Here is a 225,523-nt window from a genome sequence, read left to right on the forward strand (position 1 = left end):
GGGACGGCAGGATCGGCCGACCCATTTTCGGGGCAAGTCGAGCCTTCCAGAAGGGGGTAGATTCAAGCTGCGTCCCCTCCCCCCTTGTGGGGGAGGGAACAGGGAGAGGGGTGATAGGCGGCTGGATATCAAGTATTTGTAATAACTTATTTTTCAGGAGTTCATCATGACCGGTCATGTCCTCGTCCTCGGCGCTCTCGGTGGCGTCGGCCAGGCGGTTGCCGAGGAATTCCATCGCCGGGGCTGGCAGGTGTCCGGCCTGGTGCGCAAGGGGCGGGCCGGCGAGCTGCCGGACTGGGTTTGGCCGGTGGAGGCCGATCTCCAAGACGCCGAAGCGGTCGCCAAGGCGGCCAGCTCGCCTGTTGACGTGGTGTTCGACGGCCTCAACGCGCCCTATCACCGCTGGGCCGAGCTGGCGAGGCCGCTTTACGCCGCCGCGCTGGCCATCGCCGAGCGGCTCGGGGCGCTGCATCTGTTCCCCGGCAGCGTCTACGGCTTCGGCGAGGGCATGCCGGACCGGCTGACGCCGGATATTTCCTTTGCTCCGACCTCGGAGAAGGGCCGCATCCGCGTCGACATTGAGCGCAGCTTTGCCGAGGCGGCGCGCGACGGTCGGGTTCGCACCGTTATCCTGAGGGCCGGCGACTTCTTCGGCCCGACCATTTCCGGCCAGAGCTGGCTTTCCGCCTTCATCGCCACCAGGGCGAGGCAGGGCGTCATCCGGTCGCCGGGGCCGACGGATGTGCCGCATGCCTGGGCCTACCTGCCCGATCTCGCCCGCGCCTTCGTGGAGCTGGCCGGGCAGCGCGATCGCCTCGGCGCCTTCGAGGTGTTCCATTTCGAGGGGCATACCGCCTCGATCGCCGATATCGCCGCGGCGGCCGGCGTCGCCTACCGGCGGCCGATGCGGGTGCGGCGGGTGCCCGGCTTGGTCTTCACGCTGATCGGCCTCATCGATCCGGTGGTCCGCGCTTCGCGCGAAATGGCCTATCTCTGGCGGGTGCCGCACCGGCTCATCGACCGCCGCCTCGAAACGGTGACGGGGCCGCTCGTGGCGACCCCGCTGGAAAAAGCATTGGCGTCGATCCGGGTCTGACCTCACCGGCGACTTCCAGCCGGTGAGACCTTACGCCATCTCGACGACGATCTTGCCGAACGGCCCTCGATCGAGGTGGTCGAGGGCCGCCGAGAAATCCGCGAGCGGGTATTTCCGATCGATCGCCGGCTTGAGGCCGATGCGATCCACCGCCGCGACGAGATCTTCCAGCGCCCGGCGATGGCCGACGCCGATCCCCCGCAGCGTGACGTTCTTCAGCATCAGCGGGCCGGCGGGGGCCGCGACGTCGAAGCCTTCCAGCACGCCGATCTGGTAGATGCGGCCACCGATCGCCGCCGCCCGCACGGCCTTTTCGAGATGGGCGCCGCCGACCAGCTCGAGGATATGGTCGGCCCCATCGTCGGCGGTCAGGCGATAGACGGCTTCCACCCAGTCTTCCGACGACCGATCGATGCCGTGATCGGCGCCGAGCGCCTTCGCGCGTGCCAGCTTCTCCGCGCTGCCGGAGACGACGATCACGGCCGCGCCATGCGCCTTGGCGATCTGCAGGCCGAACAGGGCGACGCCGCCGGTCCCCTCGATCAGCACGGTCTCTCCGGCATGGACTTGACCCTTTTCAACCAGTGCGAACCAGGCGGTCAATCCGGCGCAGGGCAGGGTGCTGGCCTCGCCATCGTCGAGCGAGGATGGCGCGCGTACGAACCAGTCCTCGGGGAAGGCGACATATTCCGCGAGCACGCCGGCATAGGTGCCCCCGAGCGTCCGGTAAGGCGGTAGGCGGCCGCTGCCGAGCGGCGTGCCATCGATCCAGCCCGGCGCGAAAGTCGAGATGACGCGATCGCCGACGGCAAAGCGCGTCACCCCGTCGCCGACCGCCTGCACCGTTCCGGCGAGATCGGAGCCGGGCGTAAAGGGAAAGACGAGCGGCAGGCCCATGCCGCCTTCGATCACCAGCTTGTCGCGGTAGTTGAGCGACACCGCCGCCACCTTCACCAGCAGCTCGCCGGGCCTGGGCTCGGGGATAGGTGCATCCGTCAGTGCCAGCCTGTCGCGGCCGATCCCGTCCATCTGCCAACGCTTCATGCTTGCCGCCATCGTTCGCTCCTTGTCGTGAATCTACGGGGCGCAGCATATCGTTGAGCATCGGGAGCCAGTGATGACATATATTCCAGGCATCGGTTCCTGGTGGATGACAATCATGAGCGAAATGCTGAACGGCGTGGACGTCTTCGTGGCGGCGGTGGAAACGGGAAGCTTCGCCGCGGCGGCCGAGCGGCTGCATGTGACCCGCTCGGCGGTGGCCAAGACGATCGCGCGGATGGAAGCGCGGCTCGATGTCCGCCTGCTTCATCGCACGACGCGCAGTCTGGCGCTCACCGAGGACGGGCAGGGCTATTACGAGCACTGCCTGCGTGCCCTGGAAGAGCTGCGCGCCGGCGAGACGGCCCTGGATTCGGGCCGGCGCGAGGCGGCGGGGCGGCTGCGCGTGTCCGTGCCGACGCTGTTCGGGAGGCGCTGCGTGGCGCCGGTGCTGGCGCGGCTGGCGGCGCGGCATCCCCGGCTCGAACTCGATCTATCCTTCAGCGATCGCCAGGTGGACCTGATCGAAGACGGTTTCGATCTGGCGATCCGCAACGGCGAGATCGGCGACGGCACTGGCCTCATGACCCGGACGGTAAGCCTGCAACGCATGTCGGTTTGCGCCTCGCCGGCCTATCTCGACCGCAACGGGCGGCCGGAAAGCCTCGACGATCTCAGCGCCCATCAGGCGATCACCTACGGCCGCGCCGACCGCATCAGGACCTGGCAATTTCCGACCGGTGACGGCGGCCTGCGCGAGGCGACGCCGCCCAGCCGAATGCGGTTCGACGACCTCGAGGCGCTCGCCGATGCGGCGGAAGCCGGCTATGGGCTCGCCTGGCTGCCGTGCTGGCTGATCCGCGACAGGGTGAGGCTCGGCGCCCTCGTTCCCCTGCTCGACAATACGCCTCGCCTCGTGTTCAGGACGCACGCCCTCTGGCCGGAGACGCCGCACCTGCCGCTGCGCGTCCGGTTCGCCATCGATGCGCTGGCGACCGCGCTTCCGGGAAGCGCCGAGCTGTGAATACGGCAAGGCGCCTGGACCTAGAGCAGCTCGCCCTGCACGGCGAAGCAGGCGACGTCGGCGTTGCCGCCGGGTGCCTTCAGGAGCTTCGGCGTGTCGACGTCGCAGGGCTCGTAGGCGAAGGGACAGCGCGGATGGAAGGCGCAGCCCTTGGGCGGGCGCAACGGCGACGGCAGCTCGCCGGTGAGGCGGATGCGCTCGCGCCGCTTCTCGGGCTCGGTGGTCGGCGTCGCCGACAGGAGGGCGCGGGTATAGGGATGGCGCGGCGTGTTGAAGATCTCGTCGGCGGTGCCGAACTCGACGGGCCGGCCGAGATACATCACCATCACCTCGTCGGCGATGTGGCGCACCACGGAAAGATCGTGGCTGATGAACAGGTAGGCGAGGCCGAATTCCTGCTGCAGGTCCATCAGGAGGTTCAGCACCTGCGCCTGGATGGAGACGTCGAGCGCCGACACCGGCTCGTCGAGCACCAGGATCTTCGGGTTGAGCATCAGCGCCCGGGCGATGGCGATGCGCTGGCGCTGGCCGCCGGAGAACATGTGCGGATAGCGGTCGTAGTGCTCGGGCCGGAGACCGACCTTCTCCATCATCGCTCGCGCCTTGGCCTGCCGCTCGGCGGCCGACAGCTTGGTGTTGAGGCGCAGCGGCTCCTCCAGGATGGCGCCGACCTTCTGGCGCGGGTTGAGCGAGCCGTAGGGGTCCTGGAAGACGATCTGCACGGTGCGGCGCAGCTCGTGGCTCGGCGCCTGATCGAGATGCACCGGCTTGCCGTCGATGATCAGGTCGCCGGCGGTCGGCGGCTCGATCATGGTGACCAGGCGGGCGAGCGTCGACTTGCCGCAGCCGGATTCGCCGACGACGGCCAGCGTCTTGCCGGCGGTGAGCTTGAAGGAGGCTTCCGACAGCGCCCGCACGGTGGCCGGCTCGGCGAACATGCCGCGCTTCAGGCTGTAGTGGCGGGCGAGGTGCTGGGCCTCGAGGACGACGGTAGGCGAAACGGTAGCGTTCATGCCGAAAGCCTCCGGTCGAGAATGGCGGCCGGGCCGGGATGGCCGACCGGCTTGCCGTGGCTGAGCGGATAGTGGCAGAGCGCGTAGCCGGCGGCCTCTCCCTGGGTGACCGGCGCCTTGTCGACGCAGCGTTCGGTGACGAAGGAGCAGCGCGGGCTGAACAGGCAGCCGGCGGGACGGTCGTACTGGCCGGGCACCACGCCGGCGATCGACGGCAGGCGGCGCGTCGTCGCCCGTTCCGGCAGCGCCGACAGCAGCGCGGCGGTATAGGGATGGTGCGGATCGGCGAACAGCTCGCTGACCGGCTGCTCCTCCACCTTCTGCCCGGCGTATTGCACCGAGACGCGGTTGGCGGTTTCGGCGACGACGCCCATGTCGTGGGTGATCAGCACCAGCGCCATGCCGGTCTCGCGCTGCAGCTTGGCCAGCAGGTCGAGGATCTGCGCCTGGATGGTCACGTCGAGCGCGGTGGTCGGCTCGTCGGCGATCAGCAGCTTGGGATTGCAGGCGATCGCCATGGCGATCATCACGCGCTGGTTCATGCCGCCCGACATCTGGTGCGGGAAGGTGTCGAGGCGCTCGGCGGCCGAGGGGATGCCGACCAGCTCAAGGAGCTCGACGGTGCGGTCGCGGCGGGCGCGCTTGTTGAGGCCGAGGTGGACCTTCAGCACCTCGCCGATCTGCCAGCCGACCGTGTAGCACGGGTTGAGCGAGCTCATCGGCTCCTGGAAGATCATGGCGAGGTCGTTGCCGATGATGCGGCGGCGCTCGCGCGGCGAGATGGTGAGCAGGTCCCGGCCGTCGAACATCATGCGGTCGGCGGTAATGGTCGCCGTCCACGGCAGCAGGCCCATCAGCGCCAGCATGGACACCGACTTGCCCGAGCCGCTTTCGCCGACGATGGAGACGATCTCGCCCGGCTCGACGGCCATCGACACGCCGTCGACGGCGCGGAACTGGCCGCCCACCGTGCGGAAGTCGACCGAGAGGTTGCTGATTTCGAGAATGGGCATCACGACCTCTTCAGCTTCGGATCGAGGGCGTCGCGCAGGCCGTCGCCCATCAGGTTGATGGCCAGCACGGTGATCAGGATGGCCAGGCCCGGGAAGGTCACCACCCACCAGGCGCGGGTGATGAACTCGCGGGCCTCGGCCAGCATGGTGCCCCATTCCGGCGTCGGCGGCTGGGCGCCCATGCCGAGGAAGCCGAGGGCGGCGGCGTCGAGAATGGCGCCGGAAAACGACAGGGCGGCCTGGACGATCAGGGGCGCCATGCAGTTCGGCAGGATGGTGACGAACATCAGCCACAGCGGACCGGCGCCGGAGACGCGGGCGGCCGTCACGTAGTCGCGGTTGCGCTCGGTGAGCACGGCGGCGCGGGTCAGGCGCACATAGTGCGGCTGGGCGACGATGGCGATGGCGATCATCGCGTTGGTGAGGCCGGGGCCGAGGATGGCGACCAGCGTCAGCGCCAGCAAGAGCGACGGGAAGGCGAGGATGATGTCCATGACGCGCATGATCGTCGTGTCGACCCAGCCGCGGAAGAAGCCGGCGAACATGCCGATGACGACGCCGCCGATCAGCGACACCGAGACGACGACCACGCCGATGAACAGCGAGAAGCGGGACCCGAAGATCAGGCGCGACAGGATGTCGCGGCCGAGGGCGTCGGTGCCGAGCAGGAAGATGCCTTCGCTGCCGTGGGTGAGCGGCGGCATCAACAGCGCGTCGCGGAACTGCTGGTCGGGGTCGAACGGGGCGAAGATCGGCGCGGCGATCGCCACGACCACCAGCGCCGCGAACAGCACGAGGCCGGCGACGGCGCCGTGGTTTTCCGAGAAGTAGCGCCAGAATTCCTTGAGGCGCCCCGGACGGACGGAAGCGGAGACGGCGGTCATCGGGTTACCTCTGGTGCCGGATCTTGGGATTGACGAGGCCGTAGAGCATGTCGACGACGAGGTTGACGCCCATGACGATCAGGGCGATCAGCACGAGGCCGCCCTGCACGGCGGGATAGTCGCGGCGGAAGATGGAATCGACCATCCACTTGCCGACGCCCGGCCAGGAGAAGATGGTCTCGGTCAGGATGGCGCCGGCCATCAGCACGCCGATCTGCAGGCCGATGGTGGTGATCACCGGGATCAGGGCATTCCTGAGGGCGTGCACGGCGACGACGCGGAACGGGCTGAGGCCCTTGGCGCGGGCGGTGCGGATATAGTCCTCGCCGAGCACTTCCAGCATGGCCGAGCGCGTCTGGCGGGCGATGACGGCGAGCGGGATGGTGCCGAGCACGATGGTCGGCAGGATCAGGTGGCTCGCCGCCGACTGGAAGGCGCCCGCCTTGCCGGACAGCAGGCTGTCGATCAGCATGAAGCCGGTCACCTTGGGGAAGAAGAACATCAGCGAGATGCGGCCGGACACCGGCGTCCAGCCGAGCGTGCCGGAGAAGACGATGATCAGCAGCAGCGCCCACCAGAAGATCGGCATGGAATAGCCGACCAGCGCGGTGGCCATCGCCGTGTGGTCGAACCAGGAATTGCGCTTGACGGCGGCGATGACGCCGGCCGGCACGCCGAGCACGACGGCGAAGATCACCGCGCAGATCGACAGCTCCAGCGTGGCCGGGAACAGCGTGAAGAACTCGGTGAAGATCGGCTTCTTGGTGGAGATCGAGGTGCCGAAATCGCCGTGCATCAGGTCGCCGAAGTAGTAGATGAACTGCTTCCAGAGCGGCAGGTCGAAGCCGAAGCGGTGCATCAGCTCGGCGTAGCGCTCGGGCGATATGCCGCGCTCGCCGGCGAGCAGCAGCACCGGGTCGCCCGGCAGCAGGCGGATGAAGAAGAAGGCGACCAGGCTGACGCCGATGAAGGTCGGGATCAAAAGGCCGAGGCGTCGGAGAATGAAACCGAACATGATGCGGGGTCAGTCCAGGCTCGAGAGTTGCTTGACGAAGATGTGGGTCGGATGCGTTTCATGGCGGCCGTCGGGAGTCCAGATCGGGGCTTGCCGGACGCCGCTGTCGCGCCAGCCGGCGCGCGCATAGAAGCGGTGGGCGCGGTCGTTGCCGGCCGAACACTGGATCACCGCGTCGCGGACGCCGCGCCGGGCGAGTTGCGTCTCGGCGGCGTCGAGCATGGCGGTGGCAAGGCCGGTGCCGCGCGCCTCGGCGACGACGTAGAACTGGTCGATCTCGTTGCCCTCGACGATGGCAAAGCCGAGGATGCGGCCGTCCGCCTCGGCGACGAGGCAGCCGGCTTCGAGCGGCCCCAGGCGAAGATCGAAGCTCTCCATGGTCCGCTCGGCAACCACGTGCGCCGGCAGCACCGCCCCGTGGCCGTCATGCCAGGCGTCGTGCCACAGCCGGACGACCGCGGCGCGGTCGTCTGGGCGAAAGGGGCGGAAGGCGGTTGCGATGGACATGGGGCTTCCAGTAGCCGCCGGAAACCCGGCCTGCAAGCGACAAGGACGCGATTTGACCATTTTCGCGGCATCAAAATGCCGGGATTTCCGCCATCCTACATGGTTTCCCGCATGAGGGCGGACGCGCGCGGCGTCTTTCGGCTTTGTTTCCCGATGCAAAAACGGTTCCGGGGATCGCTCCCCGGAACCGCATCCGTCCTGATGGCTTGCCTTACTCGGCGAGGTCGACGCCGTCGAAGCGGTGCGAGCCGAGCGGATCGACCTTGAAGTCGATCACGGCCTTGGACATCGGCACGTAGGTGGTCGAGTGGGCGATGGTCGCCCAGGGCGCCTCGCGCTTGAAGACGACCTGCGCCTCCTCGTAGAGCTTGGTGCGCTCGGCGACGTCCGACACCTTGCTGGCCTTGACGACGAGGTCGTTGAACTCGTCGTTGCACCAGTTGGCGCGGTTGGAGCCGCCGACGCCGGCGCAGCCGGCCAGCACGGCGAGGAAGTTGTCCGGGTCGCCGTTGTCGCCGGTCCAACCCATCAGCACCGCGCCGTCGCGCTCCTTGTCCTGGCTGCGCTTCAGGTACTCGGCCCACTCGTAGGAGACGATCTCGACCTTGACGCCGACGTTGGCGAAGTCGGCCTGGATCAGCTCGGCCATGCGGCGGGCGTTCGGGTTGTAGGGACGCGACACCGGCATCGCCCACACCTTCATGGCGAGATCGTTGACGCCGGCCTCGGCGAGCAGCTTCTTGGCCGCTTCCGGATCATAGGGGTCGTCCTGGACCTGGTCGTTGTAGGACCACATGGTCGGCGGGATCGGGTTCTTGGCCACCTGGCCGGTGCCCTGGAAGACGGCGTCGATGATGGCGTTCTTGTTGATCGCCATGTTGAGCGCCTTGCGGACGCGCACGTCGTCGAAGGGCTTCTGCAGCACGTTGTAGGCGAGATAACCGATGTTGAGGCCGGCCTGGCTCGCCAACTGGATGCTGTCGTCGGACTGCAGGGCCTCGACGTCGGCCGGGTTCGGATAGGGCACCAGCTGGCATTCGCCGGCCTTCAGCTTCTGCACGCGGACCGAGGCGTCCGGCGTGATGGCGAAGACGAGGTCGTCGATCTTCTGCTTGCCGCCCCAGTAGTCGGCGAAGGCCTGGTAGCGGATGACCGCGTCCTTCTCGTAGGCGACGAACTGGAACGGGCCGGTGCCGACCGGCAACTGGTTGAGGTCGGACTGCTTGCCGTCGGCGGCGAGCTTGTCGGCGTATTCCTTGGAAAGGATCGACGCGAAGTCCATGGCGAGGTTGGCGAGCATCGGCGCGTTGGCGGCGGTCAGCGTCAGCTTGATGGTGTAGTCGTCAACCTTCTCGATCGACTTGACGAGGTTCGGCATGTCCATGCCGGTCCAGTATTCCCAGGTGCCGCCGGCATAGGAATACCACGGGTCGTTCTTGTCGTTCTGGCGCTGGAACGAGAAGATCACGTCGTCGGCGTCGAAGTCGCGGGTCGGCGTGAAATACTCGGTGGTGTGGAACTTGACGCCCTTCCTGAGATGGAAGGTGTAGACGGTGCCGTCTTCGGAAATGTCCCAGCTCTCGGCGAGGCCGGGAACGACGTTGGTGGTGCCGCGCTCGAACTCGGTCAGGCGGCTGTAGACGGGCTTCGAAGAAGCGTCGAAGGTGGTGCCGGAGGCGTAGGGCGCCGGGTCGAAGCCTTCCGGGCTGCCTTCCGAGCAGTAGACGAACGTCTTGGCGTGGGCGGCGCCGGCAAGGCCCGCCACGAGCATGGTGGCCGCCAGAAGGCGGGACATCGTTTTCATAAAGTATACTCCCCTGTTGCCGAGCGAGGTCGGCGAACCCCGTGCCTGGCCGGACGGTCTTCTTGTCACTTTTCCCCGTCGGCCGGCGAGCCCTTATCCGAACCGACAATTGACCGGTTGGCAAGCGTTTTTTCCCGTCCGGTCAGAAATGCGGCCTCTCGCCGTGCCGGCGGCGATCGCCGGCCGGTTTCGGCGGCGGCGGACGGCCATCCGGAATCCGAATCGTTCCGGGGTGGCTCGTCAAACCCTTCTGGCGGCGATAGGATCGACACGAACGCGATGAGGGGGCGAGCATGGCAGACGGCGTCGAGGCGGAACTGAAGGTGGCCGTGGACGCGGCCGGCGCCTCGCGCCTCGCGCGCCTTGCTTCCCTCGCCGGGCTGGACGTCACGCCGAAGGGCGACAAGCGGCTGGTCAGCACCTATTTCGACACGCCCGACCTCGCCCTGCGCGCCAAGGGCATCAGCCTGCGGCTGCGCCGGTCGGGGCGGAGCGGCGAACAGACGGTGAAGTTTTCCGGCAGCTTCTCGCTCGGCCTCGCCGAGCGGCCGGAATTCAACGTGCCCTACAACGGCCGGGTGCCGGATCTCTCCCGCCTGCCCGACGAGGCGGCGGTCGAACTGACCAGGCTGGTCGATGGCCGGCCCTTGGTGCCGCTGTTTTCCATGCGGGTGACGCGGCGGCGCTGGGACATCGCCACGCCCGGCGGCGACCGCGTCGAGATGGCGCTCGACCGCGGCACGGCGACGGCCGGCAGCCGGCGCGCCGACATCCGGGAAGTGGAATTCGAGCTCGTCTCCGGCGACCGGCGGGCGCTGTTCGAGGTGGCGCGGCCGGCGCTGGCCGGCGTCGCCTTCCACTTTTCGACCGAGGCCAAGTCCGATCTCGGCTACGCGCTGCTGGAAGGCGAGATCGGCGCGGCCGAGCCGACGACGGCGGTGGATGCCGACCTCGACGACGACATGTCGGTGGAGATGGCGCTGCAACAGGTGCTGAGATCCTGCGCCTTGCAGATTTCCGCCAATGTCGCGGCCCTGAGGGCGGCCGACGATCCCGAGGGCGCGCATCAGTTGCGCGTCGGGCTGCGGCGCCTCCGGACGGCGCTGAAGGTGTTCGCCTCCGTCATGGCGCCGGGCGCCGCCGAGCCGCTCGGCGCCGAGGCGCGGCGGCTGGCCGCCGAGGTGGCCCATACGCGGGACATGGACGTGCTGATCGACGAACTGGTGGCGCCGCTGGAAGGCGACGACATCGCCGCGCTGATCGTCCTGCTGGAGAAGCGGCGCAAGGCGGCGCGCGCCCGGCTCGCCACCGTCCTCGCCGAGCGGAGCACCGGCGATTTCCTGATCGACCTCCTCGCCTTCACCGAGGCGCGCGGCTGGCTGTCGACGGACGATATCGGCCAGAGCGTCGGGCTCGCCGCGCCGGTCACCCCGTTCGCCGAGGAGGTGATCGCCCGCCTCAGGCGCAAGGTGGAAAAGCTCGGCCGCGACCCGGAGGCGCTGTCGCCCGACGAACGGCACGAGCTCAGGAAGCGCTTCAAGCGGCTGCGCTACGCCTACGACTTCTTCGAGCCGCTGTTGCCGAAATCGGCGCGGCGCAAGCTGCTGCCGCGCGTCAAGGCGGCGCAGGACGTGCTCGGCGTGCTCAACGACATCCACATGGCCCATCTCATGCTCGACGACGTCCATGCCGCCGGACCGAAGGCCGGCGCCGTGGAGCGGGCCATCGGCTATTGCCTCGGCTGGCACAGCGCGCGGGCCGAGGCGATCTGGGAGCGGCGCTCCGACGACCTGACGCTCTGAGACCCTGTCTCCGAGCGGTCGGCGGCGAATTACGCGGTTTACACATTCGGGAAAATACCGGACTGTCGGCGCGGGCGAGGGGCGTCCTTCGAGGGAGCACCGAGATGAGCGAACGCATCGTCATCACGCAGGAGATGATCCGGCTCTACGACGAATACACCCACCTGACGCTCGACCGCCGCGGCTTCATGGAGAAGCTCGCCAAGCTCGCCGGATCGAGCGCCGCGGCGGCCGCCATCGTGCCGCTGATCGAGGCGGGGCAGGCGAAAGCGGCCGTCGTCGACGCCACCGACGACCGGCTCGACGCCTCGACGGTCGAATTCCCCGGCGACGGCGGCACGCTGAAGGGCTATCTCGTCCGGCCCAAGGCGGAAACCGGCCCGCTGCCGGCGGTGATGGTCATCCACGAGAACCGCGGGCTCAACGGCCATATCGAGGACGTCGCCCGCCGCCTGGCGCTGGAGGGCTTCCTGGTGCTGGCGCCGGATTTCCTGTCGCCGGCCGGCGGCACGCCCGCCGACGAGGACAAGGCGCGCGAGCTGATCGCCGCGCTCGACCGGGTGAAGGCCGTGGGCAACGCCGCGGCGGCCGCCGCCTTCCTGCGCGGCCGGGAGGGCGGCAACGGCAAGTCCGGCAGCGTCGGCTTCTGCTGGGGCGGCGGGCTGTCGCTGCAGACGGCGGTGGCCGATCCCGGCCTTGGCGCGGCGGTGGCCTATTACGGCGCCCAGCCGGCGGCCGAGCAGGTGCCCGCCATCGAGGCGTCGCTGCTGCTGCACTACGCCGGCCTCGACGACCGCATCAATGCCGGCATCCCGGTGTTCGAGGCGGCGCTGAAGGAGGCCGGCAAGCCCTACGAGCTTTACGTCTATCCGGGCGTCAACCACGCCTTCAACAACGACACGTCGGCGGCGCGCTACGACAAGGCGGCGGCCGATCTCGCCTGGACGCGCACCGTCGGCTTCCTGAAGTCGCATCTTGCCTGAGGCTTGCCGGGGCGCCGCGAAGTCCAAAAATATGATAAATCGGGCCTTGGTCCCGCGGCAAATCGCGATATAAGCGGCTGAGCAAGGAGCTGCCTCTTCCATGTCGCCGACCGCCGCGGGCGTTCTTTTCAAGCTCGCCTCGACCATCGCCTTCGCTTTCATGCTGACGCTGATCAAGCTGGTGTCCGGCCGCGTGCCCTCGGGCGAAGTGCTGTTTTTCCGCTCCTTTTTCGGCATCATCCCGGTGCTCGTCTATCTCGTCGCGCTCGGCGTGTTTCCCGCCTCGCTGAGGACGGCGAAGCCGCTCGGCCACGTGCGGCGATCGGTGGTCGGCACCGTCTCGATGTTCTGCTGGTTCACGGCGGTCGCCTACCTGCCGCTGCCGGACGCCACCGCCATCAGCTATTCGGGGCCGCTGTTCGGCGTCTGCTGCGCGGCGCTGGTGCTGCACGAGCGGGTCAGGGCCTTCCGCTGGGCGGCGGTCGGCATCGGCTTTCTCGGCGTGATGATCGTCCTGTCGGAGCAGGTCGGCGGCTTCGATACCGGGCTCCACGGCGGCCGGGCGATCGGCGCGGCCTGCGCGCTCGCCTCGGCGGTGCTCGGGGCGATCGCCGCCGTCACCGTGCGCGAGCTGACGGCGACCGAGACCACCGGCGCCATCGTGTTCTACTTCCTGGCCTGCGGCTCGGTGTTCTCCTTCGTGACGCTGCCCTTCGGCTGGGTGATCCCCAGCTTCGCCGACGCGATCATGCTGATCTTCGCCGGCCTGTTCGGCGGCATCGGGCAGGTGCTGATGACGCAGTCCTATCGCTTGGCCGAGGCCTCGGTGATCGCGCCGCTCGACTACATCAACATGGTCTGGATCGTCATCCTGTCCTACCTGGTGTTCGGCGACGTGCCGACGGCGATCGTGCTGGCCGGCTCGCTGGTGGTGATCGCCTCCGGCGTGTTCGTGGTCTGGCGGGAGCGGCGCCTCGGCATTCTCGAGGCCAAGGCGAAGGCCAAGAGCGCCGATACGCCGACTTAGTTTTCCGCCTCAGGCGCCGGCGGGCCTCCGGCCCTTGGCTTCCGCTCCGCTTTGCGCCTTTCGGGGCTTCGTCCCGAAAGGCCCGCTCCGCGGGGCGCCGCTTGGCGCCGGAAGCCGCCAGGGCGGCTTCGGGTGCCCTCCGATGCTCGGCACGGCGATCCATATATGCGGTTCGCCCCATTCTGCCCGAGGTCCTGCGCCTGCGCGTAGGAAGACAGAATTATATATAGGAAACATATACATAACCCATATATAAGGTGTCATCCTACGCGAAGGCGTAGGACCTCGGGCAGGAAAAGGCACGCGGCATATATAAGGCATTCCTGGTTGCCGAAGGCGGGCTTGAGTTTTCTCGGCCACCGTGGAAGCGATTGCCCCGAAACCGCGCGGCGAGCGTTGACACTCCTTCGGCCGCGGGCCAAAAAGGTCACGCCGGGCCAATGGAAAAGCGTCGGCGCGAGAGATATCCGATGAGCGAAATTGCGAGCGGCAAGCGCGAGATGGTCGATGTGGCGATCGTCGGCGCCGGTCCCATGGGGCTCGTCACCGCGCTGATGTGCGCCCGCGCCGGCCTCAAGGTGGCGATCTACGAGCGGCAGGGCGATTTCTCCGCCTCGCCGGCCTGGAACGGCACCGGCGTTCTCGCTCCCGACTGCGAGGCCGACGTCGCCGACGCCACCATCGTCGACCTCGGGCGCCGCTCGCTCGACCTCTGGCCGACCCTGATCCCCGGCTTCACCCTCAACGGCGCGCTGGTGCTCGGCAACCGGCGGCAGCCGACGGCGCTCGACGACTATTCCAGCTTCGTCCTCAACTACGAATGGGCCGACGAGGAACGGATCGCCGCCCTCGAGCCGTCGCTCGCCGGCATCTACAATCGCGGCATGTATTTCCCGCAGGCGGCGCACGCCGATCCGCGCGTCCTGTTCACCGGCCTCAAGGAGGTGCTGGAGGCGGCGGGCATCCGGATCCGCTTCGACTGGATCGGCACGATCGACGGCCTGCAGGCCGAGCGCATCGTCGACACGCGCGGCCTCGGCGCGCGCGACCGTTTCCCCGAACTCAGGGCCGTCACGGCGGAGATGGCCCAGGTGCGCAGCCACAAGATCGAGCTCAACCGGCCGATCCGCCTGCTGCACAACCGGCATGCCCTCTACGTGACGCCGCGCGGCCAGGGAATCTACGTCATCGGCGCAACCACCGTCGACGACGACCGCAGCGGCGTGTCGGTGCGCTCGGCCGGCGAACTGATGACCCACGCGGTGTCGCTGCTGCCGGCCTTCGCCGACGCCGAGGTGGTGGAGCTGCGCTCGGGCCTGATGCCGGTGCTGATGAACGGCGTGCCGAAGGTGGTGGTCGGCGACCGGATCATCGCCGTCAACGGCCTCTACCGCTACGGCTGGATGGTGGCGCCGGCCATTGCCGAGGATCTCCTGCGCGTGATCTATACGCAGGCGACCAAGGTCATCCATGCCAGCCGGCCGATGCGCCACTGATCTGAGTTTCCCTTTGTTTCGGACGGAATGCCGATGCTCGACCGCTTCTATCTCATCATCGACCGCGCCGCCTGGCTGCCGCGCCTGCTGCCGCTTGGGCTGAAGCTGGCGCAGATCCGCACCAAGGCGCCGGATATCGAGACGCGGCGGCGCGAAATCCGCGACTCGCTCGCCCTCTGCAAGGCGGCCGGCGCCACGTGCGTGGTCAACGATCACTGGCGGGAGGCGATCGAATTCGGCGCCGAGTGGCTGCATCTCGGCCAGGAGGATCTCGACACCGCCGACCTCGCGGCCATCCGCAAGGCCGGCATTCGCCTCGGCGTTTCCACCGCCAACCGGGCGGAGCTCGACCGGGCGCTCGCCGTCGATCCGCACCACGTGGCGCTCGGGCCGATCTGGTCGACCGTCTCCAAGGACGACGCGGCGCCGGCCAGCGGCCCGGAGTTGCTGACCGAGTGGAAGCGCATCGCCAAGCGGCCGCTGGTGGCGATCGGCGGCATCTCGCTCGACCGGGCGCCGATCTGCTGGGGCGCCGGCGCCGACAGCGTGGCGGTGATCTCCGACGTGCTGTCGGCCGCCGATCCCGAGGCACGGCTCACCCAATGGCTCGACGCGGCGAAATCCTGGGAGGCGCGGCCATGACGGCGATCGCGGTCACCATCGCCGGTTCGGATTCGGGCGGCGGCGCCGGCATCCAGGCCGACCTCAAGACCTTCTCGGCGCTCGGCGTCTACGGCGCGTCGGTGATCACCGCGCTGACGGCGCAGAATACGCGCGGCGTGACGGCGATCCACGAGGCGCCGGCCGACTTCGTGCGCGCCGAGATCGACGCCGTGTTCTCCGATCTTGCCGTCAATGCGGTGAAGATCGGCATGCTGGCCAGCCCGGAGCTGATCCGCACCGTCGCCGCCGGCCTCAGGGATTACGGCCAGAGCCGCGTCGTACTCGATCCGGTGATGGTGGCGACCTCCGGCGACAGCCTTCTCAAGGGCGAGGCGGTGGCGACGCTGCGCGACGAGCTGTTCCCGCTGGCCAGCCTGATCACGCCCAACCTGCCGGAAGCCGGCAAGCTGCTGGGCCGGACCGTCGGCGAGACGCCGGACGACATGCTGGCGGCGGCGCGCGAGCTCAAGTCGCTCGGCCCGCAGGCGGTGCTGGTCAAGGGCGGACACGGCAGCGGCGCCGAAAGCGCCGATCTCTATCTCGACGGCGAGGGGGAGCGCTGGCTGACGGCACCGCGCCACGCGACGCGCAACACCCACGGCACCGGCTGCACGCTGTCGTCGGCCATCGCCGCCGGTCTCGCCAAGGGGCTCGACCTGGCCGCCGCCGTTTCCGAGGGCAAGGCCTATGTGACGGCGGCCATCGTCGCCGCCGACCGGCTGGAGATCGGCCACGGCCACGGCCCGGTGCATCACTTCCACGCCTGGTGGTGAGTTAGCCTTGGCCGAGCCGGCGGCTCACCGTCGCGTCGATCCAGCGTGCGACGGCGCGCACCGCCGGCGCCTTGCCACGCTCCGGATGGGCGAGGCGGTAAACGTCGCGGACGGCGGCGCCGCGCGTGCCGGCGACTTCGGAGAAGCGGTGATCGGCGTCGCCCATCAGGACCGGCAGCATGACCGCCGCGCCGGTCGATACGGCGGCCTCGGCCAGCACGTCGAGCCGGTTGGAGCGGGCGAGAACGCGGGCATCCGGCCGTAGCGCCTGGAGGGCGATCGCCTCCGGCAATTCGGCGTAATCCTGGCCATAGGCGACCACCCTGCCCGAATGCGCGCCGTCCTTCGGGCGGTAGAGGGCGAAGGGGAGGCGGCCCAACCGGCGGATGGTGGCGGTGTCCTGCGGTCCCCGACCGAGCCGCACGGCGAGATCGGCTTGCCGCTCCTCGAAGCTGACGCTGCGATCCTCGATCGCCAGTTCCACCTCGATATCGGTATGAGCAGTGGCAAGCTCGCCAAGCGCCGGCGCCAAAACAAGGCGATGAACGAGCCCGAGGCTGGAAACGCGGACGCTGCCGGCCGCCTTCTGCCGCGAGCGGCGCAGCCGGCCGCCGGCTTCCTCGGCAACCGCCGCCATGGCGGACAGTTGCGGCAGGATCGCCCTGAGAAGCGGCGTCGGCCGCAGGCGGCGATCGATGCGGTCGAACAACGCCGCCCCGAGCCGCGCCTCGATGCGGCCGAGGCGACGGGCGGCGGTGGTCTGGTCGACGCCCAGCCGGCGGGCCGCCTCGCTCAGCGTGCCGCCGGCGACGATCTCGCTCACCAGTTCCAGCTCGTCCCAACGCATGTCTGCGTTCATGCAGATGATACCCCGCATATCGCCGGTTCCCTGCGTCGATGCAGAGCGTATCCTTGCCTGGAGGTCAAGCAGGAAAGGACATCCGCATGCCGCGCACGCTCAACGAAATTTTCGGCCGATCGCTGGCGCCGGCCCGCCTCGGCGTGGCGCCGCTGGTGCTGATCGACGGCCAGAACGATTATCTCGCCGGACCGCTGGCGCTTGCCGGCGTCGAGGCGGCGGTGGAGGCGGCCGGCCGCCTGCTCGATGCGGCGCGGGCGCGCGGCTCGAAGGTGGTCCACGTCGTCCAGCGCGGCGCCGCCGGTGGGCTGTTCGATCTCGACGGTCGCGGCGGCGCGATCGTCGACCGGCTGGCGCCGCGGGCCGGCGAGAGCGTGGTGATCAAGACGCGGCCGAACGGCTTTTCCGACACGTCGCTGCTCGCTGAGCTCGAAGACCTCGGCGGCGAGCTGATCGTCGCCGGTTTCATGACGCACAATTGCGTTTCCTCGACCGCCCGCGCCGCCCTCGACCTCGGCTTGATGCCGACCGTCGTCGCCGACGCCACCGCCACGCGCGACCTGCCGATATCCGGCGGAATCGTGACGGCCGCCGATCTCCAGAGGGCGGAACTCGCTGCTCTCGCCGACCGGCACGCCTTGGTGGTCGCCGTGGCCGATCTTCTCCGAGGCTGACGCGATTGTCGGCAGACATGGTTACTTGGGGGATTTCAACAGCTTGTCCCGGGGTATGCGCATATTTCGCAATCGAACCAAGCCGAAGGCACTAGCCTTGCTCCATTAGTCTCCCTAATATTCCGCGCCAATCGGCGGAACATACGCGGGCAGTCGCCTAGCATGGGAGTAACGTGAACATGGTCGCGGAGCTGGATCCTATCTTCAAGCGCCTGGAAGCCAAGAAGGCCGAGCTGGCCGATCGCCCGTTGCGCAAGCTGTTCGCCGAGGACGCCGGTCGCTTCGACCGCTTCAGCGTGCACCTCGACGACCTTCTGCTCGACTTCTCGAAGAACCGTCTCGACGCCGACGCCTTCGCCCTGTTGATCGAGCTCGCCAAGGCGGCGGGCGTCGCCGAGCGGCGCGACGCCATGTTCGCCGGCGCCGTCATCAACACCACCGAGAAGCGCTCCGTGCTGCACACGGCGCTGCGCAACCGGTCCAACACGCCGGTGATCGTCGACGGCAAGGACGTCATGCCCGACGTCAACGAGGTGCTCGGCCGCGTCCGCGACTTCGCCGAGGGCGTCCGCTCCGGCAAGATCGCCTCGTCGACCGGCGCTAAGTTCACCGACGTCGTCAACATCGGCATCGGCGGCTCCGACCTCGGGCCGGCCATGGCGACGATCGCGCTGACGCCCTATCGCGGCAACGGCCCGCGCCTCCATTACGTCTCCAACGTCGACGGCGCCCATATCTCCGACACGCTGGCCGAACTCGATCCCAAGACGACGCTGTTCGTCGTGGCGTCGAAGACCTTCACCACCTCCGAGACCATGACCAACGCCGGTACCGCCCGCGCCTGGATCAAGGAGCATCTCGGTGAGGCGGCGGTCGGCGCCCACTTCTGCGCCGTGTCGACGGCGCTCGACAAGGTGGCCGCCTTCGGCATGGACGTCTCCCGCGCCTTCGGCTTCTGGGACTGGGTGGGCGGCCGCTATTCCGTGTGGTCGGCCATCGGCTTGCCGGTGGCGATCGCCGTCGGCTTCGACAACTTCGTCGCCTTCCTCTCCGGCGCCCACGAGGTGGACAACCACTTCCGCAGCGCGCCGCTCGACAAGAACATCCCGGTGATCCTCGGCCTACTCGGCGTCTGGTATCGCAACGTCTGGGGCTTCTCGACGCATGCCGTGCTGCCCTACGACCAGCGGCTTTCCCGCTTTGCCGCCTATCTCCAGCAGCTCGACATGGAAAGTAACGGCAAGGGCGTGCGCACCGACGGCACGCCGGTGCCGCGCGCGTCCGGCCCGATCGTCTGGGGCGAGCCGGGCACCAACGGCCAGCATGCCTTCTACCAGTTGATCCACCAGGGCACCGACATCATCCCGGCCGACTTCCTGGCCGCCGCCGTGCCGCATGAGCAGGTCGGCGACCATCACGCCAAGCTCCTCTCCAACGTGCTGGCCCAGACCGAGGCGCTGATGCTCGGCAAGACCGTCGAGGAAGCCGCCGCCGAGTTGAAGAAGGCCGGCAAGTCGGACGCCGACATTGCCGCCCTGGCGCCGCACAAGGCCTTCCCCGGCAATAGGCCGACCAACACCATCCTCTACCGGACGCTCGATCCGAGGACGCTCGGCCGGCTGATCGCCATCTACGAGCACAAGGTGTTCGTGCAGGGCACCATCTGGGGCGTCAACTCCTACGACCAGTGGGGCGTCGAGCTCGGCAAGGAGCTGGCCAACCGCCTGTTGCCGGTGCTGAAGGGCGAGGCCGAGCCGGCGGCGAACCAGGACGCCTCGACCAAGGGCCTCGTCGCCGCCATCAAGGGGCTGCAGAAGGCCTGATTTTCCGAGATGGCCGGCGGCGGCCCGCCGCCGGCGTTTCCCGTGTCGGTTTTTCCACCGCAATGGCGGACACGGTTTGATAGGGATTGCGAAAAGTCGGCCGATGCCAACGCCGGCCGATTGTGTATATTCAAACAAGGGGAAACCGGCCGGCACGGCATCGTCCGATGCATCGGCCGACCGCCGTCCAGCCGATGAGAGCCGGCGGCGCCAAGGGATCGCCGATCTGGAGGAACGGATGTACGAGTTTCAGGAGTTCGAAAACGGCGCCGCGCTCGCCGACGCGTTGACCGTCGAGGTCGCCGGCGCGCTCGCCCATGCCATCCGTCTGCACGGCAAGGCGGCGCTGGCGCTGTCGGGGGGCAAGACGCCGGTGCGTTTCCTCGAGGCGATGTCGCGCTATCGCATGCCTTGGAACGACGTGATCGTGACGCTGGTCGACGAGCGCTGGGTGCCGGAGACGCACGAGCGCTCCAACGCCGGCCTCGCCCGTCGCCACCTGCTCAAGGGGCCGCTCAGCAACATCGAGTTCGTGCCGCTCTACCGGCCGGTGCCGACGCCCGAGGAGGCGGTGGCCGAGGTGGGCAGGACGATCGCCGACCTGCCGCTGCCGTTCGCCGCCGTCGTGCTCGGCATGGGCGAGGACGGCCACACTGCCTCCTTCTATCCGGGCGGCGACAACCTGGCGGCCGCCAACTCGCCGGACTGCAAGGCGCAGGTGATGGCGATTCGCGCCGAGGCGGCGGGCGAGCCGCGCATCACGCTGACCCTGCCGCTGCTGCTCGCCGCCGACGAGATCCTGCTGCATATCGAGGGCGCCGACAAGCGCGCCGCCTTCGACAGGGCGGTGGCCGGCGACGACGTGATGGAAATGCCGGTGCGCAGCCTCCTGAAGTCGGAAAAGCTGGTGAAGGTTCTCTGGTGCCCGTAAGCGCCTGACCCGAACCGATTCTTCTGGCATGCGGCCCGGTCTTGACCGGGCCGTTTTGCTTTTGATGCCAACGATTTTCGAAAGGATCGCCGGTATTCGGCTCGCCGAGCGGCCATGTCGGCGGCTTCGCTTGGCCATATGGGGGCTGAGTGGTCCCCCTGATCACCGTTTGGAGGCAAATAGGCGTCTTTGTCATAAAACTGAGAAGCTGCCGGGACAAAAGGAGGTATCGGGATCGGCGAGTTGCCATTGATTCCCGCCTCGGAGAAGATGCAGCGTGCATCTTTGTTTGCCATGACGGACGCCAATACTACTCGAAGCCTCAGAGCGCTGTTCCTGTCCGACATTCATCTCGGTACGCGCGACTGCCAGGCCGATCTTCTGCTCGATTTCATGCGCGTTCACGAGGCGGAGACGATCTATCTGGTCGGCGATATCGTCGACGGCTGGCGGATGCGCCGCTCCTGGTTCTGGACGCAGAGCCACAACGACGTGGTGCAGAAGCTGCTGCGCAAGGCCCGCAAGGGCGCCCGCGTCGTCTATATCCCCGGCAACCACGACGAATTCCTGCGCGACTATCTCGGCACGCATTTCGGCGGCGTCGAGGTGATGGACCGCTGCGTGCACGAGGCGGCCGACGGCCGCCGCTACCTGGTCATCCACGGCGACCAGTTCGACGTGGTGGTGCGGCACGCCCGCTGGCTCGCCTATTTCGGCGACTGGGCCTACGAGGTGGCGCTGTGGACCAATACCTGGATCAACAAGATCAGGCGCTTCGTCGGGCTGCCCTACTGGTCGCTGTCGGCCTGGGCCAAGCTCCGGGTGAAGAATGCCGTCAACTTCATCGGCGCCTTCGAGGATGCGCTCGCCTACGAGGCGCGGCGTGTCGGCGCCGACGGCGTCATCTGCGGCCATATTCACCATGCCATCATGCGCGACATGAACGGCATCGCCTACGTCAATACCGGCGACTGGGTGGAGAGCTGCACGGCGGTCGCCGAGAACCATGACGGCAGCCTGGAGATCATCCGCTGGACGCGCCTCGAGCACGAGCGCCGGACGCCGCTGATGCTGCCGCGCGCCGAGGCCGCCGAATGACGCGCATCACCGTCGTCACCGACGCCTGGCATCCGCAGGTCAACGGCGTCGTCCGCTCGATCGAGCGTACCAACGCCGAGCTCGTCGCCATGGGCGCCGAGGTCACCATGGTGACGCCCGACCTGTTCCGGACGCTGCCGCTGCCGAGCTATCCGGAGATCCGCGTCGCCATCTCCACCTATCGCCGCGTGGCGCGCGAGATCGAGCGCGGCCAGCCGTCCTACGTCCACATCGCCACCGAGGGGCCGCTCGGCCTCAAGGCGCGCAAGTGGTGCCGGCGCAACGGCATGCCGTATACGACGAGCTATCACACCCGCTTTCCCGAATATGTGGCGGCGCGGCTGCCGGTGCCTCAGTCCTGGCTCTATGCGCTGGTCCGCCGCTTCCACAACGGCGGCGCCGGCTGCATGGTCGCCACCGACACGCTGGCGGCGGAGCTGTCGGCGCGCGGCTTCCGCAACCTGATGCGCTGGGGCCGCGGCATCGACGCCGACCTGTTCCGGCCGCGGCCGGACGAGGCAGGCGCGTTCGACCATCTGCCGCGGCCGATCTTCATCAACGTAGGCCGCGTCGCCGTCGAGAAGAACCTCGAGGCCTTCCTGGCGCTCGACCTGCCGGGCTCCAAGGTGGTGGTAGGCGACGGACCGCAGCGGGCCAGCCTAGAACGGCGCTATCCGAACGTCCATTTCGCTGGCGTCAAGATCGGCGAGGACCTCGCCCGCGCCTATGCCTCGGCCGACGTCTTCGTGTTCCCCTCGCGCACCGACACCTTCGGCAACGTGCTGCTGGAAGCCCTGGCCTCGGGCCTGCCGGTCGCCGCCTATCCGGTGATGGGGCCGCTCGACATCCTCGGCGACAGCGACGCCGGCATCCTCGACGAGGATCTCAGGGCGGCCTGCCTCGGTGCCCTTGCCATCGACCGGGCGGCGGCGCGCGAGCTGGCGCTGTCCTTCAGCTGGCGGCGGGCGGCGATGCAGTTCCTCGACAATGTCCGCCTTGCCAACGGCGAAACGCTCGACGCGCCGCCACCGCTGGTGGTCCCGGCCGTGGTGTGAATTTCCGACACGCCTTTCGCCCGAAATGCTCCGGCTGCGACGGCAGTCTGGGTGAGGGAGCCCGATATCGGCCGCTCGCCCCGTTCTGCCCGAGGTCCCCCGCCTTCGCGGAGGATGACAATCTATATATATGATTTAATTATATAAATCTCGCCGAGACCTGCGGAGACGGCCCCTCTCGGACCGAAGAAGGGTGCCACGTCCCGTCCGGGGCCAATTTCCGGGCCAGCTTGAGAAATAGCACGCGCGGGAATTTACCTGGGTACCAATGTGCCGAGCTATCCCTTTGTTCCCCATATATAAAGCTGTCACCCTCATATAAAATTGTCATCCTCGCGCAGGCGAGGACCTCAGGCAGAACAAAGCTCAACGCAGATATGGCGCTCCGGCAACGCAAGGCGCCTGATACGCCCTTCATCACCTTCTCGTCCTGAGGTCCTCGCCTTCGCGAGGATGACAATCTATGCGAAGCGACGCGCTCGGCGGCGAACGGCGTGACAGGAACGTTCGCGTACCTGCGAAGGCGGAGGACCTCAGGCAGAACGGGGCGCGGGGCGGATATCAGACGCCCTTCCGGCTGCGCCAGGGAGATGGTCCCGGGCAACTGCTCTCGTCGGCAAAAAAGGCCTCAGGAGAACAGCGCCTGCCGTTCGGCCTTGGTCATCCGGGCGAAGGGGTCGTCGATGTCGGCTTCCTTGCCCTGCTTGACGGTGTCCGACACTTCCTTCAGCGCCTCGATGGCCGTGTCGACGGCTTCGGAGGCGATGGCCAGCGCTTCGTCGGTCGGCTCCTCGCCGGCTTCCGGCGTGTCGTCGGGCTCGATGGCATCGAAGTCGATGCTGTCGGCCAGGGCCGCGGCATCCCCCGCCGTGTCGTCGCCGGTCTGGATGGCGTCGAAGTCGAGGCTGTCGGCCAGCGTCGCGGCGTCTTCCGCCGTGTCGTCGTCGGTCGGAATGGCGTCGAAGTCGATCTGGCCGTCGGCGCCGACCATCGACGGGGCGGCGGCCTGTTCGAGGCCGGCCATGGCGTCGATGCGGTCGAAATCCATCTCGTCGATGGCGTGATTGGTCACCGCGTCGAGGGCGGCCCGGTCGGCGTCGGCATCCTCGACCAGCAGGCCGTCGACGAGGTGCTGCTCGATGCCCTCGCCGGCCAACGCCGGGCCGTTGAGCAGGTGGGCATCGGGACGATGGTCGTGGGCGTTGAGGGCGACGCGCCGGTCGACCGAGGTGTTGTGCACCTCCTCCTCGTCCATGCCCCAGATCTCGATCATCGCGTTGATGCGGTTCTCGAGATAGCGCAGCACCTGCACCACCTTCTGCGTCCGCTGGCCGGTCAGGTCCTGGAACGAGCAGGCCATGTAGATGTTGGTGGTCAGATTCTCGACGTCGTCGCAGAGCGCGTTGTCGACGCCGGCCTCGCGCATGGTCCAGGCGAGTTCCTGGATCTTCTCGGCCGAACCGAGGATCTCCGAGGTCGCCGCCTCGGTCTGCTCGACGATGGCGTCGAGCTCGTTGGAGGCGCGGTCGAAGCGGCTCAGCGGCGAGCGGCCATCGCTCTTGATCTGGGCGATCTCCAGCTTGGTGCGCTCGATGGCGTCCTTCATCTCGCCGATGTCGAGGCGGATGCGGTCGGCGTCGGGGCGGCGCTCGCGCTTCAAGATAGTCTCGAGCCGGCCGATGGCGCCGATCACCAGGTCGGTGTCGGCCGAACGATGACGCCGGGCATACTCGGAGAGGAACCAGCGTCCCTTCTCCGTCTCCATGACGGCGGCTTCGATGGCCTCGTAGTCGGATTCGCGCAACGGCGAGAGGGCTTGCGAATTTTCCATATTTTCGCCGCAGACCCCTTTGTAGACTAAACGGATACAGCTACAGGTAAAGTGTCGGCCGGAAACAGGCAAGCGATTCAGATCGGCGAGCCGCCATCATCGGCACGAATCCTTCACAACGAGTTTATTCCGAGTTGCTCTGTTGACAAGAATGATCGGGCGGTTTGCCCCCGCCTATTTGATGGGCGCCTTCTATGCCATCGCCTTCTTCGTCAACGGCGTGCTGACTCCGTTCTTTCCGGTTCTCCTGCAGGTCAAGGGCCTGAGCGGCGAACAGATCGCCTTCGTGCTGGCGACGCCGCAGGTGATGCGCATGTTCACCATGCCGGTGGTCAGCGGCCTGTCGGACCGGGCGCGCGACCGGCGCCAGGTGATGGCCGGCCTGATCGGCCTGACGCTCGGCTTCTCCATGCTGTTCGGCTTCGCCCAGGGCGATCTCGCGGTGATGGCCGTCGGCTCCATCCTCCTGGTGCTGTCCTACTGCGTCGGACCGCTCGCCGACGCCTTCGCCATGATCATGGAGCGCCACGGCCTCGGCGAATACGGCAAGATGCGGCTGTGGGGCTCGGCGTCGTTCATTCTCGGCAATATCGTCGGCGGCTATGCCATGGAGCATTCCGGGTCGACGGCGGTCTATTTCCTGGTGCTGTTCGGCTTCGCCATCGCCCTTCTGTCCACCGTCGCCATTCCGCCGGCGCCGCCGGCCGCCGCGCCGTCTTCCGCGGCGGCGCTCACCGTGCTGCGCAAGCCGGCCTTCCTGGCCGTGCTGCTCGGCCACGCGGTCAATCAGGCGGGACACGCCGCGCTCTACAGCTTCGGCACCATCCTGTGGCGGGCCAACGGCTTTTCGGACTTCACCATCGGCATCTTCTGGGCCGTCGGCGTCATCGCCGAGATCATCCTGTTCGCGCTGGCCGGGCGGATGTTCCGCGTCGTGTCGCCGCTGAAGCTGATGGCCGGCGGCGCGGTGATCGGCTGCCTGCGCTGGCTGCTGTTCGCGATGGACCTGCCGCTGTTGCCGACGCTGGCGCTGCAGGTGATGCACGCCGGCTCCTTCGCGCTCGCCCATATCGGGCTGATGCGCTTCCTGCGCGAGGTGGTGCCGACCGAGCGCGCCGCCTCGGCGCAGGGCACCTTCGTCATCTTCAACGGCCTTGCCATGGCGCTCGGCACGGCGCTGGCCGGCCGGCTGGTGCCGACGCTCGGCTCGGATACCTATGTGGTGATGTCGGTCTTCCCGATCCTCGGGCTGATCATCCTGACGGCGGCCGGCGGCGGCGCCCGGCGTCTGCCGGCCCACGACGCGACGTTCCGCGTCACCGGGGGCGAGGACCTGATGCCGGCGCCGAGCCCGGACGCGCCGGCCCGCTGAGCCATCAGCCCCAGAGGTCGGGGTAGGGCGGATGGACGATCGAGCCGGAGAACATCAGGCCGGGCAGGCGGTCGCGGGCCAGGAGAAGCGGGCCGTCGATGTCGGCATACTGGGCGCGCTGGGCGGCGACGAAGGCCGGCGCCATGGCGAGCGAGCTCGAAACCATGCAGCCGACCATGACGATCAGCCCTTCCTCCTCGGCGGCGGCGATCATCTCCAGCGCCTCGGTGAGGCCGCCTGTCTTGTCGAGCTTGACGTTGACGGCGTCGTAGCGGCCGACCAGCCGCTTGATGTCGGCCGTGGTGTGGGCGCTCTCGTCGGCGCACACCGGCACCGGCCGCTTGGCCTCGTCGAGATAGTCGTCGGCGTCGGCCGGCAGCGGCTGCTCGATCATGGCGACGCCGAGCTCGATGCAGGCCTCCATCATCTCGGGGAACATCTCCGGCGTCCAGCCCTCGTTGGCGTCGACGATGATGCGGCTCCGCGGCGCGGCCCGGCGGATGGCGACCAGGCGGTCGCGGCCGCCGTCGCCGCCGAGCTTCACCTTCAGCGTCGGCCGGTCGCTGGCCGACTTCGCCGCGGCGGCCATGGCGTCGACGCTGTCGAGCGAAATGGTGAAGGCGGTGTTCACCGGCTCGAGCGGCGGCAGGCCCAGAAGGTGGGCGACGCCGCGATGGGTCGCCTTGGCTTCGAGGTCGATCAGCGCGCAGTCGAGCGCGTTGCGGGCGGCGCCTGGCGCCAGAATGTCGCGCAGGGCGAAGCGGTCGCCGCCCTTTTCGATGAAGGCGCGGGCGCTCTCGATCTGGGCGAGGACGCTTTCGACCGATTCCCCGTAGTGGGCGTAGGGAACGCCTTCGCCCCGCCCCGACACGGCGCCTTCGCTTATGGTGGCCACCACCACGACCGCCTCCGTCTTGGAGCCGCGCGAGATGGTGAAGGTGCCGGCGATGGGAAAGCTGTCGACGGTTATGCTGAGCTTACGCAAGGCGACCTCACATTGATTTCCGCGCGGGGCAGAGCGGCTTCGGCCGAAGCCGCCGGCGATCGGCCGGAAAACGCCACATCGTGGGGACCGAACAACTGTCTGTTTCGGTCCATTTTGTCCATCAGGTGCTCCACGGACGCCGGCTTGGCGCGGCCCGGGTAGCAACCAGAGTAAAGACATCAGGGCGAAATGGGAATCGTTAAAGGGGCATCGCTATGTCGAAACCCCTATCTTTGGTCTAAGGCGCCCGCCGATCCGGCGGAACCGGGCCGGCCCACAGGCGGTTCCAGGCGGACGGTTCGCGGCGCTCGCCTGGCGGCCCGGCGGGGCGCTCCGTGTCGCCGACGCCATCGCGCACCATCTTCGTCTTCCGGGAACGGCATGGATCGCGGTTCGAGGCTGGCGCCGGCGGGCGAGGCTGATGTATCCTGCGCGGGGTCGCGGCGTTTCCGCGCGTGGCGAGATGTTCGAGGAGTGTTGGCGTGGGGTCGGCTGAGGGGGCGCGGGACGATGTGACGGTGCTCGGCATTGCCGGCGACTGGACGGTGGAAACCGTCGGCGCGGTGCTGCCCGCCGTCGCCGGAAAAGTGGCGCCCGGCCGGCATCTGGTGTTCGACGGCAGCGAGCTCGGACGGCTCGACACCGCCGGTGCCTGGGCGCTGATCGGCCTGATGCGGCAGCAGGACAAGGCCGGCGGCTCGACTGAGCTGAAGGACTTCCCCAAGCCGGCGGCGTCGCTGATCGCCGAAATCGATCCGCTCGGCCGCGACGAGCTGCCCGAGCCGCCGCGCGTCAATCCTGTGACCTGGACGCTGGAGGAGATCGGGCGCGGGGCGGCGGCCATCATCGACGATGGCTATTCGGTGCTCGCCACGCTGGGCGAGTCGGCGACGACGTTCCTCGACATGCTGCTGTGGCGCCGGCGCATGCGCTGGGCGGCCCTGTTCAACAACATCGGCCGGGCTGCCATCCAGGCGGTGCCGATCATCGCCCTGATGAGCCTTCTGGTCGGCATGATCATCGCCCAGCAGGGCAGCTTCTACCTGTCCAGCTACGGCGCCGACGTGCTGGTGGTGGATATGGTCGGCGTGCTGACCTGCCGCGAGCTGGGCGTGCTGCTCACGGCTATCATGATCGCCGGCCGCTCGGGCGCCGCCTACACCGCCGAGCTCGGCTCGATGAAGATGCGCGAGGAGATCGACGCGCTGAAGGTGCTCGGCCTGTCGCCGGTGGAGGTGCTGGTGCTGCCGCGCCTCCTGGCGCTGATTATCGCGCTGCCAATCCTGACGCTGGTCTCCGACCTGGCGGCGCTGGCGGGCGCCTGGATCGTCGGCCTCTACTATATCGGCATCCCCACGGACGTGTTCCTCGATCGCCTCAAGGCGGCGCTGACGGTCACCTATGTGCTGATCGGCCTCGCCAAGGCGCCGTTCATGGCGGCGATCATCGGCCTCATTGCCGCCATCGAGGGCATGAAGGTGAAGGGATCGGCCGAGTCGCTCGGCGAGCACACCACGGCGGCGGTGGTGAAGGCCATCTTCATGGTGGTGGTTACCGACGGCATCTTCGCCATGATCTTCGCGACGATCGGAATCTGACGAATGACGGACGAGACGGCGCGGCAGGACGGGCGGGAACGGGAGGCGGTGATCGCCGCGCGCGGCCTCGTGGTGGGCTTTTCCGGCGAGCCTATCCTCGAGGGGCTCGACATCGACGTCTGGCGCGGCGAGATTCTCGGCGTCGTCGGCGGTTCCGGTACCGGCAAGTCGGTGCTGCTCAGGACGCTCATCGGCCTCACCGCCCGCTCGGCCGGCACCATCGAGGTGTTCGGCAGGGATTTCGACCGCATCTCGGGCGAGGAGCGGCAGCATATCGGCCGCCGCTGGGGCGTGCTGTTCCAGCAGGGCGCGCTGTTCTCCTCGCTCACCGTGCTGCAGAACGTGGCGGTGCCGTTACGCGAGCACATGCGCCTCTCCGACGACCTCGCCGACCAGCTCGCCCGGCTGAAGATCGAAATGGCCGGCCTGCCGGCCGACGCCTGCGGCAAGTATCCGGCCGAGCTTTCCGGCGGCATGATCAAGCGCGCGGCGCTGGCGCGGGCGCTGGCGCTCGACCCCGACATCGTGTTCCTCGACGAGCCGACGGCGGGGCTCGACCCGATCGGCGCCGCCGAATTCGACCAGTTGATCCTGAGACTGCGTGACACGCTGGGCCTGACCGTGTTCATGGTGACACACGACCTCGACAGCCTCGTCACCATCACCGACCGTATCGCCGTGCTGGGCAACCGTCGCGTCCTCGTCGATGGTACATTCGCCGAGCTCAAGACTTTCGACCACCCGTGGGTGCGCGCCTACTTCAACGGCCCGCGCGCCGAGCACTTCACCTTCGGATAGGAAACGCCATGGAATCTCGGGCCAACTATGCGGTGATCGGCGCCTTCGTCCTGGTCATGCTGACGATCGGCCTGGTGTTCCTCGGCTGGCTCAGCAACATCGGCCAGAACCAGCAGCAGGCCGAGGTGCGCGTGGTGTTCTCCGGCGCGGTGACCGGCCTTTCGACCGGCTCGGCCGTGCTGTTCAACGGCATCAAGATCGGCGAGGTGCGCAATCTCCGGCTCGACGAGAAGGACCCGCGCACCGTCATCGCCATCATCCGCGTCAATCGCGACGTGCCGATCAAGACCGACACCCGCGCCACGCTGTCCTATCAGGGGCTCACCGGCGCCGCGACCTTGCAGCTCGAAGGCGGCTCGCGCAACGCGCCGGGGCTGTTCGACGCGGCGACCGACGGCATGCCGACCATGCCGGCGGATATCTCGCCCTTCCAGGACATTCTCGAAAGCGCCCGCAACGTGCTGGTCAGGGCCGACAGCGCCATGGCGGCGATCGACGACTTCATCACCGAAAACGGCCCGGCCTTCAACCGCACCGTCAATAACGTCGAGAAGTTCTCGGCTGCGCTCGCCGACAATTCCGACGGCATCTCCAAGGCCATGGCCTCGATCTCGTCGGCCGCCGAGTCCATCGGCGACATCTCGCGCGACCTCAAGGACGCGGCGGCGCAGGTGACGCGCATCCTCAACGCGGTGGATCCCCAACGGGTGACCGAGATCACCGAACGGCTGACCGAGTCCTCGGAGCGGCTCACCGCCGTGCTGGAGCGCGCCAAGGTCATTGCCGACGGCATCGATCCGGCGGCGGTGAACAGCGTCGTCCAGAACGTCGCCGACGCGGCGCGGACGCTCGACGAGACGGTGGGGCAGGCGAAGGCCATCCTGGGGGCGGTCGATCCCGAGGAGGTCGACCGGCTGGTGGCAAGCGTCACCGCCACCTCCGACGAGCTGCGCGCCACCGCCAACCGGGCCGACGCGGTGTTGGCGTCCGTCGATACCGAGAAGGTGCGGTCGGTGATCGCGGCGGTGGATACCGCCTCGCAGAACATCGCGGCGGCGTCGGGCTCGCTCGGCATGGTGGTCGAGGATGCCCGCCAGACGCTCGGCGCGGCGCGGGGCGTCGTCGAGGCGGTCGATCCGGCCAAGGTGCGCTCCACGGTCACCGACGTCAGCGACTTCGCGGCGATGCTGAAGGGCTACAAGCCGCAGCTCGACGCCATCATGGCCGATGTCAATCGCGCCTCGACCAGCCTTGCCGACCTGGGCCAGACCATCGACGAGCGCCGGCCGGACGTCGACCGCATCATCCGCGACACGCGCACGCTGGCCGAGCAGCTCAACGGCATCGCGGCGCGCGCCGACGGCGTCCTGCAGAAGGTCGACGGCTACGTGACCGGCGACGGCCAGGGCCTGGTCGCCGAGGCGACGGCGGCGGCCAAGTCGATCCGCGAGGTGGCCGACAAGCTCAACGGCGCGGTCGGGCCGATCACCGACAACGTCTCGAAATTCTCGAGCCGGGGGCTCGACAGCGTGGTGGCGCTGGCCGAGCAGGGGCGGCAGGCGCTGGCGAGGCTTGACCGGGTGCTGCAAGGCGTTGAAAAGAATCCCCAGCAGTTCATCTTCGGCGGGCAGGGGGTGCCCGAATACGCGCCGCGCCGCTAAAGCCGAGGCAATGGCCGGAAACGGCTTTTGCTCCGGCTCGTTGTGTTCACGTATCCGCGTTGTCCGAAAAGCCTGCAACTTTTCGGGCGGATGTAGGGTCTCTGGTTTCACGCATCCGCGTTGTCCGAAAGGTCTGCAACTTTTCGGGCGGATGCTTTAGGAGGCGATGTTGGTATCTGTTCATCCGGGCCGGCGGACGGCCTCTCTGGCGGCGTTCCTCCTCGCGCTCACCCTTGCGGGCTGTTCGACGCTCGGCCTCGGGTCGCCACCCAAGCCGGACGCCATCTTCGACCTCGCGGTTCCCACGGCCTTCGATGGCGCGACCAGGCGCTCCTCGGCGCAGATCCTGGTGCCGCTGCCGAACGCCAGCGACGCGCTGTCGACCGGGCGCATCGCCGTGCGCGCCGCCGGCGGGTCGATCTCCTACCTGCCGGGCGTCTCCTGGTCCGACCAGCTGCCGCCGCTGATCCAGACGATCATGGTGCGCGCCTTCGAGAACTCCGGCCGCGTCCGGGCGGTCGGCAAGCCGGGCGAGAGTCTCGCTATCGACGACCAGGTGATCGTCGACATCCGCGCCTTCGAGCTGGATGTCACCGGTTCGCCTACGGCGCACGTCACGCTCGGCGTCAAGCTGCTCGACGAACGTAACGGCAAGGTGCGGGCGAGCCGCGTGTTCGACGTCAGCCGGCCCGCGGCGTCCGACCGGCCGAAGGACGCCATCGCGGCGATCGACCAGGCCGCCTCGGCGGCGGTGGCCGAAGTGGTGAGCTGGACGGCGTCGGCGCTGTAGGCGGCGGGGTGCTGTGACCGGCGCCCGGCGGCTGTTTTGCCACTCAAGGCCTTCGGCCTCACTCCTCTCTCCAACTCTCCCCCACAAGGGGGGAGAGGGCTCGTCGAGCTGAAAGGTGCACCTTTCCAGGGCAATAGGTTCTGATCGGAACCAAGCCGTGCCCTCTCCCCCCTTGTGGGGGAGAGTTGGAGAGAGGGGTGAACACGACGACAGAAACAACCCTCGTCATTCCAACGAAAAAGGGCGCCGCGTGGCGCCCTTTTCTGTGATTGTCGGTATCGGTCAGGCTCAGCCGAGCTTGCCGCTGGCGTGCGCCAGGAGGGTGTAGACCTTGCCGGTGTCGGAGTTCAGGTAGTTCTCGGCGAGGCGGCCGTTCGGGTCCTTCTGGACGGCTTCCTCGTAGAGCGCGCTGAAGTGGTCGATGTAGCGGTCGACCGCCTCGCGGAAGTCGGCCTCGCGGCCATAGCGGCGGCGCACCTCGTCGAAGGTCTGCTGGCCCTGCAAGGTGTAGACGCGGCGCGTGAACACGTTGCCGTCACCGCGCCGGTAGCGGTCCCAGAGGTCGGCGTAGGCGTCGGGATCGATCGACCGGGCGATGTCGGAGGTCAGCGAGCCCAGGCCGTCGAGCGGGTTGCCGCCCTTGTTGCGGTCGGACGACGGCAGGCGCGGCGACGGGCCGTCCTCGTCGTTGACCCGGCGCAACAGGTCGGAGATCCAGCCGCTCGACCGTTCGCCACGCTCGTCGCCGGCGGGCTGCCGCGCCTCCGGACGCCGTTCGGCGACGGCCGGGCGGGGCGGCTGGTTGGCCGGCTGGCGCGAGAAGGCGCGCGGCTCGGCCGGCTGCGACGGCTTCTGGGCCGGCAGGCTGCGGCTCGAGGCCTGGGCCGAGGCCTGCGCCCGTACCGGCGTCTCCGCGACGCTCTCACCGGGCAACTGGCGCGAGACGATCTCGGAGAGCTCGTTCAGGGCGCGGATCTGCTCGCTGACCACGCGGCGCATGGCGGCGGTGTGCTGGCTGGTCTCTTCCGGCAGGTCGAGGACGCCGCGGCTCAGATCCTCGCGGATCTGTTCCAGCTCGCGACCGACGGCGCGGGTCGCCTTACGCATCTCCTCGGTGGCGCCGGCGAAGCGGTCGACCGCCGAGCCGATGGAGGCGTTGATCTCGGAGATCAGCTCGCCGCGCACCCGCTCGATGGTCACCTTGGTCTTTTGGCCTTCCTCCTCGGCGTTGACCGACAACTGCTCGAGCTGCTGGGTGACGCCGTTCATGGCCGTCTCGGCGTTGCGGGCGAGTTGATAGCCGACGTCGCGGGCGCGGCGCTCGGCGTTGGACAGCGTGTCCTGGATCTGGCCGGCGATCGATTGCAGGCTCTCGGACATCGTCTCGCTGCGCTCCTGCAGCGTCGAGACCACGCCGTCGAGCGCGGAGAGGCGATCGCCGACGACGCCCTGCAGGGTGCCGCCCACCGACGACAGCGCGCGGGCCGACGACTGCAGGTCGCCGGTCTGCTCGGACAGCGCGGTGGCGATGGTGCCGATGTCGGCGAGCACCGTCCGCGACACCTCGCGCAGCACTTCGGTCGTCTCGGCGACGGTGGTGCTGGAGGCGGTGGTGTCGGCGACGACGCGCTCGAGGGCGAGGCGAAGGTCACCGGTCTGCTGCTCGAGACCGCGCTCGATGCGGCTGAGGTTGCCGGAAGCCTGATCGACCAGGGCGCGGAGCCCGCGATTGGCGCCCTCGACCTGTTCCAGCACGGCGACGACGTCGGTCTTGACGCGCGTCGTGGTGTCGTCGAGCGACTGCAGCACGTCGCGGCCCTGCTCGTCGAAGGTGGCCATCAGCGACAGCGTCGCCTCCTTCAGGGCTTCCGCCGCCTCGTTGCCGCGCTGGGTGATGGCGCGGCTGACGCCTTCGCCGCCCTTGGCCAGCGCTTCCAGCACGTCGCTCGCCGCGTTGCGGACCATGCCGGCCACTTCCTCGCCACGGCTGCCGACGGCCTCGTCGAGGGCGCGGGTGCCGGACAGGAAGGCGTTGGCGAGCTCGCCGCCGCGGCCGTCGATCAGTTCGCCGAGCTCGGCCATGCGGCGGGTGACCAGGTCGACCACCTTCTCGGCACGGCTGTCCATGGCGTTGGCCGCGGCCTCGGTGCGGGTGTCGAGCACCGCCTCGAGATCGCGCGTCGCCTCGGTGAGGCGCTCGGTAGCGGCGGCGATGGCGGCCGCCAGGATCTCGCTCGACCGCTCGGTTTCGCCGGCGATGCGGCCGGTGACCGCCTCGGCCGAGCCGATGAGGTTGGAGCGGGCGCGGGCGGTCTCTTCCGACAGCCGGTCGGTGACCTCGTCGATGGCGCCGATCAGGCCGGCGCGCGCCTTCTCGCTTTCCGTCGCCATGCGGCCGGTGACGTCGTCGACCGAGCCGATGATGGTGTCGCGGACGCGCTCGCTCTCGCCGATGAGGCGGCCCTCGACGGCGGTGATCGCCTCGTAGACGTTCTCGCGCGCCTTCTGGCTCTCGGTGGATAGCACGTCGGACAGGGTGGTGATGAGGTCGTTGAGCGTGCCGTGCGTCTCGTCGCGCAGGCTGGCGAGCCGGCTCTCGGCGCCCGTCAGCGACTGGCTGACGGCGAACGAGGTGTTCTCGCCCTCGGTCGCGAGGCGCGAGGCGGCGCCGTCGATGGCGGCGACCACGCTGGCGCGGACCTGCTCGCTCTCGCCGGCCAGCCGTTCGGACATGCCTTCCAGCACGCCGGCCACCACGTCGCGCGCCCGGACGGAGCCGCTTTCCATCTCGTGGGCGATCTCGGCCATGGCATCGGTGACGATGGCCTTGGCGCGGTCGGCCTCGACGCGCAGCTTGTCGGTGGCCGCTTCCACCGAGCCGGTGAGGTCCTCGCGGACGCGGGCGCTTTCCTTCTGCAACACGGCGGCGGCGTTGATCAGGGCGCGGGCCAGTTCCTCGCGGGCCGTCTCGGTCTGGCTGCCGAGCATGTCGACGATGGAGGCGAGGCGCTGGGTCAGCGACACCTCCAGCGAGCTGGCGCGGCTGTCCAGCGTCTCGGCGACCTCGAACACCTTGGAGCCGAGCGACACGTTGATCTCGGCCACCTTGTCGGCCAGCGTCTCGGTGAACTCCTCGGTCTTGCGCTGCAGCGAGCGGCCGACGGCGTCGAGGCGCCCCTCGATGGCGTCGACCATCTCCGACTGGCCGGCCGAGAAGGCCTGCGCCAGGTCGCGGGTGCGGGCCATCAGCGTCTCGGTGATCTGGCGGGCCCGGCCGTCGAGCGCGTGGTCGATCAGCTCGATGCGGTTGTCGAGGGTGCCGGTCAGCGCGTCCGCCTTGTCGGCGAAGGTGCGGGTGGCATCCTCGAGGCGCTTGCCGACGCTGCCGTCGAAGGCGGCGAGCTGGCCTTCCAGCGCGGCGCCGAAGCTGCCGGCGCGGCCTTCCAGCGAGGCGAGGACCGCCTGGGTACGGCCGTCCAGCGTCTCCACCAGCGCGCCGGAGCGCTTGTCGAACTCGCTGCCCAGCCGCTCGACGCGCTCGTCGATCAGGCCGGTGATGTTGCCGGAACGGCCGCTGAGCGTCGCCTCGAGGGCGCTGGTGCCTTCGGCGAGGGCGTTCTGGATGGTGAGGGTGCGCTCGGCCAGCGCCGCCTCGATGCGGGCGATCTGCTCCTCCAGCGAGCCGTCGAGCATCGACGTGCGGCTGACCAGGCTTTCCACCAGCTCGGCGGCGCGGCCGTTGATGATCTCGTCGAGCACGCGGATGCGCTCGGCGAAGCTGACCGACATGCTGTCGGAACGGTCGTCCAAGAGGTTGGCGATCTGGCTGCCGGCGGCGAGGATGGTCTCGGCGACGCGCTCGCCGCGGGCGTTGACGGCGCGGGCGATCTCGGCGCCGATGGTCGACAGGCGCTCGGAGAACAGGCTGCCGCTGTCGGCGAGCAGCGTCTCCACCGACAGCGTGGCGCCGTCGATGATGCCGCGGATCGACGTGGTGCGGTCGTCCATCATGCGGGCGACTTCCTGGCCGGTGGCGGCAAGGCGGTCGGCGAGATCGACGCCGTTGACGCTGATCGCCGTGTGGACGGCCTCGCCGGTGGTGGCCAGCTTGTTGACGAGATCGGTGCCGCGCTCGGTGATCGTCGAGGTGATCAGCGTGCCGGTCTGGTCGAGGCGGTCGGTGATCTCGCTGCCGCGGATCGACAGGTCGAGCAGCACGCCCTCGGAGGTGGAGCGCAGCGTCTCGTTGATGGTCTCGATCTTCTCGGCCATCGCCTTCGACGCTTCGTCGGTGGTGCGGGCGACCTGCTCGCTGACGGCGAAGGCGCGCTGCGAGATGTCCTCGGCGAAGCTCTGGCCCGAGCGGGCCAGCGTCTCGTCGATCTCGCGGGTGCGCAGCGTGAGGTTTTCCTCGAGGGCGGCGACCGTGGTGTCGATCGAGAAGACGATGGCGTCGCTGCGGTCGCGCAGCAGCGTCTCGAGCGAACCGGTGCGGCTTTCGAGGGTGGAGGCGATCTCCTGCGACCGCTCGGTCAGCACCTTGTCGAGGCTGTCGGTGCGGGTGAGCAACTGCGTTTCCATCACCGACGTCGAGGTGGCGACGGTCGACACCAGCTCGTTGACGCGATGGCCGATGGTGCGGTCGAAGTTGGCCGACTGCTCGGCGAGCGTGGTGCCGAACAACTCGGCGCGCGTCGACAGCGTCTCGGCGAGCTCGGCGGTGCGGCCGGAGATCGTCCGGTCGATCAACTGGGTCTTGTCGGTCAATTCGGCGCTGAGTTCGCCGGTGCGCGCCTCGATGGTGCTGGCGAGCTGGGCCGAGCGCAGGGCCAGCGTGCTCTCCAGCGCTTCGCTCTTTTCGGCGAGAGCGGTGGAGAATTCGGCGGTGCGCGTCTCCAGCGTGGTGCCGATCTCCTCGGCCTTCTCGCCAAGCGCCTTGCCGAGCTCGAAGGTGCGGACCGAGAGCGTCGACGAAAGCTCGTCGGAGCGGGCGGCGATCGAGGAGACGATCTCCTCGGTGCGGGCCGACAGCGTGAAGGCGATGTCGGCGGTGCGATCGGTGAGCGTCGACGACAGCTCGTCGGAACGGGCGGCCAGCGTCGAGACCAGTTCCTCGGTGCGCGAGGCCAGCGTGAAGGCCAGCTCGCCGGTGCCGTCGCTGAGCGCCGCCGACAGGTCGGCGGTGCGGGTGGCGAGCGTCGACACCAGTTCGTCGGAGCGCTTGGCGAGCTCGCTGCCGAGCTGCTCGGTTTCCGCGCCGATGGCGCCGACCAGGCGGCCGCCCTCCTCGGTGATGGTGCGCGTCAGCACCTCGCTGCGGCTGGCGATCGCCTCGTTGATGGCGGTGCCGGTTTCGGCGAGGCCGCTGATCAGGCTTTCGCGCTCGGTGCCGAGCGTCGACAGGAAATCGGCGCCGCGCTTGGCCACCGTCTCGGTCACCGAGTTGCCGGCCGCCTCGAAGGCCAGCGCCAGTTCCTCGGCCTTGGAGCCGAAGGTGCGGGTAACGTTGCGGCCGGTCTCGTCGATGCGGTTGGTGAGCAGGTCGCCGGCGGTGCGCAGTTCCTCGGACAGGTTCTGGTGGGCGCCGGAGATGGCGGTGCGCGCCTTCTCGGCGTTGGCGACCACGCTCTCGCGCTGGCTGACCAGCTCCTCGATCAGGCCGCGGATGCGCAACTCGTTTTCGGCGTAGGAGCGCTCCAGCGAGGAAACCTCGTTGTGGACCAGCACTTCGAGCTCGCTGGCGCGGGCGAGCGCCCGCTCGATGCCGTCGCCCATGGCGGCGACTTCCCGGCGGATGGCCTGTCCGACGGTGACGACGTTCTCCTTGGCCGACAGCTCGGGCTCGGCGAGCTTGACCGCCACTTCGGTGAGCGAGCGGGCGGCGAGCCGCAGATCCTGGGCGCGCCAGATCATGGTGGCGATGGCGAAGAACAGCACCACCGGCGCGACGATGCCGCCGATCAGCGCGAAGCCGTCGGGGCGCGACGACAGGGCGGCCGGGTCGGCCAGCACGGAAAAGTCGCCGAAGGCGGCGCGGGCGACGTAGAAGCCGCCGGCGACCCAGACGACCGAGGCGAAGAGGGCGATCCAGAAGGGCAGGGCCGACGGCCGGCGCTGCATCTGGTAGAGCAGCGTCGCAACGGACCGGCGATCGTCGTTGGCCGGGGCGCGGCCCGGGCGGGCGGAGGCGCGGGGCGCGTCGGCGGGCTCGGCGAGCGGCTGCCGCGCAGCAGCATCCGGGCTTTCGGCGAAGGTATCCTGGTCGGGCGATCTCGGCTCGTCGGCCGAAACGCCGAAGTCGATCTTCAGGGCCTCCTCGACGGCGGAGAGTGCGGCCTCCGCCGGATCCGATGCCTTGGTGCTTTTTACCATGGTACCCTCTTGTCCGCATACTTGAAGCCGGACGGCTCCGGAAGTGTACTCCCGGTTGCCGTCCCGGTCGAACCATGCCCCGCCCGGCCTAGGCGATCGGCATGAACTCGGGCTTTCCCCGACCGCCACGCGCCCCTGAAGAGGCGGCAATGGCTACGCCGGCCGAGGATTGCCTATTGAAACGTAATGGCACAACAGGCCCTTCCGGACAAGGAAAGCTCCCCGGGCGCCCCGTATTGTTAACAAGCCGCTAATAGGCGTCGCACATTGTTATTCATCTTCCGGTTGTTATTTCCGGACCCGAAGGCGGATGTTTGAATGGCGGCCAACCCCCCGTTCTTCGGCGCGCATGGCGAGGCCGGAGGGGGCGAGATGCCGGGCGAACACAGTCAAGACGTTAGGACATCGAGTTGAATATTGGCTTAAAACATATGGTTACCGACCGGCCCGCCGGAGGATGCCGGCCCGGACGCCGCCGGGACGGGGCCCGGCGCCAACGATCCGAAGCCGGCTGGTCCTGCTTCACGACGATAACAGGCTTGGATTGCAACGGGCGAATTAACCATATCTTCAGAATTCCGGCCGCTCCTCGGGGCGGGCGGAGCCCTATCGAGCCCCGCCCGGCGCCGGTGCGACGGGCGCGGAAGGCCTTCGGAACGATGCGGAAGGGGCGACAGCGATGAGCGACGACGAGCAGGCCGGCGGTCCTCCCCTCGATCTCGGGCACCTCGCCGCGCAGACCTTCGGCAATGCCGACCTCGAGGCCGAGGTGCTGCGCCTGTTCCTCGGGCAGAGCCGCGATTGCCTCGACCGGTTGCAGGCGGCGCCCGATGCCGGCACCGCCCATCTCCTGCTCGGCTCGGCGCGCGGCATCGGCGCGACGGCGGTCGCCGGCGCGGCGGCGGCGCTCGAAGCCGCGCTGTTGCGCGGCGACGGCGGCGGGGCCGAGCTTTTCCGGCTGACCAAGGTCGTTGCCGCCGCCAACGCCTTTATCGAGGCTCGTCTCGGCGGCAGGGGTTGACGACGGCGGACGCTGATATATGTGCAGGTGACCCGAGGGGCGACGCCCCGCAGCCGCAGGTTTCCATGCCCAAGATCACCTATGTCACGCACGAAGGCAGCCGCTACGAGGTGGAGGCCGAGACCGGCACCACGGTGATGGAGAACGCCGTCAAGAACCTGGTTCCCGGCATCGAGGCCGAGTGCGGCGGCGCCTGCTCCTGCGCCACCTGCCACGTCTACGTCGACGAGGCCTGGGTGGCGGCCACCGGCGAGCCCGAGCCGATGGAAGAGGACATGCTGGATTTCGCCGCCGATCCCAAGCCGACCTCCCGTCTCTCCTGCCAGATCAAGGTGAACGGCGATCTCGACGGGCTGGTGGTCCACATCCCGTCCCGGCAGGCCTAGAGCCTGGCTCGAAACCCGCTGGGCGGGCATCTGGTTCTTTGTTGTCGCATCGTTTTGCGGGAAACCGGCTTCCATTTTTCCGTACAATGCTTGGCTTCAAGCTCTGTGCTTCCGGTACTAACGGACCCTTAAGTGCGCTCCGGTTTTCGTGCGTCTCGCCATCTCCCTGACAACAGCGAGTGTTGGGAGACTTATATCGGCGTTGCGCCCCATTCTGCCCGAGGTCCTACGCCTTCGCGTAGGATGACAGAATTATATATAAAAAACATATACATAGATTGTCATCCTACGCGAAGGCGTAGGACCTCAGGTCGAAAGAGGCGCGGGGTGGCTATAGGGCTCCAAAAGGGCAGCGAGGCGATGTCGGGGATTTGACCGGTGGCATCCGATTTGGAATTCTCTGCTTCCGGTGCTGACGAACCGCACTTTTCAAGACGCAAACCGCAAGGCACTTTTGCCGGAGCTGCCCGGGTTCGCTCCGCCTCGGTTCCCGTGCGTCTCGCCATCTGCCGACCGGCGAGTTTCGAGCCGGGCCGAGGGAAGCCGTACGCGCCGTTATCCTTAATTCCCAGTTTAGATTGCTTCCAGCCGATACTCGGAATTAAAGATGAGCTCTCTCACGGACTTTTGCCGTGAGGTGTCGCCGCAGCGTGGCCGGACCGGTTCCGGCATGCCGGCAGCGAACTGGAGCGATGCCATGCGCATGAAGGCACTCGACGGCTGGAGAGGGATCGGCGCGCTCGCCGTCTGCTTTATTCACCTGCAGCTCAACGGCTACCTGACCACGGCACCGTCGCTGGATTCCTGGACGCTGGCCGTCGACTTCTTCTTCGTGCTGTCCGGCTTCGTCATCGCCCGCGTCTATGCCGACGAACTGGCCGACGGCGAGCGGGTGGCCGTCTTCGTGGTGCGGCGTCTCGGCCGGCTGTGGCCGCTGCATCTTTCCATGCTGGCGCTGTTCGTCGTTGTCGAACTGGCGAAACTGGCGCTGCAGCGCGAGACGGGCTTTTCCCCGGAACATGCGGCTTTCGTAGGCGCCCGCAATCCTTCCGACATCCTGCCGATCGCCCTGTTCCTGCAAACGGCCCGCCTCGGCCCCGAGCTCACCTGGAACTTCCCGAGCTGGAGCATCTCGGCGGAAATCTGGACCTACGCCGTCTTCGCGCTGGTCGCCTTCAGGACGGCCGGCAACCCCGGCCGGCGCGCCGCCGTCGCCGGCGCCATTGCCCTGGTGGCCTGGCTTGTCCTCGTCGTGGACATCACCGGCCGCGGCATGATCAGCACCGACGTGTTCGGCATCGTCCGCTGTCTCCTCGGCTTCTTCTCGGGCGTCGTGGCGGAGCACCTGCACCGCCGGGGATCGTTCAGGGCCTTAGCCGGCGGCCGGGCGGAAATCCCCACGGCGCTGGCCGGCGTCGCGCTGGTCTGGGCGACCGCGTCGCTGCCGGAAGCCCGCTACTTCGCCCCGGTCGTGTTCCTGGCGCTGGTGTTCGCCCATGCCGACGATCGCGGTCCGCTGTCGCGCTTCATGGCGACCTCGCCGGTGCAGTGGCTGGGCCGGCTCTCCTACTCGATCTACCTGACCCACCTGTTCCTGGTCGCCTATGTGGTGCCGCGCCTGTCGCAGACCGTCGACCGGCTGCTGCCGGGCGAGACGATGCTGCGCGAAGGCGTCGTGGCGGCGCTCTACATCGCCCTGGTGATGGCCTTCTCGCTCGCCACCTGGCGGTTCATCGAGCTGCCGGGCCAGCGGTTCGCCGCGGCGATCGCCGGCCGCATCCGCCAGTCTCAGACGTTGAGCAGCAAATACTCGCGCTCCCAGCTCGAGATGACACGGTTGTAGAGCCTGAGTTCGAGCTGCTTGACGTCGATGTAGGCCCCGACGAAGCGCTCGCCGAGCACGGCCTTCAGGCGCTCGCAGTCGCCGAGCTCGATCAGCGCGTCGGAGAGGTGGATGGGCAGCGTCACGCCGAGCGTCTTGGCGTCGACCGTCACCACCTCGTCCGGCTGCACCTCGTCTTCGAGGCCGATCAGGCCGCAGGCCAGCGTCGTCGCCATGGCGATGTAGGGATTGCTGTCGGCGCCGATCACCCGGTTCTCGACGCGGCGCGATTCCGGCCCCGAGTCCGGCACGCGCAGGCCGCAGGTGCGGTTGTCGCGGCCCCAGTGGACGTTGATCGGCGCGTCGCTTTCGAGGCGGATGCGGCGGTAGCTGTTCACGTTGGGGCAGAACAGGCTCATCGACTTCGGCACGTAGCGCTGCAGGCCGCCGATGTAGTGATGCAACTGGTCGGTGTCGCTGCCGTCGGGATTGGCGAAGATGTTGCGGCCGTCGGCGACGCGCACCACCGACTGGTGGATGTGAGTGGCCGAGCCCGGCATCTCCTGGTGCGGCATGGCCATGAAGGTGGCGACCATGCCGAACTTGCGGGCGGCGAGGCGGGCGGTGCGCTTGAACAGGAAGGTCTGGTCGGCGAGCTCGATCGGGTCGCCGTGGCGGAAGTTCATCTCGAGCTGCGCCGGACCGGCCTCGTGCGCCATGGTGGCGATCTCGATGCGCGAGGCCTCGCAATAGTCGTACATCTGGTTGACGACGTGGTCGTAGTCGTTGGCGTGCTCGATGCCGTAGGCCTGGCTGCCGCTTTCCTTGCGGCCGGAAAGGCCGATCGGCACTTCCAGCGGCAGGTCGGGGTCGTCGTTCTGGCCGGTCAGGTAGAATTCCACCTCCGGCGCCACCACCGGGCGGATGCCATGGGCGGCGTAGAGCTCGATGACGTGGCGCAGTACGGAGCGCGGCGCGAAGTCGACCAGGCGGCCGTCGGCGAAATGGCAGTCGCAGATCACCTGGGCCGTCGGCTCGTCGTACCAGGGCACCAGGCGCAGCGTCGTCAGATCGGGCAGGCAGCGGATGTCGCGGTCGAGCGGATTGACGATCTTGCTCTCGACGGCGCTGTCGCCGGTCACCGCCTGGAAAAACACGAACTCCGGCAGCCGCACGCCGGCGTCGATGATGCGGATGAAATCTTCGCGCGGCACGATCTTGCCGCGCATGATGCCGTTCATGTCCGGGATGATGCATTCGACCTCGTTGATACGACGGTCGCGGAGCCAGTGGATCGCGTCGGCCTGGTTGGAAAAGCGCGGCGCGACATCTGAAGCGGTGGGCATGAAATAATCCTCGGCGATCCGGACCGACCGGATTCGCGAGCCCGATCGGGCGGCGGATCGTCGGGGCCGCGCCGGCAGCCCGGAATCAGGTTAGAATGATTGGACATTACGCCAAGTCCGGCGCGATGGGAGCCCCGGAGCCCGCCAATGCCACGTCTTTTTATTCTCCGCCACGCCAAGTCGCCGCCGGCAATTTCCGGCCAGAAGGATTTCGACCGGCCGCTTTCCGAGCGGGGCAGGGCGGCCGCGCCGGTGATCGGCCGCTACATGGCCGACGAGGGCTACCTGCCCGATCTCGTTCTCTGTTCGCCATCGGCGCGGACGCGCGAGACGTTCGACGGGGTCAAACCGTTCCTGCCGGAGCGCGTCGCCGTCGACTACGTGCGCGAACTCTACGAGGCGTCGCTCGGGGCGATGCTCAAGGTGATCGTCACCCACGCCGAGGCGGCCGAGCGGCTTCTGGTGGTCGGGCACAATCCGTCGGTCCACAGGCTGGCGACGACGCTGCCGGAGGACGGCGATCCCGCCGAATTGGCTCGGCTCGGGGCCAAATTCCCGACCGCCTCGCTGGCGGTGATCGAGTTTTCAAGGACCTGGTCCGAAATCGAGCCGGGCGACGGCCGGCTCATCGCCTTCGTGACGCCGGCCGACCTCGGCGGCCCCGCCGGCGACTAGAGCGACGGATGCCGCTTTCGGTCCGATGCCTCAAGCCATTGTGGCGGCGCGGGACGTGCCTACATAGAGGCCGCGGCGCCTTTCGCGCCGGACGAGGTTCGACGAGGTCGTGAGCTTCACCACGTTTTCCGACGAGGCGCGCATCGCCCTCGACAACATGGCCGATTTCGCCTGGAGCCTCGGTTCGCCATCGCTCCGGCTCGGCGTCACCGGATTGTCCCGCGCCGGCAAGACGGTGTTCATCACGGCGCTGATCCACAACCTGACGCATGGCGGCCGGCTGCCGATGTTCGAGCCCTGGCGGGCCGGCCGGCTTCTCGGCGCCGACATCCGGCCGCAGCTCCATCCCGACGTGCCGACCTTCGACTATCGCGGCCATGTGCGGAAGCTGACCGACGCCCGCGTCTGGCCGGACTCGACGCGGCAGATTTCCGAGCTGCGCCTGACCATCGCCTACGAGAGCGCCACCTTCCTCGGCCGGTCGCTGGGGCGCGGCAAGCTCGATCTCGACATCGTCGACTATCCCGGCGAATGGCTCCTGGACCTGCCGCTGCTCTCCAAGGATTACCGCGCCTTTTCCAGCGAGACGCTGGAACGGGGGCGCGAGCCGCGCCGCACGGCGATCGCCGCCGACTGGCTCGCCCATACCTCCGGCGTCGATCCGCTGGGGCCGGCCGACGACGAGGCGGCCGGACGCCTGCACGAGCTGTTCGCCGCCTATCTCGGCGCGGCGCGCGGCGGCAGCCTCGCGCTGTCCATGGTGCCGCCCGGCCGCTTCCTGATGCCGGGCGATCTCGCCGGCTCGCCGGCGCTGACCTTCGCGCCGCTCGACCTGCCGGAGAGCGGCGAGGCGCCGCGCGACAGCCTTTGGGCGCTGATGGAAAGCCGCTTCGAGGCCTACAAGGACGTGGTCGTCAGGCCGTTCTTCCGCACCCATTTCGCCCGCCTCGACCGGCAGGTGGTGCTGGTCGACGTGCTGGCGGCGCTGAACGGCGGCCGCGAGGCGCTCGTCGATCTCGAGATGGCGCTCGGCGAGATCCTCGGCTGCTTCCGGCCGGGGCGCTCCTCCTGGCTCGGGCAGGTGCTGACGCGCCGCATCGACCGCATCCTGTTCGCCGCCACCAAGGCCGATCACCTTCATCATGCCAGCCACGACCGGCTGGAGCTGATCCTCCGCCGCCTCACCGACCGGGCGATCGCCCGCGCCTCGTTCTCCGGCGCCGAGGTGGACGTAAAGGCGCTGGCGGCGGTGCGGGCGACGCGCGAGGCGACGGTGCGCCGCAACGGCGAGAGCCTGCCCTGCATTCTCGGCGTGCCGCAGGAGGGCGAGCTCCTCGACGACCATCTCTATGACGGCAAGGAAGAAATCGCCCTGTTCCCCGGCGACCTGCCGGACAATCCGCAGGCGCTGTTCCGCCCGCCCGAGGCGGGCGAACCTGGTTTCGACGCGCTGCGCTTCCTGCGCTTCCGCCCGCCGCCGCTCGAAGTGACGGCCGAGGGCGTCAGCCTGTCGCTGCCGCATATCCGCCTCGACCGCGCCCTCGATTTCCTGATCGGAGACCGTCTGGCATGACGCGCCGCCCCACCGCCTTCGATCTGACGGCCGACGAGGTCAGCCATGTCCGTCCCGGCGAGGCGCCGCCGGCCGATGCCGCCGTTATCGTCGAGGAGGCGGTGGAGGCCGACGACCTGCCGGCGCCGCTGCCGCCCGTCCGCCGGCGGTTTTCCTGGTCGCGGCTGTTGTTCGGCGCCGTCGCCGGCATCCTGTCGCTGGCCATCGGCCTCTGGCTCGACCAACTGGTCCGCGAGCTGTTTTCCCGCGACGACTGGCTCGGCTGGCTGGCGGTCGGCCTGATCGCCTTGGCGGTGATCGCCGTCGTCGCCATCGCCGCCCGCGAGATTGCCGGCCTGATCTGGCTGAGGCGCATCGACCGCATGCGCCGGCGGGCCGATCTCGCCGCCGTCCGCGACGACCGGCCGGAAGCCGAGGCGGTGGTGGACGAACTGATCAAGCTCTATGCCGACCGGCCCGATCTCGCGCCCGGCCGGCGGGCCACGCAAGCCCGCGTCGACGACATCATCGACGGCCGCGACCGGCTGGTGCTGGCCGAAGCCGACCTTCTCGCCCCGCTCGACGCGGCGGCCCGCCGGCTGGTGTCGGACGCCGCCGCCCGCGTGTCGGTGGTGACGGCGGTGTCGCCGCGCGCCGCCATCGACGTGATCTTCGTGGTGGTGGCGACGCTCGGCCTGATCCGCCGCCTCGCCGCGCTCTACGGCGGCCGGCCGGGGTTCGTCGGGCTGGCGCGGCTGACCCGCCTGGTGCTCACCCATCTCGCGGTCACCGGCTCGATCGCCGTCGGCGACGGCCTCGCCCAGCAGTTGATCGGCCACGGCCTCGCCGCCAAGCTGTCGGCGCGGCTCGGCGAAGGAGTGATCAACGGCCTGCTGACCGCCCGTGTCGGCGTCGCCGCCATCGACGTCTGCCGCCCGCTGCCGTTCCTCGAACGCCGGCGGCCGCAGATCTCGGAAATCATGGCCGGCATCCGCGCGCCGCGCGCGAAATGACGTCATGCGGCGGGTTCGGCCCGGCAGGTTTTGCCGGATACGCCGAACCTTGCCGCCGCGTTAACCTATCGTTCATCAAAGCCAGGCGCCGATTTCCCGGAAACAAACGGAAAAAGAGCAGAAATCCATTTGGCACGCCCGTTGCCCTTGTCTTGCGTAGCGGCCACTCGTCCGGCCGACCGCGTTGCAGATCGTAAGGGAAACGAGCATGGGTATCCTGACCGCAATGAACTCGGCCGTCGGTGGCCTCGGAGCGCAATCCTTCGCCCTCGAGAATATCTCGGGCAATATCGCCAACTCGTCGACAACCGGCTTCAAGCGCAAGGATACCAGCTTCGCCGACCTCGTGCGCTCCAACACCTCCAACGCGGCGCGCGTCACCTCGGGCGGCGTCACCGCCTCCTCGCGCTCGACCATCACGCTCGACGGCGACATTCAGGGATCGGCGGTCGATACCCATCTCGCCATCAACGGCACCGGCTTCTTCTCCGTTTCGGCCGACCCGCTCGACAACACCCTCGGCACCCGCTACACCCGCGCTGGCGATTTCGAGCAGTATTACGACGCCCGCAACGGCCAGACCTACCTGCGCAACGGCTCCGGCTACAGCCTGATCGGCATCAACATGACGCCGGCGATCGGCGAGGACCCGAAGGGGCCGATCACCATCGACAAGACGTCGCAGAGCGCCAAGGCGTCGACGCAGATCACCTACAAGCTCAATCTGCCGACCGAACCGGTGACCACCTACTCCGCCGCCAACTCGACGGTGGCTGGCGCCAACATCTACGATCCAAGCTACAGCGCGACCTCCATCCCCTACCAGATTGCCAGCACTGGCAAAGTTGTCGGCACCCAGGTGACCGACTTCATGAAGAACTCGATCGCCGGCGGCACGGTCACGGTCTACGACGCCCAGGGCACGCCGGCCGTCGTGCAGCTCCGCTGGTCGAAGTTCGAGGAGGCGAGCACCGGCCGCAGCGAGTGGGGCCTGTTCTACCGCAACGCGGAAACCTACGACGCGACGGACACGACCGACGCCGTCTGGACGCAGATTCCCTCGAACACCACGATCAACGACGGCACGCTCGGCCGCGTGGCGGCGACCGATACCAACGGCGTCGCGCCAGGCGGCACCGGCTGGATCGAGACCTACACCCATCCGGCAAGCACCGGCTTCTTCTTCGACAGCAACGGCAAGCAGCTCGACGCGACCTCGGCGATCGCCATCAACAACCTTACCGTCAACGGCAAGAATTTCGGCACCATGACGCTCGACATGGCGGCCACCGAGTTCGCCGACAAGAACGGTCTCGCCTCCGCCAACCAATTGACGCAGGACGGCTATTCGACCGGCGCCTTCGAGGGCGTGTCGATCGACAACAACAGCGGCATCATCAGCTACAACTACTCGAACGGCCAGACCGTCCAGAAGTGGAAGATCCCGATCGTCGCCTTCAACGGCGCCAGCTATCTCAAGGCGGAGGACGGCGGCGCCTACACCGAGACGATCCAGAGCGGCAGCCCGATCGACATCGACGGCGCGCTGTCGAGCTCGGCGCTCGAGGCGTCCAACGTCGACATCTCCGAGGAATTCACCAAGCTGATCGTCACGCAGCAGGCGTTCTCGGCCAATTCCAAGGTGATCACCACCGCCGACCAGATGATGTCGGACATCCTGCAGATCATCCGCTGACGCTTTCGGCGGCCGTCATGCCCCAGGCGTGACGGCCGCTCTCCGCGACGTTCTCTGACCGCGAGACGGACATGCCTGTTTCGAGTGCCCTTTCCACGGCCCTGTCCGGCATCAGGACGACCCAGCAGCAGTTGGGCGTGACGTCGGCCAACATCGCCAATGCCAAGAGCACCGGCTACAGCCGTCAGACGATCTCCTCGACGGCGCAGGTCGCCAACTCGCGGGTCTACGGCGTCGAGGCCAACCAGGTCACGCGCGAGATCAACCTTCTCGTGCAGAAGCAGTGGCGGACCTCGCAGGCCAATTCGGCCTATGCCGACACGCGGGTCACCGCGCTGTCGGCGCTCGACAGCTATTGGGGGGCGCCGAACAGCAGCAGTTCGCTGAACTCGATCTACGGCGATTTCAGCACGACGCTCCAGAAGCTGGCGACGACGCCGAACGACACGGCGACGCAGGGCAGTGCCGTGTCGGCGGCGCAGAACCTGGTGAGCCGCCTCAACCAGTTGTCGGGCGACGTGCAGTCGCTGCGCCAGGAGGCGGAATCCAACATCGCCAACGCCGTCAGCCGCGTCAACGCGCTGCTGTCGACCATCGCCGATCTCGACAAGCAGGTGGTGGCCGTCGGCGCCGGCGGCACCAACAGCACCTCCGCCCTGCAGGACAAGCGGGACGCCGCCATCGACGAATTGTCCGAATACATGGACATTCACGTCACCGACCAACCGGGCGGCGGCATCGCCATCTCGCTGACCGACGGCACCCAGCTCTACGACGACGTGGCGGTGACGCTGAGCTTCGACCAGCAGGGCGTGGTCGACGCCTCGCGCGTCTATTCGACCGAAGACAGCCAGCGGTCGCTCGGCACCATCCGCATCAGTTCTGGTCCCGGCTCCGGCGTCGACCTGTTCAAGAGCGGATCGATCCGCTCGGGCAAGATCGCCGCCTATAAGGAATTGCGCGACGAGACGCTGGTCAATGCCCAGGCCCAGCTCGACACCATCGCCGCTACACTGTCGAAGGCCACCTCGACGCGGCAGGCGTCGGGCACCGCGGTCGGCGACGCCACGACGGCCGGCTATACGCTGGACATTTCCGGGCTGACCGAGGGCAACACGCTCAAGGTCGAATATACCGACGCCTCCGGCGCCAAGGGGGCGATCACCTTCGTCGCCTACAAGGGCGGCACCGCCCCCGGCAACGGCTTCACCCCCGAGCCGGGCGATACGGTGGTCGGCATCGACCTCACCAGCGCCACCGACGTCGGCGCCCAGATCGCCAATGCCCTCAACGCGGCCACCGGCGGCAGCGATTTCTCCGGCTCGGTGTCGACCTCGGGCTCCACCTCCACGGTGAGCCTTTCGGCGACCACCGTTCCTGCCAGCCACGGCAGCATCACCAGCGTCGTCGGCGAGATATCGTCGGGCGAACAGGACGGCTACCAGGCCTATCCGCTGTTCGTCGACGGCTCCACCGGCAAGGCCTATACCGGCCTCACCAACGGCACCGACACCATCACCGGCCTCGCCGCCCGCATCTCGGTCAATCCCAAGGTGGTGGCCGACCCGTCGCTGACGGTGAAATACGGCAGCGACACCCTGTCGGGCGACGGTACGCGGCCGCAGGCGATCCTCGATGCGCTCGACAGCCGCGTCTATTCCTATTCCGCCTCGATCGGCATCGGCTCGGCGACGACGCCGTTCAAGGGCACCTTCGAGGGCCTGCTGTCGCAGGTCGTCAACACCCAGGGCGCCTTGGTCGAGGATGCGCAGAACGTCGCCGACGGCCAGTCGGTCGTCACCTCCAATCTCAAGGAGCGTTACGACAACAGCCGCTCCGTCGATCTCGACACCGAGCTGATGGCGCTCATCCAGCTCCAGACGTCCTATTCGGCCAACGCCCGGGTGCTGTCCGTGGCGCAGGAGCTGATGGACACCCTCATGAACACGTTCAAGTAAAAAGCGGCGCCGCCGGGCGTTGCCGAAGTCACGGGTAGGATGCCATGTCGATCAACAGCGTGCTCGTCAATCCGAACATGTCGCTCCTGTCGACCATGCGGCAGCAGCTCGAGGACATGCAGCGCCAGCTCTCCACCGGGCAGAAGGCGGCAACCTACGGCACGCTCGGCACCGGGCGCACGCAGTCGATCACCTTCCGCTCGAAGATTTCGGAGATCACCGGCTATCTTCAGAACACCGACGTTCTGAACATGCGCATTTCGCTGCTCGACAAGTCGATGGGCCGGCTCGAGGACATTCCGAGCGAAGCCGCCGCCGCCATCGATCCCAACACCTACAACATCGATTCCACCGGCACCACCACCGGCCAGAAGGGCGCCAAGATCGCCCTCAACGAGGTGATCGGCCTGCTCAACTCCGAGGCCGACGGCCGCTACCTGATGTCCGGCAAGACCACCGACACCAAGCCGGTGGTCAGCATGAACGACATGCTCTACGGCACGGGCAACAAATACGGGCTGCAGAAGGTCGTCCAGGAGCGCTACACGGCCGACCTCGGCACGGGCAAGCTCGGCCGGCTCGATCTCGGCACCGCCGACGGGGCGGTCACCGGCGACACGGTGACCATCACCCGCCAGGGCGCCACCACGACCCCGCCGTCGGTGTCGGCGGAATTCGGCTACAAGCTCTCCGGCGCCTCGACCTCGACGCTTGACGCCACGCATATCCAGTTGACCCCGACCACCGGCACGGACAGCGCCGGCAACAGTGTCACCACCTCCTACGGCGTCCAGTTCGGCGCCAACCTGCAAGCCGGCGACAGCGTCTCGTTCGAGCTCGAGAATCCCGACGGGACCAAATCGACGGTCAAGCTGACCGCGACGCTGACCAGCCCGCCCGGCGACGGCGAGTTCACCATCGCCCAGGACACCAGCACCACGCCGCCCACCGTCGATATCGCGGCGACCGCCGCCAACTTCCAGAACCGGCTCGAGGACAGCCTCAAGACCGAGACGAAGACCACCTTCCAGGCGGCGTCGATGATGCGGGCGTCGGACACGTTCTTCGATACGGCGGGCGGCGGCAAGCCGCAGCGGGTCGACGTGGCCGATCCCACCGACGACAGCCTGCTGGCCACCGCCACCGGCCTGCGCGACGGCACCGATACCGACACGGTGGAGTGGTATGTCGGCTATAACGCGGCGATCGATGCCAGCGACAGCGCGACCTCGCCGCGCAACGACGTGACGGCGCGTGTCGACAGCAACATCACCGTCGGCTACGGCGTCAGGGCCAACGAATCCGCCTACGCCCAGATGGTGCGCTCGCTCGCCGTCATGACCATCGCCGAGTTCGATCCCAAGGCCGGCACGACGGGCGACACCAACGCCACCACCGACGCGGAGCGGCAGAAGAACCTCCAGGTCGAGAAGGCCCGCTATTCGGCGCTGGCCTCGCGGGTCGACGGCGTCCTCGCCTTTGCCGACGGCAGCCAGAAGCCGACCGACATCCACACGGAAATCGCCGTGTCCGGCAACGTCGCTAAGAGCGCAGCCGATCGCCAGACCAATTCCAAGACGACGCTGCAGGTGATGCTCGACGGCGTCGAGGGCATCAACAAGGAAGAGCTGACGGCGCAGATCCTGACGCTCCAGACCCGCATGGAAGCGAGCTACACGACGTCGATGATCCTCAACAACCTCAGCCTGCTCAACTACATGAAGTAAGCAGGGATTGGCCATTTACGGCAGATGAAGGCGGGCCTCGAATCCCTCGTCCTGCCCGGGTATCGGCGAGAGCAGTTCGAGCCGTCCGCCCGCCTGCTGGGCGATCTGGTGCGCGATATGCAGGCCAAGGCCGAATCCGCCGCTGCGGCGGCTAGTGAACCGATCCGACAGCCGGGCCAGATCACCGGCGGCGACCGCCGAACCCATATTCCGGACGATCAGCACCCTGTCGGAGGTCAGCGAGACAGCGACGGCCGTGCCGGCCGGCCCGTGCTGCAAGGCGTTGTCGATCAGGTTTCCCACGACGATGGCCAGCGCGTCGGCATCCATCGGCGTCAAGACCGGACCATCGGGCAGCGCCAGGCGCAGGCGGGTCCCGTCGCCACGGGCATCGCGCAGAATATGCGGCAGCAATCCGCCTGCGTCGGTTCGTGACGCGCCACGGCCGATGCCGGCCTCGGCCCGCGCCAGTTGCAGCAGCCGCGTGACCCGGCGCGACATGCGCTGCAACGCCTGTTCCATCGCGGCGAGCCGCGTCCGCTGCCCGTCGTCATCCGTCTCGCGCTGCATCCGCTGCACCTGCGCCAGGGCCACCGCGACGGGCGTGCGCAGTTCATGCGCGGCGTTCGAGGCAAAGGCGCGCTCGCCTTCGAGCGCCTGCGACAGCCGCGCCATGAAACCGTTCAGCGTTGCGATTATCGCCGAGAATTCGGCCGGATGGGCCGCCGCGTCCATCGGCGCCAGCGATTGGCTGTCGCGCGTGGCCACCTCGGCCCGCACCCGATCGAGCGGTTGCAGGCCCTTGGCGGTGATCCAGCGCACCAGCACATAGCCAAGCGGCAGGATCGCCAGCATCGGCAACAGAAAGGCCAGGAAGCTTTCCCGGAAAGCCTCGCGCCGCTCGGCCAGCGGATCGGCGAACTGAACGGCGAGGCCCGTCCCGTCATAGTCCGTCGTGTAGACGACATGCGTCGCCGTCCGGGCATAGCGGCGCGGTTCGGCACGGTCCGGAAACACCGCGGCCCCGGCAGCCGGCGAGGAGGCAAGCACCCTGGCATCGCGGTCGATCAGGCGCCAGACCAGCGCCTCGTCGGGATCGGCATTTTGGCCTTCATCCGCGTCGGCCTCGGTCGCATGCGGATCGGCCCGCACGCCGCGACTGAGAATCGGCAGCAGGGTGTTGGCCGAGATCACCAGTTGCTGATCGTAAAGCTCGTCCTGTTCCCTGCGAAGAACGAGCGCCATGGCCAGCACCGCCACCACCCAGACAGCGCCGAGCCCGAGGCTGACCAGCAGCGCAAGGCGGCGGACGAGCGTGGGCCGGCGGGCGGCCATCAGGCGACGCCCATGCGATAGCCGAAACCGCGAACCGTCTCGACCGCACCGCGTCCGAGCTTGGCGCGCAACCGGCTGACATGCGCCTCGATCGCGTTGCTTTCGACCTCGGCTTCAAAGGCATAGAGCGCCTCTTCCAACTGGTCTCGGGTGACGGTGACGCCCGGGCGGCGGCTGATGCGCTCGATCACCGCCCACTCCTTCGGCGTCAGGTGGACGGCGGTGCCGTCCAAAAGCGCCGCCTGCCGTTCGGGTAGCAGCAGCAAACGGCCGAAACGACGCTCGGGTTCCGCCCGGCCGTTGGCGCGACGGCGGATGGCGGCGATCCTGGCCAGCATCTCATCGAGGTCGTAGGGCTTGACGAGATAGTCGTCCGCCCCGGCATCGAGCCCCTCGATCCGTTCGACGATCCGGTCCCGGGCGGTGCCGATCAGCACCGGCACCCGGTCGCCTCGCCGCCGCAGGGCGCGCAGGAAGGCGATGCCGTCGCCGTCGGGCAGGTGCAGGTCGAGCAGCACCAGATCGTAATCCACCCCGGCCATCGCATCGGCAGCCGTGGCCAGATCGCCCGCGGCATCGACGGCATGGCCTTGCGCGCGCAGATGATCGGCGATGGCCGAAGCCAGATCGCGTTCGTCCTCGACGACCAGCAGCCGCATCTTACCCTTCCCGTCCAGTCCGTCAGCCAATCGTAAGGTCCGTTCGACACACGGCAACATCAAAACCAGCGGACCGGAAGATGTACGCACAGGCTTGGATGTTGATAGGTTTCGCAGGGCAGGGGTTCTTCACCTCGCGCTTTCTCGTGCAATGGATCGCCAGCGAGCGGCAGGGACGAAGCGTCGTGCCCGGCGTTTTCTGGGTTCTTAGCATAGCCGGCGGCGCAATGCTTCTGGCCTATGCCCTGTGGCGGCGGGACCCCGTGTTCGTCGCGGGGCAGGCGCTCGGGCTGGCCGTCTATCTGCGCAACCTGAGGCTGATCTCCCGAAGCGGCAAGGCCGCTCCATGAGCCGCGCGCAAAGCCCGCTGGCCGGCGCCGCGCCGGTTCCTTCGGTGGATAGCGCCACGACGTGGATCGTCCTCTTTTCGTTCTTGGCGGTCTCGCTGGCCGGGGTGCTGCTTCGCCCGGCGCTGCCGGTGGACGAGACGCGCTACCTCGCCGTCGCGTGGGAGATGCACCTGAGCGGCGACTGGCTGGTGCCGACGAAGAACTTCGCCGTTTATTCCGACAAGCCGCCCTTGTTGTTCTGGGCCATCAACCTCGTCTGGAGCCTGACCGGCGTCAGCGACACCGCGGCCCGGATGGTCGGACCCGGGTTCGCCGCGATCGCGCTATGGCTGACGGGGCGACTTGCGCGGGCCCTCTGGCCGGAAGACGCGGGGATCGGCGTCCGGGCGACACTGGCACTCGTCGCGTTGCCGCTATTCGCGGTCATGGGCGGGCTGACCATGTTCGATGCCGCGCTGACCGTCTCGGTGCTGGCCGGTCTGCTTGGGCTGGTCGGCGCCGGACATGGCGACCGTCGGGGGCCGTGGGTGTTCGGAGCCGCCCTGGCGTTCGGCGTTCTGGTCAAGGGGCCGGTCGTCCTGCTGCATCTTCTGCCCGCGGCGGCGTCGCTGACGATCTGGCACCCGGCGCGGCCGGGATGGCGGCAAACCCTGGCGTCGCTGGGGCTGGGCCTGACGACGGGCCTGGTGCTGGTGCTTCTATGGCTGGTCCCCGCGGCAATTCACGGCGGGCCGGAGTACCGGCGCGCAATCCTGTGGACCCAGAGCGCCGGCCGCGTCGCCGACAGCTTCGCCCATGCGCGGCCATGGTGGTTCTTCGCCGTGCGGCTGCCGCTGATCGCCCTTCCCTGGGTTGCGGTGCCGCGCCTGTGGTCGGCGGCGCGCCATACGGCGTGGAGCGAGGGCGGGCTGCGCCTTTGCCTGATCTGGGGTGTTGGGGCACTGATCGCCTTCAGTCTGATCAGCGGCAAGCAACTGCACTATCTTTTTCCCGAATTGCCGGTCATCGCCCTGGTGGTGGCGCGGCTTGCCGGAAAGGCGCCGGTCTCGCTGCGCCCGGTGGCGCTTCCTTTTGCCCTGGTGGCGGTTGGCGCGTTTCTGGTCGGCTGCGGCCTGATACCAGCCGATCCGAAAATCGCCGGACTGCGCCCGCCATCGGCGCTGATCGCGATAGCGTCGACATTTGCGGTGGTGGTCTGGGCGGCAACAGGTGCGCCGGGCCTGGAGCGTCTTCGAGCGAAGCGGGCATCGGCTCGCGTGAATAAAATGCGCCGTTTCCTCAGTGCCATGAAGCACGGAAACGCTCTGGCAGGTGGCGCTATGCTGTCGCTGGTCCTGACGCTCTGCGCCGATCTCGTCTACAGCGCCACCGATCTGGGCGAGCGCTACGACAGTGCCCCGATCGCCAAGGCGATCATCGGGCACGAACCGCAGGGTATCGCATGGGTCGGTGACGCCTATAGCGCCGAGTTCAATTTTGCCGGTCGGCTGACGCGGCCGGTCGCCCTTCCCGGTACCGCCGAACTGCCGGCTTGGATCGCCGCCCATCCCGGCGGCGCCATTGTCGGGCCCGAATCGCGCGTTGCACCCGGATGGGCGCCCGAGCTCCGTATCCCGTTCCTCAACAAAGCCTATGCGATCTGGATCGTCCCGGACCGTCCAAAGGCCGAGACTGCGCCGTGACCGTGTCAACTGGAGCGGGGCAGAGCTGCTACATTAAGGCGATGTCCGTTATCCGACCCAAATTGCTCGGGGGTGCTGAAATCCCGTGTGAGCGCGACGGCCGGCAGATTGGACAGGATGGAATGGCCACTATATAAAGCACGTATACGTATTACGGAGGCGACCATGCATCGCAAGATGACGATCACTCTCGACGAGGAAGTCTACGAGGGGCTTTATCGCACGGTGGGCAAGCGGCGCATGAGCCAGTTTATCGAGGATCTGGTTCGGCCGCATGTGCTCGCAACCTCGCTCGACGAGGGCTATCGCGCCATGGCGGCCGATGTCGCACGTGAGGCCGAAGCGCAGGAATGGTGCAATGGCCTTGCCGGGGATATGGCGAATGAAGCGCGGTGAGGTGTGGTGGGTCGAGTTCGACCCATCGGTCGGCAGCGAAATCAGGAAAACGCGCCCGGCGATCATCGTCAGCAACGATGCGGCCAACCGGAATCTGTCGCGTGTGGTGGTCGTGCCATGCACCAGCTCGGTCGAACGAGTCTATCCCGGCGAGGCCGTAGTGACGGTCGGCCGGCAAAAGAGCAAGGCCATGGCGGATCAGATCATGGCGGCAGACAAGTCACGCCTGAAGGACCAACTCGCGACGCTGTCGAAGTCCGATCTCGAAGCCGTCGAGACTGCCATCAAGATTCATCTGGGGCTTCACCTGTAACACACGGCAAGTTGCCGCGTGGCCAGCCTCACTTCTCTCCACCATCGGCCGATACCGGCTTCAAGGCGGCGAAGATCTTCTTCTCGTGCTCGATCAGGGCGCGGGCTTCCTTCAGCGCCTTGTAGAGCTGGTCGGCGATGATGTGGTTGCTGATCCGCGTCACGAAGGGGATGGTGCTCGGCGCCGCCTGGATAATATCCTGGACGAGCGAGAAATAGCCGTCCTGGAACTTGGTGATCTCCCGCGACAGATACATCAGTTGCACGGCGAGGTAGATTCGCTTGGCCGGCGTATTGGCGGAATCGACCGTCAGGATGTCTTTTTCGCGCAGGATCGGCGCGTTGCCCTCGATGTAGAGGCGCGTGCGCTGGTCGTCGTTGGTGATCATCGACTCGCCGATGATGATGCGTTCGCCGGGCTTCAGTTCAACCTTGAGGGTCATCGGACTGTAATCCTGTCGGGGGGTCAGCTGCTTCCGCCGCTGAGCAGGCGGAGGATGCCGTTATCGGCCGTCTGGGTGATCGAGAAGGAGCTGATGGCCAGTTGCTGCTGCGTGCTGAGCGCCAGCATGATGGCCGCCTCCTCGTCCTTGTCGGAGGCGCGCATCGATTCCGCGGTCGAGCTGAGCACGTCGGCGAAGCTGCCGACGTAGTCGGCGCGGCTTTTCAGGAGCGTCAGGCCGATGCCGATGTTGGTCGTGTGCTTCTCGGCGGCATGGCGGGCGTTGGTGACGGTCTGCTGCGCCGCCTCGGCGTCGGTGCGCTTCACCCAGGACGAGGCGGTGGCCGTCGTCAGGTCGGCATAGGTCGAGGTGCTCGTCCTGTCGATCGCGAAGGCGTCGGACGTCGAATCGACGGTGAGCACGCCGGCGGCGTCGAGCGAGGCGCCGAGGCCGCTGGCCGGAATGTTGAAGGCGTTGACGAGATCGCCCACCGTGGTGGCGGCGCCTACCGTCAGCGAACCGACCACCGTGTTGCCCTGGCGGATGGAGATGACGTCGCCTTCCTTGTACTGGCCGGTCGCCGTGAGAAGGCTCGTCGCGGTGGCCGGAACGCCGCCGTCGGTCAGGGTGGTCGAGGCGGACGGGGGAGACCCCGCCGACGTCGCGACGTTGGTGGCGCGCGTGCTGTCGATGGTCAGCTTGTCGGCCGCTTCGATCGTCAGCACGCCGTCGCTGCCGAGCGTGGCCCTGAGGCCCTTGTCGGGCAGGGAGAAGGCCGTGACCAGGTCGCCGACCGTGGTGTCGGCCGAGACGGTCAGCGAGCCGATGATGGTGCCCGAGGAATCCTTGACGGCGATCTCGTCGCCAACCGCATATTCTCCGGATTCGACCAGCTTGCTGGTGGACTTCAGCGGCTTGGCCGGCGACCCGCCGTCGGTCAGCTTCGTCTCGAAGGTGCCGAGCTGGCCTTCGTCGAGCTTGGTGAGGCCGAGCGTGTTGAGGAGGTCGGTGAAGTCCACCGCGTTGATAGTGATGGATTCGTTCTGGTCGGCGGAGAGATACAGCGTCAGGTCATTGCCGGCGCCGAGCAGCAGGTTCTTGCCGCTGTAGGAGGAGTCCTTGGCGGTATCGACGATCTTGTCGAGAAGGTCGTTGTATTCCTTGACGAGGTCGGCCCGGTCGAAGGCGTTCTTGCTGGCGGAGGCGCGCGTCACCACGCCCTTCAGCGTATTGATGCTGTCGGTGATCGAGGTGAGGCCGTTGTTGGCGGCGTCGATGATGCCCAATCCCTGGTCGAGGCGCTCCAGATACTTGTCGAGCGCGGCGGCGTGCAGCGACAGGCTCTTTGCCGAGATGTAGGTGCTGGGGTCGTCGAGCGCCGTCTGGACCTTGACGCCGCTGGTCAGCCGCTGGCTGGCGGCGGCCGATTCATCGCTCACCCTGTTCAGCGTCGAGACGGTGCTGCGCAGCGATTTCGTCAGGGAAATATCGACCATCCGCATGCCTCTGGTGGATGCCTCTGGGGGCGGCTCGTTGCATTTTGAGAATCATAGCGTCCAATTCGTTAAGAATAGCTGTTCATGGACCGAAGAAAAGCGGCGAACGGTCGGAAAAATCGACCGGTTCTGCTGTTTTCCGCCGTTAACCATTGCGGCGGGCGCGGCCGGGCGGCGCGTACGTGGAATTCCGGAAGTGCCTACAAAGATGGCATTTGCACCAAGCCATTAACGGCTCCGCAACACCTCGGCGCTAGGGTCTGCCCACTTCCTCAGAATGGGGAAGATGAGTTCACCCAAGGAATGGGATGTAAAAATGTCCGATATCAATCTGACCGCCGCCGTCCGCCAGAACCTGCTCTCGCTGCAGGGCACCGCCTCGATGATGGCGAAGACGCAGAACAAGCTGTCTACCGGCAACAAGGTCAACTCCGCTCTCGACAATCCCTCGAACTTCTTCACCGCGTCCTCGCTGAATTCGCGCGCCAGCGACCTCGGCAACCTGATGGATTCGATGAAGAGCGGCATCAAGACGATCGAAGCCGCCGACAACGGCCTGACCTCGATCACCAAGACCCTCGAGTCTATGCAGTCGACGCTGCGCCAGGCCCGTCAGGACAAGTCCTTCGAGACCGCCTCCTACACCATGGCCGCCGACAGCTCTAGCCTGACCTCCACGTCCAAGATCAGCTTCTCCGGCGGCGCCTTCGGCACCGGCGCGGGCAGCGTCAATCTGCTGACTGGTTCGGCTCAGTCGAAGGTGGCCACCGGCGCCGCTGCCGATCAGCTGACGGCGATCAAGGGAGAGCTCACCGAGACCAAGGCGAGCCTGACCGGCACGACGACGGCCTTCACCGACTACACGACTTTGAACTCCAAGTCGCTTGACGTTACCTTCGGCGGCAAGACGCTCAAGGTCGACTTCTCGGGCCTGCCGACGACCGGCGGCACCGTGGACGACGTCGTCGACGCGCTGAACGATGCGTTCGCAGCCAGCACCGATTTCAATGGCAAGATCACGGCCAGCGCTGACGGCGGCAAGGTGAAGCTCGAAGCCGCTACCGCCACCGATGACACCATCACCGTTGCCGACAACGGAACGGCGGGCGCCGCCGCTTTCCTGTTCGGTACCCCCGCCCAGGTCACTTCGGGCACGGTCAAGGGCTCGGACGGCAAGGCTTCGGCCTTCAGCGTGAATGGTGTCGAGGTCAAGCTGTCGGGGGCTGATCTGGTCAATGCGGGCGCCACCAACGTCGCAGGCGCGACGATGGAAAACGTCGTCAAGGCCATCAACGTCCAGCTCGGCAATGCCGGCTCGAAGTTCAAGGCCGTGGTGGGTACCGGCACCGATGCCGACAAGCTCAAGATCCAGGCCGACAGCACCAGCGCCGGCGCCCTGAAGATCACCGGCGAAGGCGCGAAGACGCTGTTCGGGGCCACCTCGGCGACCGATGGCGTCTCCGGCACCGACGATACCACGGTCAACCTCGTCAAGACCGTCGATGACCTCGTCAACGAGATCAACAACAACTCGACGCTTTCGACGAAGATCAAGGCCTCGAACGACGGCGGCAAGCTGCGTATCCAGAACCTGTCGACGCAGGATCTGAACATCGACGGCATCAGCTCGTCCGGTCTCATCGACGACGTGTCGCAGGGCCAGGCGAAGATCGGCGGCAACACCGTCCGTTCGGATCTGGCCAACCAGTTCAACGAACTGCGCGACCAGCTCGACAAGCTGGCCGACGACGCCTCGTTCAACGGTATCAACCTGCTGCGCGGCGACAAGCTGACGATCACCTTCAACGAGACCGACACCTCGTCGATCGCCATTCTCGCCAAGGATGGCAAGTCCGTCGACTCGACCAACCTCGGCGTGCCGACGACCGTCGAAGCCAAGGATCTGGACTCCGACACCACCATCGACGGCATCCTGTCCAAGGTGAAGACGGCGCTGAACAGCGTCCGGTCGCAGTCTTCGGCCTTCGGCTCGAACCTGTCGGTCGTCGAGAACCGCCAGAACTTCACCACCTCGATGATGAACACCCTGCAGACGGGCGCCGGCAACCTGACGCTCGCCGACATGAACGAGGAAGCGGCCAACATGGTGGCGCTGCAGACCCGCCAGTCGCTGGCGACGTCCTCGCTGTCCATGGCCAACTCGGCCGACCAGAACGTGCTTCAGCTTCTCCGCTGAGGCCAGTCGGGCCGAATCAGACGAAATACGAGGGGGCGGACCAGAAGGTCCGCCCCCTTCGCATTGATGCATGCATGATTTCTTAACGAGTTCTTTTCGTCTTTCAACAATATGCAGTCTGCGCGTCGAGCTACGTGGGCTTTTCCCGGCCGATCCACAGGTTGCTTGGCGCCGGATGGCGCCGATCCAAGCAAAATCAAAGCGTTATGACCGCTTGTGTCCTTGGCGGCGCGTCGCGGCCTGTCTCCGGGACAGCCGGATGCACGCGGAAACAATGAGCGCTCGTCGTCTCGTCCTGACACATGCCGTTTTCCAGAATTAACAAGAGTTTATCCGGATTAATTCCGCTTCGTTGCAAAACGGCATTCGGAAACTTTTTGTTAACCATGTCGGGTGTTAATTCCGAGACGAAGGTACCGCCGCGTCCGCCATGCATCGCAGGTCGACCGTCAGGTCCGGTTCGTTTTCGGGATGAAAGAAACCCGTCAGCCCAAGGAAGTGGGATGCAGAAATGAGCGACATTAATCTGACCAAGGCCGTGCGCCAGAACCTTCTGTCTCTGCAGAACACCGCCAAGCTGATGGCGACGACGCAGAATCGCCTAGCGACCGGCAACAAGGTCAATACCGCTCTCGACAACCCGACCAACTTCTTCACGGCATCGTCGCTGAATGCGCGCGCCGGCGAGCTCGATGCGCTGCTCGACTCGATGAACAACGGCGTCAAGACGCTGGAGGCGGCCGACAACGGCCTGACGTCGATCACCAAGACGCTGGAATCGATGCAGTCGACGCTGCGCCAGGCGCGCCAGGACAAGTCGTTCGAAACGGCGTCCTACACGCTTAGCACCATCAGCGACGTCAATGCGAAGATCAGCTTCTCGGGCGGGGCGTTCGGAACCAGCGGTGCCGGCAGCGTCAAGCTGATGACCGACTCGGCGCAGTCGCTGACGACGGCGGACACCATGGAGAATCTGAAGGGTGTTCTGACCGAGGCGAAATCGACGGTTACCGGTGGCGTTACGCTCACAGGCACCGACCTGACCGCCGCGCAGGGCAAATCGGTCACCATCAAGTATGGTGACGACACGCTGACCTATACGACCGGTGCCACCCTGGCCGACAGCCAGGCCGTGGCGGACGAGATGAACGCCAAGATCGCCGCCGACGCCAAGCTCAAGGGAAAGCTGGCCGTGACGGTGACCGGCGACAAGCTCGTGGTGACCGCGACTTCGGCGGAAGACAAGGCTCTGACCTTGACCGGCGCCGAGGTGTTCGGTGCGACGGCGGCGCAGACGACGACCAATGCGCAAGGGTCGGACGGCAAGACGACCTTCAACATCAACGGCGTCGATGTCTCCATCGGGCAGGCCGACCTCAATAACACGGCCTGGTCCACCCCCGCCGAGACCACGGCGAATGTCGACGCGCTGGTGTCGGCGATCAACGTCCAGCTCGGCAATGCCGGTTCCAAGTTCAAGGTCAAGAACGACAGCGGCTCGCTGAAGTTCGAGGCCATCAGCACCAGTGCCGGCACGCTGAAGATCACCGGCCAGGGCGCGATCGACCTGTTCGGCGCGACGGCCGCCTCGGTCGGCGTGACGGGAGCCGAGGACACCTCCATCCATCTGGCCAAGACGACGGACGACCTCGTCAACGAGATCAACAGCAATTCGTCGCTGTCCAGCAAGATCAAGGCGTCCAACGACAACGGCAAGCTGCGCATCCAGAACCTGTCGACGCAGCAGCTCGACATCGACGGCGTCAGCTCGTCCGGCCTGATCGACGCGGTTTCGACAACCGCCGCCTCGATCGGCGGCAACACGGTTCGCGCCGATCTCGCCGGCCAGTTCAACGAACTGCGCGACCAGCTCGACAAGATCGCCGACGACGCCTCGTTCAACGGCATCAACATCCTGCGCGGCGACAAGCTGACCATCACCTTCAACGAGACCGGCACCTCGGCGATCGACATCATCGCCAAGGACGGCAAGTCGGTGGATTCCAACAGTCTCGGCGTGCCGACGACGGTGCTGGAGCAGGACCTCGATGCCGACACCAGCATCGACGCGATCCTCGACAAGGTGAAGACGGCGATCAACGCCGTCCGGTCGCAGGCTTCGACCTTCGGCTCGAACCTGTCGGTGGTGGAGAACCGCCAGAACTTCACCAAGAACATGATGAACACCTTGCAGGGCGGCGCCAGCAACCTGACGCTGGCCGACATGAACGAGGAAGCGGCCAACATGGTGGCGCTGCAGACCCGCCAGTCGCTGGCGACCTCCTCGCTGTCCATGGCCAACCAGGCCGACCAGAACGTGCTCCAGCTCCTCCGCTGACGACGACTGCCCGGTAACGGAAAGTGCAGGGGCGGGCCGTTTGGCCCGCCTTTTCTTTGTGGTTGTTCTCTTGGAGCGGCGGGCGACCGGATATATCCGGGCTGCCGCTCCGGTCTTTTGTTTGCGCATCGGATTTGGCCGAAAAGTGGATCCACTTTTCGGTCCGATGCTCTGGCTTTTGTTTCCGGCTCTGGTTGAGTTCCGTATTGTTAACTCAATCCGGTTGCTGATTTCTTTGAAGAAACCTGTTGTTAACCGTGCTGGGTGTTTAGTTGTATCGGTAATCGGTCCCCCTGACCGGAAGAACGACAACGGGCCCGAGGCTGCATCGGGCGACGGGTTGGAAAGCACCGGGGAGTGTTTGTTCGATGAATGGTTACGGAGCGTCGGCTTACCAGCGGGTCCAGACAACCTTGGGGCCGCGCCAACTGGAAGCTCACCTGTTGCTCAAGGCGGCGGCCCAGTTGCAGTCCTTCAAGGACAACTGGTCCTATGATGCCGAGGCCGTGGCCGAGGCTTTGACGCTCAACCGCAAGCTCTGGACGATCCTCGGCACCTCGGCCACCGAGGACAGCAATCCGCTGCCGGCGGAGCTCAAGGAAAACATCGGCAACCTCACCGTGTTCGTGCTGAAGCGGACGCTGGAGATCATGGACGATCCGTCGCCCGAGAAACTGTCGGCGCTGATCACCATCAACCGGTCGCTGGCCCAGGGGCTGCGCGGGCAGGGCGACGAGGAATAGGCAGGCCGTTCGGATCCCCGAAAAGCGAAAAGGCGCCCGACCGGCGCCTTTTGTCGTCTCAGGGCTACTCCGCGCACATGCAGCGGCCGGCGGGCTTCCTGAGCCCGCAAAGGCCATGGCCGTCAGACGAGGGTGCTCGCCGAACCGGTCGATCCGTGCATGGCTTCGGTCCAGGCGTTGATCATCGCCCGCATGCGCAGGCGGCTTTCGTCGGGTATCTGGTCGATGACGTCGCCGGTCGTCTCGTCGATCCGGCGATAGACGATCATGTCGGCGTCCTCGTCGACGGTGACCGTGGAGCGCAGGTTGAGGGAATAGACGTTCGACTGGTCCGAGCCGCCGCGCCTGTCGTTGCCGGCGTAGGCCGTCTCGTCGGATCGTGCGACCGCCGATCCGACGGGCAGGTCGGTGCTCGCCGCCTGGTCCGCCGCCGCCGGCGCTCTCGGCACCGGCGCGTTCATGCCGGATATCACCGGTCTCACGCTGCCGATATCCATGACCCATGTCCTTTTCCCGCGAATCCCTGGGGGTTCGCCCGAAAAGGACGCTAGCATCGACGATTGAAGGCAGCGTTTACGGAATAGTTAAAGTTTTAGCGATCCGGCGTTTTCCGCTGGTTCTCGGTTGGTCGATTGTATGGAGAGTCTGCCTGTCGCTCCTCCGGCCGCTTCAGATAAGGCCACGAGTCTTAAAAAAGAGCGAAGGAGGCCGACATCCGGCCTTGGAAATATTGACAATAAGTATTGCCGCTTAGCGCTCCCGCCGGAGCCCCGCCTGGCGGCTTGCGCGGCCGCTTCGGCCGTTCGCGTCAGCCGACCGGAGGGCCGTCGCGGTCAGAGGCTGCGGTTGATGGCGACGCCGCGGGCGCCCATGGCATGGGCGGCCTGGGCATGGCCGCTGCGGCCATAGACGGCGGGCGCCTCGCCCCGGCCGACCTCGTGCGCCACCGTGCGCAGGATGTCCTCGGCGACGTCGCGGGCGGTGTCGAGCACGGCGAGGTTGATCTGCACTTCCGAACGGAACAGCTCGTGGCGCTTGAGCAGCGCCGCCGTCTCGGCCGGCACGAAGGCCTTGAGCGTGTCGATCTCGTCGCGGGCGGCCAGCATCAGGCGGGTGTAGAGGGCAGCCTTGTCTTCCTTGTCCATGGCGAGCTCGCCGGCCTGCTGAAGCTTGCCGGCCTTGACCAGCGCCGTCTCCGCGCGCAGCAGCACCAGAAGGTCTTCCATGGCATGGCCGAGTTTTTCGACCAGCTTGCCGGCGATCTCCGGGCTCGTGACGAGCTTGGGACGGTTGTCCTGTAGCGCTACGCTCATCCCGCGTGCCCTTCCTGTATCTTGATGAGTTCGGCGGCGATGCCGTCGGCGAGGCCGATGCCGCCCTTGCCGACGAAATCCTTGGCATACTGGTCGATCAGCATGTCGCGCCAGGTCTCGTTGGAATTGTCCGACTTGCCGTTGAGCGGGTCGACGGAGACGTCCTTGAACATCGCCTTGAAGGCGTCGGCGACGTAGACGGACTCGAAATCGGCGGCGACGGCGTGCGCCTTCTTGGCGACGGCATCCTTGTTCATGCCGGCGTAGGCCTTGGAGGCGAAGGTGGACGTGACCGAGGAGAGGCTGTCGGTCTCCATTACATCACCTCCACGTCGGCTTGCAGCGCGCCGGCCGCCTTGATCGCCTGCAGGATGGAAATGAGGTCGCGCGGGCCGAGGCCGAGGGCGTTGAGCCCGTCGACCAGTTCCTGCAGCGTCACGCCGGAGCGGACGACCGCCAACTGGTGCTCCTTGCCGTCGGCCACCTGGATCTGCGTCTGCGGCGTCACCACGGTCTGGCCGTTGGCAAACGGCTGTGGCTGCGACACCTGCGGGTTCTCGGTGATCATCACCGTCAGGTTGCCCTGGGCGACGGCCACCGTCGACACGCGCACTTCCTGGCCCATGACGATGATGCCGGTCGCCTCGTCGACCACCACCTTGGCCGGCAGGTCGGGCTCGACGATCAACTGCTCGACGTCGGTCAGGAGGTCGACGATGTTGCCCCGGAACTTGGGGGGCATCGACAGGCGGACGGTCGACGGGTCGGTCGGCTCGGCCACCGGCGAGCCGTAGAGGTCGTTGATGGCGAGAGCGATGCGGCGCGAGGTGGTGAAGTCGGGGTTGCGCAGCGACAGGCGGACGGTGCCGAGGTCGGCCAGCTTGAATTGCAGCTCGCGTTCGATGACGGCGCCGTTGCTGATGCGACCCTGCGTCGGCACGCCGCGGGAAATCTTGGCCGCCTCGCCCTGGATGTCGAAGCCGCCGACGGCGATCGCGCCCTGGGCGATGGCGTAGACCTCGCCGTCGGCGCCCATCAGCGGCGTCACCAGAAGCTGGCCGCCCTGCAGGTTCTTGGCGTCGCCGAGCGCGCTGACCGACACGTCGATGGCGGTGCCCTGGGCGGCGAAGGCCGGCAGCTTGGCGGTGACCATGACGGCGGCGGTGTTGGCGGTGCGCATGGTGGAATCGCGCACGTTGACGCCGAGCCGCTCGAGCATCGCCTGCAAGCTCTGCTTGGTGAAAGGCGAGTTGTTGAGGCTGTCGCCGGTGCCTTGCAGGCCGACGACGAGACCGTAGCCGATGAGCTGGTTCTCGCGAACGCCCTCGACGTCGACGATATCCTTGATGCGCGAGGCGGCGACCGCCGCTTCGGCGCCCATCAGGATGAGCATGAGGGCGCCAAGCGCGCCGAGAATCCTAGTCCGCATTGTCATCATCCCCGTGTTTCCCGACACGGCTTCCCGAGGACGTTTTCGCAATCGGCATGCCAAACTGGCATAAATAGGAACCATTTTTAACTGTTTGAAATAAAGCACTTATTTTGATTTTGTCCGCATCCTCGATCCGAACTCGCGCTTTATGGGCGGCATTTCTTGCCGGGTGGGCGGGGAAGCGGTAACCTTGCCGTGTCGAAACTGCCGGGTCAGCTTCAGGGAACGAGCGATGCGCATTCAGGGTCCGAACCGCCTCGGGGGCGTCTCCTCGGGATCGCCGACCAAGCGAACCGATGGAACGGGCTTCGCGCTGCCGTCCGAAGGCGAGGGCGGCGCGCCGAAGACCGCCACCGCCACCGCGACCCACGCGCTCGCCGGGCTCGACGCGCTGATCGCCCTGCAGGCGGTCGACGCCGACGCGCCGCGCAAGAAGCGCAAGGCGGTCAAAAGGGGGCGCGACCTGCTGGACCGGCTCGACGAGATCCGAATCGGCCTCTTGTCGGGGCAGATGTCGGGCGAGGCGATCGCCCGCATCCTCGGCCTGCTCGACGAGGCGGAACCGACCGGCGATCCGCGGCTCGACGGCCTCATGGAGGACATCGCGCTGAGGGCGGAAGTGGAGCTCGCCAAGCTCGGCTACTTCCGCGGTTGAGCGCCCCCGCCGGCCGCCGGAGCGGCAAAAGATGGCTTAATCGATTGATATGTATTGGTAAATGCCGACCCTACAAGGTTTGGTGATTTTCTTGCATTTGCCGTTGTCGGGCGAGGGTGGGATAGCTATATTCCGCCCGCCTTCGTGGTGTGTGAGGACCGTCGATGTCGATTGAGCTTGCCGATGACTACCGGCCGTCCGACGACGAGCCGTTCATGAATGACCGCCAGCGCGAATACTTCCGGCGCAAACTGCTCCAGTGGAAAGAGGACATCCTGCGCGAAAGCAAGGAGACCCTCCAGAACCTTCAGAACGAAAACACCAACCTTCCCGACATCGCCGACCGGGCGTCGTCGGAAACCGACCGCTCGATCGAGCTCAGGGCGCGCGACCGCCAGCGCAAGCTGATCTCCAAGATCGAGGCGGCCATCAAGCGGATCGAGGACGGCTCCTACGGCTATTGCGAGGAGACCGGCGAGCCGATCTCGCTGAAGCGTCTCGACGCCCGGCCGATCGCCACTCTGTCGATCGAGGCGCAGGAGCGGCACGAGCGGCGCGAGAAGGTCTATCGCGACGAGTGACAGAGCCGCCTTTGCCTGAACGTGATGAGGGGCGCCCGCAAGGCGCCCCTTTTCGTTATCCCGATCGGATGATTCGCCTGGGCGCGACCTCCGCGATGACTTGGGAAGGGAGGTCGCGCCGCTCGGGAAAGCCGGCCCGGAACTTGGGGAAGGGGCCGGCGGGATCGCCTCGGGCCAGTTGGGGAGCGGCCCTTCGGCGATACGGCTCGCTTGGGATGCTTGGGGAGCGCGAGCCGATCCTTGTGCCGTCAGAACGGCAGCAGGATATCGAGCACCTGCTGACCGGTGCGCGGCTGCTGCACGTCGGAGATCTGGCCGCGGCCGCCGTAGGAGATGCGAGCCTCGGCGATCTTGGTGCTCTCGATGGTGTTGTCGGCGGCGATGTCCTCGGGCCGGACGACGCCGGCCACCACCAGCTCGCGGATCTCGTAGTTGACGCGCACCTCCTGGCGGCCCTCGATGACGAGGTTGCCGTTGGGCAGGAGCTGGGTCACCACGGCGGCGACATTGGTGGAGAGGCTTTCCGATCGGTCAATGGTGCCTTCGCCCTTGTAGGAGGAGGCGCCGGTGGTCGATGCGAGGTCGCTGGCCGCCATGCCGGCCGGCAGGGCGATGGTGTCGATGGCGGTACCGAGCGCACCGCCGACGCCGGTCGAGTCGCTCGACGTGCGCTTCCGCTCCGAGGAGTTGTCGAAGGCCGCCTTGTCGGAGATCGCCACCTTGACGGTGAGGATATCGCCGACGTTGCGGGCCCGCTGGTCCTTGAAGAAGGTGCGCGAGCCGGACTGCCACAGCGAATTGGGGCTGTAGGCGATCGGCTGCACGGTGGGCATCGGCATCTGCACCGGCTTGTAGCCGGCCTGGGCGGTGGGGTTTTCGATGGCCGACAGCTTGGGGGTCTGACCGACCTGCGACAGGCGATCGATGGTGCTGCCGCAGGCGGAAAGGCCGATGCCGAGGAGGGCGATGGCGAGGCCGGTGGGGAAACGCATCTTGTGATCCTCAGTTCATCGCCGTCTTGACGACGGACGGCCCGCTCGACGCGGTCACTTCAACGATGCCGGCTCCGGTGACGACGCCCTGGATGGTGCGCTTGGACTGCTCGTTGAGCACGGAGACGAGGTCGCCCCGGGCGCCGTCGCCGAGGGCGCGGCCGCGGGCGCTGAGCGTCAGGCCGGGGCGCGAATACTGCAGCGTGACGAGGTCGCCGCGCAGGATGACGCGGGGTGGTTCGATATCGGCGGGGGCGATGATCTCGCCGGCCCGGAGGGGGCGCTTGGCGGCCATGTCGACGAGGTCGCTCGTGTCGATGACGGCCGAGCCGGGCACGCGCCGCTTGTCGATGCGGACGATCGTGACGTCGGAGGCGTGGATGACGTCGCGGCGGTCGATCGGCCGGCTCAGCACCGGCACGGCCATGGTCTCGACGGCACGGCCGCCGACCGACAGCGTCCTGTCTTCCCCGCCGAGGTCGATGGCGACCATGGCGTTGAAGCGGCCGGATTCCGGCTGGAGGACGAAGTTGGAGAGGGTGGCCGGCGTGGCGGCGGTGGCCGCGGCGGCAACCGGCGCAAGGGGAGCGTCGACGGCGACGTCGATGTTGTCGACCGCCACGCCCAGGCGGGTGGCGGCGGCGTCGGCGATCAGCGCCTTGATGGCGGCGGCGTCGACCATGGTGGCGCGGCGGACGACGCTGACGCTGCCGAAGGCCGGCAGGCGGTCGACGGCGAGGCCGGCGGCGACGGCGGCCTTGACCGCCTCGGCGGCCGGCAGGGCGCCGGTGACGCCGAGGTCCGGCGCCCGGAACACGGCGCGGCCGGCCAGATCGCCGGCGCCGTCGAACAGGTCGCCGAGCGTGACGACGGCGCCGTCGATCTCGACGCGCTGCCTGAGCTCGGCGGCGGACGCCTGGTGGGTGGCGATGAAGCCGGCCGCCAGGCTGGCGAGGGCCGCGGCGAGGACGATCCGGAGGAGGGTGCGCATCATGGTCATGCTCACTTGCCCAGGCTGGACGTCGTCTGGGACATCTCGTCGGCGGCGGTGATGATGCGGGAGTTCATCTCGTAGGCCCGCTGCGCCGAGATCAGCGACGACAGCTCGTTCACCGCCTCGACGTTGGAGGATTCGAGGTAGCCCTGCAGCAGCGTGCCGTAGCCGGCGTCGCCGGGGTTGCCGGTCTGGGCGGTGCCGCTCGACGCCGTCTCGAGGAACAGGTTGTCGCCCATCGGCTCGAGGCCGTTCTTGTTGACGAAGCGGGCGAGCTCGATCTGGCCGAGCACCGTCGCGGTGGTGGCGTTGCCGATCTTGGCCTGCACCTGGCCGGTGTTGGAGATGGTGAGGTCGCTGGCGTTCTGCGGCACGGTGATGGCCGGCAGCACGGTATAGCCGTCGGCGGTCACCAGCGTGCCGGTGCTGTCGAGCTCGAAGGAGCCGTCGCGGGTATAGGCGGTGCGGCCGTCGGGCAGATCGATCTGGAAGAAGCCCTCGCCGCGGATGGTGAGATCCTTGTCGTTGCCGGTGGCCTCGGGGTCGCCCTGCGTCATGTTGCGCGGCGTGGCGACGACGCGGACGCCCGAGCCGAGCTGCACGCCGGCCGGCACCTGGGTGTTGGCGTCCGACGTGGTCGAGCCCTGGCGGCGCAGCGTCTGGTAGAGCAGGTCCTGGAAGTTGGCGCGCTGGCTCTTGTAGCCGGTGGTGCGCATGTTGGCGATGTTGTTGGAGATGACGGAGACGTTGGTCTCCTGGGCCTTCATGCCGGTGGCGGCGATGGTCAGGGCTTTCATGTGCGGTCGCTCCTCGGAGCAAGAGCTCCAAATTCTTGTTTTTCAGTCACGCGTTGACCGAGCCGAGGCGCTCGATCGCCCTGGAGCTGAGGTCGTTCTGCTGCTTGACCATGTTGGAGATGCGCTCGTAGGCGCGCTGGACGTCCAGCATGGCGGTGAGTTCCTGGACGCCCGAGACGTTGGATTTCTCGAGGGCGCCCTGGCGGACGCGGACGAAGGCGGGCGCCTGGGGCACCGCGCTGGCCGAATAGAGGTTCTCGCCGTCCTTGGAGAGCACCGTGGTGTCGGGGAACTCGGCGATGCGGAGCTTGCCCTTCAGGCCGGCGCTGGTGGAGATCGTGCCGTCGTGGGCGATGGAGATGTTGGTCTCCTCGGGCTCGAAGGTGATTTCGCCGCCGTCGCCGAGCACCGGCTTGCCGTCGGCGGTCACCAGGCGGCCGGTGCTGTCGATGGCGAAATCGCCGGCGCGGGTGTAGCGCTCGCCGGCCGGCGTCCCCACGGCGAAGAAGCCGTTCTCGCCCTCGATCGCCACGTCGAGGTCGTTGCCGGTCATCTCGATCGATCCGGCCGAGAAGTCGTGCACGGTGGCGAGCTCGCGGACGAAGCGGTTGTCGCGGTCGCGGCGGGGAAAAAGCGTCGCCGACGCCTTCGGCATGGTCGTTTCCTCGAAGTCGAGCGAAACGCGCTTGAAGCCGGCGGTGTCCATGTTGGCCACGTTGTTGGCGATGACGTCCAGCTTGCGCCTCAGCGCAACCTGACCCGACAGCGCCACCAGAGTTGCATTCTGCATGGCAAATCGTTCCCAAGTCCCAATCGGACGGCGTCACGCTCCCCAGCGTCGCTGCCCGAAACGGGTATCGCAGGGAACGTGCCAATTGGATAATCTTTATAAAACAATGGATTGACGGATATGACCCGCCGGCTGTGGCCGGCGTTTCTTGCCGGCCGGCAGTCGAGGGGCGGCAAGATTTGCCGGGGCGTTAACCAATTATCAACCAATCGTTAACTATCCTGGCCATCAATGAAAGGGCTGTGGGCGCCGGCAAAGAATCGTTGTCGCCGATGAGGGGCCGACCCATAGCTTTCCGGCGGAGGCGCTCGGCTTCCCCGATTCCGGAGCAGGCGCCAGAGGCATGGCCAAGACCCCGAAAACAGACGTCGAACAGGAAGGCGGCGAGGCCGGCGGCTCCTCCTCGAAGAAGAAGCTGATCATGATTGGCGGCGGCGCCGTGGCGGTGCTGCTGGTCGGCGGCGGCGCGGCCTTCTTCCTGACGGGCGGCACACCGGCGACGCCCGCGGTGAGCGACGTCGCGGCGGTCGAGGCGGCGTCCCAGCCGCACGCCTACTACTACGACCTGCCGATGATGATCCTCAACCTCTCCACGGCCGACGAGCGGCCGACCTTCGTCAAGATGGAGATCGCCCTCGAGGTCAGCGACGACAGGATGCTGGATGTGATCAAGCCCAACCTGCCGCGCGTGCTCGATGCCTTCCAGACCTACATGCGCGAGCTCCGGGCCTCCGACCTGCAGGGGTCGGCCGGCCTGTTCCGCCTCAAGGAAGAGCTGCAGCGGCGCGTCAACATCGCGGTCTATCCGGCCCGCGTCGACGACGTGCTCTTCAAGAACGTCATCGTGCAATAAGGATGTCTGGCATGGCGGGCGAGGACGACGATCTCTCTGCGGACTGGGGCGCGGCGCTGGCCGAGCAGCGGGCCGACAGCGGCGACGATATGGACGACCTCGCCGCCGAGTGGGGCGCCGCCCTCGAGGAGCAGGGCGTCGAGAACGCCGACGCGGTGGCCGCCCAGTGGGCGGCGATGATCGACGACAACGACGCCGAGCTCGACGCGTCGAGCCGCGGCGCCGACCGCGTGCTCAACCAGGAGGAAATCGACAATCTCCTCGGCTTCAACGTCGAGGACCATGTCTCCAGCGATCAGAGCGGCATCCGTTCGCTGGTCAACTCGGCGCTCGTCTCCTACGAGCGCCTGCCGATGCTGGAAATCGTCTTCGACCGCTTCGTGCGGGAGACGACGACGACGCTCAGGAACTTCACCTCCGACAACGTCGAAGTGTCGCTCGACGGCATCTCGTCGGTGCGCTTCGGCGACTATCTCAATTCCATCCCGCTGCCGGCTATCCTGGCCGTGGTCAAGGCCGAGCAGTGGGACAACTACGGCCTGATGACGGTCGATTCCTCGCTGATCTACTCGATCATCGACGTGCTGCTCGGCGGCGGCCGCGGCACCTCGGCGATCCGGGTCGAGGGGCGGCCCTACACCACCATCGAGATGAATCTCGTCCGCCGCATGATCGACCTGCTGCTGGCCGACTGCGAGAAGGCGTTCGCGCCGCTGACCCAGATCAACTTCACGCTGGAGCGCCTGGAGACCAACCCGCGCTTCGCGCCGATCTCGCGGCCGGCCAACGCCTGCATCCTCATCCAGTTCCGCGTCGACATGGAGGATCGCGGCGGCATCGTCGAGATGCTGCTGCCCTATGCCACCATCGAGCCCATCCGCAACCTTCTGCTGCAGATGATCATGGGCGAGAAGTTCGGCCGCGACAACATCTGGGAAGGCCACCTCGCCACCGAGATCTACAACGCCGACATCGAGGTCGACGCCGTGCTGGTGGAGGAAGAGCTGCCGCTCTCGATGGTGATGGACCTCGAGGTGGGCCAGACCCTGCTGTTCGGCGTGTCGCCCGAGGATCCGGTGGCCATCAAGTGCGGCGACGTCCACATCTCCTCCGGCAACATCGGCCGGCTCGGCGACAAGGTGTCGGTGAAGATCAACAGGAACCTGAAGCGGCCGCGCATGACGCTGGCGGCCTTCGAGCGCGCGGTTCAGAAGGAGATGCAGAACACATGACCTCCGGTCTCAATCTCGGCGTGGCGATCGAGATCGTCGTTGCCATCCTGCTTGCGCTCACCATCGTCTATTGCGCCATCCTCAACCGCCGCCTGACGCGTCTCAGGGCCGACGAGGAGGTGCTGCGCGCCACCATCTCCGAGCTGATCACCGCCACCGAGATCGCCGAGCGGGCGATCCTCGGCCTGAAGGCGACGGCTTCCGAGTGCGAGCGGGCGCTGGGCGGCCGCATGCTGGCCGCCGAGACGCTGCTCGGCGATCTCGACCAGCGGCTCACCGCCGGCAACGAGATCGTCAAGCGGATCGGCGCCATCGTCGGCGCGGCGCGCAGCGGCGTCGTCGCGCCGGTGGGCGATGTCGAGCCGGAGCCGATGGCGCGCGAGAGCACGGCACGCAATCTCAAGGCGGCGGCCGAAGCGGCGGCGGAACGTCTGTCGGCGCTCCGGCGCGGCAAGCGGGAGGCCGCTGCGTGAAAAGGATCCGCCTGCTCCCGCTGGTGCTGATTGCCGTTTCGGCGTTGCTCGCCGTGAAGGTGCTCGGCTTCGTGATGGGAGTGGAGCCGTTGGCGGTGGGGCCGCGGGCGGCGGCGGCCGCGGGCGGCGCGGCGGCGGATCACGGCGAGGCGGCGGCCCAGCCGGCCGCCGGGGCGGACACCTCGGCGGTCGACCGCCTGACGGCGCCCATCGACCTCGCCGACGAATACAAGAAGCTGAAAGCCGAGCAGGACAAGGCGGCGGCCGAGCATGGCGGCGGCCATGGCGAGGCGCCGGCCGATGGCGCGCACGAGGCGGCGCCGGCGGCGGACGCCTCCCATGGAGCCGCCCCGACCGACGCGAAACCGGCCGAAGACGCGGCTCCCGATGCCGCGCCGGTCGACGCCAAGCCTGCGGAGGGCGACAGCCACGAGGCGGCTCCCGCCGCCGATCCCCACGCCAAGCCGGCCGGGGGCGGGCATGGCGCCAAGCCGGAGAGCGACGTCTATACCGAGCGGCCGAAGGAGTATTCGGCGCCGATCGGTTCGTCGGAGCGGGCGATTCTCGAAGGCCTCGCCGTGCGGCGCGACGAGCTCGACAAGCGGGCGCAGGATCTCGACCTGCGGGCCAAGCTGCTCGAAGCGGCGGAAAAGCGTCTCAACGACCGTCTGAACCAGTTGCAGTCCATCGAGTCCCAGCTCGGCGTGACCGGTGGCAGCGGCGCCCCGGCCGCGCCCGCTCCGGCGCCGGCATCCGAATCTCCCTCCGCGCCAGCGGCGGCGTCCGCCGCTCCGCCTGCCGCCCCGGCCGCCGGGGCTGCGCCGGCGGTGAACGAGCAACTGGCGGCCCTGGTATCGCTCTACGAGGGGATGAAGCCGAAGGCCGCCGCCGCCGTGTTCGACAAGCTCGATACCGGCACGCTGCTGGAGCTGGCCGGCCACATGAATCCGCGCAAGCTGTCGCCGATCGTCGCCGCCATGGATCCCGACAAGGCCAGCCGCATCACCGGCCTGATGGTCGGCGCCCAGCAGGCGCAGAAGCGGGTGGTCGTCCAGGTGGAACAGGTGGCGCCCACGCTGGGGCCGACGCCGGAAGACGGCGGGGCCGCGCCGGCCGACATCTCGCAACTGCCGCAGATCATGCCGGCGCCGTCCGGGCAGTGAGCCGCGGCCGACGGCGGGGAATTTCCTTGAAAATCCGGCTGTTTTCCAAGCGGAAGTAACGGCAAATTAAGCGCATGCCCCCTAGGCTTGCGGGGCGCCGGCCTGTTTCGGCGTCGTCGGGGTGTGTTCATGCGTTTTGCCCGGTTGGTGCGTGAGGCGGCGTTGCGTGTTCGGTCGTCGGTCCGTCGTGTGGCCGTCGTCGCGACCCTGTGCCTTGCGACGATCGCCACGCCGGGCGTCGCCGAGGCCCAGCAGACCGCCGAGCCGGTCACCGTCGACTTCCGCTCCGGTCCCGATTTCGGCCGCATGGTCCTGACCTTTCCCAAGCTCAACCTTCTGCCGCCGCACAAGGTGACGTCGGACAGCGGCGTGCTGGTCATCCAGTTCGACCAGCCGGTAAGCCTCGATGCCGAGGCGGCAGTGACCCGGCTCGCCGACTACGTGCTGATCGTGCGCACCGATCCGGATGGTCTCGGCGTCCGCATGGCGCTGGCCCGCTCGGTCAAGGTCAACGTGATGGAGGCGGGGCCGCAACTGTTCGTCGACTTCCTGCCGGGTAGCTGGAAAGGCGAGCCGCCGCGCCTGCCCGACGAGGTGGTGACGGCGCTCGCCAAGAAGGCCGACGAAATGGCCAAGGCGGCCGAGGCGGCGCAGCGGCTGATCGCCGAGACCGAAAAGCCGATCCGGATCGATGTGTCGGCGGCGCGGGCGCCGACCTTCAGCCGCCTGAGCTTCAAGTGGAACGTGCCGTTCGACGTCGACTTCCGGCGCACCGACCTCGGCGTCGATCTGCGCTTCAACCGGATGGCGACGCCCGACCTGACGGCGATCCGCGCCGCGCCGCCACCCTTCGTCAACGACATCACGGCCGAGCAGGGCGAGCAGGGCCTCACCGTCCATGTGCTGGTCGACAACGTCGCCGACGTCCGCGCCTACAAGGACGGCGACAGCTACGTCGTCGACGTGCGCGGCCCCGACAATCCGGCCGCCATGACGCCGCTCGATCGCGCGCTGCAGGCGGCCGTCTCGCCGCTGCCGGCCGTTCCGGCCGGCGCGACGCAGGCGGTGAGCGCCGGTGGACACGATGCGCCGGCAACGGCCGCCGCCCAGCCGCCCGTCGATCACGCCGCGCCGGTTGCCGGTCAGGCGGCCCCGGCGGCGTCCAGCGCGGCCGCCATGCCGGCCGATGGCAATGCGGCGCCCCATGTCGATGCGCCGGCGGCCGCCGCCGATCCGGCCGCCCCGGTGGCCGGCGCCGCCGCTGCGCCGCCCCGGCCGGAGCAGGCGGCCGAGGCCGCGCCGGCACGGCCGGAGATCGTCCCGCCAAGCGGCAAGCCGCAGACCGACATCGCCGAACTGCCGGAAAACGCCGTGGCGCGGGCGCTGGTCGACGGCGTCATCCGCGTCGAGTCCGAGCGCGTCGGCCAGGCCGTCCACATCACCTTCCCCTACAAGACGGAAGTCGGCGCGGCGCTGTTCATGCGCGACAATACGCTCTGGATGGTGTTCGACGACGCGGCGCCGATCGACGCCGCCACATTGCAGGACGCCTTCGTCGGATTTGCCCGGAGAATCGAGCCGACGGCGCTCGACGGCGCCCAGCTCATCCGTATCGAGATGACCGACCGCTTCGTGTCGACCCTGAACCCGGATGGCCCCAAGTGGGTGGTGACGATCGGCGAGATGGTCACCGATCCGACGCGGCCCTTGTCGATAGGCCGCCAGGTCCATCCGGACGGGTCCAAGTCGCTCGACATTCCCTTCGGCCCGGTGTCCCGCATCCACAGGCTGACCGATCCGCAGAGCGAGGACGCGGTCATCGTGGTGACCGGCAAGGGCCAGGCGCGCGGCCTCGTCAAGTCGCACGCCTTCGCCGAGCTCGACGCGCTGGCCTCGATCCATGGCCTCGCCCTGCTGCCGAAGGTCGACGATCTCGCGGTGACCTCCGACGGCATCCTGGTGTCGGTCAGCCGGCCCGGCGGGCTCGCCGTGTCGACGCTGGCCGAGGAGAAGAAGGCGACGCTGTTCGACCTGCCGGCCGCGCTCGGGTCGTCGGTCGCCCGCAAGGAGGCGGTCATCGATTTCGGCGACGTGCGCGACGCCGACGTCGCCGGCTATCTGAACGCCCGCCAGAAGCTGATGACGGCGATCACCCAGGCGCGCGACATGCCGGAGAGAATCAATTTCTGGTACAAGACGGCGACGCTGGCCTTGGCCGAGGGGCTCGGCCCGGAGACCACCGGCATGCTCGACCTCGTCGGCAAGCTGGCGCCGGAAGAGACCGCTTCGGGCCGCATGGCCGCGCTGAGGGCGGGCGGCGAATACTTCACCTACCGGCCGGAGCAGACGCTGAAGCTTCTGGACCGCCGCGATTTCGACGACAGTCCCGACGCGTCGGTGTGGAAGGCGATGGCGCTCAGCGATCTCGGCCGGCACGAGGATGCCGTGGCCGAGTTCGCCAAGGGCGACGCGGTGATCGGCAGCTTTCCGCCGATCATCCAGCAGCGCTATGCGTTGAGCCACGTCGCCTCGGCGATCGACCTCAAGGACTACACCACGGCGCGCGACCTCCTGGCAAAGCTCGACCCGAGCAGCCTCAGCCCCAACGAGCGCGCCCGGCTCGATCTTCTCAACGCCCTGGCGCGCGACGCGGCCGGCCACGCCATGGACGCCGTGACGCTGCTCTCCAACATCGTGCGCGAAGACCAGGGACCGGTCGCCGCCGAGGCCACCTACCGTCTGGTGCAGTTGCAGCGGCGCGAGGGCCTGATCACCCTCGATCAGGGGATCGACCGGCTGGAGCAACTGGCCGTCGCCTGGCGCGGCGACGAGCTGGAGCTGAAGACGCTGCGCCTGCTCGGCCAGTATTCGATCGAGCGCGGCAACTACCGGCGCGCCTTCGAGGTGATGCGCGTCGCCGAGCAGGTCAACCCGAACTCCAGTACCTCGCGGCAGATGACCGACGAGATGCAGACGGCCTTCTCGCAGGTGTTCCTCGACAGGAAGAATTCCGATCTCAGCCCGGTGCAGGCGCTGTCGCTCTACTACGACTATCGCGAGCTGACGCCGAGCGGCCGCCGGGGCGACGCCATGGTGCGCAAGCTCGCCGATCGCCTCGTCGACGTCGACCTGCTGCCGCAGGCGGCGTCGTTGCTCGACTATCAGGTGAAGAACCGGCTGCGCGGCGCCTCCCGCGCCCAGGTGGCCGCCGACCTCGCCCTCGTCTATCTGCTCGACCACCGGCCGGACAAGGCGATGTTCACGCTGTCGACCACCCGGCAGGCGTCGCTGCCGGTGGCGATCGAGCGGCAGCGGCGCACCGTCGAGGCCAAGGCCATGGCCGAGTCGGGCAATCCCGACGGCGCGCTCGAGGTGCTGCAGCCGCTCGACGGCGTCGAGATCGGCCGCCTCAGGGCCGACATCCTGTGGTCGGCCGACCGTTACGCCGAGGCAGGGACCGCCTACGAGCGGATGCTCGGCGGCCGCTGGACCGACGCGATGCCGCTCAGCGACAGCGAGCAACTGGCCGTGCTCAAGGCCGGCATCGCCTATACATTGGCCGGCGACCGCATGAGCGTCGACCGGCTGCGCTCCAAATATACCGGTAAGATGGCGCCGACCGCCAACGGCTCGGCCTTCGACGCGGTGACCGGCCCGATCGTGGCGAGCGGCAGCGACTTCCAGAGCGTCGTCAAGTCGATCGCCGACGCCGACACCATGCGCAGTTTCCTCGCCGACTACCGCAAGCGCTACCTCGACGTCGAAACCGGCGACAAGCCGGAGATGGTCGCGCCCGCCGAGGGCGCCATCGCGCCGAGGCCCGCCGAGTCCAACGCGTCGGCCGATGCCGGCGGCACGACCAGCGCCGGCTGAGTCAAGGTCAACTGGCGTAGCTTCGCACCAGGCTGCCGGCGAGCAGCGCCCAGCCGTCGACCAGCACGAAGAAGATCAGCTTGAACGGCAGCGACACCACCTGCGGCGGCAGCATCATCATGCCCATGGCCATCAGGATCGACGACACCACCATGTCGATGATCAGGAAGGGCAGGTAGATCAGGAAGCCGATCTCGAAGGCACGGCGCAGCTCGGAGATCATGAAGGCCGGAATGACGATGCGCGTCTCGAGGTCGGCCTGGCTTTCCGGCTGCGGCAGGCCGGCGAGATCGACGAACAGCCGCAGGTCGGCCTCGCGGGTATGCGCCAGCATGAAGGCGCGCATCGGCTGCATGGTGCGGGTAAAGCCCTCGGTCAGCTCGATCTGGTTGTTGACCACCGGCTCGATGCCGTTGGTGTAGGCCTCCTGGAAGGTCGGCGCCATGATGAAGGCGGTGAGAAACAGCGCCAGCGAGATCATCACCGCGTTGGGCGGCGCCGATTGCAGGCCGATGGCCGACCGCAGCAGCGACAGCACGACGACGATGCGCGTGAACGACGTCATCATCACGACGATCGACGGGGCGAGGCTGAGAACGGTGAGCAGGCCGACGAGCTGGACGGCGCGTTCGGTCAGCGTCGAGCCCTGGCCGAGCGAAATGCTGACGTCCTGGGCAAGCGCCAGCCCGGCGGACAGGCCGAGCCAGACAAGGCCGAGCAGCAAGGGGCAGAGGAGGGCGAGGAGCAACCGCGCGACGCCGCCACGGCGGTCCTTCACCGGAGGCGCGGTGCCATTGTCGTCAGTCCTGCCGTCGTCCGTCGCCATCGCGCCCATCCGGGAGGACCGGCGCATACCGGTCGCGGCCGGACGCGAATCATCCGGCTTCTCGCGACACTGTCGCCCCGGCCGGCGGGCGGCTCAAGGCGACCGCCGTCGAAAGCGGCGAAGCGTTCAGCGTTTTCCCTTGGAATCGCCGGCCAGCTCGTCGAGCAGGCGGGCCATTTCGTTTTCCAGGGAGGAGAAATCGGCGCCGCTCTGCGCCTCGTCCTCCGGCGCGTCGGCCGGCTTGGCGGCCGGACGAGGCGCCGCCACCGGTTCCGGCGCGGCAACGGGCTCGGCCGGCGGTTCGGCTGCCCGGGGCTCGACGACGGGCGGCCGCACCGGCGGACGCGGCTGGGCCACCGGCGGTGCAGCCGGTTCGCGAGGCGCAACCGGCTCGCGGGGCACGATCGGCCGGGGCGGCTGGGCGGTACGCGGCCGGAGCCAGGCGGACGCGGCCGACGAGGCCGGCTTGGGCGGCTCGGGTTTGGGCGCCGGCTCCGGCGCGGCGGGAGTGGGCGGCTCGGCCGCCGGCGCGGCGGCCTCGATCTGCATGCCCTCGATTTCGCTCTTCAGCGCTTCGTCGAGCTGGCGGGCGAGATCGTCGAATCCGGGGCCGTCGTCAGCGGTGGGGGCGGGTGCGCCGACCGGCGCCACGCGCGGCGGCTCGGCGGCCTTGCGCTCGGCCGGCGGGGCTTCCGGCTCCGTCCTGTCCGTCGCGGGCTTGTCGGGCACGATCGGCGAAATGGGCGCTACCGTCGGCTCGACGCGATGCGCTTCCGGCGGGATGTAGGGCGACGCCGGCGTGGCGCGAGGGGCGTCGGGCGTGCGGGGCGGCACGCGGTTGAGGCGGGCCTGGATGGACGTCGCCTTGGGATGCTCGCCGGCGACGTGCGAGGGGAAAGCCGGGCGGAGGGGCTCGACGGCCGGCGCCGGCCGCGGCACCGGGCGGACGGTCGCGGCGGTGGTTTCGACGGCCGGCACGAAGGACGGCGTCGCGACGGCGGGCGTGTCGATTGCCGGCGTGTCGACGGCGGGGGGCTCGGCCTCCTCGGCGATGGCCGGCGAGGTGGGCGCCGGACGGGTTGCCCGTCCGAGGCTGCCGACCGGCACGCCGCGGATGATGGTCGGCTCGACCACGAGGTCGTTGCCGCCGCCCACCAGAATCAGGTGCTCGACGCCGTCGCGCCGGACGAGCAGGAGGCGCCGGCGCTGGTCCAGGGCGACCTGCTCGACGATCGTCAGCCGGTTCTGGCGGCCGCGGCCGATCGATAGCTGGCCGCCGGTCGCATAGGTCCGGAGAACCCAGCGGAGCAGCAGCAGCAGCCCGATCACCACGGCGAGGGCTAGGGCGTAGCGCACGACGGTTGCACCGGTGGCGCCAAACCAAGTTACCAGCAAATCCTGCATCTCACTTTTCCACTCAAGACCCGTTTCGTTGAAGGCGCCAGTTCGTCAAGTCGATAGCCGGTTTATCTCGAAATGGGAAATTATTCGAAAACGTCTACCATCGCTGTTCGTATTGTTTGGCTTGGTCCGGCAATTCTCCACCATCGGGCTGTTGCAGGGCGCAACCATAAGCCCATTCGACACTTTTCCCCAGCTATCAGCCAAATCAGGCGTTTTTCAAGTCTCTCCGCGTGCGGAACAAAAGATTGTTAACCATTCATTAACCACGCGGTCGGCAAATATTGCCCATGCTTTTCAGGTTGCGAATCCTTGTTAAGGATCGCGACCTTGCGGGCGCCGCTCCCCAGGCGGTGTGTCAGGTGGCCGGCTCGGCCGCCGTTTGCGGTGAGTTCTTCGATGTCGATGACCGATCTGCCGGTTTTGCAGGCTCTCAAGGGCAAGCTGCGGTTTCACGAGACGCGGCAGAAGGTGCTGGCCGAGAACGTCGCCAACGCCGAAACGCCCGGCTACACCGCGCGCGACATCAAGGCGCCGGATTTCTTTCGGGTGGCGGTGGAGGGCGAGGCCGATGCCGGCGTGTCGACCGTGCTGACCAGCCCGATGCACATCGCCGGTCCGGCGATCGGCAACGGCACGCCGTTCCGTCCCGAGAAGGTCGGCGGCTACGACGTGACGCCGGACGGCAACGCGGTGTCGCTCGAAGACCAGATGATGAAGGTCACCAGCAACCAGATGGACTTTCAGACGGTGACATCGCTCTACCAGCGCAGCCTCGGTCTTCTGAAGACCGCCGTCGGCAAGAAGTGAGGTGAGGCCATGGATTTTCTCAAGACGCTGATGATCTCCTCCGCCGGCCTCAAGGTGCAGACCGGCCGCATGCGGATCATCGCCGAGAACGTCGCCAACGCCGACTCGGTCGCCTCGACGCCGGGCGGCGATCCCTACCGCCGCCAGGTTCCCACGGTGACCTCCAAGTTCGACAAGGAACTGGGGGCCGAAATGGTGCGGCTCGGCAAGGTGGTGCCCGACCGTTCGGACTTCGAGGTGAAATACGAGCCGAACAGCCCGGCGGCCGACGCCAGCGGCAACGTCAAGTATCCCAACGTGTCGCCGCTCGTCGAGATGGTCGACATGCAGAGCGCCCAGCGCACCTACGAGGCCAACCTCAACGTGGTCTCGTCGACGCGCAGCATGCTCCAGAAGACCATCGACATCCTGCGCGGCTGAGCGCTTTTCCGAGAAGGACCACCATCATGGCGCTCACCACCACCGCGCTCAACGCCAGCAATGTGTACGGCGCCATGTCGAGGCTGGCGAATCGCGGCCAGTCGGGGCAGGCTGCCGACGCGGCGGCCGATCTGGCGGCCGGGGCGAAATCGCCGGACTTCGGCGCCATGCTGCGCGACCAGGTGCGCGAGGTGGTCGACCAGGGCAACGCCTCGGAGGCCAAGCAGGCGAGCTACATGGCCGGCAAGGGCGACATCATCGACGTCGTCACCGCCGTGTCGGAGGCCGAGGTGGCGCTCGATACCATGGTGTCGGTGCGCGACAAGGTGATCTCGGCCTATGAGGAAATCATGCGCATGGCGATCTGACGCCGGCGCCGGCTCGGAGCGGACGGAATGGGTGGCGCTGAGGTTCTCGACCTGGCCCGGACCGCCATCTGGGTGACCATCAAGATCGCGGCGCCGGTGATGCTGACCGGCCTCGCGGTCGGCTTCGTCGTGTCGCTGTTCCAGGCGCTGACGCAGATCCAGGAACAGACGCTGGCCTTCATTCCGAAGATCCTGTCCATCTTCATCGTGCTGCTGCTGACGCTGCCGTTCATGGCGGACTCGCTCAGCAGCTTCATGGTGACGATCAGCGAATGGATCGTCCGGGGATGATCATCCGCATCCTCCCCGACGTGACGGTGCTGTTCCTGCTGCTGTTCGCGCGCATCGGCGCCCTCTGCATGCTGATGCCCGGCATCGGCGAGCAGACCATCTCGACGCGCCTGCGCCTGACCTTCGCCCTGCTGCTCACCGTCGTCTTCTACCCGGTGCTGTCGAACCGGCTGCCGCCGGGGCTCGCCAACGACACGAACCGGCTGATCTTCGCGCTGGTCGCCGAGGTGATCATCGGCGTCGCCATCGGCCTCACCGCCCGCCTGCTGATGAGCGTCATCCAGGTGGCCGGCACCGCCATCGCCTCCGACATCGGCCTCGGCTTCGCCCAGAGCGTCGACCCTACCATGGGCCAGCAGGGCGCCATCGTCTCGTCCTTCCTGTCGGTGACCGGCGTGACCGTCATCTTCATGACCGACCTGCACCACGTGGCTCTCGCCGGCATCGCCGGCAGCTACACCATGTTCCCGCCCGGCGAGATGGTGCCGGTCGGCGACTTCAAGGACGCCGCCCTTCTGACCATCGCCGAATCCTTCAAGACGGCGTTGCAGATCGCCGCGCCGTTCATGGTGTTCGCCCTGGTCTACAATCTCGGCCTCGGCGTGCTGCAGAAGCTGATGCCGCAGTTCCAGGTGTATTTCCTGGCGATGCCGCTCACCATCATGATCGGCCTCGCCATCCTGGCGTCGCTGGTCGTCACCATCCTCGGCCTCTACCGGTCCTTCCTGGAGACCGGTCTGATGCGCCTCATTCCCAATTGAGGCAGCCATGGCCGGTTCGGACGACGACAGCGACAAGACGGAAGAACCAACCCACCGAAAACTCGAGCAGGCGCACGAGCAGGGCGACGTCATCAAGAGCATGGAGGTGAGCACCTTCTTCGGGCTCGTCGCCGTGACCGCCGTCATCGGGCTTGCCGGCTCGGGCATGACCGGCACGCTGCTGTCGCCGCTGCGCGGTCTCATCGAACATGCCGCCGAGATCGCCGTCGACGGCGGCGGCCTGCGCCGGCTCTATCTCACCCTGGTGGGTGGATTCCTGATCGCGCTGGCCTTTCCGCTGGTGCTGATGGCGCTCGGCGGCATCGCCGGCAACCTCGCCCAGCACCGCATGGTATTCTCGTGGAAGTCGCTGGAGCCGCGGCTCGACAAGGTGTCGCCGCTGTCGGGCCTGAAGCGGATGTTCTCGCCGGAGAGTCTCGCCAATTTCATCAAGGGCCTCCTGAAGGTCGCCATGCTCGGCACGGTGATGGTCTCCGTGCTGTGGCCGGAGCGCGACCGGCTCGACGCGCTGGTCACCATCGACATCGCGCGCACGCTGCCGGTGGCCAAGGCGCTGGCGCTCAGGATGCTCGGCTTCATGCTGGCGCTGATGTTCTTCATCGCCGCCGTCGACTATTTCTGGGCGCGCTTCCGCTACATGAAGCGCCAGCGCATGTCGCTGCAGGAGGTCAAGGACGAGCACAAGCAGACCGAGGGCGATCCGCATATCAAGGGCCGCATCCGGTCGCTGCGCATGCAGCGGGCGCGCCAGCGCATGATGCAGAAGGTGCCGGAGGCGACGGTGGTGGTCACCAACCCGACGCACTACGCGGTGGCGCTCAAGTACGACCAGACGACGCCGGCGCCGGTCTGCGTCGCCAAGGGCGTCGACGAGGTGGCGCTGCGCATCCGCGAGATGGCGAAGACGGCCGACGTGCCGATCGTCGAAAATCCGCCGCTCGCCCGTGCGCTCTACGCCAGCGTCGATCTCGACGAAGCCATCCCCGAGCAGCACTACAAGGCGGTGGCGCAGGTGGTGGGCTACGTGATGAATCTCAAGAAGAAGCCGAGCTGGCGGTCGTGAAGGAGGGCGATCGCCGCGCGGATGGGGCGCAAAAGCTGGTATCATCCGCTCCGATCGGCGAAAAGGCGCAAGTCGGCGTTTGCCTCGTCACGGGCGATTGCTAAAGATCATGGCTTGAACAGACGATTCCCGGCCGGCGCGGACCTTGCGCAACGCGGCGCCGGCGGGCGGGGGTAGGGCGAGAGCAGCATGAACGAAACCGAGCCGTCGGCACCTTCCGTCGAAACGCCGATCGTCGACCGCTCCGAGCGCGGCGGCAACGTCGGCCTGGTGATCGCCCTGGCGCTGGCGCTGGTGGCCGCCGCCGCCGTGTTCGCGGTGCTCGACCGGGCGGCGGCCGAGCCCTATGTGCTCGGCCTGCTCGGTCTCCTGGCGGTGATCGGCGTGTTCTCGCTGTTCGCCATCGCCATCGGCCTCGTCCGCCTGTCCTCGCGCAACGACGGCCAGGTGCAGCTCGCCAAGCGCTTCCTCGACACCATGACCGACGGCGTCTGCGTCACCGACGGCGACGGCCGCATCGTCTACGCCAACGCCACCTACGGCCGGCTGATCCGCGCCGAGGCGGCCGTCGACGTCCGCACCGTCGAGCGGGTGTTCTCGGGCGATCCGGATACCGCCGACGTGATCTTCCGCCTGGCCCAGGCGTCGCGCGAGGGGCGGCGGGCCACCGAGGAGGTGCGCGTCGCCCATCCGCTCGGCCGCATCGACGGCCCGGCCCGCTGGTATCGCATCCGCGTGCGGCCGCTCAACGGCCTGTCCCAGCCGCTCAACGTCTGGCAGGTGGCCGACATCACCCGCGACCGCGACGAGCAGGAGAACAGCTTCCAGGCGCTGCAGCGGGCGGTGAACTTCCTCGATCACGCGCCGGCTGGCTTCCTGTCGGCCAACGCGCTCGGCCGCGTTGTCTACATGAACGCCACGCTGACCGACTGGCTCGGCTACGACTTGGCCGAGTTCGAGGCCGGCGCCATGCAGTTGAAGGAGATCGTGGTCGGCGACGGCGTGGCGCTGCTCGACGGCATCCGCGGCGCCTCCGGCGAGGTGAAGACCGGCATCGTCGATCTCGACATGATGAAGCGCAACGGCCAGATCCTGCCGGTCCGCATCATCCACCGCGTGCCGGTGGGCAGCGACGGCTCGGTCGGCGACAGCCGCACGCTGGTGCTGAACCGCTCGCCCGGCGAGGACGTGTCGGAATCGCTGCGCGCCGCCGAGGTGCGCTTCACGCGCTTCTTCAACAACACGCCGGTCGCCATCGCCTCGATCGACAAGGAAGGCCGCATCGGCCGCAACAACGCGCCGTTCATGCGCCTGTTCGGGGCGTCGATCAAACCGGACGCCTCGGCGCCGCGCGGCCGCCTCACCGACGTGGTCGCCGAGCGCGACCGCAAGGCGATCTCCGAGGCGATCGAGTCGGCCGTCGGCGGGCAGGGCAATATCTCCGGCATCGACGTGTCGCTGCCCGGCGAGGGCGACCGCTCGGCCCGCTTCTACGTGTCGACCGTCGAGGAAGGGGCAGGCGACAGCGAGGTGGCGATCGTCTACGCGCTGGAGACCACCGAGCAGCGGGCGCTGGAGGAACAGTTCGCCCAGGGGCAGAAGATGCAGGCGGTCGGCCAACTGGCCGGCGGCGTGGCGCATGACTTCAACAACGTGCTGACCGCCATCATCGGCTTCTCCGACCTGCTGCTCAACAACCACCGGCCGACCGACCCATCCTTCCAGGACATCATGAACATCAAGCAGAACGCCAACCGCGCCGCCGGCCTCGTCCGGCAGCTCCTGGCCTTCTCGCGCCGCCAGACGTTGAGGCCGCAGGTGCTGGTGCTCTCCGACGTGCTGGCCGAGCTTTCCAACCTGCTGAGCCGGCTGCTCGGCGAGAAGGTGCAGCTCAAGGTCGTCAACGGCCGCGACGTCTGGCCGGTGATGGCCGACCTCAACCAATTCGAGCAGGTGGTCATCAACCTCGCCGTCAACGCCCGCGACGCCATGACCAGGGCCGGCAAGCTGGAGATCCGCACCTCCAACGTCACGGCGGCCGAATGCGCCGCCTCCTATCCGTTCAAGGGGATGCCGGCCGCCGATTACGTTCACCTCGAGGTGGAGGACAATGGCTCGGGCATGACGCCGGAGATCATGGAGAAGATCTTCGACCCGTTCTTCTCGACAAAGGAAGTGGGCAAGGGCACCGGTCTCGGCCTCTCCACCGTCTACGGCATCATCAAGCAGACCGGCGGCTACATCTATCCGGTGTCGGAAGTGGAGGTCGGCACCACCTTCCACATCTTCCTGCCGCGCCACGAGGCGCCGGCCGAGGCAGTGCCGAAGAAGAACGTCGAGGCGACGCCGATCGCCGACCTCACGGGCAACGCGTCGATCCTGCTGGTAGAGGACGAGGAGGCGGTGCGCGCCTTCGCCGCCCGGGCGCTGATCTCGCGCGGCTATACCGTTCACGAGGCTTCGACCGGCACCGAGGCGCTGGAGGTGATGGCCGAAGTGGGCGGCAACATCGACCTGGTGGTGTCCGACGTGGTGATGCCGGAGATGGACGGGCCGACGCTGCTGAGGGAACTGCGCAAGACGCAGCCCGACCTCAAGATCATCTTCGTGTCGGGCTATGCCGAGGACGCCTTCAAGAAGAACCTGCCGGAAAACGAGCAGTTCAACTTCCTGCCCAAGCCCTTCTCGCTGAAGCAGCTGGCGACGACGGTGAAGGAAACGCTGGCCGAGTAGGCGGGGCCGGCGAGCAAGGTTGATGGAAAAATTATATAATTAAAACATATATATAAGCGTCACCCTGCGTGCCCGGGAATTTGCCCCGGGCACCAGTGCGCCGACCTATCCCTTTGTTCCCCATATATAAAGCTGTCATCCTCGCGCAGGCGAGGACCTCAGGCAGGACAAAGCTCAACGCGGATATAGCGCTCCAGCAACGCAAGGCGCCCGATACGCCCCTCCTCGCCTTCTCGTCCCGAGGTCCTCGCCTTCGCGAGGATGACAATCCATGGGAAGCGACGCGCTGGGCGGTGACGGCGTGACGGGAACGTTCGCGTACCCGGGCAAATTCCCTGGCAAGCTTGAGAAATAGCGTACCAGGGAATTTGCCTGGGGTCCCAGTGTGCCGACCTATCCCTTTGTTCCCCCATATATATAATTCTGTCATCCTCGCGCAGGCGAGGACCTCAGGCAGAACAAAGCTCAACGCAGATATAGCGCTCCAGCAACGCTGGGGCGCCTGATACCCCCCCTCATCACCTTCTCGTCCTGAGGTCCTCGCCTTCGCGAGGATGACAATCCATGGGAAGCGATGCGCTCGGCGGTGATGGCGGGACAGGAACGTTCGCGTACGGGCAAATTCCCGGGCCAGCTTGAGAAACTCCGCCTGGAAAGCGGCGGCAATGTTCATCAAGTCATTGAAATGGCATGATCCCGCACATGCGAGACCGGAAATATTGCGTCAGCGTGCCCGGGAATTTGCCCCGGGTACGTCATCCTACGCGAAGGCATGGGGCTCGGGCCGGAAGGGACAAGAGGCGGATATCGGGCGCCTTTTCCCGGGCGGCAGGTATCGGGGCCGGCGAGCCGGCCCCGGACGTGTGTCTATCTCAGCCCTTCAGCGCCTTGGCGATGTCGGCGGCCAGGCGGGCGTTGTTCATGACCAGCGCGATGTTGGTCTTGAGCGACGAGCCGGCGGTGCGCTCGAACATGTCGGCGAGCAGATAGGGCGTCACCTCCTTGGCGGAGATGCCGGCGTCCCTGGCCGAGGCCAGCGAGGCGGCGATGAAGCCCTGCATGCGGACGGCCGGGATCTCGTCGGTCTCCGGCACCGGGTTGGCGACCAGCATGCCGCCGTCGATGCCGATGGTCTCACGTGCCTTCTGGAAGGCGGCGATCTCGGCCGCCGAATCGAGCCGCAGGGGGGCCTTCAGGCCCGAGCCGCGCGACCAGAAGGCCGGGAACTCGTCGGTGCCGTAGCCGACCACCGGCACGCCCTTGGTCTCCAGCACTTCCAGTGTCTTCGGCAGGTCGAGGATGGCCTTGGCGCCGGCGGCGACGACGATCACCGAGGTGCGGCCGAGCTCCTCCAGGTCGGCGGAGATGTCGAAGCTCTCCTCGGCGCCCTGGTGCACGCCGCCGATGCCGCCGGTGGCGAACACGTCGATGCCGGCGAGGCGGGCGCAGATCATGGTGGCGGCGACGGTGGTCGAGCCCGGCCGGCCGGTGGCCAGCGCGAAGGCGAGGTCGGCGCGCGACAGCTTCATGACGCCGGTCATGGTGCCGAGCCGGTCGAGCGTGCCGGCGTCGAGGCCGACGCGGATCTTGCCCTCCAGCACAGCGATGGTGGCCGGCACGGCGCCGCGGCCGCGGATCTCGGCCTCGACGGCGCGCGCCGTCTCGACGTTGTCCGGGTAGGGCATGCCATGGGTGACGATGGTCGATTCGAGCGCGACGACCGGCTTGCCGGCGGCGATCGCGGCTTCGACTTCGGGCGAATAGACGAGTGGCAGGGATGCCATCATGCCTCCGATTGTGGCCGCACGACAGGGCCACGGAGCGGGCACGCGACGTCGGCGGCGAGTGATGGATCTCCGAGCCATGCTCTATACGACGAGACGACCGGTTTGCGAAAGAGGGAAGACGCGCCTTGGCGCCGAAGATGGAAATCTCCCTTGTCTTTCAAGGAGGAGCCCGTTGCTCTGGGGCTGCCGCGGCTAGGCTTCCGCCGTCTCGCCAGCCGCCAGGGCCGCCGCGACCACACCGGCCGGCAGCTCGCCGAGGGCGCCGGCAGTGGCGAGTGCGGCGCGGGCGGCCAGCATGCCGACACCGACGGCCAAGATCAGCGGAGCGCCCGCCGACAGCGCCAGTAGTAGGCCGGCGGTCTGGGCGTCGCCGACGCCGGTGACGTCGATCACCTCGGTCGGCCGCGGCGTCAGCTCGGTGATGCGGCCCTCGTCGAGGATGGCCAAGGGTTTCGAGCCACCGGTGACGACCGCCCGCCGGGCGCCGGCCGTCGCCAGCTGCTCGGCCGCCTCGGCCGGCCGGCCGACCGGATGGCCGACCAGGAGTTCCGCCGAAGGCAGGTTGCAGATGAACAGCGCGCCGGAGGCGACGAGCGGCTTGAGGCGCGGCGCCTTGGCTCTCGATATGGCGTCCAGCACCAGCCGGTCGCCATGGGCGTCGGCGAGCCGGCGGAGCTCGCCGGGGGCGAGATTGGCGTCGGCAAACACCAGCCGGTCCTTGTCGCCGCCGAGCGCCGCCGCCGGCAGCACGAAGCCGTCGTAGAGGCCGAGGTCGGAAATGGCCGAGACGAGTTCGCCGGCCTCGTCGTGAATGGCGAGATAGGTGCCGGTCCGGCCGCCGCCGTCCACCAGCATCGCCGTGGTGTCGATGTCGGCCGCGACGAGCTCGGCCATGAGGTCGCGACCGGCGGCGTCGTCGCCGACCACCGACACGAAGCGACAGGGCGCCCCGGCCCGTCCGAGCAGCACCGCGACGTTGCGCGCCACGCCGCCGGAGCGGCGCGTCACCATCCCCGGACAGGAGGTCGCCGGCTCGTAGGCGACGCCCGCCCGGCCGAGCACGTCCTGATGGCAGCCGCCGACCACCAGCAATGGTCGGAAGGCCTTGTTTCGATTCCCGGCGCCCAGCGCTTTTCTCCCCATTTTCCGGCGTTTCGACCTGACCGGAACACGACGGGAACGAAACCAGACTTGCTTTTTTCTGTCAAGGACATAAATGCCGCTTGCCAACAGGAACAAATCATGTACATTGGCCGGGAATTTGAAATCCCTGACCGGCCGTGAAATAAGGAGCGAAGCCAGTGTCGCAGAATTCACTTCGCCTCGTGGAAGGAACCTCCATGGACAAGACCAAGGCGCTCGACGCCGCCCTGTCGCAGATCGAACGGGCCTTCGGCAAGGGGTCCATCATGCGCCTCGGCAAGGGGCAGGTGGTGGAGGTTGAGACGGTGCCGACCGGTTCGCTGGGGCTCGACATCGCGCTCGGCATCGGCGGTCTGCCGAAGGGCCGCATCGTCGAGATCTACGGTCCCGAATCGTCGGGCAAGACGACGCTGGCGCTGCATACGGTGGCCGAGGCGCAGAAGCGCGGCGGCGTCTGCGCCTTCATCGACGCCGAGCACGCGCTCGATCCGGTCTATGCCCGCAAGCTGGGCGTCAACCTCGACGACCTCCTGATTTCGCAGCCGGATGCCGGCGAGCAGGCGCTGGAGATCACCGACACGCTGGTGCGCTCCGGCGCCATCGACGTGCTGGTGATCGACTCGGTGGCGGCGCTGACGCCGCGCGCCGAGCTCGAGGGCGAGATGGGCGACCAGTTGCCGGGCCTGCAGGCCCGCCTGATGAGCCAGGCGCTCCGCAAGCTCACCGCGTCGGTCTCCAAGTCGAAGACCATGGTGGTCTTCATCAACCAGATCCGCATGAAGATCGGCGTGATGTTCGGCAGCCCGGAGACGACGACCGGCGGCAACGCCCTCAAGTTCTATTCCTCGGTGCGTCTCGATATCCGCCGCATCGGCGCGCTGAAGAACCGCGAGGAGATCGTCGGCAACCAGACCCGCGTCAAGGTGGTCAAGAACAAGCTGGCGCCGCCGTTCCGCGAGGTCGAGTTCGACATTCTCTACGGCGAGGGCGTGTCCAAGGTGGGCGAGCTGATCGACCTCGGCGTCAAGGCCGGCATCGTCGAGAAGTCCGGCGCCTGGTTCTCCTACAACAGCCAGCGCCTCGGGCAGGGCCGCGAGAACGCCAAGCAGTTCCTGCGCGAGAACGAGGCGCTCGCCAACGAGATCGAGGCGGCCATCCGCCAGAATGCCGGCGTCATCGCCGACTCCATCCTGAAGGGCGCACCCGAGGATGATGCCGACGGAACGGCGCCCGAGCTCGAGTGAAGTTCGGAAAGGCAGTGATGCAGTTTCGCAATCCGGCCGGCGTGCATGCGCCGGTCGCCGCCTATAGCCACCAGGTCGAAGTGCCGGCGAATGCCCGCTGGCTGGCGCTGTCCGGACAGATCGGGCTGCGGCCCGACGGCACGGCGCCGGCCGATCCGGCGGAGCAATTCGAGGTGGCGCTCGCCAATATCCGCCGCAACCTCGAAGCGGCCGGCATGCGGATCGCCGACCTCGTCAAGCTGACGATCTATCTGGCCGGCGACATCGACGCCGACCGCCGGCGGCAGGTGCTCGGCGCGTTTCTCGGCGATCACCGTCCCTGCATGACGCTGCTTTGCGTGTCGGCGCTGGCCGCGCCCGCCCTGAAGGTGGAGATCGACGCCTGGGCGGCGCGCGAGACGCCGGAGAGCCGATAGCGCCGGCGCGACGAAAGCGGCGATGCGGCGCGGAAATAGCGGCGTCGCAGTTCGGCGGCCGCCGCTGGACAGGCGGATGGCCGGCGGCTAAATAACGCTTTGCCTTGCCTGGAACCGATGTCGTCGGAGCCGGTCTGGCCTGCGCGTCCTTTCCGCCGGCGGCTGCCCCATAAGGCGCCATCCGGATTATCGAGACGAACCCCGCCGGCCGGTGCCCCTTCTGCGATCGCTCGACGCAGGGCTTTGGTTGCGGGAGCGTGCGAGCGGCTCGCGGAAAATGGGGTTCGGGCGGATCGGCTGTCGCGGGTGATGCGAGCGGTGCCGTCCCAGCGCAGGCAGGCGGATCGTCATGAGTGGTGTGAACGAGATCAGGAAGACCTTCGTCGACTATTTCGGCAGGAACGGTCACGAGGTGGTGTCGTCGAGCCCGCTGGTACCGCGCAACGATCCGACGCTGATGTTCACCAACGCCGGCATGGTGCAGTTCAAGAACGTCTTCACCGGCCTCGAGAAGCGCCCCTACAGCCGCGCCACCACCTCGCAGAAGTGCGTCCGCGCCGGCGGCAAGCACAACGACCTCGACAACGTCGGCTATACCGCCCGCCATCACACCTTCTTCGAGATGCTGGGCAATTTCTCCTTCGGCGACTACTTCAAGGACCGGGCGATCGAACTGGCCTGGGGCCTGGTCACCAAGGAATTCGGCCTGCCGAAGGAGCGGCTGCTGGTCACCGTCTACTCCGAGGACGAGGAGGCGGCGACCTATTGGAAGAAGATCGCCGGTCTTCCCGAAGACCGCATCATCCGCATCGCCACCTCGGACAATTTCTGGGCGATGGGCGATACCGGCCCCTGCGGCCCCTGCTCGGAGATCTTCTTCGACCACGGCGACCACATCTGGGGCGGCCCGCCGGGCTCGGCCGAGGAGGACGGCGACCGCTTCATCGAGATCTGGAACCTCGTGTTCATGCAATACGAGCAGTTGTCGAAGAGCGAGCGCGTGGCGCTGCCGCGGCCGTCGATCGACACCGGCATGGGTCTCGAGCGCATCGCCGCCGTGCTGCAGGGCGTCCACAACAACTACGACATCGACCTGTTCCAGGCGCTGATCCGCGCTTCGGTCGAGGCGACCGGCGTTGCCGCCGAGGGCGAGCGCCTCGCCTCGCACCGCGTCATCGCCGACCATCTGCGTGCCTCGAGCTTCCTGGTGGCCGACGGCGTGCTGCCGTCCAACGAGGGGCGCGGCTACGTGCTCCGCCGCATCATGCGCCGGGCCATGCGCCACGCCCACCTGCTCGGCGCCGAGGAGCCGCTGCTCTATCGCCTGGTGCCGGCGCTGGTGCGCGAGATGGGCCAGGCCTATCCGGAGCTGGTGCGCGCCGAGGCGCTGATCACCGAGACGCTGAAGCTCGAGGAGAGCCGGTTCCGCCGCACGCTGGCGCGCGGCCTCGGCCTGCTCGACGAAGCGACCGGTGGGCTCGCCCAGGGCGCCAGCCTCGATGGCGAGACGGCCTTCAAGCTTTACGACACCTACGGCTTCCCGCTCGACCTGACGCAGGACGCGCTGAAGGCGCGCGGCATTGGCGTCGACACTGACGGGTTCGCCGCCGCCATGGAGCGGCAGAAGGCCGAGGCGCGCGCCAACTGGGCCGGCTCGGGCGAGGCGGCCACCGAGACCGTCTGGTTCGGCCTTCGCGAGAAGGTCGGCGCCACCGAGTTCCTCGGCTACGACACCGAGAAGGCCGAGGGCGTCGTGGTGGCGCTGGTCAGGGACGGCAAGGAAGTCGCCGAGCTCAAGGCCGGCGAGACGGGCTCGCTGATCGTCAACCAGACGCCGTTCTACGGCGAATCGGGCGGTCAGGTCGGCGATGTCGGCGCGATCTCCGGCGCCGGGTTCCGGCTGGCGGTCACCGACGTCGCCAAGAAGGCCGACGGCCTGTTCGTGCATCAGGTGACCGTCGAGGACGGCGCCGTGAAGGTCGGCGAGCCGGTCGAGCTCTCGGTCGATCACGCCCGCCGCTCGCGCATCCGCGCCAACCATTCGGCGACGCACCTGTTGCACGAGGCGCTCAGGGAGGTGCTCGGCAAGCACGCGGCCCAGAAGGGCTCGCTGGTGACGCCCGACCGGCTGCGCTTCGACTTCTCGCACCCGAAACCGATGGACGAGAAGGAGATCGCCGAGGTCAGCCGCCTCGCCAACGCCATCGTGCTGCAGGACGGCCCGGTGACCACCCGCCTAATGGGCCAGGAGGAGGCGATCGCCGAGGGTGCCATGGCGCTGTTCGGCGAGAAATACGGCGACGAGGTGCGCGTGGTCACCATGGGCACGGCGCTCGAGGGCGAGAAGGCCGGCAAGACCTACTCGACCGAGCTCTGCGGCGGCACGCATGTGTCGCGCACCGGCGAGATCGGCCTCGTCCACATCCTGTCGGAAAGCGCGGTGGCGGCCGGCGTGCGCCGCATCGAGGCGCTGACCGGCGACGGCGCCCGCGCCTATTTCGAGGACCAGGAAAAGACGGTGCGCAACGTCGCCCGCGAGCTGAAGGTGCCGGTCGGCGACGTGGTCGATCGCGTGGCGGCGCTGGTCGAGGAGCGGCGCAAGCTGGAGCGCGAGCTCGCCGAGGTCAGGCGCAAGCTCGCCATGGGCGGCGGCGCGGCCGCCGACGAGGTGACGGAGATCGCCGGCGTCAAGTTCCTGGGACGGGTGGCCGAGGGCGTCAGCCCGAAGGACCTGAAGGGCCTCGTCGACGAGGGCAAGGCCAAGCTCGGTTCGGGCGTGGTGGCGCTGGTCGGCGTCTCCGAGGACGGCAAGGCCGGCGTGGTGGTCGGCGTGACGCCGGATCTCACGGCGCGCTTCTCGGCCGTCGATCTGGTGCGCGTGGCGTCCGAGACGCTGGGCGGCAAGGGCGGCGGCGGCCGGCCGGACATGGCGCAGGCCGGCGGCCCGGATGGCGCCAAGGCGGCGGAAGCGCTCGCCGCCGTCAGGGCGGCGCTGGGAGGCTGATCCTAGAGCATTTCCGGCGAGAACAGGTTCGCCGGAAATGCTCTATCTCTTTGAATAGGCGCAATTTCGGACGCAAAACCGGTTCCCACTTTTGCTGAAATTGCTCTAGCAGCTGGCACAAATATACGCCCGTCCGAGCGGTGGCTCGGGCGGGCGTTTGTCTTTGGCGGGAGGCTGCTCAGATCTGCTCGATCTTGCGGGCCGTGTCGTCGAGCAGCTCGGCCAGCGCGTCGATCTGCGCCGGCGTCAGCGCGGCGCTCTGCGTCTTCAGGCGAAGGGCGAGGCGCAGGTTCTCGACGGCGCGGATGAGGCGCGGATCGCGCTCGGGCCGGCGGTCGGAGCCGGCCTCGGCGAAGCGGGCAAGCACGGCGTCGATGGCGGCGCGGTTCTCCTCGACGGTGGCGCGGCCGGCGTCGGTGGCGGCGTAGAGCTTCTTGTTGCCCTCGGCGCTCATCACCTCGATCTGGCCGGTCTCCTCGAGCAGCGTCAGCGTCGGATAGATGACGCCGGCGCTCGGCGCATAGGCGCCGCCGGTGCGCTCCTCGATCTCCTTGATGATCTCGTAGCCGTGGCGGGGCTGCTCGGCGATCAGCGCCAGCACGACGAGGCGCAGCACGCCGTTGTCGAAGAAGCGGCCGCGGCCGAACGGACCGCCGCGATGGCCGGGGCCATGACGGTCGGGGCGCTCGCCGCGCTCGCCCCAGAGGGGGCGGCCGAAGGGCCCCCGGCCGCCGGTGGCGCGGCGGTCGTCGTCATGGTCGTGGAAGCCGTGGGGGAAGTGGAATTTATGGTGCATGTCTAGTTCCTGTTAGATCGTGATGTGATTAGATATATCGAAACTGAGTCGGATTGCAAGGGGCAATTTCGTCGATGGCGGACTCTTCGGGGAGAATTTTCGTCCTGCATCGGCATACGGCCGATCTGAAATTGAGTAAGCAATTGAAATATAATTATATTTTTCCGTTCTCAAAAATCCGTGTGCTTCGATGAAAAGGGGTGAGCGCAGAGGGTGCCTGTATCCGCAACAAGGATCGGCTATATCTAAACTTGGTTTTGGATGCCGGTCGGCGGGCTATCGGAGTCGCGTGTCCGGCCGGCGATAGGGGAGACGGCAAGTGACCTCTGGCGCGGATATGGTCATCGGCGAGATGGCCGGCGACGAACGCGAGACGGTGATCGCACTCTGGTCGCGCTGCGGCCTGACGCGGCCCTGGAACGATCCCGAGGCCGATGTGGCGCTGGCCGAGGCGACCGAGACAGCGACGGTCCTGGTGGCGCGGGCCGGCGGCAGCATCGTCGGCGCCGCCATGACCGGGCACGACGGCCATCGCGGCGCCCTCTACTATCTCGGCGTCGATCCTCGGTGCCGCCGCGACGGCATCGGCCGCGCGCTGGTTGAGGCGGCCGAGGCCTGGTGCCGGTCGCGCGGCGCGCCGAAGATCAATCTTCTGGTCCGCAGCGAGAATCAGGCCGTGCTCGCCTTCTACACGGCGCTTGGCTATCTGCCGACCGACAGCATTTCGCTCTATCGCACGCTCGACCCGGAGCGCGCGGCGCGCGAGCGGGCCGAGAAGGCCGCCTGGGCGGCGGCGCGCGGCTGACGCAGCCGGCTTGCATGCGGGCTGCCAACGGTACCAACTAAAGTCTAGTCGGGGCAGTTTTTCGCCAAGTCATTGAATGGAACGTGATAATTGTTTCACAGAGTGGAAAGTCGGCGTGGCGATTCATCGAGGGTGATGTTTTCACGTGTTACTACGACTAAGTAGAAATAAACCGTATAGCAAAATTTAAGCATGATACGCTTTGGTTGGAATTGAATTCGCAGCTTGAACGGTTCGCTCCGATCCCGCGGCGGGGGAGGCGATCCGGAATGTCGGAGGCCAATGCATGCTTGCGCTCGAACTGGTGCTTGTGCTGGTCGTGGCCGGCCTCGTCGTCGGAACGCAGTTCCGGGTATTCGCCATGGCGCCGCTGGCGCTTGCGGCCTGCGCATGCGCCTTCCTGGAGGCCGTGACCATCGGCGCCTCCGGCCCGCGCGTGGCGTTGCATATCGCCGAGGCGGCGATCTTCTTCCAGGCCGCCTACGCCCTTGGGGCCATGCTGGTCCATTGGCGGCGGCCTTTCCTGCCGATGCGGCCGCGCGTCTGAAGGATGCTCTCGCGGGCCTCCTTGTCTGATATTTTATGCTGACATATTTTGGCAGTAGACCGTCATAAGCTGCTCATCGCCAGGATGCGAGGAGATGCCGATGGTCACGCCCACCTATTATCTGCTGCACGTCGCCGATCCCGAGAAAAGCAGCGGCTTTTATGCCGGGCTGTTCGGCCGGCCGCCGGTCGAGACCTCTGCGACCTTCGTGTTGTTCGTCCTCGACGGCGGCATCAAGGTGGGGCTGTGGTCGAAAGCCACCGTCGAGCCGGCGACCGGCGGAGCGCCGGGTGCGCTGGAGATCGGCGTAGCCCTGAAGGCGCCCGCCGAGGTCGATGCCTTTCACGAAAGCTGGCTAGCGCGCGGCCTGCCGGTGCTCCAGCCGCCCACCGACATGGATTTCGGCCGCAGCATGATGGTGAACGATCCGGACGGCCATCGCATCCGCCTCTTCGCCGTCACCATGTGACGGACGATTCGAAAGGCCCGCCGGCTGCGGTCCGGCGGGCGCATGGCTTTTCCGGCCGCGCTTCAGCCGTTGTCCTCTGTGGGGGCCGTCGGACCGTTCTTCTTGATCGATTCGATGGCGTTGATCGCCGAGGCCTTGGACTTGTAGCCCTCGGTCCAGAAGATGGTCTCGCCATTGTACTTGAAGTAAGCGACGTATTCGTCGGCCTTGTTCTTCTTGATCTCGAACTTGTGCGCCACGTCTACCCCTCCGGTTGGCGGCGAGCCCGCAGAAGAACGGGCCGGCCTCGAAATCCAGGACGGGCTGCCCGGCATATCCAGCGCTGCCGTGGCATGAGAGCAATGCCCGCCCGTCATGAGAGTATTGGCAGACGGGCGGGCTGTCATCGGTCTTCAAGTAGGAAAGCCGCCGTCATCCTCATCAATCTTTCCGGACCGCCGCCAGTCAAACCAAGAGCGACGGACCGTTTCCGATCCGCCGCCCGATGTATTCGACCGGGATGACCGGCTTACCACTTGGCCATTTCGGCTTCGAGGTTCTCGGCGACCTTCTCGAGGAAGCCGGTGGTGGAGAGCCACTTCTGGTCCGGCCCGATCAGCAGGGCGAGATCCTTGGTCATGAAGCCGCTTTCCACCGTGTCGACGCAGACCTTTTCCAGCGTGGTGGCGAACCTGGCCAGGTCGGCGTTGTCGTCGAGCTTGGCGCGGTGGGCGAGGCCGCGCGTCCAGGCGAAGATCGAGGCGATGGAGTTGGTCGAGGTCTCCTTGCCCTTCTGGTGCTCGCGATAGTGGCGGGTGACGGTGCCGTGGGCCGCCTCGGCCTCGACGGTCCTGCCATCCGGCGTCAGCAGCACCGAAGTCATCAGGCCGAGCGAGCCGAAGCCCTGCGCCACCGTGTCGGACTGCACGTCGCCGTCGTAGTTCTTGCAGGCCCAGATGTAGCCGCCCGACCACTTCAGCGACGAGGCGACCATGTCGTCGATCAGGCGGTGCTCGTAGGTGATGCCGAGCCTGTCGAACTCGGCCTTGAACTCGGCGTCGAACACCTCCTGGAAGATATCCTTGAAGCGGCCGTCATAGGCCTTGAGGATGGTGTTCTTGGTGGAGAGATAGACCGGCCACTTGCGCAGGATGCCGTAGTTGAACGAGGCGCGGGCGAAGTCGCGGATCGATTCGTCGAGGTTGTACATGGCGAGCGCCACGCCGGCGCCGGGGGCCTTGAACACTTCCTTCTCGATCACCGCGCCGTCCTCGCCGACGAACTTGATCGACAGCGTGCCCTTGCCGGGGAACTTGAAGTCGGTGGCCTTGTACTGGTCGCCGAAGGCGTGACGGCCGACGACGATCGGCTGCGTCCAGCCCGGGACGAGGCGCGGCACGTTCTTGCAGATGATCGGCTCGCGGAAGATGACGCCGCCGAGGATGTTGCGGATGGTGCCGTTGGGCGACTTCCACATTTCCTTGAGGCTGAATTCCTTCACGCGCGCCTCGTCGGGCGTGATGGTGGCGCACTTGATGCCGACGCCGTGCTTCTTGATGGCGTTGGCGGCGTCGACCGTCACCTGGTCGGCCGTGGCGTCGCGGTTCTGAACGGAGAGGTCGTAATAGTCGATGTCGATGTCGAGATAGGGCAGGATCAGCTTGTCCTTGATCAACTGCCAGATGATGCGGGTCATCTCATCGCCGTCGAGATCGACGACCGGGTTCTGAACCTTGATCTTCGCCATAGTGGGGTGACCTTCCGAAGGTGTGGCCGGGCCGTGAGGCCGGTTCGCACGCCTGCCGATACGCAAACGCACGGATGATCCGCCTGTAGCATGGCGTTGCCGCCGAGGCCAGTCCGGCCGCATCGCTTTTGGGCGTACGCTGACGTAAACGGAAGGCGTTATACCAAGGGGCATTGAAAATGCCTCTTGCCGATTTCTCATGCCCTCGATGCACATGAGAAATCGGCAATGCTCTCAATGAGCGGATGCGTCGGTATCTTCGCGAATTGGTTATTGTTCGGAGGGCAGCGTCACCACCACCGGGCCGTTGCGGGTGGCGACGATGGTGTGCTCGAATTGCACGGTCGGCGCGCGCGGCTCGGAATAGAGCGTCCATTCGTCGTCGCCGTCCTCGGCCCATTCGGCGCCCAGCGACAGGAAGGGCTCGACGGTGAAGACGAGGCCGTCGGTGATGACGCGCCGCTCGTGCGAATCCGGCCAGGTGGCGATGTCGGACGGCTCCTCGTGCAGCGAGCGTCCGACGCCGTGGCTGCCGAGATTGCGCACCAGCGTGTAGCCGTTCTTGCGGGCGAAGGCGCCGACGGCGCGGCCAACGCCGGCCAGCGGCCGGCCGGGGGCGACGGCGCCGATGCCGGCCCACATGGCGCGCCGGCCGTCGCGGCACAGCCGGTCCAGCCTGGCCGGCACGGGCGAGACGGCGAAGGAGGCGCCGCTGTCGGCGAAGAAGCCATCCTTGGAGGCGGAAACGTCGAGGTTGACGAGGTCGCCGACCTTCAGCACCCGGTCGCCGGGGATGCCGTGGGCGATCTCCTCGCTGACCGAGATGCAGGCGACGCCGGGGAAGCCGTAGGTCGCTTTCGGCGCCGGTATGGCGCCGGCCTCGTCGAGCACCCGGCCGGCGATTTCGTCGAGCTCGGCGGTGGTGACGCCGGGGCGGACGGCGGTTGCCATGGCGGCAATGGCGTCGGCCACGGCGCGGCCGATCGCCTTGAGCCCGTCGAGCTCGTCCTCGTTGGTGACGGTCATGTTGTCTCCCAGCCGTTATTTGTGTTTGCCGATCCAGGTCGCGAAGGCGGCGAGGAAGCCGGCGAGGAAGGACTTGGTGTCCGCGTTGGCGAGCTTTCCGTCCTGATCCAGGAGGTCACCGACCTTGGAAACATAGGCTTCGGGCTGCTGCATGACCGGCATGTCGAGGAAGACCAGCGGCTGGCGCAGGTGGTGGTTGGCGCCGAAAGCGCCGAGCAGGCCGGGCGAAACGCTGACGATGGCGGCGGGCTTGCCCTTCCAGACGCTCTTGCCATAGGGGCGGGAGCCGACGTCGAGGGCATTCTTCAGAAGGCCGGGAATGGACCGGTTGTATTCGGGCGTCACGAACAGCACGGCGTCGGCGCCGACGACCTCGCCGCGGAACTTGGTCCAGGCGGCCGGCGGCGTGTCGTCGTCGAGGTCGGGGTTATAGAGCGGCAGCTCGCCGATCTCGACGCTGCGGAGCGTCAGCTTGTCGGCGGCAAGCGTTGCGAGGTTGTCGGCCACTGCCCGCGAGAAGGATCCCTTGCGCAGGCTGCCAACCAGAACCGCGACATCATAGGCCATGCTTTTCTCCTCTGCCCGGCGGACGCGGCGGTCGCCGCGTTCCGTCTCGACGCCGTCGGCCAAGGCTGGCGCGGCGGAGCGTCCGTCTCGTTATAGGGGATTTGCCGGAAGACTGTCCATGTGAAGCATTGTTATCGCGGATTGGCTTTGATCTCAAATTTTCCTGCCATAATGATATTGGTCGGGAAATAATGTTGACGATACGCTATATATCGGGAAATCATGCGCAATGGATGAAATCGATCGTCAAATCGTGATGTGCCTCGGCGACGACGCCCGCCGCTCGCTGGCCGATATCGGCGGCGAGGTCGGCCTGTCGACGTCGGCGGTGAACGAACGCATCCGCCGCCTCACCGCCAGCGGCGTGATCCGCCGCTTCACCGTCGATGCCGACGCCGAGGCGCTGGGCCTCGGCATCGCCGCCTTCGTCTTCGTCGGGTTGGCGGCGGATGCCGACGAGGCTGCGTTCCGGGCGGTCGCCGCCGATCATCCCGCCATCGTCGAATGCCAGCACGTCACCGGCGGCTGGAACTATCTGATCAAGATCCGCGTCGGGTCGCTCGCCGGCATCGAGGCCTTCCTCGACGATTTCAAGCGGCGGCGGCTGATCGCCCGCAGCGAGACGATGATCGCCCTGTCGACCGTCGTCGAGCCGCCTTTCCGGCCGCGGAGAGAGCGATCGTGAGCCTCCTGCTGCTGGCGGCCAAAGGCTTCGCCCTCGGTTTCGCCGTCGCCGCGCCGCTCGGGCCGATCGGCGCGCTCTGCATCAACCGGACGCTGCAGCGCGGCTTCCGGGTCGGTCTTGCCGGCGGGCTCGGCACGGCGCTGGCCGACGCCCTCTATGGCGGCCTGGCGGCGCTCGGCTTTGCCGCCTTCTCGGCCTTTCTCGGGGCGATCGACGGGCCGCTGCGGCTTTTTGGCGGCCTCGCCATGATCTGGCTCGGCTGGCAAGGCATGCGGCCGAAGCCGCCACGGCCGGCCGCCGACATCGGCGCCCGCGACCTTGTCGGCAGCATCGGCGCCACCTTCCTGCTCACCATCGCCAACCCGACGACCATCCTGTCCTTCGCCGTGTTCTTCGCCGGCCTGGGCCTCGCCTCGACCGCCGATGCCGCTTCGGCGGCCGTGGTGATCGCCGGCGTATTCGCCGGCTCGCTCGCCTGGTGGGTCATCCTGACGGGCGGCGTGGCGCTGGTCCGCCACAAGGTCGGCGACCGCTTCGCAGTGTGGGTCGGGCGACTGTCCGGCGGCCTGATCCTCACCTTCGGGCTTCTGGCGGTCGGCTCGTTTGTCGCCGGGCTTGGCCGCTAGATCGTCGTGCGTCCTAACGGACGCAAAGCGACGATCTAGCCTTTTGTTCTCGCATCGGATTTACCGAAAACCGGATTCCACTTTTCGGTCCGATGCTCTAATCCCTCGATTGCTCGCGCATCTGCCGGAGGCAGGCATCGATGAAGACGCGCAGCTTGGGCTGCATCCGGCTCGACTTGGGATAGTAGAGGTAAAGTGCGTCGCGGGCCGGCGCGAAGTCGTCGAGGCAGGTCTCGAGGCGGCCGTCGGCGAGTTCGCGGCGGGCGTTCTGCGACGACGAGTAGGTGAGGCCGAGGCCGGCCACCGCCAATGCCCGCAACAGGGCGGAATCGTCGGATGTCACCTGTCCCGGCGGATCGCTGGTGACGGCGACGCCTTCCCGCTCGAATTCCCAGCGGTAGAGATCGCCGGTGTCGGGCAGGCGGAAGCGCAGGCAGCTGTGATGGGCGAGATCGTCCGGCGTCGCGGGCCTGCCGTGGGCGGCGAAATAGGCCGGCGCGCCGATCACCACCCAGGAGAAGGGCGGGGTGACGCGGACCGTCAGCATGTCCTGGTCGATGAATTCGCCGATGCGGATGCCGGCGTCGAAGCCGTCGCCGACCAGGTCGTGGCGCTTGGTGTCGGTCACCACGTCGACGGCGATGTCCGGGTAGGCGGCGACGAAGGCCGGCAGCACCGGCGCCAGGACCTCGCGGGCGGCGATGTTATGGACGAGCAGCCTGAGCGTGCCCGACGGCCTGCCGCTGAGGTTGGCCAGCGTATCGAGCGATCCAGCGATGGCGTCGGCGGCCGGCCGCACCTCGGCAAGAAACCGCTCGCCGGCCTCGGTGAGGGCGACATGGCGGGTGGTGCGGTGGAGAAGCGGCAGGCCGATCCGCCGCTCCAGCGTCTGCACCGCCTGGCTGACGGCGCCGGGGGTGACGCCGAGCTCGCGGGCGGCGGCGCGAAAGCTGCCGCGCCGGACCACCGTGAGAAATTCGCTTATACCGTCGAAGAGGTCGGTCCTGGCCATGGTGCCTTCCGGATTTCGCCCGCCGCCGGCTCGCTCAAGCGTGATTTGGCGGTTGGCGGCGCCGGCCGCATAATACAGCATCAATAGGCGATGATTGTATAGATGAACTAATCAGGCTGTCGCTTCCGGCCCGGCTTTTCTGCCGACCGGCGGCGGCCTATGTCTGGGGACGGGCATCCGGAGTTGCTCTCCGCTTTCGTTCTGTTGCCCGAACCCGCGCGCTTCGCGCCGGTCGCGTTCACGTTCCTCAATGCAATTCTTCAAGGTGATGACATGCGCTACAACACGCTCGGTGGCACCGGCCTTCTCGTATCGGAAATCTGCCTGGGCACCATGACCTTCGGCGGTCAGGGCTTCTGGACCGCCATCGGCTCGCTCGACCAGTCGGTCGCCGACAGCATCGTCGCCGGCGCCCTCGACAAGGGCGTCAACTTCATCGACACCGCCGACGTCTATTCGGAGGGGCTGTCGGAACAGATCACCGGCGCGGCGATCCGCAATTCCGGCCGCGCCCGTTCCGACGTGGTGCTGGCCACCAAGGTGTTCGGTTCGGTCGGCAAGGGCGTCAACGATCGCGGCGCCTCGCGCGGCCACATCATGGATGGCGTCAAAGCCAGCCTGAAGCGGCTCGGCACCGACTATATCGACCTCTACCAGATCCACGGCACCGACCCGGTGACGCCCATCGAGGAGACGGTGCGGGCGCTCGACGACCTCGTCCGCGAAGGTCTCATCCGCTATGTCGGCGTCTCCAACTGGCCGGCCTGGCGCATCATGAAGGCGCTCGGCATCGCCGACCGGCTGGGTCTCGGCCGCATCGCCAGCCTGCAGGCCTATTATACCATCGCCGGCCGCGACCTCGAGCGGGAGATCGCGCCGCTGCTGCTTTCCGAAAAGGTGGGGCTGATGGTGTGGAGCCCGCTGGCCGGCGGCCTGCTGTCCGGCAAGTACAGCCGCGACGGTTCGGGTCCGGAAGGCGCCCGCCGCGCCAGCTTCGACTTCCCGCCGGTCGACAAGGACCGCGCCTTCGACGCCGTCGACGTGATGGCCGAGATCGCCAGGGAGAAGGGCGTGTCGGTGGCGCGCATCGCGCTCGCCTATGTGCTGCACAAGCCGTTCGTGTCGTCGGTGATCATCGGCGCCAAGTCGGTCGAGCAGCTCGACGACAATATCGCCGCCAGCGAGGTGGTCCTGTCGGCCGACGAGCTTGCCCGCCTCGACGCCGTCTCGGCCCTGCCGGCCGAATACCCCGGCTGGATGCTGGAGCGGCAGGGCAGCGAGCGGGCCACCTCGGTCGCCGGGCCGCGCTGAGTGACGATCGGGTGGCGCACCGGCGTGCGCCACCCGGCTTCGGGAACGGTCGGGGATTTCTCCCTTTTCTTGACCGGCGCGATATGCCAAACCCGCGGCGAAAGCGGGACAGGCAACATCATGTCGGACGACAAAGCGGCCGGGCGCGGACCGGCCATCATCCTCTGCGAGCCGCAGATGGGCGAGAATATCGGCGCGGCGGCGCGCGCCATGGCCAATTTCGGCCTCTCCGATCTCCGGATCGTCGCCCCGCGCGACGGCTGGCCCAACGACAAGGCGGAAGCCAACGCCGCCAAGGCGACGCACATCATCCACGCCGCCCGCGTCTACGACAGGCTGGAGGAAGCGATCGCCGATCTCTCCTTCGTCTACGCCACGACGGCGCGCGACCGCGACGTCACCAAGGCGGTGCGCGGGCCGGTTCACGCGGCCAGGCATATAAGGGCTCTTGAAGCCCAGGGCGCGGCGGTCGGCCTGCTGTTCGGCCGCGAGCGCTGGGGCCTCAACAACGACGAGGTGGCGCTCGCCGACGAGATCCTGACGCTGCCGGTGGTGCCCAAATACGCCTCGCTCAACATCGCCCAGGCGGTGCTGGTGGTCGCCTACGAGTGGCGCAAGGCCGGCTTCGACGATCCCGACGGCGCATTGCCGTTTGCCGCCTCCGACCGCTCGCCGCCGGCCGGCAAGGCGGAGCTGCTCGGGCTGTTCGATCACCTGGAATCGGTGCTCGACGAGCGGCATTTCTTCCACCCGCCCGAGAAGCGGCCGACGATGATCCACAATCTCCGCGCCATCTTCCAGCGCCAGCAACTGACGCAGCAGGAGATCCGGACGCTGAGGGGCATCATCACCTGCCTCGACGGCAAGAACCACCGGCCGAAGAAGCGGATCACCGACGACGGCGAGGCCTAGAGCGGCGTCCCGGCTCTAGGCTTTTGTTTGCACATCGGATTTTCCGAAAACCGGATTTCACTTTTCGGTCCGATGCTTTAGCCGCAAGCTTTCGTTAACCCTGCGGTTCGAGGATGGACGGCGCCGGGCCCGATGTCGCCGCATTCGGCTGGCAAGGCTAGACCAACGAGACAGGCTCCAAGGACTTCCATGCGCATCCTGGTGTTCGACAGCGGCGTCGGCGGCCTTTCGGTCGCCCGCGAAATCGGCAAGGCGCTGCCGGGCGCCGGCATGGACTATGTCGCCGATCTCGCCGTCTTTCCCTATGGCGCGCTGGAGCCGGAGGCGCTGATTGGCCGCGTCGTGTCGCTGATGGACGAGGCGCTCGCCGTGCTCGACCCGGCGGCGCTGGTGATCGCCTGCAATACCGCCTCGACGCTGGTGCTGCCGCCGCTGCGCGCCCGCTTCAAGCTGCCGATCGTCGGCACGGTGCCGGCGGTGAAGCCGGCCGCCGAGCACAGCCGGTCGCGGTTGGCCTCGGTGCTGGCGACGCCGGGCACGGTGAAGCGCGACTACACGCACGACCTGATCGGGACGTTCGGCGGCGACTGCCGCTTCACGCTGGTCGGCTCAAAGGGGCTGGCCGGACTGGTCGAACGGCAGTTTTCCGGCGAGCCGGTCACCGACGCCGAGCTTGTCGCCGAAATCGCTCCCTGCTTCGTGGAAGAAGGGGGGAGGCGCACCGACACGGTGGTGCTCGCCTGCACCCATTATCCGCTGGTGCTCGACCGGCTGAAGGCGCTCGCTCCCTGGCCCGTCGAGTGGATCGATCCGGCGCCGGCCATCGCCCGCCGGGTGGCGACCGTGACGGCCGGCGCCGGCCCGTCGCGCGACGAAGCCGCCCCGCCCCGCTTCTTCTCGACCGGCCGCCGGCCGGCCCCCGCCATGCTCGAAGCCTTCGGATTCGTTGAAGGTGGCAACCTCTTCGCCGGCGAAGGGCCGAAAGTGGCCATTGGCTAAGCGAAAAGGCGGAAATGCCGCGCTTTCAGTTTGACAGCGGCGGCTCCCTCGACTATTCACCCCTCAACCCGCCGGTTCCTTGGCAACGAGGAGCCGGCGCGGCCGTTCACGTGTCCCGTGGGGGACCTGCCGCGCGCAGCGTTTCCCTGTCGGTTTCGGGCGGTCTTTGGATCGCCTCGGAGCAGAGGAGGGCGCGCGTCCTGAAAGAAACACCGACTACAAGCGGGATACGCGATGTCTAAGCGCCATAGTGCAAAGTACAAGATCGACCGCCGCATGGGCGAGAACCTCTGGGGTCGCCCCAAGAGCCCGGTCAACAAGCGTGAATACGGCCCCGGCCAGCACGGTCAGCGCCGCAAGGGCAAGACCTCCGACTACGGTCTGCAGCTCCGTGCCAAGCAGAAGCTGAAGGGCTATTACGGCGACCTCAGCGAGAAGCAGTTCTACAAGATTTACGAAGAGGCCGTCCGCCTGCGCGGCGACACCTCGGAAGCGCTGATCGGCCTGCTCGAGACCCGTCTCGACGCCGTCGTCTATCGCGCCAAGTTCGTGCCGACCCCCTTCGCCGCCCGCCAGTTCGTCAACCACGGCCACGTCACCGTCAACGGCCGCAAGGTCAACGTCGGCTCGTACCGCTGCAAGGTCGGCGACGTGATCGAGGTTCGCCAGAAGTCCAAGGAACTGGCCCTGGTTCTCGAGTCGGTCGAGCTCGCCGAGCGCGACACGCCCGACTACATCGAGGTCGACACCTCCAAGAAGGTTGCCAAGCTGGTGCGCGTGCCGGCGCTGGCCGACGTGCCCTACGCCGTCAAGATGGAGCCGAACCTGGTCGTCGAGTATTACTCGCGCTGATAGGGTTCCGAAGCTTCGGACATATGGAAAGGCCGCCCATCGGGCGGCCTTTTCGCTTTTCAGTCGCCGAGGGCGGCGTAAACGGCTTGAAAGACGTCCTTCGGGAAGGCGCCCGTGCAGCCTTCGAGGGCCGTGTTGGTGAAGATGACAATCGTGAGGCCGGTCGCCGGATCGACGTACCATTGATGGCCGTAGATGCCGCCCCAGGCCCAGGTGCCGGGCCTACACGGCACGTTCTGCACGGATGGGTCGCGATAGATCGACCAGCCGTGCGAATATCCCTGGCCGGACGGCGCGGGATCGAGATCCACCGTATGCGCCTCGGTCAGAAGCGGCATCGAGGCCGCCGACAGCAGCGGCGCGCCGCCCTTGCGCATCGCCTCGAGGAAGACGAGAAAATCCTCGGCCGTGCCGATCATGCCGGCGCCGCCCGACGGGAAGGCCGTCCTGTCGAAGGCGCGGCCGGGCCAGAACAGCACGAAGCCGTCGCCGTCCTTGACGAGCTGGGTATCGCCCATGCGGATCGGCGGCGTGCCGTCGGCGTAGGGAACGGCCAGGCGGTCGGGATCGGTCGGCCAGAAGGCGGTGTCGGGCATGCCGAGCGGGTCGGTGACCCGGGCCTTGACGATCTCCGGCAGCGTCCGGCCGTCGGCCACTTCCATGATGCCGCCGAGCACGTCGATGCCGACCGAATAGCGCCAGCCGGTGCCGGGCGCAAAAGCGAGGGGCAGGGCGGCGATGCGCCTGATGTTCTCGGCGAGGTCGAAGTCGGACGGACCGGTGCCGCCGCAAGCCGGCTTGCCGTTGCCGTTGTCCACCTCGTAGGTGAGGCCCGAGGTGTGCGTCATAAGCTGCGAGATGGTGATCGGCGGCGCGCTGCCGTCGGCAAGGCGCGGTTGGAAGTCGGGCAGATAGCGGGTGACCGGATCGTCGAGCCGCAGCCGGCCGGCTTCGACCATGGCAAGGGCGGCCACCGAAACCATCGGCTTGGTCACCGAGGCCAGGCGGAAGAGGGTGCGCGGCGCCACCGGCCTCAGCGCTTCGCGGTCGAGGTAGCCGGCCTGCCGGCTGTAGACGAGCTCGCCGTCCAGCTCGATCAGGATGTTGGCGCCGACGATGGTCCGGCCCACGGCCCGGTCGACGACGGCGTCGACGGCCGAAAAATGAATGCCCCTGCCCACGTTGCCTTCTCCCTTTCCTTGCCTCGACAGACCGCTTCGGCGGCCGCGGGTGCCATCCTAATCCCTCGTTCCCCCGTTTGTGACAGGAAGAGCGAATGGAAAAACGGAAAAGGCCGCCCGAGGGGGCGGCCTTCCCGACAAACGTCAGCTTTCGCCGACCGGTTGAGCTCAAGCTGACGATCAGTTGCCCATCACGTCGCTGTTTTCGGCGAAGGGTATATTCCGCTGATGGGCGATCTCGGCGCTGGCGCCCGGCAGAATGGTCTTCGTCACGAAGTCGTTGCCGCTGGCCGCACCCGGATCGTATTCGACGACGGTGCTGGGAGCGGCGCCGTGGGTACCGACCACCGCGTTGCCGGCGACGGTGGCATAGCGCTGGGCATCCGCCTTGGCGGCGGCGGCGTTGGCCGGGTTCACCTGGGCGGGAGCCTCGACGAAGGTCGGCGAGGCATTGTCGGCGCCCGGATCGAAGGAGGAAGCGGCGTTGGCGAGGGCGGGGGCCAGAACGATGGCGAAAGCGGCAGCGGTGAGGAAGGTCTTCATGATGATAACTCCGGTCTTCAAGTCTTGTTCGGGTCGTAAATTCTGTCGGGTGGCAGCGGGGAGGTTTTGCTCGCTGCCGATGACCTCTATCTGCACCTCGATCGATCACGGCGAAACCGGCCTCCGCTGACGAGTGCGCGTCGGGAAGGTGAACGCCGGATCGCGAAATCGTGTGGCCGGAGTTGAACGGCTTGGGCGGCGCTCGGTAAAACCGCGGTCTGCCGCGAAAAACCGCCTCGCCGCTGCTCAATGACGATCGGCGCCGGCGTGAATGACGGCGGCTTCCGTTCACGAAACGCATGCGCCTCGAGGCGACGTTTTTCTGGCAAAATCGGGAAAATGCGGGTTAGCCGCCTTCGAAGAGAAGGCAGCGGTGCCCTTCGTCCTCCGCGCGGGGTGGTTCGGGAGAACGAAAAGGCCCCCGCCGGGACCGGCAGGGGCCTTGGAAAGGCGCAGGGAAGAGGCCGGAAGGCTTATTCGGCGGCCGCCTCGTTGACGGCGATGCCGGCGCCCTTGAGGTAGGACTGCAATTCCTGCTTCTGGAACATCTCGCGGACGATGTCGCAGCCGCCGACGAATTCGCCCTTCACGTAGAGCTGCGGCAGCGTCGGCCAGTTGGAATAGGCCTTGATGCCCTCGCGCAGCTCGGGATTTTCCAGCACGTTGACGCCCTTGAAGGGCACGCCGAGGTAGCTGAGGATCTGCACGACCTGCCCGGAGAAGCCGCACATCGGGAAATCCGGCGTGCCCTTCATGAACAGGACGATGTCGTTGGTCTTCACTTCGTTGTCGATGATCGACTTGATATCAGCCATGGGTCTACCTCGGTCGGTCGGATTCAAGGTCCGAATTGGAAGCATTCAAAGTTAAGGCGCGCTGGTCTGAAGCGCAAGGGCATGCAGCTCGCCGCCCATCTTTCCCTTGAGCGCATCGTAGACCAACTGATGCTGCTTGACCCGCGTCAGGCCGCGAAAAGCTTCCGATACGACGATGGCCGAATAGTGGTCGCCGTCGCCGGCGAGGTCGCGAATTTCGACGCTGGCGTCCGGCAGCGCTTCCTTGATCATCGCCTCGATGTCTCTTGCCTGCATGGCCATGTCGAACACCCCTCTTTTCGTTGCCGGCCGGCAATCTCCCGGCCTCATCCGATCAGATGGCATCATCCGGTCAAAAAGGAAATGCTCAAGGCTCATACCTTCGAGCATATTCGGTCGGCCCGGACAGGGTCCAGTCCAAGCCTGATACGCCCTAGGCCTTGCCGCTCATGAAGGCCGGGAACCAGCCGTCGTAGGCCGCCTTGAGGTCGGCGACCGATGCCTTGCCGGCGGCGCCGAAGTCGACGGCGTCGCCGCCCACCGTGCCGATCCGCTCGGCGCTGACGCCGGCCCTGGCGGCGTCGGCCAGGATGGCGGCGGCTTCGCCCGGCTTGACGGCGATCAGGTAGCGGGCCTGATCCTCGGCGAACACGGCGACTTGCGGCACGCGAGAGCCGAGCTCGACGCGGACGCCGCGCCGGCCGGCCATCGCCATTTCGGCGAGCGCCACGCCGAGGCCGCCGTCGGAGAGATCGTGGCAGGTGGCAACGCGGCCGGAGGCGATCAGGCCACGCACGAAGTCGCCGTTCTTTTTCTCGAGCGCCAGATCGACCGGCGGCGGCGTGCCTTCCTCGCGGCCGTGCAGGTCGCGCAGATAGACCGATTGGCCGAGATGGCTGCCGTGGCCGCCGACGAGGATGACCTCGTCGCCGTCGGCCTTGAAGGCGATGGTGGCCATCCTGGTCACGTCCGGCAAGAGGCCGACGCCGACGATGGTGGGCGAGGGCAGGATGCCTTCGCCGTTGGTCTCGTTGTAGAGCGACACGTTGCCCGAGACGATCGGGAAATCGAGCGCCCGGCAGGCCTCGGCGATGCCCTGCAAGGCCCGCACGAACTGGCCCATGGCCTCCGGCTTCTCGGGATTGCCGAAGTTGAGGTTGTCGGTCAGCGCGATCGGGTCGCCGCCGACGGCGGTGACGTTGCGCCAGCTTTCGGCGACCGCCTGCTTGCCGCCCTCGAAGGGATCGGCGTCGCAGTAGCGCGGCGTCACGTCGGCCGACATGGCGAGCGCCTTCTGCGTACCCTCGACGCGGACGACGCCGGCGTCGCCGCCGGGAATCTGCGCCGAGTTGCCCTGCACCAGGCAGTCGTACTGCTCGTAGACCCAGGCGCGCGACGCCTGGTCCGGGGCGCCGATCAGCCTGATCAGGGCGGCGCCGACGTCGTTCACCGCCGGGATGGCGTCGGCGGCCAGCGGCGCCGCCTTCCTGGGCTCGACCCAGGGACGGTCGTATTCCGGCGCCTCGTCGCCCAGCTCCTTGATCGGCAGGTCGGCCACTTCCTTGCCCTGCCAGATGATGCGGAAGCGCAGGTCGTCGGTGGTCTCGCCGCAGACGGCGAAATCGAGCTCCCACTTGCGGAAGACGGCCTCGGCCTCCTTCTCCTTGGACGGCTCCAGCACCATCAGCATGCGCTCCTGGCTTTCGGAGAGCATCATCTCGTAGGGCGTCATGTCCTCTTCGCGCTGCGGCACGCGGTCGAGATCGAGGCGGATGCCGAGGTTGCCCTTGGCGCCCATTTCCACCGCCGAGCAGGTGAGGCCGGCGGCGCCCATGTCCTGGATGGCGACGACGGCGCCGGTCTTCATCAGCTCGAGGCAGGCTTCCAAGAGGCGCTTCTCGGTGAAGGGGTCGCCGACCTGCACGGTCGGGCGCTTCTCCTCGATGGTGTCGTCGAACTCGGCCGAGGCCATGGTGGCGCCGCCGACGCCGTCGCGGCCGGTCTTGGCGCCGAGATAGACGACGGGCAGGCCGACGCCCTTGGCTTCCGACAGGAAGATGCCGTCGCGCCTGGCGATGCCGAGGGCGAAGGCGTTGACCAGGCAGTTGCCGTTGTAGCGGGCGTGGAAGCGCACCTCGCCGCCGACGGTCGGCACGCCGAAGGAATTGCCATAGCCGCCGACGCCGGCGACGACGCCGGCCACCAGATGGCGGGTCTTCGGGTGGTCCGGCTCGCCGAAGGACAGCGAGTTCATGGCGGCGATCGGCCGGGCGCCCATGGTGAACACGTCGCGCAGAATGCCACCGACGCCGGTCGTCGCGCCCTGGTAGGGCTCGATGTAGGACGGGTGGTTGTGGCTCTCCATCTTGAAGATGGCGACGTCGCCGTCGCCGATGTCGATGACGCCGGCGTTCTCGCCCGGGCCGATCACCACCTTGTCGCCCTTGGTCGGCAGCGTCTTCAGCCACTTCTTGGAGGATTTGTAGGAACAGTGCTCGTTCCACATCGCCGAGAAGATGCCGAGCTCGGTCAGCGTCGGCTTCTTCCCGATCAGGCGGAGGATGCGCTCGTATTCGTCTGGCTTCAGCCCGTGGCGGGCGATGAGGTCGGGCGTGATGTCGATGTCGTTCTGGAACACGGGCAATCCCCTTGGGCGATGGTCCCTCGTCGGACCGGCGGCGGGCCGGTCCGTCCGGCCTCACGCCCCGGCCCGCATGTCTGTCAGGCGGCGACGGCCTGGATAACGCTCTCGAACAGGCCGCGGCCGTCGAGGCCGCCGTGCAGCGCCTCGATCAGGTTTTCCGGGTGCGGCATCATGCCGAGCACGTTGCCGGCCTCGTTGAGGATGCCGGCGATGTCGTTGATCGAGCCGTTGGGATTGGTGCCTTCGGCATAGCGGAAGGCGACGCGGCCGTCGTCCTCGAGGCGGGCCAGCGTCTCGGGATCGGCGAAATAGTTGCCGTCATGGTGCGCCACCGGGCAGCGAATCACCTGCCCCTTGGCATAGGCGCGGGTGAAATCGGTGGCGTTGTTGATCACCCGCAGCTTCACTTCCTTGCAGACGAAACGGAGGTGGGCGTTGCGCATCAGCGCGCCGGGCAACAGGCCCGCCTCGGTCAGGATCTGGAAGCCGTTGCAGACGCCGAGGACGCGGACGCCGGCCTTCGCCTTCCTCGCCACGTCGAGCATGGCCGGCGAGCGGGCGGCGATGGCGCCGCAGCGCAGGTAGTCGCCGTAGGAGAAGCCGCCGGGCAGGACGATCAGGTCGACGTCGGGCAGCGTGGCGTCCTGGTGCCAGACCACGGTCGGCCTGTTACCGGTGACGTCGTGGAGCGCCTTGACCATGTCGTGGTCGCGGTTGGAGCCGGGAAAGAGGACGACGGCCGAGCGCATATCGTTTTCTCCTCGAAGGGTCAGGGCATCAGGAACAGGATGGCGAAGGCGGCGGCAACGACCGGAATACCGATGAAGATCGCCGCCTTGATCAGCATGAAGCGGATGATCCGGCGCGTATCGTCGGAACCGTCGGCCATGCCCGCCTCAGCCGAGAACGGCGATGTCGTAGTTCTCGATGACGGTGTTGGCGAGCAGCTTCTCGCACATGTCGGCCACCGTTGCGCGGGCCTTGTCCGGGTCGGTCTCGGCGAGGGCGAGGTCGACGATCTTGCCCTGGCGGGCGCCGTCGATGCCGGCGAACCCGAGGCCGCGCAGCGCGCCCTCGATCGCCTTGCCCTGCGGATCGAGAACGCCCGCCTTGAGGGTGATGGTGACGCGCACTTTCATGGCCGTATCCCGAAAATAAAGAACGCCGGGGGAATAACCCGGCGTTCTCGGATTCACAAGTCGGTTTTCGCGGCGTTCCGCCGGTTCTGCGCGCCGATTTTTGCGGCGCCGGGCGTCATTTCACCAAGGTCGGGCCGGAGGGGCGCGTCTGCTCGGATTCGTTGAGGATGCCGAGGCGGCGGGCGACTTCGGTGTAGCTTTCGACGAGGCCGCCCATATCCTTGCGGAAGCGGTCCTTGTCGAGGCGGTCGCCGGTGGCGATGTCCCACAGGCGGCAACTGTCGGGGCTGATCTCGTCGGCGACGACGATGCGCATCATGTCGCCTTCCCAGAGGCGGCCGCATTCCATCTTGAAGTCGACGAGGCGGATGCCGACGCCGAGGAACAGGCCGGCCAGGAAGTCGTTGACGCGGATGGCCAGCGCCATGATGTCGTCGATTTCCTGCGGCGAGGCCCAGCCGAAGGCGGTGATATGCTCCTCGGAGACCATCGGGTCCTTGAGCTCGTCGCTCTTGAAGTAGAACTCGATGATCGAGCGCGGCAGTTGCGTGCCTTCCTCGATGCCCAAACGCGTGGCGATCGAGCCGGCGGCGACGTTGCGCACCACCACCTCAAGCGGGATGATCTCCACCTCGCGGATCAACTGCTCGCGCATGTTGAGCCGGCGGATGAAATGGGTGGGGATGCCCATGTTGTTGAGATGGGTGAAGAGATATTCCGAAATCCGGTTGTTCAGAACACCCTTGCCGTCGATGATCTCGTGCTTCTTGGCATTGAACGCCGTGGCGTCGTCCTTGAAGTGTTGAATCAACGTACCCGGTTCGGGACCTTCGTACAGGATCTTGGCCTTACCTTCGTAGATACGCCGGCGGCGGTTCATGGGGATATACCGTGGTCTGTTGATGAAATCCATGAGGCCGGGGCTCCGGGTGCGATTCACAAATTAGCCCGCTTGTTGCCTCGGCGGGAGTTCAGGATGCGTCGACACTCCGACCGGCATGCAAGGCCCGCCAGCGTGGATGCATTCTAAGCACAGAAAGCGGGCGAACTGACGTCCGCCCGCTCCCTCGCCTGGCTGCACACTATCCGATCGGGTCGCGGATAACAATCCCGTCCGCCTGCAATTTCGCGTAGTGGTCATTCCTTAACTCTAAATGTTATTTACCGACTTCCGTCCAAGTTGATCACGAGGCCGTGAAAACATATATTTGAAGCAAGGAGAGTGTTTGAGCTTTCGCCTTTGAGAGAAAGGAGGTTCGGATGTCCACGACATGGAGCCGAAGCCTGCCTTTGTCCGGCGGAAGTAGTCACAACGGCACCATCGCAGTCTTCGACAATCGGGAAAAAGCCTTCGAGATCAAGTTCGCCCGCGACGAGGAGCTGAAGTTCCGCGCCACGGCGCGCCGCAACAAGCTCATCGGCCTGTGGGCGGCGGAAAAATTGGGTATGGGCGAACCCGAGGCGGCCGACTATGCTCGCACCGTCGTTCTCGCGGATCTCACCCGGGTCGGCGGCCGCGACGTCTTCGCCAAGCTGACGGACGATCTCGCCAATGCCGGCATTGCCGTGACGGGCGACGAGATACAGGCGGCGATGCGCGACTTCATGGCGCGCGCCGAACTCGAGGTCAGGGCCGAACCCTGACCCGTCCGAAAGGGAGACGATGGAACGTCCGTCCTTGCGCGCCGCTCTTGCCGGCGATCGTCCGCTCCGGGTTGGCTGGTCCTGCCTGCCCGATCCGCTCACCACCGAAACGATGGTCCGCGCCGGCTTCGAGGCGCTGTTGCTCGACCTGCAGCACGGCATGATCGACATGGGCGCCGCGCCCGCCATGCTCGCCGCCATCCGGGCCGCCGGCGGCTACGCGCTCGCCCGCGTTCCGGTCGGCGAATACCAGTCGGCCTCCCGCCTTGTCGACTGGGGCGCCGAAATGGTGGTGGCGCCGATGATCGAGACGGTGGACGACGCCCGCGCCTTCGCGTCCTTCATGAAATATCCGCCGGATGGCCTGCGCTCCTACGGGCCGGCCCGCGCCGTCCAGCTATCCGGTCTTTCGGCCGAGGCCTACCGCACCTCGGCCAACGGCTCGACGCTGGCCGTGGTGATGATCGAGACGCGCTCGGCGCTGGCCAATCTCGACGCCATCCTGGCGGTGCCCGGGATCGACGGCGTGTTCGTCGGCCCCTACGACCTGTCCATCGCGCTGTCGCCGGACGGCGAGCCGGGGCTCGACCGGCCCGACACCATCGCCGCCATGGAGCGGGTGGTGCGGCAGACGAAGGCGGCCGGCAAGGTGTGCGGCGCCTTTGGGGCGAACGCGGCGCTGGTGCGCCGCTATCTCGGCCTCGGTTTCACCTTCGCCACGCTGTCGACCGACATGGACCTGATCGCCGGTGCCGTGAAGGCGGCGATCGCCGAGGTGGAGAGCGCCTGATATTCGCGGCGCCTCTCAGGGCGCCGCCGGCGCGCTGGCCCGCTTCAGCAGCATGGCGAAGCGCGTCAGTCCCTCCGGCCAGGGGCCGTAGCCGGTGTCGCCGTTGATGTGGCCGGCAAAACCCGCGTCGACGAAGTCCGACCCCCAGGCGGCGGCGTATTCGTCGGCCCGCTCGAAGACGCAATAGGGATCGTCGCGGCTCGCCACCAGCATCGACGGGAAGGGCAGGGGATCGGTGGAGAGGCCGGCGAAGCTCCTGATCTCCGGCTCCTCGAGACGGTCGACGTCGGGCAGGCCGACCAGGAAGGCGGCCGCCACCTTGCGTCCGACATAGGGCGCGGCATGGATCACCGTGGCGACGCCGAGCGAATGGGCGACCAGCACCACCGGCCGGCTCGCCTTGCCGATGGCGATGCCGAGCGCCGACACCCAGGCGTCGCGGTCGGGCCGGGTCCAGTCGCGCTGGGCGACGCGGCGCGCCGTCGGCAGGCGCTTTTCCCAGCGGCTCTGCCAGTGGTCGGGACCGGAATTATTCCAGCCGGGGACGATGAGGATGTCGCATTCCGAGGTTTTCATGCCGGAAACTTGACCGGGATTCCCTTGAAAAGCAAGGCAGCCGCGTCCGCCGGAGCGGGGCACGGCAGCATGTTCGTCCTCCGCCGTCCCGAGGTCGCCGCGGCCTGCCGTTCATGTAGAGAGTCAAGCCGTTATGAGGAGTCGAATCAACGGCTTGCCGGCGGACGTTGCGACGGCCGGGCGGAAGCTGAGACATTGATTCAAGGTCCTGCTATTCAGAATCCGGACGCATAAAAAGGCCGGGCAGGTATGCCGCCCGGCCGTCTTCATGTTTCGATTCAGGTGGAAGCGCCGGCGCCGCGCTTATTCGCCGAACACGCGGGCGAAGATCGTCTCGACGTGCTTCAGGTGATAGTCGAGGTCGAACTTGTCGCGGATCTCCTCCTCGGAGAGGGCGGCCCGCACCTCGGGATCTTTCAGGAGCTCGCTGAGGAAGTCGACGGTCGAGCTGCCGCCGTGGTGGTAGCTCTCCCAGACCTTCATGGCGTTGCGCTGGACGAGCCGGTAGGCATCCTCGCGCGACACGCCGGCCTGGGTCAGGGCCAGGAGAATGCGCTGCGAATGAACGAGGCCGCCGAGCCGGTCCATGTTGGCGACCATGCGCTCGGGGTAGACCAAGAGCTTGTCGACGACGCCGGTCAGGCGGGCGAGGGCGAAGTCGAGAGTGATGGTGGCGTCCGGGCCGATGTAGCGCTCCACCGAGGAATGCGAGATGTCGCGCTCGTGCCAGAGGGCGACGTCCTCGAGGGCCGGCGTCACGGCGGCGCGCACCACGCGGGCGAGGCCGGTGAGGTTTTCGGTCAGCACCGGGTTGCGCTTGTGCGGCATGGCCGACGAGCCCTTCTGGCCGGGCGAGAAATACTCCTCGGCCTCCAGCACCTCGGTGCGCTGCAGGTGGCGGATCTCGATGGCCAGGCGTTCGACCGACGAGGCGACGACGCCGAGCGTCGCGAAGAACATGGCGTGGCGGTCGCGCGGGATGACCTGCGTCGACACCGGCTCCGGCCTAAGGCCGAGCGCCTCGGCGACGTGGATCTCGACGCGCGGGTCGATGTTGGCGAAGGTGCCGACGGCGCCGGAGATGGCGCAGGTGGCGATCTCCTCGCGGGCGGCGACGAGGCGGGCGCGGCAGCGGTCGAATTCGGCATAGGCCTCGGCCATCTTCAGGCCGAAGGTGACCGGCTCGGCGTGGATGCCGTGGCTGCGGCCGATGCAGACGGTGCGCTTGTGCTCCTTGGCCCGCCGCTTCAGCGCGGCGAGCAGGGCGTCGACGTCGGCGATCAACAGGTCGGCGGCCCGCTTCAGCTGGACGCTGAAGCAGGTGTCGAGCACGTCCGACGAGGTGAGGCCCTGGTGGACGAAGCGGCTGTCGGGGCCGACGAACTCGGCGAGATGGGTCAGGAAGGCGATGACGTCGTGCTTGGTGACGCGCTCGATCTCGTCGATGCGGTCGACGTCGAACCTGGCCGTGCCGCCCTTCTCCCAGATGGTCTTCGCCGCTTCCTTCGGCACCACGCCGAGGGCGGCGAGCGCGTCGGTGGCATGCGCCTCGATCTCGAACCAGATGCGGAACTTGGTTTCCTGGCTCCAGATGGCGGTCATCTCGGGGCGGGCATAGCGCGGGATCATGGCTCGGCCTTCTCTTGAGGGGATGGCGCGCGGTTTAGCAGGAAGGACGGGAGGGCTCAACCTGAGTCGGAACGGCGAAATCCGGCCGCCTGATCGGCGTTTCGCGCCTTGATTCCGAAAAGCCAGCCAAGCTACTGATCTTTCCGATGAATTCAGGCCTCGCCGTAGTGGCGATCGTGGTAGATCAGCACTTCCTTGGCGCCCTCGGGATCGCGCGGCTTGGTCGTGGTGGCGATCACCGTGCCGAAGTAGACGGTGTGCGAGCCGACGTCCTGGAAGGACAGGAGGCGGCAGTCGAGCGCCATGACGGCTCCGGCCAGCACCGGCGAGCCGGTGGAAAGCGTGGTCCAGTCGCCGTGCCGGAACCGATCTTCCAGGTGCAGGCCGGTCCGGCCGGCAAAAATGTTGGCCAGCGTCACTGCATCTTTGGGTAGCAGATTGATCGAGAACTGGGCATTTTCCTGCATCAGCCCGTTTTGCGGGCTCTTGCGGTTGAGGCAGACCACGACGGTGGGCGGATCGTCGGACACCGAGGCGACGGCGGTGGCCGTGAAGCCGGCTTTTCCCGCCGGGCCGGCGGTGGTGACGATGTTGACGCCCGAGGGAAGGCGGGCGATGGCGTCGCGGAACGCCTCGCTGGCGACCGACTGCGCGGCGGCGGTGGCGCTTTGCTGTGCCGCGAAACCGCGGTCGGCGGTGCTGTCGGTTGCCATCCTTGCCCTCGCAAAGCGAATCCGTTGATCTCCTTAGGCTTATCACGAACCGAACGGCGGGCGGACCCCCCATATTACTGCCACGGCAAAAACGGCAAACTTCTTGCATGGGCCAGGCGGGGTGCGGCTGGCACTTTGATCGAGCCTTTCCGGAGATTACGCGTAAATCACCGGGAAAATCGACATGAGTGGTGATATCCTCCGGATATCAGCGGAATTTGCCGGCGTTTTCTTTACGAGGAGGGATTCCGGATGGAATGACAAGGGGCTCGGTTGTGTTGATCAATCGATCCTGTTAATGGAATCCATAACGCCCACAAATGAAGCAGCCACGAAAATGCTGCCACGGGGCGACTGCAGGGGGTCTCAATTTCATGGAAGTTTTCGTCCAGCAGGTGATCAATGGGATCACCATTGGATCGCTGTATGGTCTGATCGCCATTGGTTACACCATGGTGTTCGGCATCATCGGCATGGTGAATTTCGCCCATGGCGATGTGTTCATGGTGTCTGCCTTCTTCGCGCTGATCTTTCTCCTGGTGCTGACCTCGTGGTTCGGCATCGCCTCGATGACCTTGGCGCTGATCCTGGTGATGGTGGTGTCGATGGTGCTGACCGGATTGCTCGTCTGGGCGATCGAACGGGTCGCCTACGCGCCGCTCAGAGGATCGTTCCGCCTGGCGCCGCTGATCTCGGCCATCGGCATGTCGATCGTGCTGTCCAACTTCATCCAGGTCGCCCAGGGCCCGCGCAACAAGCCGATCCCGCCGGTGACCCGCGAGGTCTACACGCTCTGGCAGGGGACGAACGGCTATCCGGTCAACATTTCCCTGAAGCAGATCATCATCTGGGTGGTGACGGCGCTGTTGCTCGCCGCCTTCTGGTACGTGGTGCAGAAGACGGCGCTCGGCCGGGCGCAGCGCGCCTGCGAGCAGGACCGCAAGATGGCGGCGCTGCTCGGCGTCAACGTCGACCGCACCATCTCGCTCACCTTCGTCATCGGCGCGGCGCTGGCCGCCGTCGCCGGCACGCTGTTCCTGATGTACTACGGCGTCGTGGTGTTCTCCGACGGCTTCACGCCGGGCGTCAAGGCGTTCACGGCGGCGGTTCTCGGCGGCATCGGCTCGCTGCCGGGCGCGGTTCTCGGTGGGCTCTTGATCGGCCTGATCGAGACGCTGTGGGGGCAATACGTGTCGGCCGACTATCAGAACGTCGCCGCCTTCTCCATCCTGGTCATCGTGCTGATCTTCATGCCGCAGGGCCTGCTCGGGCGTCCGGAAGTCGAGAAGGTCTGACCATGAATTCAGCTTTGAAGTCCAACAACGGGGCAGGCATCGATTTCGGCCGCGCCCTCAAGGATGGCGTGATCGTCGCCATCATCGCCTTCGCCCTGCTCGGGCCGCTGGTCGGTCTCAAGACCGACCAGAACATGTCGAACGAGCTGATCCTGCAGAACCGGCTCGGCCTTGCCGCCGTGCTGTCGGCCATCGTCGGCATCGGCCGCTTCCTGCTGTCGGCCTTCGTCTACCCCTGGGTGGCGGCCCGCGGCAACCGCACCAAGGCGGCGGCGACGCTGGCCGAGCTCGAGGCGCGGGCCAAGTTCGCCAAGGGCCTCTCCGTCACCGGCCTGATCTTCCTGTTCGTCTACCCGATCCTGATCATCTCGCTGTTCGGGGTGCAGGGGTCGATCAAGTGGGTCGACAACTACGGCGTCCAGATCCTGATCTACGTGATGCTGGGCTGGGGCCTCAACATCGTCATCGGCCTCGCCGGCCTGCTCGATCTCGGCTACGTCGCCTTCTACGCGGTGGGCGCCTATTCCTACTCGCTGCTCGCCATCAACTTCCACCTGAGTTTCTGGGTGCTGCTGCCGGTGGCCGGCCTGCTCGCCGCCTTCTGGGGCGTCATCCTCGGCTTCCCGGTGCTGAGGCTGCGCGGCGACTATCTCGCCATCGTCACGCTGGCCTTCGGCGAGATCATCCGTCTGGTGCTGATCAACTGGAAGGATTTCTCCGGCGGTTCGGCGGGCATCTCGTCGATCCCCAAGGTGACGATGTTCGGCATCTATTCGTTCGACGTCAGCGCGCCCAACAACTTCGCCAAGGCGTTCCACCTCGCCGCCTCCTCGGCCTATTACAAGGTGTTCCTCTATTATCTGATCCTGCTCCTGGCGCTCCTGACCGCCTTCATCACCATGCGGCTGCGCCGCCTGCCGATCGGCCGCGCCTGGGAGGCCTTGCGCGAGGACGAGGTGGCCTGCCGCTCGCTCGGCATCAACACCACCAACACCAAGCTGACGGCGTTTGCCATCGGCGCCATGTTCGGCGGCTTCGCCGGATCGTTCTTCGCCGCCCGCCAGGGCTTCGTCTCGCCCGAGTCCTTCATCTTCATGGAATCGGCGGTGATCGTCGCCATCGTGGTGCTGGGCGGCATGGGGTCGATGATCGGCGTCGCGCTGGCGGCTGTGGCGATGATCGGCGGCACCGAGCTGCTGCGCGAGCTCGACTTCCTGAAGAAGGTGTTCGGCAACGACTTCAATCCCGACCAGTACCGCATGCTGCTGTTCGGCCTCGCCATGGTGATCATCATGGTGTGGAAGCCGAGAGGCTTCGTCTCAGCCCGTCAGCCAACCGCTTTCCTGTTCAAGCGAAAGACGGTGTCCGGCGATCTCGTGAAGGAAGGCCACGGCTGACATGACGACCTCACTCAGGACCTGGGACAGCGATCCTGTCCTCACCGTCGAGCATCTGACCATGCGGTTCGGCGGTCTCGTGGCGGTGAACGATCTCAGCTTCTCCGCCGGCCGGGGCGACATCACGGCGCTGATCGGCCCCAACGGCGCCGGCAAGACGACGGTGTTCAACTGCATCACCGGCTTCTACAAGCCGACCACCGGCATGATGTCGATGCGGCCGCGGGACGGCTCGCTGCATCTTCTCGAGCGGCTGCCCGACTTCATCGTCGCCCGCAAGGCCAAGGTGGCGCGCACCTTCCAGAACATCCGCCTGTTCTCGGGCATGACGCTTCTGGAAAACCTGCTCGTCGCCCAGCACAATCCGCTGATGATCGCCTCGGGGATGACCATCCTCGGCGTGCTCGGCATCGGCGGCTACCGGACCAAGGAGAAGGAGGCGATCGACCGGGCCCGCTACTGGCTCGACAAGATCGGCCTGATCGGCCGCGCCGACGACCCGGCCGGCGATCTGCCCTACGGCGCCCAGCGCCGCCTGGAGATCGCCCGCGCCATGTGCACCGGTCCCGACCTCCTCTGCCTCGACGAGCCGGCGGCCGGCCTCAACCCGCGCGAATCGGCCGAGCTCAACGCGCTGCTCCTCTCCATCCGCAAGGACGACGGCACCTCGATCCTGCTGATCGAGCACGACATGTCCGTGGTGATGGGCATCTCCGACCACGTCGTCGTGCTCGAATACGGCACCAAGATCGCCGACGGCACGCCCACCGAGACGCGGAACGATCCGCGCGTCATCGCCGCCTACCTCGGCGTCGACGACGAGGAAGTGGAAGAGATCGAGCATGAGCTCGACGAGACGACCGGTAGCGAAGAGGGCAGGCCATGAGCGCCGCGGACAGCAGGCCCCTTCTGACCGTCAGGGGCGTCAAGACCTATTACGGCAACATCATCGCGCTGAAGGGCGTCGACGTCGACGTCCACCAGGGCGAGATCGTCACGCTGATCGGCGCCAACGGCGCCGGCAAGTCGACGCTGATGATGACCATCTGCGGCAATCCGAGGGCGCGGGAAGGCTCGATCGTCTACGACGGGCAGGAGATCACCCGCCTGCCGACCCACGAGATCGCCCGCCTCAGGATCGCCCAGTCGCCCGAGGGGCGGCGCATCTTCCCGCGCATGACCGTGCTCGAGAATTTGCAGATGGGCTCGTCGATCGACAAGATGGAGTTCTTCGACACCGACGTCCAGTACATGTTCGACCTGTTCCCGCGCCTCAAGGAACGCATCAACCAGCGCGGCGGCACGCTGTCGGGCGGCGAGCAGCAGATGCTGGCCATCGCCCGGGCGCTGATGGCCCGGCCGAAGCTCCTGATGCTCGACGAACCGTCGCTCGGCCTGGCGCCGCTGATCGTCAAGCAGATCTTCGACGCCATCCGCGAGCTCAACAAGCGCGATGGCCTGACGGTGTTCCTGGTCGAGCAGAACGCCTTCCACGCGCTGAAGCTCGCCCATCGCGGCTACGTGATGGTCAACGGCGTCATCACCATGAGCGGCTCCGGCCGCGAACTTCTGGAAAACCCCGAGGTGCGCGCCGCGTATCTCGAGGGTGGCGCCCACTGAGGGAGGGGACGGACATGCAGGGCATCCTCTACGAAGAAGCATCGAGCCTCACCTTCCTGTTCGTGACGGTGATCCTGGGCGGGCTCGGCGCCTGGATGACCGGCCGCGCCTGCGCCAAGACCTGGCGGCCGCGGGCCGTCATGGCGGTCTACATCGCGATCCTGACGATCGGCATCCGCTTCATCCATTTCTCGATCTTCAGCGGCACGCTGCTGTCGGCGCACTATTACATCGTCGACGCGATCGTGCTGGAAGCCATCGCCTTCGCCGGATTCCAGTTTACGCGCGCCCGGCAAATGGCTACGCAATATTACTGGCTGTATGAGATCACCGGTCCCTTCTCGTGGAAGGGGCGCGGCTGAGCGGAAACGACATCGCCGCGGCCGGATATCCGGCCCCGGCAGAGGCGTTCCGGGTGGCGACCGGTCAGGGAGCAGGGGTTTTCTCCGCCGGCCGCCGCTTTGAGACCCTGGGTTCGGGCTTGAACCCGCTTGACTTCCAGTGAAAGACAAATGGGAGACCACAAGATGAAGAAGTTCCTCCTGTCCGGCGTCGTGTTCGCCGCGGGCCTCGCCTTCGCCGGTGCCGCCTCGGCCGACGTCATCATCGGCGTCGCCGGTCCGCTGACCGGCCCGAACGCCGCTTTCGGCGCCCAGCTCCAGAAGGGTGCCGAGCAGGCCGCCGCCGACATCAACGCGGCCGGCGGCATCAACGGCGAGAAGGTGGTGATCGAGCTCGGCGACGACGTGTCGGACCCCAAGCAGGGCGTCTCGGTCGCCAACAAGTTCGTGGGCGACGGCGTCAAGTTCGTGGTCGGCCACTTCAACTCGTCGGTGTCGATCCCGGCCTCGGAAGTCTACGCCGAGAACGGCATCCTCGAGGTGACGCCGGCCTCCACCAACCCGACGTTCACCGAACGCGGCCTGTGGAACACCTTCCGCGTCTGCGGCCGCGACGACCAGCAGGGCGCCGTCGCCGGCAAGTACATCGCCGAGAAGCTGGCCGGCAAGAAGGTGGCCGTGCTGCACGACAAGACCACCTACGGCCAGGGCCTCGCCGACGAGACCAAGAAGGCGCTCAACGCCGCCGGCGTCACCGAGGCCCTCTACGAAGGCGTCAACGTCGGCGACAAGGACTTCTCGGCCCTGATCTCCAAGATGAAGCAGGCCGGCGTCGAGGTCATCTACTGGGGCGGCCTGCACACCGAAGGCGGCCTGATCGCCCGTCAGTCGTCGGAAGCCGGCCTCACGGCGACCATGATGTCGGGCGACGGCATCGCCTCCGACGAGTTCGCCGCCATCGGCGGTCCGGCCGTCGAGGGCACGCTGATGACCTTCGGCCCCGACCCGCGTCAGAACCCGGCCGCCACCGAGGCGGTGAAGAAGTTCCGCGACGCCGGCTTCGAGCCCGAGGCCTACACGCTCTACAGCTACGCCGCCGTGCAGATCATCGCCGCCGGCGCCAAGTCGGCCGGTTCGGTCGACCCGCAGGCGGTGGCCGACGCCGTCCACAAGGGCGAGACCATCCCGACCGTCATCGGCGAGCTCGCCTATGACGAGAAGGGCGACCGCAAGGACGCCGACTACACCGTCTACCAGTGGTACAAGGCCGACGACGGCAAGATCACCTACAAGATGCTGCAGTAATCGGCTTGCCGGCCGCGCTGGCGGTCGGACCAAGCGAACTTCATCGGGCGCCGCCGGATCTCTCCGGCGGCGTTTCGTTTTGACGGCCAAGCTGCTATTGCTGCTGATGGCGGAATGGACGGCAGAAGGCTTTATTTGGTCATGGTGGGCATTGGTCGGGCTTGTCTTCTGGTCGCGGTCCTCACCGCCGTTTCCCTGTCACCCGCGCGGGCCGACGTGACGATCGGCATCGCCGGCCCGATGGGCGGCAGCTTCGCCGACGTCGGCCGCGACATCAAAGCCGGCGTCGAGATCGCCGTGGCGGCGGCCAATGCGCGCGGCGGCATCAACGGCGAGAAGATCCGCACGGTATCCGTCGACGACAAATGCGAGGCCGAGACCGGCGCCGCGGTGGCCAACCAGTTGATCGGCAAGGGCGTCAAGGCCGTCATCGGCCACGCCTGCACGGCGGCGGCCTTGCCGGCCGCCCGCGTCTACGCCGGGGGCGGCGTGCTGTTCCTGTCGACGGCCGCCACCAATCCGCGCCTCACCGACGAGAAGGTCGGCGCCGGCGTGTTCCGCATGGCCATCCGCTCCGACCGGGAGGCGCGGGCGATCGCCGACTACCTCGGCAAGCGTTTCAAGGGCAAGCGCGTCGCTTTCGTCCACGACGGCAGCGTCTACGGCCAGGGGCTGGCCGAGCAGGCGGCCAAGCTGTTCGCCGACGATGGCGGCGCCGTCGCCATGACCGAGGCCTTCACGCCGGGCGAGAAGAGCCAGAACAATCTGATCGGCAAGATCCAGGACGCCGCCGTGTCGGCGGTGGTGGCGGGGGCGCTGCAGGCCGACGCGGCGGTGATCGCCGGCGAGATGCGGACGCGCGGCCTCAACGCCGCGCTGATCGGCAACGAGGCGCTGGCGCTCGCCGAATTCAAGGCGCTGGCCGGCGACGCCGCCGAGGGCACCGTGTTCTTCCTGCCCTTCGTCGACAAGACGCGGCCCGAAGCGGTGAACCTCATCCTGTCGCTCGAGGAGCGGCAGCTGATGCCGACCGACACCGTCTTCACCGCCCATGCCGCCACCGAGGCGGCGATCGCCGCGCTCGCCAAGGGCGGCGATCTTGCCGGCGCGGCGGCTTTCCTGCGCAAAAGCGGCGCCGCTACCGTGCTCGGCAAGGTCACGTTCGACGGCAAGGGCGATTGGCGCGAGGCGAGCTACGCGCCGCAGGTCTGGCGCGGCGATGCCTTCGCGCCGCTGCCCTGACGGCGGCGCGCCTCTCCGTCCAAGCTCGGCGCGGCCGGCGGCCATGCGCGGCGTCCACTAGCCTTTCCGGGCGGCAACTGGTACTGTCGACCCGACGACAAACGAGCATGCGTGCCGCTCGAGCCCCCGTGCCGGTCCCGAAGGGAACGGTTGCGGATGACAGGCCGGCTTCCCCGACAAGGGGAATCGGCTCCCGGATCGCGGCGCGCCGGAGTGATCTCAGTGGGTGACGCGGGCGATCGAAGCGACCGCGCAGATACCACGCGAGGACGTGCCGACCCCGCCGCGAACGCGGCGGCGGACGGAGCGTCCAGCGCCCTGTCGAAGCGGGCGGCGAGACGCCGCCGCAAACGCCGGTCCGGTTCGGGCGCGGCGGGCGACAGGACCTCGGTGGGACATGCGCCGACATCAGGCGACAAGCAGCCGGAGCGGGCGACCGCGCAGCCGGCGCGCAGTGATTCGCCCCCTGTTTCCACATCCGACAAGGCGGAGGCGCCGGCCGGAAAGCCGCGCGAGGAAGGCGCCCGGCGCCGGCGGCGGCGCGGCCCCGCCAAGGGCGCCCTGCGCGGCGTGCGCAAGCCCGGCCGCGAGGACGGACGGCCCGACGAGGGACGCGGCCGCGAGGGCGACCGGCGCAAGGGGAACGAGCGGCACGCGGAGGGCGGCGAGGCGCGGCCCGCTGCCGGCAACGGCGCCCACCATCACGGCCACGGCCCGCACGGTCACGCCCCGCACGGGCGCGACGGCCGGCGCGGCGCGACGACCGGCCCGCTCTATGCGGCGCTCGATCTCGGCACCAACAACTGCCGCCTCCTGGTGGCCGAACCGCAGGATCGCGGCTTTCGCGTCATCGACGCCTATTCGCGCATCGTCCGGCTGGGCGAGGGCATCGGCCGCACCGGCCGCCTGTCCGACGCGGCGATGGACCGCGCCGTCGACGCGCTCGCCGTCTGCCGCGGCAAGCTCGCCGATCTCAAGGTGCGCCGGATGCGGCTGATCGCCACCGAGGCCTGCCGCCAGGCCGAGAACGGCCCGCTGTTTCTCGACCGGGTGCGCCGCGAAACCGGCCTCAGCCTGGAGATCGTCAGCCGCGAGACCGAGGCGCGGCTCGCCGTCGCCGGCTGCGCCACGCTGATCGACCCGCGCTCCGAGGGTGTCCTGCTGTTCGACATCGGCGGCGGCTCGTCGGAGCTGGTCTGGCTCGACCTCCGGCGGCGCGGCGAGGCGCGCGGCTTCGCGCTCACCCGTTTCATCAGGAGCTGGACGTCGCTGCCGGTCGGCGTCGTGACGCTCAGCGAACGGCACGGCGGCCACGTGGTGACGCCGGAAGTCTATGGCGACATGGTCGAGGAGGTGAGCGAGCTCCTCGACGGGTTCGACGGCATGGAGGGCGCCGCCGAACTGGTCGCCTCGGGCGGCGCCCATATGCTGGGCACCTCCGGTACGGTCACCACGCTCGCCGGCATCCATCTCGGGCTCAAGCGCTACGACCGCCGCCGCGTCGACGGCGTCTGGCTCGACGGCGACGAGGTGGACGAGATGATCCGCCGGCTGATCGACATGGGCTACGATCAGCGGGTCGCCAATCCCTGCATCGGTTCGGACCGCGCCGACCTGGTGCTGGCCGGCTGCGCCATTCTCGAGGCGATCCGCAGGAAGTGGCCCTGCCAGCGGCTGCGCGTCGCCGACCGCGGCCTGCGCGAGGGCATCCTGGTCGAACTCATGGCCCGCGACGGCGTCTGGCGCCGCCGGCCGCAGCCCGCAAGGACGGAAGCGCATGTCTGACAAGGGAAAATCCGGCGGGGACAAGCCGGCCGGCCCGGACAAGTCCAAGGGCCCAGACAAGTCCAAGGGTAAAGGCCGGGCCGAGACCGGCCTCAAGGTGAAGGTGAAGACGGCGCGCGGCCGCACCGCCTCGTCGGTGCGCTGGTTGCAGCGCCAGCTCAACGACCCCTATGTGGTCAAGGCGCGCAAGGAGGGCTGGCGCTCGCGCGCCGCCTTCAAGCTGATCGAGATCGACGAGAAATATCACCTGCTGAAGCCCGGCAACCGGGTGGTCGACCTCGGCGCCGCGCCGGGCGGCTGGTGCCAGGTGGCGGCCAGGAAGACCGGATCGACGCCGGCCAATCCGCTGGTGGTCGGCATCGACTATCTGGAAATGGACGGCGTGCCGGGTGTGGCGCTGCTCAAGAAGGACTTTCTCGACGACGACGCGCCGGAGGCGCTGATGGCGGCGCTCGGCGGCCATACGCCGGATGTCGTGCTGTCGGACATGGCAGCGCCGACCACCGGCCATCACAAGACCGATCACCTCAGGACCACCTATCTCTGCGAGGTGGCGGCCGCCTTCGCCATCGACGTGCTGCGGCCCGGCGGCTCGTTCGTCGCCAAGGTGTTCCGCGGCGGCACCGAGAACGAGCTCTTGGCGACGCTGAAGCAGAATTTCGCGCAGGTCTTCCACTTCAAGCCGCCGTCGTCGCGCCAGGAGAGCGTCGAGATGTATGTGGTCGCCAAGGGCTTCAAGGGGCGGCCGTCGGCCGAGGCGGAGGTGGACGAGGACGACCGGCGGTGAGCGGCAACCGGGACGACGGCTGGGACAGGATTGCCGACGCGCCGGACGCCCCCGTCCGGGCGGCGCCGACCGATCCGAAGAAGCTCAGGGAGAAGCTGCGCCGCTCTGGCTTTGCCTATTTGCAGCGCTATTCCGCTTCGGAAGCGCATTTTTCCGGGCTGATGGACCGGAAGCTCAGGCGCTGGGAGACGGCCGGCTATGTGGCGCTCGGCGAAGCTCGCGCCGCCGACCTCGTCGCCGCGCTGACGTCCGAGTTCCGCGAGCTCGGACTTCTCGACGACGCGGGGTTTGCGGCGTCGCGCGTCGCCTCGGCGCGCCGCAAGGGCGCCTCGCGCCTGAAGATCGCCCTCGGCCTGCGGGCCAAGGGCGTCGACGGCGAGCTGGCGCGGACGGCCATCGAGGACGAGGGCACCGACGAGACGGTGGCGGCGCTGCGCTTCTGCCGGCGCCGGCGGATCGGGCCGTGGCGGCGGGGCGAGCGGCCGGACCGCGACGGCCTCAACAGGGAGATCGCCACGCTGGCGCGGCAGGGGTTTGCCACTCAGCTCGGGCGCGCCGTCGTGCTACTGTCGCGTGAGGATGCCGAGGAAAAGCTCGGCGTGATTTGAGACCGTCGTCGATGGAATGGGTGTCGGAAGCGCTGCTGATCGGCCTTCGTCCGCATGGGGAGACCAGCGCGGTGATCGAGGTGATGACGCCCGACTACGGCCGTCATCTCGGCCTCGTCAAGGGCGCGCGCTCGCGGCGGCTGCAGCCGGTGCTGCAGGCCGGCAATTCGCTCTTGGTCACCTGGCGGGCGCGGCTCGAAACCCACCTCGGCCTGTTTTCCGTCGAGCTGTCCGAGGCGCGGGCGGCGCGGCTGATGGAGAGCGCGGCCGGCGTGTTCGGCGTGCAGATCGTCGCCGGCCACCTTCGCCTGCTGGCCGAGCGCGAGGTGCATCCCGGCCTCTATCGGGCGGCGATCACGCTGCTCGACCATCTCGACGGCTTCCTGCAATCGGCGGCGCTGGTGGCCCGCTTCGAGCTGATGCTGCTCGACGAGCTGGGCTTCGGGCTCGATCTGACGCGCTGCGCCGCCACGGGGCGGACCGACGATCTCCGCTTCGTCAGCCCCAAGTCGGCGCGGGCGGTATGCGGCGACGCCGGCGCCCCTTACGCCGACCGCCTGCTCAGCCTTCCCGCCTTCCTGCTGCCGGGGGCGGACGACACGCCCGACGCCGCCGACGTCGCGGCGGCGCTGAAGCTCACCGGCTTCTTCCTCGACCGACACGTCGCCGGCCCCCGGGCGATCGACCTGCCGTCGGCGCGGGCGCAGATGCTCGGCAAGCTCGAAGGCGAGCGGCGAGGGCGCTAGCGGTCCGGTCCGACGCCAGCCATCCAATCTTCATGCAACGGTCACCACCGGTTCGCCGTCGCCGGCTATCACGGTCCGGCCTGGTTGCCGGCAGCGGGGTTGCCGGCCGGCAAGGCATTGCACCCGATTTTCGCAATCTTCGCTCGAACAGTTCTTTCAGGAGCAAGCCATGACAGCTCGTTTCCGCACGGAATTGACCGCCGCCGTGTTCGGCGCAATGCTCGCCGCCGGCGTCTTCCCGGCCAGCGCCGAGAAGTTCACCGTCGCCGTGGTGTCCGACACGCAGAACTACACCGACGTGACGCTGCCGCAGCCGCGCGGCGTCAACACCTTCATCCAGCAGATGCAGTATCTGGTCGACAGCCGCAAGGAGAAGAACCTCGCCTTCGTCACCTTCGTCGGCGATATCGTCCAGCACGGCGACGGCCAGTTCCGCACCGGCATCATCGGCCAGTACACGCTCTGGGACACCCGCACCGAGTGGGACTATGCCAACCTCGCCGTGTCGGTGCTGAGCGCGACCGACATCCCCTTCGGCATGGTGCCGGGCAACCACGACTACGACAACTATTCCTGGTACACCACCCCGAACGGCCCGGGCGCCAGCCGGCCGCTGCGCGGCGGCACGCTGTGGAACGCCTATTTCGGCCCGGCTTCGCGCCATTTCGCCGGCAAGGCGTGGTACGGCGGCGGCAACAACAACGGCATGGACAGCTATCAGGTGTTCGAGGCCGGCGGCCGCAAGTTCCTGCACCTCGGCTTGCAGATGGAGCCGACGCCGGCCGACCTCGACTGGGCCAGGCAGGTAATTGCCGCCAACGAGGGGCTGCCGACCATCCTGACCATCCACGAGTGGCTCGACCCCAACTTCACCGGCGAGACCACCCGCTCCAACGACTACAAGGCCTATTTCGACGGCGCCGCCAATCTGCCGCCGGACGAAACCTGGGAGAAGTTCATCCGCAAGACCCCGCAGATCTTCATGGTGCTGGCCGGCCACGACTGGACGCCGACCGTCGCCGGCGTGTCGCAGGGCCAGAACCTGCGCGTCGACACCAACGACGCCGGCTATCCGGTCTACCAGACGGTGCAGGATTACCAGGGCAACACCATCGGCCCGGACGGCAAGCCGGACTCGGCCAACGGCGGCGCCGGCTGGCTGCGCTTCATCGAGTTCGATACCGACGCCAAGAAGATGCACTACTACACCTACTCGACGCTGCTCGACAAATACGCCGGCCGCGACGGCGAGGCGAGCTTCGGCGTGGCGCCGAACTATTCGGACTTCACGGTGGATTTCCCGCCGCAGCTTACCAAATGAGCTGTGGCCAAGCGAAGGTGGGGATGAAGCGTCCCCACCTTTTCGATTTTCTCATCGATTCCAATAGGTTGGTTTACCCCTCTCCCTGGTCCCTCTCCCACGAGGGGCGAGGGGACGCGGTTTTGGTCTACCCATGGATGGAAGGCCCGACGTGCGAGGAAAATGGGTCGGCAAATCCCATCGTCCCCTCGCCCCTCGTGGGAGAGGGACCAGGGAGAGGGGTAAACTTAGTTAGATCTCAATGGGTTAGCTGATCGACCTCACGCCACGGCCTGAAGGAACAGCGCCTCGCGGCGCACGGTGCCATCGGCGTTGCGCGGGATTTCCGGCACCGACACCAGCGCGGCCGGACGGTCGAGCTTGCCGGCCGCCTCGCCGTCGAGCCAGATCAGCAGCTCGGTCAGCGACGGCCGTTCGCCCGGCTTCGGCACCACCGCGAGGCCGAGGCGATGGCCGACCGGGCCGGCCTCGATCGGGAAGACGGCGGCGTCCTCGACGCCGGGATGGCCGCGGAACAGCGCGTCGAGCCGCTTCGGCGACACGGTGATGCCGGCGATGCCGATGGTCTCGCCGAGCGTGCCGGTGATCAGCAGCCGTCCGTCGTGCTTCTCGGCGGCGAGGCCGGTGCGCAGGAAGCCGTCGGAGGTGACGCCGAGCAGGGCGCTCCGCCGGCCGGACTGCGGCTCGGGCCAGGGCGCGTCGGGAATGGCGGCGCCGCCCAGCAGCAGCTCGCCGCTGTCGGCCTTGCGGTTGCGGGCGGCGGCCCTGGTCTTGATCCTCGCCTCGAACAGCACCGGCGCCGCGTCGATGCCGCCCATGCGCGCCTCGCCGGCCGGCAGCGCCACGGTGCCGCCCGTGGCATCGCGGGCGCGCGGGATCAGGCAGAGACCGCCGAGCGTGACGAGGTCGACCGTGCGGGCTGCCGGGGCCGGCGCGAGGCCGAGGCCGGCGCCGACGGCCGAGAAGGCGACGGCGCGGTCGAGGCTGGCGGCGAGCGGGGCGACCATCACCTCCGGCAGCACGACGCGGCTCGCGCCGGCGCTCTCCACCGCGGCGGCGAGGCCGGCGAGCGAGGTGCCGTGGTGGAAGGCGACGCGGCCGCCGGAAATCAGCGCCGTGGCGATGGCGCCGGCCACCGAGGCGAGGCTGGCCGGGTGCATGGTGGACAGCACGGTCTCGGGTCCGGCGATGCCGGCCTCGATCAGGTGACCGGTGGCGATCGCCGTAAGCTGGTTGTGGCTGTAGGGGACGATCAGCAGCTCGTCGTCGGGCGTCCGCGCCATGGAGAGCAGGGCGACGTGGTCGGCCGCCTCGCCGCGCCGCGCCACCTCGGGCGGCGCCCCCAGCGCCTCGACGTCGGCGAGCACTTCGGAAAGGTCGATCAGGCCGTCCGGCTGGCCGTCGCCGACCGCGAAGACGAAGCGGATGGCGAAGGTATCGGCGGCGACGTCGCGCACCAGCTCGCCCGACGGCTCGTCCTCGATCTCCGAGGCGGTGACCATGGCCTTGATCGATGCCGCCTCGATGGCCGCCTCGATCTCCGGTTTGGTCCAGTAGACCGGCAGCGGCGCCACCACGAGGCCGGCCTTCAGCGCCGCGAACAGGATGATGGCGGCGTCGGCGCAGGGTGGCAGGTGGATGCCCAGCACCATGTCCGGCCTGAGGCCGACGGCGGCGAAGAAGGCGGCGAGGCCGTCGACGCGCCTCTCGGCCTCGGCGAAGCCGTAGCGGGCGGAAAGCCCCGGCACGGCGCCGGCGCCGACATCCTCGAAGGCGATCGTCTCGGGCGCGGCGGCGGCCGAGCGGCGCAGCAATTCGCCGAGCGTCACGTTATTCCAGGCGCCGGATGCGACGTAGGCTTCGGTTCGGTGTTCGGACGTCAGGATCATCGGGCGTTTCCCTGTTTGCCCCCGGTTCCAGGATTTGGCGTCAGGACTTGGCGTCCGCCCACCAGGCGGACGGCTGAATGCCGGTGAGCGCCGTCGCGTCCGGCCGGCGGATGCGTGTCCAGCGGGCGACCAGATCCTCGGGCAGGTGGAAGAGCGGCACGCAATAGAAGCCGGATATCAGCACGCGGTCGAGGGCGCGCACGGCGGTTTCGAACTCGGCCTGGCCGGTGGCGGCGAGCAGCGCGTCGATCATGGCGTCGATGGCCGGGCTCGACGCGCCGGCATAGTTGAAGGTGCCTTCGGTGACCGCCGCTTTCTGCGACCAGCGGTTCACCTGTTCGTTGCCGGGCGACAGCGAGGCCGTCCACAGCATCTGAAGCATGTCGAAATCGAAGGTCTTCTGGCGGTCGTAATATTGCGTCGAATCGACGAGCCGCACCGACACGTCGATGCCGATCAGCCGGAGCGTCGCCTGATAGGCGAGGGCAAGGCGCTCCTCGTCGGGCACCTTGGCCATGAACTCGAAGGCAAAGGGCCTGCCGCCGGCGTCGACCAGCCGCCGGCCGTCGAGCTTCCAGCCGGCCTCGCCGAGAAGGTCGAGGGCGGCGCGCAGCGCCTTGCGGTCGCGGCCCGAGCCGTCGCTGACCGGCGGCGCGTAGGTGCCGGCCATGACGTCGGGCCTCACCTGGTCCTCGAAGGGGGCGAGCAGCGCCTTCTCGGCCTCGGAGGCGGGGATGCCGATCGCCGACAGGCTGGAGCCTTCGAAATAGGAGCCGCTGCGGGCGTAGGCGCCGTAGTAGAGCGTGCGGTTGACCGCCTCGAAATCGAACAAAAGGGTCAGCGCCTCGCGCACGCGGGCGTCCTTGAACAGCTCGCGGCGGGTGTTGAAGACGAAGCCGCTCATGCCCTTGGGCGAGCCGGTCTTTACCTTTTCCATGACGACGCGGCCGTCCCTGACCGCCGGGAAGTCGTAGGCCTTGGCCCAGTGACCGGGATCGCTGTCCATGTAGAGGTCGAAGGCGCCGGACTTGAAGGCCTCGAAATAGGCGGTGCCGTCCTTGAAATACTCGATGCGGATCTCGTCGAAATTGTCGAGGCCGCGCTTGATGGGCAAGTCCCGCGCCCAGTAGGTCGGGTTGCGCTTCAGCACCACCTGCCGGCCCTCGTCGACGCCGGCCACCTGATAGGGACCGGAGCCCATCAGCGGCTTCATCGACGACTGGTCGAAGGTGGCCGGGTCCACCGCGTGCCGCGGCAGGATGGGCGTGTAGCCGCCGATCAGCAGCGGCAGCTCGCGGTCGGAGCCGTCGGCGAAGGAGAAGCGCAGGGTGCGCTCGCCGATGCGGTCGACCGACACCACCTTGTCGAAGCGGCGCTTGTAGACCGGCCGGCCCTTGGTCTTCAGGAGGTCGACGGTGAACAGCACGTCGTCGACGGTCACCGGCTCGCCGTCGGCGAAGGTGGCGGCGGCATCGAGCGTGAACTCCACCCAACTGCGGTCGGCCGGCATCTCGACGCCCTCGGCGAGCAGGCCGTAGAGCGAGAAGGCCTCGTCGGCCGAGCGGTAGAGAAGCGTATCCCAGACGTTGTTGCCGTAGAGCACGTCGGAAAGGCCGCGCGGCGCGTTGCCCTTGACGATGAAGGGATTGAGGCTGTCGAACGAGCCCGGAAAGCCGAGGGCGAACGTGCCGCCCTTCGGGGCGGCGGGATCGGCATAGGGAAGATGGTCGAAGTCGGCGGCAAGGGCGGGGTCGTCGTGCATGGCGATGCCGTGGGTCGGCGCGGCGCGGGCCGGCAGCGACAGGAGAAGGCCGGCGCCGACGGTGCCAAGACAAAAGACGCGGCGATTGATGACGCCAGACATAAACCGGGCTCCGTACGGAAGCGAATCTTTCCGGGACGTTAACACGTCCGTCCGTCCGGACCGATGGTTTTTGGCGCCGACGGCGCTCGGTCCACCGCCGAAGTGCCCGGCCGGCCGCCGAATTTCCGCAAGTCGCCGCTGGTCACCGTGTTGCCCAAATTTGCCGTCATCGGGTTCTGCGGCGTCCGGGCGGGGGGTGGGGTGCGCCCCGCGTGCCGCAGGACAGGGAAAAGTCACTTTCGGCAGGCTTCCTCGGGTTCAGATTGCGCGAAGTGCTGTTGACAAGTCGATCGAAATCAGACGATCGGTAGCGCCAGAGATGTGTGCCTCCGGATCGACGCATGCGAAGGATTGGGCGAATGGCAACAGTTTTTTCTTATCGAACCCTGGGTTGCGTTGCGGCGCTGCTCCTGTCGGCGACGGCCACCCTGGCCCAGGACAAGCCGGCCGCTCCGGCGCCGGCTGCGCCCGCCGCCGGTGGCGCGGCCGCCAGCTCCTCCGCCGACAACCCGTGGAACAAGCTGTGCGGCGAAGATGCCCGCACCAAGAAGCAGGTCTGCTTCACCGTGCGCGAACTCAGGACCGACAGCGGCCAGTTCCTCGCGTCGGCCGGCGTGCGCGAGGTTGACGGCGAGACGCGCAAGATCCTGCTGGTGCAGACGCCGGTCGCCATGCTGATCCAGCCGGGCATCCGCGTGCAGGTCGACCAGAACACTCAGGTGCCGGGCAAGTACACCATCTGCATGCCCAACGCCTGCTTCGCCGAGATCCCGATCACCGACGATTTCACCGCGTCGATGAAGAAGGGCAAGGACCTGATCATCACCACGCAGAACCAGCAGGCGAAGGCGTTGAACTTCCCGATCTCGCTCACCGGCTTCACCTCGTCCTACGAAGGCCCGGCGATCGACACGGCGGCGCTGCAGCGCCAGCGCGAGCAGCTCGCCTCCGAGGTGCAGCGCAAGGCCAAGGAAGCCCAGCAGAAGCTGCTCGACGCCCAGAACGCCGCCTCCGGCAACGCCGCCAAGCCCTGAGCGAGGCGCGTGCGGACAAAAATCAAACCCGGCCGGTTTCCCGGCCGGGTTTTTTATTGGCCCGTCGTCGTTCCGCTTATTGAGTCAACGCATTTTCTTTGCGCGAACCGGTATCCGCTTCGCTCGAAAATGCTCCTATGCGCAGCGTCTGTCGGACGCCCGCCGCATAGGCCGGATCGACCTTCTCGAAATGGCCGAGCTGACGCTCGACGATTTCAAGCGGCACGCCGGCCATGGCGGCGGCGATGTTGTCGAAAAGTCGCTGCCGCTGGCCGTCGTCGAACAGGCGGAACAGCGCGGCCGCCTGCGAATAGTCGTCGTTGCCGGCGCGATGGTCGTAGCGGTCGGCGTCGCCGGAGATCCCGAGCGGCGGCTCGCGGAATTCCGGCGCCTGACGCGGGCCGCCGAAGCTGTTGGGCTCGTAATAGGCGTCCGGATTGGGCTTGTTGGGCATGAAGTTCATGGCGCCGTCCTTGTGATAGTGATGGACGGGGCATTTCGGCGCGTTGACCGGCAGCGCCTCGTAGTGGGTGCCGAGCCGGTAGCGATGGGCGTCGGCGTAGGAGAAGATGCGGGCCTGCAGCATCTTGTCGGGCGAGAAGCCGATGCCGGGCACGATGTTGGACGGCGAGAAGGCGGCCTGCTCGATCTCGGCGAAATAGTTGTCGGCGTTGCGGTTGAGCTCGAAGGTGCCGACCTCGATCAGCGGATAGTCGGCGTGCGGCCACACCTTGGTGAGGTCGAACGGATTGTAGGGCGTTTTCTCCGCGTCGAGCTCTGGCATGACCTGCACGTAGAAGCGCCAGCGCGGGTAGTCGCCGGCCTCGATCGCTCCGAACAGGTCTTCCTGCGTCGATTCGCGGCTGCGACCGACCACCTCCGCCGCCTCGGCGTTGGTGTAGTGGCGATGGCCCTGCAGCGTCTTGAAGTGGAACTTCACCCAGAAGCGCTCGCCGGCCTCGTTGATGAAGGAATAGGTATGCGAGCCGAAGCCGTCGATGTGGCGGACGTCGGTCGGCAGGCCGCGGTCGGAGAACAGGATGGTGACCTGGTGGAGGCTCTCGGGCGACAGCGACCAGAAGTCCCACATGGCGGTGGGCGAGCGGAGGTTGGTGCGCGGGTGCCGCTTCTGGGTGTGGATGAAGTCGGGGAACTTCAGCGGGTCGCGGACGAAGAACACCGGCGTGTTGTTGCCGACGATGTCCCAGTTGCCCTCCTCGGTGTAGAACTTCAGGGCAAAGCCGCGCACGTCGCGCTCGGCGTCGGCGGCGCCGAGCTCGCCGGCCACCGTCGAGAAGCGGAGAAGCAGCGGCGTCTTCTTGCCGACCTCGGAGAACAGGCGGGCGCGGGTGTAGCGGGTGATGTCCCGCGTCACCGTCAGCTCGCCGAAGGCGCCCCAGCCCTTGGCGTGGACGACGCGCTCGGGAATGCGCTCGCGGTTCTGGTGGGCCAGCTTCTCGATGAGCTGCCAATCCTGCATCAGCACCGGGCCACGCGAGCCGGCGGTGAGCGAATTCTGGTTGTCGGCGACGGGAGCGCCGGCGGTGGTGGTCTGGATCGGTCTGTCGGACATGGCGGATCTTTCTGCGGCGGTCGGGAGATGATCGGAAAGAAGTTTGCTGCCACCGACATGACGGCATTTTTTGGAATCATTCCAATTGCATTGTCCGGTCGGGCTGATAGGATTTCCCTATGAGGATCACCCTGCGCCAGTTGCGCTATCTCGACGCGCTCGCCGCCGAGGGCCATTTCGGCCGGGCCGCCGACCGGGCCGCGGTCAGCCAGCCGGCGCTGTCGGCCCAGATCCGCGAGCTCGAGGAGGCGCTCGGCTGCCAGTTGGTGGAACGGGCCGCCACCGGCGCCCGGCTGACGCCGGCCGGCCATCAGGTCGTCGAGCGCGGCCGCCGCATCCTCGCCGAGGTGGAGGATCTCGAAACACTTGCCCGCGCCGCCGCCGATCCGGCGACGGGATCGCTGCGGCTCGGCATCATTCCATCGATCGGTCCCTATCTGCTGCCCAAGCTGCTGCCGGTCCTGGCCGAGGCGTTCCCGGCGTTGAAGGTCGGCGTGCGGGAAACCGTCACGGCGGGCCTGGTCGGCGAATTGCAGGAGGGCAGCCTCGACGTCGTCATCGCCAGCCTGCCGCTCGGCGATCCGAATCTCGTGGAAGCGCCGGTATTCAGCGACGCCTTCCTGCTGGCGACGCCGGCGGCCGGGCCGCTGTCGCTCGGCGCCTTCGACAGGGCCGCCGACATTCCCACCGAGGCGCTGCTGCTGCTCGAGGACGGCCATTGCCTGCGCGACCAGACGCTGGCCTCCTGCGGCGCCCTGGACGCACGGCGGCTGACGCGGGCCGGCGTCACCTCGCTCGCCACCATCCTGCAACTGGTGGCGGCGGGGCAGGGGATCACGCTGCTGCCGGAACTGTTTCTCGCGGCGACGCCGCTCGATGGCGGCCGCGTGCGTCTTCGCCGGTTTTCCGAGCCAGAGCCGCACCGCACCATTGGTCTTGCCTGGCGCCGCAGCAGCCCGCTTGCGCCGCTCTGCGAGCGCATCGCCGGCCTGACGGCGCACCTGAAGCCGGCGGCCGACGGCCTCGGGGCATGAAAAAGGCCGGCCCCGACGGGACCGGCCCTCTTTCGTTCGATTCATCGCGGCTTACTGGGCGATGACCTCGGCGGTCGGCCGCGGCGTCGTCGCCGTTTCCGCCGGCAGCAGCGGATATTCGACGGGCCGGAGCTCGCCGGTCAGCGCCGTCAGGAAGGAGGCGATGGCGGTGGTCTCGTCGTCGGTGAGCTCGTCGCCCAACTGGGCCGACCCCATGACGGCGACGGCCTGCTTGAGGTCCCAGACCTTGCCGGAGTGGAAGTAGGGCGCGGTCAGCGCGACGTTGCGCAGCGGCGCGGCGCGGAAGACGTATTCGTCGTCGGCCGTCTTGGTGACCGCGAAGCGGCCCTTGTCGTTCTCGGGCAGGATGTCGGAGCCCGGCCGTTCGACGACGCCGAACGGATAGTAGTCGTGGCCGCCGAAATTGACGCCGGAGTGGCAGGACGAGCAGCCCTTCTCCATGAACAGGCTCAGGCCGGTCTTCTGCACCTCGGTCATGGCGTTGTCGTCGCCTTCGAGCCAGCGGTCGAAGGGGGCGGCGGGCGTCAGCAGCGTCGCCTCGAAGGCCTCGATGGCCTTGGCGAAGTTGTCGAAGGTGACGGGCGCGGCGTCGCCCGGGAAGGCGAGCTTGAACCAGTCGTCATAGGCCGGCATGCTCTGCAGCGTGGCGAGCAGCTTCTCGGGCGTGTTGGCCATCTCGACGCTGCCCTGGATCGGCCCCTTGGCCTGCGCCTTGAGGTCCTCGGCGCGGCCGTCCCAGAACTGCGCCTGGTTGAGGACCGAGTTCAGCACCGTCGGCGAATTGCGCGGGCCTTTCTGCCAGCCGTGGCCGATCGACGTCTCCAGGTTGTCGTCGCCGCCGGTCGCCAGGTTGTGGCAGGAATTGCAACTGAAGACGCCGGAAGCCGACAGGCGCGGATCGAAGAACAGGGCGCGGCCGAGATCGATCTTGGCCTTGGTGATCGGGTTGTTGTTGACCGCCGGCAGCATCGACGGGATCACCTGGAACTGTTCGGCGGCCTGGTCGCGCAAGGCGTCGGCCTGCGCCGGCAGCGTCAAGGCCGCCGACGTCATCACCGCCGCGAGCATCCAATGCTTAAGCATGAAGTCCTCCCCACCCTAAAATAATAACTATTCTAAAGTAGGGCCGGCGGAGGCAGATTCCTTGATCTGGATCAATTCGAAGCTGTGGAAAGCCTAATCCGCTAGTCGATGGCGTCGTGGTTCGCGGGGCGATCATGCGGCTGGCTTTGCCGTCCCTCCGGGCTCTGCCGCGCTTGCCCCGTTCTCCTGCCGCCGCTATAAGCCCGCCTGACCAGATGATCCGGCCGCGACCGGACCCGGCCGTGCCGCCAACCATAGAGGGGCAGATTTTCATGGCGATCGAACGTACTTTCTCGATGATCAAGCCCGACGCGACCCGTCGCAACCTTACCGGCGCCATCACCGCCAAGCTCGAGGCGGCCGGCCTGCGCGTCGTCGCCGCCAAGCGCGTGTGGATGAGCCGCAAGCAGGCCGAGGGCTTCTACGCCGTCCACAAGGGCAAGCCCTTCTACGACGAGCTGGTCGACTTCATGTCGTCGGCGCCGACCGTCGTGCAGGTGCTCGAGGGCGAGAACGCCATCGCCAGGAACCGCGAAGTGATGGGCGCCACCAACCCCGAGAAGGCGGCCGACGGCACCATCCGCAAGGAATTCGCGCTGTCGATGGGCGAGAACTCGGTGCACGGCTCCGATGCGCCAGAGACGGCCGCCGCGGAAATCGCCTACTGGTTCTCCGAGACCGAAATCGTCGGCTGACGTTTTTACCGATACAATCGAAAAATAAAGGGCGCCTCTCGCGGGGCGCCCTTTTTTGCTCCCGATCGTGGTTCAGAAAACGTTGCCGTCATAAACCAAATTTTCTCCATTTCATGGCAAGCCTCAGGCCCGGAAGGAGAGATATGACGCTCTAGGAAGTTGTTGTCGAAGGACTTTTCGCTTCATGATCGATCCGCTGGATCCAGGTACCTATGTGCGTCTCGACGCTTTGCGCGTCGGAATCGTCGACGACAGCGCCTATTTCCGCAAACTGGCGGAAACGATGCTCACCGCCTTCGGAGTCCGCGTCATCCTGCAGGCCGCGACCGAGGCGGAAGCGCTCACCATGGTCATGACGCAGTCGCCCGACGTCCTTCTGCTCGACTGGAACCTCGGAACGGCCGGCAACGGCGCCGCGCTGCTCGATCTGTTGCGCCGCCATCCCGACGAGCGGGTGTCGACGCTCGCCGTCGTCATGGTGACCGCCTATGCCGACAAGCGCCGCATGCTGACGGCGGTGGATCTCGGCGCCAACGACGTGCTCGTCAAGCCGCTGTCGCCCCGCCGCCTCTACGAGCGCCTCGCCGAGCTGTCGTCGGTGCGGCAGGTCTATGCGCGCCGGAGCGGCCGGCTGGTGCCGGCGGTGCCGCCGGCCAAGGTCATCCACGAAGGCCCGAGCGAGATCATCCACGTGCGCTCGCCCCTCCACGGCAAGCCGATCCGCTGATCCTGGTTGCCGCGGCGTCGGCTTTCTGGCTAAATCGCGGACATCATGACCAATTCCTTTCGCACCCTGAAGCTCGCGCTCGCCCAGGCCAACCCGGTGATGGGCGACATTTCCGGAAATCTCGACAAGGCGCGGCAGGCGCGTGCCGAGGCGGCGCGGCTCGGCGCCGATCTCCTCGTCCTGCCCGAGCTCTATATCGTCGGCTACACGCCCGAGGATCTGGTGCTGAAGCCGGCCATTCAGCGCGACTGCCGCCGGGCGGTCGAACGGCTGGCCAGCGAGACGGCGGACGGCGGGCCGGCGGTGCTGGTCGGCACGCCCTGGATGGACGAGACGGGCGCGCTGCGCAATGCCGTCGCCCTCATCGAGGGCGGCGCCGTCGCCGCCCTGCGCTTCAAGGCCGACCTGCCCAACTATTCGGTGTTCGACGAGAAGCGGGTGTTCGTGCCGGGGCCGCTGCCGACGCCGGTGACCTTCCGCGGCGTCCGTCTCGGCCTGCCGGTCTGCGAGGACATCTGGAAGCCTGATGTCGTCGAGCACCTGTCGGAAACCGGCGCCGAGCTGCTCATCGTCATCAACGGCTCGCCCTATCGCTGGACGGTGACGCGCGAACGCCTCGACATCGCCACCGCCCGCGTCGTCGAAAGCGGCCTGCCCATGGTCTACGTCAACACCGTCGGCGGCCAGGACGAACTGGTGTTCGACGGCGCCAGCTTCGGGCTCAACCCGGACCACGAGCTGGCCTGTCGCCTGCCGGCCTTCCGCGAGGCGTTGGCGCTGGTCACGCTCGCCGAGGGCGAGGAGGGCTGGCGGATCGTTGCCGGCGATGTCGCGCCCTATCCGGACGTGCAGACGGCCAACTGGCTCGCCTGCGTCACCGGCCTGCGCGACTATGTCGAGAAGAACCGCTTCCCCGGCGTGGTGCTCGGCCTGTCGGGCGGCATCGATTCGGCCGTGGTGGCGGCGATGGCGGTCGACGCCTTCGGCGCGGACAAGGTCCGCTGCCTGATGCTGCCCTACCGCTACACGTCGGCCGACAGCCTGGAGGACGCGGCGCAATGCGCCGCCGCGCTCGGCGTTCCCTATGATGTCGTCGCCATCGCCGATCCGGTCGAGGGCTTCCTGAAGGCGCTCGGGCCGCTGTTTGCCGGCACGCAGGTCGACACCACCGAGGAAAACCTGCAGTCGCGCGCCCGCGGCACCATCCTGATGGCGGTTTCCAACAAGTTCGGGTCGATGGTGCTGACCACCGGCAACAAGAGCGAGATGTCGGTCGGCTACTGCACGCTCTACGGCGACATGAACGGCGGCTTCAATCCGATCAAGGACCTCTACAAGATGCAGGTCTACGGCCTCGCCGAATGGCGCAACGCCCATCGGCCGGACGGCCTGAAGGGCCCGGCCGGCGAGGTGATCCCCAGGCGCATCATCACCAAGGCGCCGACCGCCGAGCTCAGGGAGAACCAGACCGACCAGGACAGCCTGCCGCCCTATCCGGTGCTCGACGGCATCCTCAACGGCCTCGTCGAGGAGGAGAAGACGGTGGCCGAGCTGATCGCCGCCGGCTTCGAGGAGGCGACGGTGCGCCGCGTCGAGCACCTGCTCTATATCGCCGAGTACAAGCGGCGGCAGGCGGCGCCCGGCGTCAAGATCACCACCAAGAACTTCGGCCGCGACCGCCGCTATCCGATTACAAATAGGTTCAGGGACCGGGGCTGAAGTCCGCATTCCACCGGACTGGTCTCTGCTACGACTAAAGTCGAACATCGCTTCGCCGCCTGCCATATTGGCGGCGGAGCGATGCCATGCCGTTCGATCTTCTCACCGTCGTCCGGGCCGTCCACGTGCTGGTCGTCACCTTCTGGATCGGCGGCATCTTCTACGTCACCTTCGTCCTGCATCCGGCGATCATCCGGGCGGCGCCGCCGGAAGGCCGGCACAAGCTGTTCAAGGCGATGCACCATCCGTTCGGCAAGCTGACGCGCTGGTCGATCGTGCTCGTCGGCCTCACCGGCCTCTACATGCTGGCCGACATGGACATGTGGGAGCGCTTCCTCGATCCGCATTCCTGGTACCTGCACCTGATGGTGCTGGTCTGGGGCTTCGAGGCGTTCATGCGCTTCGTCTACGGGCCGTTGCACATGCATCCGAGGAACGACCGGTGGGCGGAGACCAGGCCCGACGCGGTATTCGCCGGCATGGTGCAGCGGCAACGCGCCATCGGCCTGATATCGATCCCGGCCATCCTGGCGGCGGTGATGGGCGCCCACGGCTATCTGCCGTTCTGAACGGCGGGCAAGACCGTCACTTGTAGGGCGGAATGGGGATCGCCCGGTAGGCGGCGCGCAGCGCCGCGCTCCAGCGTTCGCGCAGGTCGTGGAAATAGGGTTCGCCCGCTTCGATGCGGTGCAGGATGTCGTGGGCGATGGCGTCGCGCTTCACCGTCACCAGGTCGATCGGCATGCCGACGCCGAGGTTGGAGCGCATGGTGGAATCCATCGAGATCAGGCCGAGCTTGGTCGCCTCGATCAGGTCGGTGGCGAAGGTGATGGCGCGGTCGAGCACCGGCTTGCCGTATTTATGCTCGCCGATCTGCAGAAAGGGCGTGTCCTCGGTCGCCTCGATGAAATTGCCCTGGCGGTAGACCATGAACAGGCGGAGGCGCCCCTTGGCCACCTGGCCGCCGACCAAGAGGGTCACCTCGAAGCCGGCGTTGGACTGTTCCAGCGCCTCGCCGTCGATGCGGTAGACCTCGCGCACGGCGCGGCCGACGAGCTGGGCCGTCTTGAACATCGACGGCGTGGTCCAGATGGTCTCCGTCTGGCCGGTGTCCTTGTTCTCGATGCCCTCGTTGAGGAAGGACAGCACGGCCTGGGTGATGGCCAGGTTGCCGGCGGTGGCCACCGCGATCATCCGGTCGCCCGGCTTCTCGAAGATGTGCAGCTTCTTGTACTGGGAGACGTTGTCGAGACCGGCGTTGGTGCGCGTGTCCGCGATCATCGTCAGGCCTTCCTTGACGAGGATGCCAACGCAATAGGTCATCTCTTTCTCCCGAGCGGCCAGAATTCCGTTCTGTTTAGAACATCGGTCTCTGATTCCAAAGCGTCATTTGAAGCGGACGGCCGGGGCCGGGCGCAACATTGCCTTCGCGGGGGAGACGGCAAAGAAAAGGCCGGATATCCAGCTGGATATCCGGCCTGAAGTCTGCGATCGCCCGCACGGACAACGCGGGGAGCCGATCGTTTGGCGGAAACCGCCGAAGCACCACCGTCGCAGGAAGGGAGTGACTGACCCACGGCGACGAAGACGACGGGCGCCGCGCGACCAGCGACCGTCCTCCCTTGAACAACCAGGCTCGGCCTGGAGACGATGCGACACCATCTGAAAGCGCTTCGGCGGCAGCAATTCGCGTCGGCGCTCTCTTGTTGCAAATGATTATCATTTCTACCCCGTCATCCTGCCGCCGGACAATCCGGGAAAATGCGGGGAGGGGCGAAATTCTTGAGGTTGAATGTCCGAAAATGCAAAAAAAGCGGGCGCGGCACCCTTCGAGATGCCGCGCCCGCCTCAGGCCGTATGGGTCGTCTTTTCTCAGCCGTAGTAGGCGGCCGTGTAGAGCGCCTTGACGTCGGTCACCGAGGGAGTACCGGGGTTGGTCAGCGTGCAGGGATCGGCGAAGGCGTTCTCGCTCATGCGGTTCAGGACCGTCTTGAACTTGGCCTCGTCGAAGTCGACCTCGTCGCAGTCCTTGAAGGTCGAGGGAATGGCCAGCTTCTTGTTGAGATTGCGGATCGCCTGAGCCAGGTCGTCGATGCCGAGCAGCCGCTCCGCATAGGCGTACTTGTCGGTGAACTGCCGGTTGAAGTCGATGACGTAGGGCAGCATGATGGCGTTGGCGAGACCATGGGTCACGCCGAACTCGCCGCCGATCTTGTGGGCCATCGAGTGCACGAGGCCGAGCGAGGCGTTGGTGAAGGCCATGCCGGCCAGCGCCGAGGCGTTGTGCATGTTGAAGCGCGCCGTCTTGTCGGTGGGCGTCGTGTAGGCCTTTTCGAGGTTCTCCAGCACCAGCTTGATCGCTTCCACCGCGTAGGGGTCGGTGAACGAGGTGGCGGCGATGGAGGCCACCGCCTCGACGGCGTGGCACATGACGTCCATGCCGGTGTTGGCGGTGACGTTGGGCGGCATCACCATCGGCAGGGCGGGATCGAGGATGGCGATGTCCGGCACCATGTCGGCGGCGACGATCGGATACTTGATGTGGTTCTTGGTGTCGGTGATCACCGAGAAGGCGGTGATTTCCGAAGCGGTGCCGGACGTCGAGGGAATGGCGACGAAGCGGGCCTTGCTCCGGAGCGGCGGCATGGCGCCGACCGGGATGATGTCCTCGAAGGTGAGGTTCGGATGCTCGTAGAAGCACCACATCACCTTGGCGGCGTCGAGGGCCGAGCCGCCGCCGATGGCGACGATCCAGTCGGGCTCGAAGTCCTGCATGGCCTTGGCGCCGCGCCAGACGGTTTCCACCGACGGGTTGGGCTCGACGCCGTCGATGACGATCGAATCGATGCCGCCCTGCTTCAGGATGGCGATCGCCTGGTCGAGGAAGCCGAAGCGCTTCATCGAGCTGCCGCCGGTGACCAGCGCCGCCTTCTTGCCCTTGAGATCGGCAAGCTTGGCGAGCGACCCTTCGCCATAGATGATGGTGCGGGGAATGGAGAAGTTCATCACGGTCATGTCTGTCTCCTTGTCGGAACGAGGGGAGGGCTCGTCCGGACATGAGGGGTCCGTTCCGGCTCCCTGCGGGAGACGGGTGGCAGGCGGGCTCTCGATTGCGAATTCTGGCGTGGAGTCAGGAGGTTGACCGACGCCTGAGGAGCGATTTCCTGATGCCTAGATCAAACTTTGGCGGCGGAAACACAAGCCACTTAAAAACGTTTAAGTCCTTGGGGTTGCGATATAAACGGTTTACCTGCCAATCATTGTCATCTAGGCCGTTCACGCTCTATCGGGGGCCTTTCGGAGCGGGGGGGCCACGGGCTCGGTCACAGGCGTTTCGTTGCGCTGGGAGCGGAAGGCCGCGAAGCCTCCTGAAGACGGCGCGCCGCGGGCAATGGTGAACGGCGCGATTTGGCCTCCACGAGCGCGGTCATTCCGCCGATATCGATTTTTTCGGGGAACAATATCGCCCCGAGCCGGTTCGGAGGGGGCGAGACCGAGCGTCTCGACACCGAAAGGAGTGACGAAAATGCCAAATCAAGGCGGAAGCCACGAGCAGCACGTCAAGTCCGGCGAGCAGAGCCACAAGAACGATCCCAAGAAGCAAGGCAGCCAGCAGCAGCACCAGAGCGACAACCGCAATCAAGCCCAACAGGGCGGCGGCCATCGCGGCGGCAGCGGCAACTTTGCCGAAGATCGCGAGCGGGCCTCCGAGGCCGGTCGCAAGGGCGGTCAGTCCTAGCGGTAACAAGGGGAGCCCGCCGGGCGGGCTCCCTTTGCTTTCGCTGCTCGCGCTATGGTGCGGACGACGGGACTCGAACCCGTACTCTCATAGAGAAGCAGATTTTCGTACCACCTCGGCTTTCGCCGCCGCCTTCCGGCGTTCGTGGTCCGGACTGTCCCTTCGCCGTGGCCCCGAAGGCTTTAGGCGCCACCCGTCCAGTCTCTACACCTTCCCTCGAAGAGGGCTTGGCTCGGGATTGGCCTGGGGCATCTGCCCGTTAGCGTTCCCCGACTTTGAGCGGTTCTACTCCACGGATTTCCCCGCGGGCACTCCAATTGTAAAGTCTGCTGCGTCTACCATTTCGCCACGTCCGCGTTGCCAGCGATATTGCCGGCGAAGACGAACGGGTCAAGCCCCGATCGCCACGGACCGACGCGATAAACAGATGGTGGACGGCGCTTCATCGGAGGTCGGAGCGCCGCCCGCGAACAAGGGCGGCTCAGCCGCAGATCGCCGGGGCCGGAACGCCCTTGCCGTCCAGCACCGACAGGCGAACGCTGGCCGTGCCGGACCTGACGAGGCCGATCTCGCTTGCCGCGCCGCGCGCCAGGTCGATCACCCGGCCCTTGATGAAGGGGCCCCGATCGTTGATGCGCACCACCACGGTGCGGCCGTTCTTGAGATTTCGGACCTCGACGAGGGTGCCGAAGGGCAGGGTGCGGTGGGCGGCGGTGCGGGCTCCGGGCCTCATGCGCTCGCCGCTGGCGGTGCGTCCCTGCTCGGCGTACCAGGAGGCTTTGCCGCACTGCGCGAGTGCCGGCGCTGCCTGGTGAAAAAACGCGACCGCCGCGGCGGCCGTGAAAAAAGCGCGCATGGCGCTTGTTTTGAAGGGCATGCAATCAATCCTGTTGAAACCGCGTTGGCAGCGCGGACGAGCCTCCTTAGGGACCACCAGCGGTTACCGGTGATCAGCGACGGGCGCTCAAAACAGGGAGAAATGCGGCGAGAATCAGGCCATGGCTTTTCGGGCCGGACAACCGCAAGTCGGTTCATCCGGCGGAAAGGCCCGCGAATCAGTTATTTACATGGTGAACAAATTTTCACCAGATCAGTCATTGCCCTGACGGGAAATGGGGGGCTGGAAGGCAAAGCCCATGTCCCAGGGGAAGTAGATCCAGGTATCCTGGCTGACCTCGGTGATGAAGGTATCGACCAGCGGCCGGCCCTTGGGCTTGGCGTAGACGGTGGCGAAATGCGCCTTCGGCAGCATGTCGCGGACGATGCGGGCCGTCTTGCCGGTGTCGACGAGGTCGTCGATGATCAGCACGCCGGCGCCTTCGCCGCCTTCGAGGGCGACGACCTCCCGGCTCACCTCCTTGATCACCTGCAGTTCGCCCTGCGAGGTATAGTCGTGGTAGGAGGCGATGCCGACCGTCTCGATGATGCGGATGTTGAGCTCGCGCGCCACGATGGCCGCCGGCACCAGGCCGCCGCGGGTGATGCAGACGATGGCCTTCCATTCGCCGTGGCCGGCCAGCCGCCAGGCGAGCGCCCGGGCGTCGCGGTGGAACTGGTCCCAGGAAACGGGAAATGCCTTGGGAGCGAGCGGCTGGGCTTCTTGCGGGGACATCGCGGCGGTCCTCATCGTGATCTGGCTTGGGGCTTTCTCAAATGCCTGTTTCGCGTCGATTTCAATAGTCGGTGAGAGTGCTATCCCCGGCTTTGTCGCGGATGATGGCCGCGAGCATGGCTTCCACCGCCGCCTTGGCGGCCGCCAGCGCCACCGGATCGCGCGAGCGGATCACCAGCTTGGTCGAGAAGTTGCGGGCGGCGAGGATCGGATAGCTGCCGATGGAGACGAGCGGATGCGTCCTCGCCACCTCGGCGAGCGCCGTGCCGATCATGCCTTCGCCGAACGGGCAGTCGACGGTGATCGACTGGACCGGCACGCCGACCTCGAGCTCCTTCTCGACGTTGAGCAGCATGGCCTGCATGATCTTCGGCACGCCGGCCATGACGAAGACGTTGCCGATGTGGAAGCCCGGCGCCTTGGAGACGGGGTTGTCGATCAGCGTGGCACCCACCGGGATGCGGGCCATCCTGAGCCGCGCCTCGGTCAGCTCCTCCGGGGTCGCATAGTGCCGGCGCAGGATCTCGACGGCGTCGGGGTGATGCTCGATGGCGATGCCGAACGCCTTGGCCACCGCGTCGGCGGTGATGTCGTCGTGGGTCGGCCCGATGCCGCCGGTGGTGAAGACATAGGTATAGGCGGCCCTCAGCGCATTGAGCGCCGCCACGATGCGGTCCTCCTCGTCGGGAACGACGCGGATTTCCTTGAGGTCGATGCCGATTTCGGTGAGGAAGGCGGCGATATGGCCGGAGTTGCTGTCGCGGGTGCGGCCGGAAAGGATCTCGTCGCCGATGATCAGGACGGCGGCGGTGAGAGACTGGTTTGTCATGGATATGCGAGCCTTTGGAATCGTCGCCCTGTTGTCGGGGATTCCGGCCGCGGAGACAACCATCAACATTACGCGGAATTAAAGGTCGGCCTCTGTTTCTGCCGCCGGATTGACGCAATCGCGCAAGATAAGGCGCCCATTGCCGGGCACCCGCCCAGCGTTTATTGCTTTCAGGTCGTCCATGCCCGCCGCATTGCCATCGGAACCCGCCGGAACGTCTTCCGCCCAGCCCGGGCGTCTCGCCCGGCTGAAGCCGATCCTCATCGCGGTGGTCGCGGTCCTCATCGTCGGCCTGTCGGTGCTGGCGCTGTCGCGCCTTCTGTCGAATGTCGTCTACGACGACCTGCTCTCGGCGATCGAGGATACGCCCTGGTCGCGGATCGGCCTTGCCCTGCTGTTCACCGCCGGCAGTTTCCTGGCGCTTTCCATCTATGACGTCCACGCGCTGCATTTCGCCGGGGCGCGGCTGCCCTACCGGCTGGTGGCGCTGGCGAGCTTCTGCGCCTATGCCGTCGGCAACATCGCCGGCTTCGGCCCGCTGACCGGCGGCTCCGTCCGCTATCGCTTCTATTCGCCCTTCGGCCTGGAGCCGGAGGCGATCGCCAAGGTGGTCGCCTACGTCGCCGCCGCCTTCGGCTTCGGCCTCGCCTTCGTGGCCGGCCTGGGGCTGACCATTTCCGGGCCGGACCTCGCCGCGCTGATCGGCATGAGCGGCGCCGCGGTGCGCGGCATCGGCCTCCTGATGCTGGCGGGCGTCGCGGCGGTGCTGCTGTTTTCCGCCGCGCGGCGCGGTTCGGTGACGGTGTTCGGCCGGGCCGTCGCGTTGCCCAACCTGCGCGATATCGTCTCGCAGCTCGTCGCCACCTCGGTGGACGTCGCCTGCGCCGCCGCCGTGCTCTACGTGCTGCTGCCGGACGGCGACGTCTCCTTCCCGACGGTGCTGGCCGTATTCTCGGTGGCGATCGGCGCCGGCGTGCTCAGCCACCTGCCGGGCGGCGTCGGCATCTTCGAGACCATCGTCGTCGGCGCGCTCGGCACGCGCCTGCCGATCGACGGCGTCATCTCGGCCCTGCTGCTCTATCGCATCGTCTACTACGTGGCGCCGCTCGTCGTCGCGGTCGCCGCCATGATCGTCAGCGAGGCGCGGCGGGCGACGATGGCCAGCCCGGCGCTCACCGCGGCGGTGTCCGGCATCGCGCCGATCATGCTCGGCACGCTCGCCATCGTGCTCGGCGCCATGCTGGTGTTCTCCGGCGTGACGCCGCCGGCCGACGCTCGCCTCGACCTGATGGACGCCTTCATTCCGCTGCCGCTGGTCGAGGGGGCGCATTTCGTCGGCTCGGTGATCGGCATCTTCATGATCGTCGCCGGCCGCGGCCTGGTCCACCGGCTCGACGGCGCCTGGTGGCTGGCGCTGGTGCTGACGGCGCTGTCCATTCCGCTCGCCCTCTTGAAGGCGCTGGCGATCGGCGAGGCGGTGCTGTTCGCGCTGCTGATCGTCGGGTTGGTGTCCAGCCGGCATCTCTACACGCGGCCGGCCTCGCTGCTGCACGACCGGCTGAGCCCGGCCTGGTGGCTGTGCATCGCCTCGATCCTGGCGCTGGCCGCCGGCATCCTGTTCTTCGTCTACAAGGAAGTGCCCTACAGCCACGATCTCTGGTGGCAGTTCGAGATGTCGGCCGCCGCGCCGCGCTCGCTGCGCGCCGCCGTCGGCATCGGGCTCGCCACCGCCGCCGTGGCCGCCTGGCTGCTGATCCGGCCGCCGTCCGGCCGCATCGAGCCGCCCAGCGCCGACGATCTCTCCCGCGCCGTGGCCATCGTCGCCGGCACCGGCCATGCCGCGGCCAATCTCGTGCGGATGGGCGACAAGAACCTGATGTTCTCCGACGACGGCGCCGCCTTCCTGATGTACGCCAAACGCGGCCGCTCCTGGATCTCGCTCGGCGATCCGGTCGGCGCCGAGGCGGGCCGGCGCGAGCTCGTCTGGCGGTTCATCGAGACGGCCCGCGCGCATGGCGGCCGCGCCGTATTCTACCAGGTGCCGGCCGACAGCCTGGCGCTCTACGCCGATGCCGGACTGTCCGCCTTCAAGCTCGGCGAGGAGGCGATCGTCGATCTCGCCGCCTTTGACATCAAGGGCACGCGGCGCGGCAACCTGCGCAACGCCATCAACAAGGCCGAGCGCGACGGCGTCGTCTTCGAGGTGGTGCCGCCGGAGGGCGTGCCGGCGATCCTCGACGAGCTTGCCGCCGTGTCGAAAAGCTGGCTGGAGGCGCGCAAGGCCCGGGAAAAGGCCTTCTCGCTGGGCGCCTTCGAGCCGGATTACGTGGCCTCGCAGCCGGTGGCCGTCCTGAAAAAGGCCGACCGCATCTTCGCCTTCGCGACGCTGATGATCTCCGGCGACGGCCGCGAGGCGGCGATCGACCTGATGCGCTTCACGCCGAAATCCGCCAACGGCACCATGGAGCTGTTGTTCACCCGCGTGCTGCTGCACTTCAAGGCGGCCGGCTTTGCCGCCTTCAGCCTCGGCATGGCGCCGCTCGCCGGCCTTTCCGACAGCCCGATGGCGCCGCTCTGGCACAAGCTCGGCCGCGCCGCCTTCGAGCACGGCAACGCCTTCTACAATTTCCACGGTCTGCGCGCCTTCAAGACCAAGTTCGATCCGGTCTGGCGGCAGCGCTACATGGCGGTGGCCGGCGGCCTCAACCCGCTGCTGGCGCTCGCCGACGTGACCTTCGTCATCTCCGGCGGCCTCAAGGGAGCCGTTTCCAAATGAAGCGACTGATACTTTTCGTCATGGTCGGCGTCCTCACGGCGGCCGGCATCGCGACGGGCGCCTTCCTCTATCTTTTCCCCCACCTGCCGGTCGACAGGACGGACACGCTCGGCATCGCCGAGGTGATCACGCCGCGCGATGAGCCGAGCGGCATCGTCTTCCTGCTGTCGGGCGATGGCGGCTACGGCTTCTGGGACCGCGTCAAGGCCCGCCGCTACGCGGCGAATGGCGCCGTCGTCGTCGGCATCGACACGCCCGCCACCTTCGCCAAGGCGGAAAAGCTGTCCGACGATTGCGTCTACTTCGTCTCCGACGTCGAGCAGGTCAGCCAGAACATCCAGCGCGTGCTGGACGTCGACAGCTATCATTCGCCGCTGATCGTCGGCGACGGCCTCGGCGGCACCTTCGCGCTGGCGCTGGCCGCCCAGTCGCCGGACGCCACGATCGGTCGCACCATCGCCGTCGATCCGCGCGCAACGCTGCCGCTTCGCAAGGAGCTGTGCAGCGAGGCAAAGCACGCGCGGGCCGCCGACGGCCGCGGCTGGGTCTACGAGCTTCAGAAGGGGCACCTTCCCGACCCGATCGACGTCTATCTGACCCGCCATGCCGATCCGGCCGGCGCGGCTCATGTCGACGAGCTGGTCCGGTCGGGCTTTGCCGTCGCCACGGCCAAGAGCGTCAAAGGCGCCGGCCGGACGCTCGACGGCGCGGTGTTCGACCAACTGGTCAAGGCGGACGACAACGGTTCGCCGCTGGCCGGCATCCCGATCACCGTGGTGGGCGCCAACCCGACGCACGACACCATGGCGATCATCTATTCCGGCGACGGCGGCTGGCGCGACATCGACGCCGAGATCGGCGGCTATCTCGCCAAGGCCGGCGTGCCGGTGGTCGGCATCGATTCGCTGCGCTACTTCTGGAACGACATCGACCCGGCCGACGCCGCCGACGACCTCGCCAAGGTGATCGACGCCTATACCCGGAAGTGGAACGTCCACAAGGTGGCGCTCGTCGGCTATTCGTTCGGCGCCGACGCGCTGCCGGCGATTTACGACGCGTTGCCGGCCGACCACAAGGCCAGCGTCAATCTGGTGTCCCTGCTCGCCTACACCGGCGCGCGGCAGTTCGAAATCCAGGTCTCCGGCATTCTCGGCGGCAAGACCGACCCGAACGGACCGTCGACGCTGCCGGATCTCGAAAAGATCGAGCCGGCCAAGGTCCAGTGCATCTACGGCAGCGAGGACGAGGAGACCGCCTGCGTCCGCCTTCCGAAGGACAAGGGCTTCAGCCTGCGCGTCCATCCGGGCGGCCACCATTTCAACGACGACTACAAGCCGGTGGCCAAGGATATTCTCGACCGCCTCGTTCCGCCGGCCGCCACGCCGGCGGCGTTGGAGGCGAAGGCCACGCCTTGACGGCGGCGGCCGGAACGGGGAACAAGACGCCATGCGCTTTCCCGTTCCGCTGGTGCCCGGCCGGCTCGTCCGCCGCTACAAACGCTTTCTCGCCGACTGCCGTCTCGACAGCGGCGAGGAGGTGACCGCCCACGTCGCCAATTCCGGCTCCATGCTCGGGCTCGCGACGCCCGGCGCCCGCGTCTATCTCGCCCGCTCGGCCGATCCGAAGCGCAAGCTCGCCTGGAGCTGGCAACTGGTCGAGGCGGATGGCGCCTTGGTCGGCATCGACACCGGCCTGTCCAACCGCATCGTCGCCGAGGCGATCGCCGAAGGGCGGATCCCGGCGCTCGCCGGCTACCGGACGCTCCGCCGCGAGGTGCCCTACGGCGCGCGCAGCCGCGTCGACATGCTGCTCGAAGGCGAGGGGCGGCCGCCCTGCTATGTCGAGGTGAAGTCCGTCACCTTGTCGCGCCGGCCGGGAATTGCCGAATTTCCCGACGCGGTCACCGCGCGCGGGGCGCGGCATCTCGCCGAGCTGGCTGCCATGGCAAGCGCCGGCGCCCGCGCCGTTCTTCTCTACCTCGTGCAGCGCGGTGACTGCCGCCGTTTCGAAATCGCCGCCGATATCGATCCCGCCTATGCGGCGGCGGCGCTGGCGGCCCGCGCGGCCGGCGTCGAAATGCTGGTGGCGCGCGCCGACGTCAGCCCGGCGGGAATCGAAATCCGGTCCGATTTCTGACAGAATGATGAACCAGAGCCGTGTACTCGGCGCGGTGCTTGGGTATATGACGACGAAAACGCGAAGCCGTCCGGCTTCCAATGCCAGACTGAGGTTGGTTGATCCGATGATCAATTACGTCGACGCGGCGGTCGCCCCGCTGCGCAACACCGGAGATATTCGCCTTTACGGCGCCGCCGACTTCGAGGGCATGCGCAAGGCTTGCCAGATCGCCGCCGGCTGCCTCGACGACCTCGTCGATATCGTCAAGCCGGGCGTCACCACCCAGGCGATCGACGATTTCGTCTATGGCTACGGCCGCGACCACGACGCCCTGCCGGCCGACATCTACTACCGCGGCTACAAGAAGTCGGTCTGCACCTCGATCAATCATGTGGTCTGCCACGGCATTCCCGACGAGAAGCCGTTGCGCGAGGGCGACATCGTCAACATCGACGTCACCTTCATCCTCGACGGCTGGCACGGCGATTCCTCGCGCATGTATGGCGTCGGCGCCGTCAAGCGCGCCGCCGAGCGGCTGATCGACGTGACGCATGAATCGCTGATGCGCGGCATCGCCGCCGTCCGGCCGGGCAACACCACCGGCGACATCGGCGAGGCCATCCAGAAATACGTCGAGAGCGAGCGCTGCTCGGTGGTGCGCGACTTCTGCGGCCACGGCGTCGGCAAGCTGTTCCACGACACGCCCAACATCCTGCACTACGGCCGCAGGGGCGAGGGGCCGGTGCTGAAGCCGGGCATGATCTTCACCATCGAGCCGATGGTCAATCTCGGCCGGCCGCACGTGAAGGTGCTCAGCGACGGCTGGACGGCGGTCACCCGCGACCGCTCGCTGTCGGCCCAGTTCGAGCATGCCGTCGGCGTCACCGACACCGGCTGCGAGGTGTTCACGCTGTCGCCGAAGGGCTTGTTCAAGCCGCCGCTGAAGGTCGCTTGATATCAACTCGCGAAGATGCTGACGCATCCGCTCGTTGGAGCCATCACGAATTTCTCATGTGCATCAGGGGCATGAGAAATTCGTGATCGGAATGCCAAGGGTCATTTTCAATGCCCTTGGCATGGCCGTGCTTCCTACTTCAGAAGCCCGCCGCCATCGGACAGCCGGGGTTGGCGCAGGTCGACGGATTGCAGGCCGGCTCCGCCGCGAAGGAGGCCTTGGCCGCGCCGAGGCTGGGCGCCATCAGCGCCTTCTCGACCCGCGCGACGCCGCAGGACGGACAGGCGTAGTCGGGCTTTCTCGCCTCCCAGTCGGCCATGCCGCCGAACCAGTCGTCGAAGTCGTGGCCGCAGGCGGCGCAGTGCAGGTTGTAGTGGATCATGGCGAGGCCGTGGTCTCTCGTTGTCGGTCGGCGATAGGTCGCCGCGACGGTCCATCCTGTCAAGCGCAGTCTCCCGGATGGAAGATCGCAAGCCGCAAGGCCGCCACAGGTCGGTCTTCGCGCCATCGCAATCCTCGGGCAGGATCGCGCCATCGGGCCAAATCGTTCCCCGGGGGAGATCAACGTGAAATCGATGCCGCTTGCCGCCGCGCTTCTTGCCGCCGCCTCGCCTCTCGTGCTCGCCACGGCGGCCCTTGCCGCCGACAAGGTGGGCTCCGTGCTGCTGTCGTCGGGCGGCCTGGCCGAGATCGTCCGCACCGTCGATCTTGCGGAAGGGGAGAGCCGCCTGGCGCTGGAAATTCCCGCCGACCAGGCCGACGACGTCCTGAAGAGCCTTCTCGTTAGCGATCCCGCGGGCTCCATCGTTTCGGTCACCCTCGACGGCGCCAACGCCGTCGCCGAGGCGTTCAAGCGCCTGCCGCTGACGCGCGAGGACCTTGCCTCCACCGCCACCATCGCCGCCGCCATGACCGGCTACGCCGCGACCATCGACGACGGCGCCGGCCACAAGGCGAGCGGCGTCATTCTCGGCGTCGCCAAGGTGCCCCGCGCCACCGCAGGGCAGCCGATCGAGCTGCCGGCGGTGGCGCTGCGCCAGGACGACGGCAGTTTCGCCGAAGTGCTGCTCGGCCCCGGCGCGGCCATCGTGTTCGCCGACAAGGAGTTGCAGGCGCGCCTCGATGCGGCGATCTCGACCGTCCGCGCGGCGGCCGACGCCGGTTTCCGCACGCTCGGCATCGAAACGACGGGCAAGGGGCAACGGACGGTGCGGCTTTCCTACGTGGTGGCGGCGCCGGTGTGGAAGGCGGCCTACCGCATCGTGCCGGCCGAGGGCGGCAAGTTTCGCGTCCAGGGCTGGGCGGTGCTCGAGAACGGCAGCGGCGAAGACTGGAGCGACGTTCGCCTGACGCTGTCGTCGGCCAATCCGGTGGCGCTCCGGCAGCGGCTCGTCGACATGTACTGGCGCGACCGCCGCGAGGTGCCGCTGCTGCTGCCGGGCGGCGACGTCAATCTGCTGGTCGATGGCGCGCAGGCGGGCGGCGCTTCGCAGGAGATGTACGGCATGCCCGGCCAGGCGGACCTCGCCGCGGAGGCGCCACCGCCGCCCATGGCGATGCGGGCCCTGGCCATGCCGGCGCCGGCCGCGCCGTCGCGCGGGCCGGAGGCGGTCTCGGTCGAAGGCGACGTCGGCGTCAGCTTCACGCTGCCGCAGCCGGTGACGCTGAAGGCGGGGGCGACGCTGACCGTGCCGATCATCGATGCCGATCTCGACGCCGACGTCGTCTCGCTGTGGCGGGAGGGCAGCGGCAGCGCGCCGCAGGCGGCTGTCTTCCTGTCCAACACCACGGGCAGGAGCGTGCCGCCCGGCATCTTCACCGTCTACGGCGCGGACGGCTATCTCGGCGATGCGCAGGTGGCCGGCATTCCGCCCGGCGAGAAGCGCTTCGCCGCCTTTGCCGCCGATCCGAAGACGCGGGTTGCCAGCGAGCGGCAGCAGAAAACCGACATCGTCGGCCTTTCCGGCGGCGATGGCGTGCTGACCGTGAGGCGGTCGACAGTCTGGACCACCCTCTATCACCTCGCCGCTCCCAAGGACGAGGCGCGTACGGTGATGATCGATCACGCCCGCGTCGCCGGCACCGAAGCGACGACCGATGGCGAGGTGGTATCCGACGAGCCGGGGCGGCTGCGCATCAGGACGGGCGTTGCGGCCGGCGCCGCGAAGGATATCCGGGTGACGGAAACGCGCACCGACGCCGAGGCCGTCCACCTCGTCGACAGCGATCCCGACACCCTGCTGTTCTATGCCTCGACCCGGAATATCGAGCCGGCGGTGGCCGAGAAGCTGAAGGCGATCGCCGCCATCAAGGGGCGGGTCGGCGAGGCCGAACGGGCGATCGAGCGGGCCGAGCAGGCGGGCCGGCGCCAGGCCGACGAGCAGGGGCGCATCCGCGCCAATCTCGAGGCTTTGCCGGAAACCTCCGATAGCGCCAAGTCCTACATCGCCAAGCTCGCGGAGAGCGAAAAGGCGATCGAGGAGGCCGAGGCCGCCCGGGCCGAGGCGCAGACAAGGGCCGACCGGGAGAAGGCGGCGCTCGACGCGGCGCTCGCCGCGTTCTGAGACCTCATGCCGGCGTCTCGCTCCGCAGGCCGTAGATGGGCTCCCAGCGAAGCCATTTCTCCCGCACCGCTGCGTCGAGATCGACGCCGGCGGCGCGGGCGAACAGCAGAAGCTGGCAGAATACGTCGGCCACTTCGGCGGGAAGCTGCGCCGCTCCATCGTCGGCATCACGGCGCGAACGGCCGGTCCGGCTCAGCCACGCCTGAGTCATCTCGCCCATTTCCTCCTGCACCTTCAGGAGGAACCAGTCGCCACCCCGGTCGATGGCATAGGTGGCGGCATAGGCAGCCGAGATCGCCTCGAGGCGATCGGCGAGGGCGTTGAGAGACGGAGCGGACATGCGAATTCTTCCTTCAGTCGTTCCGAGGAAGAGAACACGCTGCCGGTCGCGATGCTGTCAGTATGCCTTGCCGCCAAATCTGCTAGGCTGCGCTTGCTCCACACGGAATCGAACATGGGCGACTTTCAGGACGGCAAGGTCAACCCGCCGCATTACACCGGCCACCGCGAACGGCTGCGCGAGCGCTTCCGCACCGGCGGTGACGAGGCGATCGCCGACTACGAGCTCCTGGAGCTGATCCTGTTCCGGTCGATCCCGCGCCAGGACGTCAAGCCGCTCGCCAAGGAGCTGCTGGCCGCCTTCGGCTCTTTCGCCGAGGTAATCGGCGCCTCGAAAGCGCGCCTCAGGACGATGAAGGGCATCGGCGAGGCGACCATTCTCGACTTCAAGGTGGTGCATGCCGCGTCGCGCCGCATCGCCCGGTCGGGCGTGGTGAAGCGGCCGGTCCTGTCGTCCTGGCCGGCGGTGATCGACTATTGCCGCACCGCCATGGCCTACGAGGACCGCGAGCAGTTCCGCGTGCTGTTCCTCGACAAGAAGAACCGGATGATCGCCGACGAGGTGCAGCAGACGGGCACGGTCGACCACACGCCGGTCTACCCGCGCGAGGTGGTGAAGCGGGCGCTGGAGCTCGCTGCCACGGCATTGGTTCTCGTCCACAACCATCCCTCCGGCGATCCAGCACCGTCACGGGCCGACGTCACCATGACCAAGCAGGTGATCGACGCCGCCACGCCGCTCGGCATCACCGTGCACGATCACATCATCATCGGCCGCGACGGCCATGCCAGCCTGAGGGGGCTGCAACTGATCTGAGGAAGCCGGTTCCGGCCTGTCGGGGCGCCGGCCGCCGGCACGATGCCCGCACTGCAAATGCTGCCCGGCCGCTGATATTCTGCCGAAGCAGTGCTAGAAGCTGTCGGTCCGCCTGCGGCCTCGACAGGGTCGGCAACGCGTCCCATAGTGGTCGTTCGGTAGGTCAAATCCATGACGGATCTCGCCATTCTGAAATATTGGCGATCGGCGGTCGCCGACAGTGCGATCGGAGACGCCTGCCTGACGGGCAGGATGGTCGAGGAATTTCGCAGCCTGTCGCGCGAGGAAGCCGAGACTGGTGTTCTTGGCCGAGAGGCCGTCGATTGGCTGTTTGCCGGGGTACCGGAGCATGTGCGGCGCATCGCCGTCAGCTACCGCCCCCTCCATGTGCGCCGGCAGAGTCGGCATGCCAGATCGCGCGCTGACGGCCTCCCGCTGGAGGTCACTCCGATCGTGACCGAAGCGCAGGTCACGCGCGAAGGCCGGATCATTCCCAATCAGAGCGTCATTGCGCGGGATATTCTCGATCCGCTGGCGCATGGCGCCTTCTCGGTCGGACGCGTCGCCGACCTCGACAGCTTTCTGACGGCCCGGCCCTTTCCGCTCAAGGAGGAAGATCCGGATCTTTGGCAGAACTATCGGGACCACTGGCAACGGATGATGGCCGAAGTCGGCGGTAACTGGCCGGCTTCGGACCCGGAATACCAGATCGTGGGGCATGGGCTGATTCGACCCGCGACCGAGGCGGCCGATACGGTGAGGCATATCCTGTCCTTGCTCGACACGTTGATCCACGAGCAGCCGGAGAGCCCGCTTCTGGCGAATTTCGCACGCAAGACCCCCTGCGATATCGAAGCCGTGCGCCAGGCCCCCTTCCCACTGGCGGAACGTCTCGGCCATTCCAGCGACGAGTTTCCCATCGCGGACCATCAGCGCGAAGTGCTTGCACATCTGGCGGTGGCGCGGGACGGCGACATCCTTGCCGTGAACGGCCCTCCGGGTACCGGAAAGACGACGATGCTCCTGTCGGCAATCGCCGGGGAATGGGTGCGCTCCGCGCTGGAGCAGGACAATCCGCCCGTGATCGTCGCGGCCTCCACCAACAATCAGGCGGTCACGAACATCATCGACGCCTTCGGCAAGGACTTCGGCCGAGGTGAAGGTCCGTTTGCAGGGCGCTGGCTGCCGGATATCAAGAGCTTTGGACTGTTCCTCGCGGCAGCCAGCAGGGAAGCGGAAGCCTCGGCAAAATATCAGACCGAGCGCTTTTTCCATAAACTTGAAACGCCGGAATATGTGAGCCGCGCCGGCGCGGCCTATCTCGAGGCGGCTCGGAACGCCTTGCCGCACCTGAAGCAGGTGAATGTGACGGCTGTCGTCGCTGCCCTGCGGCAGCGCCTGCGAGAGGAAAGCGCTTTGCTCGTTCGGGCCGATGAGGCTTACGCGAAGTACCGCGGAGCAGAAAACGCTGTCCGCCGGCTCCTCGGGGATGATCCGGAAGCCGCCTTTGCAAGACGCCGCGATGCGATGAAGCGCGGCACAGCCGAAAAGGCCGAAGCCGACGCGCTCCTGCACAAATGGGAAGGTTGGCTGGCGGCCGAACCGATGCTGCTTTCGCTGTTCGGCTTTCTGCCGCCGGTTGCGAAAAAGCGGGCTCTGCGAGCACGGCTGTTCCTGCGCGAAGCGGGTGCGCCCGATGACCTTGCCGCGGCCGGCCGGGTCGATGCCATCGACAACCGGCTGAAGACCTGTTCGAGCGATATTGCGGCGCGAGCCAATGAGGCTGCGAAAGCTTGCGATCAGGCGGAACGCGCCTTGGCAGAACAAAGGCTGCTGGAAAGGGCATGGCGCGCGCTGGCGGCGGCTCTTCTCCCAAACTCGGACGGCGCCGATCTCCGGGAGTTCGATCGCGCGGCCGATCGTTCCGTGCGTTTCCGCCTTTTCCTGCTCGCGACCCATTACTGGGAAGGGCGCTGGCTGCTGGAAATGGAGAAGGCATTGCCGGCGCTCCAGCGGGTGCAGCAAAGCGGGCGCGGCGGCAACGACCGCAGCATGGTCGAACCGATGTGGTGTCGTCGGATGATGCTGACGCCGTGCGCCGTTTCCACCTTCGCGACTTTGCCGCGAAAAATGACCTGTCGTGACAATGCGTCGGGCAGCTATCGCACGGAATATCTATTCAATCATATCGACCTGCTGATCGTCGACGAGGCCGGGCAGGTGCTGCCGGAGGTCGCGGGTCCCTCGTTTGCTCTGGCGAAACGAGCGCTGGTGATCGGTGACACCCAGCAGATCGAGCCAATTTCCACGCTGACCGCCGCCGTCGATACCGGAAATCTGATCGAGGCGGGACTTCTGCCGCCCGGCGGCGGCCGGCAGGCGCTGCAGGCTCTCGATAAGGTCGGCCTTACGTCGCGCGGTGGAAGCACCATTCGGCTCGCGCAGTCGGCCTGCCGCTTCTATCCCTATCCGGAGCTGGAGCGGGGCCTCTATCTCTTCGAGCACCGGCGCTGCTACGACGAAATCATCAGCTTCTGCAACGACCTTTGCTACAAGGGAACCCTGCAGCCGATGCGCGGCCCGGCGAAGGACTGCACGCTGCGGCCGATGGGATATCTCCATATCGACGGCATGGCGATATCGGCGGGCGGCAGCCGGTTCAATCCGCTGGAGGCGCAAACCATTGCCGCCTGGCTTGCCGCCAATGCCGGCCAGTTGAAAGCACGATATGGCAAGCGGCTGGAAGACATTGTCGGAATCGTCACGCCTTTTGGCCGCCAGGTTCGCGAAATCCGCAATGCCTGCGCGGCTCTCGGCATTGACGTCGGACGGCAAGGCATGACTGTCGGCACCGTGCACGCGCTGCAGGGCGCCGAACGCCCGGTGGTCATTTTCTCGCCCGTCTACTCCAAACATGCCGACGGCGGTTTCATCGACCTCTCGCCCAGCATGCTCAACGTGGCGGTCTCGCGCGCGAAAGATGCCTTTCTCGTCTTTGGAGACATGGATACGCTGGCTTCCGCCCCTCCGGGCAGCCCGCGATCCGTCCTTGCGAGCTTCCTTTCCAAGGATAGCGCCAACGAGATGGCCTTCGAAGTGCCATCTCGAACCGATCTTTCCAGAGGGACGCGCACGCTCGAATCCTTGCGCGATGCGGCGGAGCATGACGCCTTTCTTTTGAAGGAATTTGCGAACGCCCGGCGCAGGCTTTGCATTGTCTCCCCGTGGATCAACATTGCGACGATGAAGGAGGTCGGATTCATCGGCGCCATCGCCACAGCCCGCGCCCGGGGCGTCGAGGTGGATATCTACGCCGATCCCCGCCTGACCCGTGATCGCAACAAGGCCGGACAGGACATGTTCGCCGAAGCCGATGAGGCATTGACCGGGATCGGCGCAACGCTCCACGCCGTCCAGCAACTTCACAGCAAGCTGGTATGGGCGGACGACTCCTTGCTTGCGGTCGGCTCGTTCAACTGGTTCAGCGCCCACCGGACCGGCGAATTTGCCCGTCACGAGACCTCGGTCGTCTATCGCGGCAAGCATTTGGGGCCGGAAATCCAAACGCTTGAAGACAGCCTGAAGGCCCGCACTCCAACCTATTGAAATGGAGGCCGGCGAACCGGACGGCCGACAGGGGCGATCAGCGGAAGGAAATCGAGAGGCGATGCCGGGCGTTGCGTCATCTCCCCGATCGCGATGGCCTTCGCCGCGCTTACAATTGCGCACCCAGTTCCGCCGATATCCGCCTGGCCGTTTCCTTGAGCGGGCCGAGCAGGCTGGCGAGCCCGATCTTTTCTAAACGCGCCGTCGACAGCGAGATCGACGCCGCATAGGGCACGCGGCCTTGGATGTCGAACACCGGCGCCGCCACGCAGGAGACGCCGAGCTCGTTCTCCTCGCGATCGAGCGCATAGTTGTCGGCGCGGATGGCGGCGAGCTCGTGGAGCATGTCGGCGTGGTCGACGATGGTGTTGGCCGTCAGCTTGACGATGCCGCTCCGGTGGCTCTGCCAGTAGGCCTCGAAATTGGCCGGCTTGTCGTGGGCGAGGAAGATCTTGCCCATGGCCGAGCAGAACAGCGGCAGGTGCTGGCCGATATAGGTGCGGGTGCGGATCATCCCCACCGTCGGCTCCAGCTTGTAGATCATGATGGCGTGGTCGTCCTCGCGCGTCGAGAAGTTGATCGTCTCGCCGACGTCGAGGTTGAGCGCCTCGAGATGCGGCGCCGCCACGTGGATGATGTTGAGCGACGACAGCGTCTTCTGGCCGATGGCCACGAACTTGGTGGTCAGCCGGTAGCTGCCGGGCGACGGCGCCCGCGTCACGTAGCCGGCGCTTTCGAGGCCCTGCAGCAGGCGGTGCGTCGTGCTCTTGTTGAGCCCGGCCAGCTCCGACAGCTTGGCGAGCGGGCAGCCGTTGGGGAAGTTGCTGAGGATCTCGACGAGCTGAAGGCCACGCAGCAGGCTCTGGCTGCCGGCCGGCGGCTCCTGGCCCGGCGCATTCTCCATCTCGGACATTCACCCGTCTCCCGCGTCGCCTCTGGCGTTCCGCCGATGGATTAGTCCCGGCGAAGGGCGCCGTCAAATGGGTGCCGGCGCCTTCAGGAAACTACGGCATTGACAAAGCCGGAGTCCAGCATATACCAAAATGCAGAACGACATTTTGAAATACGAAATGTTGAGGGCGACGGGAGGACGGCGTGCTCAAGGGTTCGATGGACGACGCGGCCTGGCGGGCCGGGCTGCCGGCCGCCTTGCGGCATATGCTGGAGCGGCTCGCCGATCCGGCGCTGCGGCAGGCGCCGGCCGGCCGCCGCGACCTCGACGGCGACGCCTTCCTGATGGTCAACGACTACGCGACGCAGCCGGCCGAGGCGCTGCGCGCCGAGAGCCACCGCCGCTATTGCGACGTGCAGGTGATGCTGGAGGGGGCCGAGCAGGTGGGTTGGGCGGCGCTCGCCGGCGATCCCGATGCCGCCTACGACGCGGCGGGCGACGTCGCCTACCACGTACCCGGTCCGGTGCTCGCCTGGCACGCCTTCACCGCCGGCGACGTCTTCGTCTTCGCCCCCGACGATATCCATCTGCCCGGCGTGGCGCTTCACCGGCCGGCCCGTGTCCGCAAGCTGGTCGGCAAGCTGCCCTGGACCACGCTCGCCGGCGACTGGCCGCCGGCCGCCGGCTGAGCCCTGAACGAAAACGGATTGCCCGGAAGGAAAGCCATGCTGCATCTCACCCATCAGGACCTGAAGGCCGAGTTCCGGCGCGTCCTCCTTGCCTCCGGTCTTGCGCCCGACAAGGCCGACGCCTGCGCCGGGCTGTTCGCCGACACCACCGAGACCGGCGTCTATTCGCACGGCGTCAACCGCTTCCCGCGCTTCGTCCAGCAGATCCGCGCCGGCCACGTCCGCGTCGACGCCGAGCCGAAGAAACTCCTGTCGCTCGGTGCCATCGAGCAGTGGGACGCCTGCCGCGCCATCGGCAACCTGACGGCCACCGCCATGATGGAACGGGCGATCGCGCTGGCCGCCGAGCACGGTATCGGCCTCGTTGCACTCCGCAACGCCAACCACTGGATGCGCGGCGGCTCCTACGGCTATCAGGCGGCCGAGAAGGGCTATATCGGCATCTGCTGGACCAATTCCATCGCCGTCATGCCGCCCTGGGGCGCTAAGGAGTGCCGCATCGGCACCAACCCGCTGATTGTCGCCGTGCCCGGCGAGCCGGTGACCATGGTCGACATGTCGATGTCGATGTTTTCCTACGGCATGCTGGAGGTGAACCGGCTGGCCGGCCGTCAATTGCCGGTCGACGGCGGCTTCGACGACGACGGCCGGCTGACCCGCGACCCGGCCATCGTCGAGAAGAACCGCCGCATCCTGCCGATGGGCTACTGGAAGGGCTCGGGCCTCTCCATCGTGCTCGACATGATCGCCACGCTGCTCTCCGGCGGCCTGTCGGTGGCCGAGGTGACGGAGGAGATGGACGACGAATACAACGTGTCGCAGGTGTTCGTCGCCGTCGAGGTCGACCGGCTGATCGACCGCGGCACGCGCGACGAGAAGCTGAGGCGCATCTGCGACTATGTGCTGACCGCCGAGCGCTCCGACCCCGCCGAGGCCATCCGCCTGCCGGGCCACGAGTTTCCGCATCTGAAGGCCCGGAATGTCGCGAACGGCATTCCGGTGGACGAGCGCGTCTGGGAGACCATCCGCGCCCTCTGACGGCGGCGGGGAGGGGGAGATTTCGATGAAGTCCAGCTCAATTGCGCCAGAGGCCGATGCGCCGATCCTGTCGATGGCGGGCATCGTCAAGACCTTCGGCCGCGTCGCCGCCGTCGACCGGGTGAGCATCGACGTCAAGCCCGGCAAGATCCTGGCCCTCCTCGGCGAGAACGGCGCCGGCAAGTCGACGCTGATCAAGATCCTGGCCGGCGTCTACAAGCGCGACGGCGGCACCATCCGCTATCATGGCCAGGAAATCGCCTCGGCCGCCGCCGTCGGCCGGCGCGGCAGCCAGCCGATCGCCTTCATCCACCAGGACCTCGGCCTGATCGACTGGATGACGGTGGCCGAGAACATGGCCTTCACCATGGGCTTCCCCCGCCGCTTCGGCCTGATCGACGCGGCCGGCGTGCGCCGGCGCGCCGAGGCGGCGCTCAACTTCGTCGGCACCGACATCGACCCCGACGCCCGCGTCTTCGAGCTGTCGCGCACCGAGAAGTCGCTCTTGGCCATCGCCCGCGCCGTCGCCGTCGACGCCGAGGTGCTGGTGCTCGACGAGCCGACCGCCTCGCTGCCGGCCGACGACGTCAAGCATCTGTTCGAGGTGCTGAACCGCCTGCGCGACAAGCGCGTCGGCATGATCTACGTCACCCACCGCCTCGACGAGGTGGTGGAGATCGCCGACGAGGTCTGCGTCATGCGCGACGGCCGGCAGGTGGCCGGCGGCGCCACCGCGCAATACCAGTTGCGCGACCTCGTGCGGCTGATCGTCGGCGAGGAGAAGCGCGGCGACAAGTGGCGGCCGCTGCCGGTCGGCGCTCCCATCCTGCTGAAGGTCGACGGCCTGACGGTCGGCGACACCGGGCCGGTGTCCTTCACGCTGCAGCGCGGCGAGATGGTGGCCCTGGTCGGCCTGCGCGGCGCCGGCCAGGAGGAGATCGGCCGCTGCCTGTTCGGCAAGCGGACGGCCGCGGCCGGCTCGATCGAGCTCGACGGCCGGCCGATCCGGCCGGCCAGCCCCACCGAGGCGATCGCCGCGGGCATCTCGCTGGTGGCCGGCGACCGGCTCGGCGAGAGCCTCGTCATGACCATGTCGGTGCGCGAGAACCTGTTCCTCAACCCCTGCAACCTCGGCCTCAGGCCGGTCGCCCCCTACGGCACTCACGCCGAAGCGAAAAGCGCCTGGGAGGAGGTGGAGCGCTTCGACGTGCGGCCCCGCCTGATCGACATCGATGTCAGCGCGCTGTCCGGCGGCAACCAGCAGAAGGTGGTGATCGCCCGCTGGATGAAGCTCGGCACGCCGGTGCTGATCCTCGAGGACCCGACGGCCGGCGTCGACGTCGGCGCCCGCGCCGAGATCTACGACCTGCTCAACGCGGCGCTGGAAAAGGGCATCGCCGTGCTGGTCGTCTCGATGGACTTCGAGGAGATCGCCCACATCTGCAACCGCGCCCTGGTGTTCAACCGCGGCAAGGTGGTGGGCGAGCTCACCGGCGGCGACGTCACCTTCGGCAACCTGTTGCATCTGGCCGCCGGCGGCGGCGAGGAGAGGGCGGCCGGCGCCGCCTGAGACATTTGCGGCCGGCGGCGACGGGCGCCGCGGCCGGGCAATCCGACACACCGGGAGAACAAGGTGGCCAGTTCATCTGTCAAATCGACCGCGCTGGAGGAGCGCGTCAGCCTGAAGCGCGACGGCCTCGCGCCGGTCCTCACCCAGGCGGCCACCCGCTACGGCCTGCCGATCCTCTGCGTCCTGTTGATCGTGCTGTTCTCGCTCACGACGCCGTCCTTCGCCTCGATGCTGACCTTGCAGGCCATCGTCGCCAGCAAGGCCAAGATGGCGCTCCTGGCGCTCGCCGCCACCATCCCGATGATCGTCGGCAAGATCGACCTCAACGTCGGCTTCGGCATCGTGCTCTGGCACATTCTGGCCATCAGCCTGCAGGTGACCTACGGCCTGTCCTGGCCGATGGCCGTGCTGATCGTGCTGCTCCTCGCCGCCCTCTACGGCCTGTTCAACGGCATCCTGGTGGCGGTGGCCGACATCGACAGCTTCGTCGCCACCCTCGGCAGCGGCACCACGCTCTATGCCGTCGCCCTCTGGCATTCCGGCGGCCGCCAGATCGTCGGCGACCTGCCCGACGCCTTCCTGATGCTGCACCACACCGAGATCGCCGGCATTCCGGTCGGCGGCTTCTACGTGCTGGCGCTGGCCGTCGTGCTGTGGCTCGTCACCGAGCGCACGCCGCTCGGCCGCTGCATGTACGCCGTCGGCGGCAATCCCAACGCCGCCGGCCTCAACGGCATCCCGGTGACGCGCACCATCATCGGCTCCTTCATCGCCTCCTCGGTGATCACCGGCTTCACCGGCGTGCTGGTGGCGGCCGAGCAGGGCGTCGGCCAGGCCAGCGTCGGCATGGACTACATGCTGCCGGCGCTGGTCGGCGCCTATCTCGGCTCGACCACCATCCGGCCCGGCCGCGTCAACGTCTGGGGCACGGTGGTCGGCGTCGCCATCCTGGCGATCGGCATCGCCGGCATCCAGCAGTTCGGCGGCGCCTTCTGGGTCGAGCCGCTGTTCAACGGCACCACGCTGCTGTTGTCGATCACGCTGGCCGGCTACGCCCAGCGGCGGCGCCTCATGAACCAGAAGGCCGTGCAACGCGGCTCGACGAAGAAGGCGTGAGCCGTCCGTTCACGCTCACCAAAGGGAAAAGGGAGAAAACGCCATGACACGACTTGGATTCTTCATCTCGACGGCCGCCTGCGCGCTCGCCGCCGCCACGCTGCCGGTGCGCGCCGACGCCTTCCTCGACGAGGCCAAGGCGCTGGTCGCCAAGGCGACGGCGCCGGTGTCGGCCTGGGACGGCCCGACGTCCGGCCCGGCCATCGCCAAGGACAAGACCATCGTCTACATCGCCTCCGACATGAAGAACGGCGGCGTGCTCGGCGTCGAGGAGGGCGTCGAGGAAGCCGTCAAAGCGGCCGGCTGGAAGATGGATACGCTCGACGGCGCCGGCTCGGTCAAGGACCAGCTCGCCGCCCTCAACCAGGCGATCGCCCAGAAGCCGGCCGGCATCGTCATCGGCGGCTGGAACCCCAACGTCGCCAAGATCGCCCTGAAGAAGGCGGTGGCGGAAGGCATCGTGCTGGTCGGCTGGCACGCCGTGCCCAAGCCCGGTCCGATCCCCGAATACGGCGTGTTCTACAACGTGACGTCCGACAGCGACGACGTCGCCAGGACAGCGGCCATGTATGCCGTCGCCAAGTCGGAAGGCACGGCCAAGGCGATCATCTTCACCGATTCGCTCTACCAGATCGCCCTCGACAAGGCGAACGCCATGAAGGCGGTGATCGAGAAGTGCGCCGGCTGCAAGGTGGTCGAGTTTATCGACACGCCGCTCGCCGACACCTCCAACCGCATGCCGCAGATGACCTTCTCGCTGATCCAGAAATACGGCGACGACTACCAGTATTCGCTGGCCATCAACGACCTCTATTTCGATTTCATGGCCTCGTCGCTGCAGACGGCCGGCAAGGCGGGCGACGGCGCGCCGTTCAACGTCTCGGCCGGCGACGGCTCGGTGACCTCCTACCAGCGCATCCGTACCGGCAACCACCAGACGGCGACGGTGCCCGAGCCGCTGAAGCTGCACGGCTGGCAGATCGTCGACGAGTTCAACCGCGCCTTCGCCGGGGCCGAGCCGTCGGGCTACGTGACGCCGGTGCATCTGGTCACCAAGGACAACATCGCCTTCGACGGTGGCGACAAGAATGTCTTCGACCCGCAGAACGACTACCAGGGCCACTACAAGGCGATCTGGGGCGTCGAGTAAGCCGCGCGTCGCCAGCCACCATCGTCCGGCGCGAAGACTTCTCCGCGCCGGAAGCCCTTCGCTCGGGAAGATCACCCATGTCGGCCTTTCTCTCCTCCACCGACGGCGTCGCGGCCGGCTTCCTGCGGCCCGACAGCGTCCTCAGGCGCCTCGCTTCGCCCGCCGCCTGGGCCGAGGGGCCGGTCTGGCTGCCGGCCGAGGACGCGGTGGTCTTCTCGGACGTTAAGGGCAACCGCATGTTCCGCTGGTCGCGTGACGGTGTGGTGAGCGTGTTCCGCGATCCGTCCAATTTCGCCAACGGCAATGCCCTCGACCGCGACGGCCGCCTCGTCACCTGCGAGCACGGCCGCCGCGGCGTCTCCCGCACCGAGCCGGACGGCCGCGTGCACATGCTGGTCGACCGCTTCGACGGCCGCCGCCTCAATTCGCCCAACGATGTCGCCGTCAAGTCGGACGGCAGCATCTGGTTCACCGATCCGCCCTACGGCATCACCGGCGACGCCGAGGGCTTCAGGTCGGAAAGCCAGGTGATCGGCTGCTGGGTCTACCGCTTCGATCCCGAAACCGGCGAGGTCGACGCCGTCGCCACCGACGTGCAGCGGCCGAACGGCCTTGCCTTCTCGCCCGACGAGCGCCGGCTCTACGTCGCCGACATGTCGGTGGTCGACTTTCCGACCAAGGGCCGCCGCCATCTCGCCGCCTACGACGTGGTCGACGGCCGGCGCCTCGCCAATCCGCGCGTCGTCGCCGTCGTCGAGCTCGGCATTCCCGACGGCTTCACGGTCGACGCCGCCGGCAACCTCTATTGCAGCTTCGAGGCGGGCGTGATGGTCATCGCCCCCGACGGCCGCCGCCTCGGCGTCATTGCCGTGCCCGAGCGCGTTTCAAACTGCACCTTCGGCGGCCCCGATCAGGACGAGCTGTTCATCACCGCCACCACCTCGCTCTACCACATCCGCCTGGCGGCGCGCGGCGTGCAATACGGCCATCTCCTGGAAGGACGCTGAAGATGCCGGTCTGGCTGGGCATCGACTGCGGCGGCACCTTCCTGAAAGCCGGCCTCTACGATGAGGCGGGCCGGATCGTCGGTCTTGCCCGCCGCGGCCTGCCGGTGCTCTCCGAGCGACCGGGCTGGGCCGAGCGCGACATGGACGCGCTGTGGCAGGCCACCTGCCGGGTGATTGCCGACGTGCTGGCGACAAGCGGCATCGCACCAACCGAGGTCGCCGGCCTCGGCATCTCCGCCCAGGGCAAAGGCCTGTTCCTGCTCGACCGCGAACGGCGACCGCTCGGTCGGGCCATGCTGTCGTCGGACCAGCGGGCGCTCGACCGGGTGCGCGCCTGGCAGCGCGACGGCCTGCCGGAAAAGCTCTATCCGCGCACGCTGCAGACGCTCTGGACCGGTCATCCGGTGTCGCTGTTGCGCTGGCTGAAGGACGAGCAGCTGGAGATCTACGGCCGCATCGGCTCGGTGATGATGGCGCACGACTACCTGCGCTTCCGCCTGACCGGCGCGCGTGGCGCCGAAATCACCAACATCTCCGAAAGCAACCTCTACGACATGCGGACCGGCCGCTATGACGGCGCGCTGGCCGATCTCTGCGGCATCGGCGAGGCGATGGCGGCGCTGCCGCCCGTCGTCGGCTCGGCCGAGGTGGTCGGCGGCGTCACGCGGCAGGCGGCGGCCGACACCGGCCTTGCCGCGGGCACGCCGGTGGTCGGCGGCCTGTTCGACGTCGTCGCCACCAGCCTCGCCGCCGGGGTCGAGGACGAGAGCCGCATCAACGCCGTGCTCGGCACCTGGTCGGTGGCGACCGGCGTCGCCGCCGAAGTGGCGCCGAGCCTCGATATTCCCTTCGTCTACGGCCGGCACGCCGAGCCGGGCCTCTACATCGTCCACGACGCCAGCCCCACCTCGGCCGCCAACCTCGAATGGCTGGCCGCCCAGTTCGCCGACCGCGACTATGCCGGCATGGACCGGGCGGTGGCGGCGCTGCCGCCGGCCGCCAGCGACGTGCTGTTCCTGCCCTTCCTCTACGGCTCCAACGCCGGCCTGGGCATGAAGGCCTGCTTCTATGGCCTGCAGGCGCTGCACGGCCGCGCCCACCTGTTGCAGGCGGTCTACGAGGGCGTGGTGTTCAGCTTCCTGCAGCATCTCGACCGGCTGCGCCGCCGCTTTCCCGCCGCCGAGGCGCTGCGCGTCACCGGCGGCCCGGCCCGCTCGGCGGTGTGGATGCAGATGCTGGCCGACGCCACCGGCCTGCCGCTGGAGCTGCCGGCCGTCGAGGAGACCGGCTGCCTCGGCGCCGCCATGGCGGCGGCGGTCGGCACCGGCGCCTTTGCCGACTTTCGGACGGCGATGGCAGCCTTCGCGCCGGCGCTGACGCGCGTCGAGCCGGTGCCCGCCCGCTTTGCCGCCTATGCCCGCAAGCGTGCCGCCTACCGCGAGCTGATCGCAGCCCTTGCCGGATACGAAGAGCGTCTCGCGGCGCTCCGCGCCAACCCATCCCCAGGAATCGCCACATGACCCGTCCCGCCCTGCAAGTCGCCCTCGATTTCACCGCGCTCGAGCCGGCGCTCGCCGCCGCCCGCCGGCTCGCCGGCCACGTCGACATCCTGGAAGCCGGCACGCTGCTCTGCCTTGCCTGCGGCATGGATGCGGTGCGGGCGCTGCGCCGCGATCATCCCGACCACCTGCTGGTCGCCGACTTCAAGGCGGCCGATGCCGGCGAGACGCTGGCCGAGCTGGCCTTCGACGCCGGCGCCAACTGGATGACCGTCGTCTGCGCCGCGCCGCTCGCCACCATGGAGCGGGCGCTCGCCGTGGCCGAAGCGCGTGGCGGCGACGTGCAGATCGAGCTGTTCGGCCATTGGACGCTCGACGACGCCCGCGCCTGGCGCCGGCTCGGCATCCGCCAGGCGGTCTTCCACCGCGGCCGCGACGCCCAGGCGGCCGGCCAGACCTGGAGCCGCGACGACCTCGACCGGCTGAAGGCGCTCTCCGACATCGGCCTCGAAATGTCGGTGACCGGCGGGATAGCCGCCGGGGACCTGCCGCTCTTCCGCGACATCGCCGCCAAGGTGTTCATCGCCGGGCGCGCTCTTTATGGCGCGACCGATCCGGCAGCGGCGGCCATTGGCTTTCAGCAGGCCATCGCCGACATCTGGGGAGCCTGAGGCCATGCGCCGCCATCCCCTCGGCATCTACGAGAAGGCGCTGCCGCCGGGCCTCTCCTGGCCGGAGCGGCTGGCGCTCGCCAAGGCCTGCGGCTTCGACTTTGTCGAAATGTCCGTCGACGAGAGCGACGCCCGGCTCGCCCGGCTGGAGTGGAGCAACGAAGAACGGCTGGCGCTGGTGCGCGCCACCGTCGAGACCGGCATCGCCGTGCCGTCGATGTGCCTGTCCGGCCACCGCCGCTTTCCCTTCGGCAGTCATGATCCGGCCGTCGTCGAACGCGCGCGCGACATCATGGAGAAAGCGATCCGCCTGGCCTGCGACTGCGGCATCCGCACGGTCCAGCTTGCCGGCTACGACGTTTATTACGAGGACCAGGACGAAGGCACGCTCGCCCGCTTCGAGGCCGGCCTGCAATGGGCAGTGGAGAGAGCCGCGGCGGCGCAGGTCATGCTCGCCGTCGAGATCATGGATACGCCCTTCATCAACTCGATCCGGAAATGGAAGGACTGGGAGGCGCGCATCCGCTCGCCCTGGTTCACGGTCTACCCGGATGTCGGCAATCTCAGCGCCTGGCGCAATGACGTGTCAGCCGAGCTCGAGCTCGGGCTCGACCGGATTGCGGCCATCCACCTGAAGGATACGCGCCAGGTGACGGCCGATCATCCCGGCGCCTTCCGCGACGTCGCTTTCGGCGAGGGCTGCGTCGACTTCAGCGGCATCTTCGCCCGGCTGAAGGCGCTAGGTTATCGCGGCGCCTTTCTGGTGGAGATGTGGACCGAAAAGGCGGAGGAGCCGGTGGCCGAACTGATCGCCGCCCGCCGCTTCATCGAGGCGCGCATGAGGGAAGCGAGATTCGAGGCTTGAGGAAACTGGCGGGGCCGACGATTGACAGCTTGCATTCGGCGACGAGCGCGACGACGCTGGGCCTGCCATCGGCAGGCGACTCCTCGCCGGCGCCGACCGTGAACTCGCCTTCCTGAAATGACCGAGGCCGAATTACTCCTGCTGGTCCACCAGCTCATGCCCGCCGACGGGACAATCGACAAAGGCACTCTCGGAGAGGCCGCTGCGGCGCCTGGCGCCTACGCGCTCATCCTTCATCTGGCGGTTCCGGTCCGGTTCTCGCGCACCGGCATGGCCAGCGCCTCGTTGTCGGGCTGGTATGTTTATGCGGGAAGCGCACGCGGCAGCGGCGGTATTCGGGCGAGGCTCCAACGCCACTTTCGACCGGGAAAGACGGTTCACTGGCATGTCGACGAGCTGACGAATGCCGCCGATCGACTGCTCGCCCTGGCGTACCCTCAGGGGGCGGAATGCGACATTGTCGATCGATTGCTACGGTCGAGCCTATTCCAGCCGGCTCTGCGGCGCTTCGGCAGCAGCGACTGCAAGCGCTGTCCGGCTCATCTGCTAAAGCCCGTCCCGGACATGCTCGGAACGCGTTACGGCAGCGCTGCTGAGCCGCCAGAGCTTTTTCGATGAAATCAGGCCCACCGAAAAAGCTCTATCTCCTTGTTAAGACGCATTTTCTTTACGCGAACCGGGGTCCGCTTCGCTCGGAAATGCTTTAGAGGAGCATTTCCGAGGCGTTCCAGCCCACCGGCAACGGCGACGGCCGCTCGATCCTGACATTGCGTGCCTCGAAGCCCTCGACGCCCCGTCCGAACAGCGCCGGCAGGCCGCCCGGGTAGTCGTCGATGCCGACGACCTTGCCGTCCGGACCGGGCGTCCAGGCATTGGCGCGGCCGGCAGCCGCGGAGGCGGGTGCGAGATCGGCTTTCGACGGCCGCATGTGACGTCGAGCACGAGGCGGACGAGAGGCGGGTCGATGAGGCGGGCGAGCGCCTGCACCACCTTGCGGGCCAACCGGCCGGCCGGCGTCAGTTCCAGCGTCGTATGGATGAATTCTTACGGCGCCAGCGCGTCGCCGGGCTTTTGAGGCTCGCGCCGAGAATGTCCCAGTCGCCGCCGGCCCCCGGCCGTCGGCTTCGGCGGTCACAAGCGGTAGGCGGCCTTGGCGAGACGATAGGCGAGATCGTGGGCGATCTCGAAGGCCTCATCGTCGTCGATGCGGCCGGTGGCGACAAGCGTCGCCAGATAGGCGGCGTCCACCCGGCGAGCGACGTCATGCCGGGCCGGGATGGAGCAGAAGGCGCGGGTATCGTCGTTGAAACCGACGGTATTATAGAAGCCGGCCGTCTCGGTCGTCATCTCGCGATAGCGGCGCATGCCCTCCGGGCTGTCGTGGAACCACCAAGCCGGCCCGAGGCGCAGGGCCGGATAGACGCCGGCGAGCGGCGCCAGTTCGCGGGCATAGGTGCTTTCGTCGAGCGTGAAGACGATGATGGTAAGGTCGGCCCGCTCGCCCACCGCTTCGAGCAGCGGCCGCAGAGCCCGCACGTAGTCGGTGCGCAAGGGCAGATCGTAGCCCCGATCGCGGCCGAATCTTTGGAGCATGGGCGTGGAGTGGTTGCGCAGGGCACCGGCGTGAAGTTGCAGGACAAGGCCGTCGTCGAGACTCATGCGCGCCATTTCGGTCAGCATGTGGCCGCGGAAAGCGTCGGCTTCCTCGGCCGTGGCAATGCCCCTCAGCGCCTTATCGAACAGGGCCGCCGCTTCGTCGCGGGACAGATTCTCGGTTCGAGCGGTCGGATGGCCATGATCGGTGGAGGTGGCGCCGAAATCCTTGAAGTAGGCACGCCGGATGCGGTGGGCGTCGAGATATCCGTCCCAGCGCGTGGCGTCGACACCGGCGAGCGCCCCGAATGCCTCGACATTGGCAGCGAAACCGTCGCTATCGGGATCGACCACCGCGTCCGGCCGGTAGGCGGTGATCACCCGGCCGGACCAGCCGCTCTCCCGCAGCAGCCGGTGCCAGCGGAGGTCATCGAGCGGCCCTTCGGTTGTGGCCAGCACCTCGATGCCGAAGCGCTCGAAGAGTGCTCGAGGCCGGAATTCCGGCCGGGCAAGGCAGCCGGCGATGTGATCGAAAACCGCGTCGGCGTTGCTCTCGGCCAGACTCTCGTCGATGCCGAACACCGTTTCGAAGGCGTGCCTGAGCCAGAGCCACGACGGCGTGCCGCGCAGCAGGTGGAAGTGGCGAGCGAACAGCCGCCACACTAGCCGCGAATCCGTCTCCACCGGACCGCCGTCGGCGCGGGCGACGCCCAGCGCCTCAAGCGGCACACCCTGCGAATGCAGCAGACGGAAGACATAGTGGTCGGGGGTGACGAAAAGCCGCGCCGGATCGGGAAACGGGGCATTCTCGGCGAACCAGCGGGGATCGGTGTGGCCGTGCGGGCTGATGATCGGCAGGTCGCGGGTGGTGGCGTAGAGTTCCCGCGCCAGCCCGCGGGAGCGCTCCTCGACCGGGAATAGCCTGTCTTTGGAAAGTCGCGCCATGTCGCCATCTTCTCCTGAGGAAACCCGCGCCGTCCGCAGGTCGGTTGATCGATCCATCCAGCCGCTTCCTGGGACTTGGATGTCACTCCTTGGTGGCGCCCGCCAGCAGGCCGCTCATGAAGAAGCGCTGCAGGCTGACGAACAGCAGGCCGGTCGGCACCACCGACAGTACCGACATGGAGAGAAGGCGCGGCCAGTTGATGTCCCATTGGCCGACGTTGCTGGCCAGCGCCAACTGCACGGTCCACTGGGAGCGGTCGTTGATGATCAGGAAGGACCACAGATAGTCGTTCCAGCGGTCGACGAAGGTGAAGGCCGTCAGCGTGGCGATGGCCGGGATCGACAGCGGCACGATGATCCGCCACAGGATGCGCCACTCGCTGGTGCCGTCCATGCGGGCCGCCTCGAGCAGGCTGTCGGGAATGCCGCGGATATACTGCCGCATGATGAAGACGCCGGTCGGTGTCGCCGCGGGTGCGAGGATGACGCCCCACAGCGAGTTGAGCAGGTGAAGATCTCTCAGCACCAGAAAGATCGGGATCAGGATGATCTGCAGCGGGATCATCAGCGCCGACATGATCAGCAGGAAGAAGAAGGTTTCGCCTGGAAAGCGGAATTTCGACAGCGCGTAGCCGGCCATCACCGCCGTCACCACCGACAGCGCCGCCGAGATGGTCGAAACGAAGGTCGAGTTCATGAAGAAGCGGGCGAAATTGTCCTGCGACCATGCCCGCACGAAGTTCTCGAGCGTCGGCTGGTGCGGCCACAGCGACGGTGGCCAGGCGAAGATTTCCGTCGCCGGCTTGAGCGCCGAGAACAACAGCCAGAGCGGTGGCGTGATGAACAGAATCAGGACGAGCGCCACGCAGGGCAGGCGGACGTATCGTGCCATGACCATCAGGCGCGTCCTTTCTGGAAACGGAGCTGGGCGACCGACAGCACCAGCAGCATGACGAACAGCACCAGCGACTGGGCGGCGGCGACGCCGGCCTGATTGGGTTTGGTGAAGGCAGTCTCGTAGATGAGCTGGATAAGGTAGACGGTCGACCGGCCCGGCCCCCCGGCCGTCAGCGACACCACCAGTTCGTAGACCTTGAACGCCTCGACCGAGGACAGCAGGACGACGAGGGCGAGAGTAGGCTTGAGAAGCGGCAGGGTGATCCTGACGAAGGCCCGCCAGGGTGTCGCCGCGTCGATCGCGGCTGCCTCATAGAGATCGTCAGGAATGGCGCCGAGACCGGCGATCAGGATCATCATGTAGAACCCGGCGTTGGCCCATACCCAGACCACCACCACGGCAATCTGGGCCATGACGTCGTGCTCGATCCATGGTACCGGCGCGATATCGATCAGCGACAGCGCGTAGTTCACGACGCCTGAATTGTAGCCGAACATCCACTTCCAGATGATGCCGATGATGAGCAGGCTGACCATCTTGGGGAAGAACACCACCGCCCGGACGAAGCCGACCGATCGGAAAACCGGCTTGAGCAGCAGCGCGAGCGCCAGCGAGGTGACCGTCAGCAGCGGCACCGCGACGACCACGAAGCCGATAGTCTTGAGCAGCGTGGCCAGGAATTCCGGATCGCGGGCCAGCGTCGCGAAATTGTCGAGGCCAACGAATTTCGGCCAGGAGCTCGGCACTCTTTCGGCTACCACCACGCCGCGCTTGTAGAAGGCCATGAACAGGCCCTGGAGCAACGGATAGAGCGTGAAGATCGTCAACATGCCGACGGTGGGCAGCAGCAGCAGATAGGCAAACCCGCCCTGCCTGACCCGGGCGATCCATCCCGCCGGCGAGCTGACGCTCGCCGGCGGGATGTCGGTTGCCGATGGCAGGGTCGCCGTCACTTCGACGCCTCGAGCGACTCGTCGGCCGCCTTGTGGATCTTGGCGACAGCCTCGGCGCTGGTCAGCTGGCCGGTGACCGCCTGGACGACCGACTGCTTGATGGTGTCCCAGACATACTGCATGGCCTCGTTGCCCTGGTCGGTGGCCGCGTAGGTCGGGCTGTCGGCCAGTTCCTTCTGCATGGCCGCGAGGGCTGCCGTCGCCTTGTCGCTGCCTGTGTCGATGGGGCCGGTATTGAGGTTGGCCGGGATGTACATCGGCGCCTTGCAGAAGATCGCCTGGCCTTCCGGCGAGGTCAGCCACTTGATGAAGTCGGTCGCTTCCTTGATGTGCTCGCCGGTGTTGAAAGCCATGACGTAGTCGCCGCCGAAAATCGACGATTTGACGGTGCCGTAAGGCGTCGGGCCGGCCTGCCAGTCGAACTTGGCATCGGCGGCAAGGCCAGAGACCTGCCAGCTGCCCGACATCCAGGCGACCGCCTGTCCGTTGGTGAAGAGCTGCTTGGGGTTGTCCGACGACGAACCTGACCACTGTCCGGGCGGCATGTAGTTCTTGGTGATGTCGATGAACTTGTCGAGCGTTTCGGTCCACTTGGCGTCGTCCATCACCACCTTGTAGGGCGCCTCTTCCGAGTAGATGTGGTTGCCGTACTGGAACTCGTGGATGATCCAGCGGCTGGCCGACACGTCCCAGACCAGCGGATAGCGGACGCCGGCCTTCTCCTGGACCGTCTTGATCGCTTGCAGAAACTCGTCCCAGGTCCAGCCCTTGTCAGCGGGCGGGATGGCGATGCCGGCTTTGTCGAAGGCCGACTTGTTGAGCAGGATGCCGGTGGCCGTCACCAGGAGCGGCGCGGCGATCACCTGGTCGCCGAGTTCGGCACCCATCGCCCAGCCGGGAACAAAGTCCTTGAGATAGTCGGGCCCGAAGTGTTCCTTGAGGTCGACGAGATAGGGCCGGATGATCGGCCGCATCGACGACGTCTTGGTAATGTCGGGAGCGGTGCCGGAGGCGACGAACTGCGAGAACTTCTGCTCGATGCCGTCATAGGGCACGATCTGCAGGTCGAAGGTGGTTTCGGGGTTCTTGGCGGTATAGGCGGCCAGCGCTTCCTTGATGGACTGCTCCTCGGCATCGGCGCCGATATACCAGAGCACCTTGAGCTGCGAGGCGTGTGCCAGTGGGTTGAACAGAATGGACGCGGCAAGCGTGACCGTCGAGAGCAGGCTTAGCTTTTTCATGACATCCCCTCTTCTGCTGCTGTAACACCGGCCGCTACGGGCCGGCTTCCTCATCGCCGGCAAGAACGCGAGCACGGTGCGCCAGAGCCACAGCGGCCGGCATGCTGCTCCATCCCTGCAGGAGAGATCCTCGTCCGAACGGCGGCGAGAAATACTCGACCGCCCCCATCCAGCCGTTTTCGAGACAAGTGCGCCACCAGCGCGTCAGCGGATAGCGCCAGCCGGCAAGGCCGCGCCGCAACCGCTCGCCGGCGTAAAGGCCGGACAGGTAGGGCCAGTCCGATCCATTGTGGTAGCGATAGGCGAAGGCCGTCTTGGCGCGCGTGTCGCTGCGCCGCTTGAAGGGCGGAAAGGCGCACATCACGCCCCAGTCGCCGTAAGGTTGCTCGTGGTTGCTACGACTTTCCAGACGGCGGGCCACATGGTCCAGCACCTCGACGGCCCGCGCCTCGGAGACGGCGTCGAAGCGCAGCAGCGTCAGGCTGTCGAGTGTCAGGTGATCCTCGACGAAGCCATCCTTCTCCCGATAGTCGGCAAACCAGCCGCTTGCCTGCAACAGCGCCTTTTCGAGCGAAGCACGGGCGCTGGCCGCCGAACGAGCGGCGGCGGCGGCAAGTTCGGCGTCGAATGCCGGACAATACCTGGCGATGACGTCGAGGGCGCCGATCCACAGGCCAAGATCGTAGGCGACATAGCCGCCGCGGTAGACGTTGTCGGCCCAGTCGCGATCATGGCGCGGCTTGAGCGGCAGGCCGTCAGCCGCCGCGAAGCCGAGATAACGCCGATAGATGGCGCGAATTCGGGAAAGATGGCGAGCAAGCGGTTCCGTGTCGCCCGTCGTCCGCACGTAGTCGCCGACGGTCAGGACGAAGAAGAGAGGACTGTCGAAATGGTCGCTCCACCAGTCGCCGGGCCGCAGGTGCTCTTCCTTGATGATCGAGTGCGACGCTCTGACCCTCTCCCAGGCTACCGACTGGGCGGGACCGGTGAGGATGACACCACTCGGCGCCTCGCCGTCCGGCTGCAGGCCGGAAGCGAGAATGTCGATCTGATCGCGGAGAACGTCCGGGCAGATCGCCAGCAGCGCCTGATGGGTCCAGTAGCCGTCCCGATAGTAGGTGCGGGCCGGCGCACTATAGGCCTGGCCGGCGGCGAGGCCGGCAAAGGCGCCCCGCTCGTTCCTGCGAATGCTGGAGAGCGCGGCATGGATGCCTTGCGATACCATGCTGCGCAACTCGGGATCGCCTTCCGGCAACCGATCGCAACGGGCAACGTAGGCGTCGGCCTCGGCGACGATCGCTTCGCTGGACAGCAAGAGACCCGATTCCGCCTCGGCGGCGTCGACACCGACGGCAACGACCAGATCGTCGCCGCGGGTTTCGACGATCACCACGCCCCAGCCGGTCTCGGCGATGCGGCGGTCGCCAGCATGGCCGATCGGCTTGCGTGGTGCCGGATCGCTCCACCAGGCCGAGCGGGTGGCCGGCACCAGCGACCTCAGCCGGGCATTGCGCAGGACCATCGCCGGCACCGACTGGGCGACGCAGGCGCCGCCGCCGACCGCCATCACCCTATTAGGCGCATAGACATAAGGGCCGGCCCAGCCCGTGAAGCGCAGCGTGGCCAGCGTGCCGGAGCCCCAGAGCGCCAATTTGAGATAGCCATCGGGTGCGAGGTCGGCCTGCAGGCGTGGCGCCATGATCGGCAGCTGTACCGCTTCGCTGGAGGTCACCTGACCATCGGTCCGGGCGGTCAGACGCAGGGCGCCGTCGCGCCGGGCTTCGGATATGGCGTCGATCATGATGCGTCCCTCCGTACCGGTCGGACCAGCGCGGCGGCGAGGCGGACGGCGCCCACCATGCCGGCGGCACGGTCGAGGGCGCTGGTCTCGATCACCGGTGGATAGGGTAAAAGCTGGCCAGCGTGGCGGCGGACGTCGGCGAGGAAGGAGGCCTGCACGCCGATGCTGCCGCCGAGGACGATGACATCGGGATCGATAAGTACCTGCACCGAGGCGATGCCGACGGCAGCGATCCGGGCGACATCCTCGATCACCGACTGCGCCCTTGCCTCGCCACGGCCGGCTCGGTTGAAGATCTCGGCCACCGACACGCCGTCGTCGCCATAGAGGGCGCGGATACCCGGCGAGCCGACATTGTCTTCGAAGAGGCCGCTGTCCGAGCGGCAGGAGGCAAGGTGCGGCAAGTCGCCGTGCGGCAAGAAGGCAATCTCGCCGGCTCGGCCACTGGCGCCGCGCACGATGGTATTGCCGATCACCAAGCCCATGCCGACGCCGGTGCCGAAAGAAATGAAAGCCAGCGCACCGGCGTCGAGACGGCGCTGGTCCGCCTCGCCGTAGGCGGCGAGATTGACGTCGTTTTCCACCCGCACAGGGCAGCCCAGGCCATCTGCGAGGAGGCCGTGCAGCGGCCGATCGTCCGGCAGGGCCAGGTTGGGCGACAGCGATACCAGTCCGGTCGACGGCGACACCGCCCCGGGGACGCCGACCACCACTTGCGCGACTCGGCACCGCTCGACGCCGGCGCGCCAACACAGCTCGTCCGAGAGCTCGACGATCTGGCGCAGCACTGGGATTTCGGCACCGTGACGGGTCGGTCGCTCGTCGGTCGCCAGGATGCTGCCGTCGAGTGCGGCGACGCCGCCGAGGATCTTGGTTCCGCCGAGATCAATGCCGATCACGACACCGTCGTCGTCGCTTTTCACAACATCGTTGGGAGGTATGCCACCGAGGCTCAGCGACGACTTTGACAATTCGCCATTCCCGTTCTAATTTATTCGGCACGGTGACGAATTAATATGGCTGCATGTTGAGGCTGTCAACAGGCCGTTTGGAGAAGCCGCGGCATCGTTCGTCAGGAAGCGCAATAGGATGTTGTCCGCGACCTGGCCGCGCTGCATTAAGGGATCACCCCACCCGGAGACCTTGATCCACATGACACTCGACGATGCCGTTCCCCCGGTCCTTCGCCAGATTTCCGTTCGGTCGGTCATGGACGTTCTACTCAACCATGGCGCAACGTCGCGCACGGAGCTGGCTAGAATCACCGGCCTGTCCAAGCAGACCATGTCGGAAGTGATCCGCGCGCTCGAAGGAAGCGGATGGGTGCAGGCCAAGGGCGTCACGTCCGGCCGGGTCGGTCGCTCTGCCATCATTTACGAAGTGACGCCCGACGCCGGTTTCGTCGTCGGCGTCGATCTTGGCGCGACAACCATCCGCCTTGCGGTCGCCAACATGGTCGGCGACATCCTCAAGGTCATCGAGGCTGCGGCCGATAGTCGTGGCGGCCTGCATCTCTTCATCCAGCTCGGCCAGCTCAAGGACGAATTGCTCTCCCTCTGCCGGCTGGATCCCGGCAAGATCCTGCTGGCCGCCGTTGCCACCCCCGGCGTCGTGGATCCGGAGGTCGGCACACTGTCGCTGGCCCCCAACTTTGCCGATATGGACGACTTCGATATCCCGGCCGTGCTGCGCAAGCAGATGGAATGCGACATCGTCATCGAGAACGACGTCAATGCCGCCGTCATCGGCGAGTCCTGGCGCGGTTGCGCGGTAGGTATCGATGAGGTTGCCTTTGTGTCACTCGGCACCGGCATCGGCCTCGGCGCGCTCGTCAACGGCAAGCTCCTGCGCGGCGCCACCGGCGCCGCCGGAGAAATCTCCTATCTTCCCTTCGGTGCCGATCCCTGCTCGGCCGAGAGTCTCGAGCGCGGCGCCCTCGAAAGCGCGATCGGCGCCCGCAGCATCCGCGAGCGCTATCAGGGTCTCGGCGGCCAAGCGGGATTGACGGTGCGCGACATCCTGTCGCGGGCCGAGGCCGGAGACGAGACGGCCCTGCAGACGATGAGGGAAACCGCTCGTATCGCCGCGCTGATGGTCGTTTCCGTCAGTGCCCTCCTCGATCCCAAGAAGATCGTGCTCGGCGGCAACATCGGCCGCAATCCGGCGATGGTGAAGTTGATCGGCGCCCAGTTGCCTCTCCACAGCCGCCGCCCCATCGCCGTCGAGGCCAGCGCGCTCGGCCAGGCGGCAACGCTCCACGGTTCGGTCGCCATCGCCCTAAACCAAGCGCACAATCTGCTGTTCAGCCCGCAGGATCTGCCTCAGCCGCTGCGCCTGCCACAGGCGAGGCGGTAAGCGATCGATCGTCAGACACGCCACGGTCTCTTTTGTATTCGTCATCTTGACGAACTAATTAGATTGGTCGATGGTGAGGGTAGGGACGCTTCGGAAGAGCGTGGCAAACGCATGCGAGAGTTCGGTCCCTCCATGCCGCAGACAGATGGGAAGGGACTGTCATGGCAAGTCTTGCCCTTGAAGGCGTCGTCAAGGATTTTGGCGCGCTCCGGATTATTCAGAGCGTCGACTTGGAGGTCAGGGACGGCGAATTCGTGGTGCTGGTCGGTCCGTCCGGTTGCGGCAAATCGACGCTGCTGCGGCTGATCGCCGGCCTTGATAAAGTAACCGGCGGTGCCATCCGGATCGGCGACCGCAATGTCGCCGACCTCACCCCGGCCAAGCGCGGTGTGGCGATGGTCTTCCAGTCCTATGCGCTTTACCCGCATATGACGATCATGAAGAATCTGTCCTTCGGCCTTGAAAATCTGAAGAAGCCGAAGGACGAGATCGAGCGTCGGGTCATCGAAGCGGCGCGCATGCTCGAGATCGAGCCGTTGCTGCACCGCAAGCCGCGCGAGCTATCGGGCGGCCAGCGTCAGCGCGTCGCCATCGGTCGCGCCATCGTCCGCGATCCCTCGATCTTTCTGTTCGACGAGCCGCTTTCCAACCTCGACGCCGCCTTGCGCGTCCAGACGCGCGGCGAAATCAGCCGTCTTCACAAGCGCCTGGGCGCGACCATGATCTACGTAACCCATGATCAGATCGAAGCCATGACGATGGCCGACCGCATCGCCGTGCTGAATGGCGGCCGTGTCGAGCAGTTCGGTCCTCCCCTCGAACTGTTCGAGCGACCGGCCAACAAGTTCGTGGCCGGCTTCATCGGCTCGCCGCGCATGAACTTTTTCGAAGGCCGCATCGTCGCTGCATTGCCGGACCGCGTCGATGTCGAGGTCGGAGGCTTCGGTCGACTATCGCTCGCCGTCGACGGAGCCGACGCTCGGGCGGGCGATGCCGTCACCCTCGGCATTCGGCCCAATCACTTCGAGAAGCGGCTGGCCGGCGACGGCGAGACTTCCGCGGCCTTCAAGGTCGACTACGCCGAAAGCGTCGGGACGGAGACCTACGTTTACGGCAAGATCGTCGGCAATGAAGCCGATGTCGTGCTGCACCTGCCCAACCATGTGTCTGTCGGCGAGGGCGATACACTGGCCGTCGTCATCCCGCTCGCGCGTTGCCATCTCTTCCGCCGCGACAGCGGCCTGCGCTTCTCCTGCGCAGCATCCGAACGAGAAAGGTAGATCCGACCCATCCCATGCCAGCCTGAAAGGCTTGCAGCTCATCGGGGCTTACGGTCGTCGAGGATAGCGGCTCGAATGCCGGGCTGGTCCTGGCAAAGCAACCTACTATAGAGCCGAGTATAGATTGGCCCCCGCGATTGGTTCGCGGAGGCCTTCGGTGTCAATCTTCGCGTGATGTCGGGGTTACTGCGGCCGTACCCCTTCGAACGCCGGGGCCTTTTCAAGCTCCTCGCGCGTGACGTTGAGGATGATCCTGTCGGGGAGCGCGTCGTCACCGATTTTTGCTGTGTCGGCGGGCACGTCGGGATTGGCCGGGGGTTGATCCGCCGCGACGCCCGCGCCGCCCATGGCCGTCGTATCCTGACCGGGCGTGGCCGAGGCGTCGGGTACCGCACCAGTCGGAGCGGTCGTGGTATCCGGCATTGAATTCGCTACCGCATCGGCCTTTTCCTGCGTGTCGCCCGGTCCGAGCTGGAGGGCGCTGATGTTGACGGCAACGTCCTTCTGGCCAATGCCGAGGAAACCGCCGACGCCGATGATCACGGCGTTCACGCTGCCGTTCTGGCTGACGAGAACGTCGCTGATTTCGCCGATGTTCGAGCCTTCCGAGCCGTAGACGGTTTTGCCCTGCAGGTCACTGACGCGCCAGGCGCCGGTTTCCGGGACCGTCACGAAGGTCTCGCCGGTGGTGGTGGACGCGCTCTGATCGGTGGGCGCGGCACTGCCGCTGTCCGTCGCCGGACCGGTGTCGTCGGTCGACGGCGCCGGGGTGGCGGCCGGGCTGGTCGTGTCCGGCTGAGTGGTGCCGCTGGGATCGGTCGTGGAATTGGTGTCGTCGGTCGGCTGGGTCGGGGTCACCCCGGGGGTGGTGTCCGTCGTGCCGGGGGTCGTCTCAGGCGTCGTGCCAGGCGGCGTGCCGGTGTCCTGCGCGACCGCGGCAAGCGGGAAGGCAGCGGTGAGCAGCAGTACGGGAAGAAGACGAGTTTTCATGATCGAATCCCTTTCTAGCTGGTTGAGGGCTACCAACCCCTGGGAACATCGAAGGTTCCAGAATTTCTCGACGCGGGGGGAGGTGGGCCGGCGCATCGGCATGGCGCTGCCGATCCGGTGTGATCTGCCTATTCTATAGGCAGATGCTACCCCCGTTTGCTCCATGATGTTTCTTGCCCTTCCGGGTAGTTTGCCGCTTAATTCATCAACGGCAGCAATGCTAAGGAAACGGCGGAGGAACGGGATTGCCGGCTTTCGACGAGATGCACGGGTTCGGGCAGGGCGTCCGATCCGCCTATAGGACCATCCAGGCCTGGCTCGACAGCTCCGACCCGGAAAATCTCAAGCGCCTTCAGAAAGAAGCGGAATTCCTGTTTCGCAGGATCGGCATCACCTTCGCCGTCTACGGCGACGCCGAGGCCGAGGAGCGCATCATTCCCTTCGATATCGTGCCGCGGGTGCTGACCGGCAGCGAGTGGGCGACGCTGTCGAAAGGGCTGACGCAGCGCGTGACCGCGCTCAACCGGTTCCTCGCCGACGTCTACGGGGCGGGCGAGATCATCCGGGCCGGCATCGTGCCGGCCGACCTCGTCTACCAGAACCCCGCCTTCCGGCCGGAAATGGTCGGTCTCAAGCTGCCGCACGACGTCTACGTGCAGATCGCCGGCATCGACATCATCCGCACCGACGACAAGGACTTCTACGTTCTCGAGGACAATGCCCGCACGCCCTCCGGCGTCTCCTACATGCTGGAGAACCGCGACGTGCAGATGCGCCTGTTCCCGGACCTGTTCGCCGAGACGCGCATCCAGCCGGTCGAGAACTACCCGGACGAACTCCTGGCCTCGCTCCGCTCGCTGGCGCCCGCCTCGGCGCCGGCCGAGCCGACGGTGGTGCTGATGACGCCGGGGCCGCTCAACTCGGCCTATTACGAGCACTCCTTCCTCGCCGACAAGCTCGGCGTGGAGCTGGTGGAGGGCCGCGATCTCTTCGTGCTCGACGAGGTGGTCTACATGCGCACGACGCGCGGGCCGAAGCGCGTCGACGTCATCTACCGCCGCATCGACGACGATTTTCTCGACCCCATGGTGTTCCGGCCGGATTCGGTGCTCGGCATCCCCGGCCTGATCTCGGCCTACCGGGCCGGCAACGTGACGCTGGCCAACGCGGTCGGCACCGGCGTCGCCGACGACAAGGCCATCTACACCTACATGCCGGAGATCGTGCGCTTCTATCTCGGCGAGGAGCCGATCCTGAAGAACGTGCCGACCTGGCGCTGCCGCGAGCCGGACTGCCTCCGCTACGTGCTCGATCACCTGCCGGAACTGGTGGTCAAGGAGGTGCAGGGCTCGGGCGGCTACGGCATGCTGGTCGGCCCGAAATCGACAAAAGAGCAGATCGAGGCCTTCCGCGCCAAGCTGATCGCCGATCCCGACGGTTTCATCGCCCAGCCGACGCTGGCGCTCTCCACCTCGCCGACCTTCGTCGGCGACGGCGTTGCGCCGCGCCACATCGACCTGCGTCCCTTCGTGCTGACCGGCGCCGACAAGGTGCGCATCGTGCCCGGCGGGCTGACCCGCGTGGCGCTGAAGGAAGGATCGCTGGTGGTCAACTCCAGCCAGGGCGGCGGCACCAAGGACACCTGGATCATCGCGGACCCGGCGGACGGCGCGCCGCCGCCGGACGGACAATCCCAGTCGCAATCGCAGGCGGGGGGCTGATGCCATGCTGAGCCGCCACGCCGACAGCCTCTACTGGCTCGCCCGCTACGTCGAGCGCGCCGAGAACACCGCCCGGCTCATCGAGGCCGCCACCCGCCTCTCCGCCACGCCGATCACCGCCGAGGGCGGCCGCAACGAATGGGAGATGGCGGTCGACGGCACCGGCACGCTCGACCTGTTCCACCAGCAGCACGCCGAGGCGACGCAGCGCACCGTCATCGACTACCTCGCCTTCTCGCATGCCAACCCGTCGTCGATCCGCAACTGCCTCGACGTCGCCCGCGCCAACGCCCGCTCGGTACGCACGGCGCTGACCATGGACATGTGGGAGACCATCAATTCCGGCTGGATGGAGACGCGCGGCGTCAACAGCCCCAACCTGACCCGGCAGGAATTGTCGGACTTCCTGTCGCGGGTGAAGGAGCTGTCGCTGCGCTTCGACGGCTCGGCCTACCGGACGATGCTGAGGAACGACGCCTATTATTTCCTGCGCCTCGGCACCTTCATCGAGCGCGCCGACTTCACCGCCCGCGTGCTGGCGCTCAAGGCCGACGTGCTCGACCCGAACCGGCCGTCGGTCGGCGGCAGTTCCGACTATTTCCAGTGGTCGTGGATCCTGCGTTCGGTGTCGGCGCTGACCTCCTACCACTGGGTCTATCGCGACAACCTGAAGCCCAACCTGGTCGCCGAGTTCCTGATCCTCAGGGCGGAAATGCCGCGCTCGCTGGTGTCCTGCTACGAGAACGTCACGCTCAACCTCGACAGCCTGTCGCGCGACTACGGCCGGCAAGGGGCGAGCCAGCGCAAGGCGCGCATGCTGCTCAGCCAGTTGCAGGACACGACGCTGCCCGGCCTGTTCGCCATCGGCCTCAAGGAATTCCTCGAGCGCTTCATCCTCGACAACGCCAACCTCGGCAACGCCATCGCCGAGCAGTATCTGGGGTAAGCCGATGCGCCTGCGCATCCGTCACGACATCGTCGCCCGCTACGACGAGCCGGTCACGCTGGCCAGCCGGTCGCTGCATCTTTGTCCGCGCACCTTCGACGGGCAATATGTGCGCGCCTGGCATCTCGACGTCACCGGCGACTGCCGGCAGGCCCGCTCGTCCGACGCCTTCGGCAACATCGTCTACGACTGCGCCATCGAAGGGTCGCTCGACGAGGTGGCCATCGCCGCCGAGGGCGAGGTGGAGGTGGACGACACCGCCGGCGTGCTGCAGGGCGCGCCGCTCGACCGCATTCCGCCGGCCGTCTTCCTGCGCGAGACGCGCGTCACCCTGCGCACGCCGACCATCCTGTCGCTTGCCGACAAGGTGCGGGCGCTTTCCGACGGCACGCCGCTCGACCTCTGCCACAAGCTGATGCACCTCATCCACGACGAGGTGGAGGCGCTCGCCGCCGATCCGGCCGAACTGTCGGGCGTGCGCGAGGTCGCCGCCGAGGATGTGCTGGCCGAGGCGCGCGGCACGCCGGCCGACCTCGCCCACCTGTTCATCGCCACGGCGCGCGGCCTGTCGCTGCCGGCCCGCTTCGTCTCCGGCTATCTCTGGCAGGAGGAGGCGACGGCCACCGGCGCGCTGGCCGCCTGGGCGGAGGCGCTGATCCCCGGCCTCGGCTGGGTTGGCTTCGATGCGGCGAACGATACCTGCCCGACCGACGCCTACGTGCGCGTCGCCTCGGCGCTCGACCAGTCGGGCGCCGCCTGGGTCCGCGCGGCCGACCGCGGCGGCGCTCCCGCCGTGGTGACGGTGACGGCTGCGGCCGATCGGTTGGGTTGAGGGAGTCCGGTTGTCTTTTCCGGTTCGAGATGGTTCGCGGAAGCAGGCCACGACGAAATTTATATAGTGAATTCAATTATATAAATTGTCTTCCTCCGCGAAGGCGGAGGATCTCAGGCAGAATAAGATACAGGGCGGATATCAGGCGCCGTCTCCAGCGTGATCTACCTTCGTACAAAAGGAGCCCGATAGCGGCGTCGCATTCCATTCGGCCTGAGGTCTTCCGCCTTCGCGGAGGATGACAGAAAATTATATATAAAACAGTTACTTATCTCGGATGAGCTACATCCGACTGCGAAGCCGAAAGCGCGAAGGCCGGGACCCTGAGACGGGTGCCCGGCCTTGCTGTTCCTGGCGACGGAGGGGATCGTCAGTAGATGCGCTTGCCGTCGGCGCCGAACAACAGCGCTCCGGACGACGGGAAGCGGGCGGTCAGCGTGTCGCCGAGCCGGATGTCCGGCCGGCTCTGGCTGGCGATGGTGACGAGGTCGGAGGCCGAGGAGCGGGCGTAGATCAGCGTTTCCGCGCCGAGATGCTCCATCATGTCGACGGTGACCGGCAGCGCGGCGTCGCCGCTTTCGGTGAACTGCGACGGACGGATGCCCAGGGTGACCGGCGCGCCGGCGGCCGGCGCCTCGCCCTTCAGCGCCACCGGCACCACGGCGCCGCCGAAGTCGGGCAGGCGGATGTCGGCGCGGCCGGCGCCGCCGCCCTCGACCACGCCCTTCAGGAAGTTCATCTTCGGCGAGCCGATGAAGCCGGCGACGAACAGGTTGGCCGGGTTGTCGTAGAGTTCGAGCGGCGCGCCCACCTGTTCGACGATGCCGGACCTCAGCACGACGATCTTGTCGGCCAGCGTCATCGCCTCCACCTGGTCGTGCGTGACGTAGATGATGGTGGCGCCGAGGTCGCGGTGCAGCTTGGCGATCTCGATGCGCATGTGGACGCGCAGCTCGGCGTCGAGGTTGCTGAGCGGCTCGTCGAACAGGAACACCTTGGGGTGGCGGACGATGGCGCGGCCGATGGCGACGCGCTGCCGCTGGCCGCCGGACAATGCCTTCGGCTTGCGGTCCATCAGCGGCTCGAGCTCGAGGATGCGCGCCGCCTCGTCGACCTGCTTGCGGATCTCCGCCTTGGGCAGGCCGGCGAAGCGAAGCGCAAAGCCCATGTTCTCGCGCACCGTCATGTGCGGATAGAGGGCGTAGCTCTGGAATACCATGGCGATGCCGCGCTGCGAGGGGTCGACCTCGTTCATCCGGTTGCCGCCGATGTCGAGCTCGCCGGCGGTGATGGTCTCGAGGCCGGCGATCATGCGCAGCAGCGTCGACTTGCCGCAGCCCGACGGGCCGACGAAGACGACGAACTCGCCCGACTTGATGTCGAGGTCGACGCCCTTGATGATCTCGACCACGCCGAAAGACTTCCTCACATCCCTGAGGGTAACGTCGCTCATGATGGGATTTCCGCTTCGATCGGTTGCGCCGCTCAGCCGGCCTTGAGGGTGAGGGTGGTCTCGCCTAGGCGATGGCAGGCGACCTTGACGGTGACGTCGCCGGCGCCGCCGGTGGTCTCCAGCCAGAAGCCGATGGCGCCGCCCTTCAGTACCACCTCCGACGGGCCGAGCAGCCTCACCGGTCCGCTCGCCGCGATATGCACCGCCTCGTCGAGGAAGGGCAGCAGGTTGCCGGCCTGGTCGAGGGCGCGGACGATGACGCGCACCGAATCCTTGGGCTCGGCCGACAGCGTCGTCCAGTCGGGCTTGACCTCCAGCGTGGTCGGCACCGGATCGGAGGCGAACCTGACGGTCTCGACCGGCTTGCCGCCGATGTAGCCGGTGACGGTGGCTTCTTCCCACTTCATGCCCCAGAGGCCGAGTTCCTCGGCCGAGAAGGCGCGCTGGTCGATGACGACCGGCGCGTGCGGCAGGTGCGGGTAGGTCTCGCGGTCGGGTTTGACGCGCTTGACGATGTCCGCGCCGTAGCGAAGCTCCACCTCGTCGCAGTTGGTCAGCACGATCAGCGGCAGGATGCCGCCGATGTTGCGCTCGCCGCGGGCGTAATAGGTGACCGGCTTCAGCACCACCTCGTCGGACGGGTCGCACTGGCTGGTGTAGACCCAGGCGGCGAACTTCGGCTCGCGCCAGGCGTCCATCACGCCGTGATGGCAGAGGCGGTCGCCGGAGCCGAAGTCCTTGTGGGTGTTGTAGTCGAACATGCACCAGCCGGTGGAGCCGGCGATGCCGGGATCGGCATAGGTGGCGTCGAGGATGGAGAGATAGCGGGAGACGTGCTCGGCCTGCCGCTGCTCCTGGTCATAGCGCTTGGTCGGGAACATATGGCCGTTGAACTCGGTCACCATGTAGGGCACCGGCGTCTTGAGGCCGGTGGTCTCGGAGATCGGCCTGAGCGCGATGCGCGGCCGGTTGGCGCCCGGCAGCTCCTCGTTGCCCTGGATGAAGTCGTTCATCGTGTAGACGTCTTCCAGGAACTCGCTGTCGGTGATGTAGCGGACGCCGCCGGTCTGGCGCGTCGCGTCGAGCTCGTGGGCGACCCGGTTGGTCGCCGCGTAGAAGTCGTGGAAGTCCTGCGATTCGTTGATGCGCACGCCCCAGATGACGATCGACGGATGGTTCCAGTCGCGCTCGACCATGGCGCGGACGTTGGCGATGGCCTGCGCCTGCCAGCTCTCGTCGCCGACATGCTGCCAGCCGGGGATCTCCTCGAACACCAGGAGGCCGAGGCGGTCGCAGGCATCGAGGAACCACGGCGACTGCGGGTAGTGCGAGGTGCGGACGACGTTGACCTTCAATTCGCTCTTGAGGATCTCGGCGTCGCGCTCCTGCGCCCGGCGGCCCATGGCGTAGCCGACGTAGGGATAGGCCTGGTGGCGGTTGAGGCCGCGCAGCTTCAAGGGCTTGCCGTTGAGGCGGAAGCCGTCGGTGGTGAACTCGGCGGAACGGAAGCCGAAGGTCACGCAGAGGCTATCGTCGCCGCTCTCGTGGACGAGATCGACCACCGCCTGGTAGAGGGCGGGATTGTCGATGTCCCAGAGGGCGATGCCGTCGAGGTTGTCGAGCTCCAGCGTGACGCTGTCGCCGGCGTAGGACGCATCGGCGCGGCCGACCGTCCTGCCGGCGGCGTCCTTCAGCGTCACCGACACCCGGCCGGCCAGCTTCAGGCCGCGCGGGTTGGCGATGTCGACGCGGACCTTCGCCGTCTTTCGGGCGGCGAGCACGTCGGGCGTCTCGATCTTGACGTTGCCGATGTAGACCGGCGCGGTGACGCGCAGCCAGACGTCGCGATAGATGCCGGCGTAGGTGAGGTAGTCGATCTGGCCGCCGAACGGCGGGATGGCCGGGTTCTCGGAGCCGTCGATCCTGACGGTGACGAGGTTGTCGCCCTCGACGAGCCGGTCGGTCAGCCGGGCGGTGAACGGCGTATAGCCGTCGGGATGGGCGACCGCCTGTTCGCCGTTGACGTAGACGACGCTGTCGGCCATGGCGCCGTCGAACACCAGGGCGACCTCGCGACCCTCGAACTCGGGCCGCCAGGCGATCACCTTCTGATAGGTGAACGGCCGCTGGTAGCAGGTCTCGTCGAAGTAGTTGTAGGGCAGCTCGACGGCATTGTGCGGCAGATTGACGGCCTCGCCCTTGCGGAACGCGGCGGCGAGATCGGCGGAGAAGCCTTGGTGGAAGGTCCAGCCGGTGTTGCAGTTGATGGTCTTGCGCATTTTGAACCTGTTACTTGACCGAGCCGAGCATGCCTTCGACGAACTGGCGCTGCATGGCAAAGAAGACGAAGAGGGTGGGGATGGTGGCGAGGACCGTGCCGATCATTACCGCGCCGTAGTCGGGGTAGTAGGCCGAGCCGAGCGAGGAGATGACCAGCGTGATGGTCTTCATGTCATTGGATTGCAGCACGATCAGCGGCCACAGATAGCTGTTCCAGGCCGTCATGAAGACGATGATGAAGGCGGCGGCGTAGGTCGAGCGCATCACCGGCATGTAGATCAGGAAGAAGATCTGCCATTCCTTCAAACCGTCGACGCGGGCGGCGTCACGTAGTTCGTGCGGGAAGGCCTTGGTCGACTGGCGGAAGTAGAAGATGATGAAGGCCGACGCGACGGTGGGCAGCACCACCGCGAGGTGGGTGTTGATGAGGCCGAACTGCTTCATCAGCATGAACAGCGGGATCATCAGCGCCGCGAAGGGGATCATCAGCGTCAAGAGCATCAGCGTGTAGAGCTTCTCGCGGAAGCGCGACGCGAAGATTTCGAAGCCGTAGCCGGCCAGCGACGAGATGAGCAGCGTCAGCACCGTGGCGATGATGGTGATCTTGGCGGAGTTCCAGAAGATCAGCGGCGCATCGACCTGGGTGAAGAAAGTGGTGGCGTTGACGACCAGGGCTTCGCCGAAGCTCATCTTGCCCTTGATGATGTCGGACGTCGTGTTGGTGGCGCCGATGATCATCCACAGGAAGGGAAAGATGGAGAGGAAGGCCATCACACCGAGGAAGATGTAGACGGCGACGGACGAAAGCCGCTGCTTGAGACCGTAGCTGGTCATGCCTTGCGCTCCCGGGCGGCATAGAATTGCAGGAAGGACAGGACCGCCACCAGGAAGACGATGACGTAGGAGACGGTGGCGGCGTAGCCGTAGTTCGGGGCGAACTTGAAGGTTAGGTTGTAGATGTAAAGCGACAGCGTCAGCGCCGAGTTGCCGGGGCCGGCCGCACCGCTGGCCGAACCGCCGCCGGTGATGGTCGCCACTTCGTCGAAGAGCTGCAGCGTGCCGATGGTGGAGGTGACCGTGGTGAACAGGATCACCGGCTTCAGCATCGGTACCGTCAGGTGCAGGAAGCGGGCCCAGGTCGGCACGCCATCGATGCGGGCGGCTTCATAGACCGAGCGGTCGATGTTCTGCATGGCCGCCAGATAGAAGATCATGTTGTAGCCGGTCCAGCGCCAGGTGATGGCGATGATGATCATCGTCCGGCACCAGAAGGGATCGGTCATCCAGGGGATGCCGACGTCGACGATGCCGAGGCCGATCAGCGTCGTGTTGATCAGGCCGTTGGCGACGAACATCGACTTGAACAGCACCGAATAGGCGACCAGCGAGGTGACGCAGGGCAGGAAGATCGCCGTGCGCAACACGCCACGAAACTTGAGATCGGGATTGTTGAGCAGTGACGCCGTGACCAGCGCCAGCGTCAGCATGATCGGCACCTGCACCAGGAAGAAGATGAAGGTGTTGGTCAGCGCCGTGAAGAACAGCGGGTCGTTGAACAGCCGGTAGGTGTTCTTGAGCCCGGCAAAGGAGAGGCGCACGCCGAGACCGGTCTGGAAGGACATCCAGAACGAATGCAGGATCGGAAAGACCATGAAGGTGGCGATCAGCGCCAGCGCGGGGCCGACGAACAGCCAGCCGTTGACGTCGAAGCGCGGCTTAAGTCGCCGCGGGGAAATTGCTGACATGGGTCACCGTTCCGGCAGAGCGGGGCTCTCGGGCAGCTTCCGGCGGTCGGGTCGGCCCGGCCGTGAGGAAGTGCCTTCGCACAAGAATGCGGGGCGTCGCCGTTCGTCGGTCAACCTCGTGGAGGAGGACGACGCGGGCTGGGGTAGAGAGGCGGACGGCATCGGCCGTCCGCCCCTTCGTCGTTACTGAACGAGGGTCTGGGCCTGCTCGTCGATCGCCTTGAGCACGTCGTCGACCGAGCCGCCCTTGGCGAGTTCGGGCTGATGGGCGGCGACAACGGAGTCGACCTCGTTGGTGAAGGTGCCGTAGTTGACCGACGGAACCTTGGACAGCCAGTCGGAGAAGGTCTGCCAGATCGGCTCGTTGCTGAAGAACGGGTCGGTCGACTTGTAGGCTTCGCCGTCGCGGGCCGCGAGCAGTGAGCCGACCGCGCCGCGGTCGACGAGGATCTTCTGGTAGAAATTGACGTCCTTGGCGTAGACCTCGTTCAGGAAGTCGATCGCCTCGTCCTTGGCGGCGGAACCCGCCAGAACGTACCAGCTCGAGCCGCCGAGGTTCGAGTAGTGGGTGGCGCCCTCGATGGTCAGCTTCGGGATCGGGGCGATACCCCAGTTGCCGGACTGCTCGGGCTGCGACTTGACGGTGCCGGTGATCCACACGCCGGTGGTGACGGAGGCCACTTCGCCGCCGGTGAAGGCGCCGACCCAGTCGGCCCAGCCGGCGGCCGGGCGGAAGATGTTGGCGGTCTGGATCTTCTGGATGACCTCGAGAGCGGCCTTCAGCGCGACATTGCCCTCGATCGAGAGGTTGCCGTCCTTGTCGAAGTACCAGCCACCAGCCGACTGCATGATGATGCGGGTGAGGCCGGCATCGTTCGGGTCATAGGCCAGCATCTTCTTGCCGGTCTTCTCCTCGACGACCTTGGCGATCTCGATGTACTTGTCCCAGGTGAGGTCCTGGAGATCGGCGGGCTGGAAGCCAGCCTGCGACAGCAGGTCCTTGCGATAGTAGAAGCCGGTCACGCCCGAGTCGAAGGGCATGGAGTAGACCTTGTCGTCAAGGGTGGCGAGGGCGACCTTGTAGGGCGCAAAGCCGGAATAGTCGACCTTGTCGCTGAGCGGAGCGAAGGAGTCGGGGAAGGACTGGAGGAACTTCTGCGCGCCGTAATCCTCGATGAGGACGATGTCGGGCATGCCGTCGGCAACACCCGAGGCGAGGCCGGTCTGCAGCTTCCGCTCGATGTCGGCCTTGGCGAAGTCGACCACGTTGAGTTTGAAGTCGGGATGGGTCTTGGCGTAAACCTCGCCGGCTTCCTTCATGATCGCGACGTTGAAATTGGGATCCCAGCACCAGACGGTGACTTCGGCGGCCTGGGCGGCCGTGATGGCGATGAGGCTGGCACCCGCGAAGGCGAGCGCAACGGTTTTGCGGTTCATCCAGTTCCCCCACTCGTATCCGAGGCGTCCTCAGCCTCTCAGGGGAGCACTATCCGATACTCATCCGCCCGGCGCAATATATTATTTTGTAAATTTTACCAGCTTTTTGTTGCTGCGTTTTCGGGCTCAGAGGTAAATAGTTTACCTGTCCGCCGGGTGGAAGCCAATCGCGCCGCGATGACCAATTAGGATATGTGCTGACCTGTCGCGCGAGGGCTGCGGCTCTTGGCGCGAGATGGGCAGGGCGTGTCGTGCCGGACTTCGGCCTAGGCCGTTCCATCCGGCCGGCGGCAACTGTCGCGCCAGATCAGCTCGGTGGCGATGGTGACGCGCTTGACGTAGTCGCGGCCGCCCAACTGCTCCATCAGCAGATCGAAGGCGTTCTCGCCGATGCGCTCGGCCGGGATGCGCACGGTGGTCAGCGGCGGCGCCAGGAACTGGGCGGCGGGGATGTCGTTGAAGCTCGCCACGGCGATGTCGGCGGGAATGCGCAGGCCGCGCTCCTGGATGGCGCGGTAGGCGCCGATCGCCACGTTGTCGTTGGAGGTGACGACGATCTCCGGCAGGTCGGCCTCGGCCATCAGCTGGCAGGCGAGGCGGTAGCCGCTCTCGAAGCGGAGCTGCTCGGCGAGCAGGTAGTGCGCGGGGTTGAACAGCCCCTTCCGCTCGGTCCATTCCTTGAAGGTCTTGGCGCGCTCCTCGCTGGCCGGATAGAGCACGTTGCCCGACGGACGGTCGTCGCCGAGAAAGCCGAAACGGCGGTATCCGGCGGCATGGAGGCGGTCGAGCAGGCGGGCCATGGCGAAGGACAGATCGCAGGCGACGATGTCGAACTGGTCGATGTTGGGGGCGAAATCGGCCAGCACCAGGTTGGCGTTGATCTGCCGCACCCAGTCGATCTCGGCGTCGGTGTGCATGCCGACGGCGATGATGCCGGCGGCTCCCTGCAAGTCGTCGGCCGACGGCAGCTCGGCCGAGCGATAGATGATCTGCAGCTCGGCGCGGTTGGCGTGCGCCCGCGCCTCGATGCCCATGCGGACGCCGATGTAGTAGGGGTCGGCCAGTTCCTCCTCGGGACGCAGGAAATGCACGATGCAGATGCGGCCGCCGATGTGGTCGGACGCTGCCTGCGGCCGATGCGGGCGCGGGCGGTTGCGCGGCGTCAGGTAGTTGAGCGCCTCGGCCGTCTCGATGATGGCCTGCCGCTTCGCCTCGGTGATCGACAGCGTCGCGTCGTAATTGAGGACGCGCGAAACGGTGGCCGAGGAAACTCCGACCGCCTTGGCGATTTCCTTGATCGTGACCATCCGTGCACTCTCACCCGGTTGCCCGAAGCCGATCAACCCTTTCAGTTTACGGCTAAATGACCGTTCCGGGTAGTAAAGTTTTACTAAATCATCCGAAAGGCGGAGCCGACCATCGGCGGCCGCCGTGCCGCCGCCGGAGAATCCGGCGGAGAAGCGGGTTTCCTGTTACCCGCAATTGTTGCCGAGTGTAAAGGCTCGGCCGCTCGGAAGACCGGCTTATTGCCAGGCGACCAGCACGGCGCCGGCGGCGATCAGCGCCACGCCGGCGGTTCCCTGCGGCGACAGGCGCTCGCCGAGGAACAGCACGGCGAAAATCGCCACGAGCACGACCGACAGCTTGTCCACCGGCGCGACGCGCGCCGCGTCGCCGAGCTTCAGCGCCCGGAAATAGCAGAGCCAGGAGGCGCCGGTGGCAAGGCCGGACAACCCCAGGAACAGCCAGGTACGGCCGGGAACGGTGGGGATCTGTCCGAAGCCGTCGCCGAGGGCAACGATCAGCGCGGCGAGCACCAGCACGACGGCGGTGCGGATGAGCGTCGCGAGATCGGAGCCGATCGCCTCGACGCCCACCTTGGCGAGGATGGCGGTGGCTGCCGCGAAGATGGCCGACAGGACGGCCCATATCTGCCAAAGCTGAAAGAGGCTTTTCATGATGGCGGATTCCTTTTTGGAGCGTCGGCACGTTAGCACGGCCCGCACGCTTGTGGACGGCCTCCGGCCGGCGGAAAGCGGCGGCGGCGATTGCCAAACGGCGGCGAAGGCGCGACAGTGCCGGCGCAACCGGAGGGCCTTGCCATGCTGACCATCTACGGCGTCTACAAATCGCGCGCGTCGCGCCTCTACTGGCTCGCCGAGGAACTCGGCTTCGCCTTCCGCAAGGAGCCGGTGATCCAGGCGCGCAAGGTGGCGAACCCGCTCGCCGCCGACGCGCCGCTCAACACCAAGACGCCGTCGTTCCTTGCCGTCAATCCGATGGGGCAGGTCCCGGCCATCGACGACGGCGGGCTGGTGCTGACCGAGTCGCTCGCCATTCTCCTCTATCTCGCCAAAAAGCACGGCGGTCCGCTGGCGCCCAACGATCTCGCCGAGGAAGGGCGGATGCTGCAATGGCTGTTCTGGGGCGCGACGGCGGTGGAGACGGTCACCGTGCTGGTCACCCAGGGCGACGAGAAGGGCGAGTGGAAGACCGAGGCGGGCAGGGCGAAGCTCGCCGTCATCGGCGAAGCGCTGAAGCAGCCGTTCGGCGTCTTCGAGGCGCATCTCTCCACCAGCGACTACACCGTCGGCGACCGCTTCACCGTCGTCGATCTGGGGCTCGCCGAAATCGTCCGCTACGTGCAGGGCCATCCGGAGCTGCTTCAGGGCTTCCCCAGGGTGACGGCCTGGCTCGAGCGTTGCCAGTCGCGGCCGGCCTTCAAGGCGATGTGGGAGAAGCGCGACGCCGAGTGAGAGGTGAGCCGGTTGACAGCTTCCATCGGCGCTGCCACATGCGACGTCATCCTCCCACGTCCAGGAACCGACCATGACCATCGCCAATTCGGGACTGCTCGACGGCCTGATCGCCGCCTCGATCGAGGCCGGCCGCATCATCCTCGACGTCTACGCCCGGCCGATCGACGTCGCCTTCAAGGCCGACGCCTCGCCGGTGACCGAAGCCGATGGGCTGGCCGAGGCGGCGCTGCTCGCCGCGCTCGAACGCCTGGTGCCCGGCGTGCCGGTGATCGCCGAGGAGAGCGTTGCGGCCGGTCGCGTGCCGCCCACCGCCGGGCGCTTCTTCCTGGTCGACCCGCTCGACGGCACCAAGGAGTTCATCCGCCGCAACGGCGAGTTCACCGTCAACGTCGCGCTCATCGAGCAGGGCGCGCCGGTGATGGGCGTCGTCCATGCGCCGGTCGGCGGTCGCCTGTTCGCCGGCGGACCGGACGGCGCCTGGGAAATGGCGGTGACAGCGGACGGGGTAGGGCAGCGGCGGCCGATCCACGTGCGGGACCTGCCGGCCGAGGGGGCGACGCTGCTCACCTCGCGCAGCCACGCGACGGCCGCCACCGAGGCTTTCCGGCCGGCCGTTGCCGTGGCCGGCCGGCGGGTGATCGGCTCGTCGCTGAAATTCTGCCTGATCGCCGCCGGCGAGGCGGACGTCTACCCGCGCTTCGGTCCCACCATGGAATGGGACACGGCGGCGGGCGACGCCGTGCTCCGGGCGGCCGGCGGCATGACGACGCTGGCGGACGGCACGCCCTTCCCCTATGGCAAGCGAGGGCGGCCCGGCCTTGCCGATTTCGCCAATCCGTCGTTCATTGCTGCATCCGATCGGCGCCTTGTCGCGTTTAGCCACAACCCGGTTTGATTCATTTTCCCTGAGGAGATTTGCCGTGAGCCAGTCCGAAGCCCGACAGGAGCTTGCCGCCGTCAACGAGGAACTCAAGTCATGGCTGATGACCGAGGCCCTGCCGATCTGGTGGGCGTTCGGCGTCGACCACGTCAACGGCGGCTTCCATGAGGTTCTGGGGCTGCGTTGCGAAATCACGCCGGCGCCGCGCCGGGTGCGCGTCACGGCGCGCCAGATCTTCAGCTTCGCGCTGGCCGGCCGGCTCGGCTGGACCGGCCCCTGGGAGCGCACGGTGGAGGAGGGGCTCGACTACTTCCTCGACAAGTGCGTGCTGCCGAACGGCGCCGTGCGCATGGTGACCAACGCCGACGGCTCGCCCAAGGACGACACCTTCTGCCTCTACGACCAGGCCTTCGCGCTGTTCGCCCTGGCCGCCGCCGCGTCGGTGGTGAAGGACCGCTCGGCGGTCGAGGCGGCGGTGGTGAAGCTCCGGACCTTGCTGGTGACGGACTACAAGAACCCGATCGCCGGGTTCGAGGAGTCCATCCCCCGCTCGCTGCCGCTCAAGGCCAACCCGCACATGCACATGTTCGAGGCCTGCCTCGCCTGGGAGGAGGTGGGCGGCGACGCGACCTGGAGCCGGCTCGCCGACGAGATCGCCGATCTGTGCCTGACCAAGTTCCTCGATCCCGAGGAAGGCTGGCTGAAGGAATTCTTCAACGCCGACTGGTCGGTGGTGGACGGGGTCGAGGGCCGCATCTGCGAGCCCGGCCACCAGTTCGAATGGGCCTGGCTGCTCACCCGCTGGGGCACGTCGCGCCAGCGTCCCGATGCCGTCGCCGCGGCGCGGCGCCTCTGCGAACTCGGTGAGAAGCACGGCATCAACGTGCCGCAGCAGGTGGCGATCATGGGCATCCTCGACGATCTCTCCATCCATGACGGCACGGCGCGCATGTGGTCGCAGACCGAGCGGATGAAGGGCAACCTGGCGCTGGCCGCCGTCGCCGCCGCCGAGGCGGACCGCGAGGACCATTTGCGGAAGGTGGTGACGGCGGCGCGGGCGTTGCAGCGCTATTTCGAGGTCGACACGCCCGGCCTCTGGCGCGACCGCATGAACCCCGACGGTTCGTTCGTGATCGAGCCGGCGCCGGCCTCGACCTTCTACCACATCATCTGCGCCATCGACGAGGTCGGAAAATATATCTCATCCTACTGAAGACATTGGCTTTTCCAGCTTTGTTGAGAATCTGATTCAACCCGAGCCGCCCCGCTGCATGCCGGGGCGGCTTCTTCATGTTGAGAATCCGATTCAACACCCTCTCTCGGGCGAAGAGTCCGGTGAATTGCCTAAGTTACCGATCCCCGATGCTTGCGCCCACGGCCATTGTGGGTTCAAGTGCGGCCGGAGGAAGCTGCAGCAAAGGGGTAACCATGGGAGGGGCGGTGGACGGACGCCTGTACGGGCAGCCCATGGCGGAGTCGGGGCTCGACGCGGCCTTCATCGAGCGATCGCTGTTCGACGCGCTGATCGACATTGCCGAGGCCGATCCCGATCTTCCGGCCGTCGAGGACCAGAACCGGCAGCCGGTGACCCGTCGGAACCTGCTGCTCGCCGCCTGCGTGCTCGGCCGCCGCCTTGCCGCCCTCAGCCGCAAGGGCGAGCGGGTGGGGTTGCTGCTGCCCAACGTCAATGGCGTCGCCATCGCCTTCTTCGCACTTCTCGCCTACGGACGGACGCCGGCGCTGCTCAACTTCACCGCCGGCAGCCACGGCCTCGACGGCGCCATCAAGGTCGGCACCATCCGGACGGTGATCACCTCCAGCGCTTTCGTGAAGACGGCCAAGCTGGAGCCGGTGATCGACGAGCTCAAGGACAAGGTTCGCATCGTCTATCTGGAGGATGTGCGGGCCGGCCTGTCGTTGCTCGACAAGGTCGCTGGAGCCGCCTATGCCCGTTGGGCGCGGATACTGCACCGACCCTATCGGCGGGCGCCGCGGGACATCGCCGCCGTGCTGTTCACATCGGGTACCGAGGGCGCGCCGAAGGGAGTAGGGCTCACCGCCACCAACTTCCTGTCCAACGTCGCGCAGGTCCTGGCGCTCTATAAATTCCATCCCGAGGACACGCTGTTCAACGCGCTTCCGGTGTTCCACTCGTATGGTCTTACCGCTGGTCTCCTGCTGCCGATCTACGGCGGTTTCAAATCGTTCCTCTATCCCTCGCCGCTGCATTACAAGATCATTCCCGGCCTGGTGCGTGACAGCCGATCCACGGTGCTGCTGTCCACCGACACCTTCGCCGCCGGCTGGGTCAGGGCCGCCGAGGACGGCGACTTCGACAAAGTGCGCCTCACCATCCTCGGCGCCGAGCGCGTCAAGGAGCAGACGCGGGCGCTCTGGATGGACCGCTTCGGCGTGGTGCTCAACGAGGGCTACGGAGCCACCGAGTGCGCGCCGGTGCTGTCGGTCAACTATCCCGGCAGCTTCCGCGACGGCACCGTCGGGCGCCTCCTGCCGGGCATCGAGGCGCGGCTCGATCCGGTGCCGGGCCTCGAGATCGGCGGCCGCCTGCACGTGCGGGCGCCCAACATCATGGCCGGCTATTACCTCGCCGACCAGCCGGGCGAGCTCAAGCGCAACGATCCGGACGGCTGGTACGACACCGGCGACATCGTCTCCATCGACGAGGACGGCTTCGTCACGCTGCTCGGCCGCGCCAAGCGCTTTGCCAAGATCGGCGGGGAAATGATCTCGCTGGCCGCCGTCGAGGCCTTCGCGGCGGCCCTCTGGCCGAACGCCTCGCACGCCGCCGTCGCCGTTTCGGATCCGCGCAAGGGCGAGGCGCTGGTGCTGGTCACCGACGCCGGCGACGCCACCGTCGAGGCGCTTTCCGCCTATGCGCGCGAGCACGGCGTGCCCGAGCTGCAGGTGCCGCGCAAGATCGTCAAAACCTACGCGCTGCCCGTGCTCGGCACCGGCAAAATGGACCTCGCCGCCATCGAACAGATGGCGCGGTCCTGAGGCCGCCTGCCGCCGGATGCTCGAAGTGCCTGAGCGGATTCGATGACCGGCGCCGGAGGGTTGTGCCGAACGCGATCGATTCACCGATCGGTAACCGCTGCATGAGACTCTTCATACGCGCCATCATGCAATATGAACAATCGTAAGTAGCCATATCCAACCGGTTAAAGCTGCTGAGAAATTGGTTGAAGGTGGCATGATTATTCATGATTAACAAAGGTTTGACGACCTTTGTTAATATGATGCCTCAGATTTGGCGCGAATATCCGCCCCGCAGTTGCCGCGGCACTTGCGGTTTTTCCGAAAATGACAGCAAACACAAAAGGATGTTGGGTCATCCTTCGATATGCCATGCGGTTAGGGAGCGGTTTCTACCCATCGGGTAGCGGGCGGCAATGAGCCCCTGAAATCGCCGGAAATGCCTTCTTTCCAAACTCCTCGCGCATGGCCGGGGCTCCCTTGGAGGAGGAAACCCCCGGCGATGTCCAAACCCGATTTGCGGCGCCGGCTGCAACTTTCGGGAGTCCGGCGCGCCGTCGCCTCGGCCAATGAATCAAAACCGGCACGGCCGATCAAGCCTAAATGGGAGTCATTTCAGGCTATTGGCGAGGGTGGCTTGCCCAACTTCGAGTCAGGTCGGCCTGATGTTGTGAATCGGAGTCCGATCGCAAGTCATTGAACGCTGCCGGAGCTGGCGAGCCGCAACGCCGACCTGGATTCGGACGAGCCCGAAGCGGGATAAGTTCAGGTTGACGCATCGGAAAACATCGCCCGCCCGTTGCCGCCATTGTGCAACCTCACGAAAGTTCGCGGTCTAGTGCGGATGGATATTTGTCCAGCTTGCACAAAGACGCTGCCGGGCTCGCACCCTATTGTGACAGCGCCCTGGTTGGACGTCAGAGGTGAACATCGGGGACAACGATGCGTATGCGCGTCGTAGAAGAAAACTTGCTCAGGGAGTGAGATATGACCACCACCGTGACATCCGGCGGGCTGGGCGCGAGCGGAATCGACGCGACCTACAAGAAAGTCGCCTTGCGGCTGATCCCGTACATCTTCGTCTGCTATCTTTTCAATTATCTCGACCGCGTCAACGTCGGCTTCGCCAAGCTGCAGATGCTGGACGACCTCGGCCTCAGCGAGACGGCCTACGGCCTCGGCGCCGGCATCTTCTTTCTGGGCTACGTCGCCTTCGGCGTGCCGAGCAACCTGATGCTGCACCGCTTCGGCGCCCGCCGCTGGATCGCGCTGATCATGGTGCTGTGGGGCCTGTTGTCCACCAGCCTGCTGTTCGTCCGCTCGGCCGAGTCGTTCTACGTCCTCCGCTTCCTGACTGGCGCCGCCGAGGCCGGCTTCTTCCCCGGCATCGTTCTCTACCTCACCAAATGGTTCCCGTCGGCGCGGCGTGGCGGGGTGATGGCGCTGTTCATGTCGGCCATTCCCCTGTCGGGCGTTCTCGGCGGACCGTTCTCCGGCTGGATTCTCGGTCATTTCACCGACGGCCAGGCCGGCATGCATGCCTGGCAGTGGCTGTTCCTGCTGCAGGGGCTGCCGACGGTGGTGCTCGGTATCGGCATCCTCGCCGTGCTCAGCAACGGCATCGACGATGCGCGCTTCCTGTCGTCCGACGAGAAGGCCGCCCTCAAGCAGGCCCTGGTCGAGGACGACAAGAACCGTCCAAAGACGGTGTCGGACAGCTTTGCCGCCGTCCTCCGCAACAAGGGCGTCTGGGCGCTGGGCGTGATCTACTTCTCGATCCAGAGCGGCGTCTACATGATCAATTTCTGGCTGCCGTCGATCATCAAGGCCAGCGGCCAGACCGATCCGGCGCTGGTCGGCTGGCTGAGCGCCATTCCCTATCTCGCCGCCAGCGTCTTCATGCTGTATGTCGGCCGCTCGGCGGACCGGCACCGGGAGCGCCGCCTGCATCTGGCCATTCCCATGCTGATGGGCGTCGGCGGCCTGATGGTGGCGGCCAACTTCAGCGCCAGCCCCACCATAGCGCTGATCGGCCTCACCATCGCCACCATGGGCGCTCTCACCGGACTGCCGATGTTCTGGCCGATTTCCGGCGGCTATCTGTCGCCGACCGCGATGGCCGGCGGCCTTGCCCTGATCAACTCGATCGGCCAGATCGCCGGCTTCGTCAGCCCCTATATGGTGGGCTGGATCAAGGACACGACCCAAAGCACCGACACGGCGCTCTATATCCTCGCCGCGATCATCCTGGTTGGCGTGGTCCTGGTGCTGCGCATTCCCGGAAAGCTGGTCAACCGGTAAGCTGATCGCCGGGGGCTTGCCATGAGCCCCCGGCCTCTTTCACGCCGGACACCGACACCCCCCAATTCCGCCTTTGCCAATCGATGAGGACACCGGCGATGAAAATCGTCATAGCCCCAGATTCCTTCAAGGAAAGCCTGTCGGCACTGGAAGTCGCCAGCAACATCCGCGCCGGCTTTCGCGAGATCTTCCCGGATGCCGACTATGTCGTCCTGCCGGTCGCCGACGGCGGCGAGGGCACGGTCGAGGCCATGGTCGCCGCCACGAGCGGCTCCGTCGTCAGCCTTGCCGTGTCGGGTCCGCTCGGCAAACCGGTCGACGCCTTCCTCGGGCTGACCGGCGACGGCAGGACGGCGATCATCGAGATGGCCGCCGCCAGCGGCCTGATGCTGGTGCCGCCGGAGGCGCGCGATCCGCTGATCACCACCACCTTCGGCGTCGGCGAACTGATCCGGGCGGCGCTCGACAGGGGCGCCCGCCACTTCATCGTCGGCATCGGCGGCAGCGCCACCAACGACGGCGGCGCCGGCATGCTGCAGGCGCTGGGCGTGCGTCTGCTGGATGCCGACGGCAAGCCCATCGGCCCCGGCGGCGGCGAACTCGGCCGTCTGGCGAGCATCGACGTGTCCGGCCTCGATCCGCGCCTCGCCGACTGCCGCGTCGAGGTGGCCTGCGATGTCGACAATCCGCTGATCGGCCCGCGCGGCGCCTCCGCCGTGTTCGGCCCGCAGAAGGGGGCGACGCCGGACAAGGTGGCGCTTCTCGACGCCAACCTCGGCCACTACGCCGCCGTCATAAAGGCCGTGCTCGGCGCCGACGTGGCGCATTTGCCCGGCGCCGGCGCGGCGGGTGGCCTCGGCGCCGGCTTCAAGGCGTTTCTCGGCGCCGATCTGAAGCCGGGTTCGGAGATCGTCACCACGGCGGTGGGGCTCGACGCGGTGGTGGCGGATGCCGATCTGGTCATCACCGGCGAGGGACGCATCGACGGCCAGACCATTTACGGCAAGACGCCGATCGGCGTCGCCACGGTGGCAAAGCGCCACGGCAAGCCGGTGATCGGCATCGCCGGAAGTCTGGGCGCCGATTCCGAGGCCGTCTTCGATCATGGGATCGACGCCGTGTTCGGCGTGCTGCCGCGCGCCTGTTCGCTGGCCGAGGCCTTCGCCGAGGCGAGCGACAACCTGCGCGTCACGGCGCGCAACGTGGCCGCCACGCTGAAGCTCGGCGGTTTCGGCCGGCAGGCGTAGCGGCCCGGCGAACGTCTGGCGCAGATCCGTAACGGCCGTAGTATGATGGTCGTCCGCATCACCGGAGACGTTGGCCTTGGATCGCGCGTCGCAGACCTTCACCCTGCTGCACATGGATGCCGCTCTGGCGCAGTCGATCGTCGAGCGCTCCATGCAGATCATCGACTGCAACGTCAACGTGATGGATGCCCGCGGCATCATCATCGCCAGCGGCGACCGCAGCCGCATCGGCACGATGCACCAGGGGGCCTTGCTCGTCCTCGACAAGCAGGACGCCGTCGAGATCGACGGCGAGATGGCCAAGCGCCTCAACGGCGTCAAGCCGGGCGTCAACCTGCCGCTGCGCAGCCAGAACAATATCGTCGGCTGCATCGGGCTTACCGGCGAGCCGGGCGACGTGTCGCGGTTCGCCGAGCTGGTCCGCCTGGCGGCCGAAACCATGCTCGAGCAGGCGCGCCTGATGCAGTTGCTGGCCCGCGACGCCCGGCTTCGCGAAACGCTGGTTCACAGCCTGCTTCGCGGCGAGGACATCACGCCGTGGCTGCGCAACTGGGCCGAACGGCTGGGGCTCGATCTCGGCATGCCGCGCGTGGTGGCGGTCATCGAGGTGACGACGCGCGGCGCCGATGCGAAGACCATCGTCGCCGAGCTCGAACGGCTGCACGGCCTGCTCAACTTGCCGTCGCACCGCAATCTGGTGGCGACGATCTCGCTCAACGAGATCGTCGTCCTGAAGCCGGCGCTCGACGGCCAGGGCAAGTGGGATCTCCATGTGCACCGCCAGCGCATCGAGAAGCTGCTGTCGCGCATGAACGAGGAAACGAGGCTGGGCTTGCGCATCGCGCTCGGCCGCTATTTCCCGGGCGAGCAGAACATCCCGAGGTCCTACCAACTGGCCAAGGCGACGCTGGCGGTCGGCAAGCGGCGCTGGCCGGAGCGCGCGGTGTTTCTCTACGACGACCTGCGCCTGCCGGTGATGCTCGACGCGCTGGGGCAGAACTGGCTGATCGACGACATCGGCTCGCCGATCGACGCGCTGGCGGAGGCCGACCGAAGCGGCCAGCTTCTGACCACGCTCAACACCTGGTTCGACCAGAACATGCACATGGGCAGAACGGCCGAGGCGCTGGGCATTCACCGCAACACGCTCGAATACCGGATGCGCCGCATTCGCGACCTCACCAGGGTCGAGATGTCCTCGGTCGAGGAATGCTTCGGCCTCTACCTCGGCTGCATTTCCAGAAAATGGCGCGGCGGATCGTGAGGGGGAGAGGCGAAACGGGAAAAAGATTGCCTCTTGCCCACCTCTCGCGCAACAAAAGCACGGTCTCCGGACTTTTCCCCGGAAGACCGTCCGACTATCATGTGTCATACCTCACGGAGGCACGGCCGGTTTCCGGTGAGGCCGGGCCGGTTTCTTTTGCGCAAGGATGTCGTCGTTGTCCGCAAGTCTTCAATCCGTGAGCCGTCCGCTCGACGCCCTCGACCCGGTGTGGGCGCGCGTCCGGCGGGAAGCCTCGGCCATCGTCGAGAACGAGCCGGCGCTGGGTGGCTTCATGCACCTCACCGTGCTCGACCACGTCCGCCTCGAGGACGCGGTCATCCAGCGCGTGGCCGACCGGCTCGGCAACACCACCGTGCTCTCGGCGATGATCGCCCAGGCCTTCCGCGAGGCGGTGGCCGACGATGCCGATATCGCCGCCGCCTTCCGCTCGGACATCGTCGCCTTCGAGGACCGCGACCCGGCCTGCGACCGGTTCATCGAGCCGCTGCTCTACTTCAAGGGCTACCACGCCATCGAGGCGCACCGGCTCGCCCACTGGCTGTGGAACCATGGCCGGCGCGACCTGGCGCTCTACCTGCAGAGCCGGTCGTCGGAGGTGTTCCAGGTCGACATCAATCCCGGCGCGCATCTCGGGCGCGGCCTGTTCTTCGACCACGCCACCGGCATCGTCATCGGCGAGACGGCGGTGGTGGAGGACGACGTGTCGCTGCTCCAGAACGTCACGCTCGGCGGCACCGGCAAGGAGACCGGCGACCGCCATCCCAAGATCCGCCACGGCGTGATGATCGGCGCCGGATCGAAGATCCTCGGCAACATCGAGGTGGGCGCCTGCTCGCGCGTCGCGGCCGGTTCGGTGGTGCTGAAGCCGGTGCCGCGCGGCACCACGGTGGCCGGCGTGCCGGCGCGGGTGATCGGCGAAGCCGGCTGCAGCGATCCCTCCCATTCCATGGAGCAGCGCCTGCCGGAGGGCGGCGAGGGCTGAGAAAGAGCGGGGGAACCATGCAACCGGCCCGCCATTCGTGGGTTTCCTTGCCAGCCTGTCCGTGCCAGAACACGCCGACGCCGGCGACTCGTCGCCGTCCGGTTCGCCGCTCCCGCCGCGAGCGATCGCCGGCCTTCAGACTGGAGAAGCCAACTTGACCAAAGACGAAATCGCCCGCATCGAGAAATTCCTGCGCAAGACGCTGCAGTCGCCGACCATCAGCGTGCGGGTCCGGCCGCGCAAGACCGACTCGGCCGAGGTCTACGTCGGCGAGGAGTTCATCGGCGTCGTCTACGAGGACGACGAGGACGACGACAAGTCGTTCAATTTCCAGATGGCCATTCTCGCCGAGGATATCGCCGGCTGATCCGGCCGGCACGCGCATCGCGCCATCCAGAGCGTTCCGTGTTGCGAAAGAGCACGGAGCGCTCTGCTTTTTTTGGGCGGGGTGCTTTAGGCGGTGACGCCGAAGGACAGCAGCAGCACGCGGACGCCGCTCTTGATGCCGGCCCAGTCGGCGAGCAGGCCCTTGCGGAAGCGGATCTGCACCGACAGGTCGGCGCCGGCGTGAATCTCGGTCAGGCAGGAGGCGGGGTATTCGCTGTCGTCCGGCGCCGTGCAATGGGTGGTGAACGGATTGGTCGAGCCCGCCTCGAAGAACACTTCCTCGCCGCTGAGCCCCGACTCCTCGGACATGCGGTGGCCGACGAGACCGGCCGGCGCCGGGATGGTCCCTTCCTCGAAGAAGTGCTGGTAGACGTTGATCAGCCGGCCGACGCTGTCGGTCGGCGTGTCGCGCGTGCGGATCGTCAGGTAGACGACCGGCGCGTTGGCGCCGAGGTCGAGGAAATCCTTGCGGAAGTCGCGCGCATAGCCGGCCATTTCCGGGAAATGGACGGCAAGGTCGATGCGCTCGTGCGGGCCGACGTTCCTCTGGTCGGCGAAGCGGAACATGTTGGCCGGGATCACCAGCCGTTGCCGGCCGATGAACAGCGCCGTCGGCGTGGGGTCGGTCGAGCGGCCGTCCCGGCTGTCGAAATTGCCGGAGAGGCTGACGAGGATGTTCACCAGCATCACGCCGCCGGCCAGCAGGAACGTGGTGAGGACGGCGCGCAGGAACCAGGCGGCCGCGCTGGTGCGGCGGCGGGCCGGGCGTCGAACCGGACGAAGCAGGCTTTCGTCGGAATATGCCGCGTAGTGGGTCACGACCGCCTCCCGAATTGAGACAGGAGCCCCGAACCGCCACCCTCGGCCGTCCCGGGACACCGCCGAACCCCGCCAGTTTCGTCTTCCGGCCCGCTCCGCATCGTCGCGGCCCGCGCCTTGCCACGTCCCTGGCAGGTCCGTGCTCATTGTTTCATTTCGGATCAGGGTTAAGGCGGGGTTAACGGCAATGAATGTCGAGATTCTGGTGACGTGTTTTTCGATCGCTCTGGGCTTCGTCCTGGCGGGCCTCCTGTCGTCGCTCTACCAGCTCGTGACCTCGAGGCCGGCCCGCTTCGAGATGCAGGCGGAGACGATCCTGCTGGGCATCGCGCAGACTTTTCTCATCATGTTCGCCGGCCCGGCCATCCTGATGCGCAACGCCATCCGCGGCCGGCGGATCGAGCACCGCAATCTCGGCTGGCTGGTGGCCTCGACGGCGATCGCCGGCGCGTGGAGCCTCTGCTCGGGCGTGATGCTGCTGCCGTTCTTCGTCGTGGTCGCCCAGTCGATCGGCTGAGCCGGACGGCTTGCCCTTCGGCCGATGCCGTCCGCCGGGCGTCGTGCCGGGGAAACTCTTGTCGAAGAAAGACTTCTGAAACGCTTCGCCCCTAGAATTGCTCTTCATGCTTGTGGGCGGGACGTGGGCACATGTCGCGGTTCGGCTGGGAAGGGGCAGGGACGAAAGGCACGCGCCGCCGTGAGGTGGCGGCATGAACCTTCTCGCCTTTCTGCGTTTCCGCAAGGCCGACCTGCTGCGGCGGCTGGCCAACCTGCTGCCGATCCTGTTCACCGTCGTCCTGCTGATCTTCGCCGAGAATTCCGCCCTCGAGGCCTACCGCACCTTCCAGCGCATCGAGGCCTCGAACGCCAGCGAGGCCATGCAGGCCGGCCGCGACATCGGCGATCAGGCCAAGCTGGTCGAGATGTCCCGCCGCAAGCTCGGCAATCGGCTGATCCTCGGCTTCACGGCCCAGGACGCCGGCGATATCCGCGACGCGCTCCAGCGGCTGCTCGCCACCATCGAGCGCGCCCGCCCGTCGTTCATCATGCCCGGCGACGCGGCGCTGATCGCCCAGATCGACAGTATCGCCGAGCTGGCCTCGGGGCTGGGCGTCGCCTTCGCGAGCGTCGGTCCCGACGATACGGCCGTCCTCAATGCGCTCGACGGCGATCTGAGGCGCCTGTCGGAAAAATTCCGCCTGCTTCAGGAGAACATGACCGAGCAGGGCACGCGCTATATCGCGCTGCAGGGCGAAACCCTGTCGGCGAGCTATTCGGCCATGCTGAAGCTCTCCATCGCCCTGGTCGGCGCCATCGTGTCGATGCTGGCGCTGCTGGTGCTCAACCGCCGCGCCACCTGGCAGGCCAACTATCGCGCCGACCACGACGTGACCACCGGCGTGCTCAACCGCCGGGCCTTCGAGCGCTGGATCGAGGGCATCCACTTCGATCCCCAGGCCTCCAAGGCGGTGATGGTGTTCGATCTCGACAATTTCAAGGAGGTCAACGACGAGCTGGGCCACATGGCCGGCGACCACGTGCTCAAGGCGTTCGTCGGCAATCTGGTCGCCTCCTTCGGCCAGGATGCCCTGGTGGTGCGCTGGGGCGGCGACGAGTTCGTGGTGGTCGTTTCCACCGACGGCTTCGTCGAGGCCGGCGCGGTGACGCTGCTGCGCGCCTCGTTTGCCCGCCTGCAATCGATCGTGCGCTTCGGCGATACCGACATCGACATCCGCTGCTCCGGCGGCGCGGCCGTCTGGCCGTCCGACAGCCGGGATTTTCACGAGGTGCTGCAGCTCGCCGACCTCGCGCTCTACAAGGCGAAGTCGCGCGGCAAGTCGCGCCTCCAGTTCTACGACGCCGACATCCTCAACGAGCGCCACAAAGTGCTGGCGCTGCGGGAGCGGCTGCGGGCGGCGCTGCGCGACGGCGAACTCAGCCTCTACTGGCAGCCGCAGGTCGACGTGGAGCGCGGCTACATCCCGTCGGCGGAGGCGCTGATCCGCTGGACGGACCGGGAGAGCGGCGAGCTGATCCCGCCGGGCGAGTTCATTCCGGCCGCCGAGGCGTCCGACCTGATCATCGAAATCGACAATTTCGTCATCGAGGAGGCGGTTCGCACCGCCGCCAGGTGGGCGACCATCTGGCAATACCCGCCGATCGTCGCCGTCAACGTCTCGGCGGTGCATTTCCAGCGGCGCGAATTCGTCGGCCAGGTGCGCGATATCCTGCGCCGCCACAACGTCAGCCCCGACCAGCTCGAGCTGGAGATCACCGAGGGCGTCATCCTCGGCAACAACATCGAGGTGACGCGCAATCTCAAGGGGCTCGAGGCGCTCGGCGTGCATATCGCCCTCGACGACTTCGGAACCGGCTACTCCAACATCGCCTATCTGTCGCAATTGAAGCCCGACCGGCTGAAGATCGACCAGACCTTCATCGCCTCGCTGTCGGGCAGCCACCAGATGGAATCGCTGGTGTCGGCGATCATCGGCATCGGCAAGGCGATCAACTGCGAGGTGGTGGCCGAGGGCGTCGAGACGGCCGACCAGCTCGATCTGGTGCGGCGCCTGGGCTGCTGCCTGGTGCAGGGCTATCATTTCGCGAGGCCGATGCCCGACGCGGAATTCCAGGCCTGGCGCGACGCCAATTATCCGGACGCCGCGGCGTCGGTGAAGCACCTCCGCCGGCTCGGCGACCGGCTGGCGAGTGCCATTGGCGGCGACGCCGGCCGGGGGCGCGACCGCGAGACGCCGTAGGTCAGGGACCCCCTTTTAGGCTGCTCGGTTCACGGTCCGCCGCTGATCGGGCTTGGTGGCGGCACGGACGGGCGTTATGTATGCGCCAACCCATCCGTCAACATCCGAGGGGAGCGCGCCATGGCCGTCTGGCCCACCGAAATCCGTCTTTCCGCCGACAAGCGTTCGCTGGCCGTCTCCTTCGAGGACGGCCAGTCCTTCTCCATTCCGGCCGAACTGTTGAGGGTAAACTCCCCTTCGGCCGAGGTTCAGGGGCATGCCCCGAGCCAGCGCATAACGGTGGCCGGCAAGCAGAATGTCAGAATCACCGCCGTCGAGCCGGTCGGGTCCTATGCCGTCCGCCTGGTGTTCGACGACGGCCACGACAGCGGCCTCTACACCTGGACCATCCTCTACGAGACCGGCCGCGACCAGGAGGCGCTGTTCGCCGCCTATGTCGCCGAACTGAAGGCCAAGGGCCTGTCGCGCTGACCCGGCGAGGCGGACGCGAAAACGCCGCCGCGGCCGGCCGCGGCGGCGTCCTGATGTCCTAGGCTCAGTGGACGACGACGACCTTGGTGCCGACGCCGACGCGCTCGTAGAGGTCGGCGACGTCGTCGTTGGTCATGCGGATGCAGCCCGACGACACCGCCTGGCCGATGGTCCACGGCTCGGCCGTGCCGTGGATGCGGTAGATGGTCGAGCCGATGTACATGGCGCGGGCGCCGAGCGGATTGTCGGGGCCGCCGGGCATGAAATAGGGCAGCTTGGGCTGGCGCTTGCGCATGGCCGGCGGCGGCGTCCAGCCGGGCCACTCGGCCTTGCGGGTGATGTGATGCGTGCCCTGCCAGGTGAAACCGGGGCGGCCGACGCCGATGCCGTATTTCAGCGCCTTGCCGTCGCCGACCACGTAATAAAGGCGGCGTTCGCCGGTGTTGACGATGATCGTGCCGTTGCCGTAGGGGCCGGCATAATCGATCATCTCCTTCTTGATCGGGCTTTCCATCGGGCGCGCAGTCCGGCGCACGATGGTCTGGAAGCTGCTGGAGGCAGGATCCCAGAAGCGAACGGTTTCCTCTTCGGCACGGGCGGTGCCCGTGTGGAGCGACGCGGCCACCGTGGCGACCGCCGCAAGGAGAAGCATCTTTCTCATCATCGTGAAAGAACCGGAATCCGAAAGGTTTGAGGGGACGCGACACATCCGAAGTTCGACTCGGGGTATCGCGTCGAATGCGAAACTGACGAAGGACGATGCAGAGTGCATCGCCGACCTTCAAGCGCTTATACGCGAAACCCCGGTATCGGTTCCACCTTCTCGCCGCTTTGTTGCCACAATGCAACGGTCGCGCTCAGGTTTTGGAAACCGCCGGATACGCCTCGTTCGGTGCGCCGTCACACCGTGAGTTGCTGGCCGAGCTCGACCACCCGGTTGGAGGGCAGGCGGTAGAAATCGGTGGCGTTGGCCGCCATGCGCGTCAGCGAGATGAACAGGCGGTTCTGCCACATCGGCATCGGCGACTGCGGGCTCGGCTTGAAGGAGCGGCGGTTGAGGAAGAAGGAGGTCGCCATGATGTCGAACTTGATGCCTTGGCGGCGGCAGTCCGCCAGCGCGCGCGGCACGTTCGGCGTTTCCATGTAGCCGAAGGTCAATTCGACGAGGATGAAATCCTCCGACAGCGGCTCGATCTTGACGCGCTGATCGTCCGGATAGCGCGGCGTCGTCGCCACGTGCACGGTCATGATGATGTTCTTGGCGTGCAGGACGTTGTTGTGCTTGAGGTTGTGCAACAGCGCGCTCGGCGCGATGTCCGGGTCGGAGGTCAGGAACACGGCGGTGCCGCCGACCCGCACCGGGTGCGACTTGGCGAGCATCTTCAGAAGGTCGCTGAGCGGGATGTTCTCGCGATGCGACTTCTCGAACACCAGTTCGCTGCCGCGCACCCAGGTCCACATGCAGGTGGCGACGCAGAAGGCCAGCGTCAGCGGCAGATAGCCGCCGTCGAATACCTTCAGCAGGTTGGCCGACAGGAAGATGATTTCCATGGACAGGAAGGGGGCGACGATGGCGACGGCCACCCAGATCGGCCACTTCCACACCTTCCAGACCACGATGAAGGCCAGCATGGACGACATCACCATCTCGCCGGTGACGGAAATGCCGTAGGCGGAGGCCAGCGCGCTCGACGAGCGGAAGAAGACGACCAGCGCCAGGATGCCGACCAGCAGCATCCAGTTGATGCGCGGCAGGTAGATCTGGCCGGCCTGCGTCTCGGAGGTGTGGCGGCTCTCGATGCGGGGAATGAGGCCGAGCTGCACCGCCTGCTGGGTCAGCGAGAAGGCGCCGGTGATGACGGCCTGGCTGGCGATGATGGTGGCGATGGTGGCCAGGAGGATGAAGGGGATCAGCACCGGCGGCGGCACCATCAGGAAGAACGGGTTCTCCAGCGCCTCGGGGCGGGAGAGCACCAGCGCGCCCTGGCCGAGATAGTTGAGCGTCAGCGCCGGGAACACCAGCACCAGCCAGGCGAGCTGGATCGGCCGCCGGCCGAAATGGCCCATGTCGGCATAGAGCGCCTCGGCGCCGGTCACCGCCAGGAACACCGAACCGATGACCACGAGGGCCAGGAAGCCGTGGTCGATGACGAAGGAGATCGCCGAGGTCGGCAGCAGGGCGTAGAGGATGGCCGGATCGTCGCTGACGTGCATCAGGCCGAGCAGGCCGAGGCAGAGGAACCAGACGGCGGTGATCGGTCCGAACCAGGCGGCGACCCGGCCGGTGCCGAAGCTCTGGATGGCGAACAGCGCTATGAGGATGACAATGGTCAGCGGCACCACATAGTGGGAGAAGCCGGGCGCCACCACCTTCAGGCCCTCGACCGCCGACAGCACTGAGATCGCCGGGGTGATGACGGCGTCGCCGAAGAACATCGAGGCGCCGAGAATGCCGATGATCAGCGCGAAGCCGCCCCGCTTGCCGAGCGCGCCGCGCACCAGCGCCACCAGCGACAGCGTGCCGCCTTCGCCCTTGTTGTCCGCATACATGACGAACAGCACGTATTTCAGCGTCACCACCAGCGTCAGCGACCAGATGAGCAGCGACACGACGCCCGTCACCTCGGAGCGGGTGATGCCGTCGGCGGCGGTGTGATGCAACGCCTCGCGGAACGCGTAGAGCGGGCTCGTGCCGATATCGCCGTAGACGACGCCGACCGAACCGACGGCGAGGCCGAGCAGCGAGCCGGTGGCGTGCTGCTGCTCGCCGTGGCCATCTGCGGTCGGAGAAGAATCGCCCGTCGGGCGGCCTTTTGCTTTGGCGTCGTTCATGTAGAACCGTCACAGGGATCGGACGTCGGTGACGTCGGCTCGATCCGGCGGCGTGGAAATAGCGGAATATACGCAAATCCGCAAGCATGGCCGCCGGAGAGCGGTGCCGGCAAATTGGGCAGGTTTGCGGGGCTTGCCGCGTCGTTCATTCGTCGATCCCCCGAGGGGCGAGGCCCCCGCCGGCCGGCCGTCGGTCCGGCCTTTGGGGCGGAACGCGGCGCGGCGAATGAGGTTCCAATTTGCCGGGCTATGCTCTAGAAAGCGCGAAACCGCCGCCGGCCGTATTTCCGCGTCGATCCGGCATCCTTCCGGTCGAGTGTCGCCCCGAGTTCCGCCATGTCGCTTGTTCCCGTGCTTCTCGTCGCCATCGGCGGCGCCTTCGGCTCGGTCTGCCGCTATCTGGTCGGCGTCGGCGCCGGTCGGCTCCTGGGGCCCGACTTTCCGTTCGGCACCATGATCGTCAATATCACGGGCTCCTTCATCATGGGCCTGTTCATCGAGCTGCTGGCGCTGAAACTGGACGGCTCGGAATCGCTCCGCCTGTTCGTGGCGGTCGGCATCCTCGGCGGCTTCACGACGCTGTCGTCCTTCTCGCTCGACACCATCGTGCTGTTCGAGCGCGGCTCGGCCGCAACCGCCGCCGTCTATGTCGCGGGGTCGATCATATTGTCGCTGGCCGCGCTGGTGGCCGGTCTCCACCTCGTGAGGGCCTTCGCATGACCCATGGAACCCCCGGCGGACCGCGCGTCGACATGATCGCCGTGGCCAAGGACGAGGCCGGCATGCGCCTCGACCGCTGGTTCAAGGAGCATTTCCCGGGCCTCGGCTTCGGCCATCTGCAGAAGCTGATCCGCTCGGGCCAGGTGCGCGTCGACGGCGGCCGCTGCAAGACCGACCAGCGGCTCGGCGCCGGCCAGACGGTGCGGGTGCCGCCGCTGCAATACGGCGACGCGGCGCAAGGCGGCGCCTCCTTCCACGACGGGGAGGGCGGCGCGCCGATGGCCCGGCCCAAGCAGGTGGCCTCGGCCAACGAGGCCGACTACCTGCGCTCGCTGCTGCTTTACGAGGACGAGCACGTCTTCGTCTTCAACAAGCCGGCCGGCCTCGCCGTGCAGGGCGGATCGGGCATGACGCGCCACATCGACGGCATGCTGGAGGCGCTGCGCGACAGGAAGGGCGTCAAGCCGCGCCTCGTCCATCGCCTCGACCGCGAGACCTCGGGCTGCCTCCTGGTCGCCCGGTCGCGCCTTGCCGCCGCGACGCTGGCCCGCACCTTCCAGACCCGCTCGGCGCGCAAGATCTACTGGGCGCTGGTGTTCGGCCAGCCCAAGCCGGCCCAGGGCAAGATCTCTTCCTGGCTGAAGCGCGTGCCGGGGCCGGACGGCGACATGATGACGGTGGCCAAGCACGGCGAGCCGGATGCCCAGCACGCCGTCACCTATTATTCGATCGTCGAGCATTCGGCCGGCCGCCTGTCGTGGCTGACCATGAAGCCGACCACCGGCCGCACCCACCAATTGCGCGTCCATTGCCAGGCGATGGGCCATCCGATCATCGGCGATCCCCGCTATTTCGACATCGAGAACTGGCAGTTGCCGGGCGGCGTCCAGAACCGGCTGCACCTTTTGGCCCGCCGCCTCACCATCCCGCATCCGGCCGGCGGCGAGGTGATCGACGTTACCGCGCCGCTGCCGCCGCACATGCTGCAATCCTGGAACCTGCTGGGCTTCGAAGTGTCCGACAAGGACGAGGAGAATCCGTCGTTCCCGGAAGATTGACACGACGGGACGTCGGTTCGACCTATGGTAGAAGCCAGGCGAGACGATTCGGAACGCCCTCGCGGAGCACGCAGGGCGGCGTAGGGTGTTTGCGCCGCGCCGGGAGGAAGAATGATCGCCAAGCTGGACCGGATGCGCATGATCCCGCTGATCGGCGCCATTCTCGCCATCGGCTTTCTGATCACCAACATGGTCAGCTATTTCATCGCCGTCGACACCATGCGGCAATCGATTGTCGAGAGCGAGCTGCCGCTTACCGGCTCCAACATCTATTCGGAGATCCAGACCGATCTGGTGCGGCCGATCCTGGTTTCCTCGCTGATGGCCAACGACACCTTCCTGCAGGACTGGCTGCATTCGGGCGAGCTCGATCTGGCGGCGATCACGCGCTATCTCCAGCGGATCCAGCGGCAGTACAATGCCTTCACCGCCTTCCTGGTGTCGCGCGATACCCAAGCCTACTACCATTTCGAGGCGCCGCCGCGGCATCTCAAGCGCGACGATCCGGCCGATGGCTGGTTCTTCCGCTCGATCGACGCCACCGCCCCCTACGAGGTCAACGTCGATATCAACAAGCAGCAGGACGACGCGCTGACGGTCTTCATCAACTACCGGGTGCTCGACCACGACGGCAAGATGATCGCGCTGACCGGCGTCGGCCTGGATTTCCGGACGGTCCGCAACATCGTGGCGCGCTATCGCGACCAGTTCAACCGCAACATCTATTTCGTCGACGGGCGCGGCGACATCGTGGTGGCGACCGACGCCGATACGCCGGTCGGCGCCTCCATCCGCGCGTCCGAGGGGCTTTCCACCATCGCCGACCGCATCCTCGGCGAGGAGCGCGGCGAATATGCCTTCGAGCGGAACGGACGGAACATCCTGTTGTCGCACCGGCTCATTCCCGACCTCGGCTGGCGCGTCATGGTCGAGCAGGACGAGGCGGCGGCGATGCGGCCGCTGTGGCTCGGGTTTCTGTTCAATCTCGCCGTCGGCTTCCTGGTCATTGCCGTATCGCTCGTCCTCGTCTCCCTGGCGTTCGGCGTCTACAGGAAGCGGGTCGGCGAGCTGGCGTTCCGCGACGCGCTGACCGGGCTGGTCAACCGGTCCGGCTTCGAGGCGGAGTTCGAGGTGCGGATATCGGCCCGGCGCGCCCCGCCCGGGCCATTCAGCCTGATCCTGATCGACCTCGACGGCTTCGGCGCCTTCAACGACCGGTTCGGGCGGCCGGTCGGGGACGCCGCCCTCGGCAAGGTCGGCCGGATCGTTGCCGGGGTCGCCAGCGGCGCCGGCGTCATCGCCCGCCTGGACGGCGACGATTTCGCCGTCCTCAAGGAAGGCAATTCCGACGCGGCCACGCGTTTTGCCGACAGCCTCGTCAAGGTCGTCGGCGCCGAAACTTTCGGCGACAGCGCGCTCGCCCGCCTGACGGCGAGCATCGGCGTTACCGCGCTCGCCGCCGGCGAGGAGCGCGGCGCGGCGATGGACCGGGTCGACCGGGCGCTGCGCAAGGCCAAGGCGGCCGGCGGCGACCGGGTCTGCCTCGCCTGATTGCCGAGCGGAGGGGCGGTTTCGACCGGCAGCCGCCTGGCCGCGATCGGCGGCCCGAAGCGCCCGGCTCCGCCCCATATCTTTCAGTCTCCGAATTTTTCCAACCGCTTGGGAACAATTTCCGTTTCCGCGAGTTTAGATAAGTTATGAAATAAGCTTGGGGCAAGGAAGGCGGGTAAATATTTTCTGATTTTTTGCAGGTCCACGCGATAATCAAAAGCGCTTTCTACGGGGAATTGCGTACAATTTAAGTATGACTTAAAAAGATAAGCCAAAATATATGCCAAAGAGGAATGGCGATTAAGTCTGATATTCCTTGAACGTCTTTGCGTACGTGTTATCTTTTCGGTGCAGTGTCGCGTCGAACGTATTTTGGGAGGATGTGTCATGAACGTCACCGAAGTGTCCTTCGTCGCAGCGGCGGCTGCCGCGGTCAGCGGAAAGGCTTTGCCGGCCATTGGCCAGACGCCCGCCCGCTATGCCGGCCATGCGTTCGAGACCGGCGCCGACGCGCCCGATCGCCCGGGCGTTTTCGTCCTGACGACCGAGCTGTCCGGCCGCGCCCATCCGGTTTATGTCGGCGAGAGCGAGTCGGTCATCGTGGCGGTTTCGGCCATTCTGGCCGCCAACCCGATTCTGAAGCGGCTGACGGCCGGCGTGTTCTGGAAGGTGTCGCCTTTCACCCTCGACCGGAAGCATCTCGTCGAGGCCCTGGTCGAAGAATACCAGCCGCACTTCAACGTGGCCGGCGAGGCGGAGAATCACGCGTCGGAGCATGCGTCCGAGAACGGCGACGACTGGGTGCGCGATCCCCTCGAGTTGATCGCCCGCTTCTGAAGCGTTTTCCGCATTTACCGGAAACGCCAAAATACTACAACTCATTGAGTTGACGCATTTTCCTCCCGTGAGCCGGGGTCCACTTCGCTCGAAAATGCTTTAGGCGGCAGTCGACTGGATAGCTGGGCAACGAAAAGGCCCCGAACCGGAGACGGTTCGAGGCCCTTGGCGTTGTTTGTGTCGCGACGATCCAGTTATCGCATCGGATTGTCCGCAAACCGGAGTCCACTTCTCGGTCCGATGCTTCAGCCTTCGCTCGGCTGGGCGGCGAGGCGCATGTCGAGATAGCGGCCGCAATGGTCGATCAGCTCTTCGATCTTCTGGTCGAAGAAATGGTTGGCGCCTTCGATGATCTTGTGATCGATGACGATGCCCTTCTGGGCCTTCAGCTTGTCCACCAGCGCCTGCACGTCCTTCTGCGGCACCACCTTGTCGATGTCGCCGTGAATGATCAGGCCCGACGAGGGGCAGGGGGCCAGGAAGGAAAAGTCGTTGAGGTTGGCCGGCGGCGCGATCGAGATGAATCCCTCGATCTCCGGGCGGCGCATCAACAGCTGCATGCCGATCCAGGCTCCGAAGTCGAAGCCGGCCACCCAGCAGAACCTGGCCTCCGGATGGATCGACTGCACCCAGTCGAGCGCCGAGGCGGCATCCGACAGTTCGCCCGAGCCATGGTCGAACTGGCCCTGGCTGCGGCCGACGCCGCGGAAGTTGAAGCGCAACACGGCGAAGCCGCGCTCCTTGAACATGTAGAACAGCCGGTAGGCGACCTGATTGTTCATGGTGCCGCCGAATTCCGGATGCGGGTGCAGGATCATGGCAATCGGCGCGTTACGCACGGCGGCCGGCTGATAGCGGCCCTCGATGCGCCCGGCAGGGCCGTTGAAGATCACTTCGGGCATGTTGTCCTCGATCTCGACCTTCCACCCGGGGCCGCTGCCGTCGCCGGCAGGGCGCGTCGTATTGACGCGGGGAAGGTCTGGTCCTAGATTTAGAACTACTCAAAACTGATGCGAGCGGCGCATCGTTCGGCTTGTGCGCTTGCACTGGACCGCCGGCCGGTCCGGCGTCAAGAAAAATCGCATCTTCGAGGATCGTTGAACGGTCCGAGGCCGGTCTGGCAGGTCAAAAGCGGATGGTATAGTGAACGCACCAGTCGCCCGATCGTTCCGGACGGCTGTTGCGGATGGGGAAGGGCATGGCGGAGGCACGCCTCTATTTCGACTGGAATGCCGGGGCGCCCATGAAGGCGATCGCCCGGGCGCGCCTCGTCGAGCTGCTCGACCGTCCCGGCAACGGCTCGTCCGTGCATGCCGAGGGGCGGGCGGCGCGCGCCGTCCTCGAGCAGGCCCGGCGGTCGGTGGCGCGGCTCTGCGGCGCCGAGGCGAAGGGCGTCACCTTCTCATCGGGCGGAACGGAAGCCGCCAATACCGTGCTGACGCCGGACTGGACGCTGTTCGGCAAGCCCTACCGTCTCGACCGGCTGCTGGTTTCGGCCGTCGAGCATCCGGCGGTGGCGCGCGGCGGGCGCTTTCCGGCCGACAGCGTCGAGGTCATTCCGGTGGACGGCGACGGCATCGTCGACCTTGCCTTTATCGAACGCCGTCTTGCAGAGCTGGCAGCGGCCGGCGAGCGGGCGCTCGTCTCGGTGATGATGGCCAACAACGAGACCGGCGTCGTCGAGCCGGTGGCCGAGGTGGCGCGGCTCGGCCGGGCGCATGGCGCGCTCGTCCACTCCGACGCGGTGCAGGCGGCGGGCAAGCTGCCGATCGACATCGAAGCGCTGGGGCTCGACGTGCTGACCCTTTCCGCCCACAAGATCGGCGGCGGGCAGGGCGTCGGCGCCGTGGTGCGCGGCCGCAACGGCTTTGCCTTCTCGCCGCTCGTCACCGGCGGCGGCCAGGAATCCTGGGCGCGGGCCGGCACGGAGAATGTCGCGTCCGTCGGCGCTTTCGGTGCGGCCGCCGATGCCGCGCTCGGCGATCTCGGGCGGGTGGCGGAGGTCGCCGCGCGACGCGACCGCATCGCCGCGACGATCCGCGAGGTTGCGCCGGATGCGACGATCTTCGGCGAGCATGCACCGCGGCTGGCGAACACGCTTTGCTTCGCCGTGCCGGGCGTTGCCGCCGAGACGGCGGTGATCGCCTTCGATCTTGCCGGCGTGGCGCTGTCGTCCGGCTCGGCCTGTTCGTCGGGCAAGGTGACGGCGAGCCCGGTGCTGATGGCGATGGGGGTCGATCCGGCGCTGGTCAAGGGCGGCCTCAGGGTATCGATCGGCCCGGAGACCAGTGACGAGGAGGTGAGCGCTTTCGGTTTGCGGGCGCGCAACGTCCTCGCCGCTATGAGGAAACAACATGGGACCGCCGCAGCCTGAGTGACTACCGGCTGCGGAAAAAAGCGACTACATTGAGTTTACATTTCCCACGGTCCTTGAAACCGCGTGGAAGGAGCGAGAGATGGCAGCAGTCAAGGAGACGGTCGATCAGGTTCTGTCGATCGACGTCGACAAGTATAAGTATGGCTTCGTCAGCGACATCGAGTCGGATCTGGCGCCCAAAGGCCTCAACGAAGATATCGTCCGTTTCATTTCGGCCAAGAAGGACGAGCCGGAATGGCTGACCGAATGGCGGCTCGAGGCGTTGCGCCGCTGGCAGACCATGGAGGAGCCGACCTGGGCGCGCGTCGACTATCCGCCCATCGACTTCCAGGACCTTCACTATTACGCCGCGCCGAAGAAGACGACGGGTCCGAAGAGCCTCGACGAGGTGGATCCGGCGCTGCTCGATACCTACAAGAAGCTCGGCATTCCGCTGAAGGAGCAGGAAATCCTGGCCGGCGTCGAAAAGGGCGAGCGGCCGGTGGCCGTCGACGCGGTGTTCGACAGCGTCTCGGTGGTGACCACCTTCAAGGCCGAGCTCGCCAAGCACGGCGTCATCTTCTGCCCGATCTCGGAGGCGGTGCGGACGCATCCGGAGCTGGTGCGGAAATATCTCGGCTCGGTGGTGCCGATCACCGACAACTTCTACGCCACGCTGAACTCGGCGGTGTTCTCGGACGGCTCCTTCGTCTACGTGCCGAAGGGCGTGCGCTGCCCGATGGAGCTGTCCACCTACTTCCGCATCAACGAGAAGAAGACCGGCCAGTTCGAGCGGACGCTGATCATCGCCGACGAGGGCGCCTACGTCTCCTATCTCGAGGGCTGTACGGCACCCTCGCGCGACGAGAACCAGCTGCACGCCGCCGTGGTCGAGCTGATCGCCCTCGACGATGCCGAGATCAAGTATTCCACCGTCCAGAACTGGTATCCGGGCGATTCGGAAGGCAAGGGCGGCGTCTTCAACTTCGTCACCAAGCGCGGCGACTGCCGGGGCAAGAACGCCAAGATCTCCTGGACGCAGGTGGAGACCGGCTCGGCCATCACCTGGAAGTATCCGTCCTGCATCCTGCGCGGCGACAATTCGCGCGGCGAGTTCTATTCGATCGCCATCTCCAACGGTCGCCAGCAGGTCGACAGCGGCACCAAGATGATCCACCTCGGCAAGAACACCTCGTCGAAGATCATCTCCAAGGGCATCTCGGCCGGCCGGTCCAGCAACACCTATCGCGGCCTGGTGTCGGTCGGCCGCAAGGCGTCCGGCGCCCGCAACTTCACCAACTGCGACAGCCTGCTCATCGGCAACAAGTGCGGTGCTCACACCGTGCCGTATATCGAGAGCAAGAACGCCTCGGCCATCGTCGAGCACGAAGCCACCACGTCGAAGATCTCGGACGACCAGCTCTTCTACTGCCTGCAGCGCGGCCTGCCGCAGGAGGAAGCCATCGCCCTGATCGTCAACGGCTTCGTGAAAGACGTGCTGCAACAACTGCCGATGGAATTCATGGTGGAGACGCAGAAGCTGATCGGCATCAGCCTCGAAGGCAGCGTCGGCTAGACCTGCCGGGCGCGCCGCGACCGCGCCTCCTTCTTCAAGACCAACGACAACGAGCCTCCGCCATGGGCGTCGAGGCCAAACGGACGACAGGACAAGACCATGCTCGAGATCAAGAACCTTCATGCCCGGATCGGCGACCGCGAGATCCTGAAGGGCCTCACTTTGACCGTGAATCCCGGCGAGGTGCACGCCATCATGGGGCCGAACGGCGCCGGCAAGTCGACGCTGTCCTATATCCTGGCCGGCAAGGAGGACTACGAGGTCACCGAGGGCGAAGTGCTCTTGAACGGCGAGTCGATCCTCGACCTCGAGCCCAACGAGCGCTCGGTGGCCGGCCTGTTCCTCGCCTTCCAGTATCCGATCGAGATCCCCGGCGTCGCCACCATGACCTTCCTGAAGGCGGCGCTCAACGCCCACCGCAAGGCGAAGGGCCAGGACGAGCTGACCACCCCTGAATTCATGAAGCTGGTGAAGGGCGTCTCCGAGAAGCTGAACATCACCTCGGAGATGCTGCGGCGGCCGGTCAACGTCGGTTTCTCCGGCGGCGAGAAGAAGCGCGCCGAGATCATGCAGATGGCGCTGCTGCAGCCGTCGATCTGCATCCTCGACGAGACCGATTCCGGCCTCGACATCGACGCGCTCAAGGTGGTGGCCGAGGGCGTCAACGCGCTGCGTTCGCCGGACCGCGCCTTCGTGGTGATCACCCACTACCAGCGCCTGCTCGATCACATCGTCCCGGACATCGTGCACGTGCTGTCCGACGGCCGCATCGTCCGCACCGGCGGGCCGGAGCTGGCGCTCGACCTCGAGAAGAACGGCTACGCTGCCTACGTGGCGGACGCGGCCGCCTGAGGGGGATGATCATGGTTGCCACCCCCGTCCGCACGCCGGCCGAACAGGCGCTTGCCGCCCGCTACCCGGCCGAGAGGACGTCGCTGCCCGGAACGGCCGACGTCATCGCCATCCGCGATGCCGCCTTTGGCGGCGTCGACAGAACAGGCCTGCCGCACCGCCGCGTCGAGGACTGGAAATACACCGACCTGCGCGCCCGGCTGAAGACCTTCCCGCCCGCCGCCGGCGCGGCCGACGTCGCGCGCATCCTGATCGCCGCTCCGGCGGTGGAGGGCGACAAGGCGCGCCGTCTGGTGATCGCCAACGGCCGCTACCGGCCGGAACTGTCCGACCTCAAGGACCTCGAGCCCGGCCTGTCCGTCTTCTCGCTGGCCACGGCGCTGGAGGCCGGCGACGCCGTGGTGCTCGCGGCGCTGAAGCTCGATGACGGCATTGCCGCCAACACGGCCGTGGCGCTCAACACCGCCTTCATGACCGACGGCCTGGTGATCACGGTCGCCGAGGGCGCGGAGGTTGCCCGGCCGGTGGAGCTGGTGCACATCGCCGAGGGCGAGCCCGCCGCATCGACGGCCGTGCGTCATCTCGTCACCGTCGGCAAGGGCGCCCGGCTGACGCTGATCGAGACCATCGAATCGCTCGATACCGTGGCGCACCAGTCCAACGTCCTGACGATGATCGAGGTGGGCGAGGGGGCCAAGGTCGACCACATCCGCCTGCAGCTCGAGCCGGACGAAGCGGTCAGCCTGACCACGCTGGTGGCCAGGATCGACCGCGAGGCGAATTTCGACACCTTCAACGCGGCGCTCGGCGCCGGCCTCGCCCGGGCGCAGATCTTCGCCGAGTTCGCCGGCCGCGACGCGGAGGCCGGTTTTCGCGGCATCACCATGCTCAGCGGCCGCCGCCACGCCGACACCACGCTGTCGCTGGTCCATGGCGCCGAGAACTGCCAGAGCCGCGAGCTCTACAAGGCGGTCATCGACGGCGAGGCCCGCTCGGTGTTCGCCGGCCGCATCGCTGTGCCGGCCCACGCCCAGAAGACCGATGCGCGGATGATGACGGCCTCGCTGCTGCTGTCCGAGGAAGCCGAGGCCGACGCCAAGCCGGAGCTGGAGATCTTTGCCGACGACGTCCAGTGCGGCCACGGCGCCACCTGCGGCGCCATCGACGACGATCTGCTGTTCTATCTCCTGTCGCGCGGCATTTCCAAGGTCGAGGCCGAGAGCATGCTGATTCTCGCCTTCCTCGGCGAGGCGATCGACGAGATCCAGAATCAGGCGGTTCACGACGCTCTCATCCACCGGGTCGAGGGCTGGCTGAAGGCTAGAGCGGCGTGAGCCGGCATGGCCGCCCGGCGTGCCGGGCGGCTCAGACAAGAGACAAATGACGATGTCCGTTCCGTCCTATGACGTCGAGGCCGTGCGCAGGGATTTCCCGATCCTCGCCGAACAGGTCTATGGCAAGCCGCTGGTCTATCTCGACAACGGCGCCTCGGCGCAGAAGCCGCTGGCCGTGCTCGACCGCATGCGCCATGCCTATACCCACGAATATGCCAACGTTCACCGCGGCCTGCATTACCTGTCGAACGCGGCGACCGAGGCCTATGAGGACGCCCGCGAGGCGGTGCGCGCCTTCCTGAACGCGCCGTCGATCGAGCAGGTGGTGTTCACCCGCTCGTCGACCGAGGCGATCAACCTGGTGGCGGCGAGCTACGGCGGCCTGGTGCTGGGCGAGGGCGACGAGGTCATCCTCTCCATCCTGGAGCACCACTCCAACATCGTGCCGTGGAACTTCCACCGCGAGAAGAAGGGCGTGGTCATCAAGTGGGCGCCGGTCCACGACGACGGCGGCTTCGACCTTGAGGCGTTCGA

General features: G+C 67.1%; 201 protein-coding genes and 1 pseudogene (1 of these 202 running past the window's edge). 125 read left to right on the forward strand and 77 right to left on the reverse strand.

Annotated features, from left to right (window positions below; genetic code table 11):
* The first annotated feature begins 166 nt into the window (after positions 1-166).
* On the forward strand, positions 167-1,096 hold the full coding sequence (locus tag CJ014_RS01095; RefSeq protein WP_100078673.1) for an NAD-dependent epimerase/dehydratase family protein: 930 nt from the start codon (positions 167-169) through the stop codon (positions 1,094-1,096).
* Between the two features lie 30 nt (positions 1,097-1,126).
* Here CJ014_RS01095 and CJ014_RS01100 read toward each other — a convergent pair whose 3' ends face one another.
* Positions 1,127-2,152 (reverse strand): zinc-dependent alcohol dehydrogenase family protein, encoded by a 1,026-nt coding sequence (locus CJ014_RS01100; RefSeq protein ID WP_165790702.1) that lies wholly within the window; start codon positions 2,150-2,152, stop codon positions 1,127-1,129.
* Positions 2,153-2,255: 103 nt separating this feature from the next.
* Here CJ014_RS01100 and CJ014_RS01105 point away from each other — a divergent pair, with 103 nt between their 5' ends.
* Entirely contained in the window at positions 2,256-3,161 is a 906-nt protein-coding gene (locus tag CJ014_RS01105) for a LysR family transcriptional regulator (protein ID WP_100078674.1), read from the forward strand.
* A gap of 20 nt (positions 3,162-3,181) precedes the next feature.
* Here the strand turns inward: CJ014_RS01105 and CJ014_RS01110 are convergent, their stop codons facing one another.
* From CJ014_RS01110 to CJ014_RS01135, 6 genes are all read right to left on the reverse strand, one after another.
* Positions 3,182-4,174 carry a dipeptide ABC transporter ATP-binding protein gene (locus CJ014_RS01110; protein WP_100078675.1) on the reverse strand — a complete coding sequence of 331 codons (993 nt, stop codon included), beginning with the start codon at positions 4,172-4,174 and terminating at the stop codon, positions 3,182-3,184.
* On the reverse strand, positions 4,171-5,187 hold the full coding sequence (locus CJ014_RS01115) for an ABC transporter ATP-binding protein (RefSeq protein ID WP_100078676.1): 1,017 nt from the start codon (positions 5,185-5,187) through the stop codon (positions 4,171-4,173). Before CJ014_RS01115 ends, CJ014_RS01110 begins: the two co-directional genes overlap by 4 nt.
* Positions 5,187-6,071, reverse strand: a complete 885-nt coding sequence (locus CJ014_RS01120) for an ABC transporter permease subunit (RefSeq protein ID WP_100078677.1) — start codon at positions 6,069-6,071, stop codon at positions 5,187-5,189. The genes CJ014_RS01115 and CJ014_RS01120 overlap by 1 nt, the downstream gene beginning before the upstream one ends.
* A 4-nt stretch (positions 6,072-6,075) precedes the next feature.
* A complete protein-coding gene (locus CJ014_RS01125) occupies positions 6,076-7,086 on the reverse strand; it encodes an ABC transporter permease subunit (RefSeq protein WP_100078678.1) in 1,011 nt (336 codons plus the stop codon).
* A 9-nt stretch (positions 7,087-7,095) separates the two neighbouring features.
* Positions 7,096-7,593, reverse strand: a complete 498-nt coding sequence (locus tag CJ014_RS01130; protein WP_165790703.1) for a GNAT family N-acetyltransferase — start codon at positions 7,591-7,593, stop codon at positions 7,096-7,098.
* A 211-nt stretch (positions 7,594-7,804) separates the two neighbouring features.
* Positions 7,805-9,397, reverse strand: a complete 1,593-nt coding sequence (locus CJ014_RS01135; RefSeq protein ID WP_100078680.1) for an ABC transporter substrate-binding protein — start codon at positions 9,395-9,397, stop codon at positions 7,805-7,807.
* 293 nt (positions 9,398-9,690) lie between these two features.
* Here CJ014_RS01135 and CJ014_RS01140 point away from each other — a divergent pair, with 293 nt between their 5' ends.
* The 6 genes from CJ014_RS01140 (at position 9,691) to thiD (ending at position 16,141) form a co-directional block, all read left to right on the forward strand.
* Complete coding sequence (locus CJ014_RS01140; protein ID WP_100078681.1) at positions 9,691-11,199, forward strand: CYTH and CHAD domain-containing protein; 1,509 nt, start codon at positions 9,691-9,693, stop codon at positions 11,197-11,199.
* Between the two features lie 104 nt (positions 11,200-11,303).
* Positions 11,304-12,182: a dienelactone hydrolase family protein gene (locus CJ014_RS01145; RefSeq protein ID WP_100078682.1), complete on the forward strand. Its 879-nt coding sequence runs from the start codon at positions 11,304-11,306 to the stop codon at positions 12,180-12,182.
* 100 nt (positions 12,183-12,282) lie between these two features.
* Entirely contained in the window at positions 12,283-13,209 is a 927-nt protein-coding gene (locus CJ014_RS01150; protein WP_100078683.1) for a DMT family transporter, read from the forward strand.
* Between the two features lie 470 nt (positions 13,210-13,679).
* Entirely contained in the window at positions 13,680-14,705 is a 1,026-nt protein-coding gene (locus CJ014_RS01155) for an FAD-dependent oxidoreductase (RefSeq protein ID WP_165790704.1), read from the forward strand.
* A 33-nt stretch (positions 14,706-14,738) separates the two neighbouring features.
* On the forward strand, positions 14,739-15,347 hold the full coding sequence (locus tag CJ014_RS01160) for a thiamine phosphate synthase (protein WP_100078685.1): 609 nt from the start codon (positions 14,739-14,741) through the stop codon (positions 15,345-15,347).
* Positions 15,344-16,141, forward strand: coding sequence for a bifunctional hydroxymethylpyrimidine kinase/phosphomethylpyrimidine kinase (gene thiD, locus CJ014_RS01165; protein ID WP_100078686.1), 798 nt, complete (start codon positions 15,344-15,346; stop codon positions 16,139-16,141). The genes CJ014_RS01160 and thiD overlap by 4 nt, the downstream gene beginning before the upstream one ends.
* 1 nt (position 16,142) lies before the next feature.
* Here the strand turns inward: thiD and CJ014_RS01170 are convergent, their stop codons facing one another.
* The gene (locus tag CJ014_RS01170; RefSeq protein WP_165790705.1) at positions 16,143-17,000 is read right to left on the reverse strand and encodes a LysR family transcriptional regulator; all 858 of its coding nucleotides are present in this window, start codon (positions 16,998-17,000) and stop codon (positions 16,143-16,145) included.
* A gap of 86 nt (positions 17,001-17,086) precedes the next feature.
* On the opposite strand from CJ014_RS01170, the gene CJ014_RS01175 reads away from it, so the two are divergent.
* The 5 genes from CJ014_RS01175 to CJ014_RS01195 all read left to right on the forward strand — a co-directional run bounded on the left by CJ014_RS01175 (position 17,087) and on the right by CJ014_RS01195 (position 22,581).
* A complete protein-coding gene (locus CJ014_RS01175) occupies positions 17,087-17,674 on the forward strand; it encodes a cysteine hydrolase family protein (protein ID WP_342588503.1) in 588 nt (195 codons plus the stop codon).
* Positions 17,675-17,853: 179 nt separating this feature from the next.
* Entirely contained in the window at positions 17,854-19,497 is a 1,644-nt protein-coding gene (gene pgi / locus CJ014_RS01180; protein ID WP_100078688.1) for a glucose-6-phosphate isomerase, read from the forward strand.
* Between the two features lie 238 nt (positions 19,498-19,735).
* Complete coding sequence (gene pgl / locus CJ014_RS01185; protein WP_100078689.1) at positions 19,736-20,428, forward strand: 6-phosphogluconolactonase; 693 nt, start codon at positions 19,736-19,738, stop codon at positions 20,426-20,428.
* 270 nt (positions 20,429-20,698) lie between these two features.
* Positions 20,699-21,526 carry a UDP-2,3-diacylglucosamine diphosphatase gene (locus tag CJ014_RS01190; protein WP_425351881.1) on the forward strand — a complete coding sequence of 276 codons (828 nt, stop codon included), beginning with the start codon at positions 20,699-20,701 and terminating at the stop codon, positions 21,524-21,526.
* Positions 21,523-22,581, forward strand: a complete 1,059-nt coding sequence (locus CJ014_RS01195; RefSeq protein ID WP_100078691.1) for a glycosyltransferase family 4 protein — start codon at positions 21,523-21,525, stop codon at positions 22,579-22,581. The genes CJ014_RS01190 and CJ014_RS01195 overlap by 4 nt, the downstream gene beginning before the upstream one ends.
* A 628-nt stretch (positions 22,582-23,209) precedes the next feature.
* On the opposite strand, the gene CJ014_RS01200 is transcribed toward CJ014_RS01195, so the two are convergent.
* On the reverse strand, positions 23,210-24,412 hold the full coding sequence (locus CJ014_RS01200) for a protein phosphatase CheZ (protein WP_100078692.1): 1,203 nt from the start codon (positions 24,410-24,412) through the stop codon (positions 23,210-23,212).
* Between the two features lie 151 nt (positions 24,413-24,563).
* Between CJ014_RS01200 and CJ014_RS01205 the strand changes: the two genes are divergently transcribed.
* The gene (locus CJ014_RS01205; RefSeq protein WP_100078693.1) at positions 24,564-25,784 is read left to right on the forward strand and encodes an MFS transporter; all 1,221 of its coding nucleotides are present in this window, start codon (positions 24,564-24,566) and stop codon (positions 25,782-25,784) included.
* A gap of 4 nt (positions 25,785-25,788) precedes the next feature.
* Here the strand turns inward: CJ014_RS01205 and dgcA are convergent, their stop codons facing one another.
* The gene (gene dgcA / locus CJ014_RS01210; protein ID WP_100078694.1) at positions 25,789-26,769 is read right to left on the reverse strand and encodes an N-acetyl-D-Glu racemase DgcA; all 981 of its coding nucleotides are present in this window, start codon (positions 26,767-26,769) and stop codon (positions 25,789-25,791) included.
* A gap of 482 nt (positions 26,770-27,251) precedes the next feature.
* Between dgcA and CJ014_RS01215 the strand changes: the two genes are divergently transcribed.
* The 4 genes from CJ014_RS01215 (at position 27,252) to CJ014_RS01230 (ending at position 31,616) form a co-directional block, all read left to right on the forward strand.
* Positions 27,252-28,367, forward strand: a complete 1,116-nt coding sequence (locus CJ014_RS01215; protein WP_133121793.1) for an ABC transporter permease — start codon at positions 27,252-27,254, stop codon at positions 28,365-28,367.
* 3 nt (positions 28,368-28,370) lie between these two features.
* Positions 28,371-29,165 carry an ABC transporter ATP-binding protein gene (locus tag CJ014_RS01220; protein WP_100078696.1) on the forward strand — a complete coding sequence of 265 codons (795 nt, stop codon included), beginning with the start codon at positions 28,371-28,373 and terminating at the stop codon, positions 29,163-29,165.
* An 8-nt stretch (positions 29,166-29,173) separates the two neighbouring features.
* On the forward strand, positions 29,174-30,826 hold the full coding sequence (locus CJ014_RS01225; RefSeq protein ID WP_100078697.1) for an MCE family protein: 1,653 nt from the start codon (positions 29,174-29,176) through the stop codon (positions 30,824-30,826).
* Positions 30,827-30,992: 166 nt separating this feature from the next.
* On the forward strand, positions 30,993-31,616 hold the full coding sequence (locus tag CJ014_RS01230; protein WP_100078698.1) for an ABC-type transport auxiliary lipoprotein family protein: 624 nt from the start codon (positions 30,993-30,995) through the stop codon (positions 31,614-31,616).
* Between the two features lie 288 nt (positions 31,617-31,904).
* Here CJ014_RS01230 and CJ014_RS01235 read toward each other — a convergent pair whose 3' ends face one another.
* On the reverse strand, positions 31,905-37,988 hold the full coding sequence (locus tag CJ014_RS01235; protein ID WP_100078699.1) for an apolipoprotein A-IV repeat region-like domain-containing protein: 6,084 nt from the start codon (positions 37,986-37,988) through the stop codon (positions 31,905-31,907).
* A 679-nt stretch (positions 37,989-38,667) separates the two neighbouring features.
* Here CJ014_RS01235 and CJ014_RS01240 point away from each other — a divergent pair.
* The 3 genes from CJ014_RS01240 (at position 38,668) to CJ014_RS01250 (ending at position 41,238) form a co-directional block, all read left to right on the forward strand.
* Complete coding sequence (locus CJ014_RS01240; RefSeq protein ID WP_100078700.1) at positions 38,668-39,009, forward strand: hypothetical protein; 342 nt, start codon at positions 38,668-38,670, stop codon at positions 39,007-39,009.
* A 65-nt stretch (positions 39,010-39,074) separates the two neighbouring features.
* The gene (locus CJ014_RS01245; RefSeq protein ID WP_100078701.1) at positions 39,075-39,395 is read left to right on the forward strand and encodes a 2Fe-2S iron-sulfur cluster-binding protein; all 321 of its coding nucleotides are present in this window, start codon (positions 39,075-39,077) and stop codon (positions 39,393-39,395) included.
* A 607-nt stretch (positions 39,396-40,002) separates the two neighbouring features.
* Positions 40,003-41,238 (forward strand): acyltransferase family protein, encoded by a 1,236-nt coding sequence (locus CJ014_RS01250; protein ID WP_100078702.1) that lies wholly within the window; start codon positions 40,003-40,005, stop codon positions 41,236-41,238.
* Here the strand turns inward: CJ014_RS01250 and CJ014_RS01255 are convergent.
* Positions 41,184-42,563, reverse strand: a complete 1,380-nt coding sequence (locus CJ014_RS01255; protein WP_100078703.1) for a glutamine synthetase family protein — start codon at positions 42,561-42,563, stop codon at positions 41,184-41,186. The two genes, CJ014_RS01250 and CJ014_RS01255, sit on opposite strands and share 55 nt — an antisense overlap.
* A gap of 147 nt (positions 42,564-42,710) precedes the next feature.
* Here CJ014_RS01255 and CJ014_RS01260 point away from each other — a divergent pair, with 147 nt between their 5' ends.
* From CJ014_RS01260 to CJ014_RS01285, 6 genes are all read left to right on the forward strand, one after another.
* Positions 42,711-43,238 (forward strand): SixA phosphatase family protein, encoded by a 528-nt coding sequence (locus tag CJ014_RS01260; protein WP_100078704.1) that lies wholly within the window; start codon positions 42,711-42,713, stop codon positions 43,236-43,238.
* Between the two features lie 157 nt (positions 43,239-43,395).
* Complete coding sequence (locus tag CJ014_RS01265; RefSeq protein WP_100079300.1) at positions 43,396-44,811, forward strand: YcjX family GTP-binding protein; 1,416 nt, start codon at positions 43,396-43,398, stop codon at positions 44,809-44,811.
* Positions 44,808-45,803 carry a YcjF family protein gene (locus tag CJ014_RS01270; protein WP_100078705.1) on the forward strand — a complete coding sequence of 332 codons (996 nt, stop codon included), beginning with the start codon at positions 44,808-44,810 and terminating at the stop codon, positions 45,801-45,803. The genes CJ014_RS01265 and CJ014_RS01270 overlap by 4 nt, the downstream gene beginning before the upstream one ends.
* Before the next feature lie 208 nt (positions 45,804-46,011).
* A complete protein-coding gene (locus CJ014_RS01275) occupies positions 46,012-47,499 on the forward strand; it encodes a flagellar hook protein FlgE (RefSeq protein ID WP_100078706.1) in 1,488 nt (495 codons plus the stop codon).
* 71 nt (positions 47,500-47,570) lie between these two features.
* Entirely contained in the window at positions 47,571-49,457 is a 1,887-nt protein-coding gene (flgK, locus tag CJ014_RS01280) for a flagellar hook-associated protein FlgK (protein WP_100078707.1), read from the forward strand.
* A 44-nt stretch (positions 49,458-49,501) separates the two neighbouring features.
* Positions 49,502-51,184 carry a hypothetical protein gene (locus CJ014_RS01285; RefSeq protein ID WP_100078708.1) on the forward strand — a complete coding sequence of 561 codons (1,683 nt, stop codon included), beginning with the start codon at positions 49,502-49,504 and terminating at the stop codon, positions 51,182-51,184.
* A gap of 15 nt (positions 51,185-51,199) precedes the next feature.
* On the opposite strand, the gene CJ014_RS01290 is transcribed toward CJ014_RS01285, so the two are convergent.
* Together CJ014_RS01290 and CJ014_RS01295 are read right to left on the reverse strand one after the other, a co-directional pair.
* On the reverse strand, positions 51,200-52,519 hold the full coding sequence (locus tag CJ014_RS01290) for a sensor histidine kinase (protein WP_100078709.1): 1,320 nt from the start codon (positions 52,517-52,519) through the stop codon (positions 51,200-51,202).
* Positions 52,519-53,178, reverse strand: coding sequence for a response regulator (locus CJ014_RS01295; protein WP_100078710.1), 660 nt, complete (start codon positions 53,176-53,178; stop codon positions 52,519-52,521). The genes CJ014_RS01290 and CJ014_RS01295 overlap by 1 nt, the downstream gene beginning before the upstream one ends.
* Before the next feature lie 80 nt (positions 53,179-53,258).
* Here CJ014_RS01295 and CJ014_RS01300 point away from each other — a divergent pair, with 80 nt between their 5' ends.
* The 4 genes from CJ014_RS01300 to CJ014_RS01315 all read left to right on the forward strand — a co-directional run bounded on the left by CJ014_RS01300 (position 53,259) and on the right by CJ014_RS01315 (position 55,919).
* On the forward strand, positions 53,259-53,528 hold the full coding sequence (locus CJ014_RS01300) for a lipid-A-disaccharide synthase N-terminal domain-containing protein (RefSeq protein WP_100078711.1): 270 nt from the start codon (positions 53,259-53,261) through the stop codon (positions 53,526-53,528).
* Complete coding sequence (locus tag CJ014_RS01305) at positions 53,525-55,210, forward strand: ArnT family glycosyltransferase (protein ID WP_100078712.1); 1,686 nt, start codon at positions 53,525-53,527, stop codon at positions 55,208-55,210. The genes CJ014_RS01300 and CJ014_RS01305 overlap by 4 nt, the downstream gene beginning before the upstream one ends.
* Before the next feature lie 165 nt (positions 55,211-55,375).
* The gene (locus CJ014_RS01310; protein ID WP_100078713.1) at positions 55,376-55,606 is read left to right on the forward strand and encodes an addiction module antitoxin; all 231 of its coding nucleotides are present in this window, start codon (positions 55,376-55,378) and stop codon (positions 55,604-55,606) included.
* A complete protein-coding gene (locus CJ014_RS01315; protein ID WP_100078714.1) occupies positions 55,593-55,919 on the forward strand; it encodes a type II toxin-antitoxin system PemK/MazF family toxin in 327 nt (108 codons plus the stop codon). The genes CJ014_RS01310 and CJ014_RS01315 overlap by 14 nt, the downstream gene beginning before the upstream one ends.
* 28 nt (positions 55,920-55,947) lie before the next feature.
* Here the strand turns inward: CJ014_RS01315 and flbT are convergent, their stop codons facing one another.
* On the reverse strand, positions 55,948-56,361 hold the full coding sequence (flbT, locus tag CJ014_RS01320; protein WP_100078715.1) for a flagellar biosynthesis repressor FlbT: 414 nt from the start codon (positions 56,359-56,361) through the stop codon (positions 55,948-55,950).
* A 23-nt stretch (positions 56,362-56,384) separates the two neighbouring features.
* On the reverse strand, positions 56,385-57,857 hold the full coding sequence (locus CJ014_RS01325) for a flagellin N-terminal helical domain-containing protein (protein WP_165790706.1): 1,473 nt from the start codon (positions 57,855-57,857) through the stop codon (positions 56,385-56,387).
* Between the two features lie 316 nt (positions 57,858-58,173).
* Here CJ014_RS01325 and CJ014_RS01330 point away from each other — a divergent pair, with 316 nt between their 5' ends.
* The 3 genes from CJ014_RS01330 (at position 58,174) to flaF (ending at position 63,135) form a co-directional block, all read left to right on the forward strand.
* The gene (locus CJ014_RS01330; RefSeq protein WP_165790707.1) at positions 58,174-60,054 is read left to right on the forward strand and encodes a flagellin N-terminal helical domain-containing protein; all 1,881 of its coding nucleotides are present in this window, start codon (positions 58,174-58,176) and stop codon (positions 60,052-60,054) included.
* A gap of 511 nt (positions 60,055-60,565) precedes the next feature.
* Positions 60,566-62,392: a flagellin N-terminal helical domain-containing protein gene (locus CJ014_RS01335; protein WP_100078718.1), complete on the forward strand. Its 1,827-nt coding sequence runs from the start codon at positions 60,566-60,568 to the stop codon at positions 62,390-62,392.
* Between the two features lie 368 nt (positions 62,393-62,760).
* A complete protein-coding gene (flaF, locus tag CJ014_RS01340; RefSeq protein WP_100078719.1) occupies positions 62,761-63,135 on the forward strand; it encodes a flagellar biosynthesis regulator FlaF in 375 nt (124 codons plus the stop codon).
* A 122-nt stretch (positions 63,136-63,257) separates the two neighbouring features.
* Here flaF and CJ014_RS01345 read toward each other — a convergent pair whose 3' ends face one another.
* From CJ014_RS01345 to CJ014_RS01360, 4 genes are all read right to left on the reverse strand, one after another.
* Entirely contained in the window at positions 63,258-63,632 is a 375-nt protein-coding gene (locus CJ014_RS01345) for a FlaG family protein (RefSeq protein ID WP_100078720.1), read from the reverse strand.
* Positions 63,633-63,968: 336 nt separating this feature from the next.
* Positions 63,969-64,448, reverse strand: coding sequence for a flagellar protein FlgN (locus tag CJ014_RS01350; RefSeq protein ID WP_100078721.1), 480 nt, complete (start codon positions 64,446-64,448; stop codon positions 63,969-63,971).
* Positions 64,445-64,765 (reverse strand): rod-binding protein, encoded by a 321-nt coding sequence (locus CJ014_RS01355; RefSeq protein WP_100078722.1) that lies wholly within the window; start codon positions 64,763-64,765, stop codon positions 64,445-64,447. The genes CJ014_RS01350 and CJ014_RS01355 overlap by 4 nt, the downstream gene beginning before the upstream one ends.
* The gene (locus CJ014_RS01360) at positions 64,765-65,877 is read right to left on the reverse strand and encodes a flagellar basal body P-ring protein FlgI (protein ID WP_245426951.1); all 1,113 of its coding nucleotides are present in this window, start codon (positions 65,875-65,877) and stop codon (positions 64,765-64,767) included. The genes CJ014_RS01355 and CJ014_RS01360 overlap by 1 nt, the downstream gene beginning before the upstream one ends.
* Before the next feature lie 235 nt (positions 65,878-66,112).
* On the opposite strand from CJ014_RS01360, the gene CJ014_RS01365 reads away from it, so the two are divergent.
* Both CJ014_RS01365 and dksA read left to right on the forward strand, forming a co-directional pair.
* Positions 66,113-66,535: a flagellar assembly protein FliX gene (locus CJ014_RS01365; protein ID WP_165790708.1), complete on the forward strand. Its 423-nt coding sequence runs from the start codon at positions 66,113-66,115 to the stop codon at positions 66,533-66,535.
* 164 nt (positions 66,536-66,699) lie between these two features.
* The gene (dksA, locus tag CJ014_RS01370; RefSeq protein WP_100078724.1) at positions 66,700-67,116 is read left to right on the forward strand and encodes an RNA polymerase-binding protein DksA; all 417 of its coding nucleotides are present in this window, start codon (positions 66,700-66,702) and stop codon (positions 67,114-67,116) included.
* A gap of 248 nt (positions 67,117-67,364) precedes the next feature.
* On the opposite strand, the gene flgH is transcribed toward dksA, so the two are convergent.
* Genes flgH through flgF form a run of 4 tightly spaced genes read right to left on the reverse strand, consistent with a single transcriptional unit; the run spans position 67,365 to position 70,689 of the window.
* On the reverse strand, positions 67,365-68,108 hold the full coding sequence (gene flgH, locus CJ014_RS01375) for a flagellar basal body L-ring protein FlgH (RefSeq protein ID WP_100078725.1): 744 nt from the start codon (positions 68,106-68,108) through the stop codon (positions 67,365-67,367).
* Between the two features lie 10 nt (positions 68,109-68,118).
* Complete coding sequence (gene flgA, locus CJ014_RS01380; protein WP_165790709.1) at positions 68,119-69,102, reverse strand: flagellar basal body P-ring formation chaperone FlgA; 984 nt, start codon at positions 69,100-69,102, stop codon at positions 68,119-68,121.
* Positions 69,103-69,110: 8 nt separating this feature from the next.
* Positions 69,111-69,899: a flagellar basal-body rod protein FlgG gene (gene flgG / locus CJ014_RS01385; protein WP_100078727.1), complete on the reverse strand. Its 789-nt coding sequence runs from the start codon at positions 69,897-69,899 to the stop codon at positions 69,111-69,113.
* A 46-nt stretch (positions 69,900-69,945) separates the two neighbouring features.
* Positions 69,946-70,689: a flagellar basal-body rod protein FlgF gene (gene flgF, locus CJ014_RS01390; RefSeq protein ID WP_100078728.1), complete on the reverse strand. Its 744-nt coding sequence runs from the start codon at positions 70,687-70,689 to the stop codon at positions 69,946-69,948.
* Between the two features lie 343 nt (positions 70,690-71,032).
* Between flgF and CJ014_RS01395 the strand changes: the two genes are divergently transcribed.
* The 5 genes from CJ014_RS01395 to CJ014_RS01415 all read left to right on the forward strand — a co-directional run bounded on the left by CJ014_RS01395 (position 71,033) and on the right by CJ014_RS01415 (position 78,283).
* The gene (locus CJ014_RS01395) at positions 71,033-71,542 is read left to right on the forward strand and encodes a flagellar basal body-associated FliL family protein (protein WP_100078729.1); all 510 of its coding nucleotides are present in this window, start codon (positions 71,033-71,035) and stop codon (positions 71,540-71,542) included.
* 11 nt (positions 71,543-71,553) lie between these two features.
* Positions 71,554-72,774, forward strand: a complete 1,221-nt coding sequence (fliM, locus tag CJ014_RS01400; RefSeq protein WP_100078730.1) for a flagellar motor switch protein FliM — start codon at positions 71,554-71,556, stop codon at positions 72,772-72,774.
* A complete protein-coding gene (locus CJ014_RS01405) occupies positions 72,771-73,247 on the forward strand; it encodes a DUF6468 domain-containing protein (RefSeq protein WP_100078731.1) in 477 nt (158 codons plus the stop codon). Before fliM ends, CJ014_RS01405 begins: the two co-directional genes overlap by 4 nt.
* A complete protein-coding gene (locus CJ014_RS27325; protein WP_118847906.1) occupies positions 73,244-74,410 on the forward strand; it encodes a MotE family protein in 1,167 nt (388 codons plus the stop codon). The genes CJ014_RS01405 and CJ014_RS27325 overlap by 4 nt, the downstream gene beginning before the upstream one ends.
* A 129-nt stretch (positions 74,411-74,539) precedes the next feature.
* Entirely contained in the window at positions 74,540-78,283 is a 3,744-nt protein-coding gene (locus CJ014_RS01415) for a tetratricopeptide repeat protein (protein ID WP_133121794.1), read from the forward strand.
* A 7-nt stretch (positions 78,284-78,290) separates the two neighbouring features.
* Here CJ014_RS01415 and fliP read toward each other — a convergent pair whose 3' ends face one another.
* Positions 78,291-79,109, reverse strand: a complete 819-nt coding sequence (fliP, locus tag CJ014_RS01420; RefSeq protein ID WP_100078733.1) for a flagellar type III secretion system pore protein FliP — start codon at positions 79,107-79,109, stop codon at positions 78,291-78,293.
* 126 nt (positions 79,110-79,235) lie between these two features.
* On the reverse strand, positions 79,236-80,513 hold the full coding sequence (locus tag CJ014_RS28275; RefSeq protein WP_100078734.1) for a flagellar biosynthetic protein FliO: 1,278 nt from the start codon (positions 80,511-80,513) through the stop codon (positions 79,236-79,238).
* A gap of 396 nt (positions 80,514-80,909) precedes the next feature.
* Here CJ014_RS28275 and flgB point away from each other — a divergent pair, with 396 nt between their 5' ends.
* From flgB to cckA, 7 genes are all read left to right on the forward strand, one after another.
* A complete protein-coding gene (flgB, locus tag CJ014_RS01430) occupies positions 80,910-81,320 on the forward strand; it encodes a flagellar basal body rod protein FlgB (protein WP_100078735.1) in 411 nt (136 codons plus the stop codon).
* A gap of 9 nt (positions 81,321-81,329) precedes the next feature.
* Positions 81,330-81,740, forward strand: a complete 411-nt coding sequence (gene flgC / locus CJ014_RS01435; RefSeq protein WP_100078736.1) for a flagellar basal body rod protein FlgC — start codon at positions 81,330-81,332, stop codon at positions 81,738-81,740.
* 26 nt (positions 81,741-81,766) lie between these two features.
* Positions 81,767-82,108: a flagellar hook-basal body complex protein FliE gene (fliE, locus tag CJ014_RS01440; protein ID WP_100078737.1), complete on the forward strand. Its 342-nt coding sequence runs from the start codon at positions 81,767-81,769 to the stop codon at positions 82,106-82,108.
* A 27-nt stretch (positions 82,109-82,135) separates the two neighbouring features.
* The gene (gene fliQ / locus CJ014_RS01445) at positions 82,136-82,399 is read left to right on the forward strand and encodes a flagellar biosynthesis protein FliQ (RefSeq protein ID WP_100078738.1); all 264 of its coding nucleotides are present in this window, start codon (positions 82,136-82,138) and stop codon (positions 82,397-82,399) included.
* A complete protein-coding gene (gene fliR, locus CJ014_RS01450; protein ID WP_165790710.1) occupies positions 82,396-83,160 on the forward strand; it encodes a flagellar biosynthetic protein FliR in 765 nt (254 codons plus the stop codon). Before fliQ ends, fliR begins: the two co-directional genes overlap by 4 nt.
* Before the next feature lie 7 nt (positions 83,161-83,167).
* On the forward strand, positions 83,168-84,244 hold the full coding sequence (gene flhB, locus CJ014_RS01455; protein ID WP_100078740.1) for a flagellar biosynthesis protein FlhB: 1,077 nt from the start codon (positions 83,168-83,170) through the stop codon (positions 84,242-84,244).
* 189 nt (positions 84,245-84,433) lie between these two features.
* On the forward strand, positions 84,434-86,977 hold the full coding sequence (gene cckA, locus CJ014_RS01460; RefSeq protein WP_100078741.1) for a cell cycle histidine kinase CckA: 2,544 nt from the start codon (positions 84,434-84,436) through the stop codon (positions 86,975-86,977).
* A gap of 872 nt (positions 86,978-87,849) precedes the next feature.
* Here the strand turns inward: cckA and CJ014_RS01465 are convergent.
* Both CJ014_RS01465 and CJ014_RS01470 read right to left on the reverse strand, forming a co-directional pair.
* Positions 87,850-88,764, reverse strand: a complete 915-nt coding sequence (locus CJ014_RS01465) for a pseudouridine-5'-phosphate glycosidase (protein WP_100078742.1) — start codon at positions 88,762-88,764, stop codon at positions 87,850-87,852.
* 192 nt (positions 88,765-88,956) lie between these two features.
* Positions 88,957-89,850 carry a PfkB family carbohydrate kinase gene (locus tag CJ014_RS01470; RefSeq protein ID WP_165790711.1) on the reverse strand — a complete coding sequence of 298 codons (894 nt, stop codon included), beginning with the start codon at positions 89,848-89,850 and terminating at the stop codon, positions 88,957-88,959.
* Between CJ014_RS01470 and CJ014_RS27725 the strand changes: the two genes are divergently transcribed.
* The 4 genes from CJ014_RS27725 (at position 89,833) to alaS (ending at position 94,571) form a co-directional block, all read left to right on the forward strand.
* A complete protein-coding gene (locus tag CJ014_RS27725; protein ID WP_165790712.1) occupies positions 89,833-90,048 on the forward strand; it encodes a hypothetical protein in 216 nt (71 codons plus the stop codon). The genes CJ014_RS01470 and CJ014_RS27725 overlap by 18 nt on opposite strands.
* Positions 90,049-90,065: 17 nt before the next feature.
* Positions 90,066-91,151, forward strand: coding sequence for a recombinase RecA (gene recA / locus CJ014_RS01475; protein ID WP_100078744.1), 1,086 nt, complete (start codon positions 90,066-90,068; stop codon positions 91,149-91,151).
* 17 nt (positions 91,152-91,168) lie between these two features.
* On the forward strand, positions 91,169-91,567 hold the full coding sequence (locus CJ014_RS01480; RefSeq protein WP_207765641.1) for a RidA family protein: 399 nt from the start codon (positions 91,169-91,171) through the stop codon (positions 91,565-91,567).
* Between the two features lie 349 nt (positions 91,568-91,916).
* Entirely contained in the window at positions 91,917-94,571 is a 2,655-nt protein-coding gene (gene alaS, locus CJ014_RS01485) for an alanine--tRNA ligase (RefSeq protein WP_100078746.1), read from the forward strand.
* A 178-nt stretch (positions 94,572-94,749) separates the two neighbouring features.
* Here the strand turns inward: alaS and CJ014_RS01490 are convergent, their stop codons facing one another.
* Entirely contained in the window at positions 94,750-95,367 is a 618-nt protein-coding gene (locus CJ014_RS01490; protein ID WP_100078747.1) for a PadR family transcriptional regulator, read from the reverse strand.
* 319 nt (positions 95,368-95,686) lie between these two features.
* Here CJ014_RS01490 and CJ014_RS01495 point away from each other — a divergent pair, with 319 nt between their 5' ends.
* From CJ014_RS01495 to CJ014_RS01505, 3 genes are all read left to right on the forward strand, one after another.
* On the forward strand, positions 95,687-96,172 hold the full coding sequence (locus tag CJ014_RS01495; RefSeq protein ID WP_425351882.1) for a GNAT family acetyltransferase: 486 nt from the start codon (positions 95,687-95,689) through the stop codon (positions 96,170-96,172).
* Positions 96,173-96,458: 286 nt separating this feature from the next.
* On the forward strand, positions 96,459-96,719 hold the full coding sequence (locus tag CJ014_RS01500) for a hypothetical protein (RefSeq protein ID WP_100078749.1): 261 nt from the start codon (positions 96,459-96,461) through the stop codon (positions 96,717-96,719).
* Positions 96,720-96,819: 100 nt separating this feature from the next.
* Positions 96,820-97,188, forward strand: coding sequence for a VOC family protein (locus tag CJ014_RS01505; RefSeq protein WP_100078750.1), 369 nt, complete (start codon positions 96,820-96,822; stop codon positions 97,186-97,188).
* 62 nt (positions 97,189-97,250) lie between these two features.
* Here CJ014_RS01505 and CJ014_RS01510 read toward each other — a convergent pair whose 3' ends face one another.
* The 4 genes from CJ014_RS01510 to CJ014_RS01525 form a co-directional block, all read right to left on the reverse strand.
* Positions 97,251-97,427 carry a YegP family protein gene (locus tag CJ014_RS01510; protein ID WP_100078751.1) on the reverse strand — a complete coding sequence of 59 codons (177 nt, stop codon included), beginning with the start codon at positions 97,425-97,427 and terminating at the stop codon, positions 97,251-97,253.
* A gap of 269 nt (positions 97,428-97,696) precedes the next feature.
* Entirely contained in the window at positions 97,697-98,914 is a 1,218-nt protein-coding gene (locus CJ014_RS01515; RefSeq protein WP_100078752.1) for an NADP-dependent isocitrate dehydrogenase, read from the reverse strand.
* Positions 98,915-99,184: 270 nt separating this feature from the next.
* The gene (gene map / locus CJ014_RS01520) at positions 99,185-99,940 is read right to left on the reverse strand and encodes a type I methionyl aminopeptidase (protein WP_100078753.1); all 756 of its coding nucleotides are present in this window, start codon (positions 99,938-99,940) and stop codon (positions 99,185-99,187) included.
* 15 nt (positions 99,941-99,955) lie between these two features.
* A complete protein-coding gene (locus CJ014_RS01525) occupies positions 99,956-100,507 on the reverse strand; it encodes an NADPH-dependent FMN reductase (protein WP_100079302.1) in 552 nt (183 codons plus the stop codon).
* Positions 100,508-100,736: 229 nt separating this feature from the next.
* Between CJ014_RS01525 and CJ014_RS01530 the strand changes: the two genes are divergently transcribed.
* On the forward strand, positions 100,737-101,192 hold the full coding sequence (locus tag CJ014_RS01530) for an Lrp/AsnC family transcriptional regulator (RefSeq protein WP_100078754.1): 456 nt from the start codon (positions 100,737-100,739) through the stop codon (positions 101,190-101,192).
* Positions 101,189-101,818, forward strand: a complete 630-nt coding sequence (locus CJ014_RS01535) for a LysE family translocator (protein WP_245426955.1) — start codon at positions 101,189-101,191, stop codon at positions 101,816-101,818. The genes CJ014_RS01530 and CJ014_RS01535 overlap by 4 nt, the downstream gene beginning before the upstream one ends.
* A 97-nt stretch (positions 101,819-101,915) precedes the next feature.
* Here the strand turns inward: CJ014_RS01535 and CJ014_RS01540 are convergent, their stop codons facing one another.
* Positions 101,916-102,830, reverse strand: a complete 915-nt coding sequence (locus CJ014_RS01540; RefSeq protein WP_100079304.1) for a LysR family transcriptional regulator — start codon at positions 102,828-102,830, stop codon at positions 101,916-101,918.
* A gap of 273 nt (positions 102,831-103,103) precedes the next feature.
* On the opposite strand from CJ014_RS01540, the gene CJ014_RS01545 reads away from it, so the two are divergent.
* The 4 genes from CJ014_RS01545 to rpsD all read left to right on the forward strand — a co-directional run bounded on the left by CJ014_RS01545 (position 103,104) and on the right by rpsD (position 106,904).
* Positions 103,104-104,141, forward strand: coding sequence for an aldo/keto reductase (locus CJ014_RS01545; RefSeq protein WP_100078755.1), 1,038 nt, complete (start codon positions 103,104-103,106; stop codon positions 104,139-104,141).
* Between the two features lie 120 nt (positions 104,142-104,261).
* Positions 104,262-105,053, forward strand: coding sequence for an RNA methyltransferase (locus CJ014_RS01550; RefSeq protein WP_100078756.1), 792 nt, complete (start codon positions 104,262-104,264; stop codon positions 105,051-105,053).
* Positions 105,054-105,242: 189 nt separating this feature from the next.
* On the forward strand, positions 105,243-106,052 hold the full coding sequence (gene murI / locus CJ014_RS01555) for a glutamate racemase (RefSeq protein ID WP_245426958.1): 810 nt from the start codon (positions 105,243-105,245) through the stop codon (positions 106,050-106,052).
* A gap of 234 nt (positions 106,053-106,286) precedes the next feature.
* The gene (gene rpsD / locus CJ014_RS01560) at positions 106,287-106,904 is read left to right on the forward strand and encodes a 30S ribosomal protein S4 (RefSeq protein ID WP_100078758.1); all 618 of its coding nucleotides are present in this window, start codon (positions 106,287-106,289) and stop codon (positions 106,902-106,904) included.
* Between the two features lie 59 nt (positions 106,905-106,963).
* On the opposite strand, the gene CJ014_RS01565 is transcribed toward rpsD, so the two are convergent.
* The 9 genes from CJ014_RS01565 to purC form a co-directional block, all read right to left on the reverse strand.
* On the reverse strand, positions 106,964-108,085 hold the full coding sequence (locus CJ014_RS01565) for a serine hydrolase domain-containing protein (protein WP_100078759.1): 1,122 nt from the start codon (positions 108,083-108,085) through the stop codon (positions 106,964-106,966).
* Positions 108,086-108,265: 180 nt separating this feature from the next.
* Positions 108,266-108,628, reverse strand: coding sequence for a hypothetical protein (locus CJ014_RS01570; RefSeq protein WP_100078760.1), 363 nt, complete (start codon positions 108,626-108,628; stop codon positions 108,266-108,268).
* Between the two features lie 473 nt (positions 108,629-109,101).
* Positions 109,102-109,443: a Grx4 family monothiol glutaredoxin gene (grxD, locus tag CJ014_RS01575; protein ID WP_100078761.1), complete on the reverse strand. Its 342-nt coding sequence runs from the start codon at positions 109,441-109,443 to the stop codon at positions 109,102-109,104.
* Positions 109,444-109,494: 51 nt separating this feature from the next.
* The gene (locus CJ014_RS01580) at positions 109,495-109,725 is read right to left on the reverse strand and encodes a BolA family protein (RefSeq protein WP_026792434.1); all 231 of its coding nucleotides are present in this window, start codon (positions 109,723-109,725) and stop codon (positions 109,495-109,497) included.
* 151 nt (positions 109,726-109,876) lie between these two features.
* A complete protein-coding gene (purL, locus tag CJ014_RS01585) occupies positions 109,877-112,081 on the reverse strand; it encodes a phosphoribosylformylglycinamidine synthase subunit PurL (RefSeq protein WP_100078762.1) in 2,205 nt (734 codons plus the stop codon).
* An 83-nt stretch (positions 112,082-112,164) separates the two neighbouring features.
* Positions 112,165-112,836 carry a phosphoribosylformylglycinamidine synthase subunit PurQ gene (gene purQ, locus CJ014_RS01590; protein WP_100078763.1) on the reverse strand — a complete coding sequence of 224 codons (672 nt, stop codon included), beginning with the start codon at positions 112,834-112,836 and terminating at the stop codon, positions 112,165-112,167.
* A 20-nt stretch (positions 112,837-112,856) separates the two neighbouring features.
* Positions 112,857-112,976: a phosphoribosylformylglycinamidine synthase-associated small membrane protein gene (locus CJ014_RS28095; RefSeq protein WP_245426960.1), complete on the reverse strand. Its 120-nt coding sequence runs from the start codon at positions 112,974-112,976 to the stop codon at positions 112,857-112,859.
* A gap of 7 nt (positions 112,977-112,983) precedes the next feature.
* Entirely contained in the window at positions 112,984-113,226 is a 243-nt protein-coding gene (purS, locus tag CJ014_RS01595; RefSeq protein WP_100078764.1) for a phosphoribosylformylglycinamidine synthase subunit PurS, read from the reverse strand.
* 115 nt (positions 113,227-113,341) lie between these two features.
* The gene (gene purC, locus CJ014_RS01600; RefSeq protein WP_026782764.1) at positions 113,342-114,139 is read right to left on the reverse strand and encodes a phosphoribosylaminoimidazolesuccinocarboxamide synthase; all 798 of its coding nucleotides are present in this window, start codon (positions 114,137-114,139) and stop codon (positions 113,342-113,344) included.
* Between the two features lie 347 nt (positions 114,140-114,486).
* On the opposite strand from purC, the gene CJ014_RS01605 reads away from it, so the two are divergent.
* Both CJ014_RS01605 and CJ014_RS01610 read left to right on the forward strand, forming a co-directional pair.
* Positions 114,487-114,870 (forward strand): DUF1476 domain-containing protein, encoded by a 384-nt coding sequence (locus tag CJ014_RS01605; RefSeq protein ID WP_342588504.1) that lies wholly within the window; start codon positions 114,487-114,489, stop codon positions 114,868-114,870.
* A gap of 19 nt (positions 114,871-114,889) precedes the next feature.
* On the forward strand, positions 114,890-115,660 hold the full coding sequence (locus CJ014_RS01610) for an HpcH/HpaI aldolase family protein (protein WP_100078765.1): 771 nt from the start codon (positions 114,890-114,892) through the stop codon (positions 115,658-115,660).
* Between the two features lie 15 nt (positions 115,661-115,675).
* Here the strand turns inward: CJ014_RS01610 and CJ014_RS01615 are convergent, their stop codons facing one another.
* The 3 genes from CJ014_RS01615 to CJ014_RS01625 form a co-directional block, all read right to left on the reverse strand.
* Positions 115,676-116,236, reverse strand: a complete 561-nt coding sequence (locus CJ014_RS01615; protein ID WP_100078766.1) for an RBBP9/YdeN family alpha/beta hydrolase — start codon at positions 116,234-116,236, stop codon at positions 115,676-115,678.
* 303 nt (positions 116,237-116,539) lie between these two features.
* Entirely contained in the window at positions 116,540-117,865 is a 1,326-nt protein-coding gene (gene purB / locus CJ014_RS01620) for an adenylosuccinate lyase (protein ID WP_100078767.1), read from the reverse strand.
* A gap of 152 nt (positions 117,866-118,017) precedes the next feature.
* Positions 118,018-118,578 (reverse strand): flavin reductase, encoded by a 561-nt coding sequence (locus CJ014_RS01625; protein ID WP_100078768.1) that lies wholly within the window; start codon positions 118,576-118,578, stop codon positions 118,018-118,020.
* A gap of 374 nt (positions 118,579-118,952) precedes the next feature.
* Between CJ014_RS01625 and CJ014_RS01630 the strand changes: the two genes are divergently transcribed.
* The 12 genes and pseudogenes from CJ014_RS01630 (at position 118,953) to CJ014_RS01685 (ending at position 131,025) form a co-directional block, all read left to right on the forward strand.
* On the forward strand, positions 118,953-119,873 hold the full coding sequence (locus CJ014_RS01630) for a branched-chain amino acid ABC transporter permease (RefSeq protein WP_100078769.1): 921 nt from the start codon (positions 118,953-118,955) through the stop codon (positions 119,871-119,873).
* Between the two features lie 2 nt (positions 119,874-119,875).
* Positions 119,876-121,270, forward strand: coding sequence for a high-affinity branched-chain amino acid ABC transporter permease LivM (gene livM, locus CJ014_RS01635; RefSeq protein WP_100078770.1), 1,395 nt, complete (start codon positions 119,876-119,878; stop codon positions 121,268-121,270).
* Between the two features lies 1 nt (position 121,271).
* A pseudogene (locus CJ014_RS01640) lies at positions 121,272-122,126 on the forward strand (ABC transporter ATP-binding protein); the annotation flags it as partial.
* A 26-nt stretch (positions 122,127-122,152) separates the two neighbouring features.
* Positions 122,153-122,890 (forward strand): ABC transporter ATP-binding protein, encoded by a 738-nt coding sequence (locus CJ014_RS01645; RefSeq protein ID WP_100078772.1) that lies wholly within the window; start codon positions 122,153-122,155, stop codon positions 122,888-122,890.
* A gap of 14 nt (positions 122,891-122,904) precedes the next feature.
* Positions 122,905-123,252, forward strand: a complete 348-nt coding sequence (locus tag CJ014_RS01650) for a DUF6867 family protein (protein ID WP_100078773.1) — start codon at positions 122,905-122,907, stop codon at positions 123,250-123,252.
* Positions 123,253-123,417: 165 nt separating this feature from the next.
* Positions 123,418-124,536, forward strand: coding sequence for a branched-chain amino acid ABC transporter substrate-binding protein (locus CJ014_RS01655; RefSeq protein WP_100078774.1), 1,119 nt, complete (start codon positions 123,418-123,420; stop codon positions 124,534-124,536).
* A 141-nt stretch (positions 124,537-124,677) separates the two neighbouring features.
* Positions 124,678-125,778, forward strand: a complete 1,101-nt coding sequence (locus tag CJ014_RS01660) for a branched-chain amino acid ABC transporter substrate-binding protein (RefSeq protein WP_165790713.1) — start codon at positions 124,678-124,680, stop codon at positions 125,776-125,778.
* 318 nt (positions 125,779-126,096) lie between these two features.
* Positions 126,097-127,563 carry a Ppx/GppA phosphatase family protein gene (locus tag CJ014_RS01665; RefSeq protein ID WP_425351893.1) on the forward strand — a complete coding sequence of 489 codons (1,467 nt, stop codon included), beginning with the start codon at positions 126,097-126,099 and terminating at the stop codon, positions 127,561-127,563.
* Positions 127,556-128,350 carry an RlmE family RNA methyltransferase gene (locus CJ014_RS01670; protein ID WP_100078777.1) on the forward strand — a complete coding sequence of 265 codons (795 nt, stop codon included), beginning with the start codon at positions 127,556-127,558 and terminating at the stop codon, positions 128,348-128,350. The genes CJ014_RS01665 and CJ014_RS01670 overlap by 8 nt, the downstream gene beginning before the upstream one ends.
* Positions 128,347-128,958, forward strand: a complete 612-nt coding sequence (locus tag CJ014_RS01675) for a RecX family transcriptional regulator (RefSeq protein ID WP_100078778.1) — start codon at positions 128,347-128,349, stop codon at positions 128,956-128,958. The genes CJ014_RS01670 and CJ014_RS01675 overlap by 4 nt, the downstream gene beginning before the upstream one ends.
* An 11-nt stretch (positions 128,959-128,969) precedes the next feature.
* Positions 128,970-129,704 (forward strand): DNA repair protein RecO, encoded by a 735-nt coding sequence (gene recO, locus CJ014_RS01680; protein WP_100078779.1) that lies wholly within the window; start codon positions 128,970-128,972, stop codon positions 129,702-129,704.
* Between the two features lie 169 nt (positions 129,705-129,873).
* Positions 129,874-131,025: a metallophosphoesterase gene (locus CJ014_RS01685; protein WP_245426968.1), complete on the forward strand. Its 1,152-nt coding sequence runs from the start codon at positions 129,874-129,876 to the stop codon at positions 131,023-131,025.
* 260 nt (positions 131,026-131,285) lie between these two features.
* On the opposite strand, the gene CJ014_RS01690 is transcribed toward CJ014_RS01685, so the two are convergent.
* Both CJ014_RS01690 and CJ014_RS01695 read right to left on the reverse strand, forming a co-directional pair.
* Entirely contained in the window at positions 131,286-132,914 is a 1,629-nt protein-coding gene (locus tag CJ014_RS01690; protein WP_100078780.1) for an AMP-binding protein, read from the reverse strand.
* 40 nt (positions 132,915-132,954) lie between these two features.
* A complete protein-coding gene (locus CJ014_RS01695) occupies positions 132,955-134,778 on the reverse strand; it encodes an extracellular solute-binding protein (RefSeq protein WP_100078781.1) in 1,824 nt (607 codons plus the stop codon).
* A gap of 359 nt (positions 134,779-135,137) precedes the next feature.
* Between CJ014_RS01695 and CJ014_RS01700 the strand changes: the two genes are divergently transcribed.
* Positions 135,138-135,812 (forward strand): invasion associated locus B family protein, encoded by a 675-nt coding sequence (locus tag CJ014_RS01700; RefSeq protein ID WP_100078782.1) that lies wholly within the window; start codon positions 135,138-135,140, stop codon positions 135,810-135,812.
* 76 nt (positions 135,813-135,888) lie between these two features.
* Here CJ014_RS01700 and CJ014_RS01705 read toward each other — a convergent pair whose 3' ends face one another.
* The gene (locus CJ014_RS01705) at positions 135,889-137,385 is read right to left on the reverse strand and encodes a catalase (protein WP_100078783.1); all 1,497 of its coding nucleotides are present in this window, start codon (positions 137,383-137,385) and stop codon (positions 135,889-135,891) included.
* A gap of 119 nt (positions 137,386-137,504) precedes the next feature.
* Between CJ014_RS01705 and CJ014_RS01710 the strand changes: the two genes are divergently transcribed.
* Positions 137,505-138,419: a LysR substrate-binding domain-containing protein gene (locus CJ014_RS01710; protein ID WP_100078784.1), complete on the forward strand. Its 915-nt coding sequence runs from the start codon at positions 137,505-137,507 to the stop codon at positions 138,417-138,419.
* Positions 138,420-138,470: 51 nt separating this feature from the next.
* Here CJ014_RS01710 and CJ014_RS01715 read toward each other — a convergent pair whose 3' ends face one another.
* Complete coding sequence (locus CJ014_RS01715; RefSeq protein WP_245426971.1) at positions 138,471-139,523, reverse strand: cytochrome-c peroxidase; 1,053 nt, start codon at positions 139,521-139,523, stop codon at positions 138,471-138,473.
* 272 nt (positions 139,524-139,795) lie between these two features.
* Here CJ014_RS01715 and ndk point away from each other — a divergent pair, with 272 nt between their 5' ends.
* From ndk to CJ014_RS01735, 4 genes are all read left to right on the forward strand, one after another.
* Positions 139,796-140,218, forward strand: a complete 423-nt coding sequence (gene ndk / locus CJ014_RS01720; protein WP_100078786.1) for a nucleoside-diphosphate kinase — start codon at positions 139,796-139,798, stop codon at positions 140,216-140,218.
* Positions 140,219-140,402: 184 nt separating this feature from the next.
* A complete protein-coding gene (locus tag CJ014_RS01725; RefSeq protein ID WP_100078787.1) occupies positions 140,403-140,945 on the forward strand; it encodes a response regulator in 543 nt (180 codons plus the stop codon).
* 45 nt (positions 140,946-140,990) lie between these two features.
* Positions 140,991-142,664 (forward strand): NAD+ synthase, encoded by a 1,674-nt coding sequence (locus CJ014_RS01730; protein ID WP_100078788.1) that lies wholly within the window; start codon positions 140,991-140,993, stop codon positions 142,662-142,664.
* An 86-nt stretch (positions 142,665-142,750) separates the two neighbouring features.
* Entirely contained in the window at positions 142,751-143,233 is a 483-nt protein-coding gene (locus CJ014_RS01735; RefSeq protein ID WP_100078789.1) for a DUF4149 domain-containing protein, read from the forward strand.
* 16 nt (positions 143,234-143,249) lie between these two features.
* Here the strand turns inward: CJ014_RS01735 and CJ014_RS01740 are convergent, their stop codons facing one another.
* On the reverse strand, positions 143,250-143,987 hold the full coding sequence (locus CJ014_RS01740) for a proteasome-type protease (protein WP_100078790.1): 738 nt from the start codon (positions 143,985-143,987) through the stop codon (positions 143,250-143,252).
* 549 nt (positions 143,988-144,536) lie between these two features.
* On the reverse strand, positions 144,537-145,679 hold the full coding sequence (locus CJ014_RS01745; protein WP_100078791.1) for an iron-containing alcohol dehydrogenase: 1,143 nt from the start codon (positions 145,677-145,679) through the stop codon (positions 144,537-144,539).
* Positions 145,680-146,190: 511 nt separating this feature from the next.
* On the opposite strand from CJ014_RS01745, the gene CJ014_RS28355 reads away from it, so the two are divergent.
* Complete coding sequence (locus tag CJ014_RS28355; RefSeq protein ID WP_425351883.1) at positions 146,191-146,403, forward strand: KGG domain-containing protein; 213 nt, start codon at positions 146,191-146,193, stop codon at positions 146,401-146,403.
* A gap of 481 nt (positions 146,404-146,884) precedes the next feature.
* Here CJ014_RS28355 and CJ014_RS01755 read toward each other — a convergent pair whose 3' ends face one another.
* From CJ014_RS01755 to CJ014_RS01765, 3 genes are all read right to left on the reverse strand, one after another.
* Positions 146,885-147,280 (reverse strand): septal ring lytic transglycosylase RlpA family protein, encoded by a 396-nt coding sequence (locus CJ014_RS01755; RefSeq protein WP_100078792.1) that lies wholly within the window; start codon positions 147,278-147,280, stop codon positions 146,885-146,887.
* A 213-nt stretch (positions 147,281-147,493) separates the two neighbouring features.
* Positions 147,494-148,015 (reverse strand): xanthine phosphoribosyltransferase, encoded by a 522-nt coding sequence (gpt, locus tag CJ014_RS01760; RefSeq protein WP_100079307.1) that lies wholly within the window; start codon positions 148,013-148,015, stop codon positions 147,494-147,496.
* 61 nt (positions 148,016-148,076) lie between these two features.
* On the reverse strand, positions 148,077-148,844 hold the full coding sequence (locus CJ014_RS01765) for a competence/damage-inducible protein A (RefSeq protein ID WP_100078793.1): 768 nt from the start codon (positions 148,842-148,844) through the stop codon (positions 148,077-148,079).
* A gap of 181 nt (positions 148,845-149,025) precedes the next feature.
* On the opposite strand from CJ014_RS01765, the gene mprF reads away from it, so the two are divergent.
* The 4 genes from mprF to map (CJ014_RS01785) all read left to right on the forward strand — a co-directional run bounded on the left by mprF (position 149,026) and on the right by map (CJ014_RS01785) (position 154,693).
* Positions 149,026-151,620, forward strand: a complete 2,595-nt coding sequence (mprF, locus tag CJ014_RS01770) for a bifunctional lysylphosphatidylglycerol flippase/synthetase MprF (protein ID WP_100078794.1) — start codon at positions 149,026-149,028, stop codon at positions 151,618-151,620.
* Positions 151,617-153,035, forward strand: coding sequence for an AcvB/VirJ family lysyl-phosphatidylglycerol hydrolase (locus CJ014_RS01775; RefSeq protein ID WP_100078795.1), 1,419 nt, complete (start codon positions 151,617-151,619; stop codon positions 153,033-153,035). Before mprF ends, CJ014_RS01775 begins: the two co-directional genes overlap by 4 nt.
* Positions 153,036-153,066: 31 nt before the next feature.
* Positions 153,067-153,756: a DNA/RNA nuclease SfsA gene (gene sfsA, locus CJ014_RS01780; RefSeq protein ID WP_100078796.1), complete on the forward strand. Its 690-nt coding sequence runs from the start codon at positions 153,067-153,069 to the stop codon at positions 153,754-153,756.
* Between the two features lie 106 nt (positions 153,757-153,862).
* Positions 153,863-154,693 (forward strand): type I methionyl aminopeptidase, encoded by an 831-nt coding sequence (gene map, locus CJ014_RS01785; protein WP_100078797.1) that lies wholly within the window; start codon positions 153,863-153,865, stop codon positions 154,691-154,693.
* A 139-nt stretch (positions 154,694-154,832) separates the two neighbouring features.
* On the opposite strand, the gene CJ014_RS01790 is transcribed toward map (CJ014_RS01785), so the two are convergent.
* Positions 154,833-155,138 carry a DUF1178 family protein gene (locus tag CJ014_RS01790; protein ID WP_207765642.1) on the reverse strand — a complete coding sequence of 102 codons (306 nt, stop codon included), beginning with the start codon at positions 155,136-155,138 and terminating at the stop codon, positions 154,833-154,835.
* Positions 155,139-155,268: 130 nt separating this feature from the next.
* Between CJ014_RS01790 and CJ014_RS01795 the strand changes: the two genes are divergently transcribed.
* On the forward strand, positions 155,269-157,257 hold the full coding sequence (locus tag CJ014_RS01795; RefSeq protein ID WP_245427081.1) for a DUF4139 domain-containing protein: 1,989 nt from the start codon (positions 155,269-155,271) through the stop codon (positions 157,255-157,257).
* Positions 157,258-157,261: 4 nt separating this feature from the next.
* On the opposite strand, the gene CJ014_RS01800 is transcribed toward CJ014_RS01795, so the two are convergent.
* Positions 157,262-157,597 (reverse strand): nucleoside triphosphate pyrophosphohydrolase family protein, encoded by a 336-nt coding sequence (locus CJ014_RS01800; protein WP_100078800.1) that lies wholly within the window; start codon positions 157,595-157,597, stop codon positions 157,262-157,264.
* Between the two features lie 114 nt (positions 157,598-157,711).
* On the opposite strand from CJ014_RS01800, the gene radC reads away from it, so the two are divergent.
* Both radC and CJ014_RS01810 read left to right on the forward strand, forming a co-directional pair.
* Positions 157,712-158,413, forward strand: a complete 702-nt coding sequence (gene radC, locus CJ014_RS01805; protein ID WP_100078801.1) for a RadC family protein — start codon at positions 157,712-157,714, stop codon at positions 158,411-158,413.
* Positions 158,414-158,584: 171 nt separating this feature from the next.
* Positions 158,585-162,019, forward strand: a complete 3,435-nt coding sequence (locus CJ014_RS01810) for an AAA domain-containing protein (protein ID WP_100078802.1) — start codon at positions 158,585-158,587, stop codon at positions 162,017-162,019.
* Positions 162,020-162,128: 109 nt separating this feature from the next.
* Here CJ014_RS01810 and CJ014_RS01815 read toward each other — a convergent pair whose 3' ends face one another.
* On the reverse strand, positions 162,129-162,932 hold the full coding sequence (locus tag CJ014_RS01815; RefSeq protein WP_100078803.1) for an IclR family transcriptional regulator: 804 nt from the start codon (positions 162,930-162,932) through the stop codon (positions 162,129-162,131).
* Between the two features lie 182 nt (positions 162,933-163,114).
* On the opposite strand from CJ014_RS01815, the gene CJ014_RS01820 reads away from it, so the two are divergent.
* From CJ014_RS01820 to CJ014_RS01865, 10 genes are all read left to right on the forward strand, one after another.
* Positions 163,115-163,600 carry a NanQ anomerase/TabA/YiaL family protein gene (locus tag CJ014_RS01820; RefSeq protein ID WP_100078804.1) on the forward strand — a complete coding sequence of 162 codons (486 nt, stop codon included), beginning with the start codon at positions 163,115-163,117 and terminating at the stop codon, positions 163,598-163,600.
* Positions 163,601-163,636: 36 nt separating this feature from the next.
* Entirely contained in the window at positions 163,637-164,638 is a 1,002-nt protein-coding gene (gene yiaK, locus CJ014_RS01825) for a 3-dehydro-L-gulonate 2-dehydrogenase (protein ID WP_207765643.1), read from the forward strand.
* A gap of 25 nt (positions 164,639-164,663) precedes the next feature.
* Positions 164,664-166,208: a sugar ABC transporter ATP-binding protein gene (locus CJ014_RS01830; protein ID WP_425351884.1), complete on the forward strand. Its 1,545-nt coding sequence runs from the start codon at positions 164,664-164,666 to the stop codon at positions 166,206-166,208.
* A 63-nt stretch (positions 166,209-166,271) separates the two neighbouring features.
* Positions 166,272-167,324, forward strand: coding sequence for an ABC transporter permease (locus tag CJ014_RS01835; RefSeq protein ID WP_100078805.1), 1,053 nt, complete (start codon positions 166,272-166,274; stop codon positions 167,322-167,324).
* A gap of 43 nt (positions 167,325-167,367) precedes the next feature.
* Entirely contained in the window at positions 167,368-168,474 is a 1,107-nt protein-coding gene (locus tag CJ014_RS01840) for an ABC transporter substrate-binding protein (RefSeq protein ID WP_100078806.1), read from the forward strand.
* Between the two features lie 77 nt (positions 168,475-168,551).
* Positions 168,552-169,481, forward strand: a complete 930-nt coding sequence (locus tag CJ014_RS01845; protein ID WP_100078807.1) for an SMP-30/gluconolactonase/LRE family protein — start codon at positions 168,552-168,554, stop codon at positions 169,479-169,481.
* 2 nt (positions 169,482-169,483) lie between these two features.
* Positions 169,484-171,001, forward strand: coding sequence for an FGGY-family carbohydrate kinase (locus CJ014_RS01850; protein WP_100078808.1), 1,518 nt, complete (start codon positions 169,484-169,486; stop codon positions 170,999-171,001).
* The gene (gene ulaD / locus CJ014_RS01855; protein ID WP_100078809.1) at positions 170,998-171,651 is read left to right on the forward strand and encodes a 3-keto-L-gulonate-6-phosphate decarboxylase UlaD; all 654 of its coding nucleotides are present in this window, start codon (positions 170,998-171,000) and stop codon (positions 171,649-171,651) included. The genes CJ014_RS01850 and ulaD overlap by 4 nt, the downstream gene beginning before the upstream one ends.
* 4 nt (positions 171,652-171,655) lie before the next feature.
* A complete protein-coding gene (locus CJ014_RS01860; protein ID WP_100078810.1) occupies positions 171,656-172,516 on the forward strand; it encodes an L-ribulose-5-phosphate 3-epimerase in 861 nt (286 codons plus the stop codon).
* 117 nt (positions 172,517-172,633) lie between these two features.
* Positions 172,634-173,134 (forward strand): GIY-YIG nuclease family protein, encoded by a 501-nt coding sequence (locus CJ014_RS01865; RefSeq protein WP_245426974.1) that lies wholly within the window; start codon positions 172,634-172,636, stop codon positions 173,132-173,134.
* An 85-nt stretch (positions 173,135-173,219) separates the two neighbouring features.
* Here CJ014_RS01865 and CJ014_RS01870 read toward each other — a convergent pair whose 3' ends face one another.
* The 7 genes from CJ014_RS01870 to CJ014_RS01900 all read right to left on the reverse strand — a co-directional run bounded on the left by CJ014_RS01870 (position 173,220) and on the right by CJ014_RS01900 (position 180,846).
* The gene (locus CJ014_RS01870) at positions 173,220-173,444 is read right to left on the reverse strand and encodes a hypothetical protein (protein WP_100078811.1); all 225 of its coding nucleotides are present in this window, start codon (positions 173,442-173,444) and stop codon (positions 173,220-173,222) included.
* Between the two features lie 203 nt (positions 173,445-173,647).
* Complete coding sequence (gene uxaC / locus CJ014_RS01875) at positions 173,648-175,054, reverse strand: glucuronate isomerase (protein ID WP_100078812.1); 1,407 nt, start codon at positions 175,052-175,054, stop codon at positions 173,648-173,650.
* Positions 175,055-175,136: 82 nt separating this feature from the next.
* A complete protein-coding gene (locus CJ014_RS01880; RefSeq protein ID WP_100078813.1) occupies positions 175,137-175,952 on the reverse strand; it encodes a carbohydrate ABC transporter permease in 816 nt (271 codons plus the stop codon).
* On the reverse strand, positions 175,952-176,905 hold the full coding sequence (locus CJ014_RS01885; protein ID WP_245426977.1) for a carbohydrate ABC transporter permease: 954 nt from the start codon (positions 176,903-176,905) through the stop codon (positions 175,952-175,954). The genes CJ014_RS01880 and CJ014_RS01885 overlap by 1 nt, the downstream gene beginning before the upstream one ends.
* Positions 176,902-178,146 (reverse strand): ABC transporter substrate-binding protein, encoded by a 1,245-nt coding sequence (locus CJ014_RS01890; protein ID WP_100078814.1) that lies wholly within the window; start codon positions 178,144-178,146, stop codon positions 176,902-176,904. The genes CJ014_RS01885 and CJ014_RS01890 overlap by 4 nt, the downstream gene beginning before the upstream one ends.
* A 34-nt stretch (positions 178,147-178,180) precedes the next feature.
* Positions 178,181-179,947 (reverse strand): glucosidase family protein, encoded by a 1,767-nt coding sequence (locus CJ014_RS01895; RefSeq protein WP_100078815.1) that lies wholly within the window; start codon positions 179,945-179,947, stop codon positions 178,181-178,183.
* Positions 179,944-180,846 carry an ROK family protein gene (locus tag CJ014_RS01900; protein WP_245426979.1) on the reverse strand — a complete coding sequence of 301 codons (903 nt, stop codon included), beginning with the start codon at positions 180,844-180,846 and terminating at the stop codon, positions 179,944-179,946. Before CJ014_RS01900 ends, CJ014_RS01895 begins: the two co-directional genes overlap by 4 nt.
* Positions 180,847-181,099: 253 nt before the next feature.
* Here CJ014_RS01900 and CJ014_RS01905 point away from each other — a divergent pair, with 253 nt between their 5' ends.
* Together CJ014_RS01905 and CJ014_RS01910 are read left to right on the forward strand one after the other, a co-directional pair.
* Complete coding sequence (locus CJ014_RS01905) at positions 181,100-182,302, forward strand: ROK family transcriptional regulator (RefSeq protein ID WP_100078817.1); 1,203 nt, start codon at positions 181,100-181,102, stop codon at positions 182,300-182,302.
* A 161-nt stretch (positions 182,303-182,463) separates the two neighbouring features.
* Positions 182,464-183,582, forward strand: coding sequence for an ABC transporter ATP-binding protein (locus CJ014_RS01910; RefSeq protein ID WP_100078818.1), 1,119 nt, complete (start codon positions 182,464-182,466; stop codon positions 183,580-183,582).
* 183 nt (positions 183,583-183,765) lie between these two features.
* Here the strand turns inward: CJ014_RS01910 and CJ014_RS01915 are convergent, their stop codons facing one another.
* Positions 183,766-184,572, reverse strand: a complete 807-nt coding sequence (locus CJ014_RS01915) for a PRC-barrel domain-containing protein (RefSeq protein ID WP_100078819.1) — start codon at positions 184,570-184,572, stop codon at positions 183,766-183,768.
* A 263-nt stretch (positions 184,573-184,835) separates the two neighbouring features.
* Here CJ014_RS01915 and CJ014_RS01920 point away from each other — a divergent pair, with 263 nt between their 5' ends.
* Genes CJ014_RS01920 through CJ014_RS01930 form a run of 3 tightly spaced genes read left to right on the forward strand, consistent with a single transcriptional unit; the run spans position 184,836 to position 188,071 of the window.
* Positions 184,836-186,293 (forward strand): circularly permuted type 2 ATP-grasp protein, encoded by a 1,458-nt coding sequence (locus CJ014_RS01920; protein ID WP_100079312.1) that lies wholly within the window; start codon positions 184,836-184,838, stop codon positions 186,291-186,293.
* 4 nt (positions 186,294-186,297) lie between these two features.
* Complete coding sequence (locus CJ014_RS01925) at positions 186,298-187,239, forward strand: alpha-E domain-containing protein (RefSeq protein WP_100078820.1); 942 nt, start codon at positions 186,298-186,300, stop codon at positions 187,237-187,239.
* Positions 187,240-187,243: 4 nt separating this feature from the next.
* On the forward strand, positions 187,244-188,071 hold the full coding sequence (locus tag CJ014_RS01930) for a transglutaminase family protein (RefSeq protein ID WP_100078821.1): 828 nt from the start codon (positions 187,244-187,246) through the stop codon (positions 188,069-188,071).
* 370 nt (positions 188,072-188,441) lie between these two features.
* Here the strand turns inward: CJ014_RS01930 and CJ014_RS01935 are convergent, their stop codons facing one another.
* From CJ014_RS01935 to CJ014_RS01965, 7 genes are all read right to left on the reverse strand, one after another.
* Entirely contained in the window at positions 188,442-189,524 is a 1,083-nt protein-coding gene (locus tag CJ014_RS01935; protein WP_100078822.1) for an ABC transporter ATP-binding protein, read from the reverse strand.
* A gap of 32 nt (positions 189,525-189,556) precedes the next feature.
* The gene (locus CJ014_RS01940) at positions 189,557-191,803 is read right to left on the reverse strand and encodes a glycoside hydrolase family 2 protein (protein WP_100078823.1); all 2,247 of its coding nucleotides are present in this window, start codon (positions 191,801-191,803) and stop codon (positions 189,557-189,559) included.
* Between the two features lie 10 nt (positions 191,804-191,813).
* Positions 191,814-192,638 carry a carbohydrate ABC transporter permease gene (locus CJ014_RS01945; RefSeq protein ID WP_100078824.1) on the reverse strand — a complete coding sequence of 275 codons (825 nt, stop codon included), beginning with the start codon at positions 192,636-192,638 and terminating at the stop codon, positions 191,814-191,816.
* Entirely contained in the window at positions 192,635-193,549 is a 915-nt protein-coding gene (locus tag CJ014_RS01950) for a carbohydrate ABC transporter permease (protein WP_100078825.1), read from the reverse strand. Before CJ014_RS01950 ends, CJ014_RS01945 begins: the two co-directional genes overlap by 4 nt.
* A 183-nt stretch (positions 193,550-193,732) precedes the next feature.
* Positions 193,733-194,986, reverse strand: a complete 1,254-nt coding sequence (locus CJ014_RS01955; protein WP_100078826.1) for an ABC transporter substrate-binding protein — start codon at positions 194,984-194,986, stop codon at positions 193,733-193,735.
* A 266-nt stretch (positions 194,987-195,252) separates the two neighbouring features.
* Positions 195,253-196,293 carry a LacI family DNA-binding transcriptional regulator gene (locus CJ014_RS01960; protein ID WP_100078827.1) on the reverse strand — a complete coding sequence of 347 codons (1,041 nt, stop codon included), beginning with the start codon at positions 196,291-196,293 and terminating at the stop codon, positions 195,253-195,255.
* A gap of 216 nt (positions 196,294-196,509) precedes the next feature.
* Positions 196,510-196,944 carry an EamA family transporter gene (locus CJ014_RS01965; protein WP_100078828.1) on the reverse strand — a complete coding sequence of 145 codons (435 nt, stop codon included), beginning with the start codon at positions 196,942-196,944 and terminating at the stop codon, positions 196,510-196,512.
* 144 nt (positions 196,945-197,088) lie between these two features.
* Between CJ014_RS01965 and CJ014_RS01970 the strand changes: the two genes are divergently transcribed.
* From CJ014_RS01970 to CJ014_RS02010, 9 genes are all read left to right on the forward strand, one after another.
* Entirely contained in the window at positions 197,089-197,742 is a 654-nt protein-coding gene (locus CJ014_RS01970; protein WP_100078829.1) for a glutathione S-transferase family protein, read from the forward strand.
* Between the two features lie 73 nt (positions 197,743-197,815).
* Positions 197,816-198,640 (forward strand): 3'(2'),5'-bisphosphate nucleotidase CysQ, encoded by an 825-nt coding sequence (gene cysQ, locus CJ014_RS01975; protein ID WP_100078830.1) that lies wholly within the window; start codon positions 197,816-197,818, stop codon positions 198,638-198,640.
* Between the two features lie 25 nt (positions 198,641-198,665).
* On the forward strand, positions 198,666-199,838 hold the full coding sequence (locus CJ014_RS01980; protein ID WP_245426982.1) for an AGE family epimerase/isomerase: 1,173 nt from the start codon (positions 198,666-198,668) through the stop codon (positions 199,836-199,838).
* A gap of 227 nt (positions 199,839-200,065) precedes the next feature.
* A complete protein-coding gene (locus CJ014_RS01985) occupies positions 200,066-201,643 on the forward strand; it encodes an AMP-binding protein (protein ID WP_245426985.1) in 1,578 nt (525 codons plus the stop codon).
* A gap of 966 nt (positions 201,644-202,609) precedes the next feature.
* Positions 202,610-203,923, forward strand: a complete 1,314-nt coding sequence (locus CJ014_RS01990) for an MFS transporter (protein ID WP_100078832.1) — start codon at positions 202,610-202,612, stop codon at positions 203,921-203,923.
* Between the two features lie 98 nt (positions 203,924-204,021).
* Positions 204,022-205,170, forward strand: coding sequence for a glycerate kinase (locus CJ014_RS01995; RefSeq protein ID WP_100078833.1), 1,149 nt, complete (start codon positions 204,022-204,024; stop codon positions 205,168-205,170).
* Positions 205,171-205,246: 76 nt separating this feature from the next.
* On the forward strand, positions 205,247-206,434 hold the full coding sequence (locus CJ014_RS02000) for a sugar diacid recognition domain-containing protein (RefSeq protein WP_245426986.1): 1,188 nt from the start codon (positions 205,247-205,249) through the stop codon (positions 206,432-206,434).
* Positions 206,435-206,600: 166 nt separating this feature from the next.
* A complete protein-coding gene (cysE, locus tag CJ014_RS02005) occupies positions 206,601-207,437 on the forward strand; it encodes a serine O-acetyltransferase (protein ID WP_100078834.1) in 837 nt (278 codons plus the stop codon).
* 154 nt (positions 207,438-207,591) lie between these two features.
* The gene (locus tag CJ014_RS02010; RefSeq protein WP_100078835.1) at positions 207,592-207,804 is read left to right on the forward strand and encodes a DUF3126 family protein; all 213 of its coding nucleotides are present in this window, start codon (positions 207,592-207,594) and stop codon (positions 207,802-207,804) included.
* An 86-nt stretch (positions 207,805-207,890) separates the two neighbouring features.
* On the opposite strand, the gene CJ014_RS02015 is transcribed toward CJ014_RS02010, so the two are convergent.
* Positions 207,891-208,643: a hypothetical protein gene (locus CJ014_RS02015; protein ID WP_100078836.1), complete on the reverse strand. Its 753-nt coding sequence runs from the start codon at positions 208,641-208,643 to the stop codon at positions 207,891-207,893.
* Between the two features lie 205 nt (positions 208,644-208,848).
* On the opposite strand from CJ014_RS02015, the gene CJ014_RS02020 reads away from it, so the two are divergent.
* From CJ014_RS02020 to CJ014_RS02030, 3 genes are all read left to right on the forward strand, one after another.
* Positions 208,849-209,160 carry a DUF6949 family protein gene (locus tag CJ014_RS02020; RefSeq protein ID WP_245426989.1) on the forward strand — a complete coding sequence of 104 codons (312 nt, stop codon included), beginning with the start codon at positions 208,849-208,851 and terminating at the stop codon, positions 209,158-209,160.
* Between the two features lie 193 nt (positions 209,161-209,353).
* Complete coding sequence (locus CJ014_RS02025; RefSeq protein WP_100078838.1) at positions 209,354-211,402, forward strand: putative bifunctional diguanylate cyclase/phosphodiesterase; 2,049 nt, start codon at positions 209,354-209,356, stop codon at positions 211,400-211,402.
* Positions 211,403-211,522: 120 nt separating this feature from the next.
* Positions 211,523-211,873: a gamma-butyrobetaine hydroxylase family protein gene (locus CJ014_RS02030; protein ID WP_100078839.1), complete on the forward strand. Its 351-nt coding sequence runs from the start codon at positions 211,523-211,525 to the stop codon at positions 211,871-211,873.
* A 64-nt stretch (positions 211,874-211,937) separates the two neighbouring features.
* On the opposite strand, the gene CJ014_RS02035 is transcribed toward CJ014_RS02030, so the two are convergent.
* Both CJ014_RS02035 and CJ014_RS02040 read right to left on the reverse strand, forming a co-directional pair.
* Positions 211,938-212,525: a L,D-transpeptidase gene (locus CJ014_RS02035; RefSeq protein ID WP_425351885.1), complete on the reverse strand. Its 588-nt coding sequence runs from the start codon at positions 212,523-212,525 to the stop codon at positions 211,938-211,940.
* A 248-nt stretch (positions 212,526-212,773) separates the two neighbouring features.
* Positions 212,774-214,705, reverse strand: coding sequence for a potassium transporter Kup (locus CJ014_RS02040; protein ID WP_100078841.1), 1,932 nt, complete (start codon positions 214,703-214,705; stop codon positions 212,774-212,776).
* 336 nt (positions 214,706-215,041) lie between these two features.
* On the opposite strand from CJ014_RS02040, the gene crcB reads away from it, so the two are divergent.
* The 4 genes from crcB (at position 215,042) to CJ014_RS02060 (ending at position 218,871) form a co-directional block, all read left to right on the forward strand.
* Positions 215,042-215,425, forward strand: a complete 384-nt coding sequence (gene crcB, locus CJ014_RS02045; protein ID WP_100078842.1) for a fluoride efflux transporter CrcB — start codon at positions 215,042-215,044, stop codon at positions 215,423-215,425.
* On the forward strand, positions 215,422-216,483 hold the full coding sequence (locus CJ014_RS02050; protein WP_245426992.1) for an RluA family pseudouridine synthase: 1,062 nt from the start codon (positions 215,422-215,424) through the stop codon (positions 216,481-216,483). Before crcB ends, CJ014_RS02050 begins: the two co-directional genes overlap by 4 nt.
* A gap of 111 nt (positions 216,484-216,594) precedes the next feature.
* On the forward strand, positions 216,595-218,034 hold the full coding sequence (locus CJ014_RS02055; RefSeq protein WP_100078844.1) for a GGDEF domain-containing protein: 1,440 nt from the start codon (positions 216,595-216,597) through the stop codon (positions 218,032-218,034).
* 387 nt (positions 218,035-218,421) lie between these two features.
* Complete coding sequence (locus tag CJ014_RS02060) at positions 218,422-218,871, forward strand: hypothetical protein (RefSeq protein ID WP_100078845.1); 450 nt, start codon at positions 218,422-218,424, stop codon at positions 218,869-218,871.
* A gap of 245 nt (positions 218,872-219,116) precedes the next feature.
* On the opposite strand, the gene CJ014_RS02065 is transcribed toward CJ014_RS02060, so the two are convergent.
* Positions 219,117-219,773, reverse strand: coding sequence for an alpha/beta hydrolase (locus CJ014_RS02065; RefSeq protein ID WP_100078846.1), 657 nt, complete (start codon positions 219,771-219,773; stop codon positions 219,117-219,119).
* A 296-nt stretch (positions 219,774-220,069) separates the two neighbouring features.
* On the opposite strand from CJ014_RS02065, the gene CJ014_RS02070 reads away from it, so the two are divergent.
* The 5 genes from CJ014_RS02070 to CJ014_RS02090 form a co-directional block, all read left to right on the forward strand.
* Positions 220,070-221,245, forward strand: coding sequence for a cysteine desulfurase family protein (locus CJ014_RS02070; RefSeq protein WP_100078847.1), 1,176 nt, complete (start codon positions 220,070-220,072; stop codon positions 221,243-221,245).
* An 82-nt stretch (positions 221,246-221,327) separates the two neighbouring features.
* Complete coding sequence (gene sufB / locus CJ014_RS02075; RefSeq protein WP_100078848.1) at positions 221,328-222,803, forward strand: Fe-S cluster assembly protein SufB; 1,476 nt, start codon at positions 221,328-221,330, stop codon at positions 222,801-222,803.
* Between the two features lie 99 nt (positions 222,804-222,902).
* Positions 222,903-223,655, forward strand: coding sequence for a Fe-S cluster assembly ATPase SufC (sufC, locus tag CJ014_RS02080; RefSeq protein WP_100078849.1), 753 nt, complete (start codon positions 222,903-222,905; stop codon positions 223,653-223,655).
* 11 nt (positions 223,656-223,666) lie between these two features.
* Entirely contained in the window at positions 223,667-224,989 is a 1,323-nt protein-coding gene (gene sufD / locus CJ014_RS02085; protein ID WP_245426995.1) for a Fe-S cluster assembly protein SufD, read from the forward strand.
* 46 nt (positions 224,990-225,035) lie between these two features.
* Positions 225,036-225,523 carry the 5' end (the start) of a cysteine desulfurase gene (locus CJ014_RS02090; RefSeq protein ID WP_100078851.1) on the forward strand. The gene runs 748 nt beyond the window's last position, so 488 of the gene's 1,236 nt are visible here — the first part of the coding sequence; the start codon lies at positions 225,036-225,038; its stop codon lies beyond the right edge, outside the window.

The organism is Pleomorphomonas carboxyditropha (assembly GCF_002770725.1).
Lineage (GTDB): Bacteria > Pseudomonadota > Alphaproteobacteria > Rhizobiales > Pleomorphomonadaceae > Pleomorphomonas > Pleomorphomonas carboxyditropha.

What these genes read in the sequence shown, in the direction of transcription:
- CJ014_RS01140 (WP_100078681.1), top strand. Translation starts at nt 9,691, where the DNA reads ATGGCAGACGGCGTCGAGGCGGAACTGAAGGTGGCCGTGGACGCGGCC.
- CJ014_RS01570 (WP_100078760.1), bottom strand. Translation starts at nt 108,628, where the DNA reads ATGAAGACCTTCCTCACCGCTGCCGCTTTCGCCATCGTTCTGGCCCCC.
- CJ014_RS01710 (WP_100078784.1), top strand. Translation starts at nt 137,505, where the DNA reads ATGAGGATCACCCTGCGCCAGTTGCGCTATCTCGACGCGCTCGCCGCC.
- CJ014_RS01500 (WP_100078749.1), top strand. Translation starts at nt 96,459, where the DNA reads ATGCTTGCGCTCGAACTGGTGCTTGTGCTGGTCGTGGCCGGCCTCGTC.
- CJ014_RS01515 (WP_100078752.1), bottom strand. Translation starts at nt 98,914, where the DNA reads ATGGCGAAGATCAAGGTTCAGAACCCGGTCGTCGATCTCGACGGCGAT.
- CJ014_RS01850 (WP_100078808.1), top strand. Translation starts at nt 169,484, where the DNA reads ATGCCGGTCTGGCTGGGCATCGACTGCGGCGGCACCTTCCTGAAAGCC.
- CJ014_RS01330 (WP_165790707.1), top strand. Translation starts at nt 58,174, where the DNA reads ATGTCCGATATCAATCTGACCGCCGCCGTCCGCCAGAACCTGCTCTCG.
- sufB (WP_100078848.1), top strand. Translation starts at nt 221,328, where the DNA reads ATGGCAGCAGTCAAGGAGACGGTCGATCAGGTTCTGTCGATCGACGTC.
- CJ014_RS02060 (WP_100078845.1), top strand. Translation starts at nt 218,422, where the DNA reads ATGAACGTCACCGAAGTGTCCTTCGTCGCAGCGGCGGCTGCCGCGGTC.
- CJ014_RS01235 (WP_100078699.1), bottom strand. Translation starts at nt 37,988, where the DNA reads ATGGTAAAAAGCACCAAGGCATCGGATCCGGCGGAGGCCGCACTCTCC.
- murI (WP_245426958.1), top strand. Translation starts at nt 105,243, where the DNA reads ATGCGCATCCTGGTGTTCGACAGCGGCGTCGGCGGCCTTTCGGTCGCC.
- CJ014_RS01740 (WP_100078790.1), bottom strand. Translation starts at nt 143,987, where the DNA reads ATGACCTATTGCGTTGGCATCCTCGTCAAGGAAGGCCTGACGATGATC.
- CJ014_RS01285 (WP_100078708.1), top strand. Translation starts at nt 49,502, where the DNA reads ATGTCGATCAACAGCGTGCTCGTCAATCCGAACATGTCGCTCCTGTCG.
- CJ014_RS01625 (WP_100078768.1), bottom strand. Translation starts at nt 118,578, where the DNA reads ATGGCAACCGACAGCACCGCCGACCGCGGTTTCGCGGCACAGCAAAGC.
- CJ014_RS01795 (WP_245427081.1), top strand. Translation starts at nt 155,269, where the DNA reads ATGCCGCTTGCCGCCGCGCTTCTTGCCGCCGCCTCGCCTCTCGTGCTC.
- CJ014_RS01315 (WP_100078714.1), top strand. Translation starts at nt 55,593, where the DNA reads ATGAAGCGCGGTGAGGTGTGGTGGGTCGAGTTCGACCCATCGGTCGGC.
- CJ014_RS01860 (WP_100078810.1), top strand. Translation starts at nt 171,656, where the DNA reads ATGCGCCGCCATCCCCTCGGCATCTACGAGAAGGCGCTGCCGCCGGGC.
- CJ014_RS01345 (WP_100078720.1), bottom strand. Translation starts at nt 63,632, where the DNA reads ATGGATATCGGCAGCGTGAGACCGGTGATATCCGGCATGAACGCGCCG.
- CJ014_RS01170 (WP_165790705.1), bottom strand. Translation starts at nt 17,000, where the DNA reads ATGAACGCAGACATGCGTTGGGACGAGCTGGAACTGGTGAGCGAGATC.
- CJ014_RS01225 (WP_100078697.1), top strand. Translation starts at nt 29,174, where the DNA reads ATGGAATCTCGGGCCAACTATGCGGTGATCGGCGCCTTCGTCCTGGTC.
- CJ014_RS01250 (WP_100078702.1), top strand. Translation starts at nt 40,003, where the DNA reads ATGAGCTCTCTCACGGACTTTTGCCGTGAGGTGTCGCCGCAGCGTGGC.
- CJ014_RS01950 (WP_100078825.1), bottom strand. Translation starts at nt 193,549, where the DNA reads ATGTCAGCAATTTCCCCGCGGCGACTTAAGCCGCGCTTCGACGTCAAC.
- fliQ (WP_100078738.1), top strand. Translation starts at nt 82,136, where the DNA reads ATGGGTGGCGCTGAGGTTCTCGACCTGGCCCGGACCGCCATCTGGGTG.
- CJ014_RS01655 (WP_100078774.1), top strand. Translation starts at nt 123,418, where the DNA reads ATGAAGAAGTTCCTCCTGTCCGGCGTCGTGTTCGCCGCGGGCCTCGCC.
- CJ014_RS01940 (WP_100078823.1), bottom strand. Translation starts at nt 191,803, where the DNA reads ATGCGCAAGACCATCAACTGCAACACCGGCTGGACCTTCCACCAAGGC.
- CJ014_RS01465 (WP_100078742.1), bottom strand. Translation starts at nt 88,764, where the DNA reads ATGATGGCATCCCTGCCACTCGTCTATTCGCCCGAAGTCGAAGCCGCG.
- CJ014_RS01925 (WP_100078820.1), top strand. Translation starts at nt 186,298, where the DNA reads ATGCTGAGCCGCCACGCCGACAGCCTCTACTGGCTCGCCCGCTACGTC.
- CJ014_RS01970 (WP_100078829.1), top strand. Translation starts at nt 197,089, where the DNA reads ATGCTGACCATCTACGGCGTCTACAAATCGCGCGCGTCGCGCCTCTAC.
- CJ014_RS01160 (WP_100078685.1), top strand. Translation starts at nt 14,739, where the DNA reads ATGCTCGACCGCTTCTATCTCATCATCGACCGCGCCGCCTGGCTGCCG.
- CJ014_RS01705 (WP_100078783.1), bottom strand. Translation starts at nt 137,385, where the DNA reads ATGTCCGACAGACCGATCCAGACCACCACCGCCGGCGCTCCCGTCGCC.
- CJ014_RS01955 (WP_100078826.1), bottom strand. Translation starts at nt 194,986, where the DNA reads ATGAACCGCAAAACCGTTGCGCTCGCCTTCGCGGGTGCCAGCCTCATC.
- CJ014_RS01690 (WP_100078780.1), bottom strand. Translation starts at nt 132,914, where the DNA reads ATGATCCTGACGTCCGAACACCGAACCGAAGCCTACGTCGCATCCGGC.
- CJ014_RS01765 (WP_100078793.1), bottom strand. Translation starts at nt 148,844, where the DNA reads ATGACAAACCAGTCTCTCACCGCCGCCGTCCTGATCATCGGCGACGAG.
- fliR (WP_165790710.1), top strand. Translation starts at nt 82,396, where the DNA reads ATGATCATCCGCATCCTCCCCGACGTGACGGTGCTGTTCCTGCTGCTG.
- gpt (WP_100079307.1), bottom strand. Translation starts at nt 148,015, where the DNA reads ATGTCCCCGCAAGAAGCCCAGCCGCTCGCTCCCAAGGCATTTCCCGTT.
- CJ014_RS01775 (WP_100078795.1), top strand. Translation starts at nt 151,617, where the DNA reads ATGAAGCGACTGATACTTTTCGTCATGGTCGGCGTCCTCACGGCGGCC.
- CJ014_RS01230 (WP_100078698.1), top strand. Translation starts at nt 30,993, where the DNA reads ATGTTGGTATCTGTTCATCCGGGCCGGCGGACGGCCTCTCTGGCGGCG.
- CJ014_RS01880 (WP_100078813.1), bottom strand. Translation starts at nt 175,952, where the DNA reads ATGGTCATGGCACGATACGTCCGCCTGCCCTGCGTGGCGCTCGTCCTG.
- CJ014_RS01605 (WP_342588504.1), top strand. Translation starts at nt 114,487, where the DNA reads ATGTCCACGACATGGAGCCGAAGCCTGCCTTTGTCCGGCGGAAGTAGT.
- CJ014_RS02025 (WP_100078838.1), top strand. Translation starts at nt 209,354, where the DNA reads ATGAACCTTCTCGCCTTTCTGCGTTTCCGCAAGGCCGACCTGCTGCGG.
- CJ014_RS02030 (WP_100078839.1), top strand. Translation starts at nt 211,523, where the DNA reads ATGGCCGTCTGGCCCACCGAAATCCGTCTTTCCGCCGACAAGCGTTCG.
- CJ014_RS02070 (WP_100078847.1), top strand. Translation starts at nt 220,070, where the DNA reads ATGGCGGAGGCACGCCTCTATTTCGACTGGAATGCCGGGGCGCCCATG.
- CJ014_RS02035 (WP_425351885.1), bottom strand. Translation starts at nt 212,525, where the DNA reads ATGCTTCTCCTTGCGGCGGTCGCCACGGTGGCCGCGTCGCTCCACACG.
- CJ014_RS01530 (WP_100078754.1), top strand. Translation starts at nt 100,737, where the DNA reads ATGGATGAAATCGATCGTCAAATCGTGATGTGCCTCGGCGACGACGCC.
- fliM (WP_100078730.1), top strand. Translation starts at nt 71,554, where the DNA reads ATGGCGGGCGAGGACGACGATCTCTCTGCGGACTGGGGCGCGGCGCTG.
- CJ014_RS01915 (WP_100078819.1), bottom strand. Translation starts at nt 184,572, where the DNA reads ATGAAAACTCGTCTTCTTCCCGTACTGCTGCTCACCGCTGCCTTCCCG.
- CJ014_RS01305 (WP_100078712.1), top strand. Translation starts at nt 53,525, where the DNA reads ATGAGCCGCGCGCAAAGCCCGCTGGCCGGCGCCGCGCCGGTTCCTTCG.
- CJ014_RS01105 (WP_100078674.1), top strand. Translation starts at nt 2,256, where the DNA reads ATGAGCGAAATGCTGAACGGCGTGGACGTCTTCGTGGCGGCGGTGGAA.
- CJ014_RS01700 (WP_100078782.1), top strand. Translation starts at nt 135,138, where the DNA reads ATGGCAACAGTTTTTTCTTATCGAACCCTGGGTTGCGTTGCGGCGCTG.
- CJ014_RS01175 (WP_342588503.1), top strand. Translation starts at nt 17,087, where the DNA reads ATGCCGCGCACGCTCAACGAAATTTTCGGCCGATCGCTGGCGCCGGCC.
- CJ014_RS01840 (WP_100078806.1), top strand. Translation starts at nt 167,368, where the DNA reads ATGACACGACTTGGATTCTTCATCTCGACGGCCGCCTGCGCGCTCGCC.
- CJ014_RS01290 (WP_100078709.1), bottom strand. Translation starts at nt 52,519, where the DNA reads ATGGCCGCCCGCCGGCCCACGCTCGTCCGCCGCCTTGCGCTGCTGGTC.
- ndk (WP_100078786.1), top strand. Translation starts at nt 139,796, where the DNA reads ATGGCGATCGAACGTACTTTCTCGATGATCAAGCCCGACGCGACCCGT.
- map (WP_100078797.1), top strand. Translation starts at nt 153,863, where the DNA reads ATGATCAATTACGTCGACGCGGCGGTCGCCCCGCTGCGCAACACCGGA.
- CJ014_RS02050 (WP_245426992.1), top strand. Translation starts at nt 215,422, where the DNA reads ATGACCCATGGAACCCCCGGCGGACCGCGCGTCGACATGATCGCCGTG.
- CJ014_RS01110 (WP_100078675.1), bottom strand. Translation starts at nt 4,174, where the DNA reads ATGAACGCTACCGTTTCGCCTACCGTCGTCCTCGAGGCCCAGCACCTC.
- fliE (WP_100078737.1), top strand. Translation starts at nt 81,767, where the DNA reads ATGGCGCTCACCACCACCGCGCTCAACGCCAGCAATGTGTACGGCGCC.
- CJ014_RS01100 (WP_165790702.1), bottom strand. Translation starts at nt 2,152, where the DNA reads ATGGCGGCAAGCATGAAGCGTTGGCAGATGGACGGGATCGGCCGCGAC.
- CJ014_RS01095 (WP_100078673.1), top strand. Translation starts at nt 167, where the DNA reads ATGACCGGTCATGTCCTCGTCCTCGGCGCTCTCGGTGGCGTCGGCCAG.
- CJ014_RS01190 (WP_425351881.1), top strand. Translation starts at nt 20,699, where the DNA reads ATGCAGCGTGCATCTTTGTTTGCCATGACGGACGCCAATACTACTCGA.
- flgB (WP_100078735.1), top strand. Translation starts at nt 80,910, where the DNA reads ATGTCGATGACCGATCTGCCGGTTTTGCAGGCTCTCAAGGGCAAGCTG.
- CJ014_RS01545 (WP_100078755.1), top strand. Translation starts at nt 103,104, where the DNA reads ATGCGCTACAACACGCTCGGTGGCACCGGCCTTCTCGTATCGGAAATC.
- flbT (WP_100078715.1), bottom strand. Translation starts at nt 56,361, where the DNA reads ATGACCCTCAAGGTTGAACTGAAGCCCGGCGAACGCATCATCATCGGC.
- grxD (WP_100078761.1), bottom strand. Translation starts at nt 109,443, where the DNA reads ATGGCTGATATCAAGTCGATCATCGACAACGAAGTGAAGACCAACGAC.
- CJ014_RS02040 (WP_100078841.1), bottom strand. Translation starts at nt 214,705, where the DNA reads ATGAACGACGCCAAAGCAAAAGGCCGCCCGACGGGCGATTCTTCTCCG.
- CJ014_RS01365 (WP_165790708.1), top strand. Translation starts at nt 66,113, where the DNA reads ATGCGCATTCAGGGTCCGAACCGCCTCGGGGGCGTCTCCTCGGGATCG.
- sufC (WP_100078849.1), top strand. Translation starts at nt 222,903, where the DNA reads ATGCTCGAGATCAAGAACCTTCATGCCCGGATCGGCGACCGCGAGATC.
- CJ014_RS01505 (WP_100078750.1), top strand. Translation starts at nt 96,820, where the DNA reads ATGGTCACGCCCACCTATTATCTGCTGCACGTCGCCGATCCCGAGAAA.
- CJ014_RS01965 (WP_100078828.1), bottom strand. Translation starts at nt 196,944, where the DNA reads ATGAAAAGCCTCTTTCAGCTTTGGCAGATATGGGCCGTCCTGTCGGCC.
- purS (WP_100078764.1), bottom strand. Translation starts at nt 113,226, where the DNA reads ATGAAAGTGCGCGTCACCATCACCCTCAAGGCGGGCGTTCTCGATCCG.
- CJ014_RS01145 (WP_100078682.1), top strand. Translation starts at nt 11,304, where the DNA reads ATGAGCGAACGCATCGTCATCACGCAGGAGATGATCCGGCTCTACGAC.
- flgC (WP_100078736.1), top strand. Translation starts at nt 81,330, where the DNA reads ATGGATTTTCTCAAGACGCTGATGATCTCCTCCGCCGGCCTCAAGGTG.
- alaS (WP_100078746.1), top strand. Translation starts at nt 91,917, where the DNA reads ATGAGTGGTGTGAACGAGATCAGGAAGACCTTCGTCGACTATTTCGGC.
- CJ014_RS01155 (WP_165790704.1), top strand. Translation starts at nt 13,680, where the DNA reads ATGAGCGAAATTGCGAGCGGCAAGCGCGAGATGGTCGATGTGGCGATC.
- CJ014_RS01115 (WP_100078676.1), bottom strand. Translation starts at nt 5,187, where the DNA reads ATGCCCATTCTCGAAATCAGCAACCTCTCGGTCGACTTCCGCACGGTG.
- crcB (WP_100078842.1), top strand. Translation starts at nt 215,042, where the DNA reads ATGTCGCTTGTTCCCGTGCTTCTCGTCGCCATCGGCGGCGCCTTCGGC.
- CJ014_RS02055 (WP_100078844.1), top strand. Translation starts at nt 216,595, where the DNA reads ATGATCGCCAAGCTGGACCGGATGCGCATGATCCCGCTGATCGGCGCC.
- CJ014_RS01650 (WP_100078773.1), top strand. Translation starts at nt 122,905, where the DNA reads ATGCAGGGCATCCTCTACGAAGAAGCATCGAGCCTCACCTTCCTGTTC.
- CJ014_RS01260 (WP_100078704.1), top strand. Translation starts at nt 42,711, where the DNA reads ATGCCACGTCTTTTTATTCTCCGCCACGCCAAGTCGCCGCCGGCAATT.
- CJ014_RS01240 (WP_100078700.1), top strand. Translation starts at nt 38,668, where the DNA reads ATGAGCGACGACGAGCAGGCCGGCGGTCCTCCCCTCGATCTCGGGCAC.
- CJ014_RS01905 (WP_100078817.1), top strand. Translation starts at nt 181,100, where the DNA reads ATGACACTCGACGATGCCGTTCCCCCGGTCCTTCGCCAGATTTCCGTT.
- ulaD (WP_100078809.1), top strand. Translation starts at nt 170,998, where the DNA reads ATGACCCGTCCCGCCCTGCAAGTCGCCCTCGATTTCACCGCGCTCGAG.
- CJ014_RS01730 (WP_100078788.1), top strand. Translation starts at nt 140,991, where the DNA reads ATGACCAATTCCTTTCGCACCCTGAAGCTCGCGCTCGCCCAGGCCAAC.
- CJ014_RS01685 (WP_245426968.1), top strand. Translation starts at nt 129,874, where the DNA reads ATGACAGCTCGTTTCCGCACGGAATTGACCGCCGCCGTGTTCGGCGCA.
- CJ014_RS01830 (WP_425351884.1), top strand. Translation starts at nt 164,664, where the DNA reads ATGAAGTCCAGCTCAATTGCGCCAGAGGCCGATGCGCCGATCCTGTCG.
- thiD (WP_100078686.1), top strand. Translation starts at nt 15,344, where the DNA reads ATGACGGCGATCGCGGTCACCATCGCCGGTTCGGATTCGGGCGGCGGC.
- CJ014_RS01525 (WP_100079302.1), bottom strand. Translation starts at nt 100,507, where the DNA reads ATGGCCTATGATGTCGCGGTTCTGGTTGGCAGCCTGCGCAAGGGATCC.
- CJ014_RS01295 (WP_100078710.1), bottom strand. Translation starts at nt 53,178, where the DNA reads ATGCGGCTGCTGGTCGTCGAGGACGAACGCGATCTGGCTTCGGCCATC.
- CJ014_RS01890 (WP_100078814.1), bottom strand. Translation starts at nt 178,146, where the DNA reads ATGAAAAAGCTAAGCCTGCTCTCGACGGTCACGCTTGCCGCGTCCATT.
- pgi (WP_100078688.1), top strand. Translation starts at nt 17,854, where the DNA reads ATGGTCGCGGAGCTGGATCCTATCTTCAAGCGCCTGGAAGCCAAGAAG.
- CJ014_RS01130 (WP_165790703.1), bottom strand. Translation starts at nt 7,593, where the DNA reads ATGTCCATCGCAACCGCCTTCCGCCCCTTTCGCCCAGACGACCGCGCC.
- yiaK (WP_207765643.1), top strand. Translation starts at nt 163,637, where the DNA reads ATGCTGCATCTCACCCATCAGGACCTGAAGGCCGAGTTCCGGCGCGTC.
- CJ014_RS01205 (WP_100078693.1), top strand. Translation starts at nt 24,564, where the DNA reads ATGATCGGGCGGTTTGCCCCCGCCTATTTGATGGGCGCCTTCTATGCC.
- CJ014_RS01610 (WP_100078765.1), top strand. Translation starts at nt 114,890, where the DNA reads ATGGAACGTCCGTCCTTGCGCGCCGCTCTTGCCGGCGATCGTCCGCTC.
- fliP (WP_100078733.1), bottom strand. Translation starts at nt 79,109, where the DNA reads ATGGCGACGGACGACGGCAGGACTGACGACAATGGCACCGCGCCTCCG.
- CJ014_RS01550 (WP_100078756.1), top strand. Translation starts at nt 104,262, where the DNA reads ATGTCGGACGACAAAGCGGCCGGGCGCGGACCGGCCATCATCCTCTGC.
- dksA (WP_100078724.1), top strand. Translation starts at nt 66,700, where the DNA reads ATGTCGATTGAGCTTGCCGATGACTACCGGCCGTCCGACGACGAGCCG.
- CJ014_RS01540 (WP_100079304.1), bottom strand. Translation starts at nt 102,830, where the DNA reads ATGGCCAGGACCGACCTCTTCGACGGTATAAGCGAATTTCTCACGGTG.
- CJ014_RS01630 (WP_100078769.1), top strand. Translation starts at nt 118,953, where the DNA reads ATGGAAGTTTTCGTCCAGCAGGTGATCAATGGGATCACCATTGGATCG.
- CJ014_RS01270 (WP_100078705.1), top strand. Translation starts at nt 44,808, where the DNA reads ATGACGCGCCGCCCCACCGCCTTCGATCTGACGGCCGACGAGGTCAGC.
- purB (WP_100078767.1), bottom strand. Translation starts at nt 117,865, where the DNA reads ATGATCCCGCGCTATGCCCGCCCCGAGATGACCGCCATCTGGAGCCAG.
- flaF (WP_100078719.1), top strand. Translation starts at nt 62,761, where the DNA reads ATGAATGGTTACGGAGCGTCGGCTTACCAGCGGGTCCAGACAACCTTG.
- mprF (WP_100078794.1), top strand. Translation starts at nt 149,026, where the DNA reads ATGCCCGCCGCATTGCCATCGGAACCCGCCGGAACGTCTTCCGCCCAG.
- CJ014_RS01415 (WP_133121794.1), top strand. Translation starts at nt 74,540, where the DNA reads ATGCGTTTTGCCCGGTTGGTGCGTGAGGCGGCGTTGCGTGTTCGGTCG.
- CJ014_RS01725 (WP_100078787.1), top strand. Translation starts at nt 140,403, where the DNA reads ATGATCGATCCGCTGGATCCAGGTACCTATGTGCGTCTCGACGCTTTG.
- flgH (WP_100078725.1), bottom strand. Translation starts at nt 68,108, where the DNA reads ATGCGTTTCCCCACCGGCCTCGCCATCGCCCTCCTCGGCATCGGCCTT.
- CJ014_RS01325 (WP_165790706.1), bottom strand. Translation starts at nt 57,857, where the DNA reads ATGGTCGATATTTCCCTGACGAAATCGCTGCGCAGCACCGTCTCGACG.
- CJ014_RS01135 (WP_100078680.1), bottom strand. Translation starts at nt 9,397, where the DNA reads ATGAAAACGATGTCCCGCCTTCTGGCGGCCACCATGCTCGTGGCGGGC.
- CJ014_RS01245 (WP_100078701.1), top strand. Translation starts at nt 39,075, where the DNA reads ATGCCCAAGATCACCTATGTCACGCACGAAGGCAGCCGCTACGAGGTG.
- sufD (WP_245426995.1), top strand. Translation starts at nt 223,667, where the DNA reads ATGGTTGCCACCCCCGTCCGCACGCCGGCCGAACAGGCGCTTGCCGCC.
- CJ014_RS01265 (WP_100079300.1), top strand. Translation starts at nt 43,396, where the DNA reads ATGGCCGATTTCGCCTGGAGCCTCGGTTCGCCATCGCTCCGGCTCGGC.
- flhB (WP_100078740.1), top strand. Translation starts at nt 83,168, where the DNA reads ATGGCCGGTTCGGACGACGACAGCGACAAGACGGAAGAACCAACCCAC.
- CJ014_RS01350 (WP_100078721.1), bottom strand. Translation starts at nt 64,448, where the DNA reads ATGAGCGTAGCGCTACAGGACAACCGTCCCAAGCTCGTCACGAGCCCG.
- CJ014_RS01715 (WP_245426971.1), bottom strand. Translation starts at nt 139,523, where the DNA reads ATGCTTAAGCATTGGATGCTCGCGGCGGTGATGACGTCGGCGGCCTTG.
- CJ014_RS01405 (WP_100078731.1), top strand. Translation starts at nt 72,771, where the DNA reads ATGACCTCCGGTCTCAATCTCGGCGTGGCGATCGAGATCGTCGTTGCC.
- CJ014_RS01810 (WP_100078802.1), top strand. Translation starts at nt 158,585, where the DNA reads ATGACGGATCTCGCCATTCTGAAATATTGGCGATCGGCGGTCGCCGAC.
- CJ014_RS28355 (WP_425351883.1), top strand. Translation starts at nt 146,191, where the DNA reads ATGCCAAATCAAGGCGGAAGCCACGAGCAGCACGTCAAGTCCGGCGAG.
- CJ014_RS01200 (WP_100078692.1), bottom strand. Translation starts at nt 24,412, where the DNA reads ATGGAAAATTCGCAAGCCCTCTCGCCGTTGCGCGAATCCGACTACGAG.
- CJ014_RS01910 (WP_100078818.1), top strand. Translation starts at nt 182,464, where the DNA reads ATGGCAAGTCTTGCCCTTGAAGGCGTCGTCAAGGATTTTGGCGCGCTC.
- CJ014_RS01945 (WP_100078824.1), bottom strand. Translation starts at nt 192,638, where the DNA reads ATGACCAGCTACGGTCTCAAGCAGCGGCTTTCGTCCGTCGCCGTCTAC.
- purQ (WP_100078763.1), bottom strand. Translation starts at nt 112,836, where the DNA reads ATGCGCTCGGCCGTCGTCCTCTTTCCCGGCTCCAACCGCGACCACGAC.
- CJ014_RS01670 (WP_100078777.1), top strand. Translation starts at nt 127,556, where the DNA reads ATGTCTGACAAGGGAAAATCCGGCGGGGACAAGCCGGCCGGCCCGGAC.
- CJ014_RS01920 (WP_100079312.1), top strand. Translation starts at nt 184,836, where the DNA reads ATGCACGGGTTCGGGCAGGGCGTCCGATCCGCCTATAGGACCATCCAG.
- CJ014_RS01395 (WP_100078729.1), top strand. Translation starts at nt 71,033, where the DNA reads ATGGCCAAGACCCCGAAAACAGACGTCGAACAGGAAGGCGGCGAGGCC.
- recO (WP_100078779.1), top strand. Translation starts at nt 128,970, where the DNA reads ATGGAATGGGTGTCGGAAGCGCTGCTGATCGGCCTTCGTCCGCATGGG.
- CJ014_RS28275 (WP_100078734.1), bottom strand. Translation starts at nt 80,513, where the DNA reads ATGCAGGATTTGCTGGTAACTTGGTTTGGCGCCACCGGTGCAACCGTC.
- CJ014_RS01255 (WP_100078703.1), bottom strand. Translation starts at nt 42,563, where the DNA reads ATGCCCACCGCTTCAGATGTCGCGCCGCGCTTTTCCAACCAGGCCGAC.
- CJ014_RS01335 (WP_100078718.1), top strand. Translation starts at nt 60,566, where the DNA reads ATGAGCGACATTAATCTGACCAAGGCCGTGCGCCAGAACCTTCTGTCT.
- CJ014_RS01735 (WP_100078789.1), top strand. Translation starts at nt 142,751, where the DNA reads ATGCCGTTCGATCTTCTCACCGTCGTCCGGGCCGTCCACGTGCTGGTC.
- CJ014_RS01275 (WP_100078706.1), top strand. Translation starts at nt 46,012, where the DNA reads ATGGGTATCCTGACCGCAATGAACTCGGCCGTCGGTGGCCTCGGAGCG.
- CJ014_RS01990 (WP_100078832.1), top strand. Translation starts at nt 202,610, where the DNA reads ATGACCACCACCGTGACATCCGGCGGGCTGGGCGCGAGCGGAATCGAC.
- CJ014_RS01120 (WP_100078677.1), bottom strand. Translation starts at nt 6,071, where the DNA reads ATGACCGCCGTCTCCGCTTCCGTCCGTCCGGGGCGCCTCAAGGAATTC.
- CJ014_RS01660 (WP_165790713.1), top strand. Translation starts at nt 124,678, where the DNA reads ATGGTGGGCATTGGTCGGGCTTGTCTTCTGGTCGCGGTCCTCACCGCC.
- CJ014_RS01310 (WP_100078713.1), top strand. Translation starts at nt 55,376, where the DNA reads ATGCATCGCAAGATGACGATCACTCTCGACGAGGAAGTCTACGAGGGG.
- flgA (WP_165790709.1), bottom strand. Translation starts at nt 69,102, where the DNA reads ATGATGCGCACCCTCCTCCGGATCGTCCTCGCCGCGGCCCTCGCCAGC.
- CJ014_RS01300 (WP_100078711.1), top strand. Translation starts at nt 53,259, where the DNA reads ATGTACGCACAGGCTTGGATGTTGATAGGTTTCGCAGGGCAGGGGTTC.
- cysE (WP_100078834.1), top strand. Translation starts at nt 206,601, where the DNA reads ATGTCGTCGTTGTCCGCAAGTCTTCAATCCGTGAGCCGTCCGCTCGAC.
- flgK (WP_100078707.1), top strand. Translation starts at nt 47,571, where the DNA reads ATGCCTGTTTCGAGTGCCCTTTCCACGGCCCTGTCCGGCATCAGGACG.
- CJ014_RS01480 (WP_207765641.1), top strand. Translation starts at nt 91,169, where the DNA reads ATGCAGTTTCGCAATCCGGCCGGCGTGCATGCGCCGGTCGCCGCCTAT.
- CJ014_RS01220 (WP_100078696.1), top strand. Translation starts at nt 28,371, where the DNA reads ATGACGGACGAGACGGCGCGGCAGGACGGGCGGGAACGGGAGGCGGTG.
- flgG (WP_100078727.1), bottom strand. Translation starts at nt 69,899, where the DNA reads ATGAAAGCCCTGACCATCGCCGCCACCGGCATGAAGGCCCAGGAGACC.
- CJ014_RS01125 (WP_100078678.1), bottom strand. Translation starts at nt 7,086, where the DNA reads ATGTTCGGTTTCATTCTCCGACGCCTCGGCCTTTTGATCCCGACCTTC.
- CJ014_RS01995 (WP_100078833.1), top strand. Translation starts at nt 204,022, where the DNA reads ATGAAAATCGTCATAGCCCCAGATTCCTTCAAGGAAAGCCTGTCGGCA.
- CJ014_RS27725 (WP_165790712.1), top strand. Translation starts at nt 89,833, where the DNA reads ATGGCAGCCGCCGACCACCAGCAATGGTCGGAAGGCCTTGTTTCGATT.
- CJ014_RS01935 (WP_100078822.1), bottom strand. Translation starts at nt 189,524, where the DNA reads ATGAGCGACGTTACCCTCAGGGATGTGAGGAAGTCTTTCGGCGTGGTC.
- CJ014_RS01895 (WP_100078815.1), bottom strand. Translation starts at nt 179,947, where the DNA reads ATGATCGACGCCATATCCGAAGCCCGGCGCGACGGCGCCCTGCGTCTG.
- CJ014_RS01815 (WP_100078803.1), bottom strand. Translation starts at nt 162,932, where the DNA reads ATGTCCGAGATGGAGAATGCGCCGGGCCAGGAGCCGCCGGCCGGCAGC.
- CJ014_RS01615 (WP_100078766.1), bottom strand. Translation starts at nt 116,236, where the DNA reads ATGAAAACCTCGGAATGCGACATCCTCATCGTCCCCGGCTGGAATAAT.
- CJ014_RS02065 (WP_100078846.1), bottom strand. Translation starts at nt 219,773, where the DNA reads ATGCCCGAAGTGATCTTCAACGGCCCTGCCGGGCGCATCGAGGGCCGC.
- sfsA (WP_100078796.1), top strand. Translation starts at nt 153,067, where the DNA reads ATGCGCTTTCCCGTTCCGCTGGTGCCCGGCCGGCTCGTCCGCCGCTAC.
- radC (WP_100078801.1), top strand. Translation starts at nt 157,712, where the DNA reads ATGGGCGACTTTCAGGACGGCAAGGTCAACCCGCCGCATTACACCGGC.
- CJ014_RS01865 (WP_245426974.1), top strand. Translation starts at nt 172,634, where the DNA reads ATGACCGAGGCCGAATTACTCCTGCTGGTCCACCAGCTCATGCCCGCC.
- CJ014_RS01580 (WP_026792434.1), bottom strand. Translation starts at nt 109,725, where the DNA reads ATGGCCATGCAGGCAAGAGACATCGAGGCGATGATCAAGGAAGCGCTG.
- CJ014_RS01870 (WP_100078811.1), bottom strand. Translation starts at nt 173,444, where the DNA reads ATGCGGCCGTCGAAAGCCGATCTCGCACCCGCCTCCGCGGCTGCCGGC.
- CJ014_RS01800 (WP_100078800.1), bottom strand. Translation starts at nt 157,597, where the DNA reads ATGTCCGCTCCGTCTCTCAACGCCCTCGCCGATCGCCTCGAGGCGATC.
- pgl (WP_100078689.1), top strand. Translation starts at nt 19,736, where the DNA reads ATGTACGAGTTTCAGGAGTTCGAAAACGGCGCCGCGCTCGCCGACGCG.
- CJ014_RS01745 (WP_100078791.1), bottom strand. Translation starts at nt 145,679, where the DNA reads ATGACCGTGATGAACTTCTCCATTCCCCGCACCATCATCTATGGCGAA.
- uxaC (WP_100078812.1), bottom strand. Translation starts at nt 175,054, where the DNA reads ATGGCGCGACTTTCCAAAGACAGGCTATTCCCGGTCGAGGAGCGCTCC.
- CJ014_RS01960 (WP_100078827.1), bottom strand. Translation starts at nt 196,293, where the DNA reads ATGGTCACGATCAAGGAAATCGCCAAGGCGGTCGGAGTTTCCTCGGCC.
- rpsD (WP_100078758.1), top strand. Translation starts at nt 106,287, where the DNA reads ATGTCTAAGCGCCATAGTGCAAAGTACAAGATCGACCGCCGCATGGGC.
- CJ014_RS01490 (WP_100078747.1), bottom strand. Translation starts at nt 95,367, where the DNA reads ATGCACCATAAATTCCACTTCCCCCACGGCTTCCACGACCATGACGAC.
- cysQ (WP_100078830.1), top strand. Translation starts at nt 197,816, where the DNA reads ATGACCATCGCCAATTCGGGACTGCTCGACGGCCTGATCGCCGCCTCG.
- CJ014_RS01195 (WP_100078691.1), top strand. Translation starts at nt 21,523, where the DNA reads ATGACGCGCATCACCGTCGTCACCGACGCCTGGCATCCGCAGGTCAAC.
- CJ014_RS01695 (WP_100078781.1), bottom strand. Translation starts at nt 134,778, where the DNA reads ATGTCTGGCGTCATCAATCGCCGCGTCTTTTGTCTTGGCACCGTCGGC.
- purC (WP_026782764.1), bottom strand. Translation starts at nt 114,139, where the DNA reads ATGGATTTCATCAACAGACCACGGTATATCCCCATGAACCGCCGCCGG.
- CJ014_RS01355 (WP_100078722.1), bottom strand. Translation starts at nt 64,765, where the DNA reads ATGGAGACCGACAGCCTCTCCTCGGTCACGTCCACCTTCGCCTCCAAG.
- CJ014_RS01755 (WP_100078792.1), bottom strand. Translation starts at nt 147,280, where the DNA reads ATGCCCTTCAAAACAAGCGCCATGCGCGCTTTTTTCACGGCCGCCGCG.
- flgF (WP_100078728.1), bottom strand. Translation starts at nt 70,689, where the DNA reads ATGCAGAATGCAACTCTGGTGGCGCTGTCGGGTCAGGTTGCGCTGAGG.
- cckA (WP_100078741.1), top strand. Translation starts at nt 84,434, where the DNA reads ATGAACGAAACCGAGCCGTCGGCACCTTCCGTCGAAACGCCGATCGTC.
- CJ014_RS01645 (WP_100078772.1), top strand. Translation starts at nt 122,153, where the DNA reads ATGAGCGCCGCGGACAGCAGGCCCCTTCTGACCGTCAGGGGCGTCAAG.
- livM (WP_100078770.1), top strand. Translation starts at nt 119,876, where the DNA reads ATGAATTCAGCTTTGAAGTCCAACAACGGGGCAGGCATCGATTTCGGC.
- CJ014_RS28095 (WP_245426960.1), bottom strand. Translation starts at nt 112,976, where the DNA reads ATGGCCGACGGTTCCGACGATACGCGCCGGATCATCCGCTTCATGCTG.
- CJ014_RS01930 (WP_100078821.1), top strand. Translation starts at nt 187,244, where the DNA reads ATGCGCCTGCGCATCCGTCACGACATCGTCGCCCGCTACGACGAGCCG.
- CJ014_RS01360 (WP_245426951.1), bottom strand. Translation starts at nt 65,877, where the DNA reads ATGCGGACTAGGATTCTCGGCGCGCTTGGCGCCCTCATGCTCATCCTG.
- CJ014_RS01845 (WP_100078807.1), top strand. Translation starts at nt 168,552, where the DNA reads ATGTCGGCCTTTCTCTCCTCCACCGACGGCGTCGCGGCCGGCTTCCTG.
- map (WP_100078753.1), bottom strand. Translation starts at nt 99,940, where the DNA reads ATGACCGTCACCAACGAGGACGAGCTCGACGGGCTCAAGGCGATCGGC.
- CJ014_RS01150 (WP_100078683.1), top strand. Translation starts at nt 12,283, where the DNA reads ATGTCGCCGACCGCCGCGGGCGTTCTTTTCAAGCTCGCCTCGACCATC.